Source organism: Mesorhizobium opportunistum WSM2075 (assembly GCF_000176035.2).
Taxonomy (GTDB): Bacteria; Pseudomonadota; Alphaproteobacteria; order Rhizobiales; family Rhizobiaceae; genus Mesorhizobium; species Mesorhizobium opportunistum.
Genome location: NC_015675.1, coordinates 6,713,082 through 6,884,444, shown reverse-complemented (window position 1 = coordinate 6,884,444; position 171,363 = coordinate 6,713,082). Strand labels below are relative to the sequence as shown.

At 62.8% G+C, this 171,363-nt stretch carries 164 protein-coding genes, 1 tRNA gene, 1 pseudogene and 1 riboswitch; of the genes and pseudogenes, 86 read left to right on the top strand and 80 right to left on the bottom strand.

All coding sequences use genetic code 11. The annotated features are described in order from the left end of the window. Positions 1-182 precede the first annotated feature (182 nt). The 4 genes from rpsT to MESOP_RS32890 form a co-directional block, all read right to left on the bottom strand. Positions 183-449, bottom strand: coding sequence for a 30S ribosomal protein S20 (gene rpsT / locus MESOP_RS32905; protein WP_013897320.1), 267 nt, complete (start codon positions 447-449; stop codon positions 183-185). 180 nt (positions 450-629) lie between these two features. After that, a complete protein-coding gene (locus MESOP_RS32900; RefSeq protein WP_013897319.1) occupies positions 630-1,403 on the bottom strand; it encodes an enoyl-CoA hydratase in 774 nt (257 codons plus the stop codon). 30 nt (positions 1,404-1,433) lie between these two features. Then, positions 1,434-2,339, bottom strand: coding sequence for a bifunctional DNA-formamidopyrimidine glycosylase/DNA-(apurinic or apyrimidinic site) lyase (gene mutM, locus MESOP_RS32895; protein ID WP_013897318.1), 906 nt, complete (start codon positions 2,337-2,339; stop codon positions 1,434-1,436). Continuing rightward, entirely contained in the window at positions 2,332-3,618 is a 1,287-nt protein-coding gene (locus MESOP_RS32890) for a phosphopentomutase (RefSeq protein ID WP_013897317.1), read from the bottom strand. The genes mutM and MESOP_RS32890 overlap by 8 nt, the downstream gene beginning before the upstream one ends. 268 nt (positions 3,619-3,886) lie before the next feature. Here MESOP_RS32890 and MESOP_RS32885 point away from each other — a divergent pair, with 268 nt between their 5' ends. After that, positions 3,887-4,810 (top strand): phosphate/phosphite/phosphonate ABC transporter substrate-binding protein, encoded by a 924-nt coding sequence (locus tag MESOP_RS32885; protein ID WP_013897316.1) that lies wholly within the window; start codon positions 3,887-3,889, stop codon positions 4,808-4,810. A gap of 5 nt (positions 4,811-4,815) precedes the next feature. Here MESOP_RS32885 and MESOP_RS32880 read toward each other — a convergent pair whose 3' ends face one another. From MESOP_RS32880 to MESOP_RS32870, 3 genes are all read right to left on the bottom strand, one after another. After that, positions 4,816-5,439, bottom strand: coding sequence for a TadE/TadG family type IV pilus assembly protein (locus tag MESOP_RS32880; protein ID WP_041164448.1), 624 nt, complete (start codon positions 5,437-5,439; stop codon positions 4,816-4,818). 33 nt (positions 5,440-5,472) lie between these two features. Beyond that, positions 5,473-6,063: a TadE/TadG family type IV pilus assembly protein gene (locus MESOP_RS32875; RefSeq protein WP_013897314.1), complete on the bottom strand. Its 591-nt coding sequence runs from the start codon at positions 6,061-6,063 to the stop codon at positions 5,473-5,475. 137 nt (positions 6,064-6,200) lie between these two features. Next, positions 6,201-6,626: a pilus assembly protein N-terminal domain-containing protein gene (locus tag MESOP_RS32870; RefSeq protein WP_013897313.1), complete on the bottom strand. Its 426-nt coding sequence runs from the start codon at positions 6,624-6,626 to the stop codon at positions 6,201-6,203. Between the two features lie 356 nt (positions 6,627-6,982). On the opposite strand from MESOP_RS32870, the gene MESOP_RS32865 reads away from it, so the two are divergent. The 9 genes from MESOP_RS32865 to MESOP_RS32825 all read left to right on the top strand — a co-directional run bounded on the left by MESOP_RS32865 (position 6,983) and on the right by MESOP_RS32825 (position 16,096). After that, the gene (locus MESOP_RS32865; RefSeq protein WP_013897312.1) at positions 6,983-7,159 is read left to right on the top strand and encodes a Flp family type IVb pilin; all 177 of its coding nucleotides are present in this window, start codon (positions 6,983-6,985) and stop codon (positions 7,157-7,159) included. Positions 7,160-7,330: 171 nt separating this feature from the next. After that, the gene (locus MESOP_RS32860; protein WP_013897311.1) at positions 7,331-7,849 is read left to right on the top strand and encodes an A24 family peptidase; all 519 of its coding nucleotides are present in this window, start codon (positions 7,331-7,333) and stop codon (positions 7,847-7,849) included. A gap of 215 nt (positions 7,850-8,064) precedes the next feature. Then, positions 8,065-8,880: a Flp pilus assembly protein CpaB gene (gene cpaB, locus MESOP_RS32855; RefSeq protein ID WP_013897310.1), complete on the top strand. Its 816-nt coding sequence runs from the start codon at positions 8,065-8,067 to the stop codon at positions 8,878-8,880. Continuing rightward, on the top strand, positions 8,877-10,394 hold the full coding sequence (locus tag MESOP_RS32850) for a type II and III secretion system protein family protein (RefSeq protein ID WP_013897309.1): 1,518 nt from the start codon (positions 8,877-8,879) through the stop codon (positions 10,392-10,394). Before cpaB ends, MESOP_RS32850 begins: the two co-directional genes overlap by 4 nt. Positions 10,395-10,408: 14 nt before the next feature. Beyond that, a complete protein-coding gene (locus MESOP_RS32845) occupies positions 10,409-11,140 on the top strand; it encodes a CpaD family pilus assembly protein (protein WP_013897308.1) in 732 nt (243 codons plus the stop codon). A gap of 65 nt (positions 11,141-11,205) precedes the next feature. Further along, positions 11,206-12,495 (top strand): CpaE/TadZ family protein, encoded by a 1,290-nt coding sequence (locus MESOP_RS32840; RefSeq protein ID WP_013897307.1) that lies wholly within the window; start codon positions 11,206-11,208, stop codon positions 12,493-12,495. A 23-nt stretch (positions 12,496-12,518) separates the two neighbouring features. Beyond that, positions 12,519-14,024, top strand: a complete 1,506-nt coding sequence (locus tag MESOP_RS32835) for a TadA family conjugal transfer-associated ATPase (RefSeq protein ID WP_013897306.1) — start codon at positions 12,519-12,521, stop codon at positions 14,022-14,024. A gap of 29 nt (positions 14,025-14,053) precedes the next feature. Beyond that, a complete protein-coding gene (locus MESOP_RS32830; RefSeq protein WP_013897305.1) occupies positions 14,054-15,067 on the top strand; it encodes a type II secretion system F family protein in 1,014 nt (337 codons plus the stop codon). Positions 15,068-15,076: 9 nt separating this feature from the next. Continuing rightward, complete coding sequence (locus MESOP_RS32825) at positions 15,077-16,096, top strand: type II secretion system F family protein (RefSeq protein WP_013897304.1); 1,020 nt, start codon at positions 15,077-15,079, stop codon at positions 16,094-16,096. Between the two features lie 167 nt (positions 16,097-16,263). Here the strand turns inward: MESOP_RS32825 and MESOP_RS32820 are convergent, their stop codons facing one another. Next, positions 16,264-17,094, bottom strand: coding sequence for a tetratricopeptide repeat protein (locus MESOP_RS32820; RefSeq protein WP_041164446.1), 831 nt, complete (start codon positions 17,092-17,094; stop codon positions 16,264-16,266). A gap of 126 nt (positions 17,095-17,220) precedes the next feature. On the opposite strand from MESOP_RS32820, the gene MESOP_RS32815 reads away from it, so the two are divergent. From MESOP_RS32815 to pdeM, 5 genes are all read left to right on the top strand, one after another. After that, entirely contained in the window at positions 17,221-18,585 is a 1,365-nt protein-coding gene (locus MESOP_RS32815) for a leucyl aminopeptidase family protein (protein ID WP_013897302.1), read from the top strand. Positions 18,586-18,657: 72 nt separating this feature from the next. Beyond that, positions 18,658-19,008, top strand: coding sequence for a MarR family winged helix-turn-helix transcriptional regulator (locus MESOP_RS32810; RefSeq protein WP_010913361.1), 351 nt, complete (start codon positions 18,658-18,660; stop codon positions 19,006-19,008). Between the two features lie 27 nt (positions 19,009-19,035). Next, positions 19,036-19,896, top strand: coding sequence for a C40 family peptidase (locus MESOP_RS32805; RefSeq protein ID WP_013897301.1), 861 nt, complete (start codon positions 19,036-19,038; stop codon positions 19,894-19,896). Between the two features lie 253 nt (positions 19,897-20,149). After that, positions 20,150-22,684, top strand: coding sequence for a ligase-associated DNA damage response DEXH box helicase (locus MESOP_RS32800; RefSeq protein WP_041164445.1), 2,535 nt, complete (start codon positions 20,150-20,152; stop codon positions 22,682-22,684). Then, complete coding sequence (gene pdeM, locus MESOP_RS32795; protein ID WP_013897299.1) at positions 22,681-23,397, top strand: ligase-associated DNA damage response endonuclease PdeM; 717 nt, start codon at positions 22,681-22,683, stop codon at positions 23,395-23,397. The genes MESOP_RS32800 and pdeM overlap by 4 nt, the downstream gene beginning before the upstream one ends. A 2-nt stretch (positions 23,398-23,399) precedes the next feature. Here pdeM and MESOP_RS32790 read toward each other — a convergent pair whose 3' ends face one another. Genes MESOP_RS32790 through MESOP_RS32780 form a run of 3 tightly spaced genes read right to left on the bottom strand, consistent with a single transcriptional unit; the run spans position 23,400 to position 28,000 of the window. Beyond that, positions 23,400-24,335 carry a dimethyl sulfoxide reductase anchor subunit family protein gene (locus MESOP_RS32790; RefSeq protein ID WP_013897298.1) on the bottom strand — a complete coding sequence of 312 codons (936 nt, stop codon included), beginning with the start codon at positions 24,333-24,335 and terminating at the stop codon, positions 23,400-23,402. Between the two features lie 3 nt (positions 24,336-24,338). Beyond that, entirely contained in the window at positions 24,339-25,073 is a 735-nt protein-coding gene (locus MESOP_RS32785) for a 4Fe-4S dicluster domain-containing protein (RefSeq protein ID WP_013897297.1), read from the bottom strand. Continuing rightward, positions 25,070-28,000 carry a molybdopterin oxidoreductase family protein gene (locus MESOP_RS32780; RefSeq protein ID WP_041164443.1) on the bottom strand — a complete coding sequence of 977 codons (2,931 nt, stop codon included), beginning with the start codon at positions 27,998-28,000 and terminating at the stop codon, positions 25,070-25,072. The genes MESOP_RS32785 and MESOP_RS32780 overlap by 4 nt, the downstream gene beginning before the upstream one ends. A gap of 266 nt (positions 28,001-28,266) precedes the next feature. Here MESOP_RS32780 and MESOP_RS32775 point away from each other — a divergent pair, with 266 nt between their 5' ends. Beyond that, positions 28,267-29,169, top strand: a complete 903-nt coding sequence (locus MESOP_RS32775; RefSeq protein WP_013897295.1) for a LysR family transcriptional regulator — start codon at positions 28,267-28,269, stop codon at positions 29,167-29,169. Positions 29,170-29,312: 143 nt separating this feature from the next. Here MESOP_RS32775 and MESOP_RS32770 read toward each other — a convergent pair whose 3' ends face one another. The 4 genes from MESOP_RS32770 to MESOP_RS32755 form a co-directional block, all read right to left on the bottom strand. After that, a complete protein-coding gene (locus MESOP_RS32770; protein WP_013897294.1) occupies positions 29,313-30,569 on the bottom strand; it encodes an Hsp70 family protein in 1,257 nt (418 codons plus the stop codon). 186 nt (positions 30,570-30,755) lie between these two features. Continuing rightward, positions 30,756-31,547: a TIGR02186 family protein gene (locus tag MESOP_RS32765; RefSeq protein WP_013897293.1), complete on the bottom strand. Its 792-nt coding sequence runs from the start codon at positions 31,545-31,547 to the stop codon at positions 30,756-30,758. Then, complete coding sequence (locus MESOP_RS32760) at positions 31,547-32,470, bottom strand: sulfite exporter TauE/SafE family protein (RefSeq protein ID WP_013897292.1); 924 nt, start codon at positions 32,468-32,470, stop codon at positions 31,547-31,549. The genes MESOP_RS32765 and MESOP_RS32760 overlap by 1 nt, the downstream gene beginning before the upstream one ends. A gap of 192 nt (positions 32,471-32,662) precedes the next feature. Beyond that, entirely contained in the window at positions 32,663-36,697 is a 4,035-nt protein-coding gene (locus MESOP_RS32755) for a peptidoglycan-binding protein (protein WP_013897291.1), read from the bottom strand. A 482-nt stretch (positions 36,698-37,179) separates the two neighbouring features. Between MESOP_RS32755 and MESOP_RS32750 the strand changes: the two genes are divergently transcribed. From MESOP_RS32750 to MESOP_RS32710, 8 genes are all read left to right on the top strand, one after another. After that, complete coding sequence (locus MESOP_RS32750) at positions 37,180-37,641, top strand: MerR family transcriptional regulator (protein WP_083833415.1); 462 nt, start codon at positions 37,180-37,182, stop codon at positions 37,639-37,641. A 310-nt stretch (positions 37,642-37,951) separates the two neighbouring features. Then, positions 37,952-39,742: an acyl-CoA dehydrogenase gene (locus tag MESOP_RS32745; RefSeq protein WP_013897289.1), complete on the top strand. Its 1,791-nt coding sequence runs from the start codon at positions 37,952-37,954 to the stop codon at positions 39,740-39,742. A gap of 232 nt (positions 39,743-39,974) precedes the next feature. Then, entirely contained in the window at positions 39,975-41,144 is a 1,170-nt protein-coding gene (locus MESOP_RS32735; RefSeq protein ID WP_013897287.1) for an acyl-CoA dehydrogenase family protein, read from the top strand. A gap of 33 nt (positions 41,145-41,177) precedes the next feature. Next, a complete protein-coding gene (locus tag MESOP_RS32730; protein ID WP_013897286.1) occupies positions 41,178-42,386 on the top strand; it encodes an acetyl-CoA C-acetyltransferase in 1,209 nt (402 codons plus the stop codon). A gap of 14 nt (positions 42,387-42,400) precedes the next feature. Continuing rightward, positions 42,401-44,620, top strand: a complete 2,220-nt coding sequence (locus MESOP_RS32725; RefSeq protein ID WP_013897285.1) for a 3-hydroxyacyl-CoA dehydrogenase NAD-binding domain-containing protein — start codon at positions 42,401-42,403, stop codon at positions 44,618-44,620. Positions 44,621-44,628: 8 nt separating this feature from the next. Then, on the top strand, positions 44,629-45,174 hold the full coding sequence (locus tag MESOP_RS32720; protein ID WP_013897284.1) for a thioesterase family protein: 546 nt from the start codon (positions 44,629-44,631) through the stop codon (positions 45,172-45,174). A 124-nt stretch (positions 45,175-45,298) separates the two neighbouring features. Continuing rightward, positions 45,299-45,949, top strand: coding sequence for a S24 family peptidase (locus tag MESOP_RS32715; protein WP_013897283.1), 651 nt, complete (start codon positions 45,299-45,301; stop codon positions 45,947-45,949). A 9-nt stretch (positions 45,950-45,958) separates the two neighbouring features. Further along, positions 45,959-46,807, top strand: coding sequence for a thermonuclease family protein (locus MESOP_RS32710; RefSeq protein WP_013897282.1), 849 nt, complete (start codon positions 45,959-45,961; stop codon positions 46,805-46,807). Here the strand turns inward: MESOP_RS32710 and MESOP_RS32705 are convergent. Further along, entirely contained in the window at positions 46,773-48,419 is a 1,647-nt protein-coding gene (locus tag MESOP_RS32705; RefSeq protein ID WP_013897281.1) for a lysine--tRNA ligase, read from the bottom strand. The genes MESOP_RS32710 and MESOP_RS32705 overlap by 35 nt on opposite strands. Positions 48,420-48,587: 168 nt before the next feature. Here MESOP_RS32705 and MESOP_RS32700 point away from each other — a divergent pair, with 168 nt between their 5' ends. Further along, a complete protein-coding gene (locus MESOP_RS32700) occupies positions 48,588-49,001 on the top strand; it encodes a tellurite resistance TerB family protein (protein WP_013897280.1) in 414 nt (137 codons plus the stop codon). A gap of 41 nt (positions 49,002-49,042) precedes the next feature. On the opposite strand, the gene MESOP_RS32695 is transcribed toward MESOP_RS32700, so the two are convergent. Next, positions 49,043-49,855: an ABC transporter substrate-binding protein gene (locus MESOP_RS32695; protein ID WP_425339712.1), complete on the bottom strand. Its 813-nt coding sequence runs from the start codon at positions 49,853-49,855 to the stop codon at positions 49,043-49,045. 296 nt (positions 49,856-50,151) lie between these two features. Between MESOP_RS32695 and MESOP_RS32690 the strand changes: the two genes are divergently transcribed. The 3 genes from MESOP_RS32690 (at position 50,152) to MESOP_RS32680 (ending at position 52,393) form a co-directional block, all read left to right on the top strand. After that, positions 50,152-50,883 (top strand): helix-turn-helix transcriptional regulator, encoded by a 732-nt coding sequence (locus MESOP_RS32690; protein WP_013897278.1) that lies wholly within the window; start codon positions 50,152-50,154, stop codon positions 50,881-50,883. Between the two features lie 116 nt (positions 50,884-50,999). Further along, positions 51,000-51,638 carry an acyl-homoserine-lactone synthase gene (locus MESOP_RS32685; RefSeq protein ID WP_013897277.1) on the top strand — a complete coding sequence of 213 codons (639 nt, stop codon included), beginning with the start codon at positions 51,000-51,002 and terminating at the stop codon, positions 51,636-51,638. After that, entirely contained in the window at positions 51,635-52,393 is a 759-nt protein-coding gene (locus MESOP_RS32680; protein ID WP_013897276.1) for an enoyl-CoA hydratase-related protein, read from the top strand. The genes MESOP_RS32685 and MESOP_RS32680 overlap by 4 nt, the downstream gene beginning before the upstream one ends. 148 nt (positions 52,394-52,541) lie before the next feature. On the opposite strand, the gene ppk2 is transcribed toward MESOP_RS32680, so the two are convergent. Next, a complete protein-coding gene (gene ppk2, locus MESOP_RS32675; RefSeq protein WP_013897275.1) occupies positions 52,542-53,450 on the bottom strand; it encodes a polyphosphate kinase 2 in 909 nt (302 codons plus the stop codon). Positions 53,451-53,569: 119 nt separating this feature from the next. Here ppk2 and MESOP_RS32670 point away from each other — a divergent pair, with 119 nt between their 5' ends. The 3 genes from MESOP_RS32670 (at position 53,570) to MESOP_RS32660 (ending at position 56,769) form a co-directional block, all read left to right on the top strand. Continuing rightward, positions 53,570-54,829 carry an ATP-binding protein gene (locus tag MESOP_RS32670; RefSeq protein ID WP_041164440.1) on the top strand — a complete coding sequence of 420 codons (1,260 nt, stop codon included), beginning with the start codon at positions 53,570-53,572 and terminating at the stop codon, positions 54,827-54,829. A gap of 108 nt (positions 54,830-54,937) precedes the next feature. Then, complete coding sequence (phoU, locus tag MESOP_RS32665) at positions 54,938-55,663, top strand: phosphate signaling complex protein PhoU (RefSeq protein WP_013897273.1); 726 nt, start codon at positions 54,938-54,940, stop codon at positions 55,661-55,663. Positions 55,664-55,761: 98 nt separating this feature from the next. After that, positions 55,762-56,769, top strand: coding sequence for a magnesium and cobalt transport protein CorA (locus MESOP_RS32660; RefSeq protein WP_013897272.1), 1,008 nt, complete (start codon positions 55,762-55,764; stop codon positions 56,767-56,769). A 120-nt stretch (positions 56,770-56,889) separates the two neighbouring features. Here MESOP_RS32660 and MESOP_RS32655 read toward each other — a convergent pair whose 3' ends face one another. Further along, positions 56,890-57,408: a GcrA family cell cycle regulator gene (locus MESOP_RS32655; protein ID WP_013897271.1), complete on the bottom strand. Its 519-nt coding sequence runs from the start codon at positions 57,406-57,408 to the stop codon at positions 56,890-56,892. 356 nt (positions 57,409-57,764) lie between these two features. Here MESOP_RS32655 and MESOP_RS32650 point away from each other — a divergent pair, with 356 nt between their 5' ends. The 3 genes from MESOP_RS32650 (at position 57,765) to MESOP_RS32640 (ending at position 61,072) form a co-directional block, all read left to right on the top strand. Further along, positions 57,765-58,964, top strand: a complete 1,200-nt coding sequence (locus MESOP_RS32650; protein ID WP_013897270.1) for an aspartate aminotransferase family protein — start codon at positions 57,765-57,767, stop codon at positions 58,962-58,964. 18 nt (positions 58,965-58,982) lie between these two features. Then, the gene (gene argF, locus MESOP_RS32645) at positions 58,983-59,894 is read left to right on the top strand and encodes an ornithine carbamoyltransferase (RefSeq protein WP_013897269.1); all 912 of its coding nucleotides are present in this window, start codon (positions 58,983-58,985) and stop codon (positions 59,892-59,894) included. Positions 59,895-60,040: 146 nt separating this feature from the next. Then, on the top strand, positions 60,041-61,072 hold the full coding sequence (locus tag MESOP_RS32640) for an Hsp33 family molecular chaperone (protein ID WP_013897268.1): 1,032 nt from the start codon (positions 60,041-60,043) through the stop codon (positions 61,070-61,072). Positions 61,073-61,111: 39 nt separating this feature from the next. Here the strand turns inward: MESOP_RS32640 and apaG are convergent, their stop codons facing one another. Then, complete coding sequence (gene apaG, locus MESOP_RS32635; RefSeq protein ID WP_013897267.1) at positions 61,112-61,504, bottom strand: Co2+/Mg2+ efflux protein ApaG; 393 nt, start codon at positions 61,502-61,504, stop codon at positions 61,112-61,114. A gap of 225 nt (positions 61,505-61,729) precedes the next feature. Here apaG and MESOP_RS32630 point away from each other — a divergent pair, with 225 nt between their 5' ends. Further along, positions 61,730-62,881: a ceramide glucosyltransferase gene (locus MESOP_RS32630; protein WP_013897266.1), complete on the top strand. Its 1,152-nt coding sequence runs from the start codon at positions 61,730-61,732 to the stop codon at positions 62,879-62,881. A gap of 36 nt (positions 62,882-62,917) precedes the next feature. Here MESOP_RS32630 and MESOP_RS32625 read toward each other — a convergent pair whose 3' ends face one another. Further along, positions 62,918-64,108 (bottom strand): O-succinylhomoserine sulfhydrylase, encoded by a 1,191-nt coding sequence (locus MESOP_RS32625; protein WP_013897265.1) that lies wholly within the window; start codon positions 64,106-64,108, stop codon positions 62,918-62,920. A gap of 55 nt (positions 64,109-64,163) precedes the next feature. Beyond that, positions 64,164-64,241, bottom strand: a riboswitch (SAM riboswitch). Between the two features lie 88 nt (positions 64,242-64,329). Between MESOP_RS32625 and MESOP_RS32620 the strand changes: the two genes are divergently transcribed. Then, a complete protein-coding gene (locus tag MESOP_RS32620; RefSeq protein ID WP_013897264.1) occupies positions 64,330-65,424 on the top strand; it encodes a 2'-deoxycytidine 5'-triphosphate deaminase in 1,095 nt (364 codons plus the stop codon). Between the two features lie 99 nt (positions 65,425-65,523). Next, positions 65,524-66,297: an ABC transporter substrate-binding protein gene (locus MESOP_RS32615; RefSeq protein WP_049802485.1), complete on the top strand. Its 774-nt coding sequence runs from the start codon at positions 65,524-65,526 to the stop codon at positions 66,295-66,297. A 195-nt stretch (positions 66,298-66,492) separates the two neighbouring features. Here MESOP_RS32615 and araD1 read toward each other — a convergent pair whose 3' ends face one another. From araD1 to chvE, 4 genes are all read right to left on the bottom strand, one after another. Then, on the bottom strand, positions 66,493-67,485 hold the full coding sequence (gene araD1, locus MESOP_RS32610; RefSeq protein ID WP_013897262.1) for an AraD1 family protein: 993 nt from the start codon (positions 67,483-67,485) through the stop codon (positions 66,493-66,495). Positions 67,486-67,777: 292 nt separating this feature from the next. Then, on the bottom strand, positions 67,778-69,064 hold the full coding sequence (mmsB, locus tag MESOP_RS32605; RefSeq protein ID WP_013897261.1) for a multiple monosaccharide ABC transporter permease: 1,287 nt from the start codon (positions 69,062-69,064) through the stop codon (positions 67,778-67,780). Next, positions 69,061-70,593 carry a multiple monosaccharide ABC transporter ATP-binding protein gene (gene mmsA, locus MESOP_RS32600; RefSeq protein ID WP_013897260.1) on the bottom strand — a complete coding sequence of 511 codons (1,533 nt, stop codon included), beginning with the start codon at positions 70,591-70,593 and terminating at the stop codon, positions 69,061-69,063. Before mmsA ends, mmsB begins: the two co-directional genes overlap by 4 nt. 99 nt (positions 70,594-70,692) lie before the next feature. Beyond that, entirely contained in the window at positions 70,693-71,763 is a 1,071-nt protein-coding gene (gene chvE / locus MESOP_RS32595) for a multiple monosaccharide ABC transporter substrate-binding protein (protein WP_041164438.1), read from the bottom strand. Positions 71,764-72,051: 288 nt separating this feature from the next. Here chvE and MESOP_RS32590 point away from each other — a divergent pair, with 288 nt between their 5' ends. Further along, positions 72,052-73,041 carry a LysR family transcriptional regulator gene (locus MESOP_RS32590; protein WP_013897258.1) on the top strand — a complete coding sequence of 330 codons (990 nt, stop codon included), beginning with the start codon at positions 72,052-72,054 and terminating at the stop codon, positions 73,039-73,041. Positions 73,042-73,756: 715 nt separating this feature from the next. Next, entirely contained in the window at positions 73,757-74,518 is a 762-nt protein-coding gene (locus MESOP_RS32580; protein WP_013897256.1) for a Stf0 family sulfotransferase, read from the top strand. A gap of 62 nt (positions 74,519-74,580) precedes the next feature. Here MESOP_RS32580 and MESOP_RS32575 read toward each other — a convergent pair. The 5 genes from MESOP_RS32575 to MESOP_RS32555 form a co-directional block, all read right to left on the bottom strand. Continuing rightward, positions 74,581-74,654: transfer RNA gene (locus tag MESOP_RS32575), tRNA-Gly, on the bottom strand. A 23-nt stretch (positions 74,655-74,677) separates the two neighbouring features. Continuing rightward, complete coding sequence (locus MESOP_RS32570; RefSeq protein ID WP_013897255.1) at positions 74,678-76,645, bottom strand: acyltransferase family protein; 1,968 nt, start codon at positions 76,643-76,645, stop codon at positions 74,678-74,680. Positions 76,646-76,880: 235 nt separating this feature from the next. Further along, positions 76,881-78,371, bottom strand: a complete 1,491-nt coding sequence (locus MESOP_RS32565) for a hypothetical protein (protein ID WP_013897254.1) — start codon at positions 78,369-78,371, stop codon at positions 76,881-76,883. 49 nt (positions 78,372-78,420) lie between these two features. Next, the gene (locus MESOP_RS32560; protein ID WP_013897253.1) at positions 78,421-78,876 is read right to left on the bottom strand and encodes a GtrA family protein; all 456 of its coding nucleotides are present in this window, start codon (positions 78,874-78,876) and stop codon (positions 78,421-78,423) included. A gap of 29 nt (positions 78,877-78,905) precedes the next feature. Further along, positions 78,906-79,934 carry a glycosyltransferase family 2 protein gene (locus MESOP_RS32555; RefSeq protein WP_013897252.1) on the bottom strand — a complete coding sequence of 343 codons (1,029 nt, stop codon included), beginning with the start codon at positions 79,932-79,934 and terminating at the stop codon, positions 78,906-78,908. A gap of 229 nt (positions 79,935-80,163) precedes the next feature. On the opposite strand from MESOP_RS32555, the gene MESOP_RS32550 reads away from it, so the two are divergent. Further along, positions 80,164-80,427: a DUF6460 domain-containing protein gene (locus tag MESOP_RS32550; RefSeq protein WP_013897251.1), complete on the top strand. Its 264-nt coding sequence runs from the start codon at positions 80,164-80,166 to the stop codon at positions 80,425-80,427. A gap of 19 nt (positions 80,428-80,446) precedes the next feature. Here the strand turns inward: MESOP_RS32550 and MESOP_RS32545 are convergent, their stop codons facing one another. Next, positions 80,447-81,343: a histone deacetylase family protein gene (locus tag MESOP_RS32545; RefSeq protein WP_013897250.1), complete on the bottom strand. Its 897-nt coding sequence runs from the start codon at positions 81,341-81,343 to the stop codon at positions 80,447-80,449. Positions 81,344-81,474: 131 nt separating this feature from the next. Here MESOP_RS32545 and MESOP_RS32540 point away from each other — a divergent pair, with 131 nt between their 5' ends. Continuing rightward, on the top strand, positions 81,475-82,815 hold the full coding sequence (locus MESOP_RS32540; RefSeq protein WP_013897249.1) for an MATE family efflux transporter: 1,341 nt from the start codon (positions 81,475-81,477) through the stop codon (positions 82,813-82,815). On the opposite strand, the gene MESOP_RS32535 is transcribed toward MESOP_RS32540, so the two are convergent. After that, positions 82,808-83,887 carry a quinone-dependent dihydroorotate dehydrogenase gene (locus MESOP_RS32535; RefSeq protein WP_013897248.1) on the bottom strand — a complete coding sequence of 360 codons (1,080 nt, stop codon included), beginning with the start codon at positions 83,885-83,887 and terminating at the stop codon, positions 82,808-82,810. The two genes, MESOP_RS32540 and MESOP_RS32535, sit on opposite strands and share 8 nt — an antisense overlap. Next, a complete protein-coding gene (locus MESOP_RS32530) occupies positions 83,884-84,234 on the bottom strand; it encodes a DUF952 domain-containing protein (RefSeq protein WP_041165157.1) in 351 nt (116 codons plus the stop codon). Before MESOP_RS32530 ends, MESOP_RS32535 begins: the two co-directional genes overlap by 4 nt. Positions 84,235-84,397: 163 nt before the next feature. Between MESOP_RS32530 and MESOP_RS32525 the strand changes: the two genes are divergently transcribed. Together MESOP_RS32525 and MESOP_RS32520 are read left to right on the top strand one after the other, a co-directional pair. Continuing rightward, entirely contained in the window at positions 84,398-84,832 is a 435-nt protein-coding gene (locus tag MESOP_RS32525; protein WP_013897246.1) for a hypothetical protein, read from the top strand. 127 nt (positions 84,833-84,959) lie between these two features. Next, on the top strand, positions 84,960-85,619 hold the full coding sequence (locus MESOP_RS32520) for a response regulator transcription factor (RefSeq protein WP_013897245.1): 660 nt from the start codon (positions 84,960-84,962) through the stop codon (positions 85,617-85,619). Between the two features lies 1 nt (position 85,620). On the opposite strand, the gene MESOP_RS32515 is transcribed toward MESOP_RS32520, so the two are convergent. Beyond that, positions 85,621-89,112: a PAS domain-containing hybrid sensor histidine kinase/response regulator gene (locus tag MESOP_RS32515; protein WP_013897244.1), complete on the bottom strand. Its 3,492-nt coding sequence runs from the start codon at positions 89,110-89,112 to the stop codon at positions 85,621-85,623. A gap of 251 nt (positions 89,113-89,363) precedes the next feature. Here MESOP_RS32515 and mscL point away from each other — a divergent pair, with 251 nt between their 5' ends. Continuing rightward, positions 89,364-89,786 (top strand): large conductance mechanosensitive channel protein MscL, encoded by a 423-nt coding sequence (mscL, locus tag MESOP_RS32510; protein WP_013897243.1) that lies wholly within the window; start codon positions 89,364-89,366, stop codon positions 89,784-89,786. Positions 89,787-89,891: 105 nt separating this feature from the next. Next, positions 89,892-91,058 (top strand): pyridoxal phosphate-dependent aminotransferase, encoded by a 1,167-nt coding sequence (locus MESOP_RS32505; RefSeq protein ID WP_013897242.1) that lies wholly within the window; start codon positions 89,892-89,894, stop codon positions 91,056-91,058. Positions 91,059-91,131: 73 nt separating this feature from the next. Here MESOP_RS32505 and hemA read toward each other — a convergent pair whose 3' ends face one another. Then, positions 91,132-92,409, bottom strand: coding sequence for a 5-aminolevulinate synthase (gene hemA / locus MESOP_RS32500; RefSeq protein WP_013897241.1), 1,278 nt, complete (start codon positions 92,407-92,409; stop codon positions 91,132-91,134). Between the two features lie 277 nt (positions 92,410-92,686). Here hemA and galE point away from each other — a divergent pair, with 277 nt between their 5' ends. After that, complete coding sequence (galE, locus tag MESOP_RS32495) at positions 92,687-93,682, top strand: UDP-glucose 4-epimerase GalE (RefSeq protein WP_013897240.1); 996 nt, start codon at positions 92,687-92,689, stop codon at positions 93,680-93,682. A 99-nt stretch (positions 93,683-93,781) separates the two neighbouring features. Then, positions 93,782-95,032 carry a D-amino acid dehydrogenase gene (locus MESOP_RS32490; RefSeq protein WP_013897239.1) on the top strand — a complete coding sequence of 417 codons (1,251 nt, stop codon included), beginning with the start codon at positions 93,782-93,784 and terminating at the stop codon, positions 95,030-95,032. Between the two features lie 193 nt (positions 95,033-95,225). Here MESOP_RS32490 and MESOP_RS32485 read toward each other — a convergent pair whose 3' ends face one another. From MESOP_RS32485 to MESOP_RS32455, 7 genes are all read right to left on the bottom strand, one after another. Beyond that, a complete protein-coding gene (locus MESOP_RS32485; protein WP_013897238.1) occupies positions 95,226-96,602 on the bottom strand; it encodes an FGGY-family carbohydrate kinase in 1,377 nt (458 codons plus the stop codon). Next, positions 96,599-96,916 carry an L-rhamnose mutarotase gene (gene rhaM / locus MESOP_RS32480; protein ID WP_013897237.1) on the bottom strand — a complete coding sequence of 106 codons (318 nt, stop codon included), beginning with the start codon at positions 96,914-96,916 and terminating at the stop codon, positions 96,599-96,601. Before rhaM ends, MESOP_RS32485 begins: the two co-directional genes overlap by 4 nt. Next, on the bottom strand, positions 96,916-97,911 hold the full coding sequence (locus MESOP_RS32475; protein ID WP_013897236.1) for an ABC transporter permease: 996 nt from the start codon (positions 97,909-97,911) through the stop codon (positions 96,916-96,918). Before MESOP_RS32475 ends, rhaM begins: the two co-directional genes overlap by 1 nt. Further along, positions 97,908-98,885, bottom strand: coding sequence for an ABC transporter permease (locus tag MESOP_RS32470; RefSeq protein WP_013897235.1), 978 nt, complete (start codon positions 98,883-98,885; stop codon positions 97,908-97,910). The genes MESOP_RS32475 and MESOP_RS32470 overlap by 4 nt, the downstream gene beginning before the upstream one ends. Further along, positions 98,882-100,438 (bottom strand): sugar ABC transporter ATP-binding protein, encoded by a 1,557-nt coding sequence (locus MESOP_RS32465; protein ID WP_013897234.1) that lies wholly within the window; start codon positions 100,436-100,438, stop codon positions 98,882-98,884. Before MESOP_RS32465 ends, MESOP_RS32470 begins: the two co-directional genes overlap by 4 nt. 117 nt (positions 100,439-100,555) lie before the next feature. After that, complete coding sequence (gene rhaS / locus MESOP_RS32460) at positions 100,556-101,551, bottom strand: rhamnose ABC transporter substrate-binding protein (protein WP_013897233.1); 996 nt, start codon at positions 101,549-101,551, stop codon at positions 100,556-100,558. Positions 101,552-101,606: 55 nt separating this feature from the next. Continuing rightward, a complete protein-coding gene (locus tag MESOP_RS32455; RefSeq protein WP_013897232.1) occupies positions 101,607-102,410 on the bottom strand; it encodes a DeoR/GlpR family DNA-binding transcription regulator in 804 nt (267 codons plus the stop codon). Positions 102,411-102,594: 184 nt separating this feature from the next. Here MESOP_RS32455 and MESOP_RS32450 point away from each other — a divergent pair, with 184 nt between their 5' ends. The 3 genes from MESOP_RS32450 to ggt all read left to right on the top strand — a co-directional run bounded on the left by MESOP_RS32450 (position 102,595) and on the right by ggt (position 108,120). Next, positions 102,595-104,697, top strand: coding sequence for a bifunctional rhamnulose-1-phosphate aldolase/short-chain dehydrogenase (locus tag MESOP_RS32450; protein ID WP_013897231.1), 2,103 nt, complete (start codon positions 102,595-102,597; stop codon positions 104,695-104,697). A 94-nt stretch (positions 104,698-104,791) separates the two neighbouring features. Next, positions 104,792-106,084 (top strand): L-rhamnose catabolism isomerase, encoded by a 1,293-nt coding sequence (rhaI, locus tag MESOP_RS32445; protein ID WP_013897230.1) that lies wholly within the window; start codon positions 104,792-104,794, stop codon positions 106,082-106,084. A gap of 299 nt (positions 106,085-106,383) precedes the next feature. Further along, complete coding sequence (gene ggt / locus MESOP_RS32440; RefSeq protein ID WP_013897229.1) at positions 106,384-108,120, top strand: gamma-glutamyltransferase; 1,737 nt, start codon at positions 106,384-106,386, stop codon at positions 108,118-108,120. A 49-nt stretch (positions 108,121-108,169) separates the two neighbouring features. Here the strand turns inward: ggt and MESOP_RS36520 are convergent, their stop codons facing one another. Then, positions 108,170-108,511, bottom strand: coding sequence for a hypothetical protein (locus MESOP_RS36520; RefSeq protein ID WP_013897228.1), 342 nt, complete (start codon positions 108,509-108,511; stop codon positions 108,170-108,172). 437 nt (positions 108,512-108,948) lie between these two features. On the opposite strand from MESOP_RS36520, the gene MESOP_RS32430 reads away from it, so the two are divergent. From MESOP_RS32430 to MESOP_RS32420, 3 genes are read left to right on the top strand one after another with little or no spacing between them, the layout of a single operon-like run. Next, on the top strand, positions 108,949-109,824 hold the full coding sequence (locus MESOP_RS32430; protein WP_013897227.1) for an ABC transporter substrate-binding protein: 876 nt from the start codon (positions 108,949-108,951) through the stop codon (positions 109,822-109,824). After that, positions 109,817-111,868, top strand: a complete 2,052-nt coding sequence (fhuB, locus tag MESOP_RS32425; protein WP_013897226.1) for a Fe(3+)-hydroxamate ABC transporter permease FhuB — start codon at positions 109,817-109,819, stop codon at positions 111,866-111,868. The genes MESOP_RS32430 and fhuB overlap by 8 nt, the downstream gene beginning before the upstream one ends. Positions 111,869-111,890: 22 nt before the next feature. Beyond that, complete coding sequence (locus tag MESOP_RS32420) at positions 111,891-112,802, top strand: alpha/beta hydrolase (RefSeq protein ID WP_013897225.1); 912 nt, start codon at positions 111,891-111,893, stop codon at positions 112,800-112,802. Positions 112,803-112,811: 9 nt separating this feature from the next. Here MESOP_RS32420 and MESOP_RS32415 read toward each other — a convergent pair whose 3' ends face one another. From MESOP_RS32415 to MESOP_RS32405, 4 genes are all read right to left on the bottom strand, one after another. Next, positions 112,812-113,360 (bottom strand): hypothetical protein, encoded by a 549-nt coding sequence (locus MESOP_RS32415; protein ID WP_245265038.1) that lies wholly within the window; start codon positions 113,358-113,360, stop codon positions 112,812-112,814. Between the two features lie 41 nt (positions 113,361-113,401). Further along, positions 113,402-113,524, bottom strand: a complete 123-nt coding sequence (locus MESOP_RS36655) for a hypothetical protein (protein WP_263497027.1) — start codon at positions 113,522-113,524, stop codon at positions 113,402-113,404. Between the two features lie 19 nt (positions 113,525-113,543). After that, the gene (locus MESOP_RS32410; RefSeq protein WP_013897223.1) at positions 113,544-113,984 is read right to left on the bottom strand and encodes a hypothetical protein; all 441 of its coding nucleotides are present in this window, start codon (positions 113,982-113,984) and stop codon (positions 113,544-113,546) included. 191 nt (positions 113,985-114,175) lie between these two features. Further along, positions 114,176-114,433 carry a hypothetical protein gene (locus tag MESOP_RS32405; protein WP_049802428.1) on the bottom strand — a complete coding sequence of 86 codons (258 nt, stop codon included), beginning with the start codon at positions 114,431-114,433 and terminating at the stop codon, positions 114,176-114,178. Positions 114,434-114,977: 544 nt separating this feature from the next. On the opposite strand from MESOP_RS32405, the gene MESOP_RS32400 reads away from it, so the two are divergent. The 7 genes from MESOP_RS32400 (at position 114,978) to MESOP_RS36515 (ending at position 119,413) form a co-directional block, all read left to right on the top strand. Next, positions 114,978-115,295: a DUF768 domain-containing protein gene (locus MESOP_RS32400; RefSeq protein WP_013897221.1), complete on the top strand. Its 318-nt coding sequence runs from the start codon at positions 114,978-114,980 to the stop codon at positions 115,293-115,295. A gap of 82 nt (positions 115,296-115,377) precedes the next feature. Continuing rightward, entirely contained in the window at positions 115,378-115,626 is a 249-nt protein-coding gene (locus tag MESOP_RS32395) for a hypothetical protein (protein ID WP_041164434.1), read from the top strand. 416 nt (positions 115,627-116,042) lie between these two features. Beyond that, positions 116,043-116,528, top strand: coding sequence for a hypothetical protein (locus MESOP_RS32385; RefSeq protein WP_013897220.1), 486 nt, complete (start codon positions 116,043-116,045; stop codon positions 116,526-116,528). Then, complete coding sequence (locus MESOP_RS32380; RefSeq protein ID WP_013897219.1) at positions 116,525-117,745, top strand: NRAMP family divalent metal transporter; 1,221 nt, start codon at positions 116,525-116,527, stop codon at positions 117,743-117,745. The genes MESOP_RS32385 and MESOP_RS32380 overlap by 4 nt, the downstream gene beginning before the upstream one ends. Beyond that, a complete protein-coding gene (locus MESOP_RS32375) occupies positions 117,745-118,104 on the top strand; it encodes a hypothetical protein (protein WP_013897218.1) in 360 nt (119 codons plus the stop codon). The genes MESOP_RS32380 and MESOP_RS32375 overlap by 1 nt, the downstream gene beginning before the upstream one ends. A 2-nt stretch (positions 118,105-118,106) precedes the next feature. Next, positions 118,107-118,448 (top strand): hypothetical protein, encoded by a 342-nt coding sequence (locus MESOP_RS32370; protein WP_013897217.1) that lies wholly within the window; start codon positions 118,107-118,109, stop codon positions 118,446-118,448. Between the two features lie 749 nt (positions 118,449-119,197). Beyond that, positions 119,198-119,413, top strand: coding sequence for a hypothetical protein (locus MESOP_RS36515; protein WP_013897215.1), 216 nt, complete (start codon positions 119,198-119,200; stop codon positions 119,411-119,413). A gap of 116 nt (positions 119,414-119,529) precedes the next feature. Here MESOP_RS36515 and MESOP_RS32365 read toward each other — a convergent pair whose 3' ends face one another. Next, on the bottom strand, positions 119,530-120,174 hold the full coding sequence (locus MESOP_RS32365; RefSeq protein ID WP_013897214.1) for a redoxin domain-containing protein: 645 nt from the start codon (positions 120,172-120,174) through the stop codon (positions 119,530-119,532). A 26-nt stretch (positions 120,175-120,200) separates the two neighbouring features. Between MESOP_RS32365 and MESOP_RS35475 the strand changes: the two genes are divergently transcribed. The 4 genes from MESOP_RS35475 (at position 120,201) to MESOP_RS32350 (ending at position 122,289) form a co-directional block, all read left to right on the top strand. Next, positions 120,201-120,446: a hypothetical protein gene (locus MESOP_RS35475; protein ID WP_150111252.1), complete on the top strand. Its 246-nt coding sequence runs from the start codon at positions 120,201-120,203 to the stop codon at positions 120,444-120,446. A gap of 2 nt (positions 120,447-120,448) precedes the next feature. Beyond that, the gene (locus tag MESOP_RS32360) at positions 120,449-120,703 is read left to right on the top strand and encodes a hypothetical protein (protein WP_013897213.1); all 255 of its coding nucleotides are present in this window, start codon (positions 120,449-120,451) and stop codon (positions 120,701-120,703) included. A 38-nt stretch (positions 120,704-120,741) separates the two neighbouring features. Then, on the top strand, positions 120,742-121,911 hold the full coding sequence (locus MESOP_RS32355; RefSeq protein WP_013897212.1) for a DUF3182 family protein: 1,170 nt from the start codon (positions 120,742-120,744) through the stop codon (positions 121,909-121,911). A 132-nt stretch (positions 121,912-122,043) separates the two neighbouring features. Further along, positions 122,044-122,289 carry a hypothetical protein gene (locus MESOP_RS32350; RefSeq protein ID WP_013897211.1) on the top strand — a complete coding sequence of 82 codons (246 nt, stop codon included), beginning with the start codon at positions 122,044-122,046 and terminating at the stop codon, positions 122,287-122,289. A gap of 373 nt (positions 122,290-122,662) precedes the next feature. Here the strand turns inward: MESOP_RS32350 and MESOP_RS32345 are convergent, their stop codons facing one another. Beyond that, the gene (locus tag MESOP_RS32345; protein WP_013897210.1) at positions 122,663-123,184 is read right to left on the bottom strand and encodes a YciE/YciF ferroxidase family protein; all 522 of its coding nucleotides are present in this window, start codon (positions 123,182-123,184) and stop codon (positions 122,663-122,665) included. Positions 123,185-123,372: 188 nt separating this feature from the next. Next, positions 123,373-123,675, bottom strand: coding sequence for a DUF982 domain-containing protein (locus MESOP_RS32340; protein WP_041164431.1), 303 nt, complete (start codon positions 123,673-123,675; stop codon positions 123,373-123,375). Between the two features lie 305 nt (positions 123,676-123,980). On the opposite strand from MESOP_RS32340, the gene MESOP_RS32335 reads away from it, so the two are divergent. The 3 genes from MESOP_RS32335 (at position 123,981) to MESOP_RS35470 (ending at position 126,483) form a co-directional block, all read left to right on the top strand. Next, positions 123,981-125,012 carry an SDR family oxidoreductase gene (locus MESOP_RS32335; RefSeq protein ID WP_013897208.1) on the top strand — a complete coding sequence of 344 codons (1,032 nt, stop codon included), beginning with the start codon at positions 123,981-123,983 and terminating at the stop codon, positions 125,010-125,012. Positions 125,013-125,227: 215 nt separating this feature from the next. Beyond that, complete coding sequence (locus tag MESOP_RS32330) at positions 125,228-126,256, top strand: YihY/virulence factor BrkB family protein (RefSeq protein ID WP_013897207.1); 1,029 nt, start codon at positions 125,228-125,230, stop codon at positions 126,254-126,256. Further along, positions 126,193-126,483 carry a hypothetical protein gene (locus MESOP_RS35470; protein ID WP_425339713.1) on the top strand — a complete coding sequence of 97 codons (291 nt, stop codon included), beginning with the start codon at positions 126,193-126,195 and terminating at the stop codon, positions 126,481-126,483. The genes MESOP_RS32330 and MESOP_RS35470 overlap by 64 nt, the downstream gene beginning before the upstream one ends. A 26-nt stretch (positions 126,484-126,509) precedes the next feature. Here MESOP_RS35470 and MESOP_RS35950 read toward each other — a convergent pair whose 3' ends face one another. Both MESOP_RS35950 and MESOP_RS32325 read right to left on the bottom strand, forming a co-directional pair. Further along, the gene (locus tag MESOP_RS35950) at positions 126,510-126,830 is read right to left on the bottom strand and encodes a hypothetical protein (protein ID WP_013897205.1); all 321 of its coding nucleotides are present in this window, start codon (positions 126,828-126,830) and stop codon (positions 126,510-126,512) included. A gap of 542 nt (positions 126,831-127,372) precedes the next feature. Continuing rightward, on the bottom strand, positions 127,373-127,576 hold the full coding sequence (locus MESOP_RS32325) for a CsbD family protein (RefSeq protein WP_013897204.1): 204 nt from the start codon (positions 127,574-127,576) through the stop codon (positions 127,373-127,375). A 223-nt stretch (positions 127,577-127,799) separates the two neighbouring features. Between MESOP_RS32325 and MESOP_RS32320 the strand changes: the two genes are divergently transcribed. The 5 genes from MESOP_RS32320 to MESOP_RS32300 all read left to right on the top strand — a co-directional run bounded on the left by MESOP_RS32320 (position 127,800) and on the right by MESOP_RS32300 (position 135,149). Beyond that, positions 127,800-128,900, top strand: a complete 1,101-nt coding sequence (locus MESOP_RS32320; protein WP_013897203.1) for a chemotaxis protein CheB — start codon at positions 127,800-127,802, stop codon at positions 128,898-128,900. Then, a complete protein-coding gene (locus MESOP_RS32315) occupies positions 128,854-132,444 on the top strand; it encodes a CheR family methyltransferase (RefSeq protein ID WP_013897202.1) in 3,591 nt (1,196 codons plus the stop codon). Before MESOP_RS32320 ends, MESOP_RS32315 begins: the two co-directional genes overlap by 47 nt. Then, positions 132,441-132,821, top strand: coding sequence for a response regulator (locus MESOP_RS32310; RefSeq protein WP_013897201.1), 381 nt, complete (start codon positions 132,441-132,443; stop codon positions 132,819-132,821). Before MESOP_RS32315 ends, MESOP_RS32310 begins: the two co-directional genes overlap by 4 nt. Before the next feature lie 331 nt (positions 132,822-133,152). Beyond that, positions 133,153-134,439: an Nramp family divalent metal transporter gene (locus tag MESOP_RS32305; protein ID WP_013897200.1), complete on the top strand. Its 1,287-nt coding sequence runs from the start codon at positions 133,153-133,155 to the stop codon at positions 134,437-134,439. Positions 134,440-134,456: 17 nt separating this feature from the next. Continuing rightward, positions 134,457-135,149, top strand: coding sequence for a sigma-70 family RNA polymerase sigma factor (locus tag MESOP_RS32300; protein ID WP_013897199.1), 693 nt, complete (start codon positions 134,457-134,459; stop codon positions 135,147-135,149). Positions 135,150-135,158: 9 nt separating this feature from the next. Here the strand turns inward: MESOP_RS32300 and MESOP_RS35945 are convergent, their stop codons facing one another. From MESOP_RS35945 to MESOP_RS32240, 13 genes are all read right to left on the bottom strand, one after another. Next, the gene (locus MESOP_RS35945) at positions 135,159-135,335 is read right to left on the bottom strand and encodes a hypothetical protein (RefSeq protein WP_013897198.1); all 177 of its coding nucleotides are present in this window, start codon (positions 135,333-135,335) and stop codon (positions 135,159-135,161) included. Between the two features lie 189 nt (positions 135,336-135,524). Then, complete coding sequence (locus tag MESOP_RS32295) at positions 135,525-135,743, bottom strand: hypothetical protein (protein WP_013897197.1); 219 nt, start codon at positions 135,741-135,743, stop codon at positions 135,525-135,527. A 65-nt stretch (positions 135,744-135,808) separates the two neighbouring features. Then, entirely contained in the window at positions 135,809-136,669 is an 861-nt protein-coding gene (locus MESOP_RS32290; RefSeq protein WP_245265035.1) for a class I SAM-dependent methyltransferase, read from the bottom strand. Positions 136,670-136,719: 50 nt separating this feature from the next. Continuing rightward, entirely contained in the window at positions 136,720-137,712 is a 993-nt protein-coding gene (locus tag MESOP_RS32285; protein WP_013897195.1) for a GNAT family N-acetyltransferase, read from the bottom strand. Further along, the gene (locus MESOP_RS32280; RefSeq protein WP_013897194.1) at positions 137,709-138,773 is read right to left on the bottom strand and encodes a glycosyltransferase; all 1,065 of its coding nucleotides are present in this window, start codon (positions 138,771-138,773) and stop codon (positions 137,709-137,711) included. The genes MESOP_RS32285 and MESOP_RS32280 overlap by 4 nt, the downstream gene beginning before the upstream one ends. Next, the gene (locus MESOP_RS32275; protein ID WP_013897193.1) at positions 138,770-139,615 is read right to left on the bottom strand and encodes a PIG-L deacetylase family protein; all 846 of its coding nucleotides are present in this window, start codon (positions 139,613-139,615) and stop codon (positions 138,770-138,772) included. Before MESOP_RS32275 ends, MESOP_RS32280 begins: the two co-directional genes overlap by 4 nt. A 7-nt stretch (positions 139,616-139,622) precedes the next feature. Beyond that, positions 139,623-140,555, bottom strand: a complete 933-nt coding sequence (locus MESOP_RS32270; protein WP_013897192.1) for a beta-xylosidase — start codon at positions 140,553-140,555, stop codon at positions 139,623-139,625. Further along, positions 140,548-141,309 (bottom strand): TIGR04290 family methyltransferase, encoded by a 762-nt coding sequence (locus tag MESOP_RS32265; RefSeq protein WP_013897191.1) that lies wholly within the window; start codon positions 141,307-141,309, stop codon positions 140,548-140,550. The genes MESOP_RS32270 and MESOP_RS32265 overlap by 8 nt, the downstream gene beginning before the upstream one ends. Positions 141,310-141,311: 2 nt before the next feature. Beyond that, positions 141,312-142,115 (bottom strand): sugar phosphate nucleotidyltransferase, encoded by an 804-nt coding sequence (locus MESOP_RS32260; RefSeq protein ID WP_013897190.1) that lies wholly within the window; start codon positions 142,113-142,115, stop codon positions 141,312-141,314. Then, entirely contained in the window at positions 142,115-143,215 is a 1,101-nt protein-coding gene (locus MESOP_RS32255) for a CgeB family protein (RefSeq protein ID WP_013897189.1), read from the bottom strand. Before MESOP_RS32255 ends, MESOP_RS32260 begins: the two co-directional genes overlap by 1 nt. Positions 143,216-143,227: 12 nt before the next feature. Continuing rightward, on the bottom strand, positions 143,228-143,824 hold the full coding sequence (locus MESOP_RS32250; protein ID WP_013897188.1) for a histidine phosphatase family protein: 597 nt from the start codon (positions 143,822-143,824) through the stop codon (positions 143,228-143,230). After that, the gene (locus MESOP_RS32245) at positions 143,821-144,924 is read right to left on the bottom strand and encodes an inositol-3-phosphate synthase (protein WP_013897187.1); all 1,104 of its coding nucleotides are present in this window, start codon (positions 144,922-144,924) and stop codon (positions 143,821-143,823) included. Before MESOP_RS32245 ends, MESOP_RS32250 begins: the two co-directional genes overlap by 4 nt. A gap of 231 nt (positions 144,925-145,155) precedes the next feature. Next, complete coding sequence (locus MESOP_RS32240; RefSeq protein WP_013897186.1) at positions 145,156-145,431, bottom strand: hypothetical protein; 276 nt, start codon at positions 145,429-145,431, stop codon at positions 145,156-145,158. Between the two features lie 219 nt (positions 145,432-145,650). Here MESOP_RS32240 and MESOP_RS32235 point away from each other — a divergent pair, with 219 nt between their 5' ends. The 6 genes from MESOP_RS32235 to MESOP_RS32210 all read left to right on the top strand — a co-directional run bounded on the left by MESOP_RS32235 (position 145,651) and on the right by MESOP_RS32210 (position 151,966). Next, positions 145,651-146,109 (top strand): c-type cytochrome, encoded by a 459-nt coding sequence (locus MESOP_RS32235; protein WP_013897185.1) that lies wholly within the window; start codon positions 145,651-145,653, stop codon positions 146,107-146,109. Positions 146,110-146,201: 92 nt separating this feature from the next. Further along, positions 146,202-147,275, top strand: coding sequence for a c-type cytochrome (locus tag MESOP_RS32230; RefSeq protein WP_041165147.1), 1,074 nt, complete (start codon positions 146,202-146,204; stop codon positions 147,273-147,275). A gap of 169 nt (positions 147,276-147,444) precedes the next feature. Further along, positions 147,445-148,512 carry a cytochrome c oxidase subunit II gene (gene coxB / locus MESOP_RS36070; protein WP_083833328.1) on the top strand — a complete coding sequence of 356 codons (1,068 nt, stop codon included), beginning with the start codon at positions 147,445-147,447 and terminating at the stop codon, positions 148,510-148,512. Further along, entirely contained in the window at positions 148,509-150,422 is a 1,914-nt protein-coding gene (gene ctaD / locus MESOP_RS32220; RefSeq protein WP_013897182.1) for a cytochrome c oxidase subunit I, read from the top strand. Before coxB ends, ctaD begins: the two co-directional genes overlap by 4 nt. Continuing rightward, the gene (locus tag MESOP_RS32215; protein WP_013897181.1) at positions 150,423-151,019 is read left to right on the top strand and encodes a cytochrome c oxidase subunit 3; all 597 of its coding nucleotides are present in this window, start codon (positions 150,423-150,425) and stop codon (positions 151,017-151,019) included. Continuing rightward, the gene (locus MESOP_RS32210; protein WP_013897180.1) at positions 151,019-151,966 is read left to right on the top strand and encodes a cytochrome c oxidase assembly protein; all 948 of its coding nucleotides are present in this window, start codon (positions 151,019-151,021) and stop codon (positions 151,964-151,966) included. The genes MESOP_RS32215 and MESOP_RS32210 overlap by 1 nt, the downstream gene beginning before the upstream one ends. A 119-nt stretch (positions 151,967-152,085) precedes the next feature. On the opposite strand, the gene MESOP_RS34560 is transcribed toward MESOP_RS32210, so the two are convergent. The 9 genes and pseudogenes from MESOP_RS34560 to MESOP_RS32165 all read right to left on the bottom strand — a co-directional run bounded on the left by MESOP_RS34560 (position 152,086) and on the right by MESOP_RS32165 (position 161,544). Then, positions 152,086-152,244 (bottom strand): DUF3309 family protein, encoded by a 159-nt coding sequence (locus tag MESOP_RS34560; protein WP_013897179.1) that lies wholly within the window; start codon positions 152,242-152,244, stop codon positions 152,086-152,088. 391 nt (positions 152,245-152,635) lie between these two features. Next, a pseudogene (locus tag MESOP_RS32200) lies at positions 152,636-153,637 on the bottom strand (UDP-glucuronic acid decarboxylase family protein); the annotation flags it as partial. A gap of 26 nt (positions 153,638-153,663) precedes the next feature. Then, positions 153,664-154,773, bottom strand: coding sequence for a CgeB family protein (locus MESOP_RS32195; protein WP_013897177.1), 1,110 nt, complete (start codon positions 154,771-154,773; stop codon positions 153,664-153,666). Further along, positions 154,770-155,864, bottom strand: a complete 1,095-nt coding sequence (locus tag MESOP_RS32190; protein ID WP_013897176.1) for a CgeB family protein — start codon at positions 155,862-155,864, stop codon at positions 154,770-154,772. Before MESOP_RS32190 ends, MESOP_RS32195 begins: the two co-directional genes overlap by 4 nt. After that, positions 155,861-156,991: a CgeB family protein gene (locus MESOP_RS32185; protein WP_013897175.1), complete on the bottom strand. Its 1,131-nt coding sequence runs from the start codon at positions 156,989-156,991 to the stop codon at positions 155,861-155,863. The genes MESOP_RS32190 and MESOP_RS32185 overlap by 4 nt, the downstream gene beginning before the upstream one ends. 2 nt (positions 156,992-156,993) lie before the next feature. Beyond that, on the bottom strand, positions 156,994-158,094 hold the full coding sequence (locus tag MESOP_RS32180) for a glycosyltransferase family 4 protein (RefSeq protein WP_013897174.1): 1,101 nt from the start codon (positions 158,092-158,094) through the stop codon (positions 156,994-156,996). Next, positions 158,079-159,371, bottom strand: coding sequence for a TIGR04295 family B12-binding domain-containing radical SAM protein (locus MESOP_RS32175; RefSeq protein ID WP_013897173.1), 1,293 nt, complete (start codon positions 159,369-159,371; stop codon positions 158,079-158,081). The genes MESOP_RS32180 and MESOP_RS32175 overlap by 16 nt, the downstream gene beginning before the upstream one ends. Further along, on the bottom strand, positions 159,368-160,441 hold the full coding sequence (locus MESOP_RS32170) for an NAD-dependent epimerase/dehydratase family protein (protein WP_013897172.1): 1,074 nt from the start codon (positions 160,439-160,441) through the stop codon (positions 159,368-159,370). The genes MESOP_RS32175 and MESOP_RS32170 overlap by 4 nt, the downstream gene beginning before the upstream one ends. Beyond that, positions 160,438-161,544: an NAD-dependent epimerase/dehydratase family protein gene (locus MESOP_RS32165; RefSeq protein ID WP_013897171.1), complete on the bottom strand. Its 1,107-nt coding sequence runs from the start codon at positions 161,542-161,544 to the stop codon at positions 160,438-160,440. Before MESOP_RS32165 ends, MESOP_RS32170 begins: the two co-directional genes overlap by 4 nt. Positions 161,545-161,731: 187 nt before the next feature. On the opposite strand from MESOP_RS32165, the gene MESOP_RS32160 reads away from it, so the two are divergent. The 3 genes from MESOP_RS32160 (at position 161,732) to MESOP_RS32150 (ending at position 162,938) form a co-directional block, all read left to right on the top strand. After that, a complete protein-coding gene (locus MESOP_RS32160) occupies positions 161,732-162,004 on the top strand; it encodes a hypothetical protein (protein ID WP_013897170.1) in 273 nt (90 codons plus the stop codon). 186 nt (positions 162,005-162,190) lie between these two features. Continuing rightward, on the top strand, positions 162,191-162,430 hold the full coding sequence (locus MESOP_RS32155) for a hypothetical protein (RefSeq protein WP_013897169.1): 240 nt from the start codon (positions 162,191-162,193) through the stop codon (positions 162,428-162,430). Positions 162,431-162,668: 238 nt separating this feature from the next. Further along, positions 162,669-162,938: a death domain-containing protein gene (locus MESOP_RS32150; RefSeq protein WP_013897168.1), complete on the top strand. Its 270-nt coding sequence runs from the start codon at positions 162,669-162,671 to the stop codon at positions 162,936-162,938. A 57-nt stretch (positions 162,939-162,995) separates the two neighbouring features. Here MESOP_RS32150 and MESOP_RS35465 read toward each other — a convergent pair whose 3' ends face one another. Next, the gene (locus MESOP_RS35465; protein WP_150111250.1) at positions 162,996-163,232 is read right to left on the bottom strand and encodes a hypothetical protein; all 237 of its coding nucleotides are present in this window, start codon (positions 163,230-163,232) and stop codon (positions 162,996-162,998) included. Positions 163,233-163,304: 72 nt separating this feature from the next. Next, positions 163,305-163,508: a hypothetical protein gene (locus MESOP_RS35940; protein WP_167313532.1), complete on the bottom strand. Its 204-nt coding sequence runs from the start codon at positions 163,506-163,508 to the stop codon at positions 163,305-163,307. Here MESOP_RS35940 and MESOP_RS32145 point away from each other — a divergent pair. Continuing rightward, positions 163,507-164,601: an AI-2E family transporter gene (locus MESOP_RS32145; RefSeq protein ID WP_013897166.1), complete on the top strand. Its 1,095-nt coding sequence runs from the start codon at positions 163,507-163,509 to the stop codon at positions 164,599-164,601. The genes MESOP_RS35940 and MESOP_RS32145 overlap by 2 nt on opposite strands. Before the next feature lie 280 nt (positions 164,602-164,881). Here MESOP_RS32145 and MESOP_RS36510 read toward each other — a convergent pair whose 3' ends face one another. Then, entirely contained in the window at positions 164,882-165,379 is a 498-nt protein-coding gene (locus MESOP_RS36510; protein WP_245265033.1) for a hypothetical protein, read from the bottom strand. 427 nt (positions 165,380-165,806) lie between these two features. Here MESOP_RS36510 and MESOP_RS32135 point away from each other — a divergent pair, with 427 nt between their 5' ends. Both MESOP_RS32135 and MESOP_RS32130 read left to right on the top strand, forming a co-directional pair. Next, positions 165,807-166,169, top strand: coding sequence for a response regulator (locus MESOP_RS32135; protein WP_013897164.1), 363 nt, complete (start codon positions 165,807-165,809; stop codon positions 166,167-166,169). 226 nt (positions 166,170-166,395) lie between these two features. Next, positions 166,396-166,821: a hypothetical protein gene (locus MESOP_RS32130; RefSeq protein ID WP_013897163.1), complete on the top strand. Its 426-nt coding sequence runs from the start codon at positions 166,396-166,398 to the stop codon at positions 166,819-166,821. A gap of 59 nt (positions 166,822-166,880) precedes the next feature. On the opposite strand, the gene MESOP_RS32125 is transcribed toward MESOP_RS32130, so the two are convergent. Next, the gene (locus MESOP_RS32125; protein ID WP_245265032.1) at positions 166,881-167,426 is read right to left on the bottom strand and encodes a response regulator; all 546 of its coding nucleotides are present in this window, start codon (positions 167,424-167,426) and stop codon (positions 166,881-166,883) included. Between the two features lie 433 nt (positions 167,427-167,859). Here MESOP_RS32125 and MESOP_RS32120 point away from each other — a divergent pair, with 433 nt between their 5' ends. Continuing rightward, the gene (locus MESOP_RS32120; RefSeq protein ID WP_013897161.1) at positions 167,860-168,462 is read left to right on the top strand and encodes a hypothetical protein; all 603 of its coding nucleotides are present in this window, start codon (positions 167,860-167,862) and stop codon (positions 168,460-168,462) included. Between the two features lie 188 nt (positions 168,463-168,650). On the opposite strand, the gene MESOP_RS32115 is transcribed toward MESOP_RS32120, so the two are convergent. Beyond that, positions 168,651-168,848 (bottom strand): DUF2934 domain-containing protein, encoded by a 198-nt coding sequence (locus MESOP_RS32115; RefSeq protein ID WP_013897160.1) that lies wholly within the window; start codon positions 168,846-168,848, stop codon positions 168,651-168,653. 164 nt (positions 168,849-169,012) lie between these two features. Here MESOP_RS32115 and MESOP_RS32110 point away from each other — a divergent pair, with 164 nt between their 5' ends. Then, positions 169,013-169,294, top strand: a complete 282-nt coding sequence (locus tag MESOP_RS32110; protein ID WP_013897159.1) for a hypothetical protein — start codon at positions 169,013-169,015, stop codon at positions 169,292-169,294. A 248-nt stretch (positions 169,295-169,542) separates the two neighbouring features. Here MESOP_RS32110 and MESOP_RS32105 read toward each other — a convergent pair whose 3' ends face one another. After that, positions 169,543-171,303, bottom strand: a complete 1,761-nt coding sequence (locus MESOP_RS32105; protein WP_013897158.1) for a thiamine pyrophosphate-dependent enzyme — start codon at positions 171,301-171,303, stop codon at positions 169,543-169,545. Positions 171,304-171,363 lie beyond the last annotated feature (60 nt).

Below are 171,363 nucleotides of genomic sequence, written 5' to 3'. Positions count from 1 at the left end.
TTAGGCGACGCTTTTCAAGCATGTCGACCTTCAACGGGCATGCATGTGCCGGCAAAACACTTTGAACCGTGCAATCCGTTCTTGACGCTGCTTGCGGGCATTCTTTTTAAGTACTTGCCGGCAAACGAAAAAACCCGGCGCGATCGGCCGGGTTCGAAGAAGATCAGCCTTGGAAGGCGATGTCAGGCCGACAGCACCTTGAGGCGCTGAGCCAGACGCGACACTTTGCGCGACGCGGTGTTCTTGTGGATGATGCCCTTGGTCGCGGCACGCATCAATTCAGGCTCGGCGGCCTTGAAAGCGGCCTGCGCGGCAGCCTTGTCGCCGGAGGCGAGTGCCTCCTCGACCTGGCGGACGTAGGTGCGGACGCGCGAGCGGCGGTTCTTGTTGATCTCCGCACGGCGGGCGATCTTGCGCGTTGCCTTTTTGGCCGAGGATGTGTTGGCCATGATGCCTCTCTTCTGATCTGGTCGGCGCACGCGGCATGCCGCAGGGCGCAAAAAACAAACGGGCAGCCACGGGGCCGCCTCGGTTGGTGGGGCTTATAGTTCAGCTTTTCCGGCGCGTCAACGCTGCCTGGCGTTCTTTTTGGCCGATGCCGTGGGGTTTCGGTCGCGGCCGGCGACGCTCTATCGGTTGGTGAAATTCGGCTTCCGCTTTTCGGCGAAGGCCGCCATGCCTTCCTTCTGGTCATCGAGCGCGAAAAGCGAGTGGAACAGGCGGCGTTCGAACCGCAATCCCTCCGCCAGCGTCGTCTCGTAGGCGCGGTTGACGGCCTCCTTCGCCATCATCACCGACGGCAGGGAGAAATCGGCGATCTTGGCCGCCGCCTTGACGGCCTCCTCGACAAGCTCGCCTGCAGGCACCACCCGCGACACCAGGCCGGAGCGCTCGGCTTCCGCCGCGTCCATCATTCGTCCGGTCAGGCACATGTCCATGGCCTTCGATTTGCCGACGAACCGGGTCAGTCGTTGCGACCCGCCCATGCCGGGAATGACGCCAAGCGTGATTTCGGGCTGGCCGAATTTGGCCGTATCGGCGGCGATGATGAAATCGCACATCATCGCCAGTTCGCACCCGCCCCCCAGGGCATAGCCGGCCACCGCCGCGATGACAGGTTTTCTGCCACGCGTGAACTCTTCCCAGCCGACGAAGAAGTCCTGGCTGTAGGCGTCCACATAGGAGATGGCTTGCATCTCCTTGATGTCGGCACCGGCGGCAAAGGCCTTGTCGGAACCGGTAACGACCATGGCGCCGATACCAGGATCGGCGCCGAAAGCGTTCACCGCCACGACGAGTTCGGCGAGGATCTGGGAATTCAGCGCGTTGAGCGCCTTTGGCCGGTTCAGCGTGATCAGCCCGACCTTGCCGCGCGTCTCGGTGATGATCGTTTCATAGGCCATGGCTGCGCTCCTCGCTTGATCCGGTCTAACTCAGCTCTGACACGTCCGGCAATAGAAGGTCGAGCGCCCGCTCTGGACGACGCGTTCGACGTGGCCGCCGCAGCCGGGTTTCGCGCAAGGCTCACCCTCCCGGTCGTAGACGGCGAAGGAATGCTGGAAGTAGCCCAGCGATCCGTCCGCGTGCATATAGTCGCGCAGCGAAGATCCGCCAGCGGCGATGGCATCCGATATGACAGAGCGGATCGCCTCGGCGAGGCGTTCGCTCTGTTCCCTGGCCTTCTTGCCCGGTCTGGCGATGGTGCCTGTTTCGCGCAGCGGCGACAGGCCGGCGCGCCACAACGCTTCCGACACATAAATATTGCCAAGCCCCGCGATCAGCCTCTGGTCGAGAAGCGCTGCCTTCAGCGGCGATCTGCGGCCCTTCAGCAACGAGGCGAGCAGCACGCCGTCCAGCGCGTTGCCCGTGGGCTCGACGCCCAGCCCGGCCAGCATCGGATGCGTCTCCGGCGATCCTTCCGCAAACAGCATGAAGCCGAAGCGGCGCGGATCGTTGAAGATCACGCGGGACCGGGCACCGGCCGCGGAGGCGACATGAAACACGACATGGTCGTGCGCCGCGCTTTTCGGGCGTTCGTGGTGGAACACGCCCAGAGTCCCGTTGTCGTCGGTCTCGTTGTCGGCATCGGCCTCGATGCGAAAGGAGCCCGACATGCCGAGATGGCAGATCAGCACCGGACCGTCCTGCACGTGCATGGTCAGATATTTGGCGCGGCGGCCGAGCGCGGTGATCGTCCTGCCGGTCAGCCGCTCCGAAAACCGTTCGGGAAAGGGAAACCGCAAATCCGGTCGTCGCGTCTCGACACGGACAAGGCGGGCACCTTCCATAACCGGCTGCAACCCGCGCCGGACCGTTTCGACTTCGGGCAATTCAGGCATGGCCGCCAATCATTGGGCCGCCAATCATTGGGCCGCCAATCGCCGGGCCGCCAATCGCTGGATAGAAAGAAGTGCCGTGACGGCCGTGCGCCAGTTCGAGATGTTCGGCCACGGTCTCGCCGATATCGGCGAATGTCGCACGCAGCCCGATGTCGCCGCCCTTGAGGCCCGGCCCGATGCCGATTATCGGGATACGCTCACGCGTGTGATCGGTTCCGCCCCAGGTCGGATCGTTGCCGTGATCGGCCGTCAGGATGAGCAGGTCGCCCTGCCTCAGCCTGGAGAATGCCTCCGGCAGCCGCCGGTCGAAGGCCTCGAGCGCGGCGGCATAGCCCGCCACATCGCGGCGATGGCCGAATTCGGTGTCGAAATCGACGAAATTGGCGAAAACGAGATCGCCGGCGCCGGCGTCGTCCATCGCGGCCAACGCCTTGTCGAACATGGCCATGTTGCCGGCGGCCTTGCGCACTTCCGAAATCCCGCGATGGGCGAAGATGTCGCCGATCTTGCCGACGGCGATGACACGGCTTCCACGCGCCGTCAGGCGGTCGAGCAACGTCGGCTCCGGCGGCGGCACGGCGTAGTCGTGGCGGTTATACGTTCGCGTGAAGGTGGCGGCGGTTTCGCCGACGAAAGGTCGGGCGATCACGCGTCCGATCCTCAATGGATCAACCAGCCGCCGCACCACCTGACAGAATTCATAAAGCCGCTCCAGGCCGAAATGAACCTCATGCGCGGCAACCTGCAGGACAGAATCGACGGATGTGTAGCAGATCGGCTTGCCGGTGCGGATATGGTCCTCGCCGAACCGTTCGATGATCTCGGTGCCGGGCGCATGACAATTGCCGAGAATGCCTGGAACCTTGCCCTCGCGGATGATCGCCTCGGTCAGTTCCGCCGGAAACGCGGGAACCGTGTCGGGGAAGTAACCCCAGTCGAAGCCCACCGGCAGGCCCGCCATCTCCCAGTGGCCGGAAGGCGTGTCCTTGCCGCTCGAAACCTCTTGCGCCGCACCGTGGAAGGCATAGGCGAGCAGGTCCGTCCCGAAATGGGCAAAGCCCAATCCCGTCGCGGTCTCGGCCGCCTTGCCAAGCCCGAGCGATGCCATGTTGGGGACAAACAGCGGACCTTGACGAAGCCCCTCGCGGTCCGCGCGCCCTTCCGCGCAGGCTTCGGCGATGTGGGCGAGGGTATTGGCACCGGCATCGCCATAGCGTTCGGCGTCGGCCGCGCCGCCGATGCCGAAGGAATCCAGGACAAAGAGGAAAGCACGCGCCATCGGATCATCGTTGCCAGTGTGAACGACCAGACATAGGGTCCCACGGTGGCATTGGCAATTCGGAAACCAAACGGCAACGGCTTGGCGCGATAGTCAGGTCCATGTCGCCCAAAAGTGCGCAGCGGTTTTGGGATAACGACATGGATAGGCCAAGAGTCCATGTCGCCCAAAAGTGCGCAGCGGTTTTGGATAACGACATGGACAAAACAAAAGTGGGGCGACGCGGCGGGCGTGGCATGGATGGAATAGAACCCGGGACGGTCCTGTCATGAAGGCTGCGCCCAAGGCATTGGCTGTCCTTATGCTCGTGCATGGTGCGTTCTGGTGCGGGCCGGCGCAGGCCGACTGGCGCGAGGATATCGGCACATTCCGCATCGGCGTCGTCGCCGAGCCTGGCGCCGGGAACACGGTTCCCGGGCTGGCCCAGTTGACGCAAGCCTTCACCAACGCGCTCGGCATGAAGGTGGAGTTCGTCGTCGCGCGCGATTATGCCGCCCTGATCGAGGCGCAGGCCAACGCCCGGATCGAATACGCCATCTATTCGGCGACCGCCTACGCCACGGCGTTGCAGCGTTGTGGATGCGTCGAGCCGCTTGTGGCTCCGGTCGATTCCGACGGTGCGACCGGCATCCGTTCGGTGCTGCTCACCAGGGACGGCAAGCTATCAGGCCTAGCGGCGATGGAGACCCACCGGATCGCCATGCCGCCATCGGACAGCGTCGGGGGCTCGCTTTTGCCGCTGGCGGGCTTGGCCGCCGAACACGTCAAGATCGCCGAAGATTCACCGTTTTTGATCCATGCCGTGACGGCGTCAGCGGCGGAGGCCATGCTCTTCGATGGCAAGGCCGACGCCTTGTTCGGCTGGGTAAGGGCTGCGGCCGACGGCCAGCCGCTGCTATCGGGCGGCACGCAGGCAAGGCTCGAAGCGGCCGGTCTTTCGCCGTCGGCTTTCCAGATCGTCTGGACGTCGGGGGTGCTCAGATACGGTCCCCACGCCGTACGCAGCGATCTTGACCCGGAAGCCAAGCGCCGGCTGACCGTGTTCCTCACCAACCTCAAGTCGACGACACCGGATGTCTACGATCTCCTGGAATCGAAACATTCCGGTGGGTTTTTGACCGTGGCCCCAAAGGATTACGCGATGGCGGAAGCCACCGTGCGCTTTGTGTCAACCGATGGTGGGCAGCAGTAAGGTCTTCAGCAATCGCCGCAGGGGATCGTCAGGCTTCTGCGGGGACGCAGATAGTAGGTTTCGCCCATCGGTATGGTGGTGCTGAGGGATTGGGTCAATCCAAGCTTTTGTTGGGTGTCCGGCTGCCAGTTGATAATCGGCGAATAGCTCAGATTGCTCTGAACGCGGATGAGGAAGGTGCCGGCGACCCTGAGCGTTGTCGGAACCGTAGTGGTCGCGGGCAAGGTAGTGGCGATGCTGGAGACGCCATTGACCAGCTTGCGCGACCACACCACGTTCACCTTGGGCGGCGTATCGGTGGTGACCTGTATTGCCGTGATGATAATGCTGGGCGTCGACCGGTTATAGGGCTGAATGGTCGAGGTGCCGATCTTCATGATGGCATCGAGGTCCGCCGCGACGATGGTCGGCTGCTGCGTGACCAGGTCGGCGACCATGCTGCCGATACGGCTGACCTTCTTGCTGGTCTCGATGGCCTGCGAAGCCTCCATGGTCATGAAGTACATGACCAGCAGGATAGGCACGATGAGAGCGAACTCGACCGCGGCGACGCCACGGCGATTGGACCAGAACCCGACTGCCTTGCCGCGGATCCCTGCGATTTCCGGATGTGCCCCCGCACGCATCATGCCCTGCCTTTTTTCTTGTTGGTGTTTGCGAACTCAATTGTCGAACGGCTCGTTCTGCCAGGTCACGGACGCGAAGTGCAGCGTCCTGCCACCGCTCAGATTGGCCATCGACTTGGCCATCAGATCGGTCATCACAGGCCATTTGTAGAAGACCCGCAGCATGTTCCTCGATTCCGCCAAGCCCGGCGTAGTCGCGAAGGCCTGTGAGTTGGTGCCTTGCATCAGCACGACGTCGCCGTTCTGGATCTTGAAGCTCGCCGAGGCCGCGTCGGCGAAAGTCGGATATTCGCGAAGATCCGCAAGCAACTGATTGGGGCAATCCGTGGAGACGATGATCTCCAGCCTGTCGCAGATCAGGGTCGTCAATTTGCCTCCCGCGACATCGGCCGGCCTCAGTTGGCCCGTGCGCAGCTGGCGCGCGACATCGTCGGTGATGTTGGCCATCACTTCCTGGCCGGCAAACGAGATGCAGCTTTCAAGGATAGCGAAGACGAGGAGGGCGAACGGCATTGCCAGCAGCGCGAACTCCAGGGCCGTGCTGCCGCGCCGGTCGTGGAAGAAGCGCCTGAAGAAGCTGGAGCGCTCCACCTTACGCTGACCTTTCGATGTGAATTCCTTGCCCATGCCCTGTTTCCTGCCACCCCTGGACGGTTCTGACAGGTGTTATTAGCGCAAACCAATTGAGGCCCGGTTTGAATGATCGCTAAAGTCGACGCACGTGTCTTAACCAGGCGGTAACCCGGATAGCGGGCGGGCGCCGCCTATTTGCTGCCGCCGCCCATCTCTGCTTCGGAGGATTTTTCCGCCTCGCTCTTGTACGAGCTTTCACAGTAGGGCGTGCAGGACATGGTCTGCACTTCGGCGCGCCGGTAAATGCGCACCGAGGAGGCTGCCTGCCGAACGACTGTAACCTGCGCGTCGACGATCGGGCTGCCCTCCTGGTCGAGAACGACGAGATTGGTGACGCCGAAACCCTTGCCGGTGAGCACGATCGTCGAGGCGTCCTGGACCGAGGCATCGGCGATTGACGGGTTGCCGACGACGATCGTGTCGGCGGGGCGCGACAGCTTCACGATCTTGGCCTGGTTCATGGTGACCTCGATGCCGGTGCCGGCCCTGGCAGGCACGACGAGGCACGTTGCTGCAAGAAGCGCGGCAATCAGGATTGAGAATCTCGGCTCGGCCATTGAGGCGCTCCACGCAGCAAACTGTTCAACAGAACATGAACGAGATTGGTGAACCAACGGTTAAGTCCGCCTGCCCGGCATCGGAAGTCGCGATCGAGGGGGTGTCCGGCACGGCTGGATCTCAGCTTGGTCGCGAGCGTTCCCAGCCCTTGCCCTTTGCGGCATTGGCCTTGAAAATGGTATTTTAGCGACCGCTTAGTATGGGGTTAACCACGCAATATGTTCGAGCCGGGAAAGGAATCGGTAAGGCTGTTTATTAAGCCGATCGAAAGAGCTTCTCCCTAGATTGGAAGCATCCGATCAACCATCACAGAAGTTGACGGAAGTGCTGTAACACGTGGAGTAGGAGCTCTCGAATGTCTAACCTTTTTGCACGTTTCGTGAAGGACGAATCCGGCGCGACCGCTATCGAATATGGTCTGATCGCCGCTCTCATCGCGCTCGCCATCATCACCGGCGCCGGCGCGCTCGGCAATGCAATCAATGCCAAGTTCACCACGATCGGAACCACCCTGAACTCCAGCGGCGCCTGATCCGCCGTATTGCTGGGTATCCAGATTGCGTATTGGAAAGGGGCTGCCGCGTGGCGGCCCTTTTTCTATATCCTAGCCAACACAGCCATCTTTCATTCCGGGTCTCATCAATCGTTAATCGAAGATGCCTAGATTGAACCCGGTGGAATTCGCACAATAGGCATAGCGCCGATGCTTGAAGCCCTGATCTTCGTCGTCTTTCCGTTCTGCATGCTGTTCGCGGCGATCTCCGACATGCTGTCGATGACGATTGCCAACCGCGTGTCGGTGCTGCTCGTTATCGTCTTTGCACTGGTTGCGCCGCTGACGGGCATGGAATGGGCAACATACGGTTGGCATTTTGCCGCCGGCGCGCTGATCCTGGCCGTGACGTTCGGCCTGTTCGCGATGGGCGGCATGGGCGGAGGCGACGCCAAGCTGCTGGCCGCCACGGCCGTGTGGATGGGGCTCAACGTGCATCTCGTCGAGTACCTTGTTGTCTCGACGTTCATCGGCGGCCTGCTGACGCTCGCCATCGTGCTTTATCGCAAGTCGCCGCTGGCGGTAATTACCGGCCGCAATCCATTCCTGCGTCATTTCGCCGAAGAGTCGGCCGGTGTTCCATACGGGATCGCTCTCGGCCTGGGTGGGCTGCTGACCTATCCGGATTCGCCCTTGATGGTCTGGGCGCTGGCAAGGCTGGCGAGCTGAGTTCAGTCCTAATTTCTTTTCCTGATTTGTGTCGTTGGGCTTGGCCTTGAAAAGGGTCTGGCCGGCAGCATTGCTGGGCCGCGGCCCGATCCGTCTAATTTATGTAAACCTTAAATTAATCACGATCGTAAGCATTACATTAACCTTGTTTTGACGATTGCCGCTGCAAAGTCCGCCTTGGCTACGTGGTTTGCCAAGGGCGAGGGTTCGGACAGATGCCAGCATCCCGATTGATTATCTTAAGCGTGGCGGTAGCCGCGGCGGGTGGTGCTGGCTACGTCGCGAAGAACATGGTCGCCCCGCCACCCGCCCAGATCGTCGTCGATTCCGGCCCCAAGGCTCCCGCGGTGGCTCTGCAGGACGTGCTTGTGCTTTCAGGCGATGTCGCGATGGGTAACCAGCTCGAGAACAACATCGCCTGGCAGCCCTGGCCAGCCGACGGCATCAACCCGAACTTCATCACCAAGGCCACGGCTCCCGACGCCCTGGAGAAACTGAAGGGGTCGATAGCCCGTGTGGGGATGTACGCGGGCGAACCCGTGCGGCGTTCCAAACTGATCGGCGAGGGGCAAAGCTTCATGTCGTCGATCCTGCCTTCAGGGATGCGGGCGGTCGCCACGACCATATCGGCCGACACGTCGGCCGGCGGCTTCATCCTTCCCAATGATTTTGTCGACGTCATCATGACCCGCAGGGCGGACGCCAACAGCGGCAGCACCGGCTTCAACACCGAAACCATCCTCAAGAACATCCGCGTCCTGGCAATCGACCAGACCATCCAGGAGGACGAGGAAGGCAAGAAGACCAGGGTGGGCCAGACCGCCACGCTGGAGCTCACACCCAAGCAGGCGGAGATCATCACCGTCGCCCAGCAGATGGCGGATCGCCTGACACTGGCGTTGCGGGCGATCACGGACACCCAGGAAAAGAATGTGGACGAGGCCGACTATCTCGTTTCCGGCAATGGCCGCAAGGGAACGGTGAGACTGATCAAGTCGGGCGAAGTTTCCGAAGTAGGGGCAAGGAAATGAGGCTAAGCGGTAAACTGCCAGCGATCGTGGCCGCGGCATTCGGCCTCCTGCTCGTCGGGACGAATGTGCAGGGCGTTGTCGAGGCCAAGAGTACGCAGGTGACGGCCACCACGGCCTCCCAGCGTGTCAAGCTTGGCCTCAACAAGTCGGTGGTCATAGACCTGCCGAGCGATGCCTACGACATTCTCGTCGCCAACCCGTCCGTTGCCGATGCCGTGACCCGCACCGCAAGGCGTATCTACCTGTTCGGCAAGGCGGTCGGCGAGACCAACATCTTCGTCTTCGGTCCGAACGGCGAACAGATCGCCAGCCTGGATCTGGCCGTCGAACGCGACGTCGCCGGCCTGGAAGACTACATCAGGCGCTTTATTCCGACCTCGGATATCAAGGTGGAACTGCTGAACGACAACGTCGTCCTGACCGGAACGGTCGATACGCCGCTGGACTCGAAACGAGCCGTTGATCTGGCGACCATCTTCGTCTCGGGCGGTGAAGCAACGACAGGACAATATTCGCAGACCGCGGCCGGCGGCTCGGCCCAGAGCGGTGTCGACATCAACAACCCCGACCAGGAACGCCGCACCAGCAAGATCGTCAACCTCCTGCAGATCATCGGTGACGACCAGGTGACGCTGAAAGTGACCGTCGCTGAAGTCAGCCGCTCGGTGATGAAGCAGCTCGGTGTCAACATGGTTGGCAGCGGCGGCAGCAACGGCATCAGCTACGGCGCGCTCAGTGACCCTTTCACGGGTCTAGGCAAGCCGTTGTCGAATGCGGGCTTCAGTATCAATGCTTCGGGGCTGCAGGCCTATATCAACGCAATGGAGCAGTCGGGAGTCATGAAGACCCTGGCAGAGCCGACCTTGACCGCCGTGTCTGGAGAAAAGGCGACCTTCAAGGTTGGCGGTGAATACAACATGGTGACCGGCGTCTCCGCGAACGTGTCCGCCGACAACCAGACCGGCCTGAAGACCTATTCGGTCGACAAGATCGAGTACGGCATCGGCCTGGAATTCCAGCCGGTGGTTTTGTCGCCCGGTCGCATAAGCCTGAAAGTTAGAACCTCGGTTTCCGAACCGACAACCGAAGGATCCGTGTCGTCCTCCACGTCCAACACGAGTGTCGGCATGAATGCCCTGTCGCTGCGCAAGCGTCTTGCGGATACGACCGTCGAACTGCCCTCGGGCGGCTCCATGATGATCGCCGGCCTGGTGCGCGACGATGTCAGGCAAGCCGTCAACGGGTTGCCTGGATTGACGAAGATCCCGGTGCTCGGTGCGCTCTTCCGCAGCAGGGATTTCGTGCGCAACGAGACCGAGCTGGTGATCATCATCACTCCTTATCTGGTGAAGCCGGTGGCGCGCAACGATCTCGCCAAGCCGGATGACAATTTCAACGCTGCCAGCGATGGCGCCGCCATGTTCCTTGGCAAGGTCAATCGCGTCTACGGCACCATGCAGACCGACAAGCCCAACGGCCGGTACCACGGCGTTGTCGGCTACATCTACAAGTGAATGGGGAAGCGGACATGTCTCAGTCAGCGTTGAAGACAAGCATCGCCACGATGCGCCCTGGCCGTTCGCGGATCTGGCTGCGCGCCCTTCCGGTCCTGGCGGTGGCGGCAACGGCTCTGCTGGCCGGTTGCGCCCAGCGCGACAGTGTCACCGTCGGCGCCATTCCGGACGACTATCGCACCAACCATCCCATCGTCATCGCGGAAAAGAACCAGAAGATCGACCTGCCCGTCGGTGCCGGCGACCGCGGCATGACCGGCTCGCAACGCGATACGCTTCTGGGTTTCCTCGATGGCTATGACAAGAGTGCCGCTCCGGCGTTGACCATCCAGATTCCCAGCGGATCGGCCAACGAGGTTGCCGCAAGGGCGGCCGGCCGTGATTTCGCCAGGCTCGCGGTCGCCAGCGGCATCAAGCGCAACCGGATCGCCGTGGTCTCCTATCAGGCTGGGTCGAGCGAGGCATCGGCCCCGGTTCGCGTCTCCTTTATCGCGGTGAGGGCCCAGACCGACAAATGCGGACGCTGGCCCGAAGATCTGGTCGAGTCGTCCGAGAACAAGCACTACGCCGACTTCGGCTGCTCCTATCAGAACAATCTCGCCGCCCAGATGGCCAATCCGGCCGATCTGCTCGGACCGCGCAAGCAGACCACCATCGATGCGGAAAATCGTGGCGCGGTGATCGATGTCTACCGCAGCAGGGGCATTTCGGATGAGTTCCTCGGCAATTCGGAAGTGACCTACTGAGCCGCCCTCGGGAAAGAGAAGTCACGCAAGAACAGGCCACGCAAAGAACAGGCCACGGAAAGAGCATGACCATGAGCAACCTCGCCTATGACGCCACCGTGGATGGCGGCGATACCTCGCCGCAGGACATCGCCGCGATGCAGGCGTTGCGGCCGATACCGCGCATCTCGATCCAGGCATTCTGCGAGACGGAGGGCGTTGCCAATCCGGTCGAGCGGGCCGGCGAGGACCGCCGCATGACCAAGGCGCATCTCAAGGTCCACATGGGCGGCGTTCCCACCGCAGTCGAGTTCTATCAATCGGCGCCAACGCCCAACCTGATCCTGCTGGAGTCGCGCAGCGAACCCAAGCAACTGCTGGAGCAACTCGCCCAGCTCTCGGAATACTGCGATCCGTCCTCGAAAGTGGTGGTGATCGGCCACTACAATGATGTCGGCCTCTATCGCGAACTCATCCGCTCCGGCATCTCCGAATACGTCATCGCGCCGGTCTCGATGGCCGACATCGTCAGTGTCGTGTCGTCGATTTTCGTCGATCCGGAGGCTGAACCGCTCGGCCGCTCGGTCGCCTTCATTGGCGCCAAGGGCGGCGTCGGCTCCTCGACGATCGCCCACAATGTAGCCTGGGCGATGTCTTCTCTCTTCAAATCCGAGGTCGTCGTTGCCGATCTCGACCTCGCCTTCGGCACCGCCAACATCAATTTCGACCAGGATCCGGCACAGGGCATCGCCGAAGCGGTGTTTTCGCCCGAGCGCATAGACGAAGTCTATCTCGACCGGCTGCTGACCCAGTGTGCCGAGCACCTGTCGCTGCTCGCGGCGCCTTCGACACTGGAACGCGTCTACGACTTCGATCCGGATGCCTTTGCGCAACTTGTCGATACCGCGCAGCGCAGCGTGCCGCTCCTGGTGCTCGACGTTCCCCATGTCTGGACCGGGTGGGCCAAGAACACGCTGGTCAAGGCTGACGAGATCGTCATCACGGCGACGCCGGAGCTTGCCAATCTGCGCAACACCAAAAACCTGGTCGACATGTTGAAGCGGCTTCGTCCCAACGACCCGCCGCCAAAGCTGATCATCAACCAGGCCGGGATCCCCAAGCGACCGGAGATTTCGCCTTCCGATTTCGCCGAGCCGCTCGGCCTGACGCCGATGTCGGTCATCGGCTTTGATCCGGTCCTGTTCGGCAATGCCGCCAACAACGGGCGTATGCTCGGCGAGATGGATGCCAAGAACCCGGTTGTGGCCACGATCAACGAGATTGCTCATGTGCTGACCGGCCGCAGCGAGATCAAGACGAAAAAGAAGGCTGGCCTGGGCAGTCTGCTCGGCAAGCTGTCGCGCAACAAGAAGTGACGCAGTGGGATCGGTAGTCGATCATGTTTGGTAAACGAGGCAACGACGACGGCAACCGGTTCACGCCGGAATTTCGCCAGCCGGCACCTGCGCCGGCCGCACCGGCAGCCGCGGGTTCGGCTGACACGGCGGTTCTCGCACGGCCGGCGGCAGCGCCGCAGCCGAGCGCACCTGTCGCACCGCCGGCTCGCCGCGCGGTCGAGGCGCCCCCCGTCGCACCGGAGCCGAAGCGTGGCCGCGAAAAGAGCGAGACCTATTACGACACCAAGAGCCAGGTGTTCTCGGCGCTCATCGACACGATAGACCTGTCGCAGCTCGCCAAGCTCGATCCCGAAAGCGCGCGCGAGGAAATCCGCGACATCGTCAACGACATCATCGCGATCAAGAATTTCGCGATGTCGATCGCCGAGCAGGAGGAACTGCTCGAGGACATCTGCAACGACGTGCTTGGCTATGGGCCGCTCGAGCCATTGCTTGCCCGTGACGACATCGCCGATATCATGGTCAACGGCTCCAAGAACGTCTACATCGAAGTCAACGGCAAGGTCGAACAGACCCCGATCCGCTTTCGTGACAACCAGCAGCTTCTCAACATCTGCCAGCGCATCGTCAGCCAGGTCGGCCGCCGTGTCGATGAATCCAGCCCGATCTGCGACGCCCGCCTTCCCGACGGCTCCCGCGTCAACGTCATCGCGCCGCCGCTCGCCATCGATGGCACCGCGCTCACCATCCGCAAGTTCAAGAAGGACAAGCTGACGCTCGATCAGCTGGTCAAGTTCGGCGCCATCTCGCCACAGGGAGCCGAAGTCCTCAAGATCATCAGCCGGGTCCGCTGCAACATCGTCATCTCAGGGGGCACCGGCTCCGGCAAGACGACATTGCTCAACTGCCTGACCAACTACATCGACCGCGAGGAGCGCGTCATCACTTGCGAGGACTCGGCCGAACTGCAACTGCAGCAGCCGCATGTCGTTCGCCTGGAAACCCGTCCGCCCAACCTCGAAGGCGAAGGCGAGGTGACGATGCGCGATCTGGTCAAGAATTGCCTGCGCATGCGGCCCGAGCGCATCATCGTCGGCGAAGTGCGCGGACCGGAGGTGTTCGACCTTCTACAGGCGATGAACACCGGCCACGACGGCTCGATGGGAACGATCCACTCGAACAGCCCGCGCGAATGCCTGAACCGTATCGAATCCATGATCGCCATGGGCGGTTACTCGCTGCCGCAGAAAACGGTGCGCGAAATCGTCGTCGGCTCCATCGACGTGATCATCCAGGCGGCCCGCCTGCGCGACGGTTCGCGTCGCATCACCCACATCACCGAGGTGATCGGGATGGAAGGCGATGTCGTTATCACGCAGGATATCGTCCTCTATAATATCAAGGGCGAGGACGCCAACGGCAGGCTGTTGGGAGAGCACGTCTCGACCGGCATCGGCCGTCCGCATTTCTGGGAACGGGCTCGCTACTACGGCGAGGAGCAGCGCCTCGCCATAGCGCTCGAGGCGATGGAGAAACGCGCTGACTGACGTACCCGCAGGCGTGAAGGTTCTGGTCGATGTTTGGAATTGACGGCACCGTATTGGCGTTTGTCGTGCTCGCCGGCTTCAGCGCCGGCGCGGTCGCCTATGCATTTCTGTTCAACCAGATCAGCAATGAGAGACAGACCGGCAAGCGGCTTGAAACGATCAAGGCCGCGGAGACGGACCGTTCCGTCGTCAAGGCCACGCGCGACCGTGCGACGGACGCGGCCAAGCGCCGCAAATCGGTCCAGGATTCGCTCAAGGAGCTCGACGAGAAGCAGAAATCCAAGGACAGCGCCATCAAGAAGCCGCCGCTGAAGGCGCAGCTTCGCCAGGCTGGGATGAAGGTTCCGATCGAGCGTTTCTATATCTATTCCGCCATATGCGGCATCGCGCTGACAGTGATCGCGTTCGTGGCCGGGGCGCCGCTGATCGTCTTGCCCGGCGTGCTGCTGGCCGGTGCGCTCGGCCTGCCGCGCTGGTTCGTTTCATTTCGCCGCAGCCGGCGCGTCAAGGCGTTCCTCAACGAATTTCCAAACGCGCTCGACATCATCGTGCGCGCGGTCAAGTCCGGCCTGCCGCTGAACGATGCAGTGCGCCTGATCGCCAACGAAGCCCCCGAGCCGGTGAAGACGGAGTTTCGCCGCATCGTCGATTCGCAGCAGATGGGCCTGTCGATCCCCGACGCAACCTTGCGCATGCCCGAAACCATGCCATGCACCGAGGCGAGCTTCTTCGGCATCGTTATCCAGATCCAGTCGCAGGCCGGTGGCAATCTCTCCGAGGCGCTAGGCAATCTTTCGCGGGTGCTTCGTGATCGCAAGAAAATGAAGGCCAAGGTCCAGGCGCTGTCGATGGAGGCAAAGGCGTCGGCCGCCATCATCGGAGCGCTGCCTTTCATCGTCGCGTTTCTCGTCTACCTGTCGAGCCCGAGCTACCTGATGCCGCTGTTCAACACCAGCGTTGGAAATCTCATCCTCGGCTGTTCGGCAGTCTGGATGTCAATCGGCATCCTGGTGATGCGCAAGATGATGAACTTCGAGGTCTAGGATAGCGACATGACCGATCAAGTCATCAAATCACTGACCGATCCGAGCCTCCTGATCGCGCTGCTCGTCGCCATCGCGGTGTTCGCGACCGTCTTTACACTGCTGCCGGCGTTCAGCGGAAACCAGCTCAAGTCGCGCATGAAATCGGTCGCGCTGGAGCGCGATGAGCTTCGCGCCAAGCAGCGCGCGCGGCTGGCAACCGAGGCCGATCGCCGGCGCAAGGGCTTGCGCGAAGAACAGTCGGTCGGCATGCGCAACATTGTCGACCGGCTCGATCTGCGCCGCGCCCTTGCCGACGAAAGCACCTTGCAGAAGCTCAAGGTTGCCGGCTTTCGCGGCCAGAATCCGCTGACGCGGTTTCTGTTCTTCCGTCTCGTGCTGCCTTTCGTCGGCTTGGCGTTGGCCCTGGTCTACATATTCGTGCTCGGAGGATTGCCCGACAAGCCATTGGTCATCCGGCTTTTCGTTTGCATCCTCGTTGCCTATGCCGGCTTCTATGCGCCGGTTGTCTATGTCAACAACCGCGCCACCAAGCGCAAGCAATCGATCCAGATGGCGTGGCCGGATGCGCTCGACCTGATGCTGATCTGCGTGGAATCGGGCATGTCGGTCGAAGCCGCGCTCCGCAAGGTCGCCGACGAGATCGGCGCGCAATCGGTGGCACTGGCTGAAGAGTTCATCCTGACCAACGCCGAGCTTTCCTATCTGCAGGAACGCAAGCAGGCTTACGAGAATCTGGCCAGCCGCACCGGCCTGGAATCGGTCAGGTCGGTGTCGCAGGCACTCGTCCAGGCCGAGCGTTACGGCACGCCGGTGGCGCATGCGTTGCGCGTGCTTGCAGCCGAGAGCCGCGACCAGCGCATGAACGCCGCCGAGAAGAAGGCGGCAGCCCTGCCGCCAAAGCTCACCGTGCCGATGATCCTGTTCTTCCTGCCGGTGCTTTTCGCCATCATTCTGGGTCCCGCCGGCATTCAGGTCAGCCAGCGCGGCATCTTCGGCAGCGATCATGCGTCATCGACTGCCCAGTAACGGCGGCACATCCCTGCATGACATCTAGAAAAAACCGCGCTGAACCAGGCGCGGCTTTTCATTCATGGTCGCAACGGATTTCGTCTCATGCATGTCGCCCAAAACTGCGCATGCATGAAATAGTGACTTGAGCGTGCCGGCTGAAATCAGCTTTCGGCGCGGCGCGGTCAGTTGGTCGCGGACTTCGACTTGTCCTTGTCCTGGTCCTTGAGCTGGCTCCAGGCATTCTGCTGCGCCAGCATGTGCCTGAGATAGGCGACATTGGCCTGCGCCTGCTCGGGCGAGAGTTCCTGTGAGGCGATCTTCTCGGCTTCGTCGAAGCGGCCTTGCAGGCCTACGACGAGCGCAAGGTTCTGGCGCACGCGGCTGTCGGCGGTGGGTTGCTGTGCGGCCGAACGCATGTAGGTTTCGGCGGTGCGCAGATCGCCTGCCAGCACATAGGACATGCCGAGATTGGAGAGAACCGAAGGCTCGTTCGGCTTGAGTTCGAGCGCCTTGCGATAGTCCTGGCGCGCCTGGTCCTTCTGGCCGAGTTGATCGAGGATGGCCGCTTCCGCCGACACCAGCCTCCAGTCGGGATATTCGGGCGTCTGCGCGCGCTGCACGGCGTCGAGCGCCGCTTCGAACTGGCCATTGGCGGCCAGCGCCTTGCCATACGAGGCGAGCACGTCGCGATCCTTGGGGTAGGCGATCGCCAGCTTGCGCATCACGGCAAGCGACTGGTCGGCATCGCCGTCCATCTGCAGCGCGGCCGCGAAATTGGTGGCGATTCGCTTGTCGTTCGGATTCCTGGAGTAGGACTGGCCCAGGGAAGCGGTGGCATTGTGGAGTTCGCCCGCCGACATGGTCTCCAGGGGTTTGCCGCTGGTGGTGCGGCCGATCGAGCCGGTGGTGAGATTGCTGGTTCCACAGCCGGCGACACCCGCCGCGAGCGCCAGCATGAGGGCCGTGGTGATCAGCCGTTTTCCCCTGGCGTCGGTCGTGCGGTTGGTCGGCATCGGTCCTGGGCCTCCATTCATGCGCGGCCATTGCGTGGCCATCTTTCCTCCCGCAGAAATATTCTGTTAACCCTAACGGACGGTTAAGAAACGCCGACTCGCCAGGGGTCGGCAGGAGAACATCGGATGCCTGTCGAACTCGTCGAGAAGAAATTGCAGGGCGCGCTGCCGGTCCATCTGGTCGCCAGGGATGGCCTGGAGGCCGCGGGCCTTGCGCCGTCCATGGCCGCCTGGGCCAGGGTCAACGGCTTTTCCGGGGAGGCAGGCAGGACGCTGGCCGTGCCCGGCGAAAATGGCGCGCTCGCCGGTGCCTTGTTCGGTCTTGGCGACGGCGATGGCGCGCTCGCGCTCGGCGCGCTGGCGAAAACCCTGCCCGAAGGCGACTGGCATTTCGCCTCGGGGCCGGCCGATCCGCAACTTGCGGCAATCGCGTTGGTGCTCGGCGGCTATGTCTTTACCCGTTATGGCAAGAAGCCGGGCAAGACGCTGCGCTTCGACCTGCCGGCCGGTGCCGATGCAGCGCGCGTTCGCCGCATCGCCGATGGTGTCTTCCTGACACGCGACCTGGTCAACACGCCGACCAGCGATATGGGGCCGGACGATCTGGAGGCGGCGGTGCGCACCCTGGCCGAGGTCCACAAGGCCGAAGTGTCGGTCATCAAGGGCGACGACCTGCTTGTGCGGAATTTCCCGATGATCCACGCCGTCGGCCGCGCATCCGTCGGCGCGCCGCGCCTGATCGACATGACATGGGGACGGCAAGGCGCGCCGAAGGTGACGCTGGTCGGCAAGGGCGTCTGTTTCGACACCGGCGGTCTCGACATCAAGCCGTCATCCGGCATGCTGCTGATGAAGAAGGACATGGGCGGTGCGGCCAATGTGCTTGGCCTGGCCTCGATGATCATGGCAGCCCGGCTGAACGTGCGGCTGCGCGTGCTGATCCCGGCGGTCGAGAATTCCATCGCCGGCAACGCCTTCCGGCCGGGCGATGTGCTGGCGAGCCGCAAGGGCATCTCAGTCGAGATCGGCAACACGGACGCTGAAGGAAGGCTCGTGCTGGGGGACGCGCTGGCGCTGGCCGATGACGAGGAGCCCCAGCTGCTTGTCGACATGGCAACGCTGACCGGAGCTGCCCGTGTCGCGCTCGGCCCTGATCTGCCGCCGTTCTACACCGGCGACGAGGTACTGGCTTCCGACCTGGCGGCGGCTTCCGCCGCGGTCGAGGATCCGCTGTGGCGCATGCCGCTGTGGCAGCCCTATGAGGCGAAACTGTCGTCGAAGATCGCCGACATCAACAATGTCACCACGGACGGTTTCGCTGGCTCGATCACGGCGGCGCTGTTCCTCAAGCGCTTTGTCGAAAGGACGGCGAGCTGGGCGCATTTCGACATCTTCGCCTGGAGCCCCGCCGACCGTCCGCACGGCCCCGCCGGCGGTGAGGCGCAGGGCATCCGCGCGTTGGAGCGGATCATCTCGAAACGCTTCGGCTGACAGCTGTGGGCTGAGCCGGCAAATTGCCGTGACTGAAACGGAACCGAAACAATTTGCCGTCATGCTGGCGCAATGTCGATTGCGATGCGCCCAAGCCAGGCCTTGCGACTGTGGCAGCAAGTGATGCTGTCGCAGGTGCGCGACGATGCGCCCGACCTGACCATGCGCCAGACGGCGATCCTGTTCACCATCTATCTCGATCCGCCGCCGCACACGGTGCGCGGGCTCGCCGCCCGCCTCAACGTCACCAAGCCGGTCATCACCCGCGCGCTCGACACGATGGGCGCGCTGAAACTGGTGTCGCGCCACCGCGACGAGCTCGACAAGCGCAACGTGCTGATCAAACGCACGGTCGAGGGCGCGCTCTTTGTCGAGCGCTTCGGCGATGGTATCATTGCCAGAGCCCACGAACTGCCGATCTAACCAACCAACCTTGACCGAGTTGCTGATTTGACTGCCAGGGATGCCCGCCTTCACGCCTTTCGTTCCGACCTTGCCGATGCAAGATTGAAAGGAGAGGTTGCCGCCGACCGCTTTGTCGCCGGCCGGCCGGCCCGGGTCACCGCCTCCGTCGCCGATCTGCGCAAGGCGCCGCGTCCGGATGCCGGCATCAACACGCAGCTCCTGTTCGGTGACGATGTCCTCGTCTTCGAGGACAGGGAAGGCTGGGCCTGGGTCCAGGCAGAGCGCGACGGCTATGTCGGCTATGTCGCCGACATGATGCTGGGCGGACGCGACCGCGCGCCCACCCATATCGTCTCGGTACCGCGCACCTTCCTCTACCCTGGTCCGGACCTGCGTTTCCCGATCGCCGGACAGTTGTCGATGGGATCGACGGTGACGGTGACAGGTGCCGCCGAGACGCGGGGCACCCACTATGCTGTCCTGCCTTCCGGCGAGGCCGTCATATCAGGTCATCTCCGGCCGATCGGTGAGAAGGCGAGCGACTATGTTTCGGTGGCCGAGATGTTTCTCGGCACGCCCTATCTCTGGGGCGGTGTTTCCGGCTTTGGCATCGATTGCTCGGGCCTCGTGCAACTGGCGATGCGCATGGCCGGCAAAAACGTGCTGCGCGATTCCGACATGCAGGCGGCAAGCATCGGCGAGCCGCTCGATCCGGGCGCTGATTTCTCAGGATTGCGGCGCGGCGATCTCGTCTTCTGGAAAGGCCATGTCGCCGTCATGACCGATGCCGAGACCATGATCCACGCCAATGGCCACACCATGCTGGTCTCGCGCGAAGGGCTGAAGGACGCCATCGCCCGCATCGGCTATCTCTACGGTGGGCCGACAGGGTTCAGAAGGCCGTAGCACTGATCTTCCCTTCTCCCCTTGTAGGAGAAGGTGTCGCCGAAGGCGACGGATGAGAAGGTGTCGCCGAAGGCGACGGATGAGGGGTGTTCCAGGGAACGCCAACGTCTCACTCCGCTGGAACACCCCTCAACCGTCTCGGCGCTGCGCGCCGATCCACCTTCTCCCCCAGGGGGAGAAGGAAGAACAGCTCGATCCCCTTTTGTTCCGATTTTCCTTGGCGTTGGGCCGCCGTCGCGCTACCTCTGGGAGCGTGACCGAGCAACCGCGCCTTGCCAATCAGAATGCAGCCGTCGTCCTGCCCGAACCATTCATCAGATGGTTCGGCGAGAAAGGCTGGTCGCCGCGCGCTCACCAGATCGAACTTTTGGCGAAGGCCCAGGCCGGGCAATCGGTGCTGCTGATCGCACCGACCGGCGCCGGCAAGACGCTGGCTGGGTTTCTTCCCTCGCTGACCGAACTGGCTGTCAGGCCAAGGCGAAAACCGGGCCAGGCGCATCGCGGCATTCACACGCTTTACATCTCGCCGCTGAAGGCGCTGGCGGTCGACATCGAGCGCAATCTTGGCAAGCCGGTGGAAGAGATCGGCCTGCCCGTCACCATCGAGACGCGCACCGGCGACACGCCCTCCCACAAGCGCCAGCGGCAGAAGCTGGTGCCGCCCGACATTCTGCTCACCACACCCGAGCAGTTGGCATTGCTCATCGCCGCCTCCGACGCCCGGCGCTTTTTCGAGGATCTGCGCTATGTCGTGCTCGACGAATTGCACTCGCTTGTGACGTCGAAACGCGGCCATCTTCTGGCGCTCGGGCTGGCGCGGCTGCGCGGCTACGTGCCCGGCCTGCAGACGATAGGCCTCTCGGCGACGGTCGCCGAGCCGGACGAGTTGCGACGCTGGCTGGTCAGCCAGAACCCACCCGGCGATATGTCCGAATTGATCGTTGTCACCGGTGGCGCGAAGCCTGAGATTTCCATCCTCGATTCCGAAGAGCGCGTGCCTTGGGCAGGACATTCGGCGCGCTACGCCACGCCGGAGATCTATCGCGAGATCAAGCGCCACAAGACGACGTTGCTGTTCGTCAACACCCGCAGCCAGGCGGAGCTGCTGTTCCAGGAATTATGGCGGGTCAACGAGGACACCTTGCCGATCGCCTTGCATCACGGCTCGCTCGATGTCGCCCAGCGCCGGCGCGTCGAGAAGGCGATGGGCGAGAACGCACTGCGCGCCATCGTCGCCACCTCGACGCTCGATCTCGGCATTGACTGGGGCGACGTCGATCTGGTCGTGCATGTCGGTGCGCCGAAGGGGGCGAGCCGACTGGCGCAACGCATTGGCCGCGCCAACCATCGCATGGACGAGCCGTCGAAGGCGATCCTCATTCCGGCCAATCGTTTCGAGGTGCTGGAATGCCGGGCAGCGCTCGACGCCAACTATCTCGGCGCCCAGGACACACCGCCGCTGGTCGATGGCGGGCTCGATGTGCTGGCGCAGCACGTGCTCGGCTGCGCTTGTGGCGCGCCGTTCCGTGCCGATGATCTGTTCGAGGAAGTGCGAACGGCGGCGCCCTTTGCCAGCCTCGACCGGCCGACCTTCGACCGCGTCATCGATTTCGTCGCCACCGGCGGCTACGCGCTGAAAAATTATGAGCGCTACGCCCGCATCCGCCTCAACAAGGATGGGCTGTGGCGTGTCTCCAATCCGCGTGTCGCCCAGCAATACAGGCTGAATGTCGGCACCATCATAGAAGTGCCGGCGTTGAACGTGCGCTACGTGCAGGCTGGCAGCAAGGGCTCGGCCTCACGCGGTGGCCGGGTTCTCGGCAAGATCGAGGAGGCTTTTCTCGAAACCTTGACGCATGGCGACACCTTCATGTTTGCCGGCAAGGTGCTGCGCTTCGAAGGGATCCGCGAGAACGAATGCTTCGTCTCGAATGCGCCCGGCAGCGATGCCAAGGTACCCTACTATGGCGGCGGCAAGTTCCCGCTTTCGACCTACCTTGCCGAGCAGGTCCGCATCATGCTGGACGACCCCCGGCGCTGGGGGAAGCTGCCCGAGCAGGTGGCCGACTGGCTGCGGTTCCAGGCCGACAAGTCGGTGCTGCCAAAGCGCGATGACTTGCTGATCGAGACCTTTCCGCGCGGTAATCGCCACTACCTGGTCGCCTATCCCTTTGAAGGCCGGCTGGCGCACCAGACGCTCGGTATGCTGCTTACCCGGCGTCTCGACCGGGCGGGCGCGAGACCACTCGGCTTCGTCGCCACCGACTACGCGCTGGCCATATGGTCGCTGGGTGATATGGGCGCGATGTTCAAGGCCCGGAAGCCCTCGCTCGGTGCGCTCTTCGACCAGGATATGCTTGGCGACGACCTCGAAGCCTGGCTGGCCGACAGCTGGCTTCTCAAGCGCACCTTCCGCAACTGCGCGCTGATTTCCGGACTGATCGAAAAACGCCATCCCGGCCAGGAGAAAAGCGGCCGCCAGGTCACCGTGTCGACCGACCTTATCTACGACGTCCTGCGCAGCCACGAGCCCGACCATATTCTGTTGCAGGCGACACGTGCCGATGCAGCGACCGGCCTGCTCGATGTCAGCAGACTTGCCGACATGCTCTCGCGCATCCAAGGTCGAATCATGCATAAGGATCTGGAACAGATATCACCGCTTGCCGTGCCGATCATGCTTGAGATCGGCAAGATGCCGGTGAACGGCGAAGCCGATGAAACGCTGCTGATGGATGCCGCGACGCTGGTCGCAGAGGCCATGGGGCCGGAGATGGTCGAGGAATGAACTTTTCGCTGGCGCGGACATCGCTGATCGCCGAGGCCGACCTTGTCGGCATCGCCGGCGAGAGCGCGGTCTGCGATCCGCGCGGCGTGCTCTACTTTCCCGAGCTTCGGCTTCTGGCGGTATCGGACCTGCATCTCGAAAAAGGCTCGTCGCTGGCAAGGCGCGGCACGCTGATCCCGCCTTACGACACCGGCGCGACATTGCTGCGGCTGCAGGCTGTGATATCGGATTATCAACCCTCGATCGTCATCAGCCTGGGCGACAGCTTCCATGATGGCGGCGGCGCCGAGCGCATGCATGCGAGTTTTCGCGAGCGGCTGGAAGCGCTGATGGCAGGCCGCGACTGGTTCTGGGTCGCCGGCAATCATGATCCCGAAGCGCCGGCCGACCTGCCCGGCGAGACCGTGCGCGAACTGGCGATCGGCTCGCTGCTGTTCCGGCACGAGCCATCCAAGCTGCGCGTCGAGGGCGAGATATCGGGTCACCTCCATCCGTGCGCGCGCATCGTACAGCAGGGCCGGTCGGTGCGGCGGCGCTGCTTTGCCGGTGACGGCGGCCGCATGATCATGCCGGCCTTTGGCGCCTATACCGGTTCGCTCAACGTGCTCGACCGCGCCTATGCCGGGCTGTTCCGCCTGGAATCGCTGATGGCCTACATGCTTGGCGTCGACCGCATCTTCGCCATCTCCGGCTCGATGCTGCGCCCCGGCTGACCTCAACGTCCATAGTAGAGCGTGACCGTGTGCTTCGCCTCGGCGAAGAACAGCCAGCGCTCGACCAGCATGCCGGCGAACTGGACGATCGCGGCGAGCACCGACGGCACCGCTGCAAAGGGCCAGGGCAGGGCAAAGGTGACGGCGAGAAGCAGGACTGGCAAGGCAAAGGCCAGAGCTTGCGTGATCTGGCGCAGGCGTGCGCCATGCTTGCGCGCGATGCGAAAACCCATTTCCTTGAGCAGGTAATTTTCTTCGGTATGCGGCCACTCCAGCGATCGCACCGTGCCGCCGGCAAGGCCGGTCGCGGTGTTGGCGGTGGTCGGGATCTCCAGTCGGTCGTTGTAGCGCCATGTCGCCAGCTTCCAGCCCCAGCCGATCACGGTCAGCAGCACACAAGCCGTCAGAAGCGTCTTCGAACCGATATCAAAACTCTGCAGCAGCGCATTCAACAGCACGCTGCCGGTCATCGCCGAGAAGATGAGATAGCCGGGCAGGGTGAAGCGGCTGTGCCACTGGGCGATCGGCTTCAGCGACGCGTAGATCATGCCTGTGGTGCAGACGGTGACTACCGCGCAACAGGCCGTCAGAATTCCGGCAATGCCGACCCAGCCGTCCGTGCGGCCCAAGAACACCCAGCCGATGCCGAACAGCCCCGCCGGGATGAAGGTGATGACGGAGGCAACGCCTTCGCGCGACAGCCATGAACTGCGCCATTGCGAGAACGCCCGCCAGGCGCGTTCGGGCCTGCCGAGATGGCCGGTCGAAGACAACAGTCCAGCCGCGACCAAGCCGAGCGCCAGCCCCAGGCCGATGAGGCCGAGCCAGAAATCGGGCGGGATGATCTGGAGGCCTCCGAGCACGCCGAGCAGCGCCAGAAGGCCGTAGCCCGCGCCTGTAGCAGTGGTGAAGAAGACAACGGAAAAGGCTGGATGCATGTTCTAGTTCGAAAGCATGCGGTCGACCCAGCCGAGGAAGCCGCCCTCGGCCCGCACCGGCTCAAGCGCCTTCGCGGGCACCGATGCGGCGCGTTGCGTGTGGGCGCGTGGCGGCAGGTATTTGTTGGTCGGATGATAGCCGAGTTCCGGCATCAGGTCGACGCCGCCGCGCTCCGCCACCAGTTGCGAGACGGCCGACTGGGGATCGCCGAGATCGCCGAAATGCCGGGCGCTGGTCGGGCACGCGGCGACGCAGGACGGTACGCGGTCTTCTTCGGCCAGATTGTCATTGTAGATGCGGTCGACGCAGAGCGTGCACTTCTTCATCACCCCGACATCGGTGTCGAATTCGCGGGCCCCATAAGGGCAGGCCCAGCTGCACAGTTTGCAGCCGATGCACTTATCCTCGTCGATCAGCACGATGCCGTCCGAGGCCCGCTTGTAGGAGGCCCCGGTCGGGCAGACGGTGACGCAGGCCGGCGTCTCGCAATGCAGGCAGGAGCGTGGGAAGTTGACCGTGCGCCCGCCCATCTCGGTGGTGTGCTCGTAACTGTGCACGCGGTTGAACCAGACGCCGTCGGCATGGCCGCCATAGGGATCGATGTCGGTCAGCGGCGCCATGTGGCCGCCGGTGTTCCACTCCTTGCAAGCGGTGACGCAGGCCTGGCAACCGACGCAGGTGTCGAGGTCGATGACCAGGCCGAGCCTCTTGTCGGTGTGGGTGGGAAGGCAGGTCATCCGGTGGTTTCTCTTTTCGTGCGGAATTCGGCGCCGAAGCTCAATTTATCGGGCGCGGGCTCGAAATGCGGTGGCTGCTGGAAACGCTCGAATTGCGGTTCGGTGAAGCCGGATTCCTCATCAGCGCATTTGACGATGCGCACGCGCAGATCGAACCATGCCGCCTGGCCGGTGACCGGATCGGAGTTCGAATAGCGTTTGCCCTGCGCGTCCGCCGCGGTCTGGTCGCCGATGACATGGTTGAGCAGGAAGCCGCGATTGCTCTCGGCCGCGCCGTCCTTCAGCCCCCAGCTGCCGCGCCGCTTGCCGATCGCATTCCAGGTCCAGACCGTGCTTTCGTTGACGCCGTCGATCAGCTTGATCTGCCCCTTCACCTTGCCATTGACGCTTTCGATCCACACCCAGTCATCGTCGGCAAGACCGAGGCCGGCGGCGGTCCGGTGATGCACGAACAGCCGGTTCTGGCTGGTGATTTGCCTGAGCCACGCATTTTGCGAACCCCAGGAATGATACATGTGCATCGGCCGCTGCGTCAGCGCGTGCAGCGGGTATTTTTCGAGGTCGACGGCCGCTTCCTCGAACGGCATGTGCCAGAACGGCAGCGGGTCCATGTAGGTCTCGATGCGCTGGCGATCACCCTCTGGCGGCAAGACGCGGCCGTGGCCTCGCGCGGCGAGGCGGAAGCGCTGCAACGGCTCGGAATAGAGCTGGAAGACGATCGGCTCCGCCGTGGGGATGAAGCCCATCTGCACGGCGAAGTCGAGATAGGAGCGGTTGGCCATCTTGTAGTAGCGTTGGTCGTCAGCGAAGTCGTGGTGCCAGAAGCCGCCATTGTCGATGTAACGCTGCAACTGGTCCGGATTGGCCTCGCCCTTGCCGATCGACGTCCCGTCCTTGCCGCGCCAGCCGGCAAGCGGCCCGATGCCCGGCGTGCGCTCGTGGTTGACGATGTAGTCGGCATAGTCGGCATATCTGGCCGAGCCGTCGTCCTTGACGAAACCGGGCAGGCTGAGCCGTGCACCGAGTTCGATCAGCACCGACTGGAACGGCCTGACATCGCGGTCCGGCTCGACGACGGGATGGCGGATGGCATCGCCCGGCCCGTCGGCATGGCTGATCGGCCGGTCGAGCAGGCTGATGCAGTCATGCCGCTCGAGATAGGTGGTGTCCGGCAGCACGAGATCCGCGAACGGCACGGTCTCGGAATAGTAGGCGTCGGAATAGATGATGAAGGGGATCTTGTAGTTACCCGCATCATCGCTGTCGGTCAGCATGGCCATGGTCTCGACGGTGTTCATCGAGGAGTTCCACGCCATGTTCGACATATACATCATCAGCGTGTCGATCGGGTACGGATCGCCGGCCCAGGCATTGCGGATGACGGTGTGCATCAGGCCGTGCGCGGCCAGCGGCGCCTCCCACGAATAGGCCTTGTCGATGCGAAGCGGTGTGCCTGTTTCGTCGACCAGCAGATCGTCCGGCCCACAGACGAAGCCAAGCGGCATGCCGTCGAGGGGCGTCATTGCCTTGCTTGTCTTGCCGGCGGGTTTTGGGCCCGGCGGTGCCGATCTGGGGTAGGGCGGCTTGAAACGGAAGCCGCCGGGAACATCCACGGTTCCGAGCAGCACCTGGAGCAGATGGATGGCGCGGCAAGTGTGAAAGCCGTTCGAATGGGCGGAGATGCCGCGCATGGCATGCATCGAAATCGGCCGGCCCTTGATCGACTCGTGCCGGCGCCCGGCCCAATCGGTCCAGGCTATCGGCAATTCGATCGTCTGTTCGAAGGCGACATGGGCGAGCTCGGCCGCAATCCGGCGGATCGTATCGGCCGCAATGCCGCAACGCTCTGCCACCGCATCCGGCGCATGGCTCTCGTCAAGGTAGCGGCCGGCAATGAGCTGGAACACCGGCGTGCAGCGACGGCCGCCGACCTCGAAGCTGCCGGTCAGCGCCGGCTTCGCCTCCGGATCGGTTGCCTTGACGGAGGTCTTCGGCACCCTGTCCCAAGCCAGCGGATTGCCGTCGGCGTCGCGGACGAACAGACCGTCGTCGGCAGCACCTGGCTCCTGGACGACGAGGATATGGGCATTGGTGTAACGGAGCAAATAATCGAGATCGACGCGGCCGGCCTTCAGCAGTTCGTGGATGAGGGCGAAGACGAACAGGCCGTCGGTGCCCGGCCGGATGCCGATCCAGTCGTCGGCAATGGCATTGTAGCCGGTCCGGCACGGATTGATCGACACCACCTTGGCGCCGCGCGCCTTGAGCTGGCCCAGCCCGATCTTGATCGGGTTGGAATCATGATCCTCGGCAACGCCGAACAGCATGAAGTATCTGGTGTTGTCCCAGTCGGGCTCGCCGAACTCCCAGAACGAACCGCCGATCGAGTAGAGCCCGCCGGCCGCCATGTTGACCGAGCAGAAGCCGCCATGGGCGGCGAAATTCGGCGTGCCGAACTGGCTCGCCCACCAGCCGGTCAGGGATTGCGACTGGTCGCGGCCGGTGAAGAAGGCGAGTTTTTTCGGATCGGTCCGGCGGATGGCGGAGAGCCGTTCCGTGGCGATCACGAACGCTTCTTCCCACTCGATCTCGCGGAACTCGCCAGAGCCGCGCGGGCCGGTGCGCAACAGGGGCTTCTTCAGCCGGGCCGGGCTGTAGTGCTGCATGATGCCGGAGCTGCCCTTGCCGCAGATCACGCCGCGATTGACCGGATGGTCCTTGTTGCCGTTGATGTAGCGGACCTTGCCGTCCTTGATGTGCACGTCGATGCCGCAGCGGCAGGCGCACATGTAGCAGGTGGTCTTGGCGATGCTGTCGGAAACATCAGGCGAAGTGTCGACGCCGTCGCCTTCATCAGGCGCGCGCGTGTCCGCCAGCGGGAGCTGCGATGGTGCCGAATTCGCGCCGCGCGGTGGTCCGTGCATCATGATCCAGTGCGCGCGGATTTGGCCCGCGTCTTCGGCCCGGGGCCGCGCATGTAATGCTCTTCCGGGTGGTAGCGATCGCCGGTCAGCCGTCGCCTTATGCCACGGGCCCAATGGGCAAACAGGGATCTGAACCGCCCGATCATTTTATTCGCTGCGACCTGATGGCCAATTTTTTCTAACTTCGACTGAAAAAGTAGAATAAAGCTATCGATCCGTCTAATCAGTTGTTCTTGTAAATTCGATCGATATTGGTTCTTAATGCGCGCATGACCCTGGACCAGTTGCGCATTTTCGTCGCCGTCGCCGAGCGCGGCCACATGACCAAGGCAGCGGAGCTTTTGGGCATCTCCCAGTCGGCGGCATCGGCCGCCATCCGCGCGCTCGAAGAGCAGCACGGCGTGCACCTGTTCAACCGCGTCGGCCGCAACATCGAACTGGCCCAGACAGGCCATCGGTTCCTGCCGGAGGCGAAGGCCGTGCTCGAGCGGGCCGCCGCCGCCCGCAATGTGCTTGAACATGTCTCGCAGACGGTCGCGGGCAGTCTCTCGATCGCGGCCAGCCTGACCATCGCCAGCTACTGGCTGCCGCGCCGGCTGGCTTCCTTCCACGAAGCCTATCCGGCCGTCAGGCTGAGCGTCACCATCGGCAACACCAGGCAGGTCGAGGCCAGCGTGCTGGATGGAACCGCCGATCTCGGCCTGGTCGAGGGGCGCACCGAATCCGACATATTGCGCCGCGCCAAGGTCGATACCGACAGGCTGATGCTGGTCGTTGCCAGCTCCCACCCCGAGATCGTTGAAACCGCGCCTGGCCATCCCGACATCAGGGGCCTGCGCTGGATCATCCGCGAGGGCGGCTCGGGCACGCGCGAGGTGCTGGAGGATCTGGCGCGGCGCGAGGGGATTTCGCTTGCCGACCTGCAAATATTCCTGGTGCTGCCCAGCAACGAGGCGGTTCGCCAGGCGGTCGAGGCGGGTGCCGGCGCCACCATCATTTCGGATCTGGTCGTCGGACGTGCCGTTGCCGAAGGCAGCCTGCGGTCGGTGCCGCTCGAACTGCCGAAACGCGACTTCGCCATGATCACGCACCGGGATCGCCAGGCAAGCCTGGCCCAGATGGCGCTCAAGGCGCATCTCGGTGCCGAAACAACCGGATCTGCGCCAGCATAAGGTTCGTTGAGATTCAGGTCAGGCCGTGCCGAAAATGGTTGGTTCCGAGAACCGGAACGGAGCGTACGTTCGGGTACGCGAGTACCGGAAGCGCAGGAAACGGCCATTTGCAGGCCGGCATCACCTGAATATCAACGGACCGGTCAGCCGAACTTGCGCTGCGCGTCGAGAGCCAGGCCAAGCCCGACCGAGCCGAACATGTCGCCCTCGATGACGGAAGCCTGCGGCACCAGCGACAGGATCTCCCGTCTTGCCAGCGGGATCGCGGTCGATCCGCCGGTCAGGAACACCGCGGTGATGTCGGATGGTTTGACCCGCGCGTCGCGGATGGTCTCCCCGACCGTTGCGGTGACCCGCTCGATGTCCCTGGCGATCGTGGCGTCGAGCCCGCCGCGTGTGATTTCGGCGGAGAAGTCCGCGCCCGGCAGCTTCACCGCCACCTCGGCGGATGATCTGTCCGTCAGCTCGATCTTGGCCTTCTCGACCAGAGCCGCCAGCGCGTGCCCATAACGATGCTCGACGATGTGGATGAAACGATCGACCAGGTCGGCGCGCACGGCCTCGTAGCGGATCTGGCGCAGATGCGCCATCGCCTTGGCGGTGTAGACCAGGTTGATGCGCTGCCATGTCGCGAGATCGATGAAATAGCTCGCCGGCAGATTGCGCTTGCCGTCCTTGGTCGGGGTCAGATAGCCGAGCCGCGGCATCACATGGGCAATGCTCAGCAGCCGGTCGAAATCCGTACCGCCGATATGAACGCCCCGGCTGGCCAGGATATCGTCCTTGCGGTCCAGCGAGCGGGAGCGCTCCGGCGAGACGCGCACGACCGAGAAGTCCGACGTGCCGCCGCCCATGTCGATGATCAGCGCCAACTCCTCGCGCGTGACCCTCTGCTCGTAGTCGAGCGCCGCGGCGATCGGCTCGAACTGGAAAGCAATATGCTTGAAGCCCTGGGCGTGGGCGGCCTTTTCGAGGTCGCCCTGCGCATTCGCATCGGCTTGCGGATCGTCGTCGACGAACTGCACCGGCCGGCCGAGCACCACCGTCTCGACCACGTCGCCGGCGTCTTCTTCCAGCTTCTTCCTGAGATGCCCGAGGAACAGGCCGATGATTTCCATGAAGCCGATCGAGCGAGCCTTGATGCGCGTCTTTTCGTGCGCCAGCGAACTGCCGAGCACGCTCTTCAGCGAGCGCATCAGCCGGCCTTCGACGCTGTCGGTGTAGTTGGCGATGGCCTGGCGGCCAAAGCAGATGCGGCCGTCTTCGAAATTGAAGAACACCGCGCTCGGCAACGTGACCTGGCCGTCTTCAATCCCGACGAGGCGCGGCTGCCCGTTGCGGACCACGCCAACCGTGGAATTCGACGTGCCGAAGTCGATACCGGCGAATGCTGGTCGCAAGGCAGCCTCCTGTCATTGGTGGCAGGCAGCGGATCGGCGCTCGCAGAAGGGAGCGTGCGCTGCGGTCCGGGCGACCGAACCACTCTGCCGGATTGACCACTCTGCCGAATTGAATTGCTTGCCCGTCGGGCGGGGGAGGTGCGGTCTACAGCATGATCCGGAAAAGGGGAACCCCTTTCAGATGCCTCAGTCCCTGCGGAAGACCAGCCTGCCGAGCCAGCCCGTCAGCATGGCCAGCGATATGGCGAAGACGCCGTAGAGGAAGGCATATTCGTGGGCGACGCGGAAGATCGACTGTTCGAAGCCGGACTTGCGGATTTCGAGCTGGGCCGAGCTCTCCTTGATGAACAGGCCGCTCTTGAACAGGAACGCGCGGGCTTTATGGGTGCCGACCGGCACGTTCGGCGCCAGCCTGACGGTGGCGCGGAACAGGTTCTGCGACAGGAACTGCACGCCGCCGACATTCTCGCTGTAGAGGCCGGCTGCCGCCTTGCGCTCGCGCAGGGCGGCAGTGAATTCCTGGATCGTCGCCGGGCTGTCGCCGGCATCGGCGGGCTGCATGTAGAGGTTGGAGGCGCCGAGCGACAGCTGCTTGTAGCTGTTCGGTTCGGTGATGTCCTGCAGCGGCCGTGTCGTCGCCACCGAATAGGAGACCGGCACGTTCTCGAAGGTTTCCGATTCTAGGTTGACCCAGACCCCGAGCACCCGGTCCTTGCGGCGCACCACCACAGGCTTGGGTGGTCCTTCGAGCACGACGATGACATCGTAGCGGCCCTGGCGGGCAACCAGCGGGTCGGGGTTCTCCAGCGAACCGAAAATGGTCAGGTCGGCACCGGAAAAGCCGGCGGTGATCGAGACATTGTCTGTGGAGAGCCCGATCTGGATGCCTTCCGTCAGCGGCGTCTGTGCCTTCGCCGGCAAGGCGGCCACGAGCGAGGACAGGAGAATGGCGGTTGCGAATGCGTTAGGGCCCGCCATCAGTTGAGACCCGCGCCGGACAGCGAATATAGGTTGGGCGGCGTGACGAACAGGCCGATGGCAAGCCTTATCGCCACTGCCAGGACCAGCAACGCCAGGAGCGCCCTTAATTGCTCGCCGCGCAGCCTCTGGCCGGCCTTGGCGCCATATTGTGCGCCGGCCACGCCACCCGCCATCAGCAGGAAAGCCAGCATCACGTCGACGGTCTGGTTGGTGCTGGCGTGAACCAGCGTCGTGTAGGCGGAGGTGAAGATGATCTGGAACAGCGACGTGCCGATAACCACATTGGTCGGCACTTTGAGCAGATAGATCAGCGCCGGCACCATGATAAAGCCGCCGCCGACGCCCATGATGGACGACAGGAAACCGATGCCGGCGCCAAGGCCTAGCACCGGGATGACGCTGACGAACAGTTTCGAGGCCCTGAAGCGCATCTTCAGCGGCAAGCGGTGGATCCAGTTGTGCTGGCCGGATTTCTTCAGGACCGGTGCCGCACCGCTGCGCGTCGCGCGCAGCGCATTGACGCTTTCGACCAGCATCAGTCCGCCCACGGTGCCGAGCAGCACGACGTAAAGCAGTGAGATGAACAGGTCGAGCTGGCCGAGCCTGCGCAGGAAAGCGAACACGAAGATGCCGCCGGTCGAACCGACAACGCCGCCGGCCAGAAGCACCCCGCCGAGCTTGAAGTCGAGCGTACCCCGCTTCATGTGCGACAGCGCACCGGAGAAGGAGGAGGCGATAACCTGATTGGCGCCCGTGGCGACCGCGATCGCTGGCGGAATGTTGTAGAAGATCAGGAGCGGGGTGATGAGGAAGCCGCCGCCGACGCCGAACATGCCCGACAGGAAGCCCACCGCGGCGCCCATGGCCAGCAGCACGAAGACGTTGACGGAAATTTCCGCAATCGGGAGATAGATGCCCACCCGTCAGTCTCGATCAGTTTGCCTGTCGGCGAATACAGCCGTTGCGGACAGTCTCGCATCGAAAAGCCAATTTTTTCTTGCGCCGACGCGGCGGCGGGGAAAAACCCCGTCACCGGGCCGAAACAAAAAACATCTCAATCAGTTAACAGGCAAATGTGTGGCAAGGGCGTCGTGGAAGCGACGCATCTGCCGTTATTTGCGCGCCAGCAGTGCCTTGACCAGTTTCTCGTCGACCGCGCCGGTGGCCGGCATCTTGTTGTCGGTCTGGAAAGCCATGATCGCGGTCTTCGTCTTCTGGCCCATCTTGCCGTCGGCACCACCGGCGTCGTAGCCATTCTTGTTGAGAATGCGCTGGATGTTCTGGACCGCTTTTTTCATGTCGATGCTGGCGGTGGTCTGCGGCGTGCCTTCCTGCCAGGCATCGGGAATGTCGACCGAATTGGCTGCCACGTTGAGCGGCTTGGCCTTCCACAATTCGGTCGCGGCACGGGCGCGCTCGAGCTGTTCGGGCCGCAGCGCATTGGCAATCTCGTCGCGCTTGGCGGCCGCGTCCTTGTCCCCGGTCTTGGCGACGAGCGCGAACCATTTGTAGGATTCCTCGAGGTTCTGCTTCATGCCGACGCCCTTGGCGGCGAGAATGCCGAGATTGAACTGGCTGTCCTTGACGCCGAGATCGGCGGCCTCCTGGAACCAGTGCGCGGCCGATTCATTGTCGGTCACGCCGTCGGCGGCCATGGCGAACAGCACGGCCAGATTGTGCATAGCGCTGGCGTTGCCCTGCTCGGCGGCCATCTGGTACCAGGTCTTCGACTTCTTGATGTCGCGCGCGACGCCGATGCCCTTCTCGTAGAAATTGCCGATACGGTATTCGGCCGGCGCGAAGCCGAGTTCCGCCGATTTCTCATACCATTTGGCCGCTGTCGCCATGTCTTCCTTGACGCCGCGCGACTCCGCGTAGCGCGAACCGATCTCGAACAGCGCCTTGGCATCGCCGCCGGCGGCGGCATCGCGGAGCGCGGCCGGGCCGGCCTCGGCCGGAATGTCGAACTTGGCCGCGGCTGTCGGGGCGGATGTATCCGTCGACGCCACCGCGCCAGTGGTGTCGTTGCCCTTGGTGTCGTTGGTCGCGGTTGGCGCGGCCATGGTCGGCTGGGCATCGCTGGCCGTCGCCTGCGCGCCACCGGTGATGGCTGCCGGCGTTGACGTCGTCGGGGCTGTCGAAGTGGGCGCCGTCGGCGCGGCCGGAGCCATTGCTTCGGAGGCGGCGCCTGCGCCGGAAGCGTCGGCCGTAGCCGTGGATCCCGATGTGGCCGGTGCCGTATCCGCCATCGCATCGCTGTCCGATGGCATCGCCATGGCGGCCTGGTTGACCATGTCGTCCTTGGCCATCGGCGCGGATGGTTCGGCCTGCCTGACGGCGTGGGCCGGCGCGTTGTCCGTTGTCGCCGGCTGGGCTTCCGGCTTCGGCGGGCTGGCCGTGTCGACGGATGCCGTTTGAACCGGCTGCGAGGCCACGATTGGTGCCGCGTCGTTGCTCGCCACCTGGGCCGGATCGGAGAGGAATGCCTTGCCGAGCTGCAGGCCGGCAAGCGCCAGCATGATCGCGGCCGCCGCCATCAGGATCGGCTTGCGCCGCGCCTTGAGCAGATCGCCGATCCTGAGCGCCTTCACCGGCCCTTTCATCGTCGACTGGCGCTTCAAGGCATCGGCTTCGGCCGCGGCGGCCTGCGCCGCGCGCCGCGCCGCCGCGATGAAGTCCGATTTGGAGGCATCGCTGTCACTGAGCTTTGCCGGCTGGCCCCGCTCGTCGCGCACGCGTTTCATGATGGCATTGAGGTCGGGCGCGCCCGAGCCGGGCTCCAGCGGCCGGTTGGCCACTTTCGGATCGAGCGGCTCGTCGAGATCGACGCTCGGGATATCGGCGCTCGGCGCCGAGCCGGCCAGGGGCGGAATGTCCGCCGCCTTCTTGCCCTTGAAGGCGCGTGCCAGCCCGCCGAACATCGATTTGCGGCCGGCCGGCTGGTCCTTCTCGGCAATGGTGTCGGAACCGAGTGCGGCCATGGCGGCCGCAGCAGCGGCTTCCGCCGGCGAGCGTGTGCCTCCCGGCTCGTTGCGCATTATGGCAGCGGCACGGCCGTCGAGATCGGCCATGTCGCCCGTCAGCGGCATCGGCGCGTCGATATCCATCGACGGAGCCTCGACAACCATCTTGGCCGTGCGTGCGCGGCGTTTGCCGACCGCTTCGTCCGGGCGCGCGTCCAAAAGCTCGCTCACCGCCTCGGACGGATCGCTGGTTTCCAGCGAGCCCAGCCTGTCGACGATCTTGAGCAGCGTGTCGTGGATGGCCTCGAAGGTCCGTGAATTGCGCTCGTCGGAACGGCGTGTCAGCGTCTCGAGCGTCTTCAGGTCCTGCGCGAGCCCCGAAACGGCGGCGGTATTGGCGCTCGACCCTGCGAGCGACTGCACTGCGTTTTCGGCCGCTTCGCGCGCCGCGCCGAGGATGGAATCGCGGGTCCCGGCCAGCGACTTCTCGATTTCGTTGAGGCGCGGACTGATGTCTTCGAATTCCGGCAACGGCGTGCCGGGCTTGGAAAGATGCGCGGACAAGCCGGTGACCTGCGCCTCCAGGCTGCGGATCAGCGCCGGGTCGATGCCGGCAACCTGCGCGGCCGATGCGTCGAGCCGGCTGGAAATGTCCACGAGGCGGCTTTCCAGGCCGCGGATCGCCGCTTCGCCGGCGGGATCGGGAGCGCGCGTCTCGATGCGCTTGGCGAGCGCGGTGAAGCGGGCGTCGATGGCCTCCATGATACCGGCACTGTCGACCTGCGGCACGCGCTGGTCCAGCCGGTCGGCAACCTCGTCCAGCCGGCGCTCGAGATCGCGAAACAGCATGTTGCCCTGTTCGATGGCGTCGCCCTGGCGGCGTTCCATCATGCTCGACAGCACGTCGAAACGCTGCTCCAGCCCGTGGAAGATATAGTCGGCATCGGGCATGGCCGGCGCCTGGTCGATCTTGTCGGCGATGAGCGCGATCTGCTTGGCCAGCCGTTCCATCGCCTGTTCGGGCAGGTTGGCGCGGCCGGCGAGCTCGTCGACACGGCTCGACAGCGTGCTCAGGCGATCCATGACGGCATTGCCGGGGCGGTCCTGCGCCACTTCCTCGATCTGCCGGGCCAGAGAATCGATCCGCTTCTCGATGCGCTCGAAGGCTTCATGGTCGAGCGAATTGGCCTGCGCCGCAACAGTCGAGGCAACGATGGCACGGGAAATCTCGTCCAGCCGCTCGTCGATCATGGCGAGGGTGTCGCTGCCGCTATTGTCCTGCTGGCTGGCGAAGTGATCGACGGCGCCGGCCAGCGTGCGGACTTTTTCCTCCAGCGAACGCAGCGACAGCGATTCCGGCAGGTTGTTGACGGCATTGCTGATCTGCTCCAGCCGATCGGTCAGGGCGGCAAGCGCGGGCTCGTCGGAGCGCTTGCGCTGGTCGGCGTCGACGCGGTCTTCGAAGGCTGTCCAACGGCGATCGAAATCATCCCAGCGGCGATCGACCTTCTGCACGCTCTCCTCGCGCGCCAGCGTGTCGAGCGCGGCCTTGACCTGTTCGAGTTCCAGCCGCAGCAGGTTGACGCTTCTGTCGTCGCTCTTTTCCGACAGCGACTTGATGGCGCCGGAGAGCCGTTCGAATTCGACGCCGAGTTCGGCGCTGCCCTTGCCCGATGCGCCTGGGCCTGATGCGCCCGGCTTGGCGTTCGACTGGAAGGCGCGGTCGATATCCTTGCGCAGTGCTTCGAATTCGCGCTGCAGTCCTGATGTCATCTGGTGGCGCAGTTCCTCGCGCATGCCGCGCAGCTCGCCGGCGATCTTGCCGACCATGGCGACGCTGTCTTCCTGGCCGCGGACACGGTCGATGTCGCGGGCAATAGCTTGATAGCTCTGGTCGAAGGCGGGAGGCTGCGCCGGGGCCTTGGCGCGCGGTGCCGGCTGCGGATCCTCGTACCAGCGCTGCTGGCCGGCAGGCTGGGTGGCGGGATAGCGGGGATCGGCCGCGGGATAGCGCGGTTCGGCGCCATACTGTCGGGGAGCGGGACGTGCCATCGTGTCTTCGCGCGTCTGCCCCAGCCGCTGTTCCAGCGTCTCCAGCGAGCGGTTGAGCTGCTCGAGCGTGGTCTGCGGCCTACGCTGCCTGCCGGCGTTGAGTGTATCGAGATAGGACCGCTTGCTGTTCATCGGTGCGTCCGTCTTTCAGATTGGCCAGTTTGCGACCAGCTCCCCAAGTCCCTGCCGGAACGAGGCGACCGCGCTTCCATGCGGTGGAAGACAAGCTTCCCGGGGTTCACCCGCGCTCCGAAAAACCGTGAAAAATTCGATACAGGATAAACACGGGTAGCCGACATGCGCACATTTCGCCCAACGTGGTAAACAACGCGTTAACCAAGCTTAAGAAGTTGGAAGGAAGTTCGCTGCCGCGCTCGCGCCGCGGCATTGCACTTGCGCTGCGGCAAAAAGCACCGTTCGCGGAACACCCACAGAACGCCCTTGCGTCATGAGGCGGCTATCGGTATAGAATTGACGTAAACGTAAAAGGCGCATTGAGTGTGCTGTTTTGCGATTTGTTTGTCGAAACCACGGCCGGAAGCACGCCCCCGCTTCCAGTCAGGCGACGCATGGTCAAGGACCGCGACGCCACCAGACGGGGAAAGCCAGTGACCATGAAGCTTATTTCGGCCGGCGAGACCGCGGCCAATACCAACAATGTACCTGTCGAAGCCGGCGAGGATCTCGTCCGCATCGGCGAGATGGCCAAGAAGTACGGCGTGACTCTGCGCACGCTGCGTTTCTACGAAGACAAGGGCCTGCTCAATCCTCAGCGTGACGGTTCGACCCGCCTCTACACGCGCCGCGACAGGGCCCGGCTGAAGCTGATCCTGCTCGGCCGCAAGGTCGGCTTCTCGCTGCGCGACGTCAAGCAGATGATGGATCTCTACGATCCGACCGGGTCCAACACCAAGCAGCTGCGGCTGGCGCTCGACAAGTCGGAAAAGCAGCTTGCCCGCCTGCAGAAGCAGCGGGCGCTGATCGACGACGCCATCAATGAGCTGGGCGGCTCGATGACGGCGGTGCGCCAGATGCTGGCCGAGCGCTCGACGCCGCAGGCGAGCGTCGCGGGCTAAAAGCAACTTCCAGGAAAAGCGTGACGCGCTTTTCCATCGGCAAATGACGATCAAAGCCGCGTGGCCATGCCGCGCGGCTTTTTGCCGTCAGGCCTGCCAACGCCTTATCTTCGGCTTGCCGGGCACTGGCCGGCGCGCCGCCGTACCGCTAGGCTCCTCGCAAGCAGAGGGCGGAAATCTTGTCGCATCGAAAAAATTGACGTTTACGCAAACGTCAATTTTTGCTATCCCGCCTTCAACACAGGTCCGCATGCTGCCCTGACGCGAATTTGGGGGCTTCCGGACCAGGTTTGCAGGGTGGAGGAAAAGCATGCCGATCTACAGGGCACCGGTCCAGGATACGCTGTTCGTGTTGAACGAGGTGCTGGGCTACCAGCGCTATTCAAACCTTCCCGGATTTGCGGATGCCACGCCCGATGTGCTGGAGGCGATCCTCGCGGAAGGCGCCAAGCTTGCCGAAAACGTCATGCACCCGCTCAACCGTGTCGGCGACATGGAGGGCTGCGTCCGTCACGACGATGGCTCGGTGACGACGCCCAAGGGCTTCAAGGAAGCTTTCGACCAGTACCGCGAAGGCGGCTGGATGGGGCTAGCCGCACCGGTCGAGTTCGGCGGCCAGGGCTTGCCCTATGCCGTGCACACGGCGGTTGCCGAATACATGGTGTCGGCCAACATGTCGCTGATGATGTATCCGGGCCTGACGCAGGGCGCGATCGCGGCGATCATCACTCATGGCACCGACGAGCAGAAAGCCAAATGGCTGCCCAGGATGGTCGAGGGCGCCTGGACCGGCACCATGAACCTGACCGAGCCGCATTGCGGCACCGATCTCGGCCTGCTGCGCACCAAGGCGGTGCCGAATGGCGATGGCACCTACAAGATCTCGGGCCAGAAGATATTCATCTCGGCCGGCGAGCACGACATGTCGGACAACATCGTCCATCTGGTGCTGGCCCGCATCGAGGGCGCGCCGGAAGGCGTCAAGGGCATCTCGCTGTTCATCGTGCCGAAGCTCAAGCTCGATGCGTCAGGCAATCCGGGCGAGCGCAACACCCTCTCCTGCGGTTCGATCGAGGAGAAGATGGGCATCCACGGCAATTCGACCTGCGTCATGAATTATGACGAGGCCGAAGGTACGTTGCTCGGCGAGGCCAATGGCGGTTTGAAGGCCATGTTCACGATGATGAACGAGGCACGGCTCGGTGTCGGCCTGCAGGGGCTGTCGCTCTCCGAGATCGCCTACCAGAACGCCGTCGCCTACGCCAAGGACCGTTTGCAGGGCCGCTCGCTGTCGGGGCCGAAGGCGCCCGACAAGAAGGCCGACCCGATCATCGTCCATCCCGACATCCGCCGCTCGCTGATGACCATGAGGGCCTTCAATGAGGCTGGCCGCGCGCTGGCGCTGTGGACGGCGATCAAATCCGATGTCGCCCACCGCTCGGGCGACGACAAGGATCGCCAGGCGGCTGACGACTATACCGGCCTGATGACACCGGTGGTCAAGGGCGTGCTCACCGACAAGGGTTTCGACCACACCGTCATGGCGCAGCAGGTGTTCGGCGGCCACGGCTACATCGAGGAGCACGGCATGAGCCAGTTCGTGCGCGATGCCCGTATCGCCATGATCTATGAAGGTGCCAACGGCATCCAGGCGCTCGACCTCGTCGGCCGCAAGCTTGGCCTGAACGGCGGCCGCGCCGTGCAGGCCTTCTTCAAGGAAGTCGGCGAATTCTGCGAGGAAAATCGCGCCGACGAGAAGATGGCGCCCTTCACCAAGGCGTTGAAGAAGGGTCTCAACGATTTGCAGGCGGCGACCATGTGGCTGCTGCAGAACGGCATGGCCAAGCCCGACAATGCCGGTGCGGCCTCGACCGACTACATGCATCTCTTCGGCCTCGTGGCGCTGGGCTACATGTGGGCGCTGATGGCCAAGGCGGCGCTGGGTAAGACCGGCGCCAACGGTTCCCAGTCCTTCTACGACCACAAGGTGGTGACGGCGCGCTTCTTCATGGAGCGGATCATGCCGGAGACATCGGCACATCTGGCCCGCATTTCCAGTGGTGCGGACACGCTAATGGCGCTGCCTGCGGAAGCGTTCTAGAAATGGCCGGCGTCCCCCTCCCCCTTGAGGGGAGGGTGGCCCGAAGGGCCGGGAGGGGTCCTGCGTGCAGTGCGCCGGCTGGTTGGCGCTTTGGGAGGAGAATGATCGCAATGCCCCAAACCCGCGTCAGTTTCGAAGATAAGGTCGAGCACGTCATCGGCGACCCCACCCGACCGCTTCGCGGCCACCCTCCCCTCGAGGGGGAGGGGGACGTCGGCGCGGGAGAAACGGCATGACAAATCCAGCTGAAGTGCTTTCTTTGCCGAAACCCGCCTGGGCGGCGGACGAGGTCGGCATGCTCTACGACATGGCGGTCCGCTTCATGTCGGAGGAGATCGCGCCGCGTTACGACGAGTTCGAGAAGAACGAGATGGTCGACCGCGAAAGCTGGCTGAAGGCGGGAGCCGCCGGCCTGCTCTGTGCCTCGATGCCGGAAGAGTATGGCGGCTCGGGCGGGACCTTCGCGCATGAAAGCGCCATCATCGAGGCCATCGGCCATGTCGGCGTCGACGGCTTCGGCATCGGCCTGCACAATTCGATCGTCGCCCCCTACATCCTCCACTACGGCTCGGAAGAGCAGAAGAAGAAGTGGCTGCCGAAGCTGGCGACCGGCGAACTGATCGGCGCCATCGCCATGACCGAACCGGGCGCCGGCTCGGACCTGCAAGGCGTCAAGACGCGGGCGCAGAAGGATGGCAACCAATACAAGGTCAACGGTTCCAAGACCTTCATCACCAACGGCCAGCTCGCCAACTTCATCATCGTCGTCACCAAGACCGATCCGGAAAAGGGTGCCAAGGGCACTTCGCTGATCGTCGTCGAAACAGATGAAGTGGAAGGTTTCGAGCGCGGCCGAAACCTCGATAAGATCGGGCTGAAGGCCAACGACACGTCGGAGCTGTTCTTCAACGATGTGCGCGTGCCGACCTCCAACCTGCTTGGCCATGAGGAAGGGCAGGGCTTCATCCAGCTGATGCAGCAACTGCCGCAGGAGCGGCTGCAGATCGGCACCGGCGCCATCGCGATGATCGAGCGGGCGCTGGCGCTGACCATCGATTACGTCAAGGAGCGCAAGGCCTTCGGCAAGGCGATCATCGACTTCCAGAACACCCAGTTCAAGCTGGCCGAGCTCAAGACCGAGGCCACTATCGGCCGCGTCTTCTACAATGATTGCGTCGCCCGCCACATCAATGGCGGCCTCGATCCGGTGACGGCGTCGATGGCCAAATACTGGCTCAGCGACCTGCAGGGAAAAGTCGTCGACGAATGCCTTCAATTGCATGGCGGCTATGGCTACATGAATGAATATCCGATCGCCCGCATGTTCCGCGACGCCCGTGTCCAGCGCATCTATGGCGGCACCAACGAGATCATGAAATTGCTGATCGGCCGCTCGCTCTGAGAGCGACGACCGGCGAACCCAAGGAGCAGAAAAATGGCTGACGCTTATGTCTATGACGCGGTGCGCACGCCGCGCGGCAAGGGCAAGAAGGACGGGTCGCTGCACGAGGTGCCGGCGGTACGGCTTGCCGCCAAGACGCTCGAGGCTTTGCGCGACCGCAATGGGCTGGATACCGGCAATGTCGACGACATCATCTTCGGCTGCGTCGATCCGGTCGGCGAGGCCGGCTCGGTCATTCCGCGCGCCGCCGCCTTCGAGGCCGGCTACGACGACAAGGCCCCGGGCATGCAGATCTCGCGCTTCTGCGCCTCCGGTCTCGACGCCATCAATTTCGGCGCCGCCAAGATCGCCCAGGGCGCCGATGAGATCGTCATCGCCGGTGGCGTCGAATCCATGTCGCGCGTCGGCATGGGCGCCTCGGGCGGCGCCTGGTTCATGGACCCTTCGGTCGGCCTGCCCGGCTGGTTCGTGCCGCAAGGCATCTCGGCCGACCTGATCGCCACCAAATACGGCTTCTCCCGCGACGATGTCGACGCATACGCGGTCGAGAGCCAGAAGCGCGCCGCCAAATCCTGGGCCGATGGCCGCTTCAAGAACTCCGTCATCCCGATCAAGGACCAGAACGGCCTGACCATTCTCGACCATGACGAGCATATGCGGCCGTCGACGGACATGCAGTCGCTGGCCTCGCTCAATCCGTCCTTCGTCATGCCCGGCGAAATGGGCGGCTTCGATGCGGTCGCAGTGCAGAAGCATCCCGAGGTGGAAGAGGTCAACCACGTCCACCATGCCGGCAATTCGTCGGGCATCGTCGACGGCGCGGCGGCTGTGCTGCTCGGTTCGAAGAGGGCCGGGAAAACCATGGGGCTGAAGCCGCGCGCGCGCATCCGCACCTTCGCCAACATCGGCTCCGAGCCGGTGCTGATGCTGACAGGTCCGGTCGATGTCACCGAGAAGCTGTTGAAGCGCGCCAAGATGAAGCTGTCCGACATCGACCTGTTCGAACTCAACGAGGCTTTTGCCTCGGTGGTGCTGCGCTACATGCAGGCTTTCGACATCCCGCACGACAAGATCAACGTCAATGGCGGCGCCATCGCCATGGGCCATCCGCTCGGTGCCACCGGCGCGATGATCCTCGGCACGGTGCTGGACGAACTCGAGCGCCGTGACCTCAACACCGCGCTGGTGACCTTGTGCATCGGCGCCGGCATGGGCACGGCAACCATCATCGAACGCGTCTGACGGGGAGAGAGAAGATGAGCTACACCAATTTCACCCTCGACATCGACGCCGATGGCATCGCGCTGGTCACCTGGAATAGCCCGGACCGCTCGATGAACGTCTTCACCGAAGAGGTGATGCGCGAGTTGAACGCCATTGTCGATCATGTGGCCGGCGATGCCGGTATCAAAGGCGCGGTGATCACCTCCGGCAAGGACACGTTCTCCGGCGGCGCCGACATCACCATGCTGCAGAAGATGCTGGCGACTTTTGCCACGGACAAGGGCAAGGATGCCGAAAAGGCGAACAAGGCGCTGTTCGAGAATGCCGGTTATATGACCGGCCTGTTCCGCAAGCTGGAGACCTCAGGCAAGCCGTGGGTTTCGGCGATCAACGGCACTTGCATGGGCGGCGCTTTCGAGCTGTCGCTCGCCTGCCACGGCCGCGTAGCAGCCGACAGCGACAAGGTCAGGATGGCGCTTCCCGAGGTCAAGATCGGCATCTTCCCGGGCGCCGGCGGCACCCAGCGCGTGCCGCGGCTGACCGACCAGCAGCAGGCTTTGCAGATGCTGACCTCCGGCCAGACGCTGTCGCCGCAGAAGGCCAAGTCGATGGGGCTCATCCATGAGATCGCCGAGCCGGCCAAGCTGGTCGAGACCGCCAAGGCGATGATCAGGAACGGCCTCAAGCCGGTGGCGCCGTGGGACGAGAAGGGCTTCAAGCTGCCCGGCGGCCAGATCTATACACCCGCCGGCTTCAACCTGTGGCCGCCGGCCATCGCCATCCTGCGCCGCGAGACCTATGGCAATTATCCGGCAGCCGCCGCGATCCTGAAATGCGTCTATGAAGGCCTGCTGGTGCCGTTCGACACCGCGCTCAGGATCGAACAGCGCTATTTCACCGAGATCATGCAGACCAAGGAAGCGGCGGCGATGATCCGCTCGCTGTTCGTGTCGCTGCAGGAACTGAACAAGGGCGCACGCCGCCCGGCCGGCGTGCCGGAAACCAAATTCAAGAAGATCGGCATTCTCGGCGCCGGCTTCATGGGCGCCGGCATTGCCTATGTCACGGCCAAGGCCGGCATCCCGGTGGTGCTGCTCGACCGCGATATGGAGTCGGCGCAGAAGGGCAAGGCGCATTCCGACAGCTTGGTCTCCGATCAGGTCAAGAAGGGTCGCGCCAAGCCCGAGGAGCGTGACAAGCTTTTGTCGCTGATCACGCCGACGGCCGACTATGCCGACCTTGCCGGCTGCGATCTGGTGGTCGAGGCGGTGTTCGAGGATTCCGCCGTCAAGAAAGCCGCCACCGAACAGGCGGAGGCGGTGCTGAAATCGTCGGCGATCTTCGCCTCCAACACCTCGACCATCCCGATCACCGGCCTGGCCAAGAATTCGGCGCGGCCGAAGAACTTCATCGGCATCCACTTCTTCTCGCCGGTCGACAAGATGATGCTGGTCGAGATCATCTTGGGCAAGAAGACCGGCGACAAGGCGCTGGCGACGGCGATCGACTTCGTCCGCGCCATCAAGAAGACGCCGATTGTCGTCAACGACACGCGCGGCTTCTACGTCAACCGCTGCGTGCTGCGCTACATGTCGGAAGCCTACAAGATGCTGATCGAAGGCGTGCCCGCGCCGATGATCGAGAATGCGGCCAAGGCAGCCGGCATGCCGGTTGGGCCGCTGGCGCTGACCGACGAGACGGCCATCGACCTTGCCCAGAAGATCATGAAACAGACCATCAGGGATCTCGGCGACAAGGCTGTCGACCCCAAGCAGATGGCGCTGATCAACACCATGGTCGACGACCATGGCCGCTTCGGCCGCAAGAACGGCAAGGGCTTTTACGACTATCCGGCCAAGCCCGCCAAGAAGAAGCTGTGGCCAGGCCTCAAGGATCTCTATCCGCAGTTGGCACCTGAGAAGGTCGATTATGAGGAGCTGCAGCAGCGGCTGCTCGTCACCATCGCGCTGGAAGCGGCGCGGGTGATGGAGGAGGGGATCGTCACCGATCCGCGCGAGGCCGATGTCGGCTCGATCCTGGCCTTCGGCTTCGCGCCCTACACCGGCGGCGCGCTGTCCTACATCGACGGCATTGGTGCCAAGGAATTCGTCAAGATCGCCAAGGGCCTGCAGAAGAAATACGGGGCCGAGTTCAAGGCGCCGAAGCTGCTGCTCGACATGGCCGAGAAGGGCGAAACCTTCTACGAACGCTTCAATCCCTACGCCAAGGGCGACGTGAAGCAGGCCGCCTGATGTAAATCATGTACGTCTGGGCGCGCATGGCGCGCATGCTGGCCACGACGAGAAGCCGTGGCCCCTACGTGATGGGCGGTGAAAGCCGGCTGGCCTTTCGCTGCCTGCCGACCGATATCGACTTCAACGTCCATCTCAACAATGCGCGCTACATGATGCTGGCCGATCTCGGCCGCATCGACCTGTTCGTCCGTGCCGGCCTCATCAGACTGGCGCGGAAGAATGGCTGGGCGCCGATGATGGGCGGGCTGCAGGCGATCTATGCCCGCGAGATCAGGCTGTGGCGCCGTTTCGAGGTGGTGTCCTCGATCGAGACGTGGGAAGGCACCCAGGTCATCGGCAAGCACCGCTTCGTCCTCGACAATGGCGACACGGCCGCCTTGATCCTGACGACGGCCGGCGTCTACGACCGCAAAGCGCGACGCTTCCTCGACATTGACGAGGTTGTGACCGCACTTGGCCGTGCTGTAAATCCGCGACCGCCAACGCAGGAAGAGCGGATTTTCATGACATCGCACCAGGGTTTGCGCAGCCTTGCCAAGGCGGCTGATTAATCCCCGCAGTCGGAGTTTGCCCGGCCGACGGGAACGCGCGTCACGGCTGCACGCCGGTGGACAAACCGGCATTCGAAGACTAGAAGGAAAAGGCATTTTTTCCTGTTTCGAAGGAGAGCACGACATGCTCTCGCACGACCGTGTCTGGGCTGCCATCGATGCTCTTGCCGAGCGCTACTCGCTTTCGGCCTCGGGTCTGGCAAGGCGCGCAGGGCTCGATTCGACCGCCTTCAACAAGTCGAAACGCCTGTCGTCGGATGGCCGGCCCCGCTGGCCCTCGACCGAATCACTGGCCAAGATCATCGAGGCGACGGGGGCTTCGCTCGACGAATTCACCGGACTGATCGAAGGCAGGGCCGGACTTGTCCATGATGCCCGGGATGGCCGCAGACGGTCGGTGCCTTTGCTCGGTTTCGCCCAGGCCGGCGCCGGCGGCTTCTTCGACGATGCCGGCTTCCCGGCGGGACAGGGCTGGGATCTGGTCGAACTGCCGGCGCAATCGACCGAGAGCTCCTATGCGCTGCAGGTGCAGGGCGATTCCATGCTGCCGCTCTACCGCAATGGCGACGTCCTCATCGTCGAGCCGGGCGCGGCCACCCGCAAGGGCGATCGCGTCGTCGTCAAGACCACCGCCGGCGAGGTGATGGCCAAGGTGCTCGAACGCCAGACCGTCAAGTCGATTTCACTGGTCTCGCTCAATCCCGATCATCCCGACCGCGACATCTCCATGCGCGAGGTCGAGTGGGTGGCGCGGATTGTCTGGGCAAGCCAGTAGGTCCGGCTGATGCGGTTCCCCCATCTCGTCCTGGCGGTTCTGATGGTCCCGGTGATGGCGGCTCTGGTCGTCGTCGGCGGACGCACGCTAAAGGGAAGCGAAAGCGCTGTTACGGTCGATCAGATCGATCCTGGCGCCGATACGATCGCTCAAGGTACAGGGCCCGAAGAGCCGGCCACCTCGGCTCTTCCCACGCCCTCGCAACCGTCAAAGCCGCCTTCGCCGCATTCGAGGGCTATCGATCCCGCCGTCGTCGCGCCACCGGAACTGCCCAGCGGGGAACTCGAGCGGATCGAACCGCGCGAACCGTTGAGCAAGCTGGCGCTTGCCACACCGCCCAAGCCGAAGATGCCTGACGACTGGAGCGGCACGAAGCTGTTTCAGCCGGTCGCATCGGCCGCCGGCCTGATCGAGGCGAAGGGCTATTCGGTCGCGGTCTCCGGCATCGACGTCGTCGGGCAGGACGAGACCTGCACCATGGATGGCAAATCCTGGCCATGCGGCATCCGCGCCCGCACGGCGTTCCGCGCCTTCCTGCGCGGCCGCGCCGTGGTCTGCACCGTGCCGCCCGAGGGCGGCCGCGACCTGGTCGCGGCGGAATGCCGGATAGGCAAGCAGGATATCGGTCAATGGCTGGTCGAGAACGGCTGGGCGCGCGCCGCCAAAGGCGGACCCTATGTAGATGCCGGCGAAAAGGCCCGCACCGAAAAGAAAGGTATTTTTGGATCGGCGCCGAACCTTGCCGGCATCTCGGCGGTGCCGGCTGCGCCCGCCCCGGCGCCTCAGGCGCCGGGCTCGATCCTGGAAGAGGTCGACGGCGCCCTCAAGCCAGCTGTCCCGCCAACGCCTTCTGAATGAGCGCGCGGGTCTCGGCGACGCCGTAGAGCGCTGCGAACGATCCGAAGCGCGGGCCGCGCTCCTGGCCGATGAGCACCTGGTAGATCATCTGGAAGAAGGCACCCGAAACGCCCGGGCCGCCCTCAGGGCTCTGCTTGGAATGATCCTGATAGCGCTCGATCCTGCGCGCCACGTTGAGCGAGGCGTTCTGGATCGCTTCGCCACCGGCGTCCGCCGGCAAGTCGCCAAGCGCCTTGTCGAGCGCCAGCAGCGCTTCGCGCTCGATGTCGTCGGCCGGGCGGAAGGTCTTCGTCGGCTTCACGAAATCGTCGAAATAGCGGATCGCATGGCCGACCAGCTGGTCGAGCTCCGGATGCGTCTTTGGCGTTACCCCCGTCGTGTGGCGGGAAATGAAGCCCCACAGCACGTCCTTGTTCTGCGCATTGGAAGCGCTGACCAGATTGAGCAGCAGCGAGAACGGCACCGGCATGTCGATGGCCGGCGGGTTGCCGTCATGCATATGCCAGACCGGGTTGCCCAGCCGTTCCTTCCAGTCCTGGCGCGGGTAGGCGCCAAGGAAGGTGTAATACTCGTCCACCGCCCTCGGGATGACGTCGAAATAGAGCTTCTTCGCCTGCCGTGGCCGCTGGTACATGTAAAGCCCGAGGCTTTCGGTCGGCGCATAGGTCAGCCATTGGTCGATGGTCAGCCCGTTGCCCTTCGACTTCGAGATCTTCTGGCCGTTCTCGTCCAGGAACAGCTCGTAGACGAAATGCTCCGGTGCACGCCCGCCCAGAATGTTGCAGATGCGGTCGTAGACCACCGCATTGGTCTGGTGGTCCTTGCCGAACATTTCGAAATCGACGCCAAGCGCTGCCCAGCGCATGCCGAAGTCCGGCTTCCACTGCAGTTTCACCCGGCCGCCGGTGATCGAAAGCGTCGTCTCCGTGCCCTCGTCGTCGAAGGTGATGGTGCCGGCCTCGGCGTCGACATGCTTCATGGGCACGTAAAGCACGCGCCCGCTCTTCGGGGAAATCGGCAGGAACGGGCTGTAGGTCGCCTGCCGCTCCGGGCCGAGCGTCGGCAGCATCACCGCCATGATCTGGTCGTAGCGTTCGGCGGCGCGCTTGAGCATCGCGTCGAAACGGCCTGACTTGTAGTACTGCGTCGCACTGGCGAATTCGTAGTCGAAGCCGAACGTGTCCAGGAAGCGGCACAGCATCGCATTGTTGTGGTCGGCAAAGCTCGCATAGTCGCCGCCGAACGGATTGGGAACCGACGACAGCGGCTTGTGCAGATGCGGCTCGAGCGCCGACCGATCCGGTACGCTGTCGGGTATCTTGCGCATGCCGTCCATGTCGTCGGAAAAGCACAGCAGCTTGGTCGCGACCTTGTCCTGCGTCAGCACACGAAACGCATGCCGCACCATCGAGGTGCGCGCCACTTCGCCGAACGTGCCGATATGCGGCAGGCCGGATGGTCCGTAGCCGGTCTCGAACAGGATGGTTTCGGGAAAGTTGGCGCCCTTGTAGCGTTCGATGATCTTTTTGGCTTCCTCGAACGGCCATGCCTTGCTTTCGGCCGCCGCCGCCAGCAGTTCGGGATTGAGATCGATGATGTTTGATCCCGCCATGGTCCTGTTTTCCAATTATGCGCCGGCCAAATTCGCGATCTGGCCGCAAGTGTCGATTTTCAACCGGTCTCTAGGCGCGCGTGGCCGGAGCGTCAACGCGCGCGGCGCTTTTTCCTTGCGGCCCTTGGGGCACGTTCCTACCTTCGAAGCCCGTTCAAGGAGCAAACAATGCCATCGCCGTCCCCGCATGAAGCCCTGATCTACCTGATGGTCATCACCTCGGCCTCCGACCGTGACATGACCGATGTCGAACTGGCCAGGATCGGCGACGTAGTCCGCTCATGGCCGGTGTTCGAGGATTTCAATCAGGACCGGCTGGTTCCCGTCGCCCAGGCTTGCCAGAAACTGCTGCATGAAAAGGATGGTCTCGAGGGTGTGCTGGCCCAGGTCGGCGAGGCCCTGCCGGAGCGCCTGCGTGACACCGCCTACGCCGCCGCCTTCGAAGTGGCCGCCGTCGATCTCGAAATGCGCATGGAAGAAGTGCGGGTGCTGCAGCTGATCCGGCGTGAGCTCGATCTCGACACGCTGACCGTCGCCGCCATCGGCCGCGCGGCCAAGGCACGGCTGCGCACACTGACCTGACGGCATTCCGTTCGGATCAGAAAAAACTGACCGGAACCGGATCAGAAAAAGCTGACCGGAAAATAGCGCAGGTAGAATTCGGCAAAGGTGCCTTTCATCGAAATTTCCTGCAGCGCGTAATCCAGCGCCGCCGCCAGCGCCGGATCGTCCGCCCGCGTGGCGATGGCCATGCCCGTGCCCAGATATTCGGGCGCCAGATAGGGGCCGCCGGCAAAGCGGCAGCAGCCTGCCGCGTCCGAGCCGCCCAGCCAGAAGGCGAAACGCATGCCGTCGCCGAAGGCGGCGTCGATCTTGCCCGCCTTGAGATCGCTGTAGAGGGCTTCGGGTCCGTCGAAGGTGACGACCTGGACCGTGCTGAAATAGTCGCGCAGCATGCGCTCATGTGCCGAGCCTGATATCACGCCGACGCGCTTGCCGCGCAGTTTGTCGAAGATCGGTTCCAGCAATGCCTTGCCCTTCGGCATGATGAAACGCGCCGGAAACTGCAGGTAGGAGCGCGAGAAGGCGTATGTCTGGCGCGACTGCGGCGTCGCGGCGATGCCGGCGATGATCGCTTCGCCTTCGCCTTTCTCGAGCGCCCCTTCTAGCTCGGTCCATGGCAAGGCCTGGATCTGGCATTTGTCGACGATGCCGAGTTCCGCGCAGATGGCGCGCGCCAGGTCGATGTGGAAACCGGACAATTTTCCCGAGCTGTCGAGGAAATTGAAGGGTGGAAAATCCGTGGTCGTCAGGAAGCGCAGCCGTGGCAGCGCGGAAAGGTCCGGCTTGGGCAGCCGCTCCTTGGCGTCCCACAGCACCGGCACCTGCGGTTCCGCCGCGCGCGCGCCAGCCAATGGCAGCACCGCGATCAGCATCGAGGCCAGGACCAGGAACCGCCATTGGAACGCCACGATAGAACTCCGTCGCACTCGTCTTCGGAGCGGTTTTGGTACGAAAATGGTACAGGCACAATGGTTTTTGATTTCAACGCGCCGATTTCAGGATATGCTTTAGCGTGTTTGCAAACAGCGGTGGCTGCCCTGGTTGGGGGACCAGGGTCGAGAACCACAACCGGAAACGGGCGCGTTGCAATCGGCGGTCGGTGGCAAAGTGCAGACAATGCATGGACCATCGGTCTCAATGCATGAGGCAACATGGGGTTGATGTTGCGATGGGTCAATTTGATCGTACGCTGGAATACATAGACCAACTGCAGCACGCAGGAACGGCGGCGGCGGTCTGTGAGAAACTGTTGGGCATAACATCGGATTTCGGTTTGACCGCGCTGATGGCCGGAACCGTTCCGCAGCCAGGCACGCCTGCCGGGCAGCAAAAGCAGCACGTGCTGCTTTGCGACTGGCCTGTCGAATGGCTGGAGCGCTACGTGGCGCGCAACTATGTCGATCATGATCCCGTGGTCAGCCACATGAAGCAGTTGCAGGCACCTTTCCAGTGGCGCGAAGCCGCCCAGGACATTCGCATCGACAAGAGCAGCGGCGAAGTGATGGGCGATGCCGGCGCGTTCAAGCTGCGCGACGGGTTGGCCTTCCCGCTGATCACGCTCGACGGCCAGATCGTCATGGTGTCGCTGGGCGGCGAGGCCGTGGAGCTGTCGGCGGCCGAGTTCGGCCTGGTGTCGCTGGTGTCGACCTATGCCGTTGGCCGCGCCATGCAACTCCACACCATGTCCGGCAACACCATCGACCATGTCGAGTTGACGCCACGCGAACGCGAATGCCTGCAATGGGCCGCCGTCGGAAAGTCCGAATGGGAGATCTCGCAAATCCTCGGCATCTCCGAACACACGTCGGAGAAACATCTTCTTAACGCCAAAAGCAAACTCGGTGCCGTCAACAGAGTTCAGGCTGTCGCCGAAGCGATAAGACGCGGCTACATTAGTTAGGTCGGCCGTGCCGACCTAGAACTCCCGCCTACGTGATCGAACTCCCGCCTACGTGATCACGCAATTTTCTCATCAAAGCACGGCCGTATCATCCTTTGAACACAGGAGACGGCAGTATGCTTTTTTGTCTTACAACCCAGGAATTGATGGAACGCCCCGACCTTTGGGAGGCGGTCCATCGACTACGCTATCAGATTTTCGTCGAGGAGATGGGGTGGGAGGATCTGCGCCGCCCGGACGGATTCGAGGTCGACCAGTTCGATCATGACGAGGCGGTGCATCAGATCGTCATCCGAGGCAACGAAGTCGCGGGCTATCAGCGGATGCTGCCGACCACGCGGCCGCATCTGTTGACCGAGGTTTTGACCGACCTTTCCGAAGGCACGCCGCCATCGGGTCCGAACATCTGGGAATTGACCCGCTATGCGGTGGCTCCCGGATTTCGCGATGGCCGTCGTGGCGTCTCGACCGTCGGCACCGAACTGATAGCCGGCTTCGTCGAGTGGGGGCTGAAGCGCGGCGTCGACAAGGTGATCATCGAGTTCGAGCCCATGTGGGTGCTGCGCGCGTTGCAGCTGCATTTCCTGGCGACGCCGCTGGGTTATCAGCGCACCTACGGCAACCAGCAGGTCGTGGCGACGCTGCTCTCCTTCAACGAGCACACGCTGGACGTGGTGCGTTCGCGCCGCAATCACCATGCCCCGGTCATGGCCAGGGGATATCCCGACATGTTCGGGCAAAGGCGGGCGTCATGAGATCGGAAATCGCCATGCACCCGCAACCTGAACTGCGCAACCACACGCTGATCGTCACCGTGTCGTCGAATGACGGCCGGCCGGTGCTCGACAGACGAGCCTATGAAAGCCTTGCCAGGACGTTCCACGAAGCCGCCGACAATGACGAAGTGCGTGTCGTCGTGCTGCGTGGCCTCGCCGGCTGCTTCTGTCTCGGCGGCGATTTTTCAGAGTTCCTCGATGCCAGCAAGCATCAGAAACTGATCGCCGCGGTCACCGATATGTTCCGCACGCTGGCAACGTTTCCCAAACCGATCCTGGCCTGCGTCGACGGCGATGCCGTCGGCGTCGGCTGCACCATCCTGTTCCATTGCGACATGGTGATTGCTTCCGGCAAGAGCACGTTCCGGGTGCCGTTCGTCGATTTCGGCCTTGTGCCGGACGCTGCGACCAGCATCCTGGCGCCGCAGAAGCTCGGCTATGCTGGCGCCTTCCGCTTCTTCTGCCTCGGCGACACGCTCCGCGCCGAGGACGCCAGGGCGCTCGGCCTCGTCGCCGAGATCGTGCACGACGGCGTCGAGGAAGCGACACTTGGCCGGGCAAGGCAGCTCGCCAAGAAGCCGGTCGCCGCCTTGCTGCAGACGCGCGGCCTGCTCAAGGGCAACACCGGTGCGCTATGCGACCGCATCGACCAGGAGATATCGCTGTTTCAGCAGGCGCTGCAGGACGATGCCACGCTGCGGCGATTGCAGCGCATCGCCAGGCTGGCGGCCTGAGGATCGCCAAGAATGCCGTGCCGCGTGGACGTCACGCGGCACGGCCCGAGGATCGCCAAGAATGCCGTGCCGCGTGGACGTCACGCGGCACGGCCCGAGGATCGCCAACAATGCCGTGCCGCGTGGACGCCACGCGGCACGGCAGGCATCAGCCTTCCTTGGCGAGGAATGACGGTCCTTCGCCGATGATCTTCTTGTCTTCCTTGCCGACGACATCGAGATCGCGCCCTTCATAGGGCAGCGCCAACAGGATGCGCCGCATCACCGCCAGCCGCGCACGGCGCTTGTCATTGGCCCGCACGATGATCCACGGTGCGAATTCCTTGTGGGTGCGCTCGAACATGGTGTCGCGCGCCTTGGTGTAATCGTCCCATTTGGTAATGCCGGCAATGTCGATCGGCGAGAACTTCCAGCTCTTCAGCGGGCTGTACCGGCGATCGTGAAAGCGCTCGAGCTGCGTTTCCCGGCCGATGTTCAGCCAGAATTTGAAGAAGTGGATGTCGTCATTGACGATCATCCGCTCGAAATGCGGCGTCTCGTCGAGAAACTTCTCGTGCTGTTGCGGCGTGCAGAACCCCATCACCGGCTCGACGCCGGCGCGATTGTACCAGGAACGGTCGAAGGTGACGAATTCGCCCGCCGTCGGGAAATGGTCGACATAACGCTGGTAGTACCATTGTCCGAGCTCGGTGGGCGTGGGCTTGGTCAACGCCACGTTGCGCGCCGTCCGTGGGTTGAGGTACTGGCGCACCACGAAGATCGTGCCGCCCTTGCCGGCGGCGTCGCGGCCCTCGAACAGCGCCATCACCCGCTTGCCCGTCGCCTGCAGCCACGCCTGCGCCTTGACCAGCTCGATCTGCAATTTCTCGAGCGTCTCGTCATACTCATCGCTTTTCATTTTCTTGTCGTAGGGATAGCCGCCCGCGGTCAGCTTGTTGTCCTCGACCCAATCTGGAAGCTCGGGATTTTCGATATCGAACTCCCGCTCCTTGCCGCCGATCCTGATTTTCAGCGGACCCGAAGTCGGCGCGGCGGAGTCTTCGTTGGCTTTTTTCATCGAGACGAACCCTTTTAAGCATCCGGACTCATGCTATTGGGAGCCTCCGGAGCGGTCCAGCGGAAGTTTCCGTCGCCGCACGACCGGTGGGGACGGCATAGGCGCGGGCACGCGGGCGGATGACAGACCTGGACGCAGAGCAGAAAGGCATGGCGCGGACCCTGGCCGTCAGGCTGTGGAACAGCCGCTGGCTGCTTGCGGCCGGTGTCGTGGCGGTTCTGATCGCCTTCGCGGGTATTTCCGCTTACGTGCTGGTGCCGGCGCTGCTCCTGCTGCTCGCGGCCGCGATGTTGCCGACGGCTGGTGTCCGCCAATCCTTTGAGGGTGCGGCGTCGATCGAAGCGATCGGCCTGCAGCGGCTCTCCGGCGAATATCTGGCGGCGGCCGTCGCCGACCCGCTCATCATCTTCGACCATGCCGCCATCATCGTCCACGCCAACGCCGCTGCCTTCGCCGCCTTTGGCGGGATTGCGCCGGGCATATCGCTGTCGCTGAAATTCCGGGCGCCGGAAATGCAGGCCCTGCTGGACGGCGTGCTGTCGGGCAATGTCGCCTCGGATGTCGTCGACTATACCGAGAAACTGCCGGTCGAGCGCGCCTACCGGGTCAGCGCGTCCTCGGTCGGACACGGCACCGATCTTTATGTGCTCGTGTTCAAGGACCAGAGCGAAACGCGTCGCATCGACCGCATGCGCGCCGACTTCATCGCCAATGCCAGCCACGAATTGCGCACTCCGCTGGCCTCGATCTCCGGCTTCATCGAAACGCTGCGCGGACCGGCCCGCAACGATCCGGCGGCGCGCGAGCAATTCCTGCAGATCATGCAGAACCAGACTGGCCGCATGGCGCGCCTGATCGATGATCTCCTGTCGCTGTCGCGACTGGAGATGAAGCCTTATCTGAAGCCGGGAACCGAGGTCGATCTGCGCCAGACTGTCGACAGCGTCATCGATTCCCTGGCCCCTCTGGCCCGCGAAAACAACGTCGTCATCGAGCGCGATTTCGCTGACGGGCCGCTTGATGTGCCGGGCGACCGCGACGAGCTGTTCCAGGTTTTCGAGAACCTTCTGGAGAACGCCTGCAAATACGGCCAGTCGGGCGGCCGCGTCGTGGTGTCGATCGCGCCCGGTGACGACGGTTCCGAACCCGGTATCGACGTGACGATCAGGGATTTCGGCCCCGGCATCCCCGAGGAGCACATTCCGCGCATCACCGAGCGCTTCTACCGTATCGATGTCGAGACCAGCCGGACTCAGAAAGGCACAGGCCTCGGCCTGTCGATCGTCAAGCATATCCTGACGCGTCACAACGCCAGGCTGACGATCAGGTCGGAGGTCGGCAAGGGCGCCGCCTTCTCTGTTCATTTGCCGGCGCACTGATACCGCCCTAGTTTTCCCAGAGGCCGTTTCTTTTTTCTGTCATCCGGTTAGCGTATCAGCGGGGATTCGAGGAAACGACTCAAGACATCCGTGGGAAGGCATTCGTCCATGCAGTCCGTGCACATAGTGAGCGCCTATGACGAGGAACTGAAATATCTGTCGAAGCGCATCGCGGCGATGGGCGGCCATGCCGAACGCATGGTCGAGCAGGCGGTCGCCGCCCTGGTCAACGCCGATCCGGGACTGGCCCAGAAGGTCATCCGTGACGACGCGGTGCTGGACGAGGGACAGCGCGAGATCGACGACAAGGCGATCATCATCATCGCCAGGCGCCAGCCGATGGCGACGGACCTGCGCGAGATTGTCGGCGCCATCCGCATTTCCGCCGACCTCGAACGGGTCGGCGACCTCGGCAAGAACGTCGCCAAGCGCGTGGTCGCCGTCACCGACGGGCGCCAGCCGACCAGCCTGTTCCGAGGCCTGGAGGCCCTGGCCAATTTGGCGCTGACCCAGCTCAAGGAAGTTCTCGACGTCTACGCGTCGCGCTCGGTCGAGAAGATCGGTTTCGTGCGCGACCGCGACAACCAGATCGATGCCATGTACACGTCGCTGTTTCGCGAATTGCTGACCTACATGATGGAAGATCCGCGCAACATCACGCCCTGCACACATCTCCTGTTCTGCGCCAAGAACATCGAGCGCATCGGCGACCATGCCACCAACATCGCCGAGACCATCTACTACATCGTCACCGGCGACCAGATGCCCGCGGACCGGCCGAAGGGCGACAAGACGGACAAGATCGGCTTTTCACCGCCACTGTCGGCGAAGTGAGTGCACTTTTTCTCGAACGCTTGATCATATTGCGCTAAACTATCCCGATGCCAGACTGGTTGGTTCCCCAGTGAAGGCAATGCTTTCGGGAGGCAGCGATGGAATATGTCCGGGAGTTCAAGCCCGCGCCGCCGCAGTCAGGCATCATCGCCTCCGGCGTCTACACCGCCGGGCGTCGCATTGCCGACATCCCGATCGAGGAAGCCGGCGAGTGGGCCAAGAAGTCGGGACACGTCGTCTGGATTGGGCTGCTTGAACCCGACCGGGAGCTTCTGTCGCGTGTCCAGGCGCAATTTCATCTGCACGAACTGGCGATCGAGGATGCCGAACATCCGCATCAGCGGCCGAAGATCGAACAATATGGCGATGCGCTGTTCATCGTCGCCCGCACCGCGCAGCTGATCGAAGGACGTGTCACCTTCGGAGAGACGCATCTGTTCGTCGGCTCGGGCTACATCGTCAGCGTCAGGCACGGGCCTTCGACATCCTATGCCGCCGTGCGCCAGCATTGGGAAAGCTGCCCGCATTCGCTGGCCAAGGGCGAGGATTTCGTCCTCTATGCCATTCTCGATTTCATCGTCGACAATTACATGCCGGTGCTCGAGCAGATCGAGGACGAGGTCGAGGCGATCGAGGACAAGGTCCTTTTGAAGCCGATGACCGGCCCCGACATCGAGCGGCTCTATATGCTGCGCCGCGATCTCTTGCGCCTGCGCAATGCAGCGCTGCCGCTGGTGGAAGTCTGCCGCCGGCTGACCAGCGCCGACCTGCCGCAGATTCATTCCGCCATGCATCCGCTGTTCCGCGACGTGACCGACCACATCCGGACCGTCCAGGAAAAGATCGACAGCCTGCGCGAGGTGCTGGCGTTCGCCTTCGAGGCGAGCCTGCTGGTCGGTCAGAGCCAGGAAACGGCGATCTCGAAGAAACTCGCCTCATGGGCGGCCATCCTGGCCGTGCCGACAGCCTTCGCCGGCATCTACGGCATGAATTTCACCGACATGCCGGAACTGAGGATGGAATATGGCTACCCGATGGTACTGGCCACCATCGCGCTGATCTGCGCGGTCTTGTACTGGCGGTTTCGCAAGAACGGATGGCTGTGAAGAGAGCGAATAGGGAATAGCGAGTAGCGAATAGGGAAAACAGACTTGCCTCTTCGCTAAAGCCTAGTTCGCTCCTATTCGCTATTCGCTATTCGCTATTCGCTATTCGCTATTCGCTATTCAGCGATTGCGCCTCCGCTCCGCCGCCGGCTGGAACGCGACGCGGGCGTGGTATTTGCAGTAAGGGCCGGTTTCGGCGGCTTCGTTGCCGCAGAAGTTGAAGTCTTCCGAAAGCGGATCGCCGTTCGGCCACTTGCAGGTGCGCTCGGTCAGCTCGACGAGCTGCAGGTGCCGTGAGATCGGTACCACGACGTTCTCGACCGGCCGGATATAGTGCCGCGCCACCGGTTCGGCGTCGAACTGGGTCTGCAAGGCCGTCGCGCCGATCGATGTCGTGACGTGGCGTGACGTGCTTGCAGCCCGCGCCACCGATTTCTGAACGGTCGATCCCTGCGCCGTCTTCTTCTGGCGTGCCGGCGCCGCAGTTGCGCGCCCGCGGCCCGACAGTTTCAGCCGGTGCACCTTGCCGATGACCGCATTGCGGCTGACCCCTCCGAGCTGCGCAGCAATCTGGCTTGCGCTCAGACCCTCCGACCACAGTTTTCTGAGAAGTTCGACCCGCTCGTCAGTCCAGTTCATGAGACCGCGCTCCTGCTAACCGTGCGGCAATCAGAATCCACTCCCGACCCAGCACCACTGCTGGGGCAGACACCACATATATCTGGTGATTAGGTCCGCCGCACGAAATCTAGTTATTTCTCGACTACAACTACTCTATGCGCTGACTCGGTGACAAGAGTCCCAAGTGCAACACGAATCGGTTTTTTCGGTTTTCCCCAACTTGCCGCTCTCTTATGAGCCGGCGTCCAGTCAGGGGGCTTGCCGCGTGCCACTACGCGACGTTTTCGTTGACTTCATGGCCGAAAAACACGATAAGCCGCAAAGGCCGCCGCTTTGGCGGCTTTTTTGATTTTCCGGCACCGGAGAAGCATATAATGAGCGGTTCGGCGCTTTTCGAGACCTTTTCTCGCGCACCCCTGGCTTTCGACCATGGGGAAGGCTCCTGGCTGGTTACCGACAAGGGCGAGCGATATCTCGATTTCGCCGGCGGCATCGCGGTCAATTCGCTTGGCCACGGCCATCCGCACCTGATCGCGGCCCTCACCGAGCAGGCAGCCAAGCTCTGGCACGTTTCCAATCTTTACGAGATTCCCGGGCAGAGCCGGCTTGGCGAGCGGCTGGCCGATGCCACCTTCGCCGACAAGGTGTTCTTCACCAACTCCGGCGCCGAGGCGCTGGAATGCGCGATCAAGACGGCGCGGCGCTACCACTTTGTCAAGGGCCATCCCGAGCGCTTCCGCACCATCACCTTCGAGGGTGCTTTCCACGGCCGCACGCTGGCGACCATCGCGGCCGGTGGCCAGTACAAATACCTCGAGGGGTTCGGACCCAAGGTCGAAGGCTTCGACCAGGTCGGCTTCGACGACATCGATGCCGCCGAAAAGGCGATCACCCCGGAGACCGCCGCGATCCTGATCGAGCCGGTGCAGGGCGAGGGCGGCATCCGCCCGGTGCCGGTGCAATCGCTGAAGCGGCTGCGCCAGCTTTGCGACCAGCACGACCTGCTGCTGATCTATGACGAGGTCCAGTGCGGCATCGGCCGCACCGGCAAGCTGTTCGCGCATGAATGGTCAGGCGTCACGCCCGACATCATGGCCATTGCCAAGGGCATTGGCGGCGGCTTCCCGATGGGCGCCTGCCTTGCCACCGACGAAGCGGCCGTCGGCATGACCGCCGGCGTGCATGGCACCACCTTCGGCGGCAACCCGCTGGCCATGGCGGTCGGCAACGCCGTACTCGACGTGGTGCTCGAAGAGGGCTTCCTCGAGGACGTCCAGCGCAAGGCGCTGCTGATAAAGCAGGGACTTGCCGCCGTTGCCGACGAATTTCCCGAGGTCATCGAGGACATCAGGGGCACCGGGCTGATGCTCGGCCTCAAATGCGCAATGCCCAATGCCAAGGTGAACATGGCATTGCGCGACCAGCACCTGCTGGCGGTTCCGGCCGGCGACAACGTCATCCGCCTGTTGCCGCCGCTCACCGTCACCGATAGCGAGATCCACGACGCGCTCGATCGCATCCGCGCCGGCGCCAAGGGCCTGGTAGAGGCGATCGCCTCCGCCGCCGCGAAGTAAATCCCGGAACCGTTGCCGATGTCACTTCGCCACTTCACCGATCTTTCCGCCGTTTCCGAAGGCGATTTGCGCTTCATGCTGACCGATGCGGTGGCGCGCAAGGAGCGCCTCAAGGCCGGCGAGCGCTCGAAGCCGCTCGAAGGCAAGGTGCTGGCCATGATCTTCGACAAGCCGTCGACGCGCACGCGGGTGTCCTTCGACGTCGGCATGCGCCAGCTTGGCGGCGAGACCATCATGCTGACCGGCACCGAGATGCAGCTCGGCCGTTCCGAGACCATCGCCGACACCGCCAAGGTGCTGTCGCGCTATGTCGACGCCATCATGATCCGCACCACCTCGCACGAACGGCTGCTGGAGCTGACCGAGAACGCCACCATTCCGGTCATCAACGGGCTGACCGACGATACCCATCCCTGCCAGCTGATGGCCGACATCATGACCTTCGAGGAGCATCGCGGTCCGGTTGCCGGCAAGACCATTGCCTGGACCGGCGACGGCAACAACGTGCTGCATTCGCTGCTCGAGGCGTCGGCGCGGTTTCGCTTCAACCTCAACGTCGCCGTGCCCGAAGGCAGCGAGCCGGCGCAGAAGCATATCGACTGGTCGCAGGCGAATGGCGGCAAGCTGCACTTCACCCGCTCGCCCGAGGAGGCCGTCGACCAGGCCGACTGCATCGTCACCGATTGCTGGGTGTCGATGGGGCAGGAGCACCGCGCCCGTGGCCACAACGTGTTCTCGCCCTATCAGGTCAATGCCAAGCTGATGGCCAGGGCGAAGCCCGACGCATTGTTCATGCACTGCCTGCCTGCTCATCGCGGCGAGGAAGTGACCGACGAAGTCATCGACGGCCCGCATTCGGTGGTCTTCGACGAGGCCGAGAACAGGCTCCACGCCCAGAAGGCCGTGCTTGCCTGGTGTCTTGGTGCTTGAAGTGTCTTGGTGCTTGAAGTGTCTAGGCGCTTGAAGTGTCTCGGTGCTTGAAGTGTCTGGGCGCTTGATCTGCGGGGGCGCGATGCCTATCTGCGCCGCATCACGCAAATCAAGCGCGTTTGGACGCATGCTCCCGAGAGGACGGCATGGCCGCGCCCCGGAGCTTTGTCATGTTGGAAACGTATCAAGTGACTGAACACCACCCCAAACTCGGCGAGTTCGGCTACGCCGGCGACGATCACGTCGTGCCCTTCGAGGTCGGCCCGCTCGACGTGCGTGGCCGCACGGTCCAGCTCGGGCCGATGCTCGACGCCATCCTGAGCCGCCACGATTATCCCGAGCCGGTCGCCCGCCTGCTGGCGGAAGCCTGTGTGCTGACGGTGCTGCTCGGCACTTCGCTCAAGTTCGAGGGCAAGTTCATCCTGCAGACCCGCACCGACGGGCCGGTCGACATGCTGGTGGCGGACTTCTCCACGCCCTCTGCCCTGCGCGCCTATGCGCGCTTCGACGCCGATCGGCTCGAGGCTTTGGTCGCGGTCGGCGAGACATCGCAGCAGACGCTGCTCGGCAGCGGCGTTCTGGCGCTGACCATCGACCAGGGCGCCCACACGCAGCGCTATCAGGGCATCGTTCAGCTCGACGGCGAAACGCTGGAAGACGCGGCGCGCACCTATTTCCGCCAGTCGGAACAGATCCCGACCGATATCAGGCTCTCGGTGGCCAAGCTGTTGACGCCCGGCCCTGGCGGCGCGCGCGAGCAGTGGCGTGCCGGCGGCATCCTGGCGCAGTTCCTGCCGCAATCGCCCGAGCGCATGCGCGTTCCGGACCTGCCCGGCGGCGATGGCGATCCGCGCGAGGAGATCCATGATCCGGCCGACAATTCCTGGCAGGAATTGCTGGCGCTGCTCGGCACCATCGAGCCGACCGAACTCATCGATCCGACGATCGGCGCCGAACGGCTGCTCTATCGCCTGTTCCATGAGCATGGCGTGCGCGTCTTCGGCGGCGTTCCCGTCGCCGACCAGTGCTCATGCTCGCGCGACAAGATCCGCGGCATCCTCGAGGGCTTCTCCGCGCAGGAGATCAAGGACAGCACCGAGGATGGCGGCATCCACGTCGCCTGCGAGTTCTGCTCGAAGCAATATGACTTCGACCCGGCGGAATTCGCGGCGCAATGAAGGAAGCGTCTTTCTCCCCGCAGGACGGGGAGAAAGACGCTAATTCACCGTCCGCCTGGTCCCCGGCAGGTCGAGCGAAAATGCCGGGATGGCGATGTCGAAGGTCTCGCCGCGCTTGTTGCGCATCGTGTAGCGGCCGACCATGATCCCTGACGGGGTCGAGAGCGGGCAGCCGGACGTATACTGATAGCTGTCGCCGGGATTGAGTTCAGGCTGGTCGCCGACGACGCCCGGCCCACTCACTTCCTCGACCCGGCCGGTGCCGTCGGTGATGTGCCAATAACGCGATAGAAGCTGCACGAACTCGTCCGACTGATTGTCGATCGTTATCTGATAGCCCCAGACATAGCGGTTCTCCGAAGGATCCGAGCGGTCCTCGAGATAGAACGGCCTGACCTGCACTTCGATGTTGCGCGTGACGGCGCGATACATGAGCGGCTCCAAAACAATCTCCAGCAGAACTTTCGGCGCTCCCGGCGGCCGGGTCAACGTGCGCGTCTTGTCGCGCCTGGTCTTGAAACGCAGGTGCCGGCAAAGAATGTCATTTAAGTGACACAGGACAATGGTGGTGTGCGCCAAGCGGGCGACTCGACGCTCTGTCGAACTGTTGAAAACGGCCATAAAGACGGCCGGCTTTTCTGGAGTGACCAGATCTCGATGGAACTCACTCTCATAGCCGCCTCGCTTTCGACTGCTCTCATTCTCTCAAACGCCGCCAGCATTTCGCTTGCCGCTTCACAGCTGAAGCGGCGAACCACGATCGCCCCGCCCGGCGGCAAATCGCAGCCGGTGTCGATTGTCATACCATCGCGTGGTGTCGAGCCGTTCACGCACGAGACACTGGAACGCGCCTTCTCGCTCGACTGGCCGCGCTACGAGCTGATCTTCTGCGTCGCCCATGCCGACGATCCGGTCGTCAAACTGATAAACAGGGCGATTGCCCGGTTTCCCAAAGTGCCAGCCCGGCTTTTGATCGGGGACGACCGCGTCAGCGCCAATCCCAAACTCAACAACTGCGTCAAGGGCTGGGAAGCGGCGCGCCACAACTGGGTCGTTCTTGCAGACTCCAACGTGCTGATGCCCAGGGACTACATCCAGCATTTGATGGCGGCGTGGCGAGCCGATACCGGCCTTGTCTGCTCGACGCCAATCGGCTCGCGTCCCGACGGTTTTTGGGCCGAGGTCGAATGCGCCTTTCTCAACACGCTGCAGGCCCGCTGGCAATATGCCGGCGAGGCGCTCGGCCTTGGCTTTGCCCAGGGCAAGAGCATGCTGTGGAACAAGCCGATGCTGGATGCCAGCGGCGGCATTCGCGCGCTGGCGGCCGAGATCGCCGAGGACGCCGCCGCGACCAAGCTGGTGAACGGCCTCGGCCTGCGCGTCAATCTCGTCGCTTCGCCCTTCGAGCAGCCGCTCGGCCGGCGCAGGCTTGGCGAGATCTGGTCGCGCCAGGCCCGCTGGGCGCGCCTGCGCCGTGTCACCTTCCCGCTGTTCTTCACGCCCGAAGTCCTGACTGGCGCTGTGGTGCCGCTGGCGCTTGCGCTGGTCGCGGCGGCGAGCGCCGGCTTCAGCCTCTGGGCGACCGCGCTTGCCGTGTTGGCGGCCTTCTATCTTCCGGAGTGCGCTCTGGCCTGGTCCAAGGGCTGGTACCTGTCGCCGCGCATGGTCGCGGCAATCATGGTGCGCGACCTGATCCTGCCGGCGATGTGGACGCGCGGCTGGCTCGGCGGCGCCGTCGACTGGCGCGGCAACGCGATGACCATCCGCACCAAGGCGGCAGAACTGGAGGAGACGCCGTCAAGCGCCTGACCGCGCCTGCTCGACGGACCTACCGGACTGTCTTCCCTATTTGGCTGCCCTCAACGCCTGCGCGATGTCTTCCAGAAGGTCGTCGGTATCCTCCAGGCCGACCGACAGCCTGAGCGTACCTGGCCCGATGCCAAGTTCGGTCCGGGCCTCGTCGCTCAAATTCTTGTGCGTCGTCGTCGCCGGATGGGTGATCAGGCTCTTGGCATCGCCGAGATTGTTCGAGATCAGAACGATGTCCAGCGCATTCTGCAAGGCGAAGGCCGCCTGCTTGCCGCCCTTGACGTCGAGGCAGATCAGCGTCGAGCCGCCGGACATCTGCTTCTTGACGATATCCGCCTGCGGGTGGTCGGCGCGGCCGGGATAGATGACGCGGGCGATCTGCGGCTGCCCGGCGAGGAAATCGGCGATCCTGCCGGCGCTTTCCGTCTGCTGGCGCACGCGCACCGGCAGCGTCTCCAGTCCCTTCAGCAGCGTCCAGGCATTGAACGGCGACAGGCTGGGGCCGGTGTGGCGGAAATAGTCGTGCAGGTTCTCGTCGATCCACTTCTTGTCCGACAGGATAACGCCACCCAGGCAACGCCCCTGGCCGTCGATGTGCTTGGTGGCCGAATAGACGACAATGTGGGCGCCGAGCTGCAGCGGCTTCTGCTGCAGGGGCGTGGCGAAGACATTGTCGACGACGAGCCGCGCACCGATTGAATTGGCAAGTGCCGCGACGGCTGATATGTCGACCACTTCCAGCGTCGGGTTGGTCGGGCTTTCCAGGAAGAACAGCTTGGTGTTGGGCTTGACAGCCTTTTCCCAGTTGGCGATGTCGGTGCCGTCGACCAGCGTCGCTTCGATGCCATATCGCGGCGCCAGCGTCTCGACCACCCAGCGGCAGGAGCCGAACAGCGCGCGCGCCGCAACGATATGGTCGCCGGCCTTGACGCTGCACAAGAGCGCCGCCGTCACCGCCGCCATGCCCGACGCCGTGGCGCGCGCATCCTCGGCGCCCTCCAGCGCACACATGCGCTTTTCGAACATGTCGACGGTCGGATTGGCGTAGCGCGAATAGATGAAGCCTGGTTCCTCGCCCTTGAAACGGGCCTCCGCCGCCTGCGCCGTCTCGTAGACATAGCCCTGCGTGAGGTACATTGCTTCCGACGTCTCGCCGAATTGGGAACGCAGGGTTCCGCCGTGAACGAGGGCTGTCTGTGGCTTCCAGTCGCGCTTCTTGTTGCTCATTGCTTTGTTCCAGACACAAAAAAACCGGCCGCGAAAGTCGCAACCGGTCCATACGGCCTTGCGGCCAACGGTCCTTTAGCGACTTGTTTAACGTGGCTGCAAGCCGACCGGCCAAATCACCACGGGATAACGACCCTTTAGACCCGTCCCACACTTGCGTCAATTGCCGGCTTCATTAAGAGGTTTGTGCGACAAGAAAATCGTCGGCCAGGAGCGCAGCCTTGCGGCAGACAGGCATTCTTCCCGATCAGGACATTGCGGCGCTGTTCCAGTCCGGCGCGCTGAAGTCGCCGCGCTCGCTCGACGCCGACCAAATCCAGCCGGCGAGCCTCGATCTCAGGCTCGGCGACAAGGCCTGGCGGGTGCGGGCTTCCTTCCTGCCGGGCCCCAACCACACGGTTTCGGACAAGCTCGATCGCCTGAAGCTGCACGAGATCAATCTTGTCGAAGGCGCTGTGCTGGAAACCGGCTGCGTCTACATCGTGCCGCTGCTCGAAAGCCTGGCGCTGCCAGCCGACATTTCGGCCTCGGCCAACCCGAAGAGCTCGACCGGCCGGCTCGACATCTTCACCCGTGTGATGACCGACCGCGGCCACGAGTTCGACAAGATCGCCGCCGGCTACAACGGTCCGCTCTATCTGGAAGTCAGCCCGCGCACCTTCCCGATCGTCGCGCGCACCGGTTCGCGCCTGTCGCAGATCCGCTTCCGCACCGGCAATGCACTGCTCTCGGAAGCCGAATTGCATGAGCTGCACCGTGCCGAGATGCTGGTCGCCACCGAACCGCCGAACATTTCCGGCGGCGGCATCGCACTGTCGATCGACCTCAACGGCGACAAGGATGGCCTGGTCGGCTATCGCGGCAAGCATCACACCGGTCTGGTCGACGTCGACAAGCGCGCCGCGCAGGATGTCGTCGACTTCTGGGAGCCGATCCACAAGAGCGGCGCCGGCGAACTGGTGCTCGATCCCGACGAGTTCTACATCCTCGTCAGCCAGGAAGCGGTGCATGTGCCGCCGCTCTATGCCGCCGAGATGACGCCCTTCGATCCGCTCGTCGGTGAATTCCGTGTTCACTATGCTGGCTTCTTCGATCCGGGCTTCGGCCATTCGGCGTCCGGCGGCACCGGCAGCAGGGCGGTGCTCGAAGTGCGCAGCCACGAAGTGCCGTTCATCCTCGACCACGGCCAGATCGTCGGCCGGCTGGTCTACGAGCACATGCTGAAGCGGCCGCAGGCGCTCTACGGCACCGATCTCGGCTCCAACTACCAGGCGCAGGGCCTGAAGCTGTCCAAGCATTTCCGCCCTGCGCGCTGAGCTCCGATTACCACCAGGTAAAATACTTGCCTGCGCTGGCACATCATGCTTGGCTGGCTTGTCGGTCGCCGGGATGCGGCGTTCAAGGGGAACGAGAAAATGCAGATTTCAAAATGGATCCTATCGGCGGCAGGCGCAGCCATGTTGGCGATGGCGGCCGGCTCTCTGTCGGCGCAGGCTGCCGAGAAATTGAAAATCGGCACCGAGGGTGCTTATCCGCCGTTCAACACCATCACCTCTGACGGCAAGGTTGTCGGCTTCGACATCGACATCGCCAATGCGCTGTGCGCGCAGATGAAGGTCGAGTGCGAAATCGTCACCCAGGACTGGGATGGCATCATCCCCGCCCTGCAGGCCAAGAAGTTCGACGCCATCATCGCCTCGATGAGCATCACCGAAGAGCGCAAGAAGCAGGTGGCGTTCACCAACAAATACTATACGACGCCGCTCGCCCTGGTCGCCTTGAAGGACAGCGACATCGCCTCCACCGAACCGGCGGCACTTGCCGGCAAGACCGTCGGCGCCCAGGCTTCGACCACCCAGGCCACCTATGACCAGGACGTCTATGGCAAGGCAGGCGCGGAGGCAAAGCTCTACCCGACCCAGGAGGAAGCGATCACCGACCTGCAGAACGGCCGTCTTGACGCTGTGATCTCGGACAAGTTTGTGCTGATGGACTGGATGAAGAAGGCGAGCGACGGCTGCTGCAAGTTGGTCGGCGACGTCAAGGGCACCGAAACGCAAGCCGGCATCGCCGTGCGCCTCGAAGACACCGCACTGCGCGACAAGCTCAACGCGGCCATCGACGCCATCGTCGCCGACGGCACCTACAAGAAGATCCAGGCCAAGTATTTCGACTTCGATATTTATTGAGGGGTTGACGCTGCCAATCTCCCCCCTCGTGGGGGAGATGCCCGGCAGGGCAGAGGGGAGCGCGAAGGATCGCGGCCTTTCTTCAAAATACGGGGAATAGCCTGAAGGCAGAATCGTTTCGATTGAGACGCTGGCGGGACAGCGCCCCCCTCTGGCCTGCCGGCCATCTCCCCCACAAGGGGGGAGATCACTCCATCACAACGCCTTGACCGCCACCTTCACCGGCTGTTCAATCTCGAGCGGGTTGCGCAGCGGCAAGCCGAAGTCCCCAGCCTCGATCTCGAATACGTCGCCGGCTTCGGTCTTGACGCCGTCGGCGAAGGACAGCGTCGCCGTGCCGAACATGTGCACATGCACGTCGCCCGGCTGACGGAAGGCCGAGTATTTGAAGTGGTGATGTTCGAGATTGCCGATGGTGTGCGACATGTTCGCTTCGCCCGACAGGAACGGCTTTTCCCACAGCGTCTTGCCGTCGCGCACGATACGTGACGTGCCGCGGATGTCCGATGGCAGGTCTCCGATCAGGATCTCGGGTCCGAAGGAGGCGTTGCGCAGCTTGGAATGGGCGAGGAAGAGATAGTTGACGCGCTCGGTCACGTGGTCGGAAAACTCGTTCGACAGCGTGAAGCCGACGCGGAATGGGGCGCCATCGTCGCCGATGACATAGATGCCTGCCACCTCGGGTTCCTCGCCGGCGTCCTTGGCGAAGGCCGGTGACAGGAGCGCGGCACCCGGCGCCACGGCCATCGTGCCGTTGCCCTTGTAGAACCATTCCGGCTGCACGCCGGTCTGGCCTTTCGCGGGCTTGCCGCCTTCCAGGCCCATGCGGAACATCTTCATGGAATCGGTGAGCTGCTCCTCGCCGTCGGTGCTGAGCTTCTTGTGCATGGAATCGCGCGTCGCGGCCGAACCGAGATGGGTCAGCCCGGTGCCGGTCAGATGCAGGTGCGCCGGATCGGGGTGATTGATCGGCGACAGGAGCCGCCCCTTCTTGTAGGCGGCGTCGATATCGACCGTCTCGCCAAGTCCCTTGCGCTCGATCAGCGCGACGAGGCCGACGCCGGTGCGGGCAGCCTCCATCGCCAGCGAATAGACGCTGCGCGCCCCGTTGATGATCCGGGTCTTGCCGCCGCTGCGGGCAACGACACGAATGGTCTCGGCGTCGTCGAGAATCTGCGAGATCAGCATGATCAATCCTCTCTCATGTGCCTTGGCATGGCTGCCGGTGCGGCAAACCTTCCCAAGCGCGGCCGGAACGTCGTCCGTGCCACGGGTGAAATTCTCCGTTCGGATTGCGCTCGCGGGGCCTGGTTCCTGGAGGGAACTTCTTCATGCCGGCGGGTTGCCGGCAGCGCCGCGATGTGACCCGTATGCCTTCCTCGTTGCCCTTGCTGGAGCGGTTCGACCCGCTCCCAGTATTTTTGCTCCTACGCAATTCCTGTGGGAAAACCGCGACGCGCCTTTCCTGGAATTGCTCGTGTCAGGCCTTGTTCTTGTTGTAGACGTCGAAGATCACGGCGCCGAGCAGCACCAGGCCTTTGACCACCTGCTGCCAGTCAACATTGACGCCCATGATCGACATGCCGTTGTTCATCACGCCCATGATGAAGCCGCCGACCACGGCGCCGATGACCTGGCCGACGCCGCCCATCGCCGAGGCGCCGCCGATGAAGACGGCGGCGATGACGTCGAGCTCGCTGCCCAGGCCTGCCGCCGGCACGGCCTGGCCGAGGCGTGCCGCGATGATCAAGCCGCCGAGCGCCGACAGCACGCCCATATTGATGAACACCAGCAAAGTCAGCCGCTCGGTGTTGATGCCCGACAGCTGCGCCGCCTTGGGATTGCCGCCCATCGCGTAGATGCGGCGGCCGATGGTCATGCGCTTGGTGACGAAGACGAACAGCGTGATCAGCACGCCCATGACGAGCAGCACCACCGGCAGGCCCCGGTAGCTGGCGAACTCATAGACCAGGAACAGTGCCAGCGCGCTGGCGACCAGCGTCTTGATGACGAACAGCGGGAAGGGCTCGGCCTCGTAGCCGTGGCGTTCGCGCTTGCGCCGCGTCCTCACCCCGAAATAGGCATAGGCCAGCACGGCGATCAGGCCGAGCACGACCGTCGTCATGTGCAGGGTCACGCCGCTGCCCAGGATGGTCTTGCCGGCCGCGTTCACTACCGGCGGGACAAGCGTCAGCGGACCGATCACGTCCGGGATGAAGCCGGAGCTGAGCATTTTGAAGTCGCCCGGCAGTGGTCCCACCGAGGAGCCGCCACCCAGCAGCGCCTGGCAGATGCCGCGGAAGATCAGCATGCCGGCCAGCGTGACGATGAAGCTCGGTATCCGGTGATAGGCGATCCAATAGCCTTGCGCCGCGCCGATCAGGCCGCCCACGATCAGGCAGATGATCGAAACCACCAGCGGATTGCTGAGCGGTCCGAGCTGCCAGATAACCATCATGTTTGCCGCCAGCGCGCCGATAAAACCGGCGACCGACCCGACGCTGAGGTCGATATAGCCCGATACGATGACCAGCAGCATGCCCAGCGCCATCACGATGATGAACGAGTTCTGCTGCACCAGGTTGCTGAGGTTGACCGGCTTGAACAGCGTTCCCGAGGTGGTGAACTGGAAGAACAGCATGATGACGATCAGCGCGATAATCAGGCCGTATTCGCGTAAGTTCGTCGCCAGCGCCGACACGGCGATGCGTGGACGCTGTTCTTCGGCGATGTTGCCCTGTGGGGCGGGGGCGCTATCGGTGCTCATGCTGCTTTTCCTTCTCCCCGGACGATGGCGCGCATTATTTTTTCCTGGCTCGCGTCCGCCGCGGGCATTTCGCCCACGATGCGTCCTTCGTTCATGACGTAGATGCGGTCGGTAATCCCGAGCAATTCCGGCATTTCCGACGAGATGACCACGATCGCCTTACCTTCCGAGGCAAGCCGCGCGATGATCGTGTAGATTTCGTATTTGGCACCGACGTCGATGCCGCGCGTCGGTTCGTCGAGGATCAGCACGTCAGGGTCGGCGAACAGCCATTTCGACAGCACCACCTTCTGCTGGTTGCCACCGGAAAGGTTGCCGGTCAACTGATAGACACTGGACGCACGGATATTGGTCTTCTTGCGATAGTCGTTGGCAACGGCGAGCTCGCGCATGTCGTCAATGACGCTGTGGCGCGACACGCCGCCGAGATTGGCAAGCGTTATGTTGTGCTTGATATGGTCGATGAGGTTGAGACCGTATGTCTTGCGGTCCTCGGTGACGTAGGCAATGCCGTGTTGGACCGCCTTGCTTACCGAGGAGACATCGACCGGCTTGCCCTTGAGCAGCACCTCGCCGGTGATGCGGCGGCCATAGGAGCGGCCGAAAAGGCTCATGGCGAATTCGGTGCGCCCGGCGCCCATCAGCCCGGCAATGCCGACCACCTCGCCCTTGCGCACATTGATGTCGATGCCCTTGATCACCTGCCGTTCGGCATGGAGCGGGTGATAGACCGACCAGTTCTTCACCTCGAACACGACTTCGCCGATCTTGGGCTCGCGCGGCGGATAGCGGTCATCGAGCGAACGGCCGACCATCGAGGTGATGATACGATCTTCGCTGATATCTTTCTTGGCCAGCGTCTCGATGGTGCGTCCGTCACGGATGACCGTCACCTTGTCGGCGACCCGGTTGATCTCGTTGAGCTTGTGCGAGATCAGGATCGAGGTCATGCCTTGCCGCTTGAATTCGAGCAGAAGATCGAGCAGCGCCTGGCTGTCTTTTTCGCTGAGCGACGCGGTCGGCTCATCGAGGATCAAAAGCTTGACGTCCTTGCTCAGCGCCTTGGCGATTTCGACCAACTGCTGCTTGCCGACGCCGATATTGGTGATCAGTGTCTTGGGGTCCTCCTTGAGGCCCACCTTCTTCAACAGGGCGGCGGTGCGCGCCTCGTTGGCATCCCAGTCGATGACGCCGTGGCGGGCGTGTTCGTTGCCGAGGAAGATATTTTCGGTGATCGACAGCATCGGTACCAGCGCAAGCTCCTGGTGGATGATGACGATGCCCTTGTGTTCGCTGTCATGGATGCCTTTGAACTGGCATTCCTGATCCTGAAAAATGATCTGGCCGTCATAGGTGCCTGCGGGATAGACGCCCGACAGGACCTTCATCAGCGTCGACTTGCCAGCGCCGTTCTCTCCGACCACGGCGTGGATCTCGCCTTCCTCGACGCTGAGGTTGACGTTCGACAGCGCCTTCACGCCGGGGAACGTCTTGGTGATGTCGCGCATCTCCAAAATCGTCGAGGTCATGGGCAATAATTCTCCTGCGAGGTCCGCAACAATACCGGGGTCGCTGGTGAACGAAAAGGGGCCCTGCGTTGCGCAGGACCCCTGGCTTTGCAACCGAAATTAATTCAGGTCTTCGGCCTTGATGTAGCCGGAGTCGACGACCAGCTTCTGGTAGTTCGACTTGTCGACTTCGTGCGGCGTCAACAGGATCGAGGGAACGACCTTGACGTCGTTGTTGTAGGTCTTGGTGTCGAGGCCGTCAGGCTTGCCGCCCGAGAGCACCTTGTCGACCAGACCGACAGTGGCCTTGGCCAGGTCGCGGGTGTCCTTGAACACGGTCGAGTACTGCTCGCCCGTGATGATCAGCTTGACCGAAGCGGTCTCGGCGTCCTGACCGGTCACGATCGGCCAAGGCTGTGCGTCCGTGCCGTAACCAACGGCGCGCAGCGAGGCGGTGATGCCGCGCGACAGGCCGTCATAGGGCGAAAGAACGCCGTCGACGCGGCTGCCGTCCGAATAGTTGGCCGACAGGAGGTTGTCCATGCGCGCCTGGGCGGTGGCGGCGAGCCAACGCAGCGTGCCGACCTTGTCCATGCCCATCTGGCCGGACTTGATCTTGATCGAGCCGTCGTCGATCAGCGGCTGCAGGACGGAGATCGCGCCATTGTAGAAGAAGAAGGCGTTGTTGTCGTCCGGCGAGCCGCCGAACAGCTCGACGTTCCACGGCTTGGTGTTCGGGAAGCGTTCCTTGAGGCCCTTGACCAGCGAATTCGCCTGGATCACGCCGACGCCGAAATTGTCGAAGGTGGTGTAGTAGTCGACATTGGCGGTCTTCTTGATCAGGCGGTCATAGGCGACGACGACGACGCCCGCGTCAGCGGCCTTCTGCAAGGCATCCGAGAGCGTGGTGCCGTCGATCGAGGCGATGATCAGCGCCTTCGGACCCTTGGTGATTTCGTTTTCCAGCTGGCTGAGCTGGTTGGGGATGTCGTCCTGCGCGTACTGCAGGTCAACGGTGTAGCCAAGAGCCTCGAGCTGGGACTTGACGGCGTCGCCGTCATTGATCCAGCGCTGCGAAGTCTTGGTCGGCATCAGCACGCCGACAAGACCCTTGTCGGCTGCGTGTGCCGAGTAGGTCATGGCAGCGATGCCAAGCGCCGCGACTGCGGCCAGTGTCTTGATGATTTTCACATAACTCTCCCTGTTTGATGGACGCGGCACCCCGGGGGTCGCGGGCCGCGCAATCGTGCAGAAGCGCCAAGGCACTGCTGCCGTCATATCGATCTCCGGTATCCTCCCATGGTCCCGAACCGCTGATTTCAATCGATACGATTTCATCGTCGGCGACTGTCACGTCTCGGAACGCGCGAAGGGTGTGGCTCTTTGCCATAACTGTCAAATGCGATCTTTGATGGTTGCTATACCGGGACTGATATATGTTGGATCCAGGAACACGATATTGGCGAGTTAGGGACATTCATGGCGACATTGCGCAATCCCGGTGGAATTTCAGAGGGTTACAACGAGCTGCCCGGTGACGGCGAGACCCTGCTGCGCAGCGGTCTCAGCCTGCGTCACATGCGCATGATCGTGGCCCTGGACGATCACGGTCGGGTGAGCGCGGCTGCCCAGGTCATGAACATCTCGCAACCGGCGGCTTCGCGCATGATCGCCGAGATGGAGGCGGTGCTGGAGGTCAAGCTGTGCGAAAGGCTGCCGCGCGGCGTCACGCTGACGCCTTACGGCAAGGCGCTGGCGAGGCGTGCGCGCTCGATCCTGCTGGAGATGCGCGAGGTCGATCGCGAGATCTCCGAGCTCAAGGCGGGCAAGGGCGGCTCGGTGTTCCTGGGTGCCGTGACGGCGCCGGCGATCGAACTGGCGGTGCCGGCGATTCGCGAAATTCGCCGCATCTATCCGCGCATCGAGATCACCATGCAGGTCGAGACCTCGAATGTACTGGCGCGCGAACTTATTGCCACGCGCCATGATTTCATCATTGCGCGCATTCCTGACGACCTGAACCCACGGCTGTTCGAATCCCGTGTCATCGGCGTCGAGAAAGCCTGCCTGATCGTGCGCCGCGGCCACCCGCTCACCAGGGCCAGCGTGGTGCGGCTGGAAGATACCGCCGCCTATGACTGGGTCTTCCAATCGGGCGGTTCGCCCTTGCGCCAGGCGATGGAGAGCAATTTCCTCAACCGCAACATCGCGCTTCCGGATCGCATCCTCAACACCAGCTCGCTGCTCTTGACGCTGGTCATGGTCGCGCAGTCCGACGCCATCGCCCCGGTCTCGATACAGGTCGCGAAATTCATCCAGAATCCCGACGGACTCGCTGGCGCCATCGACGTCGTCCAGACCGAGTTCGACATCGAGGTCAGGCCCTACAGCCTGATCACGGTCAAGAACCGCGTGCTGTCGCCGGCCGCCAAGATGCTGCACGATTTTATCCTGCGCGAAGTGGGATGATGGAACGCGAATCGAGCTCGCGCGTTCAATCCAGTCGGCATGCTTGCTGGAGCCCGTTTTGGGCGAGGGAACGAGGCGCCGGTAGTCAACAATTCTGGAGGCTTTGATGGAACGTCGGTTATTTCTCACTGGAATGCTTGGCGTTGCGGGGGCAGTTGCGTTTGCCAGCGTAGCCGGACCCGGCCGCGCGGTTGCCGGTATTCCCCAAGGCAACGGTAACGGAATTCTCGATGAATTGGACAAGCCGGATCCGGCTGTCTTCGAAGGCGACGACCAAGTCGAGGTGGAGCAGGTCTCCCATCGCCGTTGGCATCGTCGCTACTATCGCCACCACCGCCGTGGGGGACGGCGTCGCGTCTGGAGAAGGGTGTGCCGTCGTTATTGGCGCCATGGCCGTCGCCGTGTCCGCTGCTGGCGTGAGCGCGTCTGGGTCGGCATCTGGCTATAACGGACCGCGAGTTGAAGGCCGGCCACCGCTGCGGTGGCCGGGCTCCTTCTTGATTGGGGACGTATGCAGGGGCCAGACCTGTGTGTCGCACGCAGCGACGGAATTGGCCGGCCTGCTTAGCCGAAGATCGAATTGACGGAATCATATTAGAGATTACTAATTGACCTGTTGTTAGACGGAGGTGACCATGCCGAGGAGCCATCGAGGCGCAGAACCGTATCCCGCAATGCCGGCCATACGCTTACAGGCAGGGGGCAACCGGCACGCATGAAGGGTGTGGCGATACTGACCGAGGCCCGTAGCGGCTCCGAATGGCTTGGCAGCCTCGCAAACAGCACCGGATTGTTAGGCAACTCGGCCGAATGGCTCGACACGGCCAATCTGGGTTTCAAGCCGAAATCCTTCGATGAACTCCTGTCTGCCGTCATCGATCGCGGCGGGACCGCGAATGGCAGGTTCGCCGTAAAACTGTTTCCACGCCACCTTCACTGGTCGCAGGCGAAATATGGAGCCGACTTCCTTGCCGAATGTGTCCGGCGCCATACCATGGGTTTGATCCTGCTGGAGCGGCGGGACCGCCTTCGTCAGGCGATTTCCTACTGCCGGGCAAAGGCGTCTGGCGGTTGGAGAAGCACGATGGATCGCGCGGATCTGGTTCCGCAATACGACTTCGCCGGTATCTGCCGGGCCTATTTCCTGATCGAGCAGAGCTATGCCTTCTGGGAGGCCTACTTGCGCCTCGCTGATTTGCCACACGACCATTTCTTCTACGAAGATCTGCTGGATGATCCCCGTCCCTACGTCGCATCGGTTGCCCGGCAATTATCGGTTGAGATGCCCGACTGCGAGTTCAAGACGAATTTGCGGTTGCAGCGGGACACGCATACCGAAGAGTGGGTGGAGCGTTTCCAGGACGACGCCCGATCCGGAGACGTGCTGGCCCACCTCCCCGAACAGGTGGCGCCGCGCAACTTCGAGAACTTCACCCGGTTCCTTCTCAAGAAGCAGATGCGAATAGGCCAGGCTTAGACTTGCCGCGCACCCACTGGTTTTCGGATCCAAATCAGGCGCAAAACCCTTGGGACATATGCTGGAGCGGGTAGCGGGAATCGAACCCGCGCGTTCAGCTTGGGAAGCTGACAGGCTACCATTACATCATACCCGCGCAGCGCCTCGTTACCATGAGGATTAGCCTCCGGGCAATCGCAAACCGGCTCCCGTCGCAAGTTGCGGCGGTTCCGCGGGTCCATGGCCTGCGGATTGCCCTTTTGCCTTCGCGACTTCGTTGCTCGCGGCAAAGCTCGGCCAGTATTTCGAGATGGCGAGCGCCGCTCCGGCGGTCGAGAAATGGCCGTAGTCGAAGTAGAGAAATTGCCTGGTGCCTGCATCGGCATAGGAACAGCCGGCCGCGTCGCACAGATAGGCCAGCGGGTCGATGAAATCAGCGCCTTTGACGAATGGCAGCACTCGCTTGTTGATGTCCGGATCCATGGCCATCGGCCAGGACGTGTTCGTGGCATGCTCCCGCGTCGCGAAGAAGGCGATTTTCTGGACGTCGGCGACGAATTCCGGAGACTGGCCGATGACATAGACCTTGACGCCCATTTCGCGAAGCCGGTCGATCGTCTTCTGCAGGCCATCGAAGCCCCTGATCTGGTAGTCGCTCCAACGGCCGCTCAGGATCACCGCCTGGATATTGGCATCCCGGATGATCGACAGGGCCCGTTCGTTGAAGCGGGTGCAGGCCGGCCGGGCATAGGAAAAATAGCTGAGGTCCGGTGGACAGCCGGCATAGGTGTATTGGATGACGTTGGCCTGGACTTTCTGGGCGTTGGCCTCAAGCCCCGAAACATAATGGGCTGCAAAGGAATCGCCCCACAGCAGCACATTGGTGGCAAAGCCCTCCGTGCGGGTGCAGTCGGCGAGGTTCCAGGTCTCGATCCGGGTCCCGCCTTCATTGAAACAGACGCCGTTGCGCCAGTCGCCGACGCGAATCCGTTCGGTCGAAAAATCCGGGAACCGTTGCGGAAAACCGTCGCCCAGCGCACCAGTCAGGCCAACGACGCACAGCAGCGCGATCGCCGTCGCCGAAAAGGCGAAGATGGGCAAAGGGGCGGTGAACGCCCGTTTCTGGCGAAAGGGTTGCTCGACATATTTCCAGGAGAACGTCGCCAGGGCGAAGCTGCCCACCGTCATCGCGACGATCGTCGGCACGCCGATGGCCTTCAGGGAGAGATAGTGGACGAACGAGTTGATCGGCCAGTGGACCAGGTAGAGCGAATAGGAAATGAGGCCGACCCAGACCAGCGGGGCGAACCGAAGCACGCGGGTGGCGATGGGTGCCGGCCCTTCCGCGCCCGCGCGGTCCGTGCCGGCATAGATGAGCAGCGCCGTTCCCACGCAGGGCATCAGGGCATTGTAGCCCGGAAACGGGTCGCTTTCCGAAATCGTCAGGAAACCGGCCGCGACAAGGACAAAGCCGGCCAGGCCGATCAGTTCCATCGCCAGCCGGTTGGCAAGCGCCGGAGGCCTTTTCAGCATCAGCATGGCGCCCAGCGCCAGTTCCCAGACCCGTGTCGGCAAGAGATAGAAGCCGGCGGTCGGCGCCAGCGTGGTTGCCATGACCGCGACGGCAAAGCTGCCGATGGCGATCGGCAGCAATATCGTCAGCCAGCGTTTCGAGGCGTAGCGGTAGATCAGATACACAAGGATCGGCGCGAAGATGTAGTACTGCTCCTCGACCGAAAGCGACCATGTGTGCAGCAGCGGCCGCAGGGCGGCATCGATGGAGAAATAGTTGGTCGTCTTCCAGAAATAGATGTTCGACCAGAAGGTCGAGGCCGCGATCACGCTGAGGCTGAATTCGTGGAGATCCGTCGGCAGAAGGATGAACCAGGCAGCAATGCTCGCCAGCACGATGACGAAGGTCAGCGCCGGCAGGATGCGGCGCGCACGGCGCCAGTAGAAGCGGCCGATCGAGAACTGGCCGCGCTCGAGATCGTCGAGCAGGCTGCCGCTGATCAGATAGCCCGATATGACGAAGAAGATGTCGACGCCGGTGAAGCCGCCGGGGATGGCGGACAAGCCGAAATGGAAGAGCACGACAGGCAGCACCGCGATCGCCCGCAGACCGTCGATGTCGCGCCTGTAGTTCATTTGGCCGGTCCGGATGATGGGGTCGGCGATATTGGCTTGCCGCAGCTTGCTGCAGTGCTCATGCGGCGACGTCCTGATATTGCGAAAAATACCGGTTTGCTGATCGCACGGATCTACCCTCTGTCGCGCAACTTTGCTGCACTGCAACATCGGTGTCAAGGCAAACCGGTGTTCGATTGATGAAGCCGATTGGCGCAGGCGTTGAAAGATCGGCGTTGAAAAATCGCTGTAAAAATCAGGCGCCGGGCAGGTAGATCACGGCATAGTCGTCCGCATAGGCCCGCTTCCAGCCCAATTCCGCGAAGAACGGGATGCGGGTATCGTCGGCTGTAAGCAGCGCCCAGCCAACAGCGTATTTTTTCAGCTGGGCCTCGAGCAGTGGTTTGCCGTCGCTCTTGCCCGTCGCTTCATCGGTTTTCGTGAACCCGCCCAGGAACAGCTGGTCCGTCCTGCCGTCGATATAGGTCTTGATGTCATGGAAAATCAGCGTGCCGCCGAAATTGTAGGAGTTCAGCACGTTGCCTGTGAGGTGGTGATCCCCGGCGAATGCCAGGGCGCCGCTGGCCGATGTCTTCGGACTCGGTGCGACCTGATAGACGCTGCCGAGGATCAAGACCGCGCCGACCAGCAATACAGCCATGGTCCCGCAGAGCACATGGAATCGGCTGGCGAAGAGCTTTTCCAGCCCGTCACGTCCTGCCGCCAACCAGGTCGTGGTTGAGAGCGATGGATACTGCCGCGCGACCTCGACCGCGATCACCAGGGGAATCAACAGGAAGGGCAGATACACAAATCGCATATGGCTGAGATAGACATGCAAGGCGAAGACGATGAACAACGCCTTGGCCCAGCCGATCCGGAGCCTCGACACCAAAAGCCCGAAAAGCGCCAGCAGCATCACCGCTTCCTGGAAGAGGTGCTCCTGGGCATTGAATGGGCGCCACTCCAGGATGAGCGGCACCGCCTCGTTGCCATAGGCGACGGTGAATGTGGCCAGGATGGCCTTCACCCCATAGGGATGCATCAGGCTGACCAGTGGGCAGAGCAGTCCGAACGCAACCCATTTTGCCAGAAGCGCCGGCTTCGACAGGCCGATCCGTGACAGCAGCTCCAGTCCGGCGAATCCAGCGATGACGAAGCTCAGGGTGAAGGTGGCGTGCAGGTTTGCCCACAAGACGACAAGCACGAGCAGCCACAGGGGCGGGGCTTTCTCTTCATGCGCGGCGCGAAACAGCATTGCCGTCCAGACGACGATGATCGGCAGGGTGAAGACATGCGGGCGCGCCGTATAGATCGGAGCGACCAGGAAAGCGGCCGCGAAGGCCAGCGCTATCGCCAGGATCGGCTTCAGCCAGGCGCTGAGGAACCATCCCATCAGGAAGACCGTCAGGCCGACGGTGGCGATGATCAGCGTGACGACGCCATTCCAGCCGCCCGCACCGTAGGCAAGGGCCAGAAGCACCTGCCCCAGCCATTCCTTGGCGATCCAGGGCTGACCGGCGAACGTATAGGAATAGGGGTCGACGGTTGGAAACGTCCGGTTTGCCAGGAAGTCCAGCCCGACCTTCACTTGCCACCAATTGTCGGGATCCTGCAGGATCGCGCCGGCGAAGGCGGTGAGCACATAGGCCACGACGCAGGCGCAGAGAAGGCAGAATATCAGTCTGATGCGTTGCGCGTTCCCAAGTGACGGCGTCGCCGTCACGATCGCAGTGGCCTGTGTCATGTCACGGCTCCCAGCGACGGCGTCGCCGTCGCGATCGCTGCGGCCTGTGTCATGTCGCAACTCCAGGCCATTTCGCATTCGTTGCGGCCACGGCATCATCCGCGCCGCCGACGAAGACGAAACGGGACGAGCCGAGATAGAAGATGACGGTGTAGAGGCAGTTTCCAGCCAGATGGACGAACGGGTTTTCGATGATGCCGGCGGACATTGCGGCGATCACTATGCCCAGATTGGCGCTATAGGCGACAATGAAGGTGATCGCGTATCGAACGGCTGTGCCGGGGCGAAAGCCGCCGGCGGCTGTGAATGTCCATCGGCGATTGAGGAAAAAGCCGAGGGTGAGGCCTGCTGCGTAGCCTGCCGCGTTGGAGACGATGTCGCCCAGCCCCAGCCACAGCCCGGCCAGGATGAGCGTATATCCAAGCGCCGTGTTGAGCAGCCCGACGGCGCCAAAGCGCAGCATCCGCGAGAAATCAGACGGAAGAGCCGACCGCATCCTGTCCATGCCGTTCCCGTTGCATCCGGTCGACCTTCTCAACCACGCGCGGCCCTTTTCGCCATCTCCTGCAGGCGGTGGACGGGCAGGTCGCTGTCCTTGGCGGGCTGGTCGCGCGAAACGATTTCGTTGACGAAGTAGAGCGGCCGTCGCTTGGTCTCCATATACATGCGGCCGAGATACTCGCCGAATATGCCGAGCACCAGAAGCTGCACACTACCCATGATCAGCATGATCGCGGCAAGGCTCGTCCAGCCGGGCACCACGTTGCCCCTGGACCATTCGAACAGCGTATAGCCGAGCACGACCAGCCCGAGTACGCCGAACATCATCCCCAGCAGCGAGGCGAACCGCAAAGGCACGATCGAAAAGCTGGTCATCGCGTCGACCGCCAGAAGAACCATCTTCTTCAACGGATAGTGGGTGGTGCCGGCAAACCGCCGGTGCCTTTCATAGGCGAAGGCGACCTGCCTCAGCCCGATCCAGCTCACCATGCCGCGAATGAACCTGTAGCGCTCGGGCATCGCGTTCAAATGGTCCACCGCGCGGCGGCTCATCAGCCGGAAGTCTCCCGAATCCTGCGCGATCTCGACATCGACCATCCGGCCCAGCAAGCGATAGAACATCGAGGCGGAAGCCAGCTTGAACCAGCTCTCGCCGTCGCGCTTCACCCTCTGGCCGTAGACGACGTCGAAGCCTTCATCCATCTTCGCCATCATGGCGCCGAGCAGTTCGGGCGGATCCTGGAGGTCGGCGTCCAGAATGAGGATGCGCTCGCCGCGGCAGAATTCCAGCCCGGCGCTGAGCGCGATCTGATGGCCGTAATTGCGGGCAAGGTCGATGGCGACCACATGGTCGTCCTTTTCGGCCAGTTCGAAAATGGCCTCGCGGGTGCCGTCGGTCGCCCCGTCGATGATAAGCACGATCTCGTAGGAAGGGCTTTGCTCGAGGCATGCGGCACTGACGCGTCGATGAAGCTCCGCCACGCCGTCGCGCTCATTGTAGCATGGCACCACGACCGACAGCATGACTGTGCGGTGCGCGCCGATTTTTCCTGTTCCCGCCAAAGCCTGGCTCCCGCTCTTGGAACGGCAATAGCGGCAATTGGTTAGAAAACAGATAAGTCACAGGCCAATGGATGGGTTGTCGGCCGGTCACCGGGTTCGGCGCCGCCAACGGTCACGGTTCAACGCGGCAGGTTCTGCCGTGCAGACCGCGCCAGCTTGATGGATGGCCGCCAAGCACGTATCTCTGGGCAGTGCCTGTGAGTCTGGGCATCTCAATCGGGAGACGGCCTTGTCCGCACTGACGCGTTTTCTCGGCGACTCGCCGTTCAGGGTGATCCTGAAGCTGCTGGTGGTCTCGTTCCTCGTCGGCCTTGTCATGAATGCCTTCGGCTGGTCGCCGATGGATGTCTTCTATGGCATCCAGAAGTTCTTCATGGATCTCTGGAACCTGGGCTTCCGCGCCATCGACCGCTTCCTTGGCTATATCCTGCTCGGCGCCGCGATTGTGGTTCCGGCCTTCATCCTGCTCAGGATCGCCAACTACCGGAAGTAGGCCATGCTCGAAAAGTTCGTCAGGCGTAGCCCGAGGCGGCCTCGAACAGGATGGCGTGGCGCGCGGCAAGTGCCGGCACATCCGTGGAATAACCGCCGCCGACGACACCGCAGACGGGGATGCCGTTTGCGCGAAAATGGCCGATCACCATCTCGTCGCGGCTGCGCAGGCCGTTGTCGGAAAGCGCCAGCCTGCCAAGCCGGTCCTGCGCATGGACGTCGACGCCGGCATTGTAGAAAACGATGTCCCAATGCCGCATGGCCGACAGTTCCGGCAGGATCGCGGCGAGCCTTTCGAGATAGGCTGCATCGCCGGTGCCGTCGGGCAGCGCGACATCGAGGTCGGATGCGATCTTGCGAACCGGGTAGTTGCGGTCGCCATGCATGGAAAATGTGAACGCGCGTGGTTCATCGCCCAGAATGTCCGCCGTCCCGTCGCCCTGATGCACGTCGAGATCGATGACAAGGATGTTGTGCGCGGCGCCCTCCGCAAGCAGCATCAGCGCGGCAACGGCGACATCGTTGAAGGTGCAGAAGCCGGCACCTTGCGCGCGCCGCGCATGATGGCTGCCGCCGGCGGTGTTGCAGGCGATGCCGTGGCGCAAGGCGAGCCGAGCCGCCAGTATAGTGCCGCCCGTTGCAAGCTGCGCGCGACGTGAAACTCGCGGGCCGATCGGAAAGCCGATCTCACGCTCGATTTTTTCCGGCACAAAACAGCCGATGACTTGATCGACATAATCGGCCGCATGGGCAAGCTTCAGCCATGATGCCGACGCGGGCTCCGCCGTGTTGAGCGCGCCGGCCAGGCCGCGTGCGCGCAAGGCCTCCATCAGCAGCGGATACTTGCTCATCGGAAAGCGGTGGTTGACGGCGAAACCGGCGTCGTAGTCGGGATGGTGGACGATCTGCAGGGGCATGGACTGGGTCCGGCGGGCTCGCGCCAGACCGGGATTTCGGTTGGCCGTCGCGGCAAGGGTGATTGCGCGGTGGCAGGAAAATGGGGCACATCGGACGCTCGATCAAGCCGCAATCAGCAAGGCAGCAATCCTTGGACAAGGGCGCGACCACAGCCGACGCGAGACCTTTCGTCGTCACCAACCGTTCCGTGCTCGCCATCGCGGTGCCGATGACGCTTGCCTATCTGACGACCCCGATGCTCGGCCTGGTCGATACGGCCGTGATCGGCCAGTTCGGCGATGCCGCCTTGCTCGGCGGCCTGGCGGCGGGCGCGCTGGTCTTCGACGTCGTCTTCACCAGCCTCAATTTCCTGCGCTCCGGCACCACCGGCCTCGTCGCCCAGGCTTTCGGGCGTGGCGACCCGCTTGAGGAACAGGCGGTGTTCTGGCGCGCGGTGCTGATCGCGGTCGTCGCCGGCATCGTAATGGCGGCACTTTCGCCGTTGATCGCCGTCGGCGGCCAGTGGTTCATGGATGCCGGACCGCGCGTCAGCGAGGCGATGGGCGTCTATATCAGGATCAGGCTGCTCGCCGCGCCCTTCTCGCTGATCAACTACGCCATCCTTGGCTATGTGCTGGGCCGCGGCGAGGGCGGGCTTGGGCTGGTGCTGCAACTGGTGCTCAACGGCATCAACATCGCGCTCTGCTTCCTGCTCGGACTGGAACTTGGCTGGGGCGTCGCCGGCGTCGCCTGGGCGACCGTCAGTGGCGAATTCCTGGCCATGCTGCTCGGTCTGGCCATCGTTATCAGGCGGTTCCGGACGGCGCCGCCCTTGCCGCGCCATCGCCTGCTCGACATGTCCGCCTTCCTGCGCATGATGTCGCTCAACCGCGACATCATGATCCGCTCGTTCTCGCTGCTTGCCGCCTTCGCGCTGTTCACGCGCCAGGGCGCGCAGTTCGGCACCGTGACGCTGGCCGCCAATGCGGTGTTGATGAATTTCTTCCTCGTCGCCGGCTATTTCCTCGACGGTTTCGCCACCGCCGCCGAACAGCTCGCCGGCCGCGCCGTCGGTGCACGCGCGGAGCAGCCCTTCCGTCAGGCGGTGCGGCTGACGCTGTTCTGGGGTTTTGGGCTGGCCGGGGCCGCGACGCTGGTGCTTCTGTTGGCCGGCGCCGATCTGGTCGCCGTCGTCACGACATCGCAGGAGGTCCGCTCCGTGGCCGACATCTACCTGCCGTGGGCGGCATTCACCGCGCTGAGCGGCGTGCTGGCGTTCCAGATGGACGGCGTCTTCATCGGCGCAACCTGGTCGCGCGACATGCGCAACATGATGCTGTTGTCGTTCCTGGTTTTCGCTGCCGCGCTGCTGACCCTGGCGCCGGCCTTCGGCAATCACGGCCTATGGGCGGCGCTGCACGTCTTCCTGCTCGCGCGCGGCTTCAGCCTGCTGACGATTCTGCAACTGCGAATGCGCACGGCGTTCAGCTGAGTGGCTTCGACGCCCACCGATCGAGATTGCTGTCGCGCAATTCACGGATCGACTTGAGCCGCCCTTTTTCCATGAAGCTTGCCATCCCTGCAATAATGCGGGCCGGCAGCGCAGGACCGGCATAGATCATGCTGGTGTAGAGCTGGACGAGATCGGCACCCGCGCGGATTTTCTCCAGTGCGGCGTCCGTAGTATCGACGCCGCCAACGCCTATGATGGTCCTCTCGGGGCCGAGCAGCCGGCGCATTTTCGCCAGCACGATGGTCGAGCGTTCGAACAGCGGCTTGCCCGACAGCCCACCCGTCTCGCGCGCAACGTCGCCGCTGCGCAAGGCCGGTCGCGAAATGGTTGTGTTGGAGACGATGACGCCGTCGATCCGCTTCTCGGTCACCTCCGCGGCGATGTCCTCCAGTTCGGCCTCGACCAGGTCCGGCGCGATCTTCAGGAAGACCGGCGGCTGTGCGGACGCCGCGGCGCGTGCGGCCATGACCCGCGACAAAAGTTCGCCGAGCTGTTCGCGCGCCTGCATGTTGCGCAGACCCGGCGTGTTGGGCGAGGAGATGTTGACGGTGAGATAGCTGGCATAGGGCGCAAAGCGGGCGACGCCGCGCTCATAATCGCCGATGCGGTCGGCGGTGTCCTTGTTGGCGCCGATGTTGACCCCGACGATGCCGCCACGTCCCTTGCGGGCGGCGAGGCGTTTTTCGGCAGCCGCATGACCTTCATTGTTGAAGCCCAGACGGTTGACCACCGCTTCGTCACCCGTCAGCCGGAAGATGCGCGGCTTCGGGTTGCCGGCCTGCGGCAGCGGCGTGACCGTGCCGACCTCGGCAAAGCCGAAACCGAGGCCAAGCAGCGCATCGGGCACCTCGGCGTTCTTGTCATAGCCGGCCGCCATGCCGAGCGGGTTCGGGAAATCGAGACCGCAGAGGCTGACCTTCAAGCTGACGTCGCGTACGATCCGCGCGCCAACTGGCAGGCCGCAGCGCAGCGCCGCGATCGACAGGCCATGCGCTGTTTCCGGATCGAAGGTGAACAGCAGCTTCTGGCCGAGCCGGTCGAGCACGCTCATTGCCCCTCCAGCGGCGGGAATTGGTGGGTGCCGTCGGCGCCGAGCGGCAATGGCTCGACCCACTTGACCGCTTTCAGGTCCAGCACGCCGTAAAGATGCGGGAACAGCGCGCCGCCGCGCGAGACTTCGTATTTCAGGGCATCGCCCAGGCTGGCGTCGTCGATGGCGACCAGAAGAAGATCCGTCTGGCCGGAAAAATGTTTTGCCGCTGTTTCCCTGACCTGCGACGCCGTGGAGAAGTGGATGAAGCCGTCGGCGACATCGATCGCGGCACCAGTGAAGCGGCCATTGGTTTCGGCCTCGCGCCACGCCGCTTGCGGGGTTATCTTGTAGATAAACTGAGACATGGTTGCGCTATAGAGCAATTCCAGGACAAGTGTGAAACGGTTTTCCGTCCGGAATTGCGTCAAAACGAGTCGGAACCAGCCGTGCGGGAAAGGCCACGCCAAGGGTCTTCCCCATTTCCGGCGCAAAGATGCGATATTTCAGGCTTTGGCCATGGAGGACAACATGCGTCTGCAGCACATCTTGATCCCCGCCGCGCTCGTTTCGCTGGTCGCGGCTTCGGCATATTCGGAAGAAACCGACCGCTACCGGCTGGAAAAGTCGGCCACCGGCTATATCCGCATGGACACCCAGACCGGCGCGATGTCGATCTGCGAGGAACGCTCCGGGCAGCTCGTCTGCAAGATGGCGGCCGACGAGCGCGCCGCGTTCCAGGACGAGGTCGACCGCTTGCAGACCTCGATGAAGGCGCTGGACGAGCGCGTCACCAAGCTGGAAAATTCGCTCTCCGCCCGGCTCGAATCGAAGCTGCCGAGCGAGGAGGAATTCAACAAGACGATGAGCTACATGGAGCGCTTCCTGCGCGGCTTCATGGGCATCGTCAAGGATATGGATAAGGACAAGGGTGACGGTGCCGAGCTCAACTCGCAGAAGACCTGAGCGCTATAGACAAGGGAAAACGCGGCGCGCTGGCTTTGCCGCTTGAAAACAGCGCGCCGCCCCTCATAATCGTCCAACTTGCCCCGGAAAAAGCTTAAAAAATCATCGGGGATTCGGGGAGGGACATTTGCCGTCAGGCTATTCTTTCGTCATCGCCGACGATCATCCGCTGTTTCGCGGCGCGCTGCGCGAGGCGCTCGCCGGCATCGGCAATGTCGCCGCCATCCACGAGGCCGGCGACTTCGAAAGCGCCAAGGCGCTGGTCGTGGCCAATGAGGACGTCGATCTGGTGCTGCTCGACCTGTCGATGCCGGGCGCCAGCGGTCTCTCCGGCCTGGTTTCGCTGCGCGGCGTCCATCCGTCGGTGCCGCTGGTCGTGGTCTCGGCGCATGATGACCCGGCGACGATCAGGCGCGCGCTCGATCTCGGTGCTTCCGGCTTCATCTCCAAATCGGCCAGCATGGAGGAGATCCGCAATGCGGTGCAGTCGGTGCTTGCCGGCGACATCGCGGCACCCGTCGGCATCGATCTCGGCGTCGAGCGCGATCCCGAAATCTCCGACCTGATCAAGCGGCTGCAGGCGCTGACGCCGCAGCAGACCCGGGTGCTCGGCATGCTGGCGGAAGGCCTGCTCAACAAGCAGATCGCCTATGAACTCGGCGTCTCCGAGGCGACCATCAAGGCGCATGTCTCGGCCATCCTGCAGAAGCTCGGCGTCGACAGCCGCACCCAGGCGGTGATTCTGCTATCCAAGATCGGCGGCGACCCGCTGCAGCCGACGAGCTGACCTATTCCGCCGCCGAGGCCAGCGGCCTGACCCTGGCCATCATCGAACGCAGCACGGCGGGCTTCAGCGGCTTGTTGATCACCGGGATCTCGAGCTCGCTCGCGACCGCCCGCACCTCGTTGGAGCGGTCGGCCGTGACCAATACGGCCGGCAGGTCGCTGCCATGAGCCGCCCGCAGCCTGGCGATGATGTCGAGGCCGGTTTCACCGTCGAGATGGTAATCGGCAAGCACGATGTCTGGGCGGCGGATCGCGGCGGTCTCCAGATCGCGTGAGCCGGACACCGTCTCGACATAGCACCCCCAGCCTTCGAGCAGCAGCCGCATGCCTTCGAGGATGCGGGCATCATTGTCGATGCAAAGCACATGCAATCCCGCCAGCGAAGCCGCCGCCCGGACAGGGCCTCTGGTCTTTTCGATCTCGCGTCGCGGCTCCTGCATGGCAGCGACCGGCAAGACAACGGAAAAGCGCGTGCCTTTGCCCGGATTGGAGAAGATGCGGATTTCTAGCCTGAGCACCCGGGCGATGCGGTCGACGATGGAGAGGCCGAGGCCGAGGCCCTCGGCCTCTCGCGCACCCTCGTCCAGTCGCGTGAATTCGCGAAAGACCGTGTTCAGCTTGTCACCGGCAATGCCGATGCCGGTGTCAATCACCTGGATCTCCGCCAGTTCGCCGCGCCGCCGCACGCCGACCAGGATGCGGCCGTGGCGGGTGTATTTGATGGCGTTCGAGACGAGATTCTGGATCAGGCGGCGCAACAGATTGCGGTCCGTCACAACCGTCAGCGACGATGGCATGATCGTTAGACCGAGCTTCTTTTCGGCGGCAAGCGGCCGGAAGTCGTTGCCGATCTGGCTCAGCAGTCCGTCGAGTGTGAAGGCGCTGTCATCCGGCTTCATCGCGCCGGCATCGAGGCGCGAGATGTCGAGCACGGCGCCCAGGATCGTCTCGACCGATTCCAGCGAGGATTCGATGTTGACCGCCGCCTTTCCGGCCGGACCCTTGCCGGCCTTCTCGATCAGCGAGGAGCAATAGAGCCGGGCGGCGTTCAGCGGCTGCAGGATGTCGTGGCCGGCGGCGGCGAGGAAGCGCGTCTTGCCGAGATTGGCCTCCTCGGCCAGCATTTGCGCCTGCGCCAGCTCCTCGTTGACCCTGGTCAGTTCGATGGTGCGGGTCTTGACGCGCTGCTCCAGCGATTCATTGGCGCGTTTCAGCGCCAGATCCTGTTCGACGCGCCCGGAAATGTCGGCATAGGTGGCGACGATACCGCCATCCGGCATCGGGTTGGACCGCAGTTCCAGGATGCGGCCGCTGGTCTTCAATTCCATCTGCCACGGGCTGACGAAACTGGTCAGCCGATTGAGCATCGTCACCCGCTGGTCGGCAGGAATGTCGCCGCGTTCGGCGAGATGGCGCAGGATCTGGTCGAGCGAGACGCCGACCTGGCCCATGTCGTCGGGCAGGTCGAAGAGCGCCCGGTACTGGCGGTTCCAGCAGATCAGCCTGAAATCGCGGTCGAAGACGGTGATGCCTTGCTCCATCTGGTCGAGCGCGATCTGCAACAGGTCGCGGTTGTGCTGCAGCGCCTCGGTGGCGTCGTCGAGCAGGCGGAAGGCATCGCTGGATTCGCGGTCGTGGCGCCGGAACAGTAGCGACAGGATCAGCCGCGCCGAGGAGGAACCGACAGCACTTGCCAGCAGTTGCTCGGAGAAGCGGATGACGTCCATACTCGCCTGCTCCTTGCCGAGCAGCGTGGTGCCGTTGGTCTTCTCGAATGATTGGAAGGAGCGTTCGGTGCGCTCGACGCCGAGGTAACGCCCGATCGTATCCTTGAGGTCGTTGACGGTGATGGCGGTGCGGAAGCGGCGCAGGCTCGGCATCGGGCCGGCATCCCTCGGCACGAAGATCGATGCCTGGATGCGCTCCAGCGGCACCGAGGCGCGCGACAGCGAGCCAAGCACGAAGAACAGCGTGTTGATCGACAGGCTCCACAACACGCCGTGGTTCAGTGGTTCGGCCACCGTGCCGAACAGAGCCTGTGGCCGCAGCGCCTCGAAGCCGAACAGCCCGTGCACGACCATGTCGGTATCGGGCGCGACAAGCGAGGGCAAAAGCAGCGTGTAGCCCCACACGAGGATGCCCGCGACCATGCCGAGCGCGGCACCCCTGCCGTTGGCGCCGCGCCAGATCAGGCCGCCGACCAGCGCCGGCGCGAACTGCGCGATGGCCGCGAACGACATCAGGCCGATCGATGACAGTCGTGCACTGTTGGTGCTCTCGCGGTAGTAGAGGAAAGCGATGAACAACAGGATGAAGATCGCCCCGCGCCGCACATTGAGGATCAGCGTCGACCAGTCCTCGTTCTCCGAGGTCGAGGTCTTGAGCAGGCGCCGCACGAACAGCGGGATGACGAGATCGTTGGAGATCATGATCGACAGCGCCACGCTTTCGACGATCACCATGGCCGTTGCCGCCGAGAGGCCGCCGATGAAGGCTGTCATAGCGAGCACGTCATGGCCGCTGAACAGGGGCAGCGACAAGACGTAGAGATCGCTGCTGGTGCCGGTGCCGACCAGCGACAGGCCGGCAAAGGCGATCGGCAGCACGAACAGGTTGATCGCCACGAGGTAGAGCGGGAACACCCAGGTCGCGGTGCGCAGTTCGGCCTCGCCGCGGTTCTCGACGATCGTGACGTAGAACTGCCGCGGCAACAGGATGATGGCAAAGCCGCTCAAGCCCGTCAGCACCAGCCAGGTGGCGAGCGAAGTGTTGTAGCCCATCGCCTGACGCACTTGCCCATTCTGCGCCAGCTTGGCGAACATGTCGCCCGGGCCGCCGAAAATCAGGAAGGTGACCATCAGGCCGATCGCCAGGAAGGCGGCAAGCTTGACCACGGTCTCGACCGCCACCGCCAGCACCAGCCCGTCCTGGTGCTCGGTGGCGTCGGCGTGGCGGGTGCCGAACAGCACCGCGAACAGCGCCAAGAGCATGGCGACGACCAGCGAGATGTCGCTGACGAACGGATCGAAGGAGGGCGGCGATCCCGTATAGTGCTCGACCATCAGGCTGACCGAGCCGGAGATCGCCTTCAGCTGCAGCGCGATGTAGGGCACCGCGCCAATTGTCGCGATCAGCGTGGCGATCGCGGCGACGGTGAAGCTCTTGCCGTAGCGGGCGCCAAGGAAGTCGGCGATCGAGGTGATCTTCTCGGTCTTGGCCAGCCGCACGATGCGGTTGAGCAGCGGGAAGCCGAACACGAACACCAGCACCGGGCCGGTATAGATGCCGAGGAATTCGAGGCCGCGCTCGGATGAGAGCCCGACCGAGCCGAAGAAGGTCCAGGAGGTGCAGTAAATGGCAAGGCTGAGCGCATAGATGAAGGGCCGCGCGCGTCCGGGTCCGGAGACGGCCGAGCGGCGGTCGCCCAGGCTGGCGATGGCGAACAGCAGCGTCACATAGGCGATCGCGATGATGACGATGAACAAGCCCTGCACGCCTGGAATTTCCTTCCTTGCCGCCTTTTTATCCGGCTTGTGCGAACGCAATCACAGCTTGGCGCCGGAGTCCATTGCGGCTTTGGCAGCATGATCGCGGCTACGAAGCGAGCCCGGGCGCTACCCAAGGAGAAAGCGGTTGCTTTCCCCTTTTTGCCCATGTTGCAACTCCAGGTTTTTGTTATGTTGCCTTCAGGTCGATGCCGCAAGGACGGAGCGGCAACGCGGCCGGTCATGACAAGGAGGGTCGAATGCTGAAAGAATTCCAGGAATTCATTTCCAAGGGTAACGTGATGGACTTGGCCGTCGGCGTCATCATCGGCGCTGCGTTCGGCAAGATTGTCGATTCCCTTGTCAACGACATCATCATGCCGATCGTCGGTGCGATTTTCGGCGGCCTGGACTTCAACAACTATTTCTTTGGATTGTCCTCTGCCGTGAATGCCACCTCGCTGGCCGACGCCAAGAAACAGGGTGCGGTCTTTGCCTATGGCAGCTTCATCACGGTGGTGCTGAACTTCCTCATCCTCGCCTTCATCATCTTCCTCATGGTCAAGGCGGTGAACAATCTGCGCAGGCGGCTCGAGGCCGAGAAGCCTGCGGCCCCCGCCGCGCCGCCACCCGCCGATGTTGTGTTGCTGACCGAAATCCGCGATCTGCTAGCCAAGCGATAATTTAGCCAACCGTTGCTGGACCAAAACCCCGGCCGTTCGCGGCCGGGGTTTTCTGTTCGAGCATCTGGTAAAGAGCGGCAACTCTAATCGAAAACGGATTTGTCCATGAGCCTGATCGACAGCTTTCGCGCCGAAGCCCGTGCCGCACCTGAGAGCGGCATTGTCGCCGTCGTCAATTACGGCCGCCTGCGTGAGGGGCTGATCCCGCTCTGGGCCGGCGAGGGCGACCTGCCGACACCGGCCTTCATCACCGATGCCGCGTCGAAGGCGCTGGCCGGCGGCGAGACGTTCTACACCTGGCAGAGGGGCATTCCCGACCTCAGGCAGGCGCTGGCCCGCTACTACGCCAGGCATTTCGCCAAGACCTTCCCGGAGGAGCAATTCATCGTCACCGGATCCGGCATGCATGCCATCCAGATGTCCCTTACCGCTCTCGCCGGCGCCGGCGACGAGGTGATCTATCTGTCGCCGGCCTGGCCGAATTTCGACGCCGCCGCCGCCCTATCGGGCGCCGTTCCGGTGGCGGTCACGCTCGATCATTCCGGCAATGGCTGGTCCTGCGACGTCGAGAAGATCGCCGCGGCGATCACGCCGCGCACCAAGGCGCTGTTCATCAACACGCCGTCGAACCCGACCGGCTGGACCGCCGATCACGAAACCTTGCGGGCGATCCTCGATCTCGCCCGCGCCAAGAACGTGTGGATCATCGCCGACGAGATCTATTCGCTGTTCCACTATGGCCATGGCCGCGCGCCGTCCTTCCTCGACATCGCCACGGCGGAAGACCGCATCCTGTTCGTCAACTCTTTTTCCAAGAACTGGGCGATGACCGGCTGGCGCGTCGGCTGGATCAAGACGCATCCGAGCCTGCAGCAGGTGTTCGAGAACCTGATCCAGTATTCGAATTCCGGCGTCGCCCAGTTCATGCAGCGCGGCGCGGTCGCGGCTCTCGACGAGGGAGATGGTTTCATCGCCGAACAGGTGGAGCGGGCGAGGAAGGCGCGCGACTTGGTCTGCGGCATTCTCGGCGCCACCGGCCGCGCCCGGTTTACCGTGCCGCAAGGCGCCTTCTACCTGTTCTTCACCGTCGACGGCATCACCGATTCCCGCACCGCTGCCTTCAATATCGTCGACAAGGCCAATGTCGGCCTGGCTCCGGGAACCGCCTTCGGTCCCGGCGGCGAAGCCTCCCTCAGGCTGTGCTTCCACCGCCGCCTCGACCAGATCGAGGAGGCCGCGCACCGGCTGGCGAAGTGGATGGGAACTGTCTGACCAAGCGGTGAAGCCCGAACTGAAGTCGCTCTGGTGCCTCAGATCCCGCCGGAGTTGAGTTTCAAACGGGCTTTCAGCCGCCTGACTTGGGCACCAGCAGCGGAACGATCCGGTCGCTCTTGGCGACAGAAGGCCGGCCGGCGGAACCATAGGGAATGCCCAGCGCATCCCAGGTCTCGACCAGCGCATCCTGCAGTCCCGCGATCAACTCATCGGAATGGAAAGGCGTCGGCGTGATGCGCAGCCGCTCGGTGCCGCGCGGCACGGTCGGGTAGTTGATCGGCTGGATATAGATGCCGTGCACGCCTAGCAGGCGGTCGCTCGCCATCTTGCACAGCTCGGGGTCACCGACCAGCAGCGGCACGATATGGGTCGGCGATTCCATCACCGGCAGGCCGGCGGCCGACAGGACCTGCTTGGTCCGGCTCGCCTGCTGCTGCTGGGCGTCGCGCTCGGCCTGCGAGCGCTTGAGATGGCGGATCGAGGTGGTGGCCGCGGCGGCGATCGCCGGCGGCAGCGCCGTGGTGAAGATGAAGCCCGGTGCGTAGGAGCGCACCGCGTCGATCACCGCACTGGTGCCGGTGATGTAGCCGCCCAGCGTGCCGAACGCCTTGGCCAGCGTCCCTTCGATGATGTCGATGCGGTCGGCCAGGCCTTCGCGCTCGGTGATGCCGCCGCCGCGCGGCCCGTACATGCCCACCGCATGGACCTCGTCGATATAGGTCATGGCATTGTGGCGCTCGGCCAGTTCGACGATCTCCTTGATCGGCGCGATGTCGCCATCCATCGAATAAACGCTTTCGAAGACGATCAGCTTGGCGCGTTCGCGGCCGGCCGCGTGCAGCAGGCTTTCCAGATGCGCGACGTCGTTGTGGCGGAAGATCTTCTTTTCGGCGCCCGAGCGCCGCACGCCTTCGATCATCGAGGCGTGGTTCAACTCGTCCGAGATGATCAGGCAGTTGGGCAAAAGCCGGGCGATGGTCGAGATCGACGCTTCGTTGGAGACGAAGCCGGAGGTGAAGACCAGGCCTGCTTCCTTACCGTGCAGGTCGGCAAGCTCGTGCTCGAGCTCGACCAGCGGGTTCGAGGTGCCGGAAATGTTGCGGGTGCCGCCGGCGCCCGAACCCATCTTGCCGGCCGCGTTCTGGAACGCGGCGATGACGTCGGGATGCTGGCCCATGCCGAGATAATCGTTGGAGCACCAGACGGTGATTTCCTCGGCGCGGCCGTTGGAACGCCATATGGCGCGTGGAAACTTGCCCGCGATGCGCTCGAGGTCGGCGAAGACGCGATAACGACGCTCGGCATGGAGCTGGTCGATCGCTTCCTCGAAGAACCGCTGATAGTTCATGTCGGCTTCCCAATTTTTGGCGGGATCATAATCATTGACCTGTTGGTCGTCCACCGGGCCATTTTGGTCAAAATGCCACGCCCCGCACCTGTTCCTAACGCCGGCGGATCGTGGCCTATTCCCGTCCACGATACCCCCTTTGGATCACTTTTGTTTCAGCATGACGCCACATCGGTGAACGCCGGTAACCAACGGTTCTAATGGCCACGCGGCAGGCTTTCCAGTAAGGCGATGGTTGAGACAGTTTCCGATAAATCTTGGATAAGCGAGGACGCGGATGACGGTTTTGGTGACAGGCGGCGCCGGTTATATCGGCAGCCATATGGTCTGGGAGCTGCTGGATGCCGGCGACAGCGTGGTCGTTCTCGACCGTTTGTCCACCGGCTTCGAATGGGCGGTGGCGCCGGAGGCAAAGCTGGTCGTCGGCGATGTCGCGGACAAGGAATTGGTCGGTTCGATCATCAGGGACAACAATGTCGACGCCATCATCCACTTCGCCGGCTCCATCGTCGTCCCGGAATCGGTTTCCGACCCGCTCGCCTATTACGAGAACAACACCTCGAAGACGCGCACGCTGATCGAAACCGCGGTGCGCGAGGGCGTGCCCAATTTCATCTTTTCCTCGACCGCCGCCGTCTATGGCGGCGCCGGACTGGAGCCGGTGCGCGAGGATGCCCGCCTGGCGCCGGAATCGCCCTATGGCCTGTCCAAGCTGATGAGCGAATGGATGCTGCGCGACGCAGGCCTCGCGCACGACATCCGCTATACCGCGCTGCGCTACTTCAACGTCGCCGGCGCCGATCCCAAGGGCCGCACCGGCCAGTCGACGCCAGGCGCCACCCATCTGATCAAGGTCGCCTGCGAGACCGCGCTCGGCAAGCGGCCCTTCATGCAGGTGTTCGGCACCGATTATCCGACACCGGACGGCACCTGCATGCGCGACTATATCCATGTCAGCGATCTGGCGGCGGCGCATCGCCTGGCCTTGCAGCGGCTGCGCGCCGGGGGCGAGAGCCTCGTCGCCAATTGCGGCTACAGCCATGGTTATTCGGTGCTCGAGGTCATCGACAGCGTGCGCCGTGCCTTCGGCCATGATTTCGAGGTGAAGATGGGCGCCCGCCGGCCCGGTGACGCCGCGGCGGTGGTTGCCAATTCGGATCTCGCCCGGGCGGAACTCGGCTGGATACCGCAGCGCGACGATCTCGACCAGATCGTTGCCGACGCGCTCGCCTGGGAACGCATCCTGACCGGCAAGAACTCCTCGCGCGGCTGAGTCAGCCTCCGAGGGCTCGCAAGCCATCCGGCGAAGCGCTATGGAAGGCACTCGCGGAGGGCGCGGACGCGCTGCGCCGTGTCGAGCTTGGGGGATGGCATGAAGATAACGGTGCTCGGAGCCGGCGTCGTCGGTACGGCGGCGGCCTATTACCTGGCCGGGGATGGTCACGAGGTCACCGTGATCGAGCGCCACGCGGCGCCGGCGCGCGGCACCAGCCAGTCGAATGCCGGCCTGGTGTCGCCGGGCGACGCCACCGCCTGGGCCTCGCCGGCGGCGCTGAAGACGTTCCTGCGCGCGCTCTACAACCACGATCTCGGCATCAAGGTGCGGTTGCGCTTCGATCCCTATTTCCTCGCCTGGAGCCTGCGTTTCCTGCGCCAATGCACTGTGGCGCGCCTGCGCGCCAACAGCCAGGTCAAGCTGCGCCTGGCGCTCTATTCCAGGGATTGCATCAACGCCATCTCCGCCGAAACGGGCATCGGCTACGACGAGCGCAAGAAGGGCATCCTCTATTTCTTCCGCTCGCAGCACAGTCTCGACACCGGCACCGACAATTACCGCTATCTCGCCGAGCATGGCCTGCCGATCGAGATCGTCGGCCGCGACCGGCTGGTGGAGCTTGAGCCGGGTCTTGCCGGCGTGAAGGAAAAGATCGCCGGCGGCGTCTATTCGCCGATCGACCAGACCGGCGATTCCCGCCAGTTCGTCGAGAAGCTCGCCGCTCATGCCGTCGAAAAGCTTGGCGTGAAATTTCTCTACGGCACGGCGGTCGAGGGGCTGGACATCGAGGGCGACCGGGTGCGCGCGGTGATGACCTCGGCCGGACCGATTGCCGGCGATGCCGTGGTCATCTCTATGGGGCCGGAGAGCGGCCTGCTCGGCCGCCGTTACGGTATCGACCTGCCGGTCTACCCGGTAAAGGGCTATACCGCGACCATTCCCCTGGAAGACGAGAGCAAGGGGCCGACCATGGGCGGCGCCGACGAGGATCAGCTGATGGCGTATTCGCGCCTTGGCAATCGGTTGCGATTGGCTTCGACCGCCGAATTCACCGGCTTCGACCGCACCCACAAACCCAGCGACTTCGCCACCATGTTCAGGACCGGCAAGGATCTGTTCCCCGGTGCCTTCGACGAGAAGAAGGCCGAACTCTGGGCAGGCCTCAGGCCAATGATGCCGAACTCCGTGCCGGTCATCGGCCAGGCGCGCTACAAAAACCTCTACCTCGACACCGGCCACGGCCATGTCGGCTGGACCATGGCCTGCGGCTCGGGAAAATTCCTTGCCGACCTTGTCGCCGGCCGCAAGCCGGAGATCGACCCGCAAGGGCTGGTCTATGTCAACTGAAGGAGCTCTCAAGCGGTCCACCGTTTCACGGAAACGTCGGACCGCTCACATCTAACTCTTTGTTTTGGCGCAATTCCCCAAGGGAAAGCGCTGCGCGCTTTTCCTGGGAAAACCGTTTCACACTTTTCCTGGAACTGCTCTATCGTCGTGCTGGCACCGAACCCATTCTCCCGGACTCAAACGGATCCTGTGATCATCCCCGCGCTTCGACCGCCCTGCGCCAGGCGCTGACATAGCCGGCCCAGGCCGAGTCGGTCGGCGGTTCGATTCGCCCGCCCTTGCCGTGCGCCGAGGCCTGATCCGATGCCAGCAATGCGGCGCCGATGCTGGTGCCGGTGGCGGCCTCAGAGGCAACTACGGTGCGTGCGGTCGCCGCCGCCAGCATGCCGACAAACAGCCGGTTGCGGGCGAAGGGCCCCTCGACGGTGGTCGGGCCGTCGGCGCCGATCAGGTCGAGGCAGGTCGCCGTCATCAGCGCCAGATAGAACGAGATGGCGGCGAAGCGCTGGCCGCTGTTCATGTCGTCGGCATCAAGCCAGATCGCGGTCTGATGTGGGAACGGCCCCGACCCCTGCTGGGTCGACGGCAGCAGCAACGTCCTACGCGCCAGCACGGCGTCGACATCTTCCTCGGTCCAGTTCTCCGGCTGGCCTTGCGTCAGCAACGAAAATTCGCGCCCGCCCATGAAACGGGCCGAGGGAACGGGATCGCCGAGCGCGTTGACATTGACCAGCGTGTCGCGCGCCGGGTCGAGCGTGACCTGTTTGCCGCCGACCGCCATCGACACCACCCAGGTGCCGGTCGAAACGACCGAGAAGGGCGGTGTATCGGAAAGGAGATGCGGCAGCAGCGAGGCGTTGGAATCGTGCAGGCCGCAGAAAACAGGTGTTTGCGGATCAAGGCCGGTTCGCGCCGCAAGCGCGGGCAGGGCCGGACCAAGGCGATCCCTGGCCGGCCGCACCGGCGCCATCAGCGCGCGCCAACCCAGGGTGTCGACCAGCGACGAAAAATCCGATTTCCACGGGTTCCACAGATCGGTGTGGCAGCCGAGCGAGGTCACCTCGTTGGCGGCGATGCCGGTCAGCCGCAAGGCCCAGTATTGCGGATACATCAGCACGGCGGCGGCTTTTGCGAATTCGGCCGGGAAGCCTTTCTGCTGCCAGAACAATTGCGCGCCGAGATTGAGGCCGAGCGGCAGGCGCGGCGTGCCGGTCTCGGCGAAGGGGGGGCGAACAGCGTCATAGTCCGCCGCCAGCCTGTCGGGGTCGTCGAACTCATAGTCGAGCACAGGCAGCACCAGTTCGCCCGCGGCATCGACCAGAACGCTGGTCGCGCCATGGGTGGTGATCGAGATGGCGTCGATGCGCTGTTCGCGGTTGAGGCCGGCAAGGCTGTCGAGGATGAACGCCCACAGCGCTTCGACATCGTGATGCGGATAGGGCGCCTGGCGCACCGGCGCATTCGCCATGCGGCGCAGCGCGACCTCGCTCAGCGTTGCGAGGTCGACCAGCGCCACCTTGGCGTTGGTCTTGCCGATGTCGATGACGGCGATGTGGCGCATCGCACTCATGCCATATGGAACACGGTTTCCAGCGGCACCGCCACCGGTTCGTTGTCCGGCTTGGTCTCCATGAGGTCGGCCATATCAGCCCACCAGCGCTGCATCACCGGATGCCCGGGCAAGTCGTCCATGCCGTGGTCGTCACGCCGCCACAGCACGCCGAACAAGATGTTGGTCTCCTCATCGAGGTGAATCGAATAGTCGCAGACGCCGGCCTGCTTCAGAAGCGCGACCAGCGACGGCCAGATTTCGTCGTGGCGCTTCTGGTACTCGGCCTTCATGCCGGGCTTGAGCTTCATCTTGAACGCGTATTTCTCAGGCATCAGCGTCCCCCGCGCAACCGCCGCCAGACGATCGGCAGCGCGATGACGATGATCAGCAACAGGCCGATGAAGATCGACATGACGATGCCGGGCACGTTGAGCAGGCCGAGCCCGAAGGTCACCAGTCCCATGATGAAGGCGGCGAGCACGACGCCCAGGATGCTGCCGGCGCCGCCCAGGATGCTGACGCCGCCCAGAACCACCATGGTGATGACTTCGAGCTCGTAGCCCTGCGCAATCGATGGCCTTGTCGAGCCGAGCCGCGAAGTGATCAGCACCGAGGCGATGCCCGCCATCAGTCCGGTCAGGCAGAACAGGGTGAATTTGATGCGGCCGACGCGCACGCCGGAAAACTGCGCCGCGACCGGGTTGTTGCCGATCGCAAAGACGCGGCGGCCGAAGCTCGTGCGATGCAGCAGGAACCAGTAGATGACGGCGGCGATGAGGAAGAGCATCAGTTCGAACGACACCACCCACCAGACATAGCCCTGGCCGAAGAAGGCAAAACTCTCGGGATAGCCCTTGTAGGCCTGGTCGCCGAGGATGATGAAGGCGATGCCGCGAAACAGGCTCATCGTGCCGATGGTGACGACGATCGAGGGCAGGCCGAGCCTTGTCACCAGCAGCCCGTTGAAGGCGCCGCAGCCGAGCCCGACGACGATGCCGATCAGCACTAGCACCGGCGTTCCGGCACCGGCCTGCACCGCCATGCCCATCATGGTCGAGGCCAACGCGATGATGGCGGCCACCGAGAGGTCGATCTCGCCTGAAATGATCAGCAGCGCCATGGCAAAGGCGATCAGGCCCTTCTCGGTGAAGTTGAAGGTCAGGTCCGACAGCGAATAGGGGTCGAGGAAGTAGGGCGAGGCGAAGCTGTTGATGGCGAAGATGGCGACCGCCACCACGATCAGCAGCGCCTCCCATGAAAAGATCGCCGAACGCAGCGGCTTGTCGAGCCGGTCGGGAATGTGGCGCGGGGCAGGGATGTCGGTCATGCCGCCTCCGCCTTTCTCAGGATGATGCGGCCCTGCTGGCGTTCGCCGCGCGCGTTGAGCACGACAGCCAGGATGATGGCGCTGCCCGAGATCGCCATCTGCCAGAAGGGCGAGATGTTGATGACCGGCAGAGCGTTGGAGATGATGCCGAGGAACAACGCGCCGAGCACCGCCCCACCGACCGAGCCGATGCCGCCGGCGATCGAAATGCCGCCGATGACGCAGGCGGCGATGATGTTGAGCTCATAGCCGTTGGCGACCTCGACCGAGGCGATCACATAGCGCGAGATCCAGAGATAACCGGATAGCCCGCCGACCATGCCGGAGATGCAGAAGACGATGAATTTCGTGCGGCCGACATCGATGCCGGCATAGACCGACGCCGTCGGGTTGACGCCAATGGCATAGATCGAGCGGCCGAGCGCGGTGCGTGTCATCACAACGAAGAACAGCGCGATGACCGCGATGGCGATCCAGGACAGCACGGGAATGCCGAGGAAGGCCGCTCGCTGGAAACCAATGAACTCGGGGCTCATCTTGTCGGCATTGACCCAGGCGCCGCCGGACAGGACGAACGTGGCGCCGCGATAGATGGTCAGCGTGCCCAGGGTCACCACGATCGAGGGGATGTTCAGCCGCCACACCAGCAGACCGTTGATGGCGCCAAGCACCAGCCCGACGGCCAGCGCGATGACGATCAGCAGCGGGATCGGGATCGCCGGATGCGCGGCGTTGAGCATCGCCACCACCATGCCGGTGAAGCAGAGGTTCGACGCCATCGACAGGTCGATCGACCGGGTCAGGATGACCACCATCTGGCCGAGCGCCAGGATCATCAGGATCGAGGTGTCGTTGAACACCTGGCGCAGATTGCCGGGATCGGCAAAGGCCGGGAAGCGCGTCGAGATCAGCCCGATCAAAACGATGATCGCCGCGGCCAGCCAGATTTCGCGGTATTTCAACAAAGCCTTCATGCCGCGATCCCCGCTGCCGTCCGGACCAGCGTCTCGGCGTCCAGTTCCTTGTTGTCGTAGACCGCCGCGACCAGCCCTTCGCGCATGACGACGACGCGGTCGGACATGCCGAGGATTTCGGGAAGCTCCGACGATACCATGATCACCGACAGGCCTTGCGCCACCAGCTCGGCCATGAAGCCGTGCACCGCGGCCTTGGAGCCGATGTCGATGCCTTTGGTCGGCTCATCGAGGATGATCACCTTGGGCGCGGTCGCCAGCCATTTGGCGATGACGATCTTCTGCTGGTTGCCGCCCGACAGCGTGCCGACATCCTGGCTGAGCGAGGAGGCCCGGAGGTCGAGCCGCTCGGTGTAGGAGCGGGCGAGCGAAAACTCTTCCGCCAGCCGCAGCAGGCCGGATATCGACGTGCGCTTGAGCGAAGGCAGCGAGACGTTCTGGAAGATCGGCAGGCCGATCACCACGCCTTGCTTGCCGCGTTCTTCGGGCACATAGACGATGCCTGCCTCGATCGAATCCGCCGCGGATTTCGGCGCGATCGCCTTGCCGTCCAGCGTGATGGTGCCGCTCGAAATGCGGGTGATGCCTGAAATCGCCTGCATCACCTCGCTGCGTCCGGCGCCGACAAGGCCGTAAAAGCCGAGGATCTCGCCCTTGTGTAGTTCGAATCCGATGTCATTGAATTCGGTCGGATGCGAAAGCCCGGAGACGGTGAGCACGGGCGCGCCGATTTCGGCCTTGCGCTGCGGAAAGATGTGATCGACCGAACGGCCGACCATCATGCGCACGATCTGGCTCTGGGCAGCATCCCTGATCAGGCCTTCGCCGACCATCTCGCCGTCGCGGAACACCGTGTAGCGGTCGGCGATCCGATAAATCTCGTCGAACTTGTGGCTGATGAACAGGATCGCCTTGCCTTGTTCCTTGAGAAACTCGATGAGCAAAAACAGCTCCTCGATCTCCTTCATCGAAAGCGCGGCGGTAGGCTCGTCCATGATGACGATCTGCGCGTCGATCGACATGGCCCGCGCCACGGCGACCAGATGCTTGTTGGCGATGCCGAGATCCTTCAATCTTGCATCGGCGTCGATATGGCCGGCATGCATGGCATCGAGCACTTCGCGCGCATTCTTGCGCATCGTGCGCCAGTCGATGGTGCCGAAACGCGTGCGCGGCGCGTGGCCGAGAAAGATGTTTTCGGCGACGCTCAGATCGTCGAACAGCACGGTTTCCTGATGGATGGCGGTGACGCCATGGCCGAAGGCCGCATGCGCGCTTGGCAAGGTGACCGGCTGGCCATCGATGCTGATCGTGCCCGCGTCGGGCTGGTAGATGCCGGTCATGATCTTGACCAGCGTCGACTTGCCGGCGCCATTCTCGCCGATGAGCGCTGTTACCTGGCCAGGATAGAGCGACAGGCTGACATTGTGCAGCGCCCGCACGCCGGGAAAGCTCTTGGAGATGCCAGACAGCGTCAGGCGTGGGGCTGCCTTACCCTCCCCCTTGTGGGGAGGGTCGCGAACAATGTGAGCGGGGTGGGGGTCTACTAGCATATCAAGGTCCTGGTGCATGGAGATGTCGCCACCCCCACCCCGTCTCGCCTGCATCGCTTCGCGAAGCCGGCTCGCCGACCCTCCCCACAAGGGGGAGGGTGGTGCGAGCGTCCGAGATCAATAGATCTTGGAGAACTTCTCGATGTTGGACTTGTCGAACTGGAAGGGCGGAGCCATCGCAGCCGAATTGGTGTCGTCGAGCGTGACCTTGCCGACGCGGCCGATCGACAGCGTCGCACCGGGCTTGGCCTCTTCCTTCTTCACCGCCAGGTCATGGGCGAGGTAGACGGCGGAGTAGCCGAGGTCGATCGGGTTCCAGAGAGCCACCGCCTGGCTGGCGCCGTTGTCGATGAACTTCTTGAACTCGGACGGCAGCGCGAGGCCGGTGACGTTGACCTTGCCGATCAGGTTCGCGTCGGTGACGACCTGGGCGGCGGCGACGACGCCGACAGTGGTCGGCGCGATGATCGCCTTGAGGTTCGGATAGGACTTCAACAGGCCCTTGGCTTCGTCGGTGCTCTTGGCCGAATCGTCATCGCCATAGACGGTGGCGACCAGTTTGATCTTGGGGAACTTCTCCGGCAGGATTTTCTTGGCCGCGTCGATCCAGGCGTTCTGGTTGGTCGCGGTCGAGGAAGCCGACAGGATGGCGACGTCGCCGCCCTCAGGCAGATAGTCGGCGGCAAGCTTGATGATGGTCTCACCGATCAGGCCGGTATCGGACGGGTTGAGGTGAAGCTGGCGGCCTTCCTTGGCAACGCCCGAATCCCACGAGATGACGGTGATGCCGCGTTCCATGGCCTTCTTCAACACCGGCACCAGGGCGTCGGCGTCATTGGCGGAAATCGCGATGGCGTTGACCTTCTGCGCGATCAGCGAATTGACCACTTCGATCTGCGCTTCGGCGGTCGCCTTGGTCGGGCCGGTGTAGATGATGTCGACATCGCCGAGTTCCTTGGCCGCCTCTTCGGCGCCCTTGTTGGCGGCATCGAAGAAGCCGTTGCCGAGCGACTTCACCACCAGCGCGATCTTGACGTTTTCGGCGTAGGCGGCATTCACGAACATGGCGGCGGAAAACGCCGCCGTAACCATCAATTTCTTCAGAAAGCTCATCGAATTTCCTCCCTTGAGCGTTGCATTCCATCGCCGCTGCGGGCGTGAGTTGGCCTCAGGCCTGCAGCGAAGATTCTTCCTTTGCCGATTTGCGGGCGACGATCAGCGTCACGCCCGCGGTCTCCAACATCTTGGCTTCGCGATCCTCGATGCCGTCATCCGTGATGACGGTGGCGATGCGCGACAGGCCGCACAGGATCAGGCTGGAGCGCTTGCGGAATTTCGAGGAGTCGACCAGCACCACCAGCTCGTCGGCCTGGTCGATCAGCTTCTGCTCCGCCTGGATCAACAGCGGATCGCCTTCCATCAGGCCGAGCGGCCCCAACCCTTGAGCGCCCATGAACATGCGGCGCGCGTAGAAATTGCGCGTCACGTCATTGTCGAAGGGCGACAGGATGATGTTCTGCTCGCGGTAGATCGTACCGCCGGACAGCATCACCGTGTTCTTGGAATGCTTGAGCAGATGCTCGGCGATCGGGAACGAATTGGTGAAGATCGGCATGCGCCGGCCGGTCAGGAAATGCACCATCTGGAACGTCGTGGTGCCGCCATTGATGATGATCGGCTCGCCATCCCCGCACAGTTCGACCGCTTCACGCGCAATCGCCCGCTTCTGAGAAGCATTGATCGTTTCGTTTACGGAAAAGGGCCGGCCGGCGAGCCCGATGAACTGTGGCGGCGAGATTGCCTCGGCGCCGCCTCGCACCCTGCGCAGCCGCTTCTGGACATGCAGTGCCGCGATATCACGCCGGATCGTCGCCTCGGAGGACTCCGTCAGGTCGACCATCTCCTGCACCGTCACCACAGGCTTTTCCTGGACGGCGGACAGAATGATCCTGTGGCGCTCTTTTTCGTGCATGGTTCCTCCCTGCTTGGCCATCTAGGCACTCAAAACGAGCAGTGTCAATCATTTCCGATCATATAATTTCATTGTGCAGTGCAATATGATCGATATTGATCGTTTATGATTGACAATCGGCCGGCTTGCGTAGACATTCCCGGCAAAATGGACTGCACCCTTTTGCGTCCCAGGGAGGATACCTATGCTCGACAAGCGCTCCGGCTCGCGCCTGGCCAATCTGTGGGATGATGCGAAAGCCAAGGGGATGAGCGACCCAGAGCTTCTGGTCTATCGCTCGAACACGCTCGGCTCCGACAAGCGCGTCACCAACTATGGCGGTGGCAACACCTCCTCCAAGATCTGGCAGAAGGATCAGCTCAGCGGCGAGACCGTCGAGGTGCTCTGGGTCAAGGGCTCCGGCGGCGACAGCGCCTCGATCAAGCTCGATGGCTTCGCCACGCTCTACATGGACAAATTGCGCGCGCTCAAAGGCCTTTATCGCGGCGTCGAGCATGAGGACGAGATGGTCGGCTTCCTGCCGCACTGCACGTTCAATCTCAATCCGCGCGCGGCCTCGATCGACACGCCGCTGCACGCCTATGTGCCGAAGCCTTTTGTCGACCACATGCATCCCGATGCCATCATCGCCATCGCCGCCGCGAAGGACTCCAAGGCGCTGACCAAGGAAATTTTCGGCGACGCCATCGGCTGGTTGCCATGGAAGCGGCCGGGCTTCGAACTCGGCCTGTGGCTGGAGAAATTCTGCATTGAAAACCCCGAGGCCAAGGGCGTCATCCTGGAAAGCCACGGCCTGTTCACCTGGGGTGACACGCCCAAGGAATGCTACGAGACCACGATCTCGGTGATCAACCAGGCGATCGAGTGGTTCGAGCGCCGCTCCGAGGGCCTCGCCATATTCGGCGGCGAGGTGGTGAAGTCGCTCGACGCCGCCGCACGCCGCGCCATCGCGGCGAAACTGATGCCGAAAATCCGCGGCCTGATCTCGGAAAAGAGCCATAAGCTCGGCCATTTCGACGACCAGCCCGCCGTGCTCGAATTCGTCAACTCCAGGGATTTGCGCTCGCTGGCCGCACTTGGCACCTCGTGCCCGGACCACTTCCTGCGCACCAAGATCCGCCCGCTGGTCATCGAGTTCGATCCGGCCAAACCCGATGTCGACGCCGTCATCGCCCGCCTCGCCGACGACATTGCCGCTTATCGCGTCGGCTACCAGGCCTATTACGACAGCTGCAAGCATGCGGACTCGCCCGCCATCCGCGATCCCAACGCCGTCGTCTACCTGATGCCCGGCGTCGGCATGTTCACCTTCGCCGGCGACAAGGCCACCGCGCGCATTTCGGGCGAATTCTACGTCAACGCCATCAATGTCATGCGCGGCGCCTCGACCGTCTCCTCCTATGTCGGCCTGCCCGCGCAGGAAGCCTTCGACATCGAATACTGGCTGCTCGAGGATCTGAAGCTGCAGCGCATGCCCAGACCGAAGTCGCTCGCCGGCCAGATCGCGCTGGTCACCGGCGGCGCCGGCGGCATTGGCCGGGCAACGGCCAACCGCCTGCTGCGCGAAGGCGCCTGCGTGGTGCTGGCCGACATCGACGAGGCCGCGCTCGCCAGCGCCAATGAGGAACTGGCGAACGCCTACGGCAAGGATTTCGTCCGGCCAGTGGTGATCAACGTCACCTCGGAGGACCAGGTCGTCGCGGGCTTCGCCGAGACGGCGGTCGAGTTCGGCGGCATCGACATTCTTGTGTCCAACGCGGGTCTCGCCTCCTCGGCGCCGATCGAGGAGACGACACTGGCGTTGTGGAACAAGAACATGGACATCCTGTCGACCGGCTATTTCCTGGTCTCGCGGGAGGCATTCCGGCTGTTCAGGGTGCAGAAGATCGGCGGCAACGTCGTCTTCGTCGCCTCCAAGAACGGCCTTGCCGCCTCGCCCAACGCCGCCGCTTATTGCACCGCCAAGGCGGCCGAGATCCATCTCGCCAGGTGTCTCGCGCTGGAAGGCGCGGAAGCCCAGATCAGGGTCAACGTCGTCAACCCGGATGCGGTGCTGCGCGGCTCGAAGATCTGGACCGGCGAGTGGAAGGAACAGCGAGCCGCCGCCTACAAGATGTCGACCGACGATCTGGAAGAGCACTACCGCTCGCGCTCGATGCTGAAGCGTTCGGTGTTTCCCGAAGACATCGCCGAAGCGATCTACTTCTTCGCATCCGACATGTCGGCCAAGTCGACCGGCAACATCATCAACGTCGATGCCGGCAACGCGCAGAGCTTTACACGCTAGGCCTTCTTCCTTCTCCCCGTTCACGGGGAGAAGGTGGCCCGAAGGGCCGGATGAGGGGCAGCGTTGACGGAACGCATTTTGGGAGGAATAGCAGTTGTCCGAAACCATCATCTCCACCGAAATCGTCGAAAAGGACAACGCCGGGCGCAAAGCCAACCTCGAGCGTGACTACGCCTCGCTTGGCGAACGCCTCGACCGTCGCGGCATCGCCATCGACGCCATCCGCGACAAGGTCGAGAAATTCGCCGTGGCCATCCCTTCCTGGGGCGTCGGCACTGGCGGCACACGCTTTGCTCGTTTTCCCGGCGCCGGCGAGCCGCGCGACATCTTCGACAAGATCGAGGATTGCGCCGTCATCCAGCAATTGACGCAGGCGACGCCGACCGTCTCCTTGCACATTCCGTGGGACAAGGCCGACCCGAACCGGCTGAAGCAGGCGGCCTCGCGCTTCGGTCTCGGCTTCGACGCCATGAACTCCAACACCTTCTCGGACGCCAAGGACCAGAAGCTGTCCTACAAATTCGGTTCGCTGTCGCATGCCGATGCCGGCACCCGCCGGCAAGCGGTCGAGCACAATCTCGAATGCATCGAGATCGGCAGGACGCTGGGCTCCAAGGCGCTGACGGTGTGGATCGGCGACGGCTCGAACTTCCCGGGCCAGGTGAATTTCGCCAAGGCGTTCGAGCGCTATCTCGACGCCATGAAGCAAATCTATGCCGGGCTGCCGACGGACTGGAAGCTGTTCAGCGAACACAAAATGTACGAGCCGGCCTTCTATTCCACCGTCGTGCAGGATTGGGGCACCAATTACATGATCGCCAGGGAGTTGGGCGACAAGGCCTTCTGCCTGGTCGACCTTGGCCACCACGCGCCCAACGTCAACATCGAGATGATCGTGTCGCGGCTGATCCAGTTCCGGAAACTCGGCGGCTTCCACTTCAACGATTCCAAATATGGCGACGACGATCTCGATGCCGGCTCCATCGACCCTTACCGGCTGTTCCTGGTCTTCAACGAATTGGTCGATGCCGAACTCTCCGGCGCCGAGGGTTTCGATCCCGCCCATATGCTCGACCAGAGCCACAACGTCACCGATCCGATCGAAAGCTTGATGCTGTCGGCGGTCGAGGTGCAGCGCGCCTATGCGCAGGCGCTGCTGGTCGACCGCAAGGCGCTCGAAGGCTTCCAGGAGGCCAATGACGCGCTGATGGCGACGCAGACGCTGAAAGCGGCCTACCGCACCGACATCGAGCCGATCCTGGCCATGGCGCGGCTGAAGACCGGCGGTGCCATCGATCCCGTCGCCGCCTACCGTGCCGCGGGCTACCGCGCCAAGGTCGCGGGAGAGCGTCCGGCGGTCGCCGGCGGGAGCGGCGGGATAGTGTAGCCCATAATTCGACGTTTCAGTCGATCCGACAGGGGCGAGGACAGCACTTGAGCACCCCCCTCTGCCCTGCCGGGCATCTCCCCCGCAAGGGGGGAGATTGGCCGCTTCATCGGCGGCGCTCTTCCTGCAACGTCGGAGATTGGCGAAAGCAGGGACAACAACCGATCTCCCCCCTTGCGGGGGAGATGTCCGGCAGGACAGAGGGGGGTGTGAAGGATCGCCACCCGTTATTATTGGCTGGACTAACCCACCCCAAGAGGCTCTTCTAGGCGCACCCCTCACGCTCCCGGAGGCACGCCATGCCGCTCACCCGCAGAACGCTGATCGCCGTCAGTCTATCGTTGATGCTTACCCTTCAGTCGGTGGCGGCTTTCGCCGCCTCGCCGGCACCGGCCAAGGGCGAACACGGCATGGTGGTGACGGCCCAGCATCTGGCATCCGAAGTCGGCGTCGAGGTGTTGAAGAAGGGCGGCAATGCCGTCGATGCGGCGGTCGCGGTGGGTTATGCGCTCGCCGTCGTCTATCCGAACGCCGGCAATATCGGTGGCGGGGGGTTCATGACCATCCGCTTCAAGGACGGCAAATCGACTTTCCTCGATTTCCGCGAACGCGCGCCGCTGGCGGCGACCAAGACCATGTATCTGGACAAGGACGGCAAACCGGTGAAGGGGGCGAGCCTCGACGGCTACCTCGCCGTCGGCGTGCCGGGCTCGGTGGCCGGCTTCGAGATGGCGCGTGAAAAATATGGGACGCTGTCCCGGCAAGACCTGATGGCGCCGGCGATTGCCTATGCCAAGGACGGCTTCGTCCTCAACCAGGGCGATGCCGCGTCACTTGCCGGCAATGCGGAGCGGCTGGCCAAGGATCCCGCCGCGGCCGCCATTTTCCTGAAGCCCGATGGCAAGCCCTATGGCATCGGCGAGCGGCTGGTCCAGCCTGATCTTGCCGCCTCGCTCTCGGCGATTTTCGACAAAGGTCCTGATGCATTCTACAAAGGCGCCATCGCCGACGCCATCGTCAAGGCAAGCGGCGCCAAGGGCGGCATCCTGGCCAAACCAGATTTCGAGCAATATGCGGTGCGCGAACTCAAACCGGTGACCTGCAGCTATCGCGGCTACGAGATTACATCCTCGCCGCCGCCAAGCTCGGGCGGTGTCATCATCTGCGAGATACTCAACGTGCTGGAAGGCTATCCGCTGTCCTATCTCGGCGCTGGTTCGGCCGAGACGGTTCATGTCATGGTCGAGGCCATGCGCCATGCCTATGTCGACCGCAATTCGGCACTTGGCGATCCCGATTTCGTCGACAATCCGGTCTCGAAGCTGCTCGACAAAGGCTACGCCAAGGACATCCGCGACAAGATCGACCCGTTCCGCGCCGGCGTCTCGCAGGACCTGATGCCGAAGGGCTTTGGCGAGTCGAAGGAGACGACGCATTATTCCATCATCGACAATGACGGCAATGCGGTCGCGGTCACCTACACGCTGAACGGCTCGTTCGGCGCCGGCGTCGTCGCCGACGGCACCGGCATCCTGCTCAACAACGAGATGGACGATTTCACCCAGAAGCCCGGCGTGCCCAACCTTTATGGACTGGTCCAGGGCGAGGCCAACGCCATCCAGCCGAAGAAGACGCCGCTGTCATCGATGAGCCCGACCATCGTCGCCAGGGACGGCAAGCCGTTCATGGTCATCGGCAGTCCTGGCGGCTCGCGCATCATCACCATCACGCTGGAAGCGATCGTCAACGTCATCGACCATGGCATGAACATCCAGGAAGCGATCGACGCGCCGCGCATCCACCATCAGTGGCTGCCCGACACGGTTTACATCGAACCGTTCGGACTGTCGCCGGACACCGAAAGGCTGCTGGCCGGCATGGGCTATCACCTCGATCTGAGCGACCAGACCTGGGGCCAGGCGGCCGGCATTCTCGTTGGCGGCAAGAGCCTGGCGGAAATCGGGAAGGGCGGCGGCGCGCGCTACAATGGCGCCATCGACAGCCGCGCGGCCTCAGGCGAGGCGCTCGGATACTGATTCCAGGCGGATTCTCGGACAGCGCCGGTTCAAAGCCCGGCGAGGGCCGTCAGGTCACCAGCGTGATCGTCGATGCGATCAGCATCAGGGCAGCGATGGCGACGAACAGCGCGTAGATGCGCGGCCGGTCGAGCAGAAGCGCGTTTCCGGAGATCCACGCCGATGTGGCGCCGCCCAGCGCGAAAAGGAAGCCGTTGCGGTGGCCGAAGGTCATCGATGCGGCCATCAGCCCGCCAATGATCAGGGCGCCGAACACGATGATCACGGCGACCGCGTATTTCTCGAAATCGTTGTTGCCGATTCCCGGCCCGATCGCGTTCAGATTTGGCAGGTCGTCCGGATCGAAAGGGTTGGCCGACCCATACTCGTCTTGACCTAAGGATTCTCGCATCACTCGTTCTCCGCTGACCGGCAACAAACCATCAACACTTGCCGAGCGCAACCCGATCGTATGTCCCCTACGTGCTGAGTGTCATCTTCAACACGTTCCAGCGGCGCTTGTCACCGTCTTTTCAGATACCTGGCTTGACCGCTACCGCAATTCAGCCCCCGGTCTTCGCGACTGCGACTGCGACTGCGACTGCGACTGCGACTGCGACTGCGACTGCGACTGCGACTGCGACTGCGACTGCGGCCGCGAGTCGCAGCGCCTGCCTGCAGTCGCCAGATTGATGGCCCCTGGGACATCTTCAATCTTGACTATGAAAATCATGTTTTATAGTCAACCGGCATTGGTCGTTCGGGCCAAGATCCGCAGACAGGCACGTCACGTTGAAAACAGATCAGGATAACCGGCTGGGCAAGGCAGCCGATCGCCCGCGCGGTCGAATGACTCGGCGCGGCGCGCTGGCGCTGTTCGTGCTGCCTTTGGTCGCAACCATGGTTCGGCCGGCTGACGCGAAGCCGCTGCGCGTCGTCTGCCTGGACGATGGGCTGGCGGAGACTTTGCTGATGCTCGGCGTCACGCCGGTCGCCGTCGCCGACCGCGAGGTCTGGGAAAAATGGGTGGTCGAGCCGCCGCTGCCGCCGCAGGTTGCCGATATCGGCACGATCCTGGAGCCCAATCTCGAATTCCTCCAGCAGCTTCGTCCCGACGTCATTCTCTCCATCCCCTATCTCGACGGCATCAAACCGCTGCTCGAACGCGTGGCGCCGGTGACGACGATCGGCATCTATACGCCGGATGGCCAGCCCTACCAGCGCGCCATCGAGGCGACCCGACAGTTGGCGGCGCTTGTCGGCAGGGAAAGCGAAGGCGAAGCCCTGATCGCCGCAACGGAGGCGCATTTTTCTGATGTCAGGCAGCGGCTGGCGCCGCTGTCGGCGAGGCCGATCTATGTCGTCAGCTTCCTCGACCCGCGCAATGTGCGTGTCTACGGCGAGAAAAGCCTGTTCCAGGCGGTGTTCGACCGCATCGGCATCCGCAACGCCTGGACCGGCGAGACCAATTACTGGGGATTTGCAACCGTCGGCATCGACGGGCTGGCGACATCGGATGATGCGCGCCTTGCCTATCTCGAACCCTTGCCGGAGGGGGCGGGCGGCACGCTGACCGAAAGCCAGGTCTGGAACGCCATGCCCTTCGTGCGCAACCGCTCGATCATGCGTCTTGCCCCCGTTCTGATGTTCGGCACGCTGCCTTCGGCGAGCCGTTTTGCCCGGCTGCTGGCGCAAGCGCTGACGACGGAGCCCGCCGGTGGCTGAGCAGGAGGCAATCTTGTCCGACGACACCAGCCTCGCCCCGCCAGTTTGTGCGTCGTCGTTTCCTATCCTCAAGAAATATCCGGCGGGCGCGATCCTGCTCTGCGCCGTGCTTGTCGGCGTCGCCGCTGCCGCAAGCCTTTCCAACATGATCGTGCAATTGCCGCCGGCACTCTGGCTCAATGCGCTTGCAAGCCCCGATATCGGAGACATGCGGCAGGTGCTCGTCCACTACGCCTTCCTGCCCCGGCTTGCCGTCAGCCTGCTCTGTGGCGCGGCACTCGGCCTAGCCGGCACGGTGCTGCAGCAGGTTCTCCGCAACCCGCTCGCCTCGCCTGAAACCGTCGGCGTCTCGGCCGGCGCCTATCTGGCGCTGGCGCTCACGACGCTTCTTGCGCCGTCGCTGCTTGCCTTCGGCCGCGAATGGGTGGCGCTGGCCGGCGCGTTCACGGCCCTGGCCGCGGTCTTCGCGTTGTCCTGGCACAAGGGGCTGTCGCCGCTTGCGGTCGTGCTGGCCGGACTTGTCGTCAGCCTCTATGCCGGCGCCATCGGCGCGGCGCTGGTGGTGCTGCGGCATGAATGGCTGGCCAGCCTGTTCATCTGGGGCGCCGGTTCGCTCGGCCAGCAGGACTGGTCGACGACGCTGTGGCTCTTGCCGCGCCTGGGCGGCACGGCGCTGGCGATCGGCCTGATGGCGCGGCCGCTGACCTTGCTTGGCCTCGGCGACGAAGGCGCGCGCAGCCTGGGCGTTCCGCTCGGCGTCTGGCGCTTCGCCGGCCTGGCGGCCGCCGTCGCCCTCATCGCCTTTGTCGTCGCCGCTGTCGGCGTCATCGGTTTCGTCGGCCTCGCCGCCGCGACCCTGGCGCGCATCGGCGGCGCCCGGCGTCTCGGCCAGCAGCTCTTGATGGCGCCGCTGATCGGCGGCGCCTTGCTGTGGACCGTCGACCAGGGCGTGCAGGTCGCGACCGGCCCGCAGGGCGATCTGCTGCCGACCGGCGCAATGACAGCACTTCTCGGCGCGCCGCTGCTGCTCTGGCTGCTGCCGCGCCTGAAACTTGCCACCGAGACGCTGTCGCTGGGCTCGGAGCACCTGCCGCGTGCCCGTCGGCCCGGCCTGGCGCTTGCGGCGATAGGCGGCCTCCTGCTTCTGCTGCTCGCGCTGGCCTTGCTCTATGCACCGGGGCCGCATGGCTGGACATTCGCGTCCGGCGACCAGCTGCAGCCCTTGCTGTCCTGGCGGTTGCCCAGGGTGTGCGCCGCGCTTGCCGCCGGCGCAATGCTGGCGCTGGCCGGGCTTATGATGCAGCGGCTGACCGGCAACCCGATGGCCAGCCCCGAAGTGCTTGGCATCAGCGCCGGCGCCGCGCTCGGCATGATGGTGGCGCTGTTTTCGCTGTCCGATGCGGGCCGCCCCGTCCAGACCGCGGCCGCCACCATCGGTGCCTTCGCCGCGCTGCTGGTGACGCTGGCGATCGGCCGCCGCGCCGCCTATGCGCCGGAGCGGCTGCTGCTTGCCGGCGTTGCCCTGACGGCCCTGTTCGACGCGCTGATCCTGGTGCTCACCGCCACCGGAGATCCGCGCGCCATGCTTTTGCTCAACTGGCTGACCGGCTCGACCTATGGCGTCGATGCGAACTCGGCGCTTTTGACCTCGGCGATCGCCTTTTGCCTGTTCTTGCTTGCTCCGCTCTTCATGCGCTGGCTGGACATGCTGCCGCTTGGGTCCGCTGCCGTGCAAGGCCTCGGCGTCAATCTGAGCGCGGCGCGGCTCCTCGTGCTTTTGATGGTCGCCGCACTCACCGCGGCCTCGACCCTGGTGGTCGGGCCGCTGACCTTCATCGGCCTGATGGCGCCCCATCTTGCCCGCCGTCTCGGCCTCGCCCGCGCACTGCCGCAAGCCGTCGGCGCGGTGCTCGCCGGCGCGCTGATCATGGTTGCCGCCGACTGGATCGGCCGCACCGCCATCTTCCCGCGCCAGATCCCGGCTGGCCTCGTCGCCACGCTGATCGGCGGCCCGGTGCTGATGTGGCTGCTGCGCCGCCGCTGATTTTGTCCCCTGGAGAAGAGCCATGACCGTCTCGCCGCAGGCGTCGCCCGCCCTGATTGCCGACACCACCATGCATGATATTGTGCCGGTCGGGGGTGGCGATCCCTGGCGGGTCTTCATCCATGTGCCATCAGGCCCGGCGCCCGAGGCCGGCTGGCCGGTGCTCTACATGACCGACGGCAACGCCGTCATCGCCACGGCGGCCGACGCCATGCGCGCGCAGGCCTTCTATCCCCTGGGCACCAATGTCGGCTGGGGCGTCATCGTCGCCATCGGCTATCCCGTCGAGAGCGCCTACGACCCGCTGCGCCGCTCATGGGACCTCGGCCCGCCGCCCGGCAAAACCTATCCGCCCTTCCACGAGGGCACATCCGAAGTCAGGACCGGCGGGGCAGGGAATTTCCTGGCCTTCATCGAAGACGAATTGAAGCCGTGGGTCGCTGGCCGGACCAGGATCGACGGGAAGCGCCAGGCACTCTATGGCCACTCCTTCGGCGGTCTGTTCGCCCTCTACGCCTTGTTCACGCGCCCGCTTTCGTTCCGGACCTTCATCGCGGCCAGCCCCGCCATCTATTGGGAGGACCGCGCCATCGACCGTTTCCTGGAAACTTTCGAAGCGGCTGTTCCCGATGGCCTGACGGCCAATGTCATCCTGTCGGCAGGCGAATATGAGACCGGGAAATTGGCACCATTCCAAATCGGTGCCGACGACGAACAAAAGCGCCTTGAGCAGAAAAAGCTGACGCGCACCGACGAATTCGCCCGGGCGATGGCGGAGCGCCTCGACGCTTTGCCCGGGATACGCGCGAGCTTCGAACTGCACGCCGGCGAGAACCACATGTCGATCCTGCCTGTGACAGTCAACCGAGCTTTGCAGGCGGCGTTCGCGGTGCGGCAAGGGAATATTGCCGCTGCCGAACGCCTGCCTCGGTAAGAAGCGCCATCATTCCTGTGAGGGGGGCGCGCTCAATCGACGATAGGGGATGCCATCGAATCTTGCCGTCACAAAATCCGTGACGGACATCTTGCGCTTGCGTCCGTCGCTGCAGGCGTAGACCGGCCAACCGGCATCGCTGCATTCGCTGGCGGCGCAGATACGCGCCAGGCAGTTGCCGATAGTCAACCGGAAGCCGCCCTTGCCGGCGAAGCCTTGCAACAAGCTGCCATCCGCCGAGCGCCATGTCCGCGCACGGAATTCCGCCCGCAAAAGCGATGGTTCGAGAGGGACCGCAAGATTGGTTTCGCCGGCACGTCCTGCGAGCTGCAGACGGAAATGCGCCATTGCAGTCGTGTATGCGGTCACAAGATCCGATTCGCGAAAATAGGCGATCGCCAGGTTCGAGCGGTCAAGCAGATGAGACATACGCTCGCTTGCCTCTACCGGCGTCAGCAAGGCAACAAAGACAAGAAAGGCGAAGCAAGCTCGCGACATTTTCCAGCAGCCATATCGATCTCGGCCTGCCGGTTGGCTCCGGTTGCCCTTCAGCAACATCCCGCCAATCGTCGCCCTGCGCAAGCCGCTTGCTGAGACAGTCAATAGGTGGCCGAGTGTGCAATCCGCAAGGCTACCCAGTCGAAGGGCTTGGAGCCGAAGACGGTGACGACGAATTTGCGCGGACCTGGCGAGGTGCAGGCGGCGTTTGCGGCAAGGAGCAACACCTGCCGCCAGGGTTCCTTAGCTGGCGCGGGCTGGCGGCAGTTCGAACAGATTGGCGCCGTTCTCCTGGCCGCGCTCGACGTAGCCGATGATGTGAAACCATCTGGCGACATCGGGCCCCTTGAGCCAACTGCGCGAGTGGATGGGAAGGTTACCGGCCAGCGCCTGGATATGCCTGATATGCCGCTTGCAGAAGCGGACGGTCGAGGCCCGGAAGAAATCATCCTGCGCGGCGAACAGCGTATCGGCGGCGTCGCTGCTTTCATGCCAGGCGATGATCGCCACCGCCTTCTCGCCCTCGATCAGCGCGTGCGCACGGCCTTCCTTCAAATTCATCATCAGATTGTCGTAGGCGATCTTGCTGTCCTTGCCGGCGGCGACGTACTCGTCCGACATCCGCTTGGAGAGGCCATGAAAGACGTCCTCGAGATCGCCGAGCGTAGCTGCGCGTGCTCTCATTTCACCTCCTGCAGCCCCAAGGGAAGTTTGCCCTAGGGTTGAGGGGGCGCCAAGCAAATTGAATCCCGACACGGGTGGATCAGAGCAAAGTTGTTCCGCCAGATCGCGGGGGAAGTCGCAACGGGGTCTTGGGGAGAAGATCGACAGTCGCGACGCCGGCCAATCGCTGCACGCGGTCGGCCATGTTTGCCTCAGCCAGCTTTGCCAGTGCGTGCTCGACTTGGTGCGCCGAGTCGTGCCGAAGCCTTCCGGGCTGGCGGGTCGATCTTCATCATCTGTCGCTTGGCCTCGCTCACCCGGCGTTGAGCGGACCGTATCCGGCCGCACAACGCCAAGCTGATGCCGATGCCGCAGTCGTCTCCGAGCAATTCTTCAGCACGTTCGAGATCCAGCTTCGCCCGGCCGACATTCTGCCTGGCCTTGGCCAGTTTCATATCCAGCAAATCCATTCTTCCGCTCCCATTCGGGTTGCGGTCCCTTCGCTTCGTTAACCGCGGCTGATCGCGTTGGTTCCGACAACGACTGATCACGGATGGCGAATTACATATTTGAAGCTGGCCGGATGGGTGGCCGAGGTCGATATTCCGGCCTCTGCGGTGGTTTGAGCGGAACATCGGCCAGCGATACCCGCATCGGCTTGCCGGGCAGCGATGGCACGGCAGCAGCCTGCCGCTTGCGCAACGCGGCCGACAGCTTGGAAACGAAGTCTCGTATCTCCATGGGCGCTCCTCCCGAGCAGCCCCCCGAAGCTTGCATACACTACCGCGGCAGTCGCTGCATTTAACTTTGATGTATCGGCGCGCCGGGCGTCGCGAACCGGCACTCGGGACCAAACGGGAAGGCAACGGCGGCTCGATCAGAATTTGCAACGTCAGTCGGGGTGTGCGCTGGGAGCGGTCGAACGGCGGCATGCCGAAGCGCGCTTCCAACTCCTGTAGTCACATCGGAACCTCGGCGCCATGGCCCGGTTATCTCACTGCGAGGAGGTGCTCCATGAATGCGACGAAAGAATTCCTGCGCAGCTGGCTGGAGGAGAATGTCGGCAACTTGCCGGCCGACACCGAGGTCAGCGTTCCGATGCTGGCGCAGCAGTTCGAGCAGGATGCCGATGCGGCCGGTTACGGGCGCGAAGTGCGGGAGCAGGAGCTAGGCAACATTGAAGATGCCATCCAGCGCGCACTCGATAGAACCGGCGACGGAAACGAGGAGGCGTATCTCGGCGAGGAGAATTCACTGGCGCCAGTCATCGATGCCCTGGAAGCAGCCGAGCCTGGGCATGAGACTTCGGAGGATGCCGAGGGCCCGCAGTAATGGATCTGCGTGCATGCCGGAACAAAAGGCCGATGCCAAAGGTTTGGCGGACAGATAATCCGTCGAAACAGAGAACGTATCGATGACGAAGTCTAATGAGAAAGCGAATCCTGCCAGATCGGAATCTAGCAGCAGTCAGCCCGTCCGGCAAACCGCGACGGACGAACGTTTGTCGCAAGAAGATCCCGTGGAGGGATCTCGCAAGACGGTGGATCATGAGCTCGATCGACAAAAGCAGCCGGCTGACACCGAGAACGCGAAATCTGGACGCCAGGCGCTACGCAATCAGGTCGAGGAAGAGACCGAACTGCCCCAGAAAGGATCGGCCTGAACCGGCCCATCAGTGACGCTGCGCCCCCGAGGATCGTTAAGCCCTGCTGGTGGACTCCCCGCCCTCGAATCCTTGCAATCGTGACCGCAAAGCCCAAACGGAAAGCCGTCCTGTTGCTTGCGGCGGCAACGGTTGGCTTGGCCCTGTACAACAACCTGCTTGCGAGACGGGCATTGGCTGGACGCCCGCTCGGGCGCTTCATCCACCTCCGCAGAACGAAGCTGCATTTCTTGGAGGCAGGCCATGGGCCAATGCTAAGTCCGCCTCGGCTGGAGTCTGGCGCGCAGCGCGAGCAGATGATCGATCGCCCGGCCACCGAACAATAGCCAAACGATGTCGGAAGCAGGCCCTGCTGCCAGCACGGAACCCAGGCCAGCCTCGACGCCGCAAATCCCGGACATGGGAGGAACTTTCCTGTGGTTGCGGGCTTTATCTTCATGATTTCAAGCGATTGCAATGAGGGGAAGATGGTCGGCCCTGTTATTCGGCTGAGCCGCGCCTGCCTACCGCTGCTTTTACTGGCGCTAACCTCCTGTTCTTCGTCCGACACCGCCGAACAGCAAACGGAGCTTGCAAGCTCGACGGCGCAGGCGGCCGCGATGGTGACTGATGCCTGGCTTTCGGGTGCCGCGCCATCCTGTTACGCCTCTTCTGCCTTGCTATCCTTCGCCGAGACTCTCGCCGACGCCGCCCGGCAGGTGCAGTCGGCCTCTCCGTCAGATCCAGCGAAGCGCGATGCGTTAAGCACTGCCTTCAGCCGGTTGTCGAACGCGGCGAACCGGGCCGCGAGCGCGGTCAAGACCGAACACCACGCGCAGGCCGACCAGGCGCAACAGGAGCTTCGTGCCGCGCAAGGCGATCTCGCCAAGGCCTACAGCGAATATTTCGCGCCGCAACGATGAAGAAGCTGCTCGAGATCTCGCTGGGTGTCGTGACCAGCGTCGGCGGCTTCCTGGAGGTCGGTTCGATGGCGACGGCGGCACAGGCCGGCGCGCTGTTCGGCTTCCAGCTCATCTGGGCGGTCGCGCTCGGCACCATCTGCATCATCTTTCTGGTCGAGATGGCTGGTCGCTTCGCCGCGGTGAGCCGTCATACCATCTCCGATGGCATCCGCGAACGGTTCGGCTTCAATGCGTTCATCTGGCCGCTGCTTGCAGCCTTGTTGGTCAACTTCCTGGTGCTCTCCGCCGAGATAGGCGGCGTTGCCATTGCGGCCGAGCTTGCCACGGGCATTGGTTTCCAGTGGTGGGCGTTGCCGGTGGCGTTTTTCGCGTGGCTGCTGTTGTGGAAGGGCACGTTCGGCCTTATCGAGAAAGGCGTGTCGATCCTTGGCCTCGTCACCCTCTGCCTCGTCGTGGCAGCCGTGATGCTTCACCCCGACTGGAAAGGGGTGGCTGCCGGTGCCGTGCCCAGCCTGCCGCAGCATGACACGGCAAAATACTGGTTCATGGCCGTCAGCATTCTCGGCGCCTCGATCTCGCCCTACCTTTTTATGTTCTATTCCTCAGGCGCGATCGAGGATCAGTGGGACAAGAGCTATCTCGGCGCCAATCGGGCGATTGCTGGCCTGGGCATGACTTTCGGTGGAACGATTTCCGTGGGCGTACTGATCGTGGCGGCGGTGGTGCTTGGCGCTAATGGTGTTACCGAGGTGGACGACTATAACCAGCTTCCGCTGATGCTGATCCCGATATTCGGCTTCTGGGGTTTCGTACTTTTCGTTGTTTCGCTGGCCGTCGCCTGCTTCGGCGCCACGCTCGAAGTGGCGTTGCAGCAAGCCTATCTTGTCGCGCAGGGATTCGGCTGGACGTGGGGCGAAGATCTCAAGCCGCGCGACGATCCCGGCTTCAGCCTCGTCTACACGCTGAGCCTCTTCCTCGCCGCCATTCCGATAGCGCTCGGTCTCGATCCCCTGAAGCTCACCATCTTCTCAATGGCGCTGACCGCAGCCAGCCTGCCGCTGACCGTCGTTCCGTTCCTTATCCTGCTGAATGACGACCGCTATGTCGGCGAGCACCGCAACGGCGTCGTTTCGAACACGGCCGTGATCTTCATCATCGCACTCGGCTTCGTGCTGGCGGTGGTGACCATTCCGCTGCAGATATTCGGAGGCACCTGATGCAACTGCTGCGCGATATCCTGGACAAGCAGGTCGTCGACCGCGAACAGGTCAAGATCGGCAAGGTTGATGGGCTGGTCGCCGAGTTGAGACAAGGAAAACCGCCCAGGGTCGTTGCCATCGAACTTGGCTCGGTCGCGCTGGGGCGACGGCTTGGCGCGGCGCCCGGGCGATGGGCCGCGCGGCTCGCGGCAAGGCTGAGCGGCAAGCGCCAGGCACGGCCGCATCGGATCGCGTGGAACAAGGTGCGCGACATCGGGGTCGACATCGAATTCGATATCGACGTGCGCCGGACCAAAGTCTTTGCCTGGCAGGACTGGCTGCGCCAACACGTCGTCGGCCGGATTCCGGGAGCCTGACGATGGCGACTGTCAATCTCGACCATCTGGCAGGCAGGCGCGTGTGGTCCGAAAACGGCAGGAGCATCGGCTATATCGAGGAGATCATCGCAGAGCAGGATGGCGACGACCTCGTCGTGACTGAATTCCATGTCGGTATCTTCGCCGCTTTCGAGCGCCTGTCCGCTTCGACCATCGGCACTGCATTGCTCGACGTCTTCGCGCTGCGGCGCCGCGAGGGTCTCTATCGGATTCCCTGGGACAAGATCGATATTTCCGAACCGGCACGCCCGAGGCTGCTCTGCTCGGAGCAAGAGCTTTCCGGCTTTAAGGCCGGAAGCCAACGACGAAAAACTTCGCACTGAAATGCTCGTCAGACACGGCTCAAGCCAACCAACCATTGATCCCGCTCGGGTCTAGGCTGCAAAAGTCGGGTATCGAACGTGTCGGGCAAGCGCGGGTGAGATGGTGCCCTGACGGATGCAGTGGTCACAAACGTCCGGCGGCAAGAGGACGATCATCTTCGCTTCTCGCTCCGCCAAAGCGGTCTGCCGGCCAGCGAGAAGGGGATTGCGAGCACGCATGTCAGGAGAAGCGCTACGAATAGGTTCGCAATGATTTCGCCGAACTGCATGTGCAACTCCCGCAAACAAACACCCGCCGTGTCGCAGGCAACGGCGGTGTTTGTGAACCGACGACAAAGGGACTGATGCTCGCCGGTTCCTAACCAAATGAGCTTCACCGGCTTATGCTTCGGGATTGGGACCAACGCTTTCGCCCATGGACTACAGTCGCAAGGCGTTCACATCCAGCTCACGGCCGCTACGGTCGGCAACGTGACATTTCGCCAGCCGTTTTGCGCGGATGCCTCCGGAACCATCGCCTCGGCCTCGCCGTTCAGGCTTCGAGTCAGGAAGGAGGTTTCGATGACCGGCAAAGCACCACCCACACCTCCCGGGAACCAAAGCCCAAAGGGTCCCGGCGACCCGAAACAGGCGCCGCTTGATCAGAAGAGCAAGGGCGGATCTCCAGTTCAAGATCCGGAGAAACGCGGGCACCAGGGCAATACCAGGGTGAACGTCACTCCACAGCGTAGTCAGCAGGACCGTTGAACATGTCGACATCCAGCAAGACGCCCGCGAGCGTAAGACAAGGCGGCCCGGGCGCAGCTCACGAGAACGCCAAAGCTCCATTGAAGATCAGAAAACCGACGGCGAGTTCCGATCAGCGCAGCCATAGCGGGGTCTCCGGTGGTGGCGGCGAGCGCGACCGTCATCATAGCCATGATCCGGAGAGAAAAGGCGACACGCGCCCTGCACACCGGCGGTGAACCGCTTCCCGGGTTGTCTGGCGGGTTTGCTTCTGACTCCGAATGCTCGCGCGGGGCCATTGCCGTGGCTGTGCTGGGCTAAGAAACGAGTTGCTTGAAATCGCGGGCGAACGATTTCACCCTTTGTCAGATCGGCCAGCGAATTGATCGACTGCCCCCGCCATTTGTAGCATCAGCTCGTCCATTGAGATTGAATTGTCTCCATAGGGATAGAAGTCTGATTTGTCGCCGGTTTTCCATTTCTGCCGCAGTTCGGGTTCGGTAATGTCCCAATCGCGATAGGTCTGGCGCGCCAACTCGCGCAGATCGGCGTGCAACTCCGAGACCGCCGGTCGTCCCCAATAGTAATAGCCGTTGTAGATCTTAAACACTTTCAGATCGCGGCCGAGCACGATTGTGTGCGGGATCATCACGTCGTGCGACGTGTCAGTATATTCCTTGATGTCCAGATCCTTCTGTACGATCCGCTCCTCGTCATAGAGGAACGGCCACGAGGCCGCGGTCTGCTGGCGGTAGTTGTTCGTGGTATGCCAGTCGTCCGTTGTGATGGTGACAAGTTGGGTGTAGCCGACGACGAACTGCGGATGGAAGCGCACGAGCTCGAGCATATGCCGACGATCCTTCGGGCAGAATGAGCCACGCGTCAGCACAATGACCATAAGCTGGTCGCCCTGCAGATCCGATAGGCGCCGAGCTGTCTTGGTGTGGTCGGGAAGAACATAATCCGGGAATTTCGCTCCAGCCGATATATCCTGTCTCATCCGGAATTCTCCTATGTGTTTGGGACATGTACCGAACCCGCGTGGCTGCTGCTTGTTCCTGGGATTGCGCGGCGCGAGAGGTGGAAGCCTCCAGGCTGAGCGCGCCGGTCTCGCGCTGGGCCGCTCATGGCCGCTTTCGTGGAATGGAACAGCGGCTTTGTGAAACTGTTGTTTATGCTGCAAAGGAGAATGCCAACGGTGGCAGTGAGAGCGAAACCATACTGGCAGTGACCTTCATCATCGTTGCGCAGCAGGCGCAGACAGGCAGCTGACGATGCGTAGGAAGCGTACAAATGCGTCCGAGAAATCGGAAGTCGAACGGCAAGAGGGCAGCGCGATCAAAGAAAGCGGGACGCTGCCGGGATCCGCGCCGACGGGCGACGATTTTCCTCGTCGGCCCAAGAAGAAGCGAGCGCTCGACGGAAATGACCAGGATGCGCATCCGGTCAGCGACGAGCCACTGCCGGACGACGAGGAAGAGCTCGTCACCTCGCAGAACCCGTCGAGGCGAGACATTGACGAGCCGTGACTGGGACGTCCGGGCTGCGACTTTCCGGGCGAACAAAAATGTCAGACCGCGACAACCGCGTGCATTTCGACATGTTGACCGAGGCAACCGGCGTGGTCGTTGCTTTCCGAGCACCAGCGGGTGAACCGATCCGCGCCCACGAGCTATCGGTGATCGGGACCGTCGCTCGCGCCATCGCTCGTCTCAAGGGATTTTCCTTCAGAGAGGATGTCGCAGGCGTCACCAACAAGGCGGGGAACCACTATTTTGTCCCTGACGATAGCCTGCTTGCGGCCGATGCAGCCCGCTTGGGAATTCGTGGACCAGAACACCTCTATGGCGGGGTTGTGCCGTGGCATTTCGTAAAGACCAAGGCCATAACGCACCCACTCCTCGACGGTTCAGCCGACCGACCGAATGGATGGCGCTCACAGTTCGGCGAAGCCACCTGCATGGCTGTGCTACCTGGCTATACTGTTTTCTCGCGATCGGATGCTTTGCGAGCAGCAGAACGTCTGCTCAGGCGTGGTCCGGTTCGTCTCAAGCCCCCGCTTTTGTCGCGGGGCAGTGGCCAAGTCGTCGCGACGACGTTTCGTGACTTCGAGAGGCTGATGGAGCGTTTTTCCTCGTCTGATCTGGAAGCGTGTGGGCTTGTGCTCGAAACGAATATTCACGCCATCATCACGCTGAGCGTTGGCATAACGAGAATCAATGAAATCGAAGTCGGCTACCATGGCACCCAGACGACGACTCTCGACAACAAAGGTCAGGCCGTCTATGGCGCCTCTCATCTGAACGTTCTGCGTGGTGGTTGGCGGGCACTTCAGAATTCGGACCATCCGCTCACGCTGGAGCTGGCCGTCGAGCAGGCGCAAGCGTACGACGCGGCCATGGCCAATTACCCCGGATTTTTTGCCTCGCGACGCAAATACGATGTCGGCCAAGGGATCGACTCGTCCGGCATTTGGCGGTCGGGCGTGCTCGAGGCCAGTTGGCGGGTCGGCGGCAGCAGCTCGGCCGAGCTCGCTGCAATAGAACTGATGAACGCGGATCCGGAAATCCGAACCGTCCGCGTGTCCGCCGTCAAGCAGTACGGGAAAGATTGCAGGCCTCCGGAGGCCGCAGACATCCACTTCCAGGGAGACGATCCCGAGGAAGGCCTGATCACGCGCTATACCGTCGTCCTGCAAGCTAAGCGCCGCCTGCCTGGACAGTCATTCTCGTCCTAGGCGATCTGTTGTCGTTCAGAACCGAACCGGCGCCTGAGCACTTATCAAATCCAGAACGATAAAAACTCCTCGCACGCAGCCGGAACGACACAGTCCCAATTGCCGTTAGCAATAAAAGCACAGGAGAAAGCGATGACCGGACGCAGAATCCGTGAGCAGCAAATGCGCATCATCGAGGAGCGCGAGAACACGAAAAACGCGCCCAAGGAATTCGACGCCGAGGCGGACCTGAAGCAATCGGCTGCCGAGCGCGAGGCGCGCCGGAAGGGGTCGGATATCAGAAGCGACCCGCCCGACCTCGTCGACCCGGACGACCGCAACATCCTTCGCAGCAAAAATCAGGAAAGTGCACACAACAACAATCGAGGTGCTAAGTAGCACCGCCTTGCAGCGGCGCGTCCGCTTTCGGCTTTGGCTTTTGCACCCCCATCTCTGAATTCTTGAACCTCCGCTTCGGTGATGTTCGATGCCAACAAAGTCGTTTTTGGCCCGATCGAATGAGTTCATGCGCGTCAAACAAAGGAATGCCGAGGGTTCGCGGAAGGCTGGTGCAACGCCAAGCAAGCGGCCGCTCTGCTAAAAAGCAGGAATGAGGAATATCGCTAGAAAGAAAAAGACGACACGCTGATTGGTTGCTGTCTCGCCGCGCCATTATCCCGTCAAAAGAATGCGGCCCGGTCAGGTGACCGGGACCGCATCCCCAGGCTCGGCGCTGGCATGCGAACGGCAGCGCATATCTCGTCAGCGCGCCTTACGCGGCCGCCTGCAGGGCCCGCTTGTTCGCACCGCTTTCGCCGAGCCTGGTAAGTGTCTCGTCGGTGGCGGATTCTTCCTTGAGGGTCTCGCGCAGCAAGGGCAGGGCGTCTTTCAGCCCCAGTTCCTCCGCCCAGGCGATCAGCGTGCCGTAGCGCGCTATCTCATAATGCTCGACCGACTGGGCGGCAGCTACAAGGCCGGCGTCGAGCGCCGGCTCGTCCTTGTATTCCTCGAGGATCTCCGATCCCTCTTCGATGATGCCGTCGATCGCGGGGCACGTCTTGCCTCGTGCCGGCTTGCCCAGCATTTCGAAAACCTGTTCGAGCCGGTCGACCTGGCCTTCCGTTTCGGTGCGATGCTTTTCGAAGGCCGCGCTCACCTCTTCCGCCTGAGCCGCCTTAGCCATCTTCGGCAGCGTCTTCAGGATTTTCTTTTCCGCATAATAGATGTCTTTCAGGCCGTCCACGAACAGGCTTTCGAGGCCGTTCGCGGCGCCGGACGAACTTTTCTTCGCCATGAATGTCTCCTTTAGTGGGTTGCCTTTCCAAGGAAAGGCGCCAGATCGTTGTTCTTAGCTACTGAACTCAAGGAAGGTGTTCGACTTCCTTGAGCAACAAAACAGGCATGATCGACCGATGTTCCCGACGAAATAACTTGTGAACTGATGTTCAGAAAATTCCGACGAGCCGACGTAGGAGGAGGTAGTCACGTCAGCGGACCTTTACGGTCGCCGGACGAAAGCTGGTCGAGTATGCTCAGCGCTATGCTCGGCCCGGAATCCTCCAGCAGACCCTGCTCAGCGGCCGCTTTCTTGAAAGCAGCAAAGGCGATTGCCGGACGGCAAATCCCTTCACCCGCGTCTTCCACAAGGCGAGCCGCCTTGAGATAGGCTGGCGCGTCCTTATTCTTCCACGCCCTGCCAAGTGCCTTCTTGGCGTCGGCGATCGAGGAAACCACCATCGTGCCGCCGTTGACGAAGTGAATCGTGAGCGGCAGGAATCTGCTCAAGGCTCTTTCACCATCCTAACCACTCGTTCACGCCTCAGGCGGGGCCGATGAAGGGCACCGCCGTCAGGGCCGCCGCTGCCGGAACAAGAATGGGATTGTAGGTCCAAAAGGATTTCATCTTGCCACCGTGTAGTGGCCATAAACGAAGCTGCCACCGAGTGGTTGCATCCAACCTCTGCAGTTAACTTCGATGTATCCACAGAGAGCTGGCGCCTGCCCGAAGATGACCGGAAAGCTGGAGGCGCGGTGCAACCTCAACCTTTTCTGTCCGCATGCGTTGTCCCCGAAAGCGAAGGAGAAAACCGATGCCGACGAAATCCGCCAGGACCGCAGTATCCGCCGTACCGACCAAACCCGCCACGCGGACCAGATCCACTTCCGAGCAGGCGGCTAGCAAGCAGCGGAGTGTGCAGCGCAAGGTCGACGCGGCCGATCGCGCCAAGCCGAACGGCAAATCCAAATCGCAACGAGCCATGCAGGCGGGCGCGCGCAAATATCCGGTGCCGCCGTTCCCGAAGCAGCATCATCCGAAACCCGGTGAGGAATGGGCGATCGAGCCGGCGCCGCTTTATGATGCGCCGTTCTGGCAGGGATCGAACAAGCTGACTGGCAAGGTGGCGCTGATCACTGGCGGCGACTCCGGCATCGGCCGCTCGGTCGCCGTGCTGTTCGCCCGTGAAGGGGCCGATATCGCCGTTGTCTACCTCAGCGAGGATCGCGACGCGAAGGTGACAAAGCAAGCAGTCGAGGCCGAAGGCAGGAGCTGCATTACCATACGCGGCGATGTCGCCAGGCGGACCTTCTGCCGCAAGGCGGTGGAGCAGACGCTGAAGGTCTTCGGCAAACTGGACGTGCTCGTCAACAACGCCGCCTTTCAAGTGCATTCGTCGGATTTCGCCGATCTCACCGAGCAGCATTTCGACACCACGCTAAAGACCAATCTCTACGGCTATTTCCATATGGCGCAGGAGGCCGTGCCGCACATGAAACAGGGCTCGGCGATCATCAACACCGGTTCGGTGACCGGCATCGAAGGCTCGAAGGATCTGATCGACTACTCGATGACCAAAGGCGGCATCCATGCCTTCACGCGGGCTCTCTCGGGCAGTCTGGTCAGCAAGGGTATTCGCGTCAATGCCGTGGCGCCTGGACCTGTGTGGACGCCGCTCAACCCATCGGAAAAGGAGGCGGAGGATGTCTCGCGCTTCGGCGCCCAGACGCCGATGAAGCGGCCGGCCCAGCCGGAAGAGATCGCTCCAGCCTACGTCTTTCTCGCTTCGCCGCAATGCTCCAGCTATATCACCGGCGAGATCTTGCCGATCATCGGAGGCTATTGAACGCAACCGCCGCTGCCGTAAGACCAGGCCTATTTCGACCAGGCATTGAAGGTCGGAACCATTCGATCCACGCGCAATTGACCTCTGCGGGCCGCGTTAGTCGGACCTGGTGGTAAAGAGCACAGGGTGGTTTTTCCGGCTTCACACCTTGGCCAACGAAAAGGCAGTCGAGCTCTTGTCCCACCCGGCCCGCTTTAATTGAGCGTTGGCATCGCATGGCGGAAGACAAGAAATCGAAGACCGACTGGTCGCAGGAAGGCTGGCTTTTGCTGAAGGAAAGCGTCAGCGGCTACGTCAATGACAACGCGCTGAGCCACGGCGCTGCGATTGCTTTCTACGCGGCGACCTCCCTTGCGCCGATCGTTCTCATCGTGGTGGCGATCGCCGGCATCGTCGTCGGCAACGATGCTGCCCAGCTCGCGCTCTCAGCCGAGTTCGCGGGCGTGATGGGGCCGCAGAGCGCCGATCTCCTCAAGGCAACGATCGAGACCGCTTCGCATCGAGGATCCAGCACGCTGGCCACCCTCATCGGGCTGATGGCGCTCCTTGTTACCGCCTCCGGCGTCTTCGGCGAGATGCAGCTGTCGCTGAACCAGATATGGAAGGTCAGGCCCAATGGCGTTTCGCTTTCGCGCCTGGTGCGGGCGAGGGCTGCGAGCCTAGGCCTGGTGGCGGCTCTTGGTTTCATGCTTCTGGTGTCGCTCGCGGCAAGCACGGCGATCTCGGCGCTGGGCGCGGTCATCAACCAGCACCTGCCTTTCGGCGAGCTGATCGTGAGCGCGATCAACACCATCGTGTCGTTCGTGCTGATCGCGCTGCTCTTTTCCGCGATCTACAAGGTCCTGCCGGACCGAACGCTGAAATGGCGCGACGTCGCCGTTGGCTCGTTGGTCACGGCGCTGCTGTTCACCATCGGCAAGTCGCTGATCGGCTGGTACATCGGCACCAGCGCCATCGCGACGTCCTATGGCGCCGCTGGCGCGCTGATGGTCGTGCTGCTCTGGGTCTATTACTCGGCCCAGATATTTCTATTCGGCGCCGAGATCACCCGCGCCTATTCGGTGCTGAGCGGCAGCCGGCAGGATCTCGCGCCGATGGTGCAGAGCAGGCCGGGCTCGCAATTTCGATCTGGACCCACGACCGCGGTGCGGTTCGGATCTCCTGAGAACAAGATCCGTGGTTGGATCGTTTTCATCTGCCTGATCACGCTGCTGGTCTCGCAGGTCTGGCGGCGGGAGGACTGAGCGCCGCGCCAGCCGAGGCCGCCAAGCGCGTAGACACCGTCCTCGCCGGCATGGACGATGCCAAGAACAAGGCAAAAGCGGCCGCCGATACGGCCAGGAAGGCAAGCGCCGCTTTCGCGCTGGTCGGCGCTTTATCCGTGATTGTGGGCGCTTTCATCGCCAGCGTCGCCGCAGCGCTCGGCGGCAAGCAGCGCGATGAAGACGAGGCGCTGTTCGTCCGGGACTGACTGCAAACGCCGCTCGCTTGCTGACATTACTCAATCAAATTCGTCCGCTGGCTTGCCGGCGGGCGAATTATTTTTAGTGGAGCTGGCAGGTAGTCATCCCGAGCCGCCCTGGCGGCTGGCGTCGCCTCATTGTCGGTCCTATCGTTCTCCCATCGCTTTTCGATTTCGTAGGAAAGCCAGCGGCAGAACATGCCGATGATCGAAGTGGCGGCGCCGCCGAGCAAGCAGGCAATCAGCAACGGACTTTTCGATGCGCTGTCCCAGCTGACGATCGCCAGCAGGATCACGCTTGCCGCGGAGATCGAATATCCGATGCCCTTGAGCAGATGAAGCGACGATCTGGTCATGCTAATCCGCCTCCAAAGATGGAACAATTAGCTGTGACTGAAGTTCCATCTCCGCGATATGTCTCCAGCGGCGGGGCGCCGGGCGGCTCCGTCCGGGTCGGCTTGCGATCGCAAAGGCGCAGGTTCCCTCTCGGCACGTGCTTATCCAGAATGCCCGCAACACAGCCGCCATCCATGCAGGCCAAGCCTAACGAGATTGAGTGTTAGCGCTCCCGTTCGCTGGAATCTCGTACCCCGGGGGGTCACTTGCCTGCCGAATAATTCTTAGCGCTTCCTCAGGCGTGAGACCGCATTTGCGGGCAAAATAAACCGCCTCGGTAGCCTCCGAGCGAGAGGCTGTCGCTATGGCGGACAATGCTGATTTCAATTTCTTCTTGGCCATGGTTCACCGTGGCAGACTCATTTGGTCAGCTAATAGCTTCGCGGCCCCAAATTCGGACTTTGAAGCATGGCGAGAGCGCAACGTTCGTGTGGTCATACGCTGACGCGAGTTGGAGAAGGGTTGATTCGAGCGACACAACCCTTCTTCATTGAGCGTTGGCCTACCAGCCTTGGCGGCGAGCCCAGTCATCGACGTCGGCGCGGACACGATCCTTCTCGATGCCGTAACGTTCCTGGATCTTGCCTTCAAGCTGGTCGCGCTTGCCGGCGATGCGGTCGAGATCATCGTCGGTGAGCTTACCCCATTGTTCCTTCACCTTGCCTTTGACCTGCTTCCAATTTCCTTCGACGCGGTTCCAATCCATGGTCCAAAGTCTCCTTAGGTTGCATTGCATAACAACGGCGGCGATGTCCGGGAGTTCCTGCCAAGAGGGTTGTCGCGAGTAGGCGTTTGCTTTTGCAAACGTATTGCGCCTCGCTGATACCCAACTACATTTTGCAGTTGCAGATCGACGACGGCGCCACCTGATGGAACCTTATCCCGCTTGGTCGACTTTATGATCGAGGGCAAGGGCGCCCACGGATTTCATGGTCGATATTCGAAACCGCATTTCACCTGCTCGCGCGAACCGGACAAGCTCGCCGCAAGAACAGGCGCGCAACCGCTTCATTATTGTCATCGGCGCGTCGGCGGGCGGAATCGAACCGCTGAAGAAGATCGTGAGCGATCTGCCCGCGGAGCTGCCGGCAGCCGTGTTCATCGTGCTCCATGTCGGCCAGATCAGCTATCTGCCCGCAATCCTCGACCGCGTCGCCACGCTCAAAACCTCGGTCGCCGAGAACGGCGCGTCCTTCAGGACCGGCAACATCTATGTGGCGCCGCCCGGCTTCCATCTTCTCCTGCATGGCGACCACATGATGCTGCGGCGCGGACCGCGCGAAAACCTCGCCCGGCCGGCCATAGATCCGCTGTTCCGCTCGGCGGCGCTCAGCTACGGCGCGAGCGTCATCGGCGTCCTGCTCTCGGGTGCGCTTTCCGACGGCACCGCCGGCTTGAGAGCCGTCAAGGCGGTCGGCGGGATCGCGGCCGTGCAGCACCCGAAGGACGCGCTGGTGCCATCCATGGTGGAAAGCGCGCTGCAATATGTCGAGGTCGACCATTGCGTGCCGGCGGCCGAGCTCGCTCGCCTGCTGGCTAAGCTGGCGGCCGAGCCGGCTGACAGCACCTTGCCTGCCCCGCCAATGGTCAGACTGGAGGCGGCCATCGCCGCGCAGGAGCATTCGACCATGAAAGAAGCAGATCGACTTGGCGAATTGTCGGTGTTTACATGCCCAGAATGCAACGGGCCGCTGTGGGAGCTCGAAGACGGTGACATGCTGCGCTACCGGTGTCATACCGGACACGCTTTTACTGCCGAGGCGGTATTGGAAGCGCAGGCGATCGAGGCGGATGAAATTCTATGGAGCCTGCTGCGGTCACATCAGCAACGGGCGGAATTTGCCCGGCGCATGGCCGAGCGGGAAAGAACACGGCATCGCTCGCAGCTCGCGAAAGAGCTTGGCCAGCGGGCAAAAGAATACGATGCGGATGCCGCTCTCGTCGAGCGCATCCTCGAAAGCAGGCGGGTTCGGGTAACGGGCAATGGAACAGTCGACCAGGAAGGCAACGGCAAGAAACGCGAAGGCTAGGCCACGTGGGGATGCCAAAGAGCCCGCGTCCTTCCCCATCATAGGCATCGGCGCGTCGGCGGGCGGCATCGGAGCGCTGCAGCAATTCTTTCCCGAAGTGCCGGCCGACAGCGGTTTTGCCTATGTGGTGATCCAGCATCTCGACGCCGAGCATGAAAGCGCGCTTGCCAGCATCATCCAACGCTCCACCACGATCGAAACGCAAACAGCGGCAGAGGGTGTGGAGATCGAGCCGGACAATATCTACGTGATCCCCCCGGGCGTCTCGGTAACAGTCGAGGACCGCCACTTTCACCTCGCCAAGATGCCTGCCGCGCGTGTCAAGCGCACGCCGATCGACGATTTCTTCACGTCGCTGGCGCGGGAGCAGGCTGAGTATGCGACGGGCATAATCCTTTCGGGCACCGGCAGCGACGGCACGATCGGACTGCGGGCAATCAAGGAGCACGGCGGACTGACGCTGGCGCAGGAAAGCGCCGAACATGACGGCATGATGCGAAGCGCCGTCCAGGGCGGGCTGGTCGACATGGTGCTTCCCGCAGGGCAAATGGCGGGAAAGCTGGTGGGTTATTTCAGCCGCTCCAACCGGACCGAAAGCGAGCGCGACCGCCGCAAGCGCGACTTGGCGGAACAGCTTTCGCGGATCTCGACGCTGCTTCGAGTACGCACCGGCCACGATTTCAGCGGCTACAAGGATAATACTATCATGCGGCGCATCCAGCGCCGCATGCAGGTGCTGCAGATCGACGATCCGGCGACTTTCTATGAGCACTTGCGCGACGATCCGCAGCAGATCGATCTGCTGTTCCAGGATCTGCTCATCGGCGTGACCAGTTTTTTCCGCGACACGCGGGCCTTCGAAGCGCTCGAACGTTTCGTCATTCCGAAGCTTTTCGAGGACCGCAAACCGGACGAGACGATCCGGGTCTGGGTGCCGGGCTGCGCCACCGGCGAAGAAGCTTATTCGATCGCGATGCTGCTGAAGGAGAACGCGCGCGGTGCCGTTTCGGCCAGCCTGCAGATATTCGCGACCGACGTTGACGAGCGCGCGCTGGAAATAGCTCGCGCCGGGCGCTATCCCGCGGCGATCGCAAGCGATGTCACGCCGAAGCGCCTCAAGGAATTCTTCACGCGCGAGGACGGCACTTATCGTGTCGGCGCCGATTTGCGGGAAATCTGCCTATTTTCAGCACACAATCTTCTACGCGACCCGCCGTTTTCCAGGCTCGACCTGATCGCCTGCCGCAACCTGCTGATTTATCTGGGCCCTGAACTGCAGGAGAAGATCGTGCCGGTCTTTCATTACGCTCTGCGCAGCAACGGCTATCTGTTTCTCGGATCGTCCGAGAACGTCACGCGTCACGGGCGCCTGTTCTCGACCGTGGACAAGACCAGCCGCATCTTCCAGAAGCGCGGTGAGGTGGCGGTGCAGCGGCTGCCGGAATTCCCGCTCGCCGCGGCGGGCAGGCAGCCCGCCCCGCATGCACGTCAGCGCGCCACGACTTCAACCTTGCAGGAGTTCGCGGAACGGCTGATCCTCCAGCGCTATTCGCCCGCCCATGTGGTAGTCAACGCCGCCGGCGAACTGATGCACAGTTCCGGAGGCACAGGCAAGTATCTTGAGCTCGCCGCCGGCGCACCCGACCACAACGTCTTCTCCATGGCCAGGCGGGGCCTGCGCATGGACTTGCGGGCAGCGCTTCACAAAGCAGTCAGCTCCGGACAGGTGGCGGTCCAGAGCAACATTACGGTAGGCACCAATGGCGGACGCCAGACGATCAGCCTCGTCGTTCAGCCGCTGCCATCTGACGACTCGGCAGATCCGCTCTACATGCTCGTGTTCCGCGATATCGGCGGCATCAAACCGGAAGCCGTGGACGAGCCAGACCGCACAGCCGACGATGTCGAAAGCGCCAATGTCAGCCAGCTCGAAAAGGAGCTGAGGGAAACCAGGGAACGGCTGCAGATCACGACGGAGGAACTCGAATCCTCCAACGAGGAGTTGAAATCGTCCAACGAGGAGCTGTCATCCATCAATGAGGAGCTGCAGTCGTCCAACGAGGAACTGGAAACCTCGAAAGAGGAATTGCAGTCGATCAACGAGGAATTGCAAACAGTCAATGCTGAGCTCAGCATCCGTGTCGACGAACTCAGCCGCGCCAATAACGACATGGCGAACTTGCTCGAAAGCACCCAGATCGCGACCGTCTTCCTCGACCGCGATCTCTGCATCAAGAGCTTTACGCCGACGGCGCGCGACCTGTTCAGGCTGGTCGAAAGCGATGTCGGGCGGCCCCTCGCGCATGTGCGTCCGCGGTTTCTGGCCGACGGATTGCAGGGCGATTTGGAGCAGGTGCTACAGCGGCTTGGAGCGATCGAGCGGCAGATCGAGGGCGTCGACAACGACCGGCGCTACATCATGCGCGTTCTGCCGTACCGTACGGTCGAGAATGTCATCGCCGGCGTGGTCGTCACCTTCGTCGATGTCACCCAGATCGTGAAAGCCGAGGAAAAGATCGGCACGCTCTCGCAAGATCTGCGCAACCGCGTCGAAAGCCTAGCAACGCTGCTGGACCTGGTGCCGGTGGGCATTCTCATCGCCGAGAACGGTAACTTCGAGGCGATCCGTGCTAATCGCCGGGCGGTTGAACTTGCTGCCCGGAGCGGCGCGGACGGCAAGCTGGCATCAATGGCGGTTGTGCTGCCGCTGACGGTTAACGGCGTTGCAGTGGACGCGGGGGATCAGCCCCTGCAAAAAGCGATGCGGACGGGCAAAGCCATTCCCGGATATGAGGCGCGCATCACGCGGGCGGACGGTTCAAGCGTCGACGTGATGATTTCGGCAAATCCGCTGTTCGATGAATCCGGCAAGGTCCGCGGTGCGATCGCGGCCCTGGTCGACATATCGACCCACAAGGAGGCGGAGCGGAGCCAGGAGAGGCTGCTGCACGAGTTACAGCACCGCGTGAAGAACATCCTCGCCACGGTTACCGCGCTGGCTTCGCGCATGACCCGTTCGTCGATCTCGATAGGCGAGTTCTCGACATCATTTCACGAGCGATTGCAGGCGATGGCCCGCACGCACGAGGTCCTGTCATCTTACAATTGGGGCGATGCCGACCTCGAGCAGCTGCTCAGGGCGACGCTCTCTCCCTACGGCAGCACGGAACGCCAGGCCGTTGTTGTCAAGGGGCGGCCGCTCCACCTCAATTCGGCCACGGCGGCGACGCTCGGCATGGTTTTTTTCGAGCTCGCCAGCAACGCCGCCAAATATGGTGCGCTTTCCGTAGACACCGGCCGCGTCGAAGTGTCCTGGGATGTCGTAACGTTGAACACGTTATCGATCAGCTGGAAAGAAATCGGCGGCCCGATCGTAGAAGAACCATCCCGCAGGAATTTCGGAACAACCTTCATCCAGCAGAGTTTGGAATACGAGTTGGGGGGAACTGTGGGGTTGAGCTTCAAGCCCTCCGGCGTGGAATGCCTGCTTGAAATACCCTTGTCCCGGACGGAAGCCGTCGATCTTCCGCTCAGAAACAAATGAATAAAAACGCTCCATTATCCGGCCTGCGGGTTCTCGTCGTCGAGGATGCATTCCTGCTTGCGCTCGATCTATCGGACGAATTGAAGACAGCTGGTTGCGATGTCGTCGGTCCCGCACCCTCCGTCCAACAGGCACTTGAGCAGATCGACGGCGTCAAGCTGGACGGGGCGGTGCTCGACGTCAACTTGCATGGCGAACGCAGCTTCCCAATTGCGGAGCACCTCGCCACCCGCGGTGTGCCTTTTGTCTTTCTCACCGGCTATGACAGCGCCACGGTGTTCCCCGATCAGTTCCAGGATTCGCCGAGACTATCGAAGCCTGTCGACACGACGATGTTGATCGAGGCGGTCGCGCGTTTCGGCGAGCACAAGGATTAAGGCCACGCGGCGCTCTGGCCCGTAGTGATCGGCCTTCTCTCAGCAAACTGCGGCATCTTTCATAGACCACTGCCGCCAGGGCAGGCGAACTTGCGCCTGTAGCCAACAACCAACCAGACGGAGCCTATTGGCGGTTCACCAGCCATAGGCAGTCGTTCCAAGAGCTCGGAAAATTCTGCTCACGGGATGTGATGCATGACCTCCACAGCTGGATGGCCGGATCCTGCGGCGGAACAAAACGCCCGACGGGGCAGTTCGGCCGCAGGAATCAAGGCGGCACCCATTCACTCATGTTTGGCCGATCCTTTTCCGACGGCACCGGGCGCAAGTGATGACCGAGCAAACCAATAATGAGGCGGACAGGCGAGGGCGCAAAGGTGTCGGAAGAGCCGTTGGGCTGGCCTTGATCGCGGGGGCAGCCGACGACGATTGCTCGGCAATCGGAACTTATGCCAGCGCGGGAGCAAGATTCGGGCCCGACCTGCTTTGGACCGCACCCGTGACACTGCCGATGATGTACACTGTCGTGTACCTCTCATCGAAGCTCGGCCAGGTGTCGGGTCGGGGATTGTTCCAGGTCATCGCGGATTTCTACCCGCGCTGGCTGCTATGGTCGGTCCTGGTTGGAGTCTTGATTGGCAACACGATCGAGGCTGCCGCGAACCTCGGCGCCATGTCGGCGGCGATCAACCTGTTCGTGCCGTTGCCCGTGCCGATGATCGTCGCTTTCATTGCAGCATCTATGTTCGCTCTTCAAGTCTTTGGTTCTTACGGCCTCCTTAGGAATCTATTCCGGGTGCTGGCGTTGGCGCTGCTCGCCTATGTTGTCTCGGCTGTCCTCGCCAAGCCAGAACTGAGTTCGGTGTTAGGCGGTACTTTTCTGCCGAAGGTTCATCTCAACCGTGAGTACTTGTCTATACTGGTTGCGATCATAGGAACGACACTTTCGGCCTACCTCTACACTTGGCAATCCAACCAGGAGGTGGAAGAGGAGATCGCCAAGGGCAGAACCACTCTTGAGAAGCGCAAAGGAGCGACTGAGGGAGAGTTGCGCCGGTCGCGCCACGATATTCTTATCGGCATGACTTTTTCCAACCTGATCATGTACTTCATCATCCTCTCGACGGGTTCGACGCTTCACAAGGTCGGCCAAACCCAGATCGAAACGGCGGCCCAGGCGGCTGAAGCGCTGCGACCGCTTGCTGGCGATGCAGCAGGCATATTTTTCGCCGCCGGTGTGATCGGTGTCGGCTTTCTGGCGGTTCCTGTCATGACGACAGGCGCTGCCTTCGATCTCGCGCAGGCCATGGGCTGGAACCATGGCATGAACGCGAAGCCGCAGAAAGCGCCGGCCTTCTATCTGGCGACGGGGGCATTCACCCTGATCGCGGTCGTCCTAAATTTTCTTGGCTTCAATCCAATGCATGCGCTGGTCTGGGCGGGCGTGGTGCAAGGCTTTTCCACTCCCCCGCTGCTGCTGCTGATCCTGTTGATGACGAACGATCGCAGGATTATGGGCGACAGGGTCAATAGCCGAAGTACGAACATCCTGGGGGGCATCACGACGACAGCAATCTTTGCGGCCTCGGCTGGCCTGGTAGTGAGCTGGTTCCTGTAGCCGGAACCGCGGTATCAATGATTAGTGAACGACACCCGAGCAAGGTTCGTTTCGAACAGGAACGATCGTCATCGTTGCGCATTCTTCCTAGTCATTGTTATCAACTCGCTGTCGGGGTTCGAACCGTGTTACCCAATGGCCATGCCACGCCTGACTGCGTGCCGGGCGAAATCAACGTTGTCGATCTCATCCCTGCCTTGCGCGCGTTTGCACGCACATTTTGCCGTGTTCCCGATGATGCCGATGACCTGGTGCAGGAGACCTTGACCAAAGGGCTTGCCAACTTGGACAAGTTCGAGCCGGGGACGCGCTTGAAGTCCTGGCTTTTCACCATCATGCGCAACACGCACTATACGCGGGTGAAGGCTGCAGCCAGAGAAGCACCTGGATTGCTCGATTGCGTCTCCAGCAGACCGATTTCGGAAGCCTCCCAAGAGTGGTCCATTCAGAGCAAGGAAGTTTACCAAGCCATCCAGAAGCTTCCGTCACATCAGCGCGAAGTGCTGATGCTGATCGGTGTGCTGGGCGTCAGCTACGAAGAAACCGCCGAGATATGCAATTGCGCGATAGGAACCATCAAAAGCCGCCTCAACCGCGCGCGTGCATGCGTCTTGGAATCGCTTGATGAAAGCTCATCGCAAGCGCTGGTCGAAAGACATGAGCATGTGTTGGAAGACCACTGGGATAGGGCTGCTGACAGACCTCGATGAAGGCAGGCGTCAGGTTTCCGGTTCACAGCGACGCTTCTGGATCAGCGCATTCTGCAGCTCAATCGCGAGCTTGATCAGGCGATCGGGGACCTTTTCCTGCTCGATCGCGGTCAACAGCGATGCAATCTCTTTGTCTATGCTCAGGCTTGCGTCGCTGGCGGGATCGCGTTGGCTCGGGCGAGACATGGCATTCTCTTAGCAATTAAGGTCCCTTCGAAAATTCACTGAGACCATAGACGGCCAGAGTTTGCAAGGCGCTCCAGCCGCCAATCAGCCTTGGCTCGGCACTGGATTTTGCCCAGAGCAAAGCCCTCTGCCTGACCCCATACCTGATCCGTTTGCGCGCCTGCAAGTCCGGTGAGAGCCGCTGCAAGCTTAGTCTTCGGGAAGCCGGTTTCCCGCGTGGTCCTGATATTGATCGGACTTGGTCCGATTGCTGTCGAGGCCGCGCTGTTTTGTATGCTGCTTCTTATCCCGGTTCGACAGGACGTCATTTTCGCCGAGCATGTCTTTCGGAACCTCCGTCTTCGCCCCGGTCCCGGAACCTTTGCCCTGACTGCCGCGGCCCATGTGTTTCTTACCGCCGGATGCCATCTGCTTCTCCTGGGTCTGCCAGCTTCTGCGCAAGTGGTTTCGGCGCCCGAACTTCGGTTCGCCTGTTATGTTCCGCCGGTATGACGAATAAGAAAGGCGGTGCCATCCCAGCGACGGAACGGCGTGTCGCCGTCGATCACGATGTCCATGGCACATGCATTGGCAAGGTTGCGGATGTCGGAAGAATCGGCGGCGGACGACATTCGATATGAATAGTTGAGAATTGCCGCCATCCCTCCAGGTCGCAATAGGCGCGCCATTTCGCTGAAGTGCCGCTCGGCGACGCCGGCGACCACCAGGTAAGGGAAAATGTCCACCGCCAGGATGCCGTCAAAGCTCTCGTCGGCGAATTCGCCAAGATCCAGGCCAGAGGTCTGGCGGAACTCGACGTTGCCGATCCCGGCGCACCGCCGACGCGCGACTGCGATCATCCTGGAGGAAATATCGGTACCGACAATATGCCCGGTCTTGGCGTGGAGTTGGCATTCGAAACGGCCGATACCACAGCCGATGTCGAGTATTGTCTTGTCCGCGCCTGTAAACCCGTGTTTCTCAAGCCAAGAGGCGATCTCGGCGGTCGTGGCCGAGAGCTTTTCCTCATCGCCGAGCGACGAAAGTTGGACGCTGGCAGCCGGTGAGATGGCGACCGCCTGGTCAAACCCGCTGGCCAGCCGGCGGACCGTCACCTCACCGGTTTCGCCGTCCTGTCGGTCATGACACACGGAACCTGCCGTCGCCCGAAGACTGTCGAAGGCGTCCGTGTTGGCCGAAAGAAGCGCGGCCACGTCCTCGAGCCAGTCTCTGCAATGGGAGGCCTTTGTCCGCATCTCCAGCGCGATGTCCGCCAATTCCGCAGCATTGATTTCCGCCGTAAGATTGACGGCCAGTCTGGCTACCGCTACCTCGGCGGACAGGTCGTCTGCCATGCAATTCTCGAGAATGCGGCTGGCGGCCATCCTCTGCTCTTCTGCCGCGATCACAGCTCTGCGCTCCGGGTCCAGACCCTTTGTGCCGTCCACCTGTCCACCGCCCCCCAGCTATACTTGTATCTCTCCCGGCCGCGCAGAAAATCGAACTCCCGTGCCCCTTCGCGAGCGGCTTCGGCAATGGCCTCGCCGATCAGGATCGCGCCGGGGCTCTCCTGCGCATAGGCCAAGTCGAAACCACCGAGATAGGCATAGGCGCGACCATGATGATGGAAGCCATAATACGCACCGACGACAGCGTCGCCGATTCCGATCAGCCAGCATCGCGCCAGATCGTTCGCGGCAAGGCGGGGCAGGGCCTTCCGATGGAATCCCAGGGCCATGTCCGTCAACACGCCACCGCCCTCTCCTGCCCAACGGGCTTTGTGCAGGCGGATCAGGTGGCCGAGAAACATCTCTGGTGCGGCTTCCGCACGCGTGATCGTTACCCGGCCTCTCCGTCGCGCGGCTCTTAGAGCGCGACGAAGCTGTCGTCTTCGCCGCGCGGGAACCGAGCCCGCAATCGTCTCGCCGCCGGCCAAGGCAAGCACTGGGCAGGCGGCATGGCCGGCAGACAGGTTCTCTTCAATATCGGGCAGTACGAGATCCAGGGACACGGCTTCAGCCGGAAGATCCGGCAGAATCCATTGCGCCCATTCGAGCGAAAGCACTGTTTCGGCAATCGCGGTCCCGACGGTTTTCTTGAGTTCGGGTACGCAAAGAACATCGAGATAGTCGCTCAGCGATATCCCGATCGGAAGCAGGCGCGAACCTGACGCGTGCCTCTCGAGATAGAGCGGTGCCAGTCCCGCGAGATCATTTCCGCTCCACACAGCGATCACCGAGAGATCGCCAGGCGCGAACGTCCGCCACCATGGCAACAGCCAGGCGGGCGACTGGAAAGGCGTGGCAGAGGCGCATTGCGACCAGAGCGGCCACCAATGCGGCTCAAGATCGTCGAACGCACCTGGGTCCCGTATGACATCGGTGCGCAAGCCGTTCACTGCGCGGCCCTCGACCCCGAGTGGGAAGCGCCGAATTCTGCCAATGCCCGATAGGCATCCATGTAGGCCAAAATCATGCCATCGAGCGAGAAGCGATGTCTCGCTTCGCCCAGGCATGTTTCGCGGTCGAGGTCGGCCGAGGCCTTTATGGCGCTCGCCATCTCGTCGACGTCGTTGACGAGAAATCCGGTCCTGCCGTGTTCGACGACATTGGGCAGGGCGCCATTCGGGAAGGCCACAACGGGCGTACCGCACGCAAGCGCTTCCATGGCAACCAGCGAGCTTGTTTCCGCGGCAAGACTCGGAATGACCAGGCAGCGGGCGGCATTCAGAAGCCTCCGCTTGGCGGAAAACCCGAGCGGTCCCAAGAAGCGCCGCCGTCTGTCGAGGCGAGGCGCCACCTCGTCGGCGAAATACTGGACATGTGTCTGGTAGGGATAGATCTGACCGCCAATCGCAAGCGGCACGGCGGCACGCTTGGCGGCCTCGATCGCCAGATGGACGCCCTTCTCCGGGCAAATTCGGCTCAGCACGAGCGCAAAATTGCGCCGCGATCGCATCTCGTTCAGCGCATCGATGTCTACGCCGTTTGGGATCGGCGCGATCAGTCTCGATCCAAGCGGCGCGGTTTTTTGCTGCGCCTCCGAAACAGCATGCAGCCACAGGTCCTCACGGGCCGGTCTCAGCACGTCGGGTGGATACCAGGCGAGCGGCAGGTGCAGGCTCACAAGCGTCGGGCCGTCGCCAGGGAGATAGGCGTCGAAATCGATGCCGTGCAGGTGAACGACGTCGATCGGCCAACGCGCCCGGGCCGCAGCGATTGCCGCGCGATGCGCGCGTTGGGCGCGGCTCTTTGCCGTCTCATCGAGCACGCCTGTTTCCGCGGGTGTCTCAACCAGTGTCCCGGCCGCGCTGGAGCCCCGGCAGGCGACGACGATGGAATGATGGCCTTGCCGCACCAGCGCGCGATCCAGCATCGACAGCACCTGCTCGGCACCGCCGACCGCATCGGGGCCGACGGGCGCAAGCGGATAGGCGACGTTGAGCACGGTAAGCGTCATGGCTGATCGAGCCGAAGCTCCTCATGCGCGCGAGCCGCGGCGCTCAGCCAGGTCGTGGGCTCGAACCCCAACGGCAGCAATTGATAATAGAGCCTCCCGTTGTTGGGTGGTGCGCGGAAGTTATAGGCGGGCGCCAAACGGAATCGCTCTGTCGCCCCAAAGAACGATGCAAGCGTCCGCAACTGGGTCGTATAGCTGGCCAGCATGGCTCGCTTGAGCCGAAAGGCCGATTCGGTCAGACGTACCTCGATACGATCCGTCCCGAGATCATCGGCGAAATCCTGGAAGATAGGGCCTTTCGGCCCCGCGGCGTAAAATGCCATCTCGATGATGCTGGGCGCCGGACACCGGTCGCGGCGCAGCAACTGACAGGCGGCATGAACCGCGAAGGCAGTGGCGTCGTGGTCGGGATGTCCTCCTTCATAGGGATGCGTGCAGACGAAGCGGATCTCGGCGGAAGCGAAGATGCAGGCCAGCTCCTGCGCGAGCGGGACGAGATGCATGACCGCTTCCGTATCAGGATAGTCAAGGCTGGTCAGGATTCCGCACGACAGGCCCACCGCCGACAGCGCGGCCCCCAATTCACCGCGACGGGCATCGGCGTAGTCTTGCCACGTATCGAAACCATTGGCTTTTGCGTCGGCAAGGTTGCGCGGGGCTCCGTCCGTGACATGCACGATACGGCACTCAGACAGTCCGGCGAGGTGGCCGCCGATGCCAATCGTCTCGTCGTCCGGGTGCGCCACGACGATCATTATACCGGCACCTGGATCGACGTCGTTGCCGGTCAGTCGTGTGGCGAATTCTGCCAGCAGATTAGGTGACTGGTCGATGGACGACATGGTGACCTCATGCGGCCGAGACCCGCCGCATCGGCATCGCGTCGCTGTGCACGCCAGGTGCGTAGCGGCGCATCATGCTCGCGCAGAATTCAGCGAATTCTTCGGGCACTTGTGGCGGACTTGTGTGGTGAGGCTGCATGCCCCGGTGTTCGGGCGTGAAGCAAAAAGTGACGGTGACGTCGAAATCCGCCAGGGCTTCCATCTGGCGGTCGAACCAATCGAGAGCGTTCGGTCTGAAACTGTCGGCCCAGGAAAGGCCCGTGCGCAGATTTGTGACGCCCAGCCGCTTCATCCAGGCGACGGCTTCGTCCAGCCGGTGGTCCTCGAAATGGAACCACTGGACCAAGCCCATCTGCGGAGTGTGGCGCAGGAATTCCTCAAGAGCCGGCTTGGGCGTGCCATCCTCGCGCAGCAGGCCCATGTAGAAATGACGGTAATAGGAGGAGCCTTCCACCTCGCGATGCCGCGTGGTCGCGCCCCAGGCGTGCGGCAAATCGTAGAGGCTGTACCATTGGACGCGGGGTGCGCGGCCAAGCAGCAGCTCCGCAGTCCGCCGCAGGCCCCAGACCTGGACCTCCTCGGCGCCGAAGCTCGACACGCCGGCTTCGCTGATCCAGATCGGCAGATCGGTGATTTCGGCAATCTCGGCGAGCTTTTGCGGCCATTCATGCATTTGCCAAAGATTCCAGTCGAGCGGGAAGCCATGCACGGCAACGGCGTCGACACGATCGAGCACACCGTACCCCTTCATCAATGACATGAACCCGGCGTCGATCGGCGAAATGCCACCGAGCACCCGGGTGATCGCCGGGTTTTCGAGACCGATCGCATCGGCCGCCAGGATTGCCATGTTCGCGAAGCGGCTCCAGTCCGGATCGAGTTCGGGGTCCCAATGCGACTTGTTGTTGGGCTCGTTCCAGATCATCGCAGCTTCAATCATCGTTTCTTCCTTTCGCAGGGTAGACCGCGCCTCCGCCAGCCGGCTCACCGGACGCACGGCAGAAGTAGACCTCGTCTTCCGGGTGAAGCAGGATCTCGAAACCTGAGCTGCGCAGCATGGCTTCGATGCAACTGCGGTTCGGAATCCACCAGTTGGTCGGATCGTCCGCATAGCGGTGTTCGATGAAGTGCAGTTTCGGAAACTCAGGTCGATCAAACAGATCGTGCGTCCAGAAATGGTAGTTCCGTTCGAGCGCGGGGACCTCGCTGCTGCCGCGTTGCATCGACTGGAAGATCACCAGATCCCGCGCGACGTGCCGGCGGATCAAGTCGAGTGCCAGCAACGGGTGGCGCAGGTGATAGAGCACACCCATGAAGAGCACGATGTCGAAAGTCTCGCCGAGGGCGCCGACGTCATAGACCGACAGCTCGCGAAATTCGATGTCGCAGTCGGCGATTTCGGCGGCGAAACGCGCCTGCGTCAGATAGGCCACGTCGAAATCGATGCCGAGCACGCGATCGGCGCCCCGCTTCTTCATTTCAATGGAATAGAAGCCGGCGTTGCAGCCGATGTCGAGCACCGACTTGCCTGAAAGATCGGCCGGGATCGCATCAGCGAACTTCTGCCATTTGACCAAAGGATAGTTGCCGAGGAAATGATCGGGAGCCGTCTGAACGCCGGCCAATTCCATGTTGTGAAACCACGGGCCCAGCGCATCGATGCGACGGCGAATTTCCGCGTCGGAATGCAACATGGTCAGCCTCCTTCGCCTGGCAGGTACGGCACCTGGGAACTGCTGGGCGGCACCAACATCGGCGTGCCTTCGTCTTCCGACGTTTCGTTGTTTTCAAGTAGCCGCAGTGCCGTGCGGTAGCCGTTGAACGTCCCCACATCGACATAGGCCAAGCCCGCCTTGACGCCTAAGGCTTCACCTCCGACGGCCAGATAGGCATTGACCAGCGTGCCGAAATATTCGTCGCAACCATCCCGCTCGCGCCAGAGCCCCGCGAGCCGGTGAAAGATGCGGCCCGGCATCTTGAATGCTCCCCATACCCAGTCCGTGGCCGCGTCCTGCTGCTTGACCTGGATCTGCTCGACCCGGCCATCCTGATCGGTGACGACGGCGTCGAAAAGCTCCGGCCGGTCCACAGGAAACAGCAGGAACGACAGACGGTCGTCCGGAAGTTGGCAGAAGCCGTCCTCGGGAAACCAGATCGTATCCGGCAGACCGATCAGCACCGTTTCTTCCGGCATGACGAGAGGCGCGGCGCGGAAGATCGCGTCGCAAAGGCCGACCGGAGAGGGCTGGGCCACGAAGATAGCGGCGGCGCTGTCATAGCCGGCGGCATAATATTCGAGTATGTCCGACTTGCCCGAGCCGATGATGAAGCAGATCCTGTCGACGCCGTTGCGCACCATTCGGCGCACCAGATATTCGCTGACCGCGCAGGGGCGCTCGGTTTGCCCGTCCATCCGGCTGCCCACCGGCAGCAACTCCTTGGAAAAACCCAGCGGTTGAATGCGGCTGCCGCGCCCCGCGGCAGGCACGATGCCCAACATCAGACGGCTTCCTTCATCTGTTCGCTTGCCGGCGCCCGGGCCGCCTCATTCAGGATTCGATCCAGTTCCGCGGCGCGGCGAGCGGATGTGTGTTCATCGAGCACGCGTTCACGGGCTCTACGGCGCAGCGCTTCGATCTCGCCATCCGATAAACCGAGCGCTGCGACCACGTCTTCCGTGGAATGCGCGAGCAGTATCTCCTTGCCAGGCTCGAAGAAGCTTTCCAGGCCCGGCCAGTCATCTGAAATGATCGCGGCGCCGCAGGCCGCCGCTTCGAACAACCGGCCCGAGGGGCACCAACCCTTACGCGCCATCGCCTCGCGGGTGACGTTCAGGGTCAGACGTGACGAGCAGAAGAAGGCCGGATGGTCGGCGGGCGGCAGATGCCTGACGAAGAAGATATTGTCGCTCCACGGGAAATCCTGCGGGTATTGTGCGCCGCCAATGACAAAGCGGCGATCGGGCATCCGGACTGCCGGCGCGACAAGCAATTTTTCGACGCCGGTCTGCCGATCGTCGGCATAGGTGCCGAGATAGGACAGATCTCCGGCAAATTCGGCCCGAGGCTGCGACGGCCGATGGTGGCCGGGATCCACATGGCCATAGAGCGGCACGACGAGACGCGCGCCCAGCATGGTCTTGAGTGCATCGAGCGCCGGGCCCCCGGTGTAGCTCAGCACCAGGTCGAAATCGCGAAGCCCTTCCGGGCCGAAATAGGGTGGCTGGTCGCCTTGTTCGATGCGCGCCAGCGTCACCGCAGTATCAAGGTCATAGAACACTTTCAGTCCGGGACAGCTCTCGCACGCGAGGTGTGAGGCTTGAACAGCATCCGGGCAGTAGGAGGTGACAATGACAGCGTCAGCCTCCCGGACCGCGACCGCCGCGGCCTGGGCAACATCATCCCAACCCCCATAGAGCACCACGTTGCCGCCATCGAGATGGTCGAGGTCCCTTGCGCCGGCGTAGTAGGGGGTGTCGTGCTCAAAGAAGCTGATACGCCAGCCGAGTGGCGCGAGCGCTCGTATCAGCCCGCGCCAGAGCGTGGCGTGTCCGTTTCCCCAGGAGGAAGTGACAGTGAGACCGAAGATGACCATGCGCATCGGCAGCTCCCGTCAGGCGACTTCATTCAGGCGAATGAGCTTTGAGCCCCAGTCGCCATGGACGATGGTGGTGATCGAGGCGGGCTCAATGTCGAAACGAAAGCAGTCGCCGAGCTGAAGGCCAAGGACCTTGCACACCGCAGCCTTGATGACGTCCGCGTGGCTGATCAGCGCGACGTATTGGTTTGGCTTCTGCTGGCGCAACGCATCCATCAGGCCGATAACCCGCTGCTGCGTATCCAGCATGGTCTCGCCGCTCGGCGTGCGTGCGTTCTGTCGCTGGTCATTCCACATTCGCCAGGCGGCATCGCCATTCAGCTCTTCGAACGTCTTGCCGGACCATGCACCGAAGTCGATCTCATCCAATTCGCGGCGGATCGAAACATGCTCGACGCCGCATGACATGGCGATGGGTTTCGCGGTCTCCAACGTGCGCTTGCGTGGACTGCTCAAAATCGCGGCAAGCGGCTCCCTCGCCATGCGTTGGGCCAGATTCTGAGCCTGTGACCGGCCGGCGGTGCCGAGGTCGATATCGTTCAGGCGGCCGGCCAGGCAGCGGCCGACGTCGTCATGCGCCGCATGCCGGACAAGGAAGAAGGTCGTGGTCATTCCGCAGCGTCGAGCATCGGCTCGTCCCTGCCTGCGATGAAAGCGAGCGTCCGCAGGCGGGCCTCGGCGTCGGTGAACTGCTCCGGTGGCGACTTCATGAAGTAACTGCAAGGCCCCGTGAGCGCCCCCGCAATGCCGCGATCGAGAGCAAGCTTGGCGCAGCGCACGGCGTCGATCACCACGCCGGCGGAGTTGGGCGAATCCCAGACTTCCAGCTTGAGCTCGGCATTCAATGGCACGCCGCCGAAAGTCGTGCCTTCGACGCGGATATAGGCCCATTTGCGATCGGTGAGCCAAGGCACATGATCGCTTGGTCCGACATGAATGTTGCCAGGTTCAAGCGGAACGTCGATCTGGCTGGTGACTGACTGTGTCTTGGAAATCTTTTTCGATTCCAGCCGCTCCCGCTCCAGCATGTTGAGGAAATCCGTGTTGCCGCCGAAATTAAGCTGGTAGGTGCGGTCGATACGCACGCCACGTTCCCGGAAAAGGTTGGCGAGCAGCCGGTGAACAATCGTCGCGCCCACCTGGCTCTTGATGTCGTCGCCGACAAGGGGGAGGCCTCGCTCTTCGAAACGTCGACGCCATTCCGGCCGCGAGGCGATAAAGACCGGAATGCAATTGACGAACCCGCATCCGGCTTCCAGAGCGCGTTCGGCATAGAACTGGGTGGCCGCTTCGGAGCCGACCGGCAAATAGGATACCAGCACCTGGGCTCCGCTTTCGCGAAGGGCTGCGGTCACGTCGGCGACCGGTTCGTCCGCTTCCTCGATTTCGTCGCGCAGATATTTGCCGATGCCGTCGAGCGTCGGCCCGCGTTCCACGCGCACGCCAATCGGCGCCACGTCGGCAAACCGGAAGGTGTTGTTTGGGGCGCTGTAAATTGCTTCGGCCACATCGCGCCCCACCTTGCTTTTGGCGACGTCGAAAGCACAGACGACCTCGATGTCGTCGACGTGGTAGCCGCCGAGATCGGCATGCATCAGCCCAGGGATAGGCTCGTTGCTTTTTGCCTGGCGATAGTAGGTTAGGCCTTGCACGAGGGAGGACGCGCAATTGCCGACGCCGACGACGCCGATGCGAACCTTTTTCGATGTCACGAAACTGCCGCCTCTGCTGTTGAGGGAACCTTCCACGTCACCGAACTGGGACGGGCCAGGAATGTTCCTTGAGAGCCGGAATAATTGCGAAGTCGAATCGAGGATCGGCATGTCTGCTTCGCAGACGGCCAGCACATAGACCGATCGCAACGCTCTATGACCGATTCTTGACCTCCCTGTTGGGCGCCACGGCTGCCGGGCTTGGGAGAGGTCTGTCCTAGATGGCCAGTTCTAGCGCGATTTTGACTTCAACTCGGCAAGTCGAGCTCTCGCTCCGTCTGCGATCACCTTTAGCTCGCTGGCCTGGGCGGCTTCGATCGCAAAGGCCCTGGACGGTAGGACGCCGGGATCTTCCTGGTGATTTTGAAGCTGCAGCTCATCCTCGATTTGCTCAAACAGGTGTTCGGGATTGCTGGAATCTTTGGCGGCTTCGGTGAGCAGCAAGGTCACGAGCACTCGAATAGCGTTCAGCCGGCCCTCGATTTCTTCGGCGGGAATATCTGACATTCTCTTCCTTCTTGCGGTCGGAGCCAGACTGCCGTTGTCGGCACGTGCATTAACAGCGTGGCTCCCCGGCCATCGCGGTGAAAACCTGATCACCGTTGTGTAAATGTCGTGCTTAAAAAGCCGTAGCTCGGCCAGTTGTTCCGATCCGGGTGCTCAAAACGCCGGCGAAGGCCATGGAACCTCGCCGGGTCTCCCAAGTTAAAGCGCGGGAGGAATACCATGTCGTTGAACGCCGCCCTCTTTCTGCTGGTGGGTTGCGCGCTCTGGGTTCCCGCCAACGCTGGTATCTGGGTCGCCGCAGAAGTCGAATGTGCGGGACCTGTCGAGCCGCCGGGTATGCCGACGTTCACGACGATCGAAGCTACACAGCGGGCCGAAGCGCCAACCGGATCTCAGCCCCCGCCGGATAGCGGGCTGTCGTTGTTCCTACGCAACGGTTGCGGCGCGTGTCATGCCATAAGAGGCACCGAGGCCCATGGGACGATTGGCCCGGACCTGTCCCACGTCGGGTCGCGAAGAGCAATTGGTGCGGGGGTCCTGCCGAACACCGAGGAAGCCATAGCACGTTTCATCGCTCGACCTGATTTACTAAAACCGGGTGTGAAAATGCCTGCGTTCGATATGCTTCCGCAAATCGAAATCCAGACGATCGCGCGCTACCTGAAAGCCTTGCAGTGATGCCCGGTCATCGGATCTATCCTCGGACAAAGGCGCCCAATGCCCCTTCCGAGGAAGAAGATGAGATCAGCAGGGTGACGAACCAGCCGATAATGGTCCGACTTAAGCACGTTCTCATTGCCGCCGTCTGTTTGCCTATCGTCATTTTGCTCGGAGCGTGGATTGGGTTTTTCAACGTTGGTGCCAGCACCGGCCATTGGAAGGTGACGGCCTGGTTTCTGGAACTCGCCATGCGCTCGGCCGTGCGCACTTATGCTTTGACCGTAAACGCGCCGAGAACTCTCGACAGGCGCGGGATCCCGGCAGCGGCCGGCCATTTTGCGCAAGGCTGCGCGATCTGCCACGGCGCACCTGGCGAACTTCGCTCGCCGGCGGTGCTGCGCATGCTTCCACAACCGCCGGATCTGGCGCTGACGGTCGGAGATTGGACCGACGCCCAGCTTTTTCGAATCGTCAAGCACGGGATACGTTTCACAGGAATGCCCGCATGGCCGGCCCGCGACCGCGATGACGAAGTCTGGGCGATGGTTGCTTTCCTGCGGGAACTTCCGAAACTCGATGCGAACGAATTTCGGGCACTTGCTTTTGACGCCGGGGGCGCAATAGGCAACGCGCAGCAGCCTACTAATCCGGGCGCACTCGCCAACTGCACTCGCTGCCACGGGAGTGACGGCGAGGGGAGGAGTGGTCTCATCCCTGCGCTCGCCGGGCAAAACGAAGCGTACCTGCTCGCCAGCCTCGAGGCCTTTGCCAGAGGCGATCGCACAAGCGGCTTCATGGCCCTGCCGGTGACCGGCATCACCCCTGCGGAGATGGCCGCGCTTGCCCGCCATTTTGCAGCACAGCCGCCGGTCTCGACGGACGGCGATCCAGTCCCGGCGGAAGTGATCAACAGAGGACAGCAAATCGCGGAGGCCGGAATTCCGGAACGGAACGTCCCTGCCTGTTCCGGCTGCCACATCGGCGCTGACAAGAATCCGAACTATCCCCGCCTCGACGGCCAGCACGCGCCCTATCTCGAAGGGCAACTGAAGCTGTTCCGGTCCGAGGGCAGGGGCGGTACGCAATTCTGGCGTATCATGGCCGCCGCGGCCCAACGCCTTACGGACGAGGACATACGGGCAGCAGCGGCCTATTTCTCCAAGCGCTCTGAAGGCCGTCAATGAATACATCTGGATGTCGCGGAAGTCTGCCGAGCAGGGAAGGGCGGTGCCACGTAGCCTGCGTCGAGGCAAGCTCAAGGAACTTTATTCTTCCCTACCGGTTCTAAAACTCACGGATGGCCGGTTAGGCAGGCAGCCGAGTGAAGCGTCTTCCTCTTGGTGACCACCCCGAATGGATCTTTGGCCGGCTCACGAGATGCAGAACTTCGGGGTCGGCGACTGCCCCGGACGTCCACCGTCGCAGTTATGGCGCGTAAATACCGCAAAACAGAAGAACGCCGCCAATGAGGCAGAAGGCAAGGAGCGTCGCAAGGTAGAAGCCGGGCTCGCCGAAAATCTTGATGTCGCGTCTGAGACTCACGGCTCCGCCCCTTCGACATGGGAAGAATCCAACAACACGGAACGGGACGGGAGAGTTCCGGATGCCGCGCTCCCCCTGTTTCGGGGTGTCTCCGAGAGGGTCCGGTCGCCGTTGGCCGGTCCGCTGGCTGTCATTGTTGGCTCCGCTCTCCTTCCGGGCTGCGCCGGCGTGCAGTCGGCGCTAGATCCGCATGGCGAGCAGGCCGACACGCTGGCTGTTCTGTTCTGGACCTTCATGGCGGTGCTCGGTGTCGTCTGGCTCGTCACCATGGCTGGCCTGCTACTCGCGCTGACTCACCGGCGCGACAGTCGGGGCGAACCGGCAGAAGGCGCGCGCCCAGCCGTCAAACGGCCGATGCTTATCGCCTTTGCCGCGATGCTGACGTCCACCACCATCATCCTCTCAGGTTTGGCGCTGCTCAGCTTCGGCGGACAAAGGGCGATTTTTGCAGATGGGGCCGCCGGCGCGCTGGCGATCTCAGTCACGGGCCACCAGTGGTGGTGGCAGGTCCGCTATGAAGGAAACGACGGCTTCGAAACGGCGAACGAGATTCGCATCCCGGTCGGCAGCCCGGTCGACATCAAGCTCGCCACAGCGGATGTCATTCATTCGTTCTGGATACCAAGTCTCGCGGGCAAGCTCGATCTCATCCCCGGCAAAAGCAACGAACTCCGTATCGAAGCGAGCAAGCCCGGCATATATCGCGGCCAGTGTGCCGAATTTTGCGGTCAGCAGCATGCGCATATGGCGATATTCGTCGTGGCGCTGGAGCCGAACGATTTCCAACGCTGGCGCGCCGGTCAGGCTGCGGCGGCAAAGCCGGTCGATCTGGCGCAGCAAAGCGCCGTGACGTCCACTTTGCCTGAGAACTTGCAATGAGCCTTTCGGTCGAAGAACCTCGCGCGGCCCGTGACTCCGATCTGGGCGACGAGGAACTGCGCGCAAGGTTGAACAAAACCTGGGGCACCACGCGCGGCCTAATCGGCGCCCTTTCAACCGTCGACCACAAGATCATCGGAATCCGCTATGCCGTGACCGCCTTCGCGTTCCTGCTCGCCGGCGGCATTCTAGCGATCATCATGCGGCTGCAGCTTGCGCGACCGGACAGTCACCTCGTCGATGCCGAGCTCTACAACCAGCTTTTCACCATGCACGGCACCACGATGATGTTCCTGTTCGGGGTGCCCGTCGGCGAGGCGTTCGCCGTCTACCTCGTGCCGCTCATGGTCGGCACGCGCAATATCGCCTTTCCGCGCCTCAACGCCTTTTCCTACTACGTCTACCTGTTCGGCGGCCTGATGTTATGGGGCGGGTTCGCGTTGAGCATTCGCCCGGATGTCGGTTGGTTCTCTTATGTGCCGCTCGCAAACCTGGATTTCACTCCAGGCAAGGGGCCCGACTACTGGGCGCAGATGATCACCTTTACCGAAGTCGCTGCGCTTGCGGTATCTGTGGAGATCGTCGTCACAGTGCTGAAGCAGCGCGCGCCGGGCATGACGCTCGACCGTATCCCGCTGTTTGTGTGGGCGATGCTCGTCAACTCCTTTATCATCATCTTCGCCATGCCGGCGATCATGCTTGCCTCGTCGATGCTGATCATGGAGCGGCTGGTCGGCACCCAGTTCTTCAATGCCAAAGCCGGCGGCGACCCGCTGCTTTGGCAGCACCTGTTCTGGTTCTTCGGCCATCCCGAGGTGTATATTATCTTCCTGCCCGGAACCGCTTTCGTCTCGGCGATCATCGCAACCTTCGCCCGGCGGCCGATATTCGGTTATCTGCCGATGGTGCTGTCGCTGATCGCGATCTGCTTCCTGTCCTTTGGTCTATGGGTCCACCACATGTTCGTGACCGGCCTGCCACAGGTCGGCGCGGCATTCTTCACCGCCTCCAGCATGGCTATCGCCATTCCGAACGGCGTCCAGATATTCTGCTGGATCGCCACGCTCTGGGACGGAAAGCCGGTGCTCAAGACCCCGCTGATCTTCGTGTTCGGCTTTTTCTTCATCTTTGTCGCAGGCGGACTTTCGGGTGTCATGCTGGCGTCGGTGCCAATCGATACGCAGGTACACGATACCTATTTCGTCGTCGCCCATTTCCACTATGTGCTGATTGGCGGCACTCTCTTTCCGCTTGTCGCCGCCGTCTACTATTGGTTCCCGAAGGTGACGGGTCGGCTGATGGATGAGCGGCTCGGCAAGTGGCAGTTCGCTCTCGCTTTCATCGGTTTCAATATCGCCTTTTTTCCGATGCATCTGCTCGGCCTGTGGGGCATGCCGCGCAGGGTCTATACGTACCCGGCGGAGATGGGCTGGGGCGGGCTCAACCTGCTCGCCAGCGCCGGTGCGCTGCTGTTCTTCGCAAGCTTCGTGCTGATGCTTTACAATATGGCCGTCAGCGCCCGCTCCGGTCCCGTAGCCGGCGACAATCCCTGGAATGCCGATACGCTGGAATGGGCGACTACCTCGCCGCCCCAGGCGCAGAATTTCGATCGCATTCCCTATGTCACAAGCGGCTCGCCGCTTTGGGATGAGGACGATGTCAAGCCGGTGGTGAGCGGCCTCAAGGTCGACGAACGCGAACTGGTCGTGACAAGCGTCACCGAGGCCCGGCCTGATATTCGCGAGGAACCTCCGGCGCCTTCGATTTGGCCCTTTCTGGCGGCGTTCGCCACCGCCGTGATCTTCATCGGTTCGATCTACACGCCATGGGCGATAACCTGGGGTTCGCCTGTCGTCGCCATCGTGCTCGTTGCCTGGTTCTGGCCGAAATCCATGGAGGAGAACACCTAAATGCCCCGCACGGTCATCGATGTCTCGGGTTTGCCGACCTATGCCTTCGGCTCGCGCGTCACCCCATGGTGGGGCACCTTCTCCTTCTGTCTGCTGGAAGGAACCGGCTTCGCCCTTGGAATCGGCGGCTATCTCTACCTGGCCGTCACCAACAAGGATTGGGCGAGGGATGCCATTCCCTTGAACCTGGTCTGGTCCTCGCTCTTCACGCTTGTCCTTGTTGTCAGCGCGCTGCCGAACTTCCTGACGAGGCGCGCGGCGATGCGGGAGGACTTGCGCCCGGTCCGCCTGCTGCTGCTCGTCATGAGTGCGGTCGGTCTGCTGCTCATCGGGCTGCGCATCATCGAATTTTCGGCGTTGCCGGTACGCTGGCGCGACAATGCATACGGTTCCTTCGTCTGGCTGCTGCTCGGCCTGCACGGTGTGCATGTGCTGACCGACGTCGCCGATACGCTTGTCCTGACCGTGCTGATGTTCACGCGGCATGGCAGGGGTAAACGCTTCAGCGATGCCGAGGACAATACGTTTTACTGGAACTTCGTCGTGCTCTCGTGGCTGCCGCTTTACGCGGTGCTTTATTGGGTGCCGAGACTTTGATGCGGATTGCCCGCCTCTTTCGCCGGGCGTCGTTGCTCGGAAGACTCCTTTCGGCGCCATGCGCGTTGCTGGCGCCGACCGTTGCGTTCGCCCACGGCGCGGACCAGGTACCTGGCGGCTGGTCATTCTCCGCCATGACCGTCATTCCGCTTGGCGTCGTATTGTTCCTCTATACCTGCGGTGTTGCCCGGCTTTGGTGGCAGGCAGGAGCGGGACGCGGCGTCACTTGGCGGCAAATGAGCTGTTTTGTGGCGGGCTGGGCGGCGCTTGGACTGGCACTTGTGTCTCCGCTGCATGGACTGGGCGAGCGGCTCTTTAGCGCGCACATGATCGAACACGAGGTGCTGATGATCGTCGCGGCTCCCGCGCTTGTACTGTCGAGGCCTTTCGGCGCCATGTTGTGGGCATTTCCGCCCTCCACGCGGCGGCACCTTGCCGGCGGCGCACATTGGGCATTTCTGCGAATGACATGGAGAAGCCTGAGTGAGCCGGCCTCCGCCACCGTCCTGCACGGTCTCGCCATCTGGCTATGGCATATGCCGGTCCTGTTCAATGTCGCACTTGCCAGCGAGCCGGTGCACTGGCTGCAGCATTTCAGCTTCTTGACGAGTGCGCTGCTCTTCTGGTGGGCCTTGCTCAATGGCCGCGCCCGCCGCAAAGGCCACGGCGCGTCGGTGTTTTATCTGTTCTTCACCTCCATGCATTGCGGTCTGCTCGGCGCGATTCTGGCCCTGTCGAAAAATCAGATATTCGCGGGGAACGACTCGGCAGCACCGCAATGGGGCCTGACAGCGCTTGAAGACCAGCAACTCGGCGGCCTGATCATGTGGGTGGGCGCCAGCGCGTTTTATTTAGCGGCCGCGTTGATCCTTGCTGCGCTTTGGATCGGCAGCGGATCGTCCGCGAAGAAGAAAGTCGGTGGCAGCGCGAGTTCCGTTCGGGATTGACCCGACACCTGCAGGATGACTGCCGACCTCTGCTGTCGAACCGGCTTGCCGCCATCGGCCGCGACCGGATGTCATCTCACCACCTGCGGACGGAACAGCTCATTCCTTCCAATCGGCCCTCAAACCCGGCCCATGAGCGCCAGGATCACCAAGATGATAAGGATGACGCCGACGATGCCCGATGGCCCATAGCCCCAGCCCGACGAATATGGCCAGGTCGGTATCGCGCCGATTAGCAGCAGGATCAGAATAATGATAAGGATTGTGCCGAGGCTCATATCTGTTCCTCTTCAAGGTGGTGCGCGGACCTGCTACTGAGCCGCTTTTTCGTCATGACATCTGACGCTCAAGGCTCAGTCCAGCCTGCGCAACATGTCAGCTTCCTGCTCGAGGATGCTGGCGACTTCTTCGCGTTGGAGATGCGTCATCATCAGGCTGACGCAACATTCGAGATACGTGATGGACGATCGTCGCAGGAAGTCGGCGGTTTGCGCGGCCGCCATCTGCTCGATGTCCTTGGCTGATCGCTTCGACTGCACGACTGCGTTCTCCGTGCCGGGGGTTATCGGGCCCAACCAGAATCTCTGTCGGATGTTCCCCTTCGGCGTAAAGAACGCGGGTCGCATCCGGATTGTCGCGGCCGCCAGGTTCAAATCCACCTGCGCCCGACCTGTTTGTCGCTGCGACCGGCGGCTCTGCCGCACCGTTGCCAAGATCGGCGAAATAAATGACCGTCTGCAGCAGACCTTGCCTGAGCGGCACTTTGGGCGACCAGCCAAGAAGCGACCGTGCACGGGCGATGTCGGGGCGCCGCCGGCGAGGGTCGTCTTCCGGCAAAGGCAGGAATTTCACGGGCGATCTGGTGCCGGTCAGTTCCCTCACCAGGCCTGCCAGATCGAGGATGGTGAATTCTCCAGGGTTACCCAGGTTGATCGGCTGGCGCGGATTGGGCTCGATATCCATGAGCCGCAACAGTCCTTCGACCAGATCGGTGACGTAGCAGAAGGACCGGGTCTGTCGGCCATCGCCGAATATCGTCAGCGGCCGCTTTTCCAGCGCTTGCATGACAAGGTTCGAGACGATGCGGCCGTCGGCGGGATCCATCCTGGGCCCATAAGTGTTGAAGATGCGGGCAACACGGACATCGGCCATGTCGGCTCTCAGATAGTCGAAGCAAAGCGTCTCCGCGGTGCGCTTGCCTTCGTCGTAGCAGGCGCGCGGGCCGGTGCAGTTCACATGGCCGAGATAGTCCTCGCGTTGGGGATGTTGTTCGGGATCGCCATAGACTTCGCTCGTTGATGCCTGCAGGAACCGTGCGTCGTCGCAAACTGCAAGCTCGAGCAGATTGAGCGTTCCGATCACGCAGGTGCGCGTCGTGTGGATGGGATCGGCTTGGTAGCGGGGCGGCGATGCCGCACATGCCAGGTTGAAAATACGATCGACCGGCTCGCCGAGCTCGAGCGGATTGCAGATATCTTGCTCGATCAGCCGAAATCGCGATTGGCCGATGAGCGACGTGATGTTTTCTATTCGGCCGGTGAGAAAGTTGTCGACACAGATTACGCGATAACCATCGCGAAACAGGGCTTCGCATAGGTGCGAACCGAGAAAACCGGCACCGCCGGCGACAAGCACCGTCCGTGTCCGTTGGGCCTTTTTTGAACGCCGCATCTCTGTGTTCTCCTGTCGTCTGCCTGTCATGCTGCACTCTCGACGCCCAGATCGAGCACCGGACGGATCTGTCCTGACTGCGTCAGTGCGGACGTGAATTCACGTGCCCGAGCGGTTCCCGTGTGTCTTGCCAGGACCAGCGAATGTGCCTGTCTGGCCATACGGAGTCTTGCCCTGTCTGACTGTGTCAGAAGGATTCGCGTCACATCATCCGCGCTGCCGGCCGTCTGGATCGCCGAAGCCGGAAAGAAATTACCGAGGCCGGGCCAGCGGTCGCTGATGATCGGCGTCCCGCACGCTGCAGCCTCGAAAAGCCGCACGCTGGGCGACCATCCGGCTGCGATCATCGAGGTGCGTGTCACATTTAGCGTGTAGCGCTGCCGGCTGTAGAAATCGGCATGCTCGGCAGGCGGCAGATGTTCGATCCGCGCGACATTGTCTGGCCAGGCGATATCGCGAGGATATTGCGCGCCCGCCACGACGAAGCGTCGATCCGGGAGCCGACGCGCAGGCTCAAGCAGAAGTGCTTCCAGGGTCTGCTGCCGGTCCGCGCTGTAGGTGCCGAGGTAGCCTAGATCCCATTCGATCGTATTGCCGTTTCGATGGTGTCGCTCGGGATCGACGGAACAGTAGAGGGGCTCTGCCCGGCGGGCGCCGAATTCGGATGTCAGGCGTTCGAGAGTCGGCCCGCCCGTAAAGGAGAAATAGATGTCGAAATAGGGAATCTGCCGGCGGGCCAGATAATCGCAATCATCTTCGGCAACCCTTGCCAGCGTCACCGGCGTGTCGATGTCATAAAAGCAGAATTGCCCGGTGCGCAGCGACGCGAGCTCGTCGATGATCGCTCTGCCCTGGGGTACGAAGGAACCGACCACCACGACATCGGCCCGCTGAAGCACTCGCTTGTGCTTGCGGTGGAGTTCGTCGACCGTGTCGTAATAGCGCAAGCGGCAGAAATCGGGCTCGCGCAGGTCGCGATGATGTGCGTACCAGGGCACGTCGCGCTCCAGGAATGTGACACGATGGCCGAGTTTGTTGAGCGCTCGCAACAGCCCCCGAAAGGTGGTCGCATGGCCGTTGCCCCACGAAGAGGACAACGAAAGACCGAGGAAAACGATATCGAGCGGCTTCGTCATTCCGCGGCCTCCACGGTCCGGCGCTCGAAATGCGCCTTGAAGATGGTATCAACCAGTTCAGCTCTCAGCGTGTAGGTGTGTTCGGCAAGAACGCGCCGAAGCGCTGCCGCGCCGATCGCCTTCGCCCGCCGTGGCCTGAGCGTGCGCGTAATCTCGGCAACATCGGCGCCGTCCCGCGCGACCAGGATTTCCTCCCCGGGCGTCAGGAACATCTCAATGCCGGCCCAGGCGTCGGTGATGAGGCAAGCGCCAGCTCCAGCCGCCTCAAAGACCCGTGTAGCGGGCGAAAATCCGTTGGTGGCCATGCTGTCACGGCTGATATTCAGCACCGCTTTTGGCGTGACGTTGAAAGCATTGTGGTCTCGGGTGCCGACATGCCCAAGCCAGGAGACATTCGCCGGCAGCTGCTTGTCACCCCAGCCGGATCCGCCGAGCAGGAAGGTTTGGCCGGCCGAGGCACGCGCGGGCTCGAGAAAGAATGACTCGACCCGTGCCTCGCGGTCCGGCAGGCGATTGCCGAGAAAAGCGAGATCGCAGGTGAAGCGGGGGTCCTGGGCAACAGGGAAGTGCGTCTCGGGATCGAGCGCATTGTAGATAGGCACGCATTCGGCCGCGCCAAATCCTCTGTAATCCCAAACGACGGGATCGCCGCCGCCATAGGTCAGCACGAGGCCGATCCTCTTCAGCGCCTCGTGGAGTGGATGGTCGGAATCGTTTCGCAATTCGCCGAGTGTCGCCGGGGCGTCGACATCCCAGAACACCGTCAGCGCGTCGCTGCGGGCGTGGTCGAGCACAGCGCGCAACAGGGCTTCGTCTTCGTAGCCGACGCCGCTGGCCTTGACGACGATGTCTGCCTGCGCGGCACGGGATGCGACCTCCATCAACCCATCCGGCGTTGCGTCATAGACGACGACGCCGCACCAGTCGGGGGGCTCGATATCGCGGTGTTTCTGCCGGTCGAAGGCATCCGGCTCATAGAAGACGATATCGTAACCGCGTCGGGACAGGGCCTTCAGCAGGCCGCGATAATAGGTGGCGGCGCCGTTCCAGTAGGACGACAGCAGACTGGATCCGTAAAACGCGATTTTCATGCGGCGGCCTCCTTTGTTGATGCGCCCTCGAATGCATGCCGATTGCCGCATGCGACGAGTATGTCGAACAACTCATCCACGCGGCGCCGGCATGTATGGCGCGCGAGAATGGTTTCCAGTCCGGCTCCTGCCAGCGCCTTTGCAAGCTCGACGTCATGCAGCACGTCGCGCAGGTGCTGCCGCATCTCGGCACCGTCGCGGGCGAACAGGAAATCCGTGCCGGAACGGAACAGTCCTTCGACGTCCGACCAGGGCGCCGAGACAAGAGGGATGCCGCAGGCCAATGCCTCGAACATGCGGATCGTGGGAATGCCGGGCAGGTGTTCTCGGTAAGGCCGGCGCGGGATGTGCACTGTGACACGGTGCTGCGCGAACGCTTTCGGAACGTCCGCATTGGCGATCCAGCCCTCGTAGCGCAGGCCGGCATCGGCGAGTGCGGCCAGTGCTCCCGCTGGATAGCGCACGCCATGAACGGTTCCCGACAGGCCGAGCTCGCGTGCCGGATCGATCAGGAACTGCTGGATTTCGGCGCTGCGTTCTTCATCGCCCCAATTGCCGATCCAGACCAGCTCCGACACAGGCTCGATTTCGGGGTGCGGCCTGAACAAACGATCGTCCGCTGCCTCGTGCCAGGTGAAGGCCCGTTTGCCCCAACCGGCGCGAAGATAGCTCTCCCGCAATGCCTCGCCAAAAACCAGAACGCCGTCAAAATGCTCCAGGTGGAGCGCCGAAATCGACTGCGTCGACGAGACGGCGCGGTGGTGCGTGTCGTGGAACAGAAGCGTGAATTTGCCGCCATTGAGCTTGGCTCGCCCAATGCGGGCGACGAGATCTGGATCCGTCCACTCATGGACGATCACCACATCGGAGTCGGCCATCCATGCCTCGTGACCGAAAGAAGCATCGTAGGTCACCGGAACGAGCTCGGGGAAATCCTTGCGGAAACGTTCGATGGCGAAGGGGCCTTGCTCGGTCAGCAGGTTCGAACGGCTCCACCCGTCGGCTGGCTCGAGCGCGATCACTTGATGCCCGCGCGTGATGAGCTCGCGCATGATGCCGCGCTGGAAATGCGCATTGCCATGGTTCCAGTCGGACACCACCGAGTGGGTGTAGAACACGAATTGCATGATCAATGCCCCGCCACGGCCATCGCCGCCTGATCGTAGATTTCGCGCATCGCCGCCGACTGCGCCTGCAATGAATATCTGCGCGCACGCCGAGCGCCGCGCCGGCTGAGTTGGCGCCGCAAATCCGCGTCGCGGGCGAGGCGGGCGATGCATTCTGCAAGCGCGTGCGGATCACGTGCGTCGAAGAAGATGGCCGCGCCGTCCCATATCTCGCGATAGGTTGCAATGTCGGCGAGCACTAATGGCGTGCCCGAGAGCGCGGCCTCCAAAGCTGCAAGTCCGAAGGGCTCGTAGATTGACGTTGAAACGAAAATACTGGCCCTGGCCATAAGCTGACGTGCCTCGGCGTGGCCGATCGAGCCGAGCGAGACGCAATGATCGAGACAAGCCCTTTGTCCAGCCGCTCCTTCGAGCGGGCCGGCGGCATAGACCGGCCATTCGGCGATCGCAGCCGCGGCATCCAGCACCGCCGCGTTCTTGCCATCGTCCCACCAGCGAGCGGCTGCGAGGACGAACGACTCGCGGCGCGACGCAAGCGGGCCGGGCAAGGCGCCGTTGTGGACGACGCTCAACCGCGCGATCGGCCCGTAGCAGGTCTCAAGCATGTCGGCGTGGCTTCGACTCGGCGCGACGACTACCCCGGCGCGATCGAACCCAGCCCTGTTGCGATCTTTCTGCCAGGCCCAATCGCCCGCCACGGCTTGGCCGCGCACCGCATGCTGCCATGTCACGATGCAGGAATGCGAGACCGCGACGATAGGGCAAGGCAGATCGAGCTTCGCCGCTTGCGTAGGTGCGTTGAGGTGGACGAGATCGGCGCCATAAGCGGTCGCAAGGGCCTTCAGCTCGCCAGGAAACTGCTCGAGATCGTTCTCGTCGCGTGTCATCCAGTCAGGCGGGCTTTCAAGCCATTCGAGCGTGGTGAACGATTGCGCCTCCCTGACCTGCTCCGCCGAAGGCGGAGGCCCGAGACCCGCCAGCATGATGCTGTCGCCGCCGGTCGCAAGCTCGCGCGCCAGATCGAGCGAATAGCGCCAGACCCCGCCGACGGCATCGGTGGTCATCAGGATACGTCTCGGGCGATAGGTCAATGATTGCAGCATGAGCACTCCAACTCGGCAAGCGCGCGTGGACGCTGGTCCTGGATGTCGCTGAATGCCTGGAACGAGGCGAGGTAGTGCTCATGCGCACGCTCCCAAGCGAAATCGTCGGGTTCTCCCCACAGCTCGCGGTAGCTGGGCGAACTTGGATAAGGATAGAGCGGCACCGGCTCGTTGGCCCAGACGCCGTTGTCGATGAGGTGCTTGCGCCAATAGTCCACCAGCGCCGGATCGTCCTCGACCACGCCGATCAGATTGGCTTGGACGAAAGGGACATGACGGCGGGCATTGACCAGCAGCGCGGCCAATTCCTCGGTCCCAAGTCGGCAGCGCTTGGCCAGCATCTCGCGGCCTTCGACGGTCAGGCTTTCGAGGCCGGCTTCGATCGAGACGCAGCCGGCTTCGCCCAGCAATTCCAGCAGCTCCGGTTTCCAGAGATCGATCCGCGTCTGGACGCCGAATTGGACGTCGCGCTCGATCAACCCCTCAAGCAGCGCTTTCTGCGGCAGGAAGATCTCGTCGATAAAATACACATAGCCGACGCCCTGCGCGATCAGGCCGTCGATCTCGGCAACGACGGCGTCATGGTTCCTGCGCCGGTACGCATCGCGGAAATCGATCTTCGCGCAGAAGCTGCAATTATAGGGGCAGCCCCGGGACGCCTCCACTTCCGCGCCGGCACCTATCTGGTTCGCGTCGAACCGGTGATGATGGTGCGCATGGGCCGCGATCCAGTCCGACGGCCAATGGAGCGCTGGGTGGTCGACGAAGCCGCTGACATGCACTCCGCCGTTTGAGATCAATTCGTCGTCTTCAAGCCGAGCCGTGTGCGAAACGGCGCTCCAGTCGCTTTGACGGGCAAGCTCCGCCACCACTTCCTCGCATTCGCCGCGCACGACGATGTCGACGCCAAGCTTGCGCAGGGTAGGGGCGGGCGTCGCCGAGCCGTGCGGCCCGACAGCCACGGTGCGGCCGCCGCGCCCGGCGAGATGCTTCAGGAATTCTGCCGGTACCCGCAGCTCCGGCTGCGCGCAGCGCCAGAAGAGGTAAGTCGGCGCGGTCGTCACCACCGTCATATCCGGCTCGAACGCCGCTACGTGCTTGGCAAGCGCGGCGTTGTCGAGATCCTGCAGTTGCCCGTCCAGCATCAGCACGGCGTGACCGTCCGCTTCCAGCAGGGCTTTGGCGTAACCAAGCTCCAGCGGCAGGTGCGGTTGGCGGCAACCGAAGTAGATGCTGTGTTCGTATGTCCAGTGCGGGTTGACCAGTGCGATTTTCATGCGACGTACCTCGCTGCTTCGGGAGCTGGCTGGAGACGGTGCCGCAGCAGCCAGCCGGCGAGATCGCGGACACCTTCGCGCCACGGGACATGCGCGCGCCAGCCGAGAGCGTCCTCTATCTTGCGGGTATCGGCGACGAAGAAAGGCTGATCGCCGGTGCGTTGCAGATCATGGCGAAGCGCAACGTCGCGGCCGGTTATGGCGGCGATCTCCGACAGCAGCGTTCGCAGGCTGACCGCATTGCGCGGTCCGCCGCCGAGATTGAAGGCCTGCCCCTTGAGATCTTCGATCCTGGCCAACAAGCCGCGATAAGCGGCAACCGCATCGGACACATGCAGGATGTCGCGCACCTGCTTGCCGTCACCGTAGACGGTGATGGGACGGCCGCTGAGCGCGCTCAGCAGGAAATGCGCGACCCAGCCCTGATCCTCGGTGCCGAACTGGCGCGGTCCGTAGATGCAACTCATGCGCAGCACCGCGGTCGGCAGGCCGTAGGACTTGGCGTAGTCAAGGACATACTGGTCCGCCGCGCCCTTCGAGCAGCCATAGGGCGTGCAGAAATTCAACCCGATCGTTTCGTCCACGCCGTTGGCGCGGATGGCTTCGTCGCTGGGCTCGTAGCGATCGTCCGCTTCCCGCACCGCGACCTGGGGCAAGCTGCCGTAGACCTTGTTGGTGCTGGCAAAGACCACCGGCACGCTCGCCAGACGTGCCGCTTCGAGCACGTTGAACGTGCCCTTGAGATTGATGTCGAGGTCTTCCGTGGGATCGCGCAGGCTGGTGGTCACGGCCGTCTGCGCAGCCAGATGGAAGATCGCCTTGGCCGGCGCCAACGCCGAAACCAGGCTACTCTGGTCGCGTATGTCGACAGTTTCCACACTGAGATGGCTGCCGTGTTTTTGCGCCAGCCATTGGAGGTTCTGTTCGACGCCGGGACGGCTGAGATTGTCGATGACCAGCACCGGCTCGCCATCCGACAACAAGCTGTCGGCGAGATTGGAGCCAATGAAGCCGCTGCCGCCGACAATCGCTGCAGGTCGATTGCGATGATCGCGATGAGGTTGTCTCATGACACCAGCCCTCGCTCTTCAAGCTCGCGCTTCATGTCGGCACCACGATCGACGGCGACGCTGTTGCGAACCCAGGCTGCGAATTCGCCGAGCGAGTTCTCCAGCAGATGGCTGGGTTCGAAGCCGAGCAGCTCGCGCGCCTTGGCGATGTCGGCGAAGCAATTGCGGATGTCGCCCGAGCGCGCCTTGCCGAGGATCTCGGGGGGACGCTTCGGAACGCCCATCGCCTCGGCAAGCAGGCGGGCGACTTCGCTGATCGTGTAGGATCGCCCGCTGCCGATATTGATGGCGTGGCCGGCGGCCGGGCGCTGCTCCAGGGCCAGCCGGAAAGCGCGAGCCACGTCGCGCACATGGACGAAGTCGCGCTTTTGGTTGCCGTCCTCGAAGATCATCGGCCGTTTGCCGTTGGCAAGGCGCGAGGCGAAGTTGGCGAGCACGCCGGTGTAAGGATTGGCGAGCGCCTGTCCGGCGCCGAAGACGTTGAACAGCCGCAGCGCTACCGCATCCAGATCGTAGGCCTGGCCGAAGATCAGCACCGCGCGCTCCTGCGCATATTTGGTCAGCGCGTAGATCGAGGCGAGGTCGGGCCGCTTCTCCTCGTCGGTGGGCACAGGCACTAGCATTTCGCCCGCGGCCGACAGCAGGTCCCACTGGCCGGCCCTGACGTCGACCGGGCTGCGGCGGGCACCGTTGATGCGCCGTCCATCCGGTGTCTCGTAGAGCCCTTCGCCGTAGATGCTCATCGACGAAGCGACGACAATCCGTTCGAGGGGCTTCTTGATCAACGCCTCGAGCAGGGTCGCCGTGCCGAGATCGTTCGTGCCGACGTAGCGGGTGATTTCGTACATGGATTGGCCGACGCCGACCTCGGCGGCGAGGTGGATGACGGCGTCGATGTGCGAGACCGCTTCGGATACTGCGCCTCGGTCACGCACATCGCCCTTTATCAGCTCGGATTCAGCTGGGATGCTCACGGTTTCGCCGCCGTGCACCTGGTCGAGGAGCACGTCCAGGATGCGCACTTCATAACCATGTTCGACGAGTTCCTGGGCGACATGCCGGCCAATGAAACCGCAGCCCCCTGTAACCAGTACACGTTTCACGAGAACTCCTTGCGGATTTGACGTTGGGCTTCCGAACTGCGGGACAAAAGGTTTGTTCCCTGCTTCAACAAAGTTCCTCGCCGCCGTTCCGGATGCTGCGAGTTGGATGCCAGGCTGCCTTGCTTGGAACATTGCCCTTTGCGTGCTGTTAGAACCGCATCGGTTCCGCAGCGAGAAAGGGAAAGCCATGTCCGAGGCGAAGACGACCACCAACCACGATGAAATCCGCAAATGGGTAGAGGAGAGGGACGGCCGTCCCGCGGTGATCCGTACGAAGGGCGAGGGCGGCATATTGCGCATCGACTTCGGTGAGCCGGAGGAGGCATTTGAACCGGTCGAGTGGGAGGAGTTCTTCCGGATATTCGAGGAGAACGATCTTGCCTTCCTCCACCAGGACGAGCCCGGCAGCGGAGGAACCAGCCGCTTCAACAAGTTCGTCGAGCGCAGCCGGAAGGGTTGAGCTCGCGCCGGCATCGCTGCCATAGCTTTGCAAGCGTGTTGACGTTGCGGACCTCACGGCCGGTCGTCTGTCGCCCAAATTGGGCCGGGACATTCAAGCTTCGAGATATTGGCCAGAGGCGGCCGCCGTGGGATGGAACTATTTTGAGCATTCAGCCGTTCCGGGCGGAAAAGCGGAGTGGCCGCCATGGGACTGTTTTCCGATCTGAACAAAAAGCTGGCCGAGAACATCTATGCGCATGGCAATTACTTGAGCGACCCGGGAGCCGATCTGCCGCAGCGAGTCAACGAGACGGTAGATCTCCTTATGCCATTCATCCAGCCGGAGGCGCGCGAGGAGGTGAGGCTGCAAATCCTAGGCATCATCCACGAGCACATGTATGACGAGACCGAGATTGGATTGCGGGATCCAGCCGCCGGGGAGTGAGAATTCCTTCTCGTGACGATCGGTGACACTCGCTGGCGCGTGGCTGGCCTGATCCGGCGCAAGACCGCTGCACCTGCCTTGAATCGCTCGGCGTCCAACCTGCCACACAGCATTGGCGGCCGATTCTGGTGATCACCCGCGGACAGACGCCACCTAGCTGGGTCGTCAGGAATCCAAGGCAACGATTATCGCTGGATGGCGTTCGTTCATCATCGACGCCCTTCGAGGAGGATTCAAGATGACCAAGAGCGCAGGTAAAATTCGAGATACGCTGGCGGTGGTTGAAGAACACGAGATCGAGCATTTCGCGCGCCAGAATGGGGTCACCACAGAACAGGTGAAGCGGCTCATCGCGCAACATGGCAGTGACCGGGTTGCCTTGACCCAGGCGGCGAAGGCGCTGAGGCAAGCCGGCAATCAGGATGCCAGCGGGGCCGACAAAGTGACAAGACAGGCACATAGGCAGGCCACGCCGATGCATCTTGGCAAGACGACCAGGCCTGGCTGAAACGCCGCCCGATTTGTGCGGTCAGTTACGGCATCGTCGAACTGACCCAAGCGCCAGCTAACATCCATGATTTTTCGTTCTCTTCCGTGACGGCGGCTTAAGATTCGCGGCGGACGGCGGCGGTTTGCCCGCCGGCGTCCCAGCCAGGCGCTGTTCGCGCAGCCGGGCCGTCTTCGCCTGGCGCGCCAGGCGTTCCGCTTCAAGCAGTTCGCGCGCCACAAGGGATGTGCGCTCATGTCTGTCCTTGTCGATTTTCCGTACGGCCACGGGTCGTTCCAAATCAATTTCGGTCATTGGAGCCGTATCCAACTGACCCGGGGGCCGGTTGTTCCGAAGCCCACCGTTTCTTGGTTCCAACAGGGAACATCAGTGCCATTTGCCGGTTTTGTGCGCGGTGTGGTGATCCTGATCGTGCTCAAGAAACGATCGGAGTCGTAAACAGCCAAGGCCACCCACGAGCAGCAACAGCGGATCACGGAGGAACGCCTCAACACCGGACATGCGGGCAAAGATTTCAGCGCCGAACGGACGCACCGGGCTCGAACAATCGTCGCCGGCTCTTACAGGCATGACTGACCCCGTCCGCGAACCGAGTGACAGCTCGCACGCAAGCCAGTCGTCGCGCCTGCGCCTTGTGACATTCTTCACAGGCGGGCTCTTCCTCCTGGCAATCCTTGCCGCCTCCTTTGCAGCGAGCGCCATAGTGCTTCCGCTCGTGCTTGCGGTCGTGCTCAAGTTGCTCCTGCAACCCGCTGTCAGCCTGCTGGAACGCTTTTTCGTGCCGAGGGCACTGGGAGCGATTTTGCCGATCGCCCTGGTGGTTGGGATATTGGTCGGCCTTGTGGCCGCCCTGTCCGAGCCCGCGGCGACGTGGGCTCAAAAACTGCCCCAGGGCGTGCCAAGATTGGAAGCGCATTTGATGGTGCTAAGCGGCCCGGTGCACAAGTTGCAAGGCGCGCTGGAAGTTGCTGAGGAAGTCGCAAACGCGCCTCCGCAGGGGCACACCATGGTAGCGGTACGCAGCGATCTCGGTCTTGCCGGGACATTGTTCGCCGGCACCAAGGCCGTTCTGGACGGACTGCTCACGACGGTCCTGGTTCTCTATTTTCTCCTGTTGTCGGGTGACACGTTCCTTCGGCGCCTCGTCGAGATACTGCCGGATTTCGGCGACAAACGACAGGCCGTCGAGATTTTCCAACGGATCGAAAGTGACATATCCATTTATCTGCTGACGATAACACTCATGAACGCTCTGGTCGGATTGGCCACCGCAGCAGCCATGTATCTGTGCGGGATCGGAGACGTACTGTTGTGGGGCACGACTGCGTTTCTGCTTAATTTCGTTCCCTTTTTGGGTCCTCTCCTCGGGGTCGGTATTTTTCTGCTGGTGGGGCTGCTTGGGTTTGATAGTCTGTGGTGGGCGCTTCTTCCGCCGGGGCTGTATTTCCTGATTCATCTCATCGAAGGAGAGACGGTCACCCCCCTCCTTCTGGCGCGCCGCTTTACCTTGAATCCCGTTCTTGTCGTCCTGTCCCTGATATTCTGGTTTTGGATGTGGGGAGCGCCGGGGGCGCTTTTGGCGTTCCCGCTACTGGCTATGCTCAAGATCATTTCCGATCGGCTGTCGTCGCTGAGAGCCTTGGGCCATTTCCTGGAACGATGATGGTCAAGCAATACAGCGCAAAACACCAACTTGGTCCGGCGCATGTCGAGCGTGCAGCCAGCCCGGTGGTGCAGGCGCGACATTTATACGTATGAAACTCTATCCCTTCTGGCCGCGCGAATCCTGATCCTTGGCTTCACGCAACACCCGCACGATCGCATCGACCGGTGATGGATCGGCCGCTGGTTGAATTTTCCGTGGCCACAGACGGCGAAGAAGCCTTCTTAGGTTTGGCATCGAAATAGCCTCCTTCCGCTATAAACTTGTGGTGCGCCGGCAACTATCGCAGCAGTGCGGCAAGCAGCAGCACGGCTGCCGCCAGGACCACGAACGCCGCAATCACCAGCACAGGTCCCGTCCTGGTCGGCTGAAGGTCGGGCGCGTTCTCTGGACGCCGCATTGCGTTGGCGAAGCTCGCCTGGTTGGTGAAATTTGGTTCATGCCGGACAGCGGGGCGGGCTGAATTCGCGGAACTCCCCGCCTCGGCGTCCGTCTCCTGCGGCGCGGCCGCTGGATCGAACCCGGGTGTCTTGTCTTGAGTTGTGCCTGCCTGGATTTCGCCCCGGTCCTCGGCAGGGGTCCGCTCGTCAGGTAAGGTCATCGGGCAACTCCTTCGCAACAAAACATCTGTCGGGCCTTGCTGTTCCAGATGGATATGCTGGAGGTGAAGAACAACGCGCCGTTCGGTAGCGCATTTTCGGTTATTCCGTCCGGTATTGCGGGTGACGATCGTGAGGGCAGCCGGAACAATTCCAATAGGTGCGCCTTTAATCTTCACTATTCCACGACGGCGGCCGCAGGCTGCACAGCCAAAGAAAGGGCATGTGATGAATCCCTTACTCCCGCTGGATACATTGGCGGCACCTAGAGGCGACGGGCTGCACCCCAAGCTTGCCCGTCTGCTCAGATCACACCTTATTTTGGGTGCGCCTGGCGTGGTCGTGCTCGGCCAAGCCCAAGGTGACGGCCTGGTCCAGGCCGGCCCCCATCCGGTCGGCAATGTGGATGAAGCGTCGCAAAAGGGCGTGCTTCGCTTCCCCGAGCGACCCTCAAGTTCCGGGCCCGGAAGAATTGAACAAGACGTCAGGCAATCTTCGCGGCCCCCACTCGCTCGTTGAGTCGGGAGCAGTCCTCCGCCTCCCTTCATGATGGAACCGGCCGGCCGGCGTTTTGTTAGGTCCGCAGGTGGACGCCGGGAGGCGAATATGAAGGCGCCATTGGCACTGATCGTAGAAGACGAATATCTGGTCGCTTCGGACGTTGCAGACGGACTGAAGCAAAATGGGTTCCGAGTAGCCTGTGTAGCCTCTGAGCATGCGGCCGAAACCTGGTTGGCCGACAACAGGCCGGATGTGGCCGTCATCGATATTCAGTTGCTGGACGGGCAGCGCGGTGTTGCCGCCAGCCGGCTTAAGGCACTGAATGTGCCTTTCATAGTGCATTCAGGTTATGATCCTGCGTTCCAGGCGCCTGTCTTTCACGATGCGCCATACCTGTCGAAGCCGGCTGCGATCCCGGATCTGGTCAAGCTCGCAAACCAGATCATCGAGAAACGCGCCGCACTGTAGGAGCCGATACTCCACCTTCTGGCGGCGGCGCAGCCCGATACACGAATTCCATCTTCCTCCGGAACATTGCTGACGACTGTCAGTTCGATATTGTGCAGGCGCCGTCGATTGGCACCTGCCCAAGATCGGTGGGCAATCCTGATCGGCCCGCGCCCCGGTCGCTTCGACGGGCCTTGCCGACTTGCCCGGTATGAACCGGTCGGACAACAATGGACGGGAGCCAATCATGAAACACCAAACGCTCGATCAATTGCACGCGATCGCGGATATCAATCCGCTCGTGCCGCTCGAGACAAAAGCTGAAAAGATAGAGAGGTGGGCAGAACTGCTCGACAAGAATCCGTTGCGCTGTCTCGCCGCGCTCACCGGCACCGAACATCTCTATCCAGCCATGCGAGAAGAGGCGCGGGCGCCAGGATCGCCACTCACAGTCGCCTTCGAGGATCCGCTGCTCAGGGCCTCGGGATTGCAGTCCGACACCTATGGGGAAGCCAGGCGCTTCTTTGAACTCTCCGATTGGGAATTGCACGAAATCGTCTGCAGCTGCCATGCCGGCGCAACCATGCAGGCCAGTTGGGCTGCTGGACGCGTCCGCCGGATCATCACCGGCAATCGGTTCCTTGCCTGGCTGAGAAGTCGCTTCATGCACTGACCGAACGGGGCTTTGGGCGGCGACTGTCGCGATAGTCGCCGGTAGTGCTCGGACGGACGTCAATGCAGCAAACTTGATCCGCTTGAACGGGCGATCTTGGCCATAATGCCAGTCAGCCAATCGGCGGTCGCCTGTCCCGTCGGCTTCGATTCGACCTCGTCGAGGGCCCTCTCCAGCGTGCGTTCGACCAGCCGGTCCGAAGCACTTACGTCGCCAAGCAGCAGCCGCGCCGCAAGCCTCAGCTTTGGCAGAAGGCCAAGAACATCGTCTGAACCGGTTCCCTTCGACTTGGCTCCTGATCGGGTAGATTGCGGAGCGAACAAAGCGTCGAACACGGCGGTCCTGGACGCTGATTTGGAAAGGCTGCTGGCGTGTCTCAGATGTTCCGGGATGGCTATGTCCTGATAACCGCTGAAGAACACGAACGGTACGTTGCGACGCATCAGTTCGTCTGCAATCGGGAACACCCGCCGACCCTTGAGGTCTATGTCCAGAATGGCGGCTTCGGCAGCCTGCGTGTGGCGTTCGGCTCGCTCTACCGTTGCTACGGGGCCGAGGATAACAGCACCCATGTCGCCGAAGAATTTTGCCAGATCGTCGGCCAACAGCCACTCGTCTTCGACGATCAGTAAGCGAACACCTGTCAAGTCTGGCACAGAGCGGTCCCTCGTTCAGTTCATAGCAGTCTTGGAGAATGTACGTGCCTTCGCATTGCTACGCCCGATGCAGCCAGCCAAAGCCCGGCCTGCACAGAGTTTCCGTTACTCCTATTCCCGAAAGAGAGACTGCTACTGCAAATCTTTTACCAGTGGGTTTACCGTGGGGAGCGTCTCGCAGAACCATGCCATCGGAAAATTGTTTGTAGAACGTGGTGAGGGAGAAGTCGTTCCAAAGCCGGTTGCGTTTGGACATCAGGATTGTGCCGTTCGGAACCATTAGTCCGGCGCGCAGTTCGGACCCGCAGGACGTTGGGTACAAATGCAGCTCGCGTGAGAATCCCATGAAAACCACAACGGTTCGGTGCCGGAGAGCGTTGCAATGCTGAACGATCCGATGGTGCTGGTTCTGATGTACTTCGTACTGCCTGTCTGGCTGGTCGCCGGATTTGCCGACTGGCTCTGCCATCGTGCCACGCACATCGAATCGACGACCGGAGCAAAGGAATCGCTGATCCATCTGCTGATGTTCGCCGAAGTCGGCATTCCTTTGCTCGCGGCGATGTTCCTGGAGGTTAACGCCTTGGTCATTTCCGTGATGATGATCGTTTTTCTCATCCACGAGGCGACCGCCATATGGGACGTGCGCTATGCGACCACCGCGCGTACCGTGAGCCCGATCGAACAGCACGTCCACAGTTTCCTTGAAATGATTCCGCTGATGGGGCTTGTCAGCGTGGTTTCATTGCACTGGGGCCAGTTCCTGGCACTGTTCGGATTTGGGCCTGAGAGTGCTCGCTTTGGCCTCGCCTGGAAGGAGCAGCAGCTGCCTGTCGGGTACGTTGCAACTGTGATGAGCGTGATCCTGCTGTTCGAGCTGCTGCCTTATGTAGAGGAGTTTTTCAGGGGCTTGCGAGCCAATTCCGGCCGGCTGGTTCCTCCTAAGGCCCGGCGAAACAAAGGAGGTGAGACGGCCACGCGGTGAGTGAGCCGTTGCGCGTTGAGGCCTGTCTCAGCCGCTCTGATCGATCGCGTGAGGCGCAGGCTGCTGACCGAGCGGGCGCCTCGAGTCTCGACCCGCCCAAACCCAGACGGCGATCAATAGAAGGACGATTACTGCGATTGCAATCCATGCAAAGGTTCGCGACATCGGAAGTCCTTCCGCTGAGGCTCCTAGCCACCCGACTTGTTTGTGTCTGGATCCGAGGCGGTGCCGACTGCCGGCGCGACTAGACCCCGTTCGGCCTGCGAGCCTTCAGATTCGATCACCTGGACTGCCTGATCCCAGTGCTCCTGTTCCCGCCCTTCCGGCCGCCGCTCCCGCTCCCGGATTTCGTGGGCGCTGCGTCTGATGCGTTCTTCCCTGTCCATGGCTGCTGCCTCTTCGCGCGGAGCCGACACCTACACGCGCCCAATCGGCAGTCCGGTGATTTGTTCCATTGAGTCTGGACCGGTCGGCCTTGTCGCGCCTTGGGGAACGCTCTTCCGACTCTCCGGTTATCCAACAGGCCAACGAGAGAAACGAGAGATAAGCCATGAGCGAAGAAAAGAACCGCCGCGAGACCGGCGCCAGGAAATATCCGGCCAACACCGGCCCGGATCCCTCGGACCAGTTCTCACAAGCCGCAGCGAACAACGAGAAGCCTCACGGTCGATTTGGGCTCACCCGAAAACAAGGTGAGGTGGAAGACAAGACGCACCAATCCGAGGGTCAGAATCCCCCGGGGCGAGCGACACTCTGCCCTGACACGGAGGAAAACTCCGGAGCCGGCAACCCGATTGAGCGCTCCAGGGACGCGAAGGCGCCCAAAGAGTGATCGCGAATCGGACGCCTGCGTGAAGGATCGGGACGCTGAACGCAGGCCCTGCGAAACGTAGCTCCATCATCCGGCGCGCTGCCGCCATGAGTGTTGCAGTTATGAAGGAGGTCTGCCGCAGATGCACCTGAACGGCTACGAAGACGGCGGCCAGAGCAACTACCTGAGCATTACTTGCTCGTCCGCACCTTCTGCCGTGGATTGATCCCGCCGGCCCCGGACGGCGGAACAGCGGGCCTGCGGCCGCGTCATCCCTCGGCGTCCATCATGGTCTTGGCCGGCTCGCGCGCGACGTTCTGCGCGATCCGCTCGTGCCCCGGAGTCTGGGGCAGCGCGTTGCGGAAATTCTTGGCATAATCTGATGGCATCTTCGGCGGCATCATCGGCTCATAGGCATCGACAAGCGCCTCGATGACGACCGCCCCATCGGCGGCAAAGGCTTCGTCGAGAACACGCTCCACCTCGTCGGCCCGCTCGATGCTGAAGCCTTTGCCGCCCATAGCCTCGGCGGCCTTGGCAAAATCGATCGGCTGCAGTTCGCAGCCGAATTGCGGATTGCCGAGGAACATCATCTGCTCCCAGGCGATCTGGTTCAGCATGTTGTTCTTGACGACCAGCAGCTTCAGCGGAATGCCATAACGCACGGCCGTCGAGAACTCGCCGAGTTGCATGGCAAACCCGCCATCACCGACAATCGCCGCGATCGGCCGGCCGGGAAACGCAATGCCGGCGGCGATCGCGTAGCTCAGTCCGCAGGCCATCGAAGCCAGCGCGCCTGAAACGCCGAAGGCCTGGCCCCGGCGGAGGTCGACATGGCGCGCCGCCATTTCGGTGTTTTGACCGGAGTCGGTGGCCAATATGGCATTATCGGCCAGGCGTTCGCCAAACGCCCGGGCAACGAGTTGCGGTTTGAGTGGATGGGCATGGCCGTCTTCCGATTGGCGCATCATCTCTCGCCATTCCCGCATCGAGGTCTGCGCCGCGGCGAGGAATGCGTGGTCGGCCTTCCTTTTGAGGCGACGATTGAGCGCCCGAAGCGTCTCCGCCGCCTCGCCGACGAGACCCGCCTCGACGGGGAAGCGCAAGCCGATGCGCTGCGCGTCGCAATCTATCTGAACGCCGCGCGCCTGCCCCGGCTTTGGGTAGTATTCGATGTAGGGGAAGGTCGAGCCGACGATCAGGACGGCGTCGCAAGTTTCCATCGCTTCCTGCGACGGCAGGGTCCCCAGGATGCCAATGCCACCGGTGGTGTAGGGATGGTCGTCCGGAAGCACCGCCTTGCCGAGCAGCGCCTTGATAATTGGAGCTTCAAGCAACTCCGCGGTTTGCTCGAGCTCGGCCGAGGCACCGATCGCGCCGCGCCCCGCCAGGATCGCCACGCGCTTGGCGCCGTTCAGGATGGCGGCCGCCTTGTCCAACTCCTCATCCTCGGCAACGCAGTGAGGGACGAACATGTCCTGCGGCGTATGCGCGGGACGGTTGCGCTTGGAGCGCTCGGCCGCGTCGGAAGGCTGCTCCTGGATATCGCTGGCTATCGAAAGATGGGCGACGCCCTTGCGGGCCAGCGCGGTGCGGCAGGCAAGGCTTGCCACGTTCTCCATATGCGCCGCGTCCGAGACCTGCACGTTGTAGACCGCGACGTCGTTGAACACGCGGGTCAAATCGACATCCTGCTGGGTGAACGTCTCGATCAGATCGTGGAACTGCATTCCGGTAATCGCGAGCACCGGAGCCTGATCGAGCTTGGCGTCGTAGAGCCCCGTCAGAAGGTGGGCGCCGCCAGGTCCTGATGTCGCGAGGCACACGCCGAGCCTTCCCGTCCATTTGGCATAGGCGCAGGCCATGAATGCGGCGGACTCCTCATGACGCACCTGGATAAAGGAAATTTTGTCCTGGTTTTTCCGCAAAGCCTCCATGATGCCGTTGATGCCGTCGCCGGGCAGACCGAACACGACCTCAACGTTCCAGGCAATCAAAGTATCGATGAGAATTTCCGCTGCATTTGGCATGATGAGGCTCCACTGAATGCCTTCCGAACCGGCAGCGCCGCGGTTGGTTCCTTCAAATGG

Bases quoted from the DNA above. Each gene is read 5' to 3' on its own strand.
- MESOP_RS32135 (WP_013897164.1), top strand. From the start codon at position 165,807: ATGAAGGCGCCATTGGCACTGATCGTAGAAGACGAATATCTGGTCGCT.
- MESOP_RS32525 (WP_013897246.1), top strand. From the start codon at position 84,398: ATGCGTCTGCAGCACATCTTGATCCCCGCCGCGCTCGTTTCGCTGGTC.
- MESOP_RS32415 (WP_245265038.1), bottom strand. From the start codon at position 113,360: ATGTTGCTGAAGGGCAACCGGAGCCAACCGGCAGGCCGAGATCGATAT.
- MESOP_RS32105 (WP_013897158.1), bottom strand. From the start codon at position 171,303: ATGCCAAATGCAGCGGAAATTCTCATCGATACTTTGATTGCCTGGAAC.
- MESOP_RS32695 (WP_425339712.1), bottom strand. From the start codon at position 49,855: ATGCTGATCGCGGTGCTGCCATTGGCTGGCGCGCGCGCGGCGGAACCG.
- MESOP_RS32490 (WP_013897239.1), top strand. From the start codon at position 93,782: ATGAAGATAACGGTGCTCGGAGCCGGCGTCGTCGGTACGGCGGCGGCC.
- MESOP_RS32730 (WP_013897286.1), top strand. From the start codon at position 41,178: ATGGCTGACGCTTATGTCTATGACGCGGTGCGCACGCCGCGCGGCAAG.
- MESOP_RS36515 (WP_013897215.1), top strand. From the start codon at position 119,198: ATGTCGACATCCAGCAAGACGCCCGCGAGCGTAAGACAAGGCGGCCCG.
- MESOP_RS32300 (WP_013897199.1), top strand. From the start codon at position 134,457: ATGATTAGTGAACGACACCCGAGCAAGGTTCGTTTCGAACAGGAACGA.
- MESOP_RS32120 (WP_013897161.1), top strand. From the start codon at position 167,860: ATGCTGAACGATCCGATGGTGCTGGTTCTGATGTACTTCGTACTGCCT.
- MESOP_RS32190 (WP_013897176.1), bottom strand. From the start codon at position 155,864: ATGAAAATCGCGTTTTACGGATCCAGTCTGCTGTCGTCCTACTGGAAC.
- MESOP_RS32535 (WP_013897248.1), bottom strand. From the start codon at position 83,887: ATGAGCGTGCTCGACCGGCTCGGCCAGAAGCTGCTGTTCACCTTCGAT.
- MESOP_RS32210 (WP_013897180.1), top strand. From the start codon at position 151,019: ATGCGGATTGCCCGCCTCTTTCGCCGGGCGTCGTTGCTCGGAAGACTC.
- MESOP_RS32560 (WP_013897253.1), bottom strand. From the start codon at position 78,876: ATGGACAGGATGCGGTCGGCTCTTCCGTCTGATTTCTCGCGGATGCTG.
- MESOP_RS32310 (WP_013897201.1), top strand. From the start codon at position 132,441: ATGAATAAAAACGCTCCATTATCCGGCCTGCGGGTTCTCGTCGTCGAG.
- MESOP_RS32175 (WP_013897173.1), bottom strand. From the start codon at position 159,371: ATGAAAATCGCACTGGTCAACCCGCACTGGACATACGAACACAGCATC.
- galE (WP_013897240.1), top strand. From the start codon at position 92,687: ATGACGGTTTTGGTGACAGGCGGCGCCGGTTATATCGGCAGCCATATG.
- MESOP_RS32880 (WP_041164448.1), bottom strand. From the start codon at position 5,439: ATGATGCGTGCGGGGGCACATCCGGAAATCGCAGGGATCCGCGGCAAG.
- MESOP_RS32745 (WP_013897289.1), top strand. From the start codon at position 37,952: ATGCCGATCTACAGGGCACCGGTCCAGGATACGCTGTTCGTGTTGAAC.
- MESOP_RS32680 (WP_013897276.1), top strand. From the start codon at position 51,635: ATGAGATCGGAAATCGCCATGCACCCGCAACCTGAACTGCGCAACCAC.
- MESOP_RS32275 (WP_013897193.1), bottom strand. From the start codon at position 139,615: ATGTCGTCCATCGACCAGTCACCTAATCTGCTGGCAGAATTCGCCACA.
- MESOP_RS32710 (WP_013897282.1), top strand. From the start codon at position 45,959: ATGCGGTTCCCCCATCTCGTCCTGGCGGTTCTGATGGTCCCGGTGATG.
- MESOP_RS32185 (WP_013897175.1), bottom strand. From the start codon at position 156,991: ATGCAATTCGTGTTCTACACCCACTCGGTGGTGTCCGACTGGAACCAT.
- MESOP_RS32280 (WP_013897194.1), bottom strand. From the start codon at position 138,773: ATGACGCTTACCGTGCTCAACGTCGCCTATCCGCTTGCGCCCGTCGGC.
- MESOP_RS32850 (WP_013897309.1), top strand. From the start codon at position 8,877: ATGAGGCTAAGCGGTAAACTGCCAGCGATCGTGGCCGCGGCATTCGGC.
- MESOP_RS32845 (WP_013897308.1), top strand. From the start codon at position 10,409: ATGTCTCAGTCAGCGTTGAAGACAAGCATCGCCACGATGCGCCCTGGC.
- MESOP_RS32410 (WP_013897223.1), bottom strand. From the start codon at position 113,984: ATGAGAGCACGCGCAGCTACGCTCGGCGATCTCGAGGACGTCTTTCAT.
- MESOP_RS32765 (WP_013897293.1), bottom strand. From the start codon at position 31,547: ATGGCGGGCCCTAACGCATTCGCAACCGCCATTCTCCTGTCCTCGCTC.
- MESOP_RS32660 (WP_013897272.1), top strand. From the start codon at position 55,762: ATGGAATATGTCCGGGAGTTCAAGCCCGCGCCGCCGCAGTCAGGCATC.
- MESOP_RS32260 (WP_013897190.1), bottom strand. From the start codon at position 142,115: ATGTTGGGCATCGTGCCTGCCGCGGGGCGCGGCAGCCGCATTCAACCG.
- MESOP_RS32335 (WP_013897208.1), top strand. From the start codon at position 123,981: ATGCCGACGAAATCCGCCAGGACCGCAGTATCCGCCGTACCGACCAAA.
- MESOP_RS32505 (WP_013897242.1), top strand. From the start codon at position 89,892: ATGAGCCTGATCGACAGCTTTCGCGCCGAAGCCCGTGCCGCACCTGAG.
- MESOP_RS32235 (WP_013897185.1), top strand. From the start codon at position 145,651: ATGTCGTTGAACGCCGCCCTCTTTCTGCTGGTGGGTTGCGCGCTCTGG.
- ctaD (WP_013897182.1), top strand. From the start codon at position 148,509: ATGAGCCTTTCGGTCGAAGAACCTCGCGCGGCCCGTGACTCCGATCTG.
- MESOP_RS32170 (WP_013897172.1), bottom strand. From the start codon at position 160,441: ATGAGACAACCTCATCGCGATCATCGCAATCGACCTGCAGCGATTGTC.
- MESOP_RS32380 (WP_013897219.1), top strand. From the start codon at position 116,525: ATGAAGAAGCTGCTCGAGATCTCGCTGGGTGTCGTGACCAGCGTCGGC.
- MESOP_RS32790 (WP_013897298.1), bottom strand. From the start codon at position 24,335: ATGCATCCAGCCTTTTCCGTTGTCTTCTTCACCACTGCTACAGGCGCG.
- MESOP_RS32230 (WP_041165147.1), top strand. From the start codon at position 146,202: ATGGTCCGACTTAAGCACGTTCTCATTGCCGCCGTCTGTTTGCCTATC.
- MESOP_RS32785 (WP_013897297.1), bottom strand. From the start codon at position 25,073: ATGACCTGCCTTCCCACCCACACCGACAAGAGGCTCGGCCTGGTCATC.
- MESOP_RS32400 (WP_013897221.1), top strand. From the start codon at position 114,978: ATGAATGCGACGAAAGAATTCCTGCGCAGCTGGCTGGAGGAGAATGTC.
- MESOP_RS32455 (WP_013897232.1), bottom strand. From the start codon at position 102,410: ATGCACGAAAAAGAGCGCCACAGGATCATTCTGTCCGCCGTCCAGGAA.
- MESOP_RS32250 (WP_013897188.1), bottom strand. From the start codon at position 143,824: ATGACCACGACCTTCTTCCTTGTCCGGCATGCGGCGCATGACGACGTC.
- MESOP_RS35475 (WP_150111252.1), top strand. From the start codon at position 120,201: ATGTACCGAACCCGCGTGGCTGCTGCTTGTTCCTGGGATTGCGCGGCG.
- rhaM (WP_013897237.1), bottom strand. From the start codon at position 96,916: ATGCCTGAGAAATACGCGTTCAAGATGAAGCTCAAGCCCGGCATGAAG.
- MESOP_RS32900 (WP_013897319.1), bottom strand. From the start codon at position 1,403: ATGGCCTATGAAACGATCATCACCGAGACGCGCGGCAAGGTCGGGCTG.
- MESOP_RS32670 (WP_041164440.1), top strand. From the start codon at position 53,570: ATGACAGACCTGGACGCAGAGCAGAAAGGCATGGCGCGGACCCTGGCC.
- mmsB (WP_013897261.1), bottom strand. From the start codon at position 69,064: ATGAGCACCGATAGCGCCCCCGCCCCACAGGGCAACATCGCCGAAGAA.
- MESOP_RS32570 (WP_013897255.1), bottom strand. From the start codon at position 76,645: ATGAACTACAGGCGCGACATCGACGGTCTGCGGGCGATCGCGGTGCTG.
- MESOP_RS32110 (WP_013897159.1), top strand. From the start codon at position 169,013: ATGAGCGAAGAAAAGAACCGCCGCGAGACCGGCGCCAGGAAATATCCG.
- MESOP_RS32590 (WP_013897258.1), top strand. From the start codon at position 72,052: ATGGCGACATTGCGCAATCCCGGTGGAATTTCAGAGGGTTACAACGAG.
- MESOP_RS32715 (WP_013897283.1), top strand. From the start codon at position 45,299: ATGCTCTCGCACGACCGTGTCTGGGCTGCCATCGATGCTCTTGCCGAG.
- MESOP_RS32755 (WP_013897291.1), bottom strand. From the start codon at position 36,697: ATGAACAGCAAGCGGTCCTATCTCGATACACTCAACGCCGGCAGGCAG.
- MESOP_RS32270 (WP_013897192.1), bottom strand. From the start codon at position 140,555: ATGATTGAAGCTGCGATGATCTGGAACGAGCCCAACAACAAGTCGCAT.
- MESOP_RS32640 (WP_013897268.1), top strand. From the start codon at position 60,041: ATGGCCGCGCCCCGGAGCTTTGTCATGTTGGAAACGTATCAAGTGACT.
- MESOP_RS32720 (WP_013897284.1), top strand. From the start codon at position 44,629: ATGTACGTCTGGGCGCGCATGGCGCGCATGCTGGCCACGACGAGAAGC.
- MESOP_RS32565 (WP_013897254.1), bottom strand. From the start codon at position 78,371: ATGACACAGGCCACTGCGATCGTGACGGCGACGCCGTCACTTGGGAAC.
- MESOP_RS32450 (WP_013897231.1), top strand. From the start codon at position 102,595: ATGCTCGACAAGCGCTCCGGCTCGCGCCTGGCCAATCTGTGGGATGAT.
- MESOP_RS32650 (WP_013897270.1), top strand. From the start codon at position 57,765: ATGAGCGGTTCGGCGCTTTTCGAGACCTTTTCTCGCGCACCCCTGGCT.
- pdeM (WP_013897299.1), top strand. From the start codon at position 22,681: ATGAACTTTTCGCTGGCGCGGACATCGCTGATCGCCGAGGCCGACCTT.
- MESOP_RS32630 (WP_013897266.1), top strand. From the start codon at position 61,730: ATGGAACTCACTCTCATAGCCGCCTCGCTTTCGACTGCTCTCATTCTC.
- MESOP_RS32775 (WP_013897295.1), top strand. From the start codon at position 28,267: ATGACCCTGGACCAGTTGCGCATTTTCGTCGCCGTCGCCGAGCGCGGC.
- MESOP_RS35940 (WP_167313532.1), bottom strand. From the start codon at position 163,508: ATGCCTGTAAGAGCCGGCGACGATTGTTCGAGCCCGGTGCGTCCGTTC.
- MESOP_RS32405 (WP_049802428.1), bottom strand. From the start codon at position 114,433: ATGGATTTGCTGGATATGAAACTGGCCAAGGCCAGGCAGAATGTCGGC.
- rhaS (WP_013897233.1), bottom strand. From the start codon at position 101,551: ATGAGCTTTCTGAAGAAATTGATGGTTACGGCGGCGTTTTCCGCCGCC.
- MESOP_RS32145 (WP_013897166.1), top strand. From the start codon at position 163,507: ATGACTGACCCCGTCCGCGAACCGAGTGACAGCTCGCACGCAAGCCAG.
- MESOP_RS32475 (WP_013897236.1), bottom strand. From the start codon at position 97,911: ATGACCGACATCCCTGCCCCGCGCCACATTCCCGACCGGCTCGACAAG.
- MESOP_RS32690 (WP_013897278.1), top strand. From the start codon at position 50,152: ATGGGTCAATTTGATCGTACGCTGGAATACATAGACCAACTGCAGCAC.
- MESOP_RS32325 (WP_013897204.1), bottom strand. From the start codon at position 127,576: ATGGATTGGAACCGCGTCGAAGGAAATTGGAAGCAGGTCAAAGGCAAG.
- MESOP_RS32865 (WP_013897312.1), top strand. From the start codon at position 6,983: ATGTCTAACCTTTTTGCACGTTTCGTGAAGGACGAATCCGGCGCGACC.
- MESOP_RS32545 (WP_013897250.1), bottom strand. From the start codon at position 81,343: ATGCCCCTGCAGATCGTCCACCATCCCGACTACGACGCCGGTTTCGCC.
- MESOP_RS32830 (WP_013897305.1), top strand. From the start codon at position 14,054: ATGTTTGGAATTGACGGCACCGTATTGGCGTTTGTCGTGCTCGCCGGC.
- MESOP_RS32180 (WP_013897174.1), bottom strand. From the start codon at position 158,094: ATGCTGCAATCATTGACCTATCGCCCGAGACGTATCCTGATGACCACC.
- MESOP_RS32735 (WP_013897287.1), top strand. From the start codon at position 39,975: ATGACAAATCCAGCTGAAGTGCTTTCTTTGCCGAAACCCGCCTGGGCG.
- MESOP_RS32840 (WP_013897307.1), top strand. From the start codon at position 11,206: ATGACCATGAGCAACCTCGCCTATGACGCCACCGTGGATGGCGGCGAT.
- MESOP_RS32685 (WP_013897277.1), top strand. From the start codon at position 51,000: ATGCTTTTTTGTCTTACAACCCAGGAATTGATGGAACGCCCCGACCTT.
- MESOP_RS32885 (WP_013897316.1), top strand. From the start codon at position 3,887: ATGAAGGCTGCGCCCAAGGCATTGGCTGTCCTTATGCTCGTGCATGGT.
- MESOP_RS32860 (WP_013897311.1), top strand. From the start codon at position 7,331: ATGCTTGAAGCCCTGATCTTCGTCGTCTTTCCGTTCTGCATGCTGTTC.
- MESOP_RS32130 (WP_013897163.1), top strand. From the start codon at position 166,396: ATGAAACACCAAACGCTCGATCAATTGCACGCGATCGCGGATATCAAT.
- MESOP_RS32430 (WP_013897227.1), top strand. From the start codon at position 108,949: ATGACTCGGCGCGGCGCGCTGGCGCTGTTCGTGCTGCCTTTGGTCGCA.
- MESOP_RS32350 (WP_013897211.1), top strand. From the start codon at position 122,044: ATGACCGGACGCAGAATCCGTGAGCAGCAAATGCGCATCATCGAGGAG.
- MESOP_RS32625 (WP_013897265.1), bottom strand. From the start codon at position 64,108: ATGAGCAACAAGAAGCGCGACTGGAAGCCACAGACAGCCCTCGTTCAC.
- MESOP_RS32890 (WP_013897317.1), bottom strand. From the start codon at position 3,618: ATGGCGCGTGCTTTCCTCTTTGTCCTGGATTCCTTCGGCATCGGCGGC.
- MESOP_RS32825 (WP_013897304.1), top strand. From the start codon at position 15,077: ATGACCGATCAAGTCATCAAATCACTGACCGATCCGAGCCTCCTGATC.
- MESOP_RS32265 (WP_013897191.1), bottom strand. From the start codon at position 141,309: ATGTTGCATTCCGACGCGGAAATTCGCCGTCGCATCGATGCGCTGGGC.
- MESOP_RS32255 (WP_013897189.1), bottom strand. From the start codon at position 143,215: ATGCGCATGGTCATCTTCGGTCTCACTGTCACTTCCTCCTGGGGAAAC.
- MESOP_RS32615 (WP_049802485.1), top strand. From the start codon at position 65,524: ATGCAGATTTCAAAATGGATCCTATCGGCGGCAGGCGCAGCCATGTTG.
- rpsT (WP_013897320.1), bottom strand. From the start codon at position 449: ATGGCCAACACATCCTCGGCCAAAAAGGCAACGCGCAAGATCGCCCGC.
- MESOP_RS32375 (WP_013897218.1), top strand. From the start codon at position 117,745: ATGCAACTGCTGCGCGATATCCTGGACAAGCAGGTCGTCGACCGCGAA.
- MESOP_RS32370 (WP_013897217.1), top strand. From the start codon at position 118,107: ATGGCGACTGTCAATCTCGACCATCTGGCAGGCAGGCGCGTGTGGTCC.
- araD1 (WP_013897262.1), bottom strand. From the start codon at position 67,485: ATGCTGATCTCGCAGATTCTCGACGACGCCGAGACCATTCGTGTCGTT.
- MESOP_RS35950 (WP_013897205.1), bottom strand. From the start codon at position 126,830: ATGACCAGATCGTCGCTTCATCTGCTCAAGGGCATCGGATATTCGATC.
- MESOP_RS32360 (WP_013897213.1), top strand. From the start codon at position 120,449: ATGCGTAGGAAGCGTACAAATGCGTCCGAGAAATCGGAAGTCGAACGG.
- mmsA (WP_013897260.1), bottom strand. From the start codon at position 70,593: ATGACCTCGACGATTTTGGAGATGCGCGACATCACCAAGACGTTCCCC.
- MESOP_RS35945 (WP_013897198.1), bottom strand. From the start codon at position 135,335: ATGTCTCGCCCGAGCCAACGCGATCCCGCCAGCGACGCAAGCCTGAGC.
- MESOP_RS32780 (WP_041164443.1), bottom strand. From the start codon at position 28,000: ATGATGCACGGACCACCGCGCGGCGCGAATTCGGCACCATCGCAGCTC.
- hemA (WP_013897241.1), bottom strand. From the start codon at position 92,409: ATGAACTATCAGCGGTTCTTCGAGGAAGCGATCGACCAGCTCCATGCC.
- MESOP_RS32295 (WP_013897197.1), bottom strand. From the start codon at position 135,743: ATGGCATCCGGCGGTAAGAAACACATGGGCCGCGGCAGTCAGGGCAAA.
- MESOP_RS32835 (WP_013897306.1), top strand. From the start codon at position 12,519: ATGTTTGGTAAACGAGGCAACGACGACGGCAACCGGTTCACGCCGGAA.
- MESOP_RS32240 (WP_013897186.1), bottom strand. From the start codon at position 145,431: ATGTCAGATATTCCCGCCGAAGAAATCGAGGGCCGGCTGAACGCTATT.
- apaG (WP_013897267.1), bottom strand. From the start codon at position 61,504: ATGTATCGCGCCGTCACGCGCAACATCGAAGTGCAGGTCAGGCCGTTC.
- MESOP_RS32725 (WP_013897285.1), top strand. From the start codon at position 42,401: ATGAGCTACACCAATTTCACCCTCGACATCGACGCCGATGGCATCGCG.
- MESOP_RS32290 (WP_245265035.1), bottom strand. From the start codon at position 136,669: ATGGCAGACGACCTGTCCGCCGAGGTAGCGGTAGCCAGACTGGCCGTC.
- MESOP_RS32330 (WP_013897207.1), top strand. From the start codon at position 125,228: ATGGCGGAAGACAAGAAATCGAAGACCGACTGGTCGCAGGAAGGCTGG.
- phoU (WP_013897273.1), top strand. From the start codon at position 54,938: ATGCAGTCCGTGCACATAGTGAGCGCCTATGACGAGGAACTGAAATAT.
- cpaB (WP_013897310.1), top strand. From the start codon at position 8,065: ATGCCAGCATCCCGATTGATTATCTTAAGCGTGGCGGTAGCCGCGGCG.
- MESOP_RS32820 (WP_041164446.1), bottom strand. From the start codon at position 17,094: ATGCCGACCAACCGCACGACCGACGCCAGGGGAAAACGGCTGATCACC.
- MESOP_RS32345 (WP_013897210.1), bottom strand. From the start codon at position 123,184: ATGGCGAAGAAAAGTTCGTCCGGCGCCGCGAACGGCCTCGAAAGCCTG.
- coxB (WP_083833328.1), top strand. From the start codon at position 147,445: ATGGATCTTTGGCCGGCTCACGAGATGCAGAACTTCGGGGTCGGCGAC.
- MESOP_RS32215 (WP_013897181.1), top strand. From the start codon at position 150,423: ATGCCCCGCACGGTCATCGATGTCTCGGGTTTGCCGACCTATGCCTTC.
- MESOP_RS32875 (WP_013897314.1), bottom strand. From the start codon at position 6,063: ATGGGCAAGGAATTCACATCGAAAGGTCAGCGTAAGGTGGAGCGCTCC.
- MESOP_RS32420 (WP_013897225.1), top strand. From the start codon at position 111,891: ATGACCGTCTCGCCGCAGGCGTCGCCCGCCCTGATTGCCGACACCACC.
- mutM (WP_013897318.1), bottom strand. From the start codon at position 2,339: ATGCCTGAATTGCCCGAAGTCGAAACGGTCCGGCGCGGGTTGCAGCCG.
- MESOP_RS32705 (WP_013897281.1), bottom strand. From the start codon at position 48,419: ATGGCGGGATCAAACATCATCGATCTCAATCCCGAACTGCTGGCGGCG.
- MESOP_RS32870 (WP_013897313.1), bottom strand. From the start codon at position 6,626: ATGGCCGAGCCGAGATTCTCAATCCTGATTGCCGCGCTTCTTGCAGCA.
- MESOP_RS32580 (WP_013897256.1), top strand. From the start codon at position 73,757: ATGAAGGGTGTGGCGATACTGACCGAGGCCCGTAGCGGCTCCGAATGG.
- MESOP_RS32305 (WP_013897200.1), top strand. From the start codon at position 133,153: ATGACCGAGCAAACCAATAATGAGGCGGACAGGCGAGGGCGCAAAGGT.
- MESOP_RS32810 (WP_010913361.1), top strand. From the start codon at position 18,658: ATGTCGATTGCGATGCGCCCAAGCCAGGCCTTGCGACTGTGGCAGCAA.
- MESOP_RS32470 (WP_013897235.1), bottom strand. From the start codon at position 98,885: ATGAAGGCTTTGTTGAAATACCGCGAAATCTGGCTGGCCGCGGCGATC.
- MESOP_RS32320 (WP_013897203.1), top strand. From the start codon at position 127,800: ATGGTCGATATTCGAAACCGCATTTCACCTGCTCGCGCGAACCGGACA.
- MESOP_RS32150 (WP_013897168.1), top strand. From the start codon at position 162,669: ATGACCAAGAGCGCAGGTAAAATTCGAGATACGCTGGCGGTGGTTGAA.
- ppk2 (WP_013897275.1), bottom strand. From the start codon at position 53,450: ATGAAAAAAGCCAACGAAGACTCCGCCGCGCCGACTTCGGGTCCGCTG.
- MESOP_RS35465 (WP_150111250.1), bottom strand. From the start codon at position 163,232: ATGACCGAAATTGATTTGGAACGACCCGTGGCCGTACGGAAAATCGAC.
- MESOP_RS32355 (WP_013897212.1), top strand. From the start codon at position 120,742: ATGTCAGACCGCGACAACCGCGTGCATTTCGACATGTTGACCGAGGCA.
- MESOP_RS32815 (WP_013897302.1), top strand. From the start codon at position 17,221: ATGCCTGTCGAACTCGTCGAGAAGAAATTGCAGGGCGCGCTGCCGGTC.
- mscL (WP_013897243.1), top strand. From the start codon at position 89,364: ATGCTGAAAGAATTCCAGGAATTCATTTCCAAGGGTAACGTGATGGAC.
- MESOP_RS32195 (WP_013897177.1), bottom strand. From the start codon at position 154,773: ATGACGAAGCCGCTCGATATCGTTTTCCTCGGTCTTTCGTTGTCCTCT.
- ggt (WP_013897229.1), top strand. From the start codon at position 106,384: ATGCCGCTCACCCGCAGAACGCTGATCGCCGTCAGTCTATCGTTGATG.
- MESOP_RS34560 (WP_013897179.1), bottom strand. From the start codon at position 152,244: ATGAGCCTCGGCACAATCCTTATCATTATTCTGATCCTGCTGCTAATC.
- MESOP_RS32750 (WP_083833415.1), top strand. From the start codon at position 37,180: ATGAAGCTTATTTCGGCCGGCGAGACCGCGGCCAATACCAACAATGTA.
- MESOP_RS36520 (WP_013897228.1), bottom strand. From the start codon at position 108,511: ATGCGAGAATCCTTAGGTCAAGACGAGTATGGGTCGGCCAACCCTTTC.
- MESOP_RS32530 (WP_041165157.1), bottom strand. From the start codon at position 84,234: ATGTCTCAGTTTATCTACAAGATAACCCCGCAAGCGGCGTGGCGCGAG.
- MESOP_RS32155 (WP_013897169.1), top strand. From the start codon at position 162,191: ATGGGACTGTTTTCCGATCTGAACAAAAAGCTGGCCGAGAACATCTAT.
- MESOP_RS32395 (WP_041164434.1), top strand. From the start codon at position 115,378: ATGACGAAGTCTAATGAGAAAGCGAATCCTGCCAGATCGGAATCTAGC.
- MESOP_RS32655 (WP_013897271.1), bottom strand. From the start codon at position 57,408: ATGAACTGGACTGACGAGCGGGTCGAACTTCTCAGAAAACTGTGGTCG.
- MESOP_RS32315 (WP_013897202.1), top strand. From the start codon at position 128,854: ATGGAACAGTCGACCAGGAAGGCAACGGCAAGAAACGCGAAGGCTAGG.
- argF (WP_013897269.1), top strand. From the start codon at position 58,983: ATGTCACTTCGCCACTTCACCGATCTTTCCGCCGTTTCCGAAGGCGAT.
- MESOP_RS32160 (WP_013897170.1), top strand. From the start codon at position 161,732: ATGTCCGAGGCGAAGACGACCACCAACCACGATGAAATCCGCAAATGG.
- MESOP_RS32700 (WP_013897280.1), top strand. From the start codon at position 48,588: ATGCCATCGCCGTCCCCGCATGAAGCCCTGATCTACCTGATGGTCATC.
- MESOP_RS32365 (WP_013897214.1), bottom strand. From the start codon at position 120,174: ATGAGACAGGATATATCGGCTGGAGCGAAATTCCCGGATTATGTTCTT.
- MESOP_RS32115 (WP_013897160.1), bottom strand. From the start codon at position 168,848: ATGGACAGGGAAGAACGCATCAGACGCAGCGCCCACGAAATCCGGGAG.
- MESOP_RS32465 (WP_013897234.1), bottom strand. From the start codon at position 100,438: ATGCTAGTAGACCCCCACCCCGCTCACATTGTTCGCGACCCTCCCCAC.
- MESOP_RS32485 (WP_013897238.1), bottom strand. From the start codon at position 96,602: ATGAGTGCGATGCGCCACATCGCCGTCATCGACATCGGCAAGACCAAC.